The organism is Salinisphaera dokdonensis CL-ES53, from assembly GCF_040361215.1.
Lineage (GTDB): Bacteria > Pseudomonadota > Gammaproteobacteria > Nevskiales > Salinisphaeraceae > Salinisphaera > Salinisphaera dokdonensis.
In genome coordinates this window covers 114349-345034 of record NZ_APND01000001.1, presented here as the reverse complement: position 1 = coordinate 345034, position 230686 = coordinate 114349, and the positions used below count along the sequence as shown (strand labels likewise).

Annotated in this window: 199 protein-coding genes, 3 tRNA genes, 2 other RNA genes and 1 pseudogene (2 of these 205 running past the window's edge); 147 read left to right on the top strand and 58 right to left on the bottom strand. The window is 61.2% G+C overall.

The window, feature by feature from the left end:
* Positions 1-403, top strand: the end of a protein-coding gene (radA, locus tag SADO_RS01570) for a DNA repair protein RadA (protein ID WP_353108641.1). It extends 965 nt beyond the left edge of the window; only the last 403 of its 1368 coding nucleotides appear in the window; its start codon lies beyond the left edge, outside the window; the stop codon is at positions 401-403.
* 12 nt (positions 404-415) lie between these two features.
* Here radA and SADO_RS01565 read toward each other — a convergent pair whose 3' ends face one another.
* Both SADO_RS01565 and SADO_RS01560 read right to left on the bottom strand, forming a co-directional pair.
* On the bottom strand, positions 416-1774 hold the full coding sequence (locus SADO_RS01565) for an HlyC/CorC family transporter (RefSeq protein WP_353108639.1): 1359 nt from the start codon (positions 1772-1774) through the stop codon (positions 416-418).
* Between the two features lie 80 nt (positions 1775-1854).
* Positions 1855-2658: a cytochrome C assembly family protein gene (locus tag SADO_RS01560; RefSeq protein WP_353108638.1), complete on the bottom strand. Its 804-nt coding sequence runs from the start codon at positions 2656-2658 to the stop codon at positions 1855-1857.
* A 148-nt stretch (positions 2659-2806) separates the two neighbouring features.
* On the opposite strand from SADO_RS01560, the gene ffh reads away from it, so the two are divergent.
* The 5 genes and pseudogenes from ffh to rplS all read left to right on the top strand — a co-directional run bounded on the left by ffh (position 2807) and on the right by rplS (position 6561).
* A complete protein-coding gene (gene ffh / locus SADO_RS01555) occupies positions 2807-4216 on the top strand; it encodes a signal recognition particle protein (RefSeq protein ID WP_353108636.1) in 1410 nt (469 codons plus the stop codon).
* 159 nt (positions 4217-4375) lie between these two features.
* Positions 4376-4612: pseudogene (gene rpsP, locus SADO_RS01550) on the top strand (30S ribosomal protein S16); the annotation flags it as partial.
* A 185-nt stretch (positions 4613-4797) separates the two neighbouring features.
* Complete coding sequence (gene rimM / locus SADO_RS01545; protein ID WP_353108635.1) at positions 4798-5316, top strand: ribosome maturation factor RimM; 519 nt, start codon at positions 4798-4800, stop codon at positions 5314-5316.
* 17 nt (positions 5317-5333) lie between these two features.
* Positions 5334-6104 carry a tRNA (guanosine(37)-N1)-methyltransferase TrmD gene (gene trmD / locus SADO_RS01540; RefSeq protein WP_353108634.1) on the top strand — a complete coding sequence of 257 codons (771 nt, stop codon included), beginning with the start codon at positions 5334-5336 and terminating at the stop codon, positions 6102-6104.
* Between the two features lie 109 nt (positions 6105-6213).
* The gene (gene rplS / locus SADO_RS01535) at positions 6214-6561 is read left to right on the top strand and encodes a 50S ribosomal protein L19 (protein WP_353108633.1); all 348 of its coding nucleotides are present in this window, start codon (positions 6214-6216) and stop codon (positions 6559-6561) included.
* Positions 6562-6668: 107 nt separating this feature from the next.
* On the opposite strand, the gene SADO_RS01530 is transcribed toward rplS, so the two are convergent.
* Both SADO_RS01530 and trxB read right to left on the bottom strand, forming a co-directional pair.
* On the bottom strand, positions 6669-7184 hold the full coding sequence (locus tag SADO_RS01530) for a C40 family peptidase (RefSeq protein ID WP_353108632.1): 516 nt from the start codon (positions 7182-7184) through the stop codon (positions 6669-6671).
* 72 nt (positions 7185-7256) lie between these two features.
* Positions 7257-8282: a thioredoxin-disulfide reductase gene (gene trxB / locus SADO_RS01525; protein ID WP_353108630.1), complete on the bottom strand. Its 1026-nt coding sequence runs from the start codon at positions 8280-8282 to the stop codon at positions 7257-7259.
* A gap of 111 nt (positions 8283-8393) precedes the next feature.
* On the opposite strand from trxB, the gene sppA reads away from it, so the two are divergent.
* The gene (gene sppA / locus SADO_RS01520; protein WP_353108628.1) at positions 8394-10346 is read left to right on the top strand and encodes a signal peptide peptidase SppA; all 1953 of its coding nucleotides are present in this window, start codon (positions 8394-8396) and stop codon (positions 10344-10346) included.
* A 3-nt stretch (positions 10347-10349) separates the two neighbouring features.
* A complete protein-coding gene (locus SADO_RS01515) occupies positions 10350-11318 on the top strand; it encodes a glutathione S-transferase family protein (RefSeq protein ID WP_353108626.1) in 969 nt (322 codons plus the stop codon).
* Between the two features lie 20 nt (positions 11319-11338).
* On the opposite strand, the gene SADO_RS01510 is transcribed toward SADO_RS01515, so the two are convergent.
* Positions 11339-12136, bottom strand: a complete 798-nt coding sequence (locus tag SADO_RS01510) for a glycerophosphodiester phosphodiesterase (RefSeq protein WP_353108625.1) — start codon at positions 12134-12136, stop codon at positions 11339-11341.
* Between the two features lie 85 nt (positions 12137-12221).
* On the opposite strand from SADO_RS01510, the gene metC reads away from it, so the two are divergent.
* On the top strand, positions 12222-13385 hold the full coding sequence (gene metC / locus SADO_RS01505; RefSeq protein WP_353108624.1) for a cystathionine beta-lyase: 1164 nt from the start codon (positions 12222-12224) through the stop codon (positions 13383-13385).
* A gap of 53 nt (positions 13386-13438) precedes the next feature.
* On the opposite strand, the gene nadC is transcribed toward metC, so the two are convergent.
* From nadC to egtC, 3 genes are all read right to left on the bottom strand, one after another.
* A complete protein-coding gene (gene nadC, locus SADO_RS01500) occupies positions 13439-14308 on the bottom strand; it encodes a carboxylating nicotinate-nucleotide diphosphorylase (RefSeq protein ID WP_353108622.1) in 870 nt (289 codons plus the stop codon).
* Positions 14309-14373: 65 nt separating this feature from the next.
* Complete coding sequence (locus SADO_RS01495) at positions 14374-15507, bottom strand: SUMF1/EgtB/PvdO family nonheme iron enzyme (RefSeq protein WP_353108620.1); 1134 nt, start codon at positions 15505-15507, stop codon at positions 14374-14376.
* Positions 15504-16268, bottom strand: a complete 765-nt coding sequence (gene egtC, locus SADO_RS01490; protein WP_353108619.1) for an ergothioneine biosynthesis protein EgtC — start codon at positions 16266-16268, stop codon at positions 15504-15506. Before egtC ends, SADO_RS01495 begins: the two co-directional genes overlap by 4 nt.
* 89 nt (positions 16269-16357) lie before the next feature.
* On the opposite strand from egtC, the gene egtD reads away from it, so the two are divergent.
* Positions 16358-17353: an L-histidine N(alpha)-methyltransferase gene (gene egtD, locus SADO_RS01485; protein ID WP_353108618.1), complete on the top strand. Its 996-nt coding sequence runs from the start codon at positions 16358-16360 to the stop codon at positions 17351-17353.
* A 50-nt stretch (positions 17354-17403) separates the two neighbouring features.
* On the opposite strand, the gene argF is transcribed toward egtD, so the two are convergent.
* The 3 genes from argF to SADO_RS01470 form a co-directional block, all read right to left on the bottom strand.
* Positions 17404-18300: an ornithine carbamoyltransferase gene (gene argF, locus SADO_RS01480; protein WP_353108617.1), complete on the bottom strand. Its 897-nt coding sequence runs from the start codon at positions 18298-18300 to the stop codon at positions 17404-17406.
* A gap of 2 nt (positions 18301-18302) precedes the next feature.
* Entirely contained in the window at positions 18303-19493 is a 1191-nt protein-coding gene (locus tag SADO_RS01475) for an acetylornithine transaminase (protein WP_353108615.1), read from the bottom strand.
* Between the two features lie 124 nt (positions 19494-19617).
* Positions 19618-20226 (bottom strand): superoxide dismutase, encoded by a 609-nt coding sequence (locus tag SADO_RS01470; RefSeq protein ID WP_353108613.1) that lies wholly within the window; start codon positions 20224-20226, stop codon positions 19618-19620.
* 161 nt (positions 20227-20387) lie between these two features.
* Between SADO_RS01470 and SADO_RS01465 the strand changes: the two genes are divergently transcribed.
* From SADO_RS01465 to SADO_RS01445, 5 genes are all read left to right on the top strand, one after another.
* Positions 20388-21962, top strand: a complete 1575-nt coding sequence (locus SADO_RS01465) for a hydantoinase B/oxoprolinase family protein (protein ID WP_353108611.1) — start codon at positions 20388-20390, stop codon at positions 21960-21962.
* A 66-nt stretch (positions 21963-22028) separates the two neighbouring features.
* Positions 22029-22358, top strand: a complete 330-nt coding sequence (gene grxD / locus SADO_RS01460; RefSeq protein ID WP_353108609.1) for a Grx4 family monothiol glutaredoxin — start codon at positions 22029-22031, stop codon at positions 22356-22358.
* 72 nt (positions 22359-22430) lie between these two features.
* On the top strand, positions 22431-24200 hold the full coding sequence (icd, locus tag SADO_RS01455) for an isocitrate dehydrogenase (NADP(+)) (protein ID WP_353108607.1): 1770 nt from the start codon (positions 22431-22433) through the stop codon (positions 24198-24200).
* A gap of 70 nt (positions 24201-24270) precedes the next feature.
* Positions 24271-25041: a competence/damage-inducible protein A gene (locus SADO_RS01450; RefSeq protein ID WP_353108605.1), complete on the top strand. Its 771-nt coding sequence runs from the start codon at positions 24271-24273 to the stop codon at positions 25039-25041.
* Between the two features lie 96 nt (positions 25042-25137).
* Positions 25138-26826: a putative bifunctional diguanylate cyclase/phosphodiesterase gene (locus SADO_RS01445; RefSeq protein ID WP_353108603.1), complete on the top strand. Its 1689-nt coding sequence runs from the start codon at positions 25138-25140 to the stop codon at positions 26824-26826.
* A 291-nt stretch (positions 26827-27117) separates the two neighbouring features.
* Here SADO_RS01445 and SADO_RS01440 read toward each other — a convergent pair whose 3' ends face one another.
* Genes SADO_RS01440 through ppsA form a run of 4 tightly spaced genes read right to left on the bottom strand, consistent with a single transcriptional unit; the run spans position 27118 to position 32344 of the window.
* Positions 27118-28161 carry an MBL fold metallo-hydrolase gene (locus SADO_RS01440; RefSeq protein WP_353108601.1) on the bottom strand — a complete coding sequence of 348 codons (1044 nt, stop codon included), beginning with the start codon at positions 28159-28161 and terminating at the stop codon, positions 27118-27120.
* Between the two features lie 25 nt (positions 28162-28186).
* The gene (locus tag SADO_RS01435; RefSeq protein WP_353108600.1) at positions 28187-29062 is read right to left on the bottom strand and encodes a DMT family transporter; all 876 of its coding nucleotides are present in this window, start codon (positions 29060-29062) and stop codon (positions 28187-28189) included.
* Entirely contained in the window at positions 29059-29892 is an 834-nt protein-coding gene (locus SADO_RS01430; RefSeq protein WP_353108598.1) for a sulfurtransferase, read from the bottom strand. The genes SADO_RS01435 and SADO_RS01430 overlap by 4 nt, the downstream gene beginning before the upstream one ends.
* 31 nt (positions 29893-29923) lie before the next feature.
* Positions 29924-32344 (bottom strand): phosphoenolpyruvate synthase, encoded by a 2421-nt coding sequence (gene ppsA, locus SADO_RS01425; protein WP_353108597.1) that lies wholly within the window; start codon positions 32342-32344, stop codon positions 29924-29926.
* Between the two features lie 75 nt (positions 32345-32419).
* Here ppsA and ppsR point away from each other — a divergent pair, with 75 nt between their 5' ends.
* Complete coding sequence (gene ppsR, locus SADO_RS01420) at positions 32420-33256, top strand: posphoenolpyruvate synthetase regulatory kinase/phosphorylase PpsR (protein ID WP_353108595.1); 837 nt, start codon at positions 32420-32422, stop codon at positions 33254-33256.
* 70 nt (positions 33257-33326) lie between these two features.
* Complete coding sequence (locus tag SADO_RS01415; RefSeq protein WP_353108593.1) at positions 33327-33800, top strand: DUF1249 domain-containing protein; 474 nt, start codon at positions 33327-33329, stop codon at positions 33798-33800.
* Positions 33801-33858: 58 nt separating this feature from the next.
* On the opposite strand, the gene SADO_RS01410 is transcribed toward SADO_RS01415, so the two are convergent.
* The gene (locus SADO_RS01410; protein WP_353108591.1) at positions 33859-35640 is read right to left on the bottom strand and encodes a potassium/proton antiporter; all 1782 of its coding nucleotides are present in this window, start codon (positions 35638-35640) and stop codon (positions 33859-33861) included.
* A 413-nt stretch (positions 35641-36053) separates the two neighbouring features.
* On the opposite strand from SADO_RS01410, the gene SADO_RS01405 reads away from it, so the two are divergent.
* Entirely contained in the window at positions 36054-36881 is an 828-nt protein-coding gene (locus tag SADO_RS01405; RefSeq protein ID WP_353108589.1) for a sulfite exporter TauE/SafE family protein, read from the top strand.
* Positions 36882-36934: 53 nt separating this feature from the next.
* Here the strand turns inward: SADO_RS01405 and ssrA are convergent.
* Together ssrA and smpB are read right to left on the bottom strand one after the other, a co-directional pair.
* Positions 36935-37294: a transfer-messenger RNA gene (gene ssrA / locus SADO_RS01400) on the bottom strand.
* Positions 37295-37388: 94 nt separating this feature from the next.
* Positions 37389-37862, bottom strand: coding sequence for an SsrA-binding protein SmpB (smpB, locus tag SADO_RS01395; protein WP_353108587.1), 474 nt, complete (start codon positions 37860-37862; stop codon positions 37389-37391).
* A 207-nt stretch (positions 37863-38069) separates the two neighbouring features.
* Here smpB and SADO_RS01390 point away from each other — a divergent pair, with 207 nt between their 5' ends.
* Entirely contained in the window at positions 38070-39458 is a 1389-nt protein-coding gene (locus tag SADO_RS01390; RefSeq protein WP_353108586.1) for a sodium-dependent transporter, read from the top strand.
* The gene (locus SADO_RS01385) at positions 39455-39763 is read left to right on the top strand and encodes an RnfH family protein (protein ID WP_353108584.1); all 309 of its coding nucleotides are present in this window, start codon (positions 39455-39457) and stop codon (positions 39761-39763) included. Before SADO_RS01390 ends, SADO_RS01385 begins: the two co-directional genes overlap by 4 nt.
* Here the strand turns inward: SADO_RS01385 and SADO_RS01380 are convergent.
* The 3 genes from SADO_RS01380 to SADO_RS01370 form a co-directional block, all read right to left on the bottom strand.
* Positions 39749-40219, bottom strand: coding sequence for an outer membrane protein assembly factor BamE (locus SADO_RS01380; RefSeq protein WP_353108583.1), 471 nt, complete (start codon positions 40217-40219; stop codon positions 39749-39751). The two genes, SADO_RS01385 and SADO_RS01380, sit on opposite strands and share 15 nt — an antisense overlap.
* A gap of 103 nt (positions 40220-40322) precedes the next feature.
* A complete protein-coding gene (gene recN, locus SADO_RS01375) occupies positions 40323-41996 on the bottom strand; it encodes a DNA repair protein RecN (protein WP_353108582.1) in 1674 nt (557 codons plus the stop codon).
* 18 nt (positions 41997-42014) lie between these two features.
* A complete protein-coding gene (locus SADO_RS01370; RefSeq protein WP_353108580.1) occupies positions 42015-42911 on the bottom strand; it encodes an NAD(+) kinase in 897 nt (298 codons plus the stop codon).
* 183 nt (positions 42912-43094) lie between these two features.
* Here SADO_RS01370 and grpE point away from each other — a divergent pair, with 183 nt between their 5' ends.
* From grpE to SADO_RS01325, 9 genes are all read left to right on the top strand, one after another.
* A complete protein-coding gene (grpE, locus tag SADO_RS01365) occupies positions 43095-43721 on the top strand; it encodes a nucleotide exchange factor GrpE (protein ID WP_353108579.1) in 627 nt (208 codons plus the stop codon).
* Between the two features lie 133 nt (positions 43722-43854).
* The gene (gene dnaK, locus SADO_RS01360; RefSeq protein ID WP_353108578.1) at positions 43855-45807 is read left to right on the top strand and encodes a molecular chaperone DnaK; all 1953 of its coding nucleotides are present in this window, start codon (positions 43855-43857) and stop codon (positions 45805-45807) included.
* A gap of 78 nt (positions 45808-45885) precedes the next feature.
* On the top strand, positions 45886-47019 hold the full coding sequence (gene dnaJ, locus SADO_RS01355; RefSeq protein WP_353108576.1) for a molecular chaperone DnaJ: 1134 nt from the start codon (positions 45886-45888) through the stop codon (positions 47017-47019).
* Between the two features lie 19 nt (positions 47020-47038).
* A complete protein-coding gene (gene dapB, locus SADO_RS01350; RefSeq protein ID WP_353108575.1) occupies positions 47039-47848 on the top strand; it encodes a 4-hydroxy-tetrahydrodipicolinate reductase in 810 nt (269 codons plus the stop codon).
* A 105-nt stretch (positions 47849-47953) separates the two neighbouring features.
* Positions 47954-49087: a glutamine-hydrolyzing carbamoyl-phosphate synthase small subunit gene (gene carA, locus SADO_RS01345; protein ID WP_353108573.1), complete on the top strand. Its 1134-nt coding sequence runs from the start codon at positions 47954-47956 to the stop codon at positions 49085-49087.
* 112 nt (positions 49088-49199) lie between these two features.
* Positions 49200-52427 (top strand): carbamoyl-phosphate synthase large subunit, encoded by a 3228-nt coding sequence (carB, locus tag SADO_RS01340; RefSeq protein ID WP_353108571.1) that lies wholly within the window; start codon positions 49200-49202, stop codon positions 52425-52427.
* Between the two features lie 109 nt (positions 52428-52536).
* Positions 52537-53076 carry a diaminobutyrate acetyltransferase gene (gene ectA, locus SADO_RS01335; protein ID WP_353110051.1) on the top strand — a complete coding sequence of 180 codons (540 nt, stop codon included), beginning with the start codon at positions 52537-52539 and terminating at the stop codon, positions 53074-53076.
* A gap of 66 nt (positions 53077-53142) precedes the next feature.
* Entirely contained in the window at positions 53143-54420 is a 1278-nt protein-coding gene (ectB, locus tag SADO_RS01330) for a diaminobutyrate--2-oxoglutarate transaminase (protein WP_353108569.1), read from the top strand.
* Between the two features lie 71 nt (positions 54421-54491).
* Complete coding sequence (locus SADO_RS01325) at positions 54492-54881, top strand: ectoine synthase (RefSeq protein ID WP_353108567.1); 390 nt, start codon at positions 54492-54494, stop codon at positions 54879-54881.
* A gap of 214 nt (positions 54882-55095) precedes the next feature.
* On the opposite strand, the gene SADO_RS01320 is transcribed toward SADO_RS01325, so the two are convergent.
* Positions 55096-55407, bottom strand: a complete 312-nt coding sequence (locus SADO_RS01320) for a hypothetical protein (RefSeq protein ID WP_353108566.1) — start codon at positions 55405-55407, stop codon at positions 55096-55098.
* Between the two features lie 93 nt (positions 55408-55500).
* Here SADO_RS01320 and SADO_RS01315 point away from each other — a divergent pair, with 93 nt between their 5' ends.
* Positions 55501-56226 carry an epoxyqueuosine reductase QueH gene (locus tag SADO_RS01315; protein ID WP_353108565.1) on the top strand — a complete coding sequence of 242 codons (726 nt, stop codon included), beginning with the start codon at positions 55501-55503 and terminating at the stop codon, positions 56224-56226.
* A 128-nt stretch (positions 56227-56354) separates the two neighbouring features.
* Positions 56355-57551: a cation diffusion facilitator family transporter gene (locus tag SADO_RS01310; RefSeq protein ID WP_353108563.1), complete on the top strand. Its 1197-nt coding sequence runs from the start codon at positions 56355-56357 to the stop codon at positions 57549-57551.
* A 20-nt stretch (positions 57552-57571) separates the two neighbouring features.
* Here SADO_RS01310 and SADO_RS01305 read toward each other — a convergent pair whose 3' ends face one another.
* A complete protein-coding gene (locus SADO_RS01305) occupies positions 57572-58936 on the bottom strand; it encodes a glutamate--cysteine ligase (protein ID WP_353108561.1) in 1365 nt (454 codons plus the stop codon).
* 195 nt (positions 58937-59131) lie between these two features.
* Between SADO_RS01305 and ubiA the strand changes: the two genes are divergently transcribed.
* The 4 genes from ubiA to greA all read left to right on the top strand — a co-directional run bounded on the left by ubiA (position 59132) and on the right by greA (position 63101).
* Positions 59132-60007 (top strand): 4-hydroxybenzoate octaprenyltransferase, encoded by an 876-nt coding sequence (ubiA, locus tag SADO_RS01300; protein ID WP_353108559.1) that lies wholly within the window; start codon positions 59132-59134, stop codon positions 60005-60007.
* A 34-nt stretch (positions 60008-60041) separates the two neighbouring features.
* On the top strand, positions 60042-61082 hold the full coding sequence (locus tag SADO_RS01295; RefSeq protein ID WP_353108557.1) for a hypothetical protein: 1041 nt from the start codon (positions 60042-60044) through the stop codon (positions 61080-61082).
* A gap of 32 nt (positions 61083-61114) precedes the next feature.
* On the top strand, positions 61115-62473 hold the full coding sequence (locus SADO_RS01290; protein ID WP_353108555.1) for an adenosylmethionine--8-amino-7-oxononanoate transaminase: 1359 nt from the start codon (positions 61115-61117) through the stop codon (positions 62471-62473).
* Between the two features lie 145 nt (positions 62474-62618).
* Complete coding sequence (gene greA, locus SADO_RS01285; protein ID WP_353108553.1) at positions 62619-63101, top strand: transcription elongation factor GreA; 483 nt, start codon at positions 62619-62621, stop codon at positions 63099-63101.
* Between the two features lie 23 nt (positions 63102-63124).
* Here the strand turns inward: greA and SADO_RS01280 are convergent, their stop codons facing one another.
* Positions 63125-63409 carry a YhbY family RNA-binding protein gene (locus SADO_RS01280; RefSeq protein WP_353108551.1) on the bottom strand — a complete coding sequence of 95 codons (285 nt, stop codon included), beginning with the start codon at positions 63407-63409 and terminating at the stop codon, positions 63125-63127.
* 48 nt (positions 63410-63457) lie between these two features.
* Here SADO_RS01280 and SADO_RS01275 point away from each other — a divergent pair, with 48 nt between their 5' ends.
* The 24 genes from SADO_RS01275 (at position 63458) to pnp (ending at position 86813) form a co-directional block, all read left to right on the top strand.
* Positions 63458-64075 (top strand): RlmE family RNA methyltransferase, encoded by a 618-nt coding sequence (locus tag SADO_RS01275; protein WP_353108549.1) that lies wholly within the window; start codon positions 63458-63460, stop codon positions 64073-64075.
* A 107-nt stretch (positions 64076-64182) separates the two neighbouring features.
* Positions 64183-66150: an ATP-dependent zinc metalloprotease FtsH gene (ftsH, locus tag SADO_RS01270; protein WP_353108547.1), complete on the top strand. Its 1968-nt coding sequence runs from the start codon at positions 64183-64185 to the stop codon at positions 66148-66150.
* 83 nt (positions 66151-66233) lie between these two features.
* Complete coding sequence (gene folP, locus SADO_RS01265) at positions 66234-67118, top strand: dihydropteroate synthase (RefSeq protein ID WP_353108545.1); 885 nt, start codon at positions 66234-66236, stop codon at positions 67116-67118.
* 2 nt (positions 67119-67120) lie between these two features.
* Positions 67121-68506 carry a phosphoglucosamine mutase gene (gene glmM, locus SADO_RS01260; protein WP_353108543.1) on the top strand — a complete coding sequence of 462 codons (1386 nt, stop codon included), beginning with the start codon at positions 67121-67123 and terminating at the stop codon, positions 68504-68506.
* A 32-nt stretch (positions 68507-68538) separates the two neighbouring features.
* Entirely contained in the window at positions 68539-69294 is a 756-nt protein-coding gene (gene tpiA, locus SADO_RS01255; RefSeq protein WP_353108542.1) for a triose-phosphate isomerase, read from the top strand.
* A 25-nt stretch (positions 69295-69319) separates the two neighbouring features.
* Positions 69320-69784, top strand: a complete 465-nt coding sequence (gene secG / locus SADO_RS01250) for a preprotein translocase subunit SecG (RefSeq protein WP_353108540.1) — start codon at positions 69320-69322, stop codon at positions 69782-69784.
* 21 nt (positions 69785-69805) lie between these two features.
* Positions 69806-69890, top strand: a tRNA-Leu gene (locus SADO_RS01245).
* A 40-nt stretch (positions 69891-69930) separates the two neighbouring features.
* Entirely contained in the window at positions 69931-71289 is a 1359-nt protein-coding gene (locus SADO_RS01240) for a Na(+)-translocating NADH-quinone reductase subunit A (RefSeq protein WP_353108538.1), read from the top strand.
* A gap of 1 nt (position 71290) precedes the next feature.
* Positions 71291-72553, top strand: a complete 1263-nt coding sequence (locus tag SADO_RS01235) for an NADH:ubiquinone reductase (Na(+)-transporting) subunit B (RefSeq protein WP_353108537.1) — start codon at positions 71291-71293, stop codon at positions 72551-72553.
* Between the two features lie 3 nt (positions 72554-72556).
* Positions 72557-73366: a Na(+)-translocating NADH-quinone reductase subunit C gene (locus SADO_RS01230; RefSeq protein ID WP_353108535.1), complete on the top strand. Its 810-nt coding sequence runs from the start codon at positions 72557-72559 to the stop codon at positions 73364-73366.
* A gap of 5 nt (positions 73367-73371) precedes the next feature.
* Entirely contained in the window at positions 73372-74037 is a 666-nt protein-coding gene (locus SADO_RS01225) for an NADH:ubiquinone reductase (Na(+)-transporting) subunit D (protein ID WP_353108533.1), read from the top strand.
* 22 nt (positions 74038-74059) lie between these two features.
* Positions 74060-74668, top strand: coding sequence for an NADH:ubiquinone reductase (Na(+)-transporting) subunit E (gene nqrE, locus SADO_RS01220; RefSeq protein WP_353108532.1), 609 nt, complete (start codon positions 74060-74062; stop codon positions 74666-74668).
* A 29-nt stretch (positions 74669-74697) separates the two neighbouring features.
* On the top strand, positions 74698-75927 hold the full coding sequence (gene nqrF, locus SADO_RS01215; RefSeq protein WP_353108530.1) for an NADH:ubiquinone reductase (Na(+)-transporting) subunit F: 1230 nt from the start codon (positions 74698-74700) through the stop codon (positions 75925-75927).
* A gap of 129 nt (positions 75928-76056) precedes the next feature.
* Positions 76057-77112 (top strand): FAD:protein FMN transferase, encoded by a 1056-nt coding sequence (locus SADO_RS01210; RefSeq protein WP_353108528.1) that lies wholly within the window; start codon positions 76057-76059, stop codon positions 77110-77112.
* Positions 77109-77297 (top strand): DUF539 domain-containing protein, encoded by a 189-nt coding sequence (locus SADO_RS01205; protein ID WP_353108526.1) that lies wholly within the window; start codon positions 77109-77111, stop codon positions 77295-77297. Before SADO_RS01210 ends, SADO_RS01205 begins: the two co-directional genes overlap by 4 nt.
* A 32-nt stretch (positions 77298-77329) precedes the next feature.
* The gene (locus SADO_RS01200; protein ID WP_353108525.1) at positions 77330-77695 is read left to right on the top strand and encodes a CBS domain-containing protein; all 366 of its coding nucleotides are present in this window, start codon (positions 77330-77332) and stop codon (positions 77693-77695) included.
* A gap of 112 nt (positions 77696-77807) precedes the next feature.
* Positions 77808-77884, top strand: a tRNA-Met gene (locus SADO_RS01195).
* A 52-nt stretch (positions 77885-77936) separates the two neighbouring features.
* Entirely contained in the window at positions 77937-78389 is a 453-nt protein-coding gene (rimP, locus tag SADO_RS01190) for a ribosome maturation factor RimP (RefSeq protein ID WP_353108524.1), read from the top strand.
* A 60-nt stretch (positions 78390-78449) separates the two neighbouring features.
* The gene (gene nusA, locus SADO_RS01185; RefSeq protein ID WP_353108523.1) at positions 78450-79979 is read left to right on the top strand and encodes a transcription termination factor NusA; all 1530 of its coding nucleotides are present in this window, start codon (positions 78450-78452) and stop codon (positions 79977-79979) included.
* Between the two features lie 70 nt (positions 79980-80049).
* Complete coding sequence (gene infB / locus SADO_RS01180; RefSeq protein ID WP_353108521.1) at positions 80050-82695, top strand: translation initiation factor IF-2; 2646 nt, start codon at positions 80050-80052, stop codon at positions 82693-82695.
* Between the two features lie 20 nt (positions 82696-82715).
* Positions 82716-83153: a 30S ribosome-binding factor RbfA gene (gene rbfA, locus SADO_RS01175; RefSeq protein WP_353108520.1), complete on the top strand. Its 438-nt coding sequence runs from the start codon at positions 82716-82718 to the stop codon at positions 83151-83153.
* Positions 83140-84063 (top strand): tRNA pseudouridine(55) synthase TruB, encoded by a 924-nt coding sequence (gene truB / locus SADO_RS01170; protein WP_353108519.1) that lies wholly within the window; start codon positions 83140-83142, stop codon positions 84061-84063. Before rbfA ends, truB begins: the two co-directional genes overlap by 14 nt.
* Before the next feature lie 262 nt (positions 84064-84325).
* Complete coding sequence (gene rpsO, locus SADO_RS01165; protein WP_353108517.1) at positions 84326-84595, top strand: 30S ribosomal protein S15; 270 nt, start codon at positions 84326-84328, stop codon at positions 84593-84595.
* A gap of 88 nt (positions 84596-84683) precedes the next feature.
* The gene (gene pnp / locus SADO_RS01160; protein ID WP_353108515.1) at positions 84684-86813 is read left to right on the top strand and encodes a polyribonucleotide nucleotidyltransferase; all 2130 of its coding nucleotides are present in this window, start codon (positions 84684-84686) and stop codon (positions 86811-86813) included.
* Positions 86814-87388: 575 nt separating this feature from the next.
* Here the strand turns inward: pnp and phaR are convergent.
* Together phaR and dksA are read right to left on the bottom strand one after the other, a co-directional pair.
* A complete protein-coding gene (gene phaR / locus SADO_RS01155) occupies positions 87389-87922 on the bottom strand; it encodes a polyhydroxyalkanoate synthesis repressor PhaR (RefSeq protein WP_353108513.1) in 534 nt (177 codons plus the stop codon).
* Positions 87923-88086: 164 nt separating this feature from the next.
* Positions 88087-88530: an RNA polymerase-binding protein DksA gene (dksA, locus tag SADO_RS01150; RefSeq protein ID WP_353110049.1), complete on the bottom strand. Its 444-nt coding sequence runs from the start codon at positions 88528-88530 to the stop codon at positions 88087-88089.
* A gap of 141 nt (positions 88531-88671) precedes the next feature.
* Between dksA and SADO_RS01145 the strand changes: the two genes are divergently transcribed.
* Complete coding sequence (locus tag SADO_RS01145) at positions 88672-89472, top strand: HAD-IA family hydrolase (protein WP_353108511.1); 801 nt, start codon at positions 88672-88674, stop codon at positions 89470-89472.
* Here SADO_RS01145 and cysZ read toward each other — a convergent pair.
* Entirely contained in the window at positions 89469-90227 is a 759-nt protein-coding gene (cysZ, locus tag SADO_RS01140; protein ID WP_353108510.1) for a sulfate transporter CysZ, read from the bottom strand. The genes SADO_RS01145 and cysZ overlap by 4 nt on opposite strands.
* A 114-nt stretch (positions 90228-90341) precedes the next feature.
* Here cysZ and SADO_RS01135 point away from each other — a divergent pair, with 114 nt between their 5' ends.
* Entirely contained in the window at positions 90342-91022 is a 681-nt protein-coding gene (locus SADO_RS01135) for a glycine zipper 2TM domain-containing protein (protein ID WP_353108508.1), read from the top strand.
* A 56-nt stretch (positions 91023-91078) separates the two neighbouring features.
* Here SADO_RS01135 and queF read toward each other — a convergent pair whose 3' ends face one another.
* Positions 91079-91468, bottom strand: coding sequence for a preQ(1) synthase (queF, locus tag SADO_RS01130; RefSeq protein ID WP_353108507.1), 390 nt, complete (start codon positions 91466-91468; stop codon positions 91079-91081).
* Between the two features lie 292 nt (positions 91469-91760).
* Between queF and smc the strand changes: the two genes are divergently transcribed.
* From smc to SADO_RS01105, 5 genes are all read left to right on the top strand, one after another.
* Positions 91761-95270, top strand: coding sequence for a chromosome segregation protein SMC (gene smc / locus SADO_RS01125; RefSeq protein ID WP_353108505.1), 3510 nt, complete (start codon positions 91761-91763; stop codon positions 95268-95270).
* 45 nt (positions 95271-95315) lie between these two features.
* A complete protein-coding gene (zipA, locus tag SADO_RS01120; protein ID WP_353108503.1) occupies positions 95316-96203 on the top strand; it encodes a cell division protein ZipA in 888 nt (295 codons plus the stop codon).
* Entirely contained in the window at positions 96203-98305 is a 2103-nt protein-coding gene (ligA, locus tag SADO_RS01115; RefSeq protein WP_353108502.1) for an NAD-dependent DNA ligase LigA, read from the top strand. Before zipA ends, ligA begins: the two co-directional genes overlap by 1 nt.
* Positions 98306-98384: 79 nt before the next feature.
* Positions 98385-98678 carry a hypothetical protein gene (locus tag SADO_RS01110; protein WP_353108501.1) on the top strand — a complete coding sequence of 98 codons (294 nt, stop codon included), beginning with the start codon at positions 98385-98387 and terminating at the stop codon, positions 98676-98678.
* Between the two features lie 145 nt (positions 98679-98823).
* Positions 98824-99225, top strand: coding sequence for a hypothetical protein (locus tag SADO_RS01105; RefSeq protein ID WP_353108500.1), 402 nt, complete (start codon positions 98824-98826; stop codon positions 99223-99225).
* 22 nt (positions 99226-99247) lie between these two features.
* Here SADO_RS01105 and SADO_RS01100 read toward each other — a convergent pair whose 3' ends face one another.
* From SADO_RS01100 to SADO_RS01090, 3 genes are all read right to left on the bottom strand, one after another.
* A complete protein-coding gene (locus tag SADO_RS01100) occupies positions 99248-101350 on the bottom strand; it encodes a TonB-dependent receptor family protein (protein ID WP_353108499.1) in 2103 nt (700 codons plus the stop codon).
* A 101-nt stretch (positions 101351-101451) separates the two neighbouring features.
* The gene (locus SADO_RS01095; RefSeq protein WP_353108498.1) at positions 101452-101718 is read right to left on the bottom strand and encodes a BolA family protein; all 267 of its coding nucleotides are present in this window, start codon (positions 101716-101718) and stop codon (positions 101452-101454) included.
* Positions 101715-102017, bottom strand: a complete 303-nt coding sequence (locus tag SADO_RS01090) for a YciI family protein (protein WP_353108497.1) — start codon at positions 102015-102017, stop codon at positions 101715-101717. The genes SADO_RS01095 and SADO_RS01090 overlap by 4 nt, the downstream gene beginning before the upstream one ends.
* 154 nt (positions 102018-102171) lie before the next feature.
* On the opposite strand from SADO_RS01090, the gene SADO_RS01085 reads away from it, so the two are divergent.
* The 7 genes from SADO_RS01085 (at position 102172) to SADO_RS01055 (ending at position 108101) form a co-directional block, all read left to right on the top strand.
* Positions 102172-102810 (top strand): L-threonylcarbamoyladenylate synthase, encoded by a 639-nt coding sequence (locus tag SADO_RS01085; protein WP_353108496.1) that lies wholly within the window; start codon positions 102172-102174, stop codon positions 102808-102810.
* Between the two features lie 103 nt (positions 102811-102913).
* Positions 102914-103915, top strand: coding sequence for a tryptophan--tRNA ligase (trpS, locus tag SADO_RS01080; protein ID WP_353110047.1), 1002 nt, complete (start codon positions 102914-102916; stop codon positions 103913-103915).
* A gap of 58 nt (positions 103916-103973) precedes the next feature.
* Positions 103974-104816, top strand: a complete 843-nt coding sequence (locus SADO_RS01075; RefSeq protein ID WP_353108494.1) for a segregation and condensation protein A — start codon at positions 103974-103976, stop codon at positions 104814-104816.
* 10 nt (positions 104817-104826) lie between these two features.
* On the top strand, positions 104827-105672 hold the full coding sequence (gene scpB, locus SADO_RS01070) for an SMC-Scp complex subunit ScpB (RefSeq protein ID WP_353108493.1): 846 nt from the start codon (positions 104827-104829) through the stop codon (positions 105670-105672).
* A 142-nt stretch (positions 105673-105814) separates the two neighbouring features.
* Positions 105815-106591 carry a ferredoxin--NADP reductase gene (locus tag SADO_RS01065; protein ID WP_353108491.1) on the top strand — a complete coding sequence of 259 codons (777 nt, stop codon included), beginning with the start codon at positions 105815-105817 and terminating at the stop codon, positions 106589-106591.
* 48 nt (positions 106592-106639) lie between these two features.
* Positions 106640-107383, top strand: a complete 744-nt coding sequence (rluB, locus tag SADO_RS01060; protein WP_353108489.1) for a 23S rRNA pseudouridine(2605) synthase RluB — start codon at positions 106640-106642, stop codon at positions 107381-107383.
* Between the two features lie 10 nt (positions 107384-107393).
* A complete protein-coding gene (locus SADO_RS01055) occupies positions 107394-108101 on the top strand; it encodes an endonuclease III domain-containing protein (protein ID WP_353108487.1) in 708 nt (235 codons plus the stop codon).
* Positions 108102-108121: 20 nt separating this feature from the next.
* On the opposite strand, the gene SADO_RS01050 is transcribed toward SADO_RS01055, so the two are convergent.
* Genes SADO_RS01050 through SADO_RS01035 form a run of 4 tightly spaced genes read right to left on the bottom strand, consistent with a single transcriptional unit; the run spans position 108122 to position 111613 of the window.
* Entirely contained in the window at positions 108122-108874 is a 753-nt protein-coding gene (locus tag SADO_RS01050) for an SDR family NAD(P)-dependent oxidoreductase (protein ID WP_353108486.1), read from the bottom strand.
* Positions 108871-109578 (bottom strand): HAD family hydrolase, encoded by a 708-nt coding sequence (locus SADO_RS01045; protein WP_353108485.1) that lies wholly within the window; start codon positions 109576-109578, stop codon positions 108871-108873. The genes SADO_RS01050 and SADO_RS01045 overlap by 4 nt, the downstream gene beginning before the upstream one ends.
* Entirely contained in the window at positions 109575-110285 is a 711-nt protein-coding gene (ubiG, locus tag SADO_RS01040; RefSeq protein WP_353108484.1) for a bifunctional 2-polyprenyl-6-hydroxyphenol methylase/3-demethylubiquinol 3-O-methyltransferase UbiG, read from the bottom strand. Before ubiG ends, SADO_RS01045 begins: the two co-directional genes overlap by 4 nt.
* Positions 110282-111613 (bottom strand): TRZ/ATZ family hydrolase, encoded by a 1332-nt coding sequence (locus tag SADO_RS01035; protein ID WP_353108482.1) that lies wholly within the window; start codon positions 111611-111613, stop codon positions 110282-110284. Before SADO_RS01035 ends, ubiG begins: the two co-directional genes overlap by 4 nt.
* 226 nt (positions 111614-111839) lie before the next feature.
* Here SADO_RS01035 and gyrA point away from each other — a divergent pair, with 226 nt between their 5' ends.
* The 12 genes from gyrA to lapB all read left to right on the top strand — a co-directional run bounded on the left by gyrA (position 111840) and on the right by lapB (position 125920).
* Positions 111840-114506: a DNA gyrase subunit A gene (gyrA, locus tag SADO_RS01030; RefSeq protein ID WP_353108480.1), complete on the top strand. Its 2667-nt coding sequence runs from the start codon at positions 111840-111842 to the stop codon at positions 114504-114506.
* A 41-nt stretch (positions 114507-114547) separates the two neighbouring features.
* A complete protein-coding gene (gene serC / locus SADO_RS01025; protein WP_353108479.1) occupies positions 114548-115633 on the top strand; it encodes a 3-phosphoserine/phosphohydroxythreonine transaminase in 1086 nt (361 codons plus the stop codon).
* A 129-nt stretch (positions 115634-115762) separates the two neighbouring features.
* Positions 115763-116956 carry a phosphoglycerate dehydrogenase gene (locus SADO_RS01020; RefSeq protein ID WP_353108478.1) on the top strand — a complete coding sequence of 398 codons (1194 nt, stop codon included), beginning with the start codon at positions 115763-115765 and terminating at the stop codon, positions 116954-116956.
* Between the two features lie 9 nt (positions 116957-116965).
* Complete coding sequence (gene pheA / locus SADO_RS01015) at positions 116966-118072, top strand: prephenate dehydratase (RefSeq protein ID WP_353108476.1); 1107 nt, start codon at positions 116966-116968, stop codon at positions 118070-118072.
* A gap of 35 nt (positions 118073-118107) precedes the next feature.
* Entirely contained in the window at positions 118108-119244 is a 1137-nt protein-coding gene (gene hisC, locus SADO_RS01010; protein WP_353108474.1) for a histidinol-phosphate transaminase, read from the top strand.
* Positions 119241-120131, top strand: a complete 891-nt coding sequence (locus SADO_RS01005; protein ID WP_353108473.1) for a prephenate dehydrogenase — start codon at positions 119241-119243, stop codon at positions 120129-120131. The genes hisC and SADO_RS01005 overlap by 4 nt, the downstream gene beginning before the upstream one ends.
* A gap of 1 nt (position 120132) precedes the next feature.
* The gene (aroA, locus tag SADO_RS01000; RefSeq protein ID WP_353108471.1) at positions 120133-121455 is read left to right on the top strand and encodes a 3-phosphoshikimate 1-carboxyvinyltransferase; all 1323 of its coding nucleotides are present in this window, start codon (positions 120133-120135) and stop codon (positions 121453-121455) included.
* Positions 121452-122141 (top strand): (d)CMP kinase, encoded by a 690-nt coding sequence (gene cmk, locus SADO_RS00995; protein ID WP_353108469.1) that lies wholly within the window; start codon positions 121452-121454, stop codon positions 122139-122141. The genes aroA and cmk overlap by 4 nt, the downstream gene beginning before the upstream one ends.
* Before the next feature lie 132 nt (positions 122142-122273).
* Positions 122274-123959: a 30S ribosomal protein S1 gene (gene rpsA / locus SADO_RS00990; RefSeq protein ID WP_353108467.1), complete on the top strand. Its 1686-nt coding sequence runs from the start codon at positions 122274-122276 to the stop codon at positions 123957-123959.
* A gap of 126 nt (positions 123960-124085) precedes the next feature.
* On the top strand, positions 124086-124373 hold the full coding sequence (locus tag SADO_RS00985; RefSeq protein ID WP_353108465.1) for an integration host factor subunit beta: 288 nt from the start codon (positions 124086-124088) through the stop codon (positions 124371-124373).
* 58 nt (positions 124374-124431) lie between these two features.
* Entirely contained in the window at positions 124432-124722 is a 291-nt protein-coding gene (locus SADO_RS00980) for a LapA family protein (protein WP_353108463.1), read from the top strand.
* On the top strand, positions 124715-125920 hold the full coding sequence (gene lapB, locus SADO_RS00975; RefSeq protein ID WP_353108461.1) for a lipopolysaccharide assembly protein LapB: 1206 nt from the start codon (positions 124715-124717) through the stop codon (positions 125918-125920). The genes SADO_RS00980 and lapB overlap by 8 nt, the downstream gene beginning before the upstream one ends.
* A 77-nt stretch (positions 125921-125997) precedes the next feature.
* On the opposite strand, the gene SADO_RS00970 is transcribed toward lapB, so the two are convergent.
* Positions 125998-127371 carry a beta-barrel assembly-enhancing protease gene (locus SADO_RS00970; RefSeq protein WP_353108459.1) on the bottom strand — a complete coding sequence of 458 codons (1374 nt, stop codon included), beginning with the start codon at positions 127369-127371 and terminating at the stop codon, positions 125998-126000.
* 364 nt (positions 127372-127735) lie between these two features.
* Between SADO_RS00970 and SADO_RS00965 the strand changes: the two genes are divergently transcribed.
* Complete coding sequence (locus SADO_RS00965; protein WP_353108458.1) at positions 127736-128824, top strand: AI-2E family transporter; 1089 nt, start codon at positions 127736-127738, stop codon at positions 128822-128824.
* A 68-nt stretch (positions 128825-128892) separates the two neighbouring features.
* Here SADO_RS00965 and glcF read toward each other — a convergent pair whose 3' ends face one another.
* The 6 genes from glcF to SADO_RS00935 form a co-directional block, all read right to left on the bottom strand.
* Entirely contained in the window at positions 128893-130125 is a 1233-nt protein-coding gene (gene glcF, locus SADO_RS00960) for a glycolate oxidase subunit GlcF (protein ID WP_353108456.1), read from the bottom strand.
* A gap of 53 nt (positions 130126-130178) precedes the next feature.
* A complete protein-coding gene (gene glcE, locus SADO_RS00955) occupies positions 130179-131243 on the bottom strand; it encodes a glycolate oxidase subunit GlcE (RefSeq protein ID WP_353108454.1) in 1065 nt (354 codons plus the stop codon).
* Complete coding sequence (locus SADO_RS00950; protein ID WP_353108452.1) at positions 131240-132745, bottom strand: FAD-linked oxidase C-terminal domain-containing protein; 1506 nt, start codon at positions 132743-132745, stop codon at positions 131240-131242. Before SADO_RS00950 ends, glcE begins: the two co-directional genes overlap by 4 nt.
* Before the next feature lie 69 nt (positions 132746-132814).
* A complete protein-coding gene (locus SADO_RS00945; RefSeq protein WP_353108450.1) occupies positions 132815-134248 on the bottom strand; it encodes a PhoH family protein in 1434 nt (477 codons plus the stop codon).
* A gap of 43 nt (positions 134249-134291) precedes the next feature.
* A complete protein-coding gene (locus SADO_RS00940) occupies positions 134292-134759 on the bottom strand; it encodes a peroxiredoxin (protein WP_353108449.1) in 468 nt (155 codons plus the stop codon).
* 42 nt (positions 134760-134801) lie between these two features.
* Positions 134802-135341: a glycine cleavage system transcriptional repressor gene (locus tag SADO_RS00935; RefSeq protein ID WP_353108447.1), complete on the bottom strand. Its 540-nt coding sequence runs from the start codon at positions 135339-135341 to the stop codon at positions 134802-134804.
* A gap of 151 nt (positions 135342-135492) precedes the next feature.
* On the opposite strand from SADO_RS00935, the gene dapA reads away from it, so the two are divergent.
* The 7 genes from dapA (at position 135493) to SADO_RS00900 (ending at position 141721) form a co-directional block, all read left to right on the top strand.
* Positions 135493-136362: a 4-hydroxy-tetrahydrodipicolinate synthase gene (dapA, locus tag SADO_RS00930; RefSeq protein WP_353110045.1), complete on the top strand. Its 870-nt coding sequence runs from the start codon at positions 135493-135495 to the stop codon at positions 136360-136362.
* A gap of 112 nt (positions 136363-136474) precedes the next feature.
* The gene (locus tag SADO_RS00925) at positions 136475-136774 is read left to right on the top strand and encodes a hypothetical protein (protein WP_353108445.1); all 300 of its coding nucleotides are present in this window, start codon (positions 136475-136477) and stop codon (positions 136772-136774) included.
* A 112-nt stretch (positions 136775-136886) separates the two neighbouring features.
* Entirely contained in the window at positions 136887-137156 is a 270-nt protein-coding gene (locus tag SADO_RS00920) for a hypothetical protein (RefSeq protein WP_353108443.1), read from the top strand.
* Between the two features lie 181 nt (positions 137157-137337).
* Complete coding sequence (locus SADO_RS00915; RefSeq protein ID WP_353108441.1) at positions 137338-137874, top strand: YjbF family lipoprotein; 537 nt, start codon at positions 137338-137340, stop codon at positions 137872-137874.
* Between the two features lie 194 nt (positions 137875-138068).
* Positions 138069-138728, top strand: a complete 660-nt coding sequence (locus SADO_RS00910; protein ID WP_353108440.1) for a hypothetical protein — start codon at positions 138069-138071, stop codon at positions 138726-138728.
* Positions 138721-140883: a YjbH domain-containing protein gene (locus tag SADO_RS00905; protein ID WP_353108438.1), complete on the top strand. Its 2163-nt coding sequence runs from the start codon at positions 138721-138723 to the stop codon at positions 140881-140883. The genes SADO_RS00910 and SADO_RS00905 overlap by 8 nt, the downstream gene beginning before the upstream one ends.
* A 747-nt stretch (positions 140884-141630) precedes the next feature.
* Positions 141631-141721: transfer RNA gene (locus tag SADO_RS00900), tRNA-Ser, on the top strand.
* A gap of 56 nt (positions 141722-141777) precedes the next feature.
* On the opposite strand, the gene SADO_RS00895 is transcribed toward SADO_RS00900, so the two are convergent.
* On the bottom strand, positions 141778-142041 hold the full coding sequence (locus SADO_RS00895) for a hypothetical protein (RefSeq protein WP_353108436.1): 264 nt from the start codon (positions 142039-142041) through the stop codon (positions 141778-141780).
* A 361-nt stretch (positions 142042-142402) separates the two neighbouring features.
* Between SADO_RS00895 and ffs the strand changes: the two genes are divergently transcribed.
* From ffs to recR, 4 genes are all read left to right on the top strand, one after another.
* An RNA gene (gene ffs / locus SADO_RS00890) (signal recognition particle sRNA small type) lies at positions 142403-142499 on the top strand.
* Positions 142500-142642: 143 nt separating this feature from the next.
* Positions 142643-144631, top strand: a complete 1989-nt coding sequence (gene dnaX, locus SADO_RS00885) for a DNA polymerase III subunit gamma/tau (protein ID WP_353108434.1) — start codon at positions 142643-142645, stop codon at positions 144629-144631.
* Positions 144628-144951 carry a YbaB/EbfC family nucleoid-associated protein gene (locus SADO_RS00880; protein WP_353108432.1) on the top strand — a complete coding sequence of 108 codons (324 nt, stop codon included), beginning with the start codon at positions 144628-144630 and terminating at the stop codon, positions 144949-144951. The genes dnaX and SADO_RS00880 overlap by 4 nt, the downstream gene beginning before the upstream one ends.
* A gap of 62 nt (positions 144952-145013) precedes the next feature.
* Positions 145014-145610, top strand: coding sequence for a recombination mediator RecR (recR, locus tag SADO_RS00875; RefSeq protein WP_353108431.1), 597 nt, complete (start codon positions 145014-145016; stop codon positions 145608-145610).
* 13 nt (positions 145611-145623) lie between these two features.
* Here the strand turns inward: recR and SADO_RS00870 are convergent, their stop codons facing one another.
* Positions 145624-145956 (bottom strand): 4a-hydroxytetrahydrobiopterin dehydratase, encoded by a 333-nt coding sequence (locus SADO_RS00870; protein ID WP_353108429.1) that lies wholly within the window; start codon positions 145954-145956, stop codon positions 145624-145626.
* A 132-nt stretch (positions 145957-146088) separates the two neighbouring features.
* Here SADO_RS00870 and orn point away from each other — a divergent pair, with 132 nt between their 5' ends.
* Entirely contained in the window at positions 146089-146634 is a 546-nt protein-coding gene (gene orn, locus SADO_RS00865; protein WP_353108427.1) for an oligoribonuclease, read from the top strand.
* A 333-nt stretch (positions 146635-146967) separates the two neighbouring features.
* Here the strand turns inward: orn and SADO_RS00860 are convergent, their stop codons facing one another.
* Positions 146968-148416 carry a cryptochrome/photolyase family protein gene (locus tag SADO_RS00860; protein ID WP_353108426.1) on the bottom strand — a complete coding sequence of 483 codons (1449 nt, stop codon included), beginning with the start codon at positions 148414-148416 and terminating at the stop codon, positions 146968-146970.
* Positions 148413-149981, bottom strand: coding sequence for a cryptochrome/photolyase family protein (locus SADO_RS00855; protein ID WP_353108425.1), 1569 nt, complete (start codon positions 149979-149981; stop codon positions 148413-148415). Before SADO_RS00855 ends, SADO_RS00860 begins: the two co-directional genes overlap by 4 nt.
* A 116-nt stretch (positions 149982-150097) precedes the next feature.
* On the opposite strand from SADO_RS00855, the gene SADO_RS00850 reads away from it, so the two are divergent.
* From SADO_RS00850 to SADO_RS00715, 28 genes are all read left to right on the top strand, one after another.
* A complete protein-coding gene (locus SADO_RS00850; protein ID WP_353108423.1) occupies positions 150098-150904 on the top strand; it encodes an SIR2 family NAD-dependent protein deacylase in 807 nt (268 codons plus the stop codon).
* A 44-nt stretch (positions 150905-150948) separates the two neighbouring features.
* Complete coding sequence (cysC, locus tag SADO_RS00845; protein WP_353108422.1) at positions 150949-151593, top strand: adenylyl-sulfate kinase; 645 nt, start codon at positions 150949-150951, stop codon at positions 151591-151593.
* 183 nt (positions 151594-151776) lie between these two features.
* Positions 151777-152268 carry a protease complex subunit PrcB family protein gene (locus tag SADO_RS00840; protein ID WP_353108420.1) on the top strand — a complete coding sequence of 164 codons (492 nt, stop codon included), beginning with the start codon at positions 151777-151779 and terminating at the stop codon, positions 152266-152268.
* A gap of 49 nt (positions 152269-152317) precedes the next feature.
* Positions 152318-152785, top strand: coding sequence for a low molecular weight protein-tyrosine-phosphatase (locus SADO_RS00835; protein ID WP_353108418.1), 468 nt, complete (start codon positions 152318-152320; stop codon positions 152783-152785).
* A gap of 186 nt (positions 152786-152971) precedes the next feature.
* Positions 152972-154225 carry a polysaccharide biosynthesis/export family protein gene (locus SADO_RS00830; RefSeq protein WP_353108416.1) on the top strand — a complete coding sequence of 418 codons (1254 nt, stop codon included), beginning with the start codon at positions 152972-152974 and terminating at the stop codon, positions 154223-154225.
* A gap of 11 nt (positions 154226-154236) precedes the next feature.
* Entirely contained in the window at positions 154237-156444 is a 2208-nt protein-coding gene (locus SADO_RS00825; RefSeq protein WP_353108414.1) for a polysaccharide biosynthesis tyrosine autokinase, read from the top strand.
* Between the two features lie 137 nt (positions 156445-156581).
* Positions 156582-158414, top strand: coding sequence for an ABC transporter ATP-binding protein (locus tag SADO_RS00820; protein ID WP_353108412.1), 1833 nt, complete (start codon positions 156582-156584; stop codon positions 158412-158414).
* A 65-nt stretch (positions 158415-158479) separates the two neighbouring features.
* Positions 158480-159565 (top strand): dTDP-glucose 4,6-dehydratase, encoded by a 1086-nt coding sequence (gene rfbB, locus SADO_RS00815; protein ID WP_353108411.1) that lies wholly within the window; start codon positions 158480-158482, stop codon positions 159563-159565.
* Between the two features lie 619 nt (positions 159566-160184).
* The gene (rfbA, locus tag SADO_RS00810; RefSeq protein ID WP_353108409.1) at positions 160185-161063 is read left to right on the top strand and encodes a glucose-1-phosphate thymidylyltransferase RfbA; all 879 of its coding nucleotides are present in this window, start codon (positions 160185-160187) and stop codon (positions 161061-161063) included.
* 1064 nt (positions 161064-162127) lie between these two features.
* On the top strand, positions 162128-162691 hold the full coding sequence (locus SADO_RS00805; protein ID WP_353108408.1) for an acyltransferase: 564 nt from the start codon (positions 162128-162130) through the stop codon (positions 162689-162691).
* Complete coding sequence (rffA, locus tag SADO_RS00800; RefSeq protein ID WP_353108406.1) at positions 162688-163827, top strand: dTDP-4-amino-4,6-dideoxygalactose transaminase; 1140 nt, start codon at positions 162688-162690, stop codon at positions 163825-163827. The genes SADO_RS00805 and rffA overlap by 4 nt, the downstream gene beginning before the upstream one ends.
* A 145-nt stretch (positions 163828-163972) precedes the next feature.
* The gene (locus SADO_RS00795) at positions 163973-165100 is read left to right on the top strand and encodes a hypothetical protein (RefSeq protein WP_353108405.1); all 1128 of its coding nucleotides are present in this window, start codon (positions 163973-163975) and stop codon (positions 165098-165100) included.
* A gap of 577 nt (positions 165101-165677) precedes the next feature.
* A complete protein-coding gene (pseB, locus tag SADO_RS00790) occupies positions 165678-166679 on the top strand; it encodes a UDP-N-acetylglucosamine 4,6-dehydratase (inverting) (RefSeq protein ID WP_353110043.1) in 1002 nt (333 codons plus the stop codon).
* 4 nt (positions 166680-166683) lie between these two features.
* The gene (gene pseC, locus SADO_RS00785; protein WP_353108404.1) at positions 166684-167844 is read left to right on the top strand and encodes a UDP-4-amino-4,6-dideoxy-N-acetyl-beta-L-altrosamine transaminase; all 1161 of its coding nucleotides are present in this window, start codon (positions 166684-166686) and stop codon (positions 167842-167844) included.
* Positions 167841-168704 carry an aldo/keto reductase gene (locus SADO_RS00780; protein ID WP_353108403.1) on the top strand — a complete coding sequence of 288 codons (864 nt, stop codon included), beginning with the start codon at positions 167841-167843 and terminating at the stop codon, positions 168702-168704. The genes pseC and SADO_RS00780 overlap by 4 nt, the downstream gene beginning before the upstream one ends.
* Complete coding sequence (locus SADO_RS00775; protein ID WP_353108401.1) at positions 168701-169603, top strand: Gfo/Idh/MocA family oxidoreductase; 903 nt, start codon at positions 168701-168703, stop codon at positions 169601-169603. The genes SADO_RS00780 and SADO_RS00775 overlap by 4 nt, the downstream gene beginning before the upstream one ends.
* A complete protein-coding gene (locus SADO_RS00770) occupies positions 169600-170358 on the top strand; it encodes an SDR family oxidoreductase (RefSeq protein ID WP_353108400.1) in 759 nt (252 codons plus the stop codon). Before SADO_RS00775 ends, SADO_RS00770 begins: the two co-directional genes overlap by 4 nt.
* A complete protein-coding gene (locus SADO_RS00765; protein ID WP_353108399.1) occupies positions 170343-171056 on the top strand; it encodes an acylneuraminate cytidylyltransferase family protein in 714 nt (237 codons plus the stop codon). Before SADO_RS00770 ends, SADO_RS00765 begins: the two co-directional genes overlap by 16 nt.
* 111 nt (positions 171057-171167) lie before the next feature.
* Positions 171168-172283 carry a UDP-2,4-diacetamido-2,4,6-trideoxy-beta-L-altropyranose hydrolase gene (gene pseG / locus SADO_RS00760; protein ID WP_353108397.1) on the top strand — a complete coding sequence of 372 codons (1116 nt, stop codon included), beginning with the start codon at positions 171168-171170 and terminating at the stop codon, positions 172281-172283.
* Positions 172284-172299: 16 nt separating this feature from the next.
* A complete protein-coding gene (pseH, locus tag SADO_RS00755) occupies positions 172300-172794 on the top strand; it encodes a UDP-4-amino-4,6-dideoxy-N-acetyl-beta-L-altrosamine N-acetyltransferase (protein ID WP_434547882.1) in 495 nt (164 codons plus the stop codon).
* The gene (gene pseI / locus SADO_RS00750) at positions 172794-173849 is read left to right on the top strand and encodes a pseudaminic acid synthase (protein ID WP_353108394.1); all 1056 of its coding nucleotides are present in this window, start codon (positions 172794-172796) and stop codon (positions 173847-173849) included. Before pseH ends, pseI begins: the two co-directional genes overlap by 1 nt.
* Positions 173850-174123: 274 nt before the next feature.
* Positions 174124-175494, top strand: coding sequence for a hypothetical protein (locus SADO_RS00745; protein WP_353108393.1), 1371 nt, complete (start codon positions 174124-174126; stop codon positions 175492-175494).
* Between the two features lie 797 nt (positions 175495-176291).
* Entirely contained in the window at positions 176292-177326 is a 1035-nt protein-coding gene (locus SADO_RS00740) for a nitroreductase family protein (protein WP_353108392.1), read from the top strand.
* 47 nt (positions 177327-177373) lie between these two features.
* Entirely contained in the window at positions 177374-178522 is a 1149-nt protein-coding gene (locus SADO_RS00735; RefSeq protein ID WP_353108391.1) for a polysaccharide pyruvyl transferase family protein, read from the top strand.
* A gap of 134 nt (positions 178523-178656) precedes the next feature.
* Positions 178657-179511, top strand: a complete 855-nt coding sequence (locus tag SADO_RS00730) for a glycosyltransferase family 2 protein (protein WP_434547875.1) — start codon at positions 178657-178659, stop codon at positions 179509-179511.
* An 82-nt stretch (positions 179512-179593) separates the two neighbouring features.
* Positions 179594-180757 (top strand): glycosyltransferase family 4 protein, encoded by a 1164-nt coding sequence (locus SADO_RS00725; RefSeq protein ID WP_353108388.1) that lies wholly within the window; start codon positions 179594-179596, stop codon positions 180755-180757.
* A gap of 89 nt (positions 180758-180846) precedes the next feature.
* Positions 180847-182079, top strand: a complete 1233-nt coding sequence (locus SADO_RS00720; protein WP_353108387.1) for a hypothetical protein — start codon at positions 180847-180849, stop codon at positions 182077-182079.
* Positions 182080-182172: 93 nt separating this feature from the next.
* Positions 182173-182994 (top strand): glycosyltransferase family 2 protein, encoded by an 822-nt coding sequence (locus SADO_RS00715; protein WP_353108386.1) that lies wholly within the window; start codon positions 182173-182175, stop codon positions 182992-182994.
* 207 nt (positions 182995-183201) lie between these two features.
* Here the strand turns inward: SADO_RS00715 and SADO_RS00710 are convergent, their stop codons facing one another.
* The gene (locus SADO_RS00710) at positions 183202-183792 is read right to left on the bottom strand and encodes an FkbM family methyltransferase (RefSeq protein WP_353108385.1); all 591 of its coding nucleotides are present in this window, start codon (positions 183790-183792) and stop codon (positions 183202-183204) included.
* Between the two features lie 531 nt (positions 183793-184323).
* Complete coding sequence (locus SADO_RS00705; RefSeq protein WP_353108383.1) at positions 184324-185511, bottom strand: glycosyltransferase family 4 protein; 1188 nt, start codon at positions 185509-185511, stop codon at positions 184324-184326.
* A 1328-nt stretch (positions 185512-186839) separates the two neighbouring features.
* Between SADO_RS00705 and SADO_RS00700 the strand changes: the two genes are divergently transcribed.
* The 11 genes from SADO_RS00700 (at position 186840) to pelG (ending at position 204675) form a co-directional block, all read left to right on the top strand.
* Entirely contained in the window at positions 186840-188126 is a 1287-nt protein-coding gene (locus tag SADO_RS00700) for a nucleotide sugar dehydrogenase (protein WP_353108382.1), read from the top strand.
* Positions 188127-188267: 141 nt separating this feature from the next.
* On the top strand, positions 188268-189275 hold the full coding sequence (locus tag SADO_RS00695) for an NAD-dependent epimerase (protein ID WP_353108381.1): 1008 nt from the start codon (positions 188268-188270) through the stop codon (positions 189273-189275).
* Positions 189276-190025: 750 nt separating this feature from the next.
* Entirely contained in the window at positions 190026-191090 is a 1065-nt protein-coding gene (locus SADO_RS00690) for an MraY family glycosyltransferase (protein WP_353108380.1), read from the top strand.
* Between the two features lie 165 nt (positions 191091-191255).
* Complete coding sequence (locus tag SADO_RS00685) at positions 191256-192215, top strand: NAD-dependent epimerase/dehydratase family protein (RefSeq protein WP_353108378.1); 960 nt, start codon at positions 191256-191258, stop codon at positions 192213-192215.
* Positions 192212-195091, top strand: coding sequence for a bifunctional glycoside hydrolase/polysaccharide deacetylase family protein (locus SADO_RS00680; RefSeq protein ID WP_353108377.1), 2880 nt, complete (start codon positions 192212-192214; stop codon positions 195089-195091). The genes SADO_RS00685 and SADO_RS00680 overlap by 4 nt, the downstream gene beginning before the upstream one ends.
* Positions 195084-198734 carry a tetratricopeptide repeat protein gene (locus tag SADO_RS00675; protein ID WP_353108375.1) on the top strand — a complete coding sequence of 1217 codons (3651 nt, stop codon included), beginning with the start codon at positions 195084-195086 and terminating at the stop codon, positions 198732-198734. The genes SADO_RS00680 and SADO_RS00675 overlap by 8 nt, the downstream gene beginning before the upstream one ends.
* 68 nt (positions 198735-198802) lie before the next feature.
* On the top strand, positions 198803-199327 hold the full coding sequence (locus SADO_RS00670; protein ID WP_353108374.1) for a hypothetical protein: 525 nt from the start codon (positions 198803-198805) through the stop codon (positions 199325-199327).
* A 41-nt stretch (positions 199328-199368) separates the two neighbouring features.
* Complete coding sequence (locus SADO_RS00665; protein ID WP_353108372.1) at positions 199369-200733, top strand: PelD GGDEF domain-containing protein; 1365 nt, start codon at positions 199369-199371, stop codon at positions 200731-200733.
* Positions 200720-201712: a HEAT repeat domain-containing protein gene (locus SADO_RS00660; RefSeq protein WP_353108370.1), complete on the top strand. Its 993-nt coding sequence runs from the start codon at positions 200720-200722 to the stop codon at positions 201710-201712. Before SADO_RS00665 ends, SADO_RS00660 begins: the two co-directional genes overlap by 14 nt.
* Positions 201709-203289, top strand: a complete 1581-nt coding sequence (pelF, locus tag SADO_RS00655; RefSeq protein ID WP_353108369.1) for a GT4 family glycosyltransferase PelF — start codon at positions 201709-201711, stop codon at positions 203287-203289. Before SADO_RS00660 ends, pelF begins: the two co-directional genes overlap by 4 nt.
* 3 nt (positions 203290-203292) lie before the next feature.
* Entirely contained in the window at positions 203293-204675 is a 1383-nt protein-coding gene (gene pelG, locus SADO_RS00650; RefSeq protein ID WP_353108367.1) for an exopolysaccharide Pel transporter PelG, read from the top strand.
* A 480-nt stretch (positions 204676-205155) separates the two neighbouring features.
* Here pelG and SADO_RS00645 read toward each other — a convergent pair whose 3' ends face one another.
* From SADO_RS00645 to SADO_RS00620, 6 genes are all read right to left on the bottom strand, one after another.
* Complete coding sequence (locus SADO_RS00645; protein ID WP_353108365.1) at positions 205156-205521, bottom strand: pilin; 366 nt, start codon at positions 205519-205521, stop codon at positions 205156-205158.
* Positions 205522-206676: 1155 nt separating this feature from the next.
* Positions 206677-207147: a pilin gene (locus SADO_RS00640; protein WP_353108363.1), complete on the bottom strand. Its 471-nt coding sequence runs from the start codon at positions 207145-207147 to the stop codon at positions 206677-206679.
* Positions 207148-207311: 164 nt separating this feature from the next.
* A complete protein-coding gene (gene infA, locus SADO_RS00635) occupies positions 207312-207530 on the bottom strand; it encodes a translation initiation factor IF-1 (RefSeq protein WP_353108362.1) in 219 nt (72 codons plus the stop codon).
* A 92-nt stretch (positions 207531-207622) separates the two neighbouring features.
* Positions 207623-208363, bottom strand: coding sequence for a leucyl/phenylalanyl-tRNA--protein transferase (gene aat / locus SADO_RS00630; RefSeq protein WP_434547874.1), 741 nt, complete (start codon positions 208361-208363; stop codon positions 207623-207625).
* Positions 208360-209502 carry a GNAT family N-acetyltransferase gene (locus tag SADO_RS00625; protein WP_353108360.1) on the bottom strand — a complete coding sequence of 381 codons (1143 nt, stop codon included), beginning with the start codon at positions 209500-209502 and terminating at the stop codon, positions 208360-208362. Before SADO_RS00625 ends, aat begins: the two co-directional genes overlap by 4 nt.
* Before the next feature lie 120 nt (positions 209503-209622).
* On the bottom strand, positions 209623-209958 hold the full coding sequence (locus SADO_RS00620; RefSeq protein ID WP_353108358.1) for a hypothetical protein: 336 nt from the start codon (positions 209956-209958) through the stop codon (positions 209623-209625).
* Between the two features lie 190 nt (positions 209959-210148).
* Here SADO_RS00620 and SADO_RS00615 point away from each other — a divergent pair, with 190 nt between their 5' ends.
* From SADO_RS00615 to SADO_RS00600, 4 genes are all read left to right on the top strand, one after another.
* Positions 210149-212617, top strand: coding sequence for a DNA translocase FtsK (locus SADO_RS00615; RefSeq protein WP_353108357.1), 2469 nt, complete (start codon positions 210149-210151; stop codon positions 212615-212617).
* 129 nt (positions 212618-212746) lie between these two features.
* Complete coding sequence (lolA, locus tag SADO_RS00610) at positions 212747-213394, top strand: outer membrane lipoprotein periplasmic chaperone LolA (RefSeq protein ID WP_353108356.1); 648 nt, start codon at positions 212747-212749, stop codon at positions 213392-213394.
* Entirely contained in the window at positions 213391-213795 is a 405-nt protein-coding gene (locus tag SADO_RS00605) for a VanZ family protein (RefSeq protein WP_353108355.1), read from the top strand. Before lolA ends, SADO_RS00605 begins: the two co-directional genes overlap by 4 nt.
* Positions 213764-215161: a replication-associated recombination protein A gene (locus SADO_RS00600; protein WP_353108354.1), complete on the top strand. Its 1398-nt coding sequence runs from the start codon at positions 213764-213766 to the stop codon at positions 215159-215161. Before SADO_RS00605 ends, SADO_RS00600 begins: the two co-directional genes overlap by 32 nt.
* Before the next feature lie 20 nt (positions 215162-215181).
* Here the strand turns inward: SADO_RS00600 and SADO_RS00595 are convergent, their stop codons facing one another.
* Positions 215182-215859, bottom strand: a complete 678-nt coding sequence (locus tag SADO_RS00595; RefSeq protein WP_353108353.1) for a haloacid dehalogenase type II — start codon at positions 215857-215859, stop codon at positions 215182-215184.
* A 393-nt stretch (positions 215860-216252) separates the two neighbouring features.
* Here SADO_RS00595 and SADO_RS00590 point away from each other — a divergent pair, with 393 nt between their 5' ends.
* Positions 216253-216945 carry a response regulator gene (locus SADO_RS00590; protein ID WP_353108352.1) on the top strand — a complete coding sequence of 231 codons (693 nt, stop codon included), beginning with the start codon at positions 216253-216255 and terminating at the stop codon, positions 216943-216945.
* Here the strand turns inward: SADO_RS00590 and SADO_RS00585 are convergent.
* Positions 216942-220478 carry a PAS domain-containing hybrid sensor histidine kinase/response regulator gene (locus tag SADO_RS00585; RefSeq protein WP_353108351.1) on the bottom strand — a complete coding sequence of 1179 codons (3537 nt, stop codon included), beginning with the start codon at positions 220476-220478 and terminating at the stop codon, positions 216942-216944. The two genes, SADO_RS00590 and SADO_RS00585, sit on opposite strands and share 4 nt — an antisense overlap.
* A gap of 159 nt (positions 220479-220637) precedes the next feature.
* Between SADO_RS00585 and serS the strand changes: the two genes are divergently transcribed.
* On the top strand, positions 220638-221912 hold the full coding sequence (gene serS / locus SADO_RS00580; protein ID WP_353110040.1) for a serine--tRNA ligase: 1275 nt from the start codon (positions 220638-220640) through the stop codon (positions 221910-221912).
* Positions 221913-221933: 21 nt separating this feature from the next.
* Here the strand turns inward: serS and cysB are convergent, their stop codons facing one another.
* A complete protein-coding gene (gene cysB, locus SADO_RS00575) occupies positions 221934-222914 on the bottom strand; it encodes an HTH-type transcriptional regulator CysB (RefSeq protein ID WP_353108350.1) in 981 nt (326 codons plus the stop codon).
* Between the two features lie 124 nt (positions 222915-223038).
* Between cysB and SADO_RS00570 the strand changes: the two genes are divergently transcribed.
* Both SADO_RS00570 and cysG read left to right on the top strand, forming a co-directional pair.
* Entirely contained in the window at positions 223039-223851 is an 813-nt protein-coding gene (locus tag SADO_RS00570; protein WP_353108349.1) for a sulfite exporter TauE/SafE family protein, read from the top strand.
* Between the two features lie 23 nt (positions 223852-223874).
* Positions 223875-225296 (top strand): siroheme synthase CysG, encoded by a 1422-nt coding sequence (gene cysG, locus SADO_RS00565; protein WP_353108348.1) that lies wholly within the window; start codon positions 223875-223877, stop codon positions 225294-225296.
* Between the two features lie 67 nt (positions 225297-225363).
* Here the strand turns inward: cysG and SADO_RS00560 are convergent, their stop codons facing one another.
* Entirely contained in the window at positions 225364-226035 is a 672-nt protein-coding gene (locus tag SADO_RS00560; protein ID WP_353108346.1) for a Bax inhibitor-1/YccA family protein, read from the bottom strand.
* A 70-nt stretch (positions 226036-226105) separates the two neighbouring features.
* Between SADO_RS00560 and SADO_RS00555 the strand changes: the two genes are divergently transcribed.
* Together SADO_RS00555 and SADO_RS00550 are read left to right on the top strand one after the other, a co-directional pair.
* The gene (locus SADO_RS00555) at positions 226106-227041 is read left to right on the top strand and encodes a DNA/RNA non-specific endonuclease (RefSeq protein WP_353108345.1); all 936 of its coding nucleotides are present in this window, start codon (positions 226106-226108) and stop codon (positions 227039-227041) included.
* 17 nt (positions 227042-227058) lie between these two features.
* Positions 227059-230686, top strand: the 5' portion of a protein-coding gene (locus tag SADO_RS00550; protein WP_353108344.1) for a response regulator. It continues 29 nt past the right edge of the window; only the first 3628 of its 3657 coding nucleotides appear in the window; the start codon lies at positions 227059-227061; its stop codon lies off the right edge, out of view.

Sequence of the window (230686 nt, the reverse complement as noted above, 5' to 3'; positions counted from 1 at the left end):
GCGCCGCGTCGCGCTCGGGCCGGACGGCCAGCGCCTGGCCATGCTGCTGGCGGTTCTGCACCGGCACGGCGGCATACCGCTGGGCGATCAGGATGTGTTCGTGAACGTGGTCGGTGGCATGCGCGTGTCCGAGACCGCGGCGGACCTGGCCGTGATTCTCGCCGCGCTGTCGAGTTTTCGCGACCGGCCGCTGGGCGAGCGGCTGGTGGTTTTCGGCGAGATCGGCCTGGCCGGCGAGATTCGGCCCGTGCCCGGTGGCGAGGATCGCTTGGCGGAAGCCGCCAAGCACGGCTTTACCCGCGCAATCGTGCCGCGGGCGAACGCGCCGCGCAGCAAGCGTGTTGGCGAGATGGAGATTGTCGGCGTAGCGCGCCTGGGCGAGGCGATCGACGCCGTCGCCTGACGCGGCGCGGGTTCAGCGGTCGGCGGACGTGCGTTTGTCGTCCGCGTTCGAGCCCTTGGTGTCCGACTTGCCGTTCGGCTGATCCGTGTTTTCGTTCGCAGCCCGCCGCGCCCGGCGCTTGGGTGGACGCACGCGTACCGTCTGGACCAGATTGGCGCGCGTCTGGGCGATCTCGAGCACGTATTTGCCGACTTTCAGCTTTGTGCCCGGCTGGGGAATGGTTTCCAGATGCTCGGTGATCAGCCCGTTCATGGTCTTGGGACCGTCCACCGGCAGCTTCCAGCCCATAGCGCGGTTGATCGAACGCAGCGTGACCGTGCCGTCGACCAGATAGCTGTCGTCCGAATCCATATAGACGTTTTTCACCCGGGTGGCGGGGTCGGTGGTGAACTCGCCGACGATCTCTTCGAGTATGTCCTCGAGCGTGACCAGGCCCTGGATATCCCCGTACTCGTCGACCACGAAGCCGATCCGGCGCTGCTGGTTCTGGAAGTTCAGCAGCTGCTGGTTGAGCGGCGTGCCCTCGGGTACGAAATAGGGTTCGCGGGCGAGATCGAGGAGCGCGTCCTTGTCGAGGTTGTCCTCGGACACCAGCGCAAGCACGCGGCGCATGTGCACGATGCCTTCCAGCTCGTCGATGGAGCCGTCGAAGATCGGCAGGCGCGTGTGCTGGTTGTGTACCAGCTGCTCGAGAATCTCGGGCCAGGATTTGCTGATATCGATGCCCACGATCTCGTTGCGCGGGATCATGATGTCCTCGACCGTGGCTTTCTCCATGTCGAGGATCGACAGCAGCATCTGCTGATGTCGACGCGGAATCATCGCGCCCGCCTCGGCGACGACCGTGCGCAGTTCCTCGGAGGACAGCGAATGCGCCGCAACATCGTCGGCGGAGACGCCGAACAGGCGCAGGATGCCGTTGCCGGCCCAGTTGATCACCATGACCACCGGCCAGGCGACGCGCAGCAGCGGCGTATAGACGTACGACGCGGGAAAGGCCACGCGTTCGGGGTGCAATGCGGCCAGCGTCTTCGGCGTGACTTCCGAAAAAATCAGGACCAAAACCGTGAGCGACATGGTGGCCACCAGCACGCCGACATCGCCGAATAGGCGGATGCCGATCACGGTGGCGACCGCGGACGCCGCGATATTGACCAGATTGTTGCCCAGCAGGATCAGGCCGATGAGCCGATCCGGGCGGTCGAGCAGTTTTGCCGCGCGTGAAGCGCCGCCGTGGCCGGTCTTGGCCAGGTGCTTCATGCGATAGCGGTTGAGTGTCATCAGCCCGGTCTCGGAACCCGAGAAGAAGGCCGATAACATGAGCATCAGTATCAGTGTGCCGAACAGTACCGGCAGCGAGATGGCGTCCAAGAAGTCAGCTCGTAATCAAATGGAGGTGCGCGTTTGTTCGATCTCAGAGCCGGGCGCGTAAGGCGCGTCCGGCAGGCGCACTACCAATGTTCGCCTAGAATCAGCTCGAGCACCAACTTGCTGCCGAAATAGGCCAGCACCAGCAGAGCGTAGCCGGCCAACGCGCCGCGCACGGCGACTCGTCCGCGCCAGCCGTAACGCCAGCGGCCATAAAGCAGTACGGCGAAAAACAGCCAGGCGAACAGCGACAGCACCGTCTTGTGTACGAGGTGCTGGGCGAACAGGTCGTCGATGAACAGCGCGCCCGTGGCGATTGCGAGACTGAGCAGGAAAAAGCCGCTGCCTATGAGGCGGAACAGCAGCGTTTCCATGGTCTGGAGCGCCGGCAGGCGGGTGAACAGGCCGGACGGCGGGCGGCGGCGCAGCTGACGATGCTGAAGCGCGAGCACGATGGCCTGGACGGCGCCGAGCGTGAGCAGGCCGTAGGCCAGAACGGACAACAGGATATGCAGCTGCAGCGGCCAGGCCAGCGATTCGGTCGCGCTGTGCGCGTCCGGCACGATAAGCGCTGTCAGACCGCAGAGGCCGGCCAGCGGATAGATCACCAGTCCCAGCGCGCCGACCGATTCGCGCAGCGAGAACAGCCACAGCAGCAGCGCAGCTTGCCAGGCAAATAGCGACAGGGCGGTGCCGAGCCCGATCACGAGCATGCCGGACTGAAGGCTCAGATGCGCAAGCGAGCCGATCTGCGCAACCAGGCCAACCGCGGCGAGTGCGGTAACATGCCAGTAGGCCTCGCCACTGGATAGATGGCGCCACACGGCGGCGGCCGCGCCGGTATAGGCCAGCGCGGCGATCAGTACTTCAATGATGACCAGCACCATCTAGAAACAAAGGGACTCGAACGCCATAGAGGGCCATTGTGCCGTATTTGCGTGGGCCGTAATAAAGACAGTCCCACGGGTTTGCATGCAGGGCGCGTCTGCCCCGTTATACTGGGCGGCCTTAAAGCCCCATCGATCGAGCGCGTGCATGTTCGACAGTCTGAGTGATCGGCTCAATCGCAGTTTCCAGACCATCCGCGGCCGCGGACGTCTGACCGAAGACAACATCAAGGCGACGCTGCGCGAAGTGCGCATGGCGTTGCTCGAGGCCGACGTGGCGCTGCCCGTGGTCAAGCAGTTCGTGGACGACATTCGTGCGCGGGCGGTCGGCAACGAGGTGATGACCAGCCTCACGCCCGGCCAGGCGCTGATCAAGATCGTCAAGGACGAGCTCACCGCGTTACTCGGCGAGGCCAACGAAAGCCTCGATCTGCGCGCCAAGCCGCCCGCCGTCGTGCTCATGGCGGGCCTGCAGGGCGCCGGCAAGACCACCTCCACGGGTAAGCTCGCGCGCTATCTCAAGCAGCGCGAGAAGAAATCCGTGCTGGTGGTGTCCACCGACGTCTATCGCCCGGCGGCTATTGATCAGCTCAAGCGTGTCGCTGCGGACGTCGAGGTCGATTTCCACCCGAGTCAATCCAGCGACAAGCCGCTGGCGATCGCCAAATCGGCGATGGATGCTGCCCGTAAGGGTTTTTATGACGTACTGATCGTCGATACCGCGGGTCGCCTGGGTATCGACGAGAAGATGATGGCCGAGATCAGCGGCCTCAACGAAGCGCTGAGCCCGGCTGAGACGCTGTTCGTGGTCGATGCCATGACCGGCCAGGACGCGGCCAATACGGCCAAGGCCTTCGGCGATGCACTGCCGTTGACCGGCGTAGTGCTCACCAAGGTCGACGGCGACGCTCGCGGCGGCGCGGCGCTGTCCGTGCGCCAGATCACCGGCAAGCCGATCAAGTTTCTGGGTGTGGGCGAAAAGCTCGAAGCGCTCGAGCCGTTCCATCCGGATCGCGTGGCCTCGCGCATCCTTGGCATGGGCGACGTGCTGTCGCTGGTCGAGGAAGCCGAACAGAAGGTCGATCGCGACAAGGCCGAGAAGCTCGCCAAGAAGCTCAAGAAGGGCAAGGGTTTCGATCTCAACGACATGGCCGATCAGCTGCGCCAGATGCAGGAAATGGGCGGCCTGGGCGCGTTGATGGAAAAGATGCCCGGCGGCGGGCAGATGCCCAAGGGCATGGCGGCGGCCGCTGACGACACCCAGGTCAAGCGCATGCTCGCGATTGTCGATTCGATGACCGCGCAGGAGCGCTCGTTCCCGGACGTGATCAAGGCATCGCGCAAACGGCGTATTGCCGGCGGTTCGGGTACCCAGGTCCAGGACATCAACCGTCTGCTCAAGCAGCATATGCAGATGCGCAAGATGATGAAGAAGCTCAAGGGTGGCGGCATGAAGAAGATGATGCGCGCCATGCAGGGCATGGGCGGCGGTGCCGGTGGCGGCATGCCGCCCGGCATGGGCGGTGGCGGTGGCTTGCCGCCGGGCATGGGGCGCTGAGTCCGCGCGCCTGCCGCCGCGTCTCAAGACACGATGCGCAAAGGCGCTTTCCTTTTTCATGGATTGGCGTACAATGCGCGATCTTTGTACGAGCGTGAACGTTAATTAGCGTTGAACAGCACGCCCGTTCATTCATACCAACGGCATAAATAAACGGCTATGGTCAAAATCCGACTGCAGCGCGGCGGCGCTAAGAAGCGTCCCTTCTATCACATCGTAGTGACCGACATGCGCAATGCGCGCGACGGCCGCTATATCGAACGCCTGGGTTTCTTCAACCCGGTCGCGATCGGTGGCGAAGTGCCGCTGCGTCTCGATGTTGAGCGTATCGAGTACTGGAAGGGCCATGGTGCGCAGCTCTCCGAGCGCGTGACCAATCTGGTCAAGAGCTTCAACCGCCACGGCGAAGGTCAGGCTCCGGCCCGTGCCGCGCCGCCGGTGAGCAAGGCCAAGGAAGCGCCGAACCAGACGGTTCCGGCCGGCGACACGGGCGACCAGTCCGCTGAAGCCGCCCCGGCCGCCGAGGCGCAGACCGACGAAAACCAGGCCGGCGCCGCGGAATAACCCCGCGTAGCCTGCGCATGCCAGATCGACCTGTCGTTCTCGGCCATGTGAGCGGGCTGTTCGGTGTCAAGGGATGGATCAAGGTCTATTCCTACACCCGCCCGGCTGCCAATCTGATCGAATACGAGGATTGGCTGATAGGCCGCCAGGATGCCTGGCGGCCTTTTCGCGTTATTGATGCGCGAGAGCAGGGCAAGACACTCATTGCACAGATTGCGCCCGGCGATGAATCGCCGCTGGCCGATCGCGACGCCGCGGCTGCGCTTATCGATTTCGAGATCGCGGTCGAGCGCGACCAGCTGCCCGAGCCGGAACCCGGCGAGTACTACTGGTTCGATCTGGTTGGTCTTGATGTCGTCAATCGCGACGGCACGGAGCTCGGCCGGGTGAAGGCGATGATGGAGACCGGTGCCAATGACGTGCTGGTGCTTCAGGGCGATCGTGAGCGGCTGGTTCCGTTCGTGGTCGGCGAGATCATCGATGAGGTCGATCTCAAGGCGGGCCGCATCGTCGCTGACTGGGATCCCGAGTTCTAGCCACGGCCCGATCTGCCATGCGTATCGATGTCGTCACCCTGTTCCCGGAATGGGTCGCCCAGCTGGAAGATTTCGGTGTGGTTGGGCGTGGGCTGCGCGAGTCACGGCTCGAGCTCGCCTGCTGGAATCCCCGCGAGGACGCGGATAATGCAAGCGGGCGCGTAGACGACCGCCCCTACGGCGGCGGCCCCGGCATGGTAATGCAGGCGCCACCATTGGAAGCAACGCTTGATCGCGTGCGTATGGCACGCGCGGATTCGGCGCCGGTGATCATGCCGTCGCCGCAGGGCGAGCGTTTCGACCAGCGCTGGGCCGAGCGGCTCGCCGACGGGCCCGGGTTCGTGCTCGTCTGTGGTCGGTACGAAGGCATCGATCAACGCTTTGTCGACGCCCATGTCGACGTTGAGCTCTCGATGGGCGATGTGGTGCTGTCCGGCGGAGAGTTGCCGGCCATGATGATCATCGATGCAGTAGCGCGGCTGCTGTCGGGCGTCCTCGGAGACAGCCGCTCCGCCCAGCAGGATTCGTTTACGGACGGTCTGCTGGATCATCCGCACTACACCCGTCCGCCGTCGCTGGCCGGCGCGGCCGTGCCGGATGTGCTGCTCAGTGGCGACCATGCCCGAATCGAACGCTGGCGCGAGAAGCAGGCGCTGGGCGTGACCTGGCAGCGGCGCCCGGATCTGTTGGATCGGCTGACGCTTTCAGCGCACCAGCAGGCGCTGTTGGACGAATATATTGCCGATCTCGCGGCCGATAAGGGTTCGAAAACCCCGCCGTCGGCGTAGAAATTGCTAAAAACCCGTCCACGGGTGGCGAAAAATGCGATCAGTTCCGGTATACTGCCGCGTCTTTCAACGCCCCCGTGGCCTCCAAGAACGCTATTAGAGACTGACCATGAGCAACATCATCGACGAACTGGAAGCCGAGCAGCAGAACGGCAAGAACATTCCGGATTTCTCGGCCGGCGATATGGTGGTCGTGCAGGTTCGCGTGAAGGAAGGCGAGCGTGAGCGTCTGCAGGCATTCGAAGGCGTCGTGATCGCCAAGCGCAACCGCGGCCTCAACTCCGCCTTCACGGTGCGCAAGATCTCGCACGGCGAAGGCGTGGAGCGCGTTTTCCAGACCTTCTCCCCGAACGTGGCCGAGATCAAGGTGCTGCGTCGTGGCGATGTGCGTCGCGCCAAGCTCTACTTCCTGCGCGAGCGCAGCGGCAAGTCGGCTCGAATCAAGGAAAAGCTCTAAGCGCTTTCCCCAGCCCGCGGCAGCCGCCGCGCGCAAACGAAAACGGCGCCCTGGAGGCGCCGTTTTTGTGTCTGACATTTATATCTGGGGTTCATAGCCCCGCGATCTTATTTCGGCAATTGGCGTACCGCACCGACCATGCGTTGTTGCCAGAAGTCGTCGTCGGTATCGAACAGGGCCACGCCGCTCTTGGCGCCGAAGCCCGGACTGGCCATCAGCATCTCGCCGTCCCGCATGTAGAGGCCGACCACAAGCGTGTCCTCGCCGCGGCCATCCTCGACACGGAAGAACAGCAGGTCGGCCGGCTGGGCGGCCGTGAGCTCGATCGGCTTGCCGGAGTCGAGTTGGGCCTGGGTTGCGCGCGGTAGTGACGTGCCAGCGCTGCGGTAAGCGTAGTGGGTCAGACCACTGTCGTCGAAGGCCTTCGGGCCGCTTGCGCCGGCGCGATAGGGCGAGCCGAGCGTTTCCAGGGCCTTGGCGGCGATGGCGCTGCGGCTGTCAGTGGTGGGCGCGATGAGCGCCTCGCGATCCGGGGCGCTGCTACAGGCGGCCAGAAAGAGGGTGGCCGCAATCGAAAGGCAGAGTGCGCGGGCAGTGCGCGCGATAGGGCGTCGAATTGTCATCGCCCAATCATGCCTCAAGCACGGCGTGCGCTACCAGCGCCCACCGTGCCCGAAGCATCGGCAATGTCAGACTCAGACTTCGCGATGCGCGACCTGGCTTTCGACATGCGCTTCGCGAGCAGTGTCGTCTTCGGTGAGCGCGTCGAGATACTTCTCGGCGTCGAGCGCAGCCATGCAGCCGGTGCCGGCCGAGGTGATCGCCTGGCGATAGACATGGTCCATCACGTCGCCGGCGGCGAACACGCCGGGCTTACTGGTCGCTGTGGCGTTGCCCTGACTGCCGCTTTGCACCTTGATATAGCCGCCGGCCATGTCGAGCTGGCCTTCGAATATATCGGTGTTCGGCTTGTGGCCGATGGCGATGAAGATGCCGTCGACGTCCAGCTCCTGGGTCTCGCCGCTGGTCTTGTGCTTGATACGACCGCCGGTCACGCCCATCTCGTCGCCGAGGACTTCGTCGAGTTCGTGATCCCAAATGATCGAGACGTTGCCGTTGGCGGCCTTATCGAACAGCTTGTCGGCCAGGATCTTCTCGCCGCGGAACTTGTCGCGCCGATGCACGACGGTGACATGGGCGGCAAGGTTCGACAGATACAACGCCTCCTCGAGCGCAGTGTTGCCACCGCCGACTACCGCGACGTTCTTGTTCTTGTAGAAGAAGCCGTCGCAGGTGGCGCAGGCCGATATGCCCTTGCCCATGAATGCGGTTTCGGATTCCAGGCCGATATAGCGAGCGGTCGCACCCGTGGCAATGATCAGTGCGTCGCAGGTGTAGACGCCTCGATCGCCTTCGAGGCGATAGGGCGGCTTCGACAGATCCGTCGTATGAATATGGTCGAACAGGACTTCGGTGTCGAAGCGCTTGGCGTGTTCTTCCATGCGCTGCATGAGGCCGGGGCCCTGCAGGCCTTCGACATCACCAGGCCAATTATCCACGTCGGTGGTGGTCATGAGCTGGCCGCCCTGTTCCATGCCGGTGATCAGCACCGGCTCCAGATTGGCACGTGCGGCGTATACCGCAGCGGTGTAGCCGGCCGGCCCCGATCCGAGAATGATCAGGCGGTGATGAACTACGTTGTCCTGGGCGTCTTTGCTCATGGTCGATCCTGGCGCAAAATAGGCGGTATAGATGGCTTTTGATGCGGCGTCCGACCGCCGAATTCAAGTCGCGACGGTTCACGCGAGCGGCTACACTGCCACGCGTCGCGCGTGTTTGCATCCATCGTCAGTCCCTGTCCGACCACGCCGGTTCGTGCCGCCGTGGTGGACGCCCATGGAGTTGTTGTGGCCAAGAAACCTTCCCTGATTCGTCGTCTCTTTCGCGGTATCTGGCGCACGATCGTCACGTTGTATGCCGTACTGCTTATCGTGATGCTGCTGGTGGTGCCGGTGGGGTTGTACTTCGCCTTTTTCAGCGGCCCGAGCATGGTGGTGGAGAAGGACACGGCCTTGGTCTGGGCGCCCACTGGGGATCTGGTGGAGCAACACAGCCGCGGCGTTGGCAATCTGGTCGGTTCGTTGGTCACCGAGCCGCAGCGCCAATCGGTCGTACGCGATCTGATCGAGGCGCTCGACCGGGCGGCCGACGACGATCGCATCAAACTGGCCTTTCTCAAGCTCGACGAACTCGGCGGGGCCCAGCCCGGCCAGGTGCAGGACCTGGTCGCGGCCATCGATCGCTTCAAGCAGTCGGGCAAGCCCGTCGTTGCTTGGTCGCCGTCTTACGGCCAGTCGCAATACGCGCTGGCCAGCCATGCAGACACGGTCTACATGGATCCTTTCGGCTATGTCTTCATCCCTGGTTACGGCGTGTTTCGCAACTATTACAAGGACGCGATCGACAAGCTCGGTGTGGAAATCAACGTGTTCCGCGTGGGCGAGTACAAATCCTATGTCGAGCCCTTCACGCGCAACGACATGTCGCCCCAGGCCCGGGCTGCGAACCAGACCTGGATGAACTCGCTCTGGCAGATCTATCGCGAGCAGGTCAGTGCGCCGCGTGATTATCAGGCCCAGCACATCAGCGACTATATCGACGGCTTCCCGCAGGCCCTGTCCCGCGCCGGCGGTGATGCGGCGCGCGTCGCCGCGGATGCCGGACTGGTCGACGAAGTGGCCTCGCTGGCCGATGTGCGCGACGCCATGCGCGAGCAGGTCGGCAGCGATGAATCGCACGGTAGCTTCCGCCAGATTCATCATGTCGAATATCTGAATGCGACCGATGCCGAGCAGCCCGCCCCGCGCACCGAAAGCCGTATCGCGACCGTCGTCGTCGAGGGGGCGATCGTTGACGGCGAAAGCGTGCCCGGCCAGGCCGGCGGCGACACCATTGCGCGCATGATCGCCAATGCCCGCCGTGATGATCATGTGGCCGCCGTACTGTTACGCGTCAACTCGCCCGGCGGCTCCGTCACGGCATCGGAACGGATCCGCGAGCAGGTTGCGGCAACCCGCGAAGCCGGCAAGCCGGTGGTCGTGTCGATGGCCGGCGTGGCGGCCTCCGGCGGTTACTGGATCGCCATGAATGCCGACGAGATCTGGGCCGAGCCGTCGACGATCACGGGTTCGATCGGCATCTTCGGCATCGTGCCCACTTTCTCCAAGCCGTTGGAGGATCTGGGCATCCACACGGACGGTGTCGGCACCACGGCGCTGTCGGGCGCGATGCGTCTGGACAAGCCGTTGTCCGAGCCGGTGAAAATGATGCTTCAGGCCGGCGTCGAGCACGGCTACGACCAGTTCGTTGGTCGCGTCGCCGAAGCACGCGACATGCAGGAAGATGCCGTACGCCGCATTGCCGAAGGTCGCGTCTGGAGCGGCGCGGATGCCGAACGGATCGGTCTGGTCGACAAGCTGGGCGGCTACGTGGAGGCCGAGAAGGCGACCGCGAAGCTTGCCGGGCTGGGTGAAGGGGATTACGCGATCGAACTCATGCAGCCGCCGGCAGACTGGCGCACTGCGATCCGCGAATTCCTGTCTTCGCATGTCGAATCTGCGCTGGTGCCAGACTGGTTTGCACAGGTTGGCGACGCCTCGGCGCTCGACTGGCTACGCAACGGTATGAACGACCCGCGGCATCTCTATGCCCATTGTTTCTGTGCGCTGGACACCGGCGCGCCCGCCGGGCGCAGCGTGGTCGCGCCGCAACAATCCGTGGAGTGAATCATGGGACTTCTCGTTGAAGGTCAATGGAAAGACCAGTGGTACGACACCGAGTCCACCGGCGGTAAATTCGTACGCGAATCCGCTGGTTTTCGTGACTGGGTGACGCCCAACCCGGAGGCCCGCTTTGCAGCTGAAGCCGGCCGCTATCATTTGTACGTCTCCCTGGCCTGTCCCTGGGCGCATCGCACGCTCATCCTGCGCAAGCTCAAGGGCCTGGAAGAAGTGGTCGACGTGTCGATCGTCGACCCGTATATGGGCGAGTGGGGATGGAGCTTCTCCGACGCGCCGGGCGCGATACCGGATCGCCTTTACGGCTTCGACCATCTGTTTGAGCTTTACCAGAAGGCGGCCAGCGGTTATACGGGCCGCGTCACCACGCCGACGCTTTGGGACCGCAAGCACGAGACCATCGTGTCGAACGAGTCGGCGGATATCGTGCGCATGTTCAATAGCGCCTTCGACGGGCTGGCCGCACATCCCGAACGGGATTATTACCCCGAGCCGCTGCGCCACGATATCGATGCGATCAACGAGCGGGTCTATCACGACGTGAACAACGGCGTGTACAAGGCCGGCTTCGCCACCACCCAGGAGGCCTACGAAGAAGCCTTCGAGACGCTTTTCGCCACGCTGGACTGGCTCGACAGTCGGCTGGCCGAGCAGCGCTATCTCGCCGGCAATCGCGTGACCGAGGCCGATTGGCGACTGTTCGTGACGCTGGTGCGTTTCGATCCGGTGTATGTGGGCCACTTCAAATGCAATCTGCGCCGAATCGCCGACTACCCGCATCTGTCAGGTTATCTGCGCGAGCTGTATCAGATGCCGGGCATTGCGGACACGACCAACTTCGACCATATCAAGCAGCACTATTACCGCAGTCACGGCACGATCAATCCGACGGGCATCGTGCCGGTGGGGCCGGCACTGGACCTGTATGCGCCGCATGGGCGCGAGGCCGTCGGTCTTTAAGCGCTTCGGGTGAGCTGTCGTTAGCGTGCGGCCTGTTGCCGCGCCTTGTCGAGCGCGCGCTGCAGGCGCAATGGTTCGTTGGTGAAGATCCATTCGATCCCGCGCGCGATCTCGCGCATCAGCACGCCAGGCCGGCTGACGAAACCTGCGCCCACAAACGGACGTGCAGCCTGAAGTGCGCGGATTTGTCGCCGGCGCATCAAAAGATGTGGTCCGGCGAGTCCGGCGCAGTCGTGGGTCAGCGCCCAGTCGTGAAGCCGGCCGAGATTGAGCTTTGCGACGGGCAGATGGCAGGCAGCGGGCAACGCTGCTGCGGCCTCGAACAGCGTCATGTCCAACGACAGCACGTGGAACTCCCGGACCGGCTCCAGCACGCCGAGGCTATCCGTCATGCGTTGTTCGGCGCGTGCGCTGCCGCGCGTCTTGAGTTCGGCCATAAAATGACAGCGCCCGGCATAGCGTGCGATGAAATCGCCCAGATGGGGCAGGTGTGGCGCGCGTCGACGCAGCGTCTGCCAGGGCGTTTCGGCGACCACGTCGGGTAGACCGAAAACGCGTTCGAGGTCTGCATCGTGCACGACGACCGGCTCATCGTCTCGCGTGTAGCGGATATCGAACTCCAGCGCCGTCACTCCTGCGGCGACTACCGGGTCGAAAGCAGCAAAGGTGTTTTCCTGCACGTTCACGTCGTCGCGTTCACCGCGGTGGGCGACGATCCTCGCCGCGGCCAGACGATCCGGCGTCGGTTTTGCGTGCGGCCAGCAGGCAAGCGCCAGCTCGGCGGTGTGGGACAATAGATGTTCTACGCGAGAATTCACGGACTTATCGGCTGGGTGCGGGCCCGCGCAGTATAGACGCTGCAACCGCATTACAGGTCGTCGGAAAGGAGCGCATCGTCTCGGCATGAAAAGAGCAACCCGTCTCGTCCACGCAGGCCGCGATCCCGCGGCCCAGCAGGGCATGGTCAATCCGCCCGTCTATCATGCGTCCACGGTGATCTTCGAATCGCTCGATGCGCTCGAGAAGGCGTCGAAGAACCCGTTCGAGGGCATGTACTACGGGCGCAACGGCACGCCGGTACAGTTTGCGTTCGAGTCGGCGGTTGCCGAGATGGAAGGTGCATTCGGCGCCGTGACTACGTGCTCAGGGCTAGCCGCGATCACGGCCGCCCTCATGAGCGTGGCCGAGCAGGGCGCGCATTTTCTGGTGACCGACAACGTCTACGGGCCGACGCGCAAACTCTGCGACGGACTGCTGCGCCGGCTCGGTGTCACCACCGAGTATTTCGACCCCACGTTGTCGGCCGACGCGCTGGAAGAACGCATCACGCCGGCCACGCGCGTGCTGTTTCTCGAGGCACCGGGCTCGCTGACGTTTGAGATCAGCGATGTGCCGGCACTGGCCGAGATGGCGCATCGGCACGACGTGACGGTGATGGCCGACAACACCTGGGCGACGCCGCTGTATTTCAACGCGCTCGAGCATGGTGTGGACGTGTCCATCCATGCGGCGACCAAGTACCTGGTTGGCCATGCGGACGCGATGCTGGGTGTGATCAATTGCAACGAGGCCCACTACATGGCGGTGCGCAAAAGCGCTGCCGGCATGGGTTATTGCGCCGGTCCCGACGATATCTATCTCGGCCTGCGCGGTCTGCGCACGCTCGGCCAGCGCCTGCCGACGCATGAAACCACAGCGCTTGCGCTCGCCGACTGGCTGGCCGCACAGCCCGAGATCGCTCGGGTTCTTCATCCCGCGCGTGCCGATCATCCGCAGCACGATCTGTTCGTGCGCGACTTCGCCGGGTCGAGCGGATTGTTCGCCGTTGTGCTCAAGCCGGTGGGTCGTGGCGGTCTGGCCGCGATGCTCGATAAGCTCGAGCTCTTCGGCATGGGGTTTTCGTGGGGCGGCTATGAAAGCCTGATTCTCGCAGTCGACCCGAGCCGCAGTCGTACAGCCACGGACTGGGGCGAGGACGGCCCGACGTTGCGCATCCATGCCGGGCTGGAGGATCCCCAGGACCTCATCGACGATCTCGCGGCCGGCCTGAAACGTCTGCACCGATGAAATGACCAGGGCGGCGTGCGGCACACTTTCGGCCGCACGCCGCGCAGTACGCTCTAGCGGGTTTTCATCCGCATCGAGAAATCGGTCGCCTTGATGTGCTTGGTGAGGCCGCCGATGGAGATGCGATCCACGCCGGTGTCCGCGATCTCACGGACATTGCGCAGATTGATATCGCCCGAGGCCTCGATGACGATATCGCGCCGGAAGCGGCGACGGTGTGCGTCGGCCATGTTTACGGCGCGGGCGAGGACATGGCTGGGCAAATTATCGAGCAGCACGCCGTCGATGCCCGCTTCCAGCGCCTGTTCCAGTTCCTCGAGCGTTTCAATCTCGACCTGCACGAACAGGCCCTCGGCGGTTTCACGCGCGCGTTGGACCGCCGTGCCGATGGAGCCCGCGGCAAGGATGTGGTTTTCCTTGATCAGGATGGCATCAAACAGGCCGAATCGATGGTTGATGCCGCCGCCGCAGCGCACCGCGTAACGCTGCGCGCTGCGCAGGCCGGGTAAGGTCTTGCGGGTGTCGATGATCTGGGTATTGGTGCCCTTGACGCGTTCGACGAAATCAAAGGTCGAACTCGCCACGCCGCTTAGCAGTTGCAGGAAATTGAGCGCGGTGCGCTCGCCGGTGAGCAGTGCTCGAACCGGGCCTTCAACGTGGCAGATAGGCGTATTCGAACGGATGCGCTGGCCGTCGCTGTAGGCCCACTCGACCGAGACGCTGGAGTCCAGAGCGGCAAAGACCTGCTCGAACCAGGGCGAGCCGGCGAGAATGGCGTTTTCTCGAACGATGACACTGGCACTGGCGCGCAGGCCCTCGTCGACCAACGCTGCATTGCGGTCACCGTCGCCTACATCCTCGGCCAATGCCCGTTCCACGGTGGGGCCGATATCTGCGGGCAGCGTCAAATCTGCTGTCGGCATACGCTCTTCCTGCCTAAGTGAACCGGCAGGCAGTATAGGTCATAACTTCCCACGGTCGATGCGGCTCAGGTGCGCGCCAGACGCAGGCCGGCAAACACATGGCGGTGCGTCGGCGGGTAGAAGTTGCGAAACCCGGGCCGGCGTACGTCGATCTCGGTATGGATACTCGCGCCGCGGGCAACGAAATGGGCGCCGTCGAACCAGGTGCGGGAGTAGCCGTCGTAGGGAAACGCCTTGAAGCCCGGGTAGGGGTAGAAGGCCTCGTCGCACCACTCCCAGACCTGTTCGCAGTCGAGGAGCACCCCCTGGCGGCGCGCGGCTTCCCATTCGATCTCGCGCGGCAGGCGTGCGTCGGCATAGCGGGCGTAGGCCCGTGCTTCGTACCAGCCGATGCCGTGCACTGGCGCGTTGGCGACGTCGTTATCGAGATCGGCCGGAATATCCCAGCCGTCGCCTGCGCGACGCCAATGCTGCGGATGCTCGACCGATTCAGCGACGCGCCAGGCCCAGCCGTCTTGATCCCAGAATTCACGCTTCCGGTACCCACCTGCCTGAATGAACCCGAGCCACTGGGCGTTGGTGACACAGTGGGGCGCGATGCCGAACGCATCCAGATGCGTCGAGAAGGACGGCTGCTCGTTGTCGTAGGCGGCGATGTCGTCCGTACCGATGGCTACCATGCCCGCATCGACGGTCGCCATCGGCGTATCCGGTGAGGCCGCGACGATACCGCTGGGCGTGGTCGATTCTGTGCGTGCCAGCAGAAGCTGGGCGCGAGCGAGACGCATGGTTTCGAGGTGTTGGGCATAGTGCTGACGAAGGAACGCCGCGAGATAGCCGTCTTCAAGTAGCGGATGATCGATTTCTGCGGCGCGGCGCCAGTACATGTCGTTCGCCGCGCTGATCTCGGCAGCCCACGCCCGCAACGACGCTGCATCCGGCAGAAGGCCGCTGCGTTCATCCTTGGCACAGACTTCGGGCACGTAGAGTTCGCGCCAGTCGTCGGTCACGCTACGGTCGCCGAAGACGCGTTCGGCCAGCCAGTAGGTCTCCATGAAGAACACGTGGCCGACATGCCAGAGCATGGGGCTGAGTTCCGGATGGCTTTGTGCACGCTGCTCAGCGGCAGACAATCCGTCGAGCATGGCCAGGCTCGTCCGGCGTAACTGCGACAACCGGCTGGGGGCGTTCTGCGTCATAACTTTTCTCTGACCGGCGCGGCGCCGGCTTTCACCACGAGTAATTCGCCAGACTCTACGCGCTGCCAACCGTTCTGGTTGTCGAACGCTTCCGAGCCAATGGCGACGCCGCCGTGCCAGTTCGCGTGGTAGTAGAGCGAGGGCGCGTCGCCGTGCAGTGCGTCGCGTGTGGCGACCACTTGATGGCCGTCGCTGACGATCACGTTGAGCAGGGCGCGCACGTCGGTCGTTTCGGCCAGCCATTCGCGTACGAGTGCGAGCGCGGCGCGCACCCGCTCGGCAAGCGTGCCGCGTTGCTGGCGGATGAGCGCGAACAGGTATTCGGAATCGGTATTGCCGTTAATGGAGATCTCGATCTCGGGATCGAGAGCGGCCCGCACGCGTGCGCGGAGGGTGTGCGCGAATCGGTCGATGAAGCCGTTGTGCGTGAACAGCAGGTCATCGTCGTGGAACGGCTGGGTGTTGGCGTAGTCCGTCCCCAGCCCGGCGGTCGCGCTGCGAACGTTTGCCAGCCACACGCCAGAGCGCAGGCTGCGGGCGAGGGCTTCGAGATTGACGTCGGCCCAGATCGGCAGGATCTGGCGATAGACAGCGGGACGGCGCTGGTCGTCGAGCCAGGCTGCGCCCCAGCCATCTGCATTGACCGTGGCGCTGACCATCTCCTGCGCGGCCCAGGATTGGTGGGCGAGGCCATGCGGTGGATCACACACCAACTCGCCGAGGGTAAGCGAAGGACCGATGAAACCGGCGATTCGGCACATCCGTAAATGTCCGGGATATGAGGATTACTAGGCGATGATAACCTTCGCTGGCAACACGCCCAATCGGCCCGATGCGCGGGTCTGCTGACATGCGAAATCTCGAGAATGCGGCGCGCCTGACCAGCGCCGCCGTCGCGCCGGCGACGCCGGTGTCGACCCTGGCCGAGGATGTCCACGCCGGTCTGTTGTCGCGGCCACGCTCCTTGCCGCCGAAGTATTTCTACGACGATCGCGGCTCCGAATTGTTCGAGGCGATCTGTCGTACGCGCGAGTATTACCCGTCGCGTACCGAGGCAGCGCTGCTGGCCGCACACGGGCGCGAGATCATCGAATACGCGCGCTGCGATCACATGCTTGAACTCGGCAGCGGGAGTTCACGCAAGACGCGCCACCTGCTGGACGCCTGCGACGCGCTCGGCCATGCGTGCAGTTATTGGCCCTTCGACGTGTCCGCACAGATGATGCTGGATGCCGGCGCTGCGCTGGTGCACGACTACGAGTGGCTGTCCGTGCATGCGCTGATCGGCGACTACACCGGTGGTCTGGATAACCTGCCGCTGCCATCGAGCGGGCGTCGTCTGATCGTGTTTCTCGGCGGCACGCTGGGCAATTTCGAGCCAGGCCCGGCGCAGCAGATGCTCGAGCAGATCGCCTCTCTGATGCGCGACGACGACCAACTGCTGCTCGGCGTGGACCGAGTCAAGGACAGCGCCACGCTTGAGGCCGCCTATGACGACGCCGAAGGAATCACGGCCGAGTTCAATCGCAACGTGCTGCGCGTGCTCAACCGCGAGCTGGGCGCGGACTTTCCCGTCGACAGCTATCGCCATCGTGCGGTGTTCGATCGCGAGCACAATCGGATCGAAATGCGTCTGGGTGCTCAGAAAGCGCATCGAGTGACATTACCGACGCTGGATACGGCCATTGATATGGACGCCGGCGAGGAGATCGTCACCGAGTTCAGCCACAAGTTCACGCCGGGATCGCTCGCGGCGATGCTGCAGGCTGCGGGCCTCGAGGTGAATCGCCACTTCGAGGCTGACGGCGGCGCCTATTCTCTGGTGCTGGCGGGCCGCCAGAGCTGAGAAAAGCTCTGACTGACGGCCCGATCGCGACTATATAGGGTGACGTGCCGCTAGTCGGTCAGCAGGTCCAGAAGCAGCGCCTTCTGGGCGTGCAGGCGGTTTTCAGCCTCGTCCCAGACCACGCTGTTGGGGCCGTCGATCACTTCCGCGCTGACTTCCTCGCCGCGATGGGCGGGTAGGCAGTGCATGAACAGGGCATCGTCCTTGGCCCAGCTCATCAATGCCTTGTTGACCTGGAAGTTGGCGAAATCCGCGAGGCGCACTTCGCGATCGTCCTCGTCGCCCATGCTGGCCCAGACGTCGGTGACCACGAGATCGGCGCCGTCGGCGGCCTGAGGCGCGTCGTCGCAAATCACGGCGCGCTCGCTGCAGGTCTTCAGGATCTGCGGGTTCGGGCCGTAGCCCTCGGGTGTGGCGATACGCAGATCGAAGCCGAGCAGGCGTGCGGCCAGCAGATAGGAATGGCACATATTGTTGCCGTCGCCGATCCAGGCCACGGTCTTGCCGGCGATATCGCCGCGGTGTTCCTGGAACGTCTGCAAGTCGGCCAGCAGCTGGCAGGGATGCAGACGATCGGTCAGGCCGTTGATCACCGGCACGCTGGAATAGGCCGCGAAGCGCTCCAGCGTTTCGTGCGAGTGGTTGCGAATCATCACCGCGTCGACCATGCGCGAGATAACGCGCGCGGTGTCCTCGACCGGTTCGCCGCGCCCGATCTGGGTGTCCTGCGGAGACAGGAACAACGCGTGCCCGCCGAGCTGCGTCATGCCGGCTTCAAACGACACGCGCGTACGTGTCGAGGCTTTCTCGAACAGCATGGCCAGCGTGCGCCCGGCGAGCGGCGGGTGCTTGGGCGGCTTGCGCTTGAGCGCGATCGAATTGTCGATAACGCGCCGGATACCGTCGGCATCCAGATCGTCGAGGCTGAGGAAATGTCGCAGGGTCATGGTCAGTTAGCTTGCGTTGTTTGAGTTGTCGTCATGTTCTCGATGAGGTGACACACGCCGTCGACCAGCCGTTCCACTTCGGCCGGTCCGATGATCAGCGGCGGCAGCAGTCGGATGACCGACCCTGCCGTGACGTTGAGCAGAATGCCTTGGTCGCGCGCGGCGTTGACCAGCTCGGCGCAGGGCTCGGTGAGTTCGATGCCGATCATCAATCCCGCGCCGCGAATTTCCACGACATGATCGAGTTCGCCGACGCGCGCGTCGATCTGCTCGCAGATGGAATCGCCCATCGCCTGAGCGTGTGAGAGCAGGCCGTCCTTTTCGATGGTTCCAAGCACGGCAAGGGCGGCGCGGCAGGCCAGCGGATTGCCGCCAAAGGTCGATCCATGGCTGCCGGGGCCGAACAGTTCGCGCGCCGCACCCGCGACCACGGCCGCGCCAATGGGCACGCCGCCGCCCAGGCCCTTGGCCAGACACATGACGTCGGGCGTGATGCCTGCAGCCTGATGGGCGAACCAGTGGCCGGTGCGGCCGACGCCGGTTTGCACCTCGTCCAACATCATCAGCCAGTTGCGCTCGTCGCAGAGCTCGCGCAGCGCCGGCAGGAAAGCGGTCGGCGGCACGCGGACGCCACCTTCGCCCTGAATGGGCTCGACGTGCACGGCAGCGATATTGCGATCCGTAAGTTCGGCGATCGCATCGATATCCCCATAGGGCACGCGGATGAAGCCTTCAGGCATCGGCTCGAAGCCTTTCTGGGCGCTCGCGTTGCCGGTGGCGGCCAGGGCGGCGAGGGTGCGACCGTGAAAGGCGCTGTCCATCACCACGACAACCGGCGTGTCGATACCGCGATTGTGGCCGTGCAGGCGCGCGAGCTTGATCGCGGCCTCGTTGGCCTCGCTGCCGCTGTTGCCGAAGAACACGGCGTCCATGCCCGAGAGTTCGCACAGTCGGTCGGCGAGATGGGTCTGCACGTCGATCTCGTAGAGATTCGATGTGTGCAACAGCTTGCTGGCCTGGTCGGTGATCGCTTCGATCAGCGCCGGGTGGGAATGCCCGAGTGCGTTGACCGCGATGCCGGACAGCGCGTCTAGATAGCGCTCGCCGTGGCTGTCGTAAAGCCAGGCACCGTCGCCGCGTTCGAATGCCACGGGCTGGCGCTTGTAGGTTGGAATCAGATGCATGTTGGCCATGAGGCGTCCTGAACGGGAATTGATCCACGACCACAGATGGTTGCCGTGAAAACAGACATCCCAAACGAAAAACGGCCCCGCCGCAATGCGACGGGGCCGTATTCTAGCGCAAACGGGCGCGGTCTTAGCCGACCTGCTCGTCGTAGCGCTTGGCGATGCCGTCCCAGTTGACGACGTTCCACCAGGCATCCACGTATTCCGGTTTGCGGTTCTGGTACTTCAGGTAGAAGGCGTGCTCCCACACGTCCAGACCCATGACCGGCTTACCGGATTCGGACACCACGTCCATGATCGGGTTGTCCTGATTCTGGGTGGATACGATCTTGAGCTGGTTGCCCTGCGGCACCAACCAGACGAAGCCCGAACCGAACAGGCCGGTGGCCGCGGTCGTGAACTGCTCCTTGAAGTCATCGAAGGAGCCGAAGCTCGAATCGATCGCGGTGCCGAGGCCGCCCGTGGGCTTGCCGCCGCCGCTCGGGGACATGCTGTCCCAGAACAGGATGTGGTTGAAGTAGCCGCCACCCTGGTTGCGAACGCCCGGGCCGTGCTGGCCGGCTTTCGAAAGAATCGTCTCGAGATCCTGATCTTCGAGTTCCGTGCCTTCGATGGCCTTCTTGAATTTGGTCAGATAGGCGTTGTGATGCTTTTCGTAGTGGATCTCCATCGTACGACCGTCGATATACGGTTCGAGCGCGTCGTAGTCATACGGAAGATCGGGCAGTTCAAATGCCATGTCATATCCCTTGTATTGAGATGAGTGAACCTACGCCGACTACTTATATAAGGATTACCCAGCGATTTTCAAAGCGGGAGCATTGAACTACGGGTATTTACGGACGCTCGATCGGTGTCGTGACGCTGATCTTTCACGGGTGGATTGCTAGACTCGCCGGCATGAACAATCGTGCTTCGAAAGCCCCGGCAGACGCCATCGAGCTGGCTATCTTCGCCAGCCGGATCACCGCGGTCTGCGAGGAGATGGGGGCGAGCCTGGCGCAGGCCGCGTTCTCGCCGAATATTCGCGACCGGCTGGATTATTCCTGCGCGGTATTCGATGCGCGCGGGCGCCTGTGTGCCCAGGCCGCGCATATCCCGGTACATCTGGGCAGCATGGCCTATGCCATGGCCGATATTGTCGCGGCGCGCGAATGGGAACCGGGGCAGATGATCGCGCTCAACGATCCCTACCTCGGCGGCACCCATCTGCCGGACGTGACCTTGATCGCGCCGCTGTTCGTGGGCGACGAGTTGGTCGCGTTTGTTGCCAACCGGGCGCACCACGCCGATATCGGCTCTGATTCACCGGGCTCGATGCCGTTGTCGAAGCATCTCGACGAGGAGGGGCTGGTCATCGCCCCGGTGGCACTGGTCGATAACGACACGATCGACGAATCCGTACTCGGCGACTGGTTGCAGCATCTGCGCAACCCGCCGATTGCGCGCGGCGATTTCAGCGCCCAGATCGCGGCCAATCGTATTGGCCTGCGGCGGCTCTCGGCGTTGATTGGCGAGGGCGAGGCCGCCGATGTGGGCGCTTTCGAAACACGTCTGGCCGAGTACAACGACTACGCCCGCAAGCTCGCCGCCAGCGCACTGCGCGAACTGCCGGACGGCACCTATCGCTTCACGGACGTGATGGACGACGACGGCCAGGGCAACAGCGATCTGGCGATCGCCTGTCGTATCGAGATCGAGAAAGGCCATGTGCGCGTGGATTTTGCCGGCAGCGCCGACGAGACTGCCGGTAACGTGAACTGTCCACTGTCGGTTACCGCGGCCGGCGCGCTCTATGTCTTTCGCTGTTTGATGCCGGCGCAGGTCCCCGCATGTGCGGGCGCGTTCGAAGACATCGAGATCAGCGCGCCCGATGGGTCGTTGCTCAACGCGCGGCATCCGCGTGCGGTGGCGGCAGGCAATGTCGAAACCAGCCAGCGCGTGGTCGATGCGGTGCTCGGTGCGCTGACCGAGGCCGTGGGTGAGCGTATCCCGGCCGCCAGCCACGGCAGCATGAACAACGTCGCGCTTGGCTCGCATCGCGCCGAGTCGCCCTGGGATTATTACGAAACCATGGGCGGCGGACTGGGCGCGGGGCCAAACCGCGATGGCGCGAGCGGCGTGCAGGCGCATATGACCAATACGCTGAACACGCCGGTGGAAGTGCTGGAGCGCCATTTTCCGCTGCGCATGCACCGCTATGCGCTGCGCCGGAACAGCGGCGGCGCCGGCGCACAGCGTGGCGGCGATGGCCTCGTGCGCGAGATCGAGTTTCTCGCCGAGGCGAGCTATACCGTGCTCGCCGAACGTCGCCGTCATGCGCCGTGGGCGCGTGCGGGCGGCGAACCTGGCCAGGCTGGCGAAAATCGGCTCGACGATGAAGTGCTGCCGCCCAAATGCACGGGCATTGCGCGAACCGGGCAGCGGTTGTCGATCGCTTCGGCCGGCGGTGGCGGTTACGGCAGGCGCGGATAACGAGTGCTCGACAGGCGCGTTATAATCGGCGCCAGCAAGAAGGTTTCACGAATAAAGGACATCGCGATGAGCGCCAAAGCAATGGAAGTCATCAAGAACGAAGTCGAGAACAACCCGATCGTGCTCTACATGAAGGGCACCCCGGACTTTCCGCAGTGCGGTTTCTCGGCCCGTAGCGCGGAAGCACTGAAGGCCTGCGGCGTGCCGTTCAAGGCCGTCAACGTGTTCGACGACGAAGAGATCTATCGCCAGGGCGTGAAGGTCTATTCCAACTGGCCGACGATCCCGCAGCTCTACGTCAACGGCGAACTGCTCGGCGGTTCCGACATCGTCATCGACATGTTCCAGTCGGGCGAGCTCAAGAGCCTGCTCGAGAACGCCGCCAACAACGGCTGAACCGAATCTTTACGCCGCCGGCCTTCCCGGCGGCGCTTTCGTTTGCGAGAAGTTATCAAGGAGTAGTGGCCCATGGCCTACAAGCACGTGCGCATGCCGGAAAGCGGTACCAAAATCACGGTCGAGAACGATCAGATGCATGTGCCGGACAACCCTATCCTCGGCTATATCGAGGGTGACGGTATCGGTCCGGATATCACCAAGGCCTGCATGCGCATCTGGGATGCGGCGGTGGAAAAAGCCTACGGCGGCGATCGCAAGATCCACTGGGCCGAGCTGTTCATGGGCGAGAAGGCGTCCAAGATCTATGACGGCGACTACTTTCCGGCCGAGTCGCTGGAAGCGATCAAGGAACTGTGGGTTGCGATCAAGGGCCCGTTGACCACGCCGGTTGGCGAGGGCTTTCGTTCGCTCAACGTGTCGCTGCGCCAAGAGCTGGATCTGTACGCCTGCGTTCGTCCCGTGCGTCATTACACCGGCGTGCCGTCGCCGCTGAAGGACCCGGGCAAGGTCGACGTGGTGATCTTTCGCGAAAACACCGAGGACGTCTACTGCGGCCTCGAGTATCAGTCCGGCACCGACGAAAACAAGAAGCTGGCCAAGTTTCTGAAAGAGGAAATGGGCGCCAACTTCTTCGATGATGCGGGCCTGGGCATCAAGCCGATCTCCGAGTTCGGCTCCAAGCGTCTCGTGCGCAAGGCGATCCAGTACGCGGTCGACAACGGCCGGGAATCGGTGACCCTGGTGCACAAGGGCAACATCATGAAGTTCACCGAGGGCGCGTTCCGTGCCTGGGGCTATGAAGTCGCCCGCGAGGAATTCGGCCACTGCACGATCACCGAGGACCAGCTGTACTCCGAGTACAATGGTCGTCAGCCGGAAGGCAAGATCGTGATCAAGGATCGTATCGCCGACATCATCTTCCAGCTCATGCTGCTGCGCCCGGATGATTTCGACGTGCTGGCCACGATGAACCTCAACGGCGATTACATCTCCGACGCCGCGGCGGCCGAGGTCGGCGGCATGGGCATCGCGCCCGGCGCGAACATGTCGGACAACATCGCCGTGTTCGAGGCCACCCACGGTACGGCGCCCAAGTACGCCGACAAGAACAAGGTCAATCCGGGTTCGCTGCTGTTCTCGGGCGTGAACATGCTCGAATACATCGGCTGGCAGGAAGCTGCCGATCTGATCAGCCTGGCGTATCCGGAAGTGCTTGCGGACGGCATCGTGACCTACGATTTCGCCCGCAACATGGAAGGCGCCACGGAAGTGGGCACCAGCCAGTTCGCCGACGCGCTGATCGAGCAGATCAACGGCGGTATCGATCTCGAGACCAAGCGCCAGCAGCGCAGCGACAAGCTCGCCCGCGAGCGCAAGCAGCGCGAGATCCGGCGTCTGCTCCAGCCCATGGAAGAGATGATGGCCAGCGGCCGCACGCCGACCTCCGTGTCGGATGTGATGACCCGCTCGCTGATCACCGTGACCGACGAGACCAGCGTGCACGACGCGATGCACGAGATGCGCAAGAACGAAGTGTCTTCGCTGGTGGTCGAGCAGAATGATTCGGGCGAGTGGGGCATCATGACCCGCCGCGATATCGTCACCAAGATCGTGCGCGACAACAAGTCGCCCACGGACATCACGGTTGGCCAGATCGCATCGCGCCCGGTCGTGACCGTGTCGCCGGACACGCAGCTGCGTGAGGCGGCCAACGTGATCGCCGAGAAGAACATCAGCCGTCTGCTGGTGGCCGGCAAGGACGGTGAGCTTCTGGGCATCACCACCGAGACCGATATCTTCGGCGCCATCGAGCAGTCGGGCTGGCTGCCCGAGGCCTGATGACGGTCGAGGTCAGCGAGATTCAGGCGGGCCACGTTTCGACGTGGCCCGCTTGTTTGTGGCTCGCATAATGGCTCCCTCGGGTGGTCGGCCGGAACGTGTCGGCATTCTGCTGATCGGTGACGAACTGCTCTCCGGCAAGCGCGTCGACAAGCACATGCCGAGCGTGATCGAGATTCTCGATGCCCGTGGCATGGAGTTGTCGTGGGCGCGCATGGTCGGCGACGATGCCGGTCTGCTCGAGGACACGCTGCGCCAGACTCTGGCTGGCAATGATGTCGTCTTCAGCTTCGGCGGCATCGGCGCCACGCCGGATGATCGCACTCGCCAGTGCGCGGCCTCTGCCGCGAATGTACCGCTGGAGTTCAATGCCGAAGGTACGCGCCTGCTGGAAGAGCGTTTCGGTGACAACGCCTACCCCAAGCGTATCCATATGGTCGAATGGCCGGTCGGCGCGCAGGTCATTCCCAACCCCGTGAACCAGGTACCGGGATTTTCTTTCGGCCATCATCACTTTGTACCCGGCTTCCCCAAGATGGCCTGGCCGATGGTGGAATGGGTGCTCGATACCCTTTACGCCGATCTGCACCGCGAAGAGCGCAACGTCGAACTGCTGATCGAAGCGCTCGATACGCCCGAAAGCGCGCTTATCGATCTCATGCAGCAGGTCATGGATGCACACCCGCAGGTGCGTATTGCCTGCCTGCCCAACGCCAGTGGCCAGCGTTCTATCGAATTTGGGGTACGGGGAGAGGCTATTGCGGCCGATAACGCGTACGAGGCGCTCGAAACAGCGCTCACCGAAGCGGGTGTTCCGCTCGGTCGGCGGTCGCGGCGGTAATCAAAGCCAACTCAAACGTCGATAAAGAACTGAATAAGGCTGTCTTTTTCGTTTCTCGGTGCTAGAGTCGAGGCCATCGCCTGGGGGGAGGCCGATTTGCAGCAGTCCAACGCAGAGTATTTCTCGCATCTGGTGCGCGCGCTGCGCTGCCGGGTTTCCCGTTATGCCTATTACGGTCTGGCGATTGCGCTTGCAGCTGTCGTTCTGGCAACCGTTGCGGCCGTGGTGCTCGCCGGCGATCCGCTGACTCTCTCCAGCATGTACGCCGCCCAGCGTGACAACGTGACGTTGCTGGCGATGGATGTGATGCCGTTCGTGTTCGCCTTCTGGGGCCAGTACGTGCACGTCATCCTCTCGCACGAGGCGGGCGCCATGGTGCTCGACGAGACGGAAAGCCTGCGTACAGACAAGGCTGCACTACAGGCCGAAGCCCGGCGTCTCGAAAATCATGATTCGCTGACCGGGCTGTGCAACCGCACGCATTTCATAGAGCAGTTGGAATCGAGTCTGGCCTCAGCGCATCTCAACCGGACGCGCGTCGGCATCATCGTGCTGGATCTCGATGGCTTCTCCGAGGTGAACGATCAGTTCGGTGCTGCCAATGGTGATCGCGTTCTCAAGAGCGTGGCACGGCGGCTGACCAATGCGGTCGAGGATTCCGCGATTCTGTTGGCACGCCTTGGTGGCGACAGTTTTGGCGTGCTGGTCGAGACCCTGCAGTCAAGCGAAATGCTGGAAAAACTGGGTCGGCGGATTCAGGAATCACTGGAGCCCCCGTGCGCGCTCGATCAGTTATCGCTCAACCTCGGGGCCAGCATTGGTGCGGCGGTCTACCCCGATAACGCGCGTGACGCCTATGCGCTGCTCAACGCCGCCGACGGCGCCATGCAGCACGCCAAGACCCGAGGGGGCGGCTTCGAACTGGTCAAGGCACGGCTGCCGCTCAAGGACGCCGAGATGCACAGTCTCAGCGCCGAACTGCGGGCCGCTATCGACAGCGAACAGCTGGTGCTGCATCTCCAGCCGCTGGTCGATATCCAGGCCGATCGCGTGCACGGCGTCGAGGCATTGGTGCGTTGGCAGCATCCGCGTCGTGGCATGATCATGCCCGGCGACTTCATTCCGCGCGCCGAACGCAGCGGGCTGATGCGCGACCTGTCCAACTGGGTCCTGCGCCGCGCGTTGCAGTACACATCGGAACTGCGTGCCGAGGGCTGGCCGCTGCGCATGTCGGTGAACCTGTCCGCACGTTCGCTGCTCGACCCCGATTTCCCCGATGTGCTCGCCGGCCTGCTGGCGGCCTACGAAGTGCCGAGCAAGTACCTGACCCTCGAGATCACCGAAGACACGCTGATGGCCGATCAACGCCGCACGCTGGATATCATCACCCGGGTGGCCAACATGGGTGTTCAGATCTCGATCGACGATTTCGGTACCGGCTATTCACAGCTTGCCTATCTAAAGCGTCTGCCGGCATCGGAAATCAAGATCGACCGCTCGTTCGTGACCGATATGCTGGTCTCGAAGACCGATCTGTCGATTGTTCAGGCTACGATTGGTCTCGGGCACGCGCTCGGGCTGCGTGCGGTCGCCGAGGGCATCGAGAACGAGAATCAGGCGGATCGTCTGCGGTTGCTCGGCTGCGACCTCATGCAGGGCTACTATATCGGCCGGCCAATGCCGGTCGACAAGCTCCGCGAGTGGCTCGAACAGTGGCATCTGCACCACGAGCCGCAGCCCACGACCATCCGGGTGGAGCCTTCGGAGTCGCCGCGCCTGAACTAGGGCCTGTTGCCGTTTTATACGAGCGCCGCGTTGGGGTCCGCAAATCGTGTCCTGCAAGGCGCGAGTCGCCGGTCGTGGCTAGCCACGATCAAGACTTGTAACGCCGCAGGGCGCCCATAGTTGTTTCTTCAAGGGCGGCCCAACCCTTCGGGACAAGCGCCCAAAAATGAATATACGTCGGCAATCCAGTGTTCTAGCACACTTGCGCGGAAGGACTGCGCGGCGCGTGCCACGCCTTGCCTTGCCGCAAAACAGCGCTTGGCGCGGACTCGTATGAAACGGCAACAGGCCCTAACGCTCGATCCGCGCTTCGAATTCGAAACGCTGGCCGAACTCGGGCGCGATGAAGTCTTCGGCAACGAGTCCGGCGTCCTCAACGGCTGTTGCAAGCGCGCGAGCAGGGGCCTGCTGGCCCTCGTCGCTGAGCTTGAAGGTACCAAAGTGGATGCCGATGCTCTGTTCTGCGCCCAGCGCCTGGTGTGCCGCGACCGCGTCGGCAGGGTTCATATGCTGTTGTTCCATGAACCAGCGTGGCTCGTAGGCCCCGATCGGGAGCAACGCAAGACGGGGTGCGCCCAGGCGCGCGGCAATGGCATCGAAATGCGGCGCCATACCGGTATCGCCCGCGAAATAGACCGCGCCGACCGGCGTGTTGATCCAGTAGCTGACCCAGAGCGTGCGGTTTCGGTCGAACACACCGCGGCGCGACCAGTGGCGTGCGGGCGCGGCGACCACGCTCAGTGCGGCCGGGAGGTCGACCGTGTCCCACCAGTCGGCCGTGACGACGCGGGTCGCGCCGGTATCGCGCAGCCATGACTCCAGGCCCAGTCCGGCGATGAACAGAGGGTCGAAGCGTTCCGCGAGGCGTGCGACGGTCGGCCGGTCCAGATGGTCGTAGTGGGCGTGGCTGATCAGCACCACGTCGATGGGCGGTAGATCCTCAAAGGCGACACCCGGCGGATGATAGCGGCGTGGCCCGAGCCATGAGAACGGGCTCGCACGCTCGGAAAAGATCGGGTCTGTGAGAATGTTTACGCCATCGCTCTGGATAAGCACGGTCGCATGATTGATCCAGGTCACGGTCAGCCCCTCCGTGACGCGCGCGGGCGGCGGCGCGGGCGGCGTGAAACCCTCCACGCGTTCCCAGGGATGATTGTCACGCGTGCGTATCCAGCGCAGCAGGTCGCCGAATTCGTGTTCGATCGGTTCGGCGTTATAAAAGCGTTCGCCGTCGAAGTGATCGCTCACCGGGCCCTTATAGCCATAGCTGCTACAGCCGGCGGTGGCGAGTGCCGCCGTAAGACCCACAAATACACGGTGTAGCGATGTTTTCATGCAGGTCGGACTCCTGAAAGATTCATCATGCCTGGCTTACGCGCGGTACGCGCTGGCGTAGCACGACGACGATCAATGCCGCTGCGATAACGCAGAGGCCGCCTACCGCGCTCAACAGGTCGGGGCGCTCCTGCCACACGACCCAGCCGATCAAGGCCGCGAAGATTACGGTGGTATAGATCAAGGCGCCGATATGGGCGGCAGGCGCCAACGCATAGGCGCGAGTGAGCAATAACTGGCCGCCCGCCGCAATCCCGCCGAGCCCGGCCAGGCCGAGCCACTGTGTAACGCTTGGTGTTTGCCAGTGGAGTGCCGCAGGTATGGCTGATACGAGTGTGCCGAGCACACTGAACCACAGCACGATGCGTACGGCGGGCTCGGTATCGGACATGCGACGGATCGCAGCCATGGACGTGGCCGCCAGTAGGCCTGCCGCCAGCCCCGCAATGCCGGCCGGGCCGGCCCAGCCCATACCGGGTTTCAGGATCAGCAGTACGCCGACGAAACCGATCAGCACCGCAGGATAGATACGCGCAGGCGGCCGTTCGCCGAGCCATGCCCAGGCAATGAAGGGTAGAAACAGCGGTTGGCTGTAGTTGAGCAGCACAGCGCTCGCCAACTGCATCTGCGATAGCGCGTAGAAGAAACAGTACATCGCCGCCAGACCGGTTGCGGCACGCAACAGGTGCATGCCGGGCCGGCGCGTCATGAATGATGCGCGGCGCCCGGGCATAAACGCGATCCATGGCAACAGCACAATCAATGCGAAGGCGTTGCGGAAGAACACGATGACCGGGTTGGGCAAGTCCGAACCGACGAGCTTCACCAGCGCGCTCACGATCGCGAAACAGGCTGCGCCGGCGACAGCGAGTGCTGCGCCGCGGCGCAGCTGATGCGTCATTGGCCGTTCGCGTCGTCGGTGTTGGCGGAAACCGGTGTGTCGTCGGCATTACCCCAGTCCGACCACGCGCCCGGGTAACCACGCACCTTGTCGAAGCCGAGATACTTGAGCACGAGATAGCTGTAGGACGAGCGCACGTGGCTCTGGCAGTAGTTCACGATCTCGCGATCGCTCTGGACATCATGACTGGCCACCAGTTCCAGCAGTTCGCTGCGTGGGCGCAGGCGACCGTTCGCGCCCTTGAGCAGATTCCAGTCGAGACTGACGGCGCCGGGAATATGCCCGCCGCGTGCACTGCGCACATCCTGGCCGGCATATTCGGCCGCGCTGCGCACATCGAGAAAGCCGGTGTCCGGATCGTCGAGATGCGTCTTGATCCATTCGCGATCGGCGATCCGCTCGGGCTGGCGCTCCACCGTGAAACGGCTGGCGCCGGCTTGCGGCGCGCCGTTTTCCAGCGGCAGTCCCGCCTGGTGCCAGGCGGCAAGGCCGCCATCCAGCAAGGAGATTGCGCTGTGGCCCATGGCGTCCAGCGTATACAGCAGACGCGCGGCCTGGCCGTCGCCGGCGCGGTCGTAGGCCACGATATGCGCGTCGTTGCGTAGCCCGGTATCGGAAAAGACATCGCGCAGGGCGTCGTCATCCGGCAGTAGGCCGGCGACGGGCGCGTCACTGGCGGTGAAGTCCGCCATGGTGATCTGCAGCGCGCCGGGAATATGCGCATTCGCATAGTCCGACGCACTGTCGACGGCGACGACCTGGATGTCCGGGGCGCCGAGACGCGCCTGAAGCGTCTCGGCGTCTACGAACAGTGGCAGCGACTCAGACATGCAGCCTCTCCGTCGGGGTCGAATAATCGGGCTAGACGCTTTCGCCGGCCAAGTAGAGCCAGGTGCTGACCACCGTGTCCGGGTTCAGCGACATGCTCTCGATTTCCTGATCCAGCAGCCATTTGGCCAGATCCGGGTAGTCGGACGGGCCCTGGCCGCAGATGCCGACATACTTGTTCTGCCGTTTGCAGGCCGCGATCGCTTTCTCGAGCATGACCTTGACCGCCGGATCGCGCTCGTCGAACAGATGCGAGATCAGCCCGGAGTCGCGATCGAGACCGAGCGAAAGCTGGGTCATGTCGTTGGAGCCGATCGAGAAGCCGTCGAAATATTCGAGGAACTCATCGGCGAGAATCGCGTTCGAGGGCAACTCGCACATCATGATGATCTTGAGATCGTCCTTGCCGCGCTCGAGGCCGTGCTGGGCAAGCAGCTCGCTCACACCCTTGGCCTCGCCGAGGGTGCGCACGAACGGGATCATGATCTGGACGTTCTTCAGGCCCATGTCGTTGCGCACGCGCTTGACGGCGGCCAGCTCGAGCTCGAAGCAGGGCGTGAAATCCTCGGCCAGATAACGCGAAGCACCGCGCCAGCCGATCATCGGGTTCTCTTCGTCCGGCTCGTAGCGCTCGCCGCCGATGAGGTTGGCGTATTCGTTGGACTTGAAGTCCGACAGGCGCACGATCACCGGTTTGGGCGAGAACGCGGCCGCGATCGTGGCAATGCCTTCGACCAGACGATCGATATAGAACTCGACCGGGCTGCTGTAGCCGGCGATATGCGCGTCGATGGTGCGCTTGAGATCCGCCGGCTGGTCGTCGTATTCGAGCAGCGCGCGCGGGTGCACGCCGATCTGGCGATTGATCACGAACTCCAGCCGCGCCAGGCCCACGCCGGCATTCGGCGTCATGGCGAAGTCGAAGGCACGATCGGGGTTGCCGACGTTCATCATGATCTTGGTGTCGATCTTCGGCATCTCGTCGAGCGAGACTTCGTCGACACGGAAGTCGATCTCGCCGTCATAGACATAGCCGGTGTCGCCTTCGGCACAGGACACGGTCACGGCCTTGCCGTCGGTGAGTTTTTCGGTGGCGTCGCCGGTGCCGACGACGGCCGCGATCCCAAGCTCACGCGCGATGATCGCCGCGTGGCAGGTACGCCCGCCGCGGTTGGTCACGATCGCCGAGGCACGCTTCATGACCGGTTCCCAGTCGGGGTCGGTCATGTCGGTGACCAGGATGTCCCCGGTCTGAACCTTGTTCATTTCCTTGATGGATTTGACGTTGCGGACCTTGCCCGAGCCAACGCGCTGGCCGATCGAGCGGCCTTCGACCAGCACCTCGCGGCCGGCCGAATCCAGCATGTAACGCTCAAGCGTGCCGCCACTGTTGGATTTAACCGTTTCCGGACGTGCCTGCAGGATGTACAGCTCGCCGGTTTCGCCGTCCTTGCCCCACTCGATATCCATCGGACGCCCGTAGTGGCGTTCGATGATCAGCGCCTGGGCGGCGAGTGCTTCGGCGTCGGTATCGGTGATCGAGAACTTGGCCTGCTCTTCGCTATCCACGTCGACGAATTCAGTCGTCTTGCCGTGGCTGCGATCGGCGGTGTAGACCATCTTGACGGCCTTGCCACCGTTTACGCGGCGCAGGATCGCCGGGCGCTTGGCGTCCACATTCGGCTTGTAGACATAGAACTCGTCGGGATTGACCGCGCCCTGAACCACGGCCTCGCCGAGGCCCCAGGAGCTGGTGATGAACACCACCTGGTCGAAACCGGATTCGGTATCGATCGTGAACATCACGCCCGACGCGCCGGTATCCGAGCGCACCATGCGCTGAATGCCCGCGGAAAGCGCGACCTGGCTGTGTTCAAAGCCCTGATGCACGCGGTAGGAGATGGCGCGGTCGTTGAACAGCGATGCGAACACGTCCTTGATCGCGAGCATGACGTTGTCGAGCCCGCGCACGTTCAGGAAGGTTTCCTGCTGGCCGGCAAACGAGGCGTCGGGCAGATCCTCGGCGGTGGCCGACGAGCGCACGGCCACGGAGATATCCGCGTTCTCGCCGGCGAGCTTCTCGAAGGATTCGCGGATCGCGTCCTCGAGCTCGGGCGGGAAGGGATGATCGATCACCCAGTTGCGGATCTTTTCGCCGGTTTCGACCAGGGCGTCCACGTCGTCGACGTCGAGCGCGTCCAGCGCGGCGTTGATGCGATCGGCAAGGCCGTCGTGAGCCAGAAACTGGCGGTAGGCGTCGGCCGTGGTGGCGAAGCCGTCGGGCACGTTGACGCCGGCATCGGCCAAGTGGCTGATCATCTCGCCGAGCGAGGCGTTCTTGCCGCCTACGGTCTCGACGTCATTCATTCCCAACTGGCTAAACCAGACAACGTGCGCGTTTTGCACAGATTTCGTCCTCACAGGGCAAACGTTCGAACGCGCAATTTTACACATTCGCGCCGCCTGTCGGGGCGCCGCCGGTTACCGATCGGCTAGGCGACACGGCATGCCTCGTGCACGATAGCCGCCATGACAACGTCCGAAACCCCGAAACGCTCGATCTTCTTCCTGTCCGACCGTACCGGCATCACCGCGGAAACCCTTGGCTCCACGCTGCTCACGCAGTTCGACGAGGGCTCCTTCCGGCAATCCACGCTGCCGTTCGTGAATACGCCCGAGAAAGCGCGATCGGCACTGGAGTACATCGAGCACACAGGCGCAGCGAGCGGCCTCAAGCCGATCATCTTCTCGACGACGGTCAGTGATGAAGTGCGCGAGATCCTGCGCGAGGGCAGCGTGGTCTTCCTCGATCTGTTCGACATGTTCGTGCCCGCGCTCGAAGGCGCGCTGGAGACCAAGTCCACGCACCGGGAAGGGCGGGCGCACGGTATCGCCGACGAAGACATCTACGAATCGCGAATCGATGCCATGAACTATGCGCTCACCCACGACGACGGCGTGGGCGAGAACGGCTACAAGAACGCGCAGGTCATCCTCATCGCGCCGTCGCGCTGCGGCAAGACGCCGGTCTGCATCTATCTGGCGATGCAGCACGGTGTTTATGCCGCCAATTATCCGCTCACGGAAGAAGACCTGGAGCGTCGCACGCTGCCCCCGGCGCTCAAGGAACACAAGGCAAAGCTTTACGGCCTGTGGATCGACGCCGAGCGCCTGCACCAGATTCGCAGCGAGCGGCGCAAGGGCAGCCAGTACGCGGCCTTGCCGCAGGTCAGCTATGAGCTGCGACAGGCAGAAAGCCTGTACAAGCGCCACGGCCTGTCTTACTCGGAGACGACCAACAAGTCGATCGAAGAGATTGCCACGATGATCATGCAGGACAAGGATATCCGCCGGCGCTCGTTCTGATCCTCATGCCTGCTCGCCGACCGTCGGAAACCGGCTTGAAAAGCTCGGACCCTGCCGTATAGTCGGTCAGATGCCGAAACTCAAACGCAACCACTGGCTACAGGCTGCGCAGCCGCGCAGCTTCACCGGTCTGATGGGGCTTTACGAGAGCAATTACCGTCGCTTCGAACGCCTCGTGCCGGAACTCGATTTCCCGTTCGAGGCGGCCGAGTCGCGAGGTGCGGATGCGACGCTGTATCTGCGCGTGGTCGAACGGTGTCGCTATACCACCACGGTTCATCTCACCTACTGGTTCGGCGAGGGCGACGAATTACGCGCTGATCCGGATCTGTTGCTGCGCGTCTATCGCGATGCCCAGCTCGCTGAAGCGATCTCCTGCGACGCGCGTTCGCGCTATGTGGCGCTCGCCGGCGTGCCGGAAATCGACGACGACGTGCTCAAGGCCCAGTGGCCGCGCAATCTGTTGCTGAACAAGTGGCTCAACTATTGTCTGGGCCAGGGCCATGGTTTCGGCGGTGCCCATAGGCCACGTACCCCGGCCTGATATACCCGCCTCTATACCTGCCGCCGAACGCGGGCCGGTAAGGCACGCGGTCGCCTGATCAGGCCCCGCGCTTGCGAGCGCGCCGGGACTTGCGCTTGGGCGCCTCGGTCTCGTCTTCCTCGTTCTCGTTCTCCCGCAGGCGCAGACCCACGGTGTCGATGACGCCGGCAGCTAGTGTGCGCACGGTCAGACGCACGCCTTCGAGATCCACCACATCGCCCTCGACCGGGCGGCGCTTGAGCCGGCGTCGCATGTAATCGGCGATGGCCAGGTCCCAATCCGAATCGGCAATCGACAGGCCGTACGCTTCGGCCAGTTCTGAGATGCCCGCATCGCCGCGCAGCGTGAAGCTGCCGAAGAAGGTGCGCGCTTCGGGGGCATGCTTGGTCTCACCACGGAACAGTTTGCCGAGCTCGTCGCTATGGCGTTCGGGGGTGATCAGATAGAGCAGGTCGTTGACCGCGTACACGAACTGCGGCTTGGGGAAGATCAGGCGGCGCCCGCGGGTCACAGCGATGCAGCGCAGCCCGTCGAAGCGACTGAGCGCCTCACCTTGCGTGGCCGCCAGGCTGGACGCCAGCTGGATACGAAAGCCCAGCAGTACATGAGGGTCCGGCCGCGTTCCGCGAAATCCGAAACTGGCCGCGGGGCCGGGCTCGCGCGGCACTTCCAGCTTGAGCCATCGGGCGGTCCAGGCCAGGGAGCTGCCTTGCACAACCAACGACACCAACACCACGGCAAAGGTGATATCGAACAGGAACTGGGCGCCTTCCATATCCGCCATAAGCGGAAACAGCGACAGTACGATCGGCACCGCGCCGCGTAGACCGACCCAGGCGATGAAGCCTTGCTCGCGAGTCGGGAAATGAAACGGCAACAGGCTGAGCCAGACCGCCACCGGACGTGCGACGAACATCAGAAACAGCGCGATCAATGCGGCGGCACCGAAATGATCCCAAAGCTGGTGCGGGTTCACCAGCAGCCCCAGGACCAGGAACATGCCGGCCTGCGCCAGCCAGGCCAGGCCGTCCATCACGCGGAATACATGCTCGGACGCATGATTTCGCCGATTACCGACAATCAGGCCGACCAGATAGATGCCGAGAAAACCACTGCCGCCGAGCTGGTTGATCGCAGTGAAGGCCATCAAGCCGCCCGAAGCGATCAGCAGCGCGTACAGGCCTTCCACCAGTTGCATGCGCGCGGCGAGGAACGACAAGCCGTAACCGAGTACCACGCCGCCTACGATACCGATCCCGAACTGGGCCGTGATCTGGCTGGCGACGCTCGATGCGGTGAACCCTTCGCTGCTTTCGATCGTGGCGAGCAGAAACGTCACAAGAAAGATCGCCATCGGATCGTTGGTGCCGGATTCGATTTCCAGCGTGGCACTTACGCGCTGGTTGAGCGTGACGCCGGAGCTACGCAGCTGGGAGAACACGGCCGCCGCGTCGGTGCTGGCGACGATCGAGCCCAGTAGCAGCCCGTAACGCCAGTCCACGTCGAGCCAGAACGCGATGAACGCGCCCGCGAGCGAGGCCGAAACCAATACGCCCACGCTGGCCAGCGATAACGCCGGCCATAGCGCCACCCGGAACGTCTGGATATGCGTTCGCAGCCCACCGTCGAGGAGGATGATCGCGAGTGCGAGATTGGCGATGAAGAATGCCAACGGCACGTTGTCGAAGTCGATCTGGCCCGGGCCGTCCTGTCCGGCCAGCATCCCGACGACCAGAAAGATCAGCAGCAGCGGCGGCCCGAACCGGGACAACGAACTGGCCAGTACGCTCAGAAAAAGCAGCAGGCCGACAAAGAAGAGAATGACGTTGGTATCGGTCATCGGATCCGGTGCAGTCGATCATCAAGGCATCACGCGGCCAACGCGCCGGCCGCGCGCAGTCGCATCGCTGAACATCCAGACAGAAGGCGCGCGAATGCGGGGCGTACCGGGCAAGGTGCCGGTTTAACAATGCTCACTATGCCACGGGGACTTCCGGTTTCTCCCGAGCCCTATGCGTCTAATCCCGAGCTGGCCGGCTGTTGATGGCTCGATTTACACGACCTATCGGACCAATGGCGGTAGGGCTTCGATAGCGCTCGACGGTTCGGTAGGTGACATCGGCGGCATGAGTTAATAACATTATAGAATATGCATAGATCTATAAGAATTATCCTGATCGATTGCTCGCGATCCCGTCAGTTCGATCGCGCCAAGCGGGATTTCGTGGACTCGAGTTTCAGTGCGCGCGCTCGATGAGCGTTTTATTCGGCGTGATCGTCGGTTTGGCGCTGGGCCTCACGGGCGGGGGCGGATCGATCTTTGCCGTTCCGCTGTTGATCTATGGGTTGGGCGTCGCCCCGCATAGTGCGGTCGCCATATCGCTTGGCGCGGTCGCCATCACGGCCGCCTTTGGTGCCGCAGAAGGGCTGGCGCGCTCCATCGTGGAGCGTCGCGCCGCATTGATTATTGCGGTCGCCGGGATGCTGTCGGCCCCGCTGGGCGTGATGCTCGGCGCGCGGCTGAGCGAATCTGTCGTGATGGCCGCATTCGCGGTGCTGATGCTCGGCGTCGCATCGCGTATGGCCTGGCGCGCCCGGGCTGCGCCGCAGGAATCGAGCGTCGTGCGCGCCCGTGTCGCGCCCGAAGCAGCAAGCGATGCCAGCACGGTCTGTCGATACAGTCGTGACGGCCGGCTGCGGCTCAACGCGCCCTGCAGCGCCGCGCTCGGTGTCGCGGGCCTGGTAGTCGGTGTTCTTTCGGGGCTGTTCGGCGTGGGCGGCGGGTTTCTGATCGTGCCGGCCTTGATGCTGATCACCGAGATGGGCATCCACCGTGCCGTAGCCACTTCGCTGGCCGTGATCACGTTCATCGGCCTGTCCGGCCTGGGTTCGGCGGTTGTCGCCGGACGCGAGATCGACTGGACGCTGACCGGCCTGTTCGTGCTTGGCGGGGTGTTGGGCATGGCCGCGGGCCGGCTGCTCGCGCGCTACCTGGCCGGTGCGACGTTGCAGAGCGTGTTTGCGCTGGCCATGGCCGCGATCGCCGTCGGCATGCTCGTGCAGACACTCGTGCTTGCCTGAGCGCCGCCCACTAAAAAGCCCCGTATCGCGAATTGCGATACGGGGCCGGTGCTTGGTGGAGACGGCGGGAATCGAACCCGCGTCCGCCGATTCTCGACCCTCGGGTCTACATGCTTATGCCGTCTTTGATTGTCGGCTCACGTTACCCGACGACAAGGGACAACGATCGCTTATCTTCGTTTGCTCTTAACGGGTCAGCCCGAAGCGGGGCTTTGCCGCGAGTCTATGAGAGTCGATACCCGTATCCGGAAGCATAGACACTTACCGGGCGGGCACTAGCGGGGTTTAAGCCGCTAGAGCGTAGTTGTCGTCGTTCGCAACTAGCTTAGGTTGCAAATTGATTAACGAGGTTGATTTGCGACCTCGGCATGCACCTTGGGTTTTGACATCGGCGTCGAAGCCATGTCGTCCCCTAATAACAACCAAATTGTAACAGCAAAAAAGAAGTGTGGTTCGTCGCGTCGGATTCAAGTTGGGTACGGCGTCGAATGGGGACCGGATCGTGCCTCAGGTGCGCAGGATCTGGGCCTTGCGACGATTCCAGTCGGCTTCTTTCTTGCTCTGGCGCTTGTCGTAGTTGGCCTTGCCCTTGGCCAGCGCAATCTCGAGCTTGGCCTTGCCGCGCTTCCAGTACATCGCCAGTGGCACGATGGTGAAACCCTTCTGCTCGGTTGCGCCGATCAGCGTGGCGAGCTCGCGCTCGTGCAGCAGCAGCTTGCGCGTACGGGTCGGGTCGACAACCACATGGGTCGAGGCCGACTGCAGCGGCTGGATATGACCGCCGAGCAGAAAGGCCTCGCCGTCCTTGATCAGGACATAGGCTTCGGTGATCCGACCCTTGCCCGCGCGCAGCGACTTGACCTCCCAGCCTTCGAGGACAAGACCGGCCTCCAGCCGCTCCTCGAGGAAGAAGTCGTGACGCGCGCGCTTGTTGAGCGCGATCGTCGAACTGGGTTGTTTGCTGTTTTTTTGCTTAGCCATGGGCTTAGTATAGCGGCCCGGGGCAAGCAAATAACCGGGGGGCGATTTGCAGGCTATTCATTCAGCCCCTGCCGTACGGAATGGCAGGGCGACGCGAGGTGCGCGCGTGCGCGACCCAGCCGAAAGCGGTGATTCGACAACACGAGCGAACGCGCGAAAGCCGATCTGTCCGGCGGCGTCCGCGCGCTCTATCGGCTGCGGCCGCTGATGGTGGCCTACGCGCAACGACCGGAATGGTCGTCTTCGCCGCGCTTCGCGATCGCGATGATCGCGGCGGTGGTCAGCCTGAGCAATCTCTGGCGGCTACCTTTTCTGCTTTCCGAACACGGCTCGGGCGCTTTTCTGCTGGTCTATGTCGGCGCGCTTCTGAGCATGGGTTTGCCGTTGTTTTCCGGGCAGTTGCTGATGGCGCGGGGCACGCGCGCGGATGTGCCCGGAGTGATTGCGTCCTGGACGCGCAATGCGCCGCACTCGCGCGTCTGGATCTGGAGTGGTTATGTCGCCGTGTTCGGCGCGGCGCTGTTGCTCGCGGCCTACAGCGTGGTGGCTTGCTGGAGTCTTGCCTACAGCCTGCGCGGCGTGGCCGGCACGCTCGACGGCAGTTCGGTGGAGGCGGCGAGCGCTCAGTTCGTCGCCTTTGCGCGTGACTCGGAGCGCGGCTTCGGTTGGCTGCTGTTGTTCTTTGGTCTGATCACGGCCACGTCTGCCCGTGGGCTGCGCCGCGGCGTGGAGCCGGTGATGCGCACGCTGGCGTTCTTCATGCTCATGGCGCTGACGGCGTTGATGGTCTCGGCGTTGCTGGATCCACGCGCGGGCGCGGCTTTTCAGAATGTCTTTGCCCCTAATTTCGAGGCATTGAGCTGGCGCGGCGTGTTTGAAGCGCTCTATCAGGCGTTCTTCACTCTCAGCCTCGGGTCCGGGGTGGTGGTGGCCTTCGGTAGCTACCTGCCTGTCGGCGCGCCGGTGGTACGGCTGTCGCTGCTGGTACTGATCATCGACCTGATGGTATCGCTGGCCTGCGCGTTCATGCTCAGCGTGTTCGTGAGTGGTAGCCCGGCTGTGCTGGACGTGGGCGTACAGAGCCTGTTCGAGGCCATGCCCGTCGCGCTCGCGGACAGCTGGCAGGCGCCGATCATGTTCGTGCTCATCGCGCTTGTCAGCCTGTCCACGGCGATCGGCCTGTTCGAGCCCGTGGTGCAGCTGGTGCAGCAGCGCAGCGGCTACACGCGCCTGCGCTCGACGCTGTATGCGGGTGTCGGGCTCGCGCTTCTGGGGCTGGCGGCCTTGTTGTCGTTCGGCATTCTTCAACCGCTAACGCTGTTGGGCTACAACCTGTTTGGCTGGCTGATGCTCGCGACCGCACAGCTCATCGGGCCGTTGACCGGTCTGTTGCTGTGCGTGCTCATGGGACGTGTACTGGCGCGCAAGCGCCTGGTCGATGCCTGGCAGCATTCCGGCGAGTACGGTCGAGCGACCGGCTTTGCGGTATGGCATGGCCTGCTGCGCTATCCCACGCGCATCGTGCTGGTGTTCGTGCTGGCCTATGCGATGGGCGGGCTACGGCTTATCGAGATGGTCTGGCAGCCGACGACATGAGCGAGATGACGATCGAAGTCATCTTTGCGCTGCCGCAGCGCTGTTGGCGCGAACAGGTTCGGCTGTTTGAGGGCGCGACCGCGCAGCAGGCGCTGGACGCTTCCGGGCTGGAGGCGGTCTATCGCGAGGCCGGTGGGGAAGGCGCACCGCCGCTGGGCCTGTTCGGGCGCAAGGTGCGCGCCGATCAAGTGCTCAAGCCGGGCGATCGGGTGGAGATCTATCGGCCGCTGACTGCGGATCCGCGCCAGCGGCGCCGCGCCCAGGTCGATGCGCGGCGCAGGAAGGATCGTTCAGGTGCCGGGTAGCGAGGTACCCAGCGGCTGATCTTCCGAGCGGCGACCGTTGTCTTCGTTGTCGATGCCGGGTTCGTCGTTATCGGGGCCCGGCGATACGCTCGACGGCAAGGGCTGGTCGTCGTCCATGCCGGGCTCGCCGTCCATGATCTGAGCGGTGTATTCGTCGTCGCCGTCGATCTCGGCCAACTCGTCGTTGACGAAGTAGAGGTTGAGCTCGCTCTTGCGCACATGGGCACGCGGATCGCGGTAATAGAAGACGTAGTCCCAGCGGTCCTTCTCGAAGCTGCTGTCGATCAGCGACGTGCCCATCACGTATTCGACCTGACGCTTGGTCATGCCGATTTCGAGCTGGTTGACGTTCTTGGCCGTCACCACGTTGCCCTGTACCACCGGTACACGGAAGAAGACCGGCAGGCTGCATGCGGTGAGCATGAGCAGCGAGGCGAGCACGGCGACTGTTCTCATAGACTTCTAACCCCTATTGGCGAACCGCATCATACGGCAGCGCTTTTTGCCTGCCAAACGGCCCGTTGGCGCGACCGCGAGGCAGGCGTGTGATGGCGGATGCTCAGCCGTGAGCGCGGGCAATCATGTCCGCGGCATGGGCCCGGGTCTGGGCGGTGAGTTCGACGCCGCCGAGCATGCGTGCGAGTTCTTCCACGCGCGCCTGTTCATCGAGCAGCGCGATCCGGGTGGACGTCTGCCCCTCGGCGACGTGCTTGGCGACATGCAGGTGATGCGCGGCCTGGGCGGCAACCTGTGGCAGATGCGTCACGCACAGCGATTGCCCGGTCGCGCCGAGTTCGCGCAGCTGGCGACCGACGATCTCGGCCACGCCGCCGCCGATGCCGGTATCGACCTCGTCAAAGACCAATGTAGGCACCCGGGTGCGGGCGGCCGCCACCACCTCGATCGCGAGACTGATACGCGACAGTTCGCCGCCGGAGGCCACGCGCTCCAACGGGCGCGCGCTCTGACCGGGGTTGGCGGCAATGAGGAACTCGATCTCGTCGGTGCCGGCGGCGTTGATCCGCTCGTGCGCTTCGGGCGTGACCTGCACGCTGAAGTCGCCCTCCGGCATGCCCAACGACTGGATGATGCGGGTGATCGCCGCGCCGAGCTGTTTGGCGGCTTTCGCCCGCTTCGCACTCAGGGCCTTCGCGGCCTTGCGATAATCGTCGGTCTGCCGAGTCTCGTCTGCACGCAGGGCATCAAGGCGGGCGCCGGCGCCCTCCAGCGATTGCAGTTCTTCGCCGAGACGATCGGCGAGGGCGGGTAAATCACTCGGATTGCAGTGATGCTTGCGTGCCAGGTCCTGGATGCTGGCGAGGCGTTGTTCGACTTCGCGAAACCGTTGCGGGTCGATATCCAGCGTATCCACATGGTGACGCAGCGAATCGACCGCTTCCTGGGCCTGAATCCGCGCACCGGTCACCAGTTCGAGGATCGGCTTGAAGCCATCGTCGATTGCGGCCAGGTCGTTCAAAAGTCGTTCGGCGCCGCCGAGTTGATCGGTGGCCGCACCGTCTTCGGCTTCGAACAGCAGCGCCAGTGCGTGCTGGCCGTCGCCGATCAGGCGCTCGGCACTGGCCAGGCGCCGATGTTCGGCTTCGAGTTCGTCGAGTTCGTCAGCGCCGAGATCCAGCGCTTCCAGTTCGTTGACCTGATAACGCAGCAGGTCGATCCGCATGTCGCCGGCATCGTCGATCTGTTCGATGCGCGCGATCTCGTCGCGCGTGGCGCGCAGGGCCTCGGCCGCATCAGCGACGGCAGCGAGCGTGTCCGGATGTTCGCCGTACTCGTCGAGCAGGGCGCGCTGGGCGCTGCGCCGTAGCAGCGACTGGTGGGCATGCTGGCCGTGGATATCGACTAGCCGCTCGCCGAGTTCGCGCAGTTCGCGGGCGGGCATCGGCGTGCCATTGATCCAGCAACGGCTGCGGCCCTCGCTGGCGACCACGCGCCGGATGACGCATTCGTTCTCGTCGTCGAGCTCGTGGTCGACAAGCCATTGATGGGCGGCAGGCGCGTCGTCGAGCACGAAGCGTGCACTGACCTCGGCGCGTTCCGCGCCTTCGCGTACGGCCTGGGCATCGGCGCGATCGCCGAGAATGAGGTTCAGCGCATCGACCAGAATCGACTTGCCGGCGCCGGTTTCGCCGGACAGCACTGTCATGCCGGACTCGAATTCGACCTCGAGTCGGTCGATGATCGCGAAGTTTCGGACCGTGATCTCAGCGAGCATGGGGCGTGTTTCGGTTGCTCATGAAGACTGCGGCATCTTCTGGCCGCGTCCCCACTGAAGCTTGTTGCGCAGGATATTGAAGTAGTCGTAGCCCGGCGGATGGATCAGATGTAGATCATGCGGGCCGCGCTGGATGAGTACGCGGTCGCCCGCGCCGAGCGGCTGGCTGACCTGGCCGTCGCTCGTGAACAACGCCGCGCCGTCGAGCGTATCGGCTACGCGGATCTCGATCTCGTGGTTGGCGTCTACGATCAGCGGTCGATCCGAGAGCGTATGCGGGCAGATCGGTACCAGGGCGAGCGCATTCAGGCCGGGATGCAGTACGGGCCCGCCGCCGGACAGCGCATAGGCCGTGGAACCGGTCGGCGTGGCCACCACCATGCCGTCTGCGCGATGATGGCTGATGAAGTCGCCGTTCATGTAGGTATCGAAATCCAGCACGCGGGCAAAAGCCTGGTTTCGGATCACACATTCGTTGATCGCCGAGAATGCGTCGCCCTGGCGCGTGCCGTCGGCCTTTTCGATACGCGCGGACAGCATCAGCCGTGATTCGGCAATGAAGCGCCCGGCAAAGATGTCGTCGAGCGTGGCGATCATTTCCGCAGGCAGTACGTCGACCATGAAACCCAGTCGGCCGAGATTGACGCCCAGCAGTGGCGTCTCGGCCTGTGCGACTGAGCGGCCTGCATCGAGCAGGGTGCCGTCGCCGCCGACGACGACCACCAGATCGCAGCGTTCGCCGAGTTCGGAGCGCTGGCAGGTCTCCACGCCGTTGGCTGCTTCGGCATGGCCTTCGTCGATGAGCACGCGCTTGTCGCGGCGCTGCAGGTCGGCGATCAGATTCTTCAGCGTCTGGCGCACGCCGTCGTCGTGCTGCTTGGCCAGAATGCCGATGGTTGTGAACTGTTGCGCCATGCGCGTGGGAACAATAGCCGGGAGGTCGATGCGTAAGCATTCACGCCTTGCCCGACAATTTCAACGAAAACCGCTGGATCAGGGAGCTTGAAATGATCACAGCCAGCCCAATCGTGAGAGCAGTCACGCCGATGCAGGGCATTTACTGATCGGCACCGTCATACAAGCGGGGATTTTGAGTACATGAGTCAGCAGGACAAACCCAACACGCCGCACGATGAACAGGATCCGGCTGCCGAGAACGCAGCGCAGCCCGACGTCGAAGCCGTGCAGACCGGCAACGAAGAGTTCGTGGACGCCGGCGAGAGCAGCGCCGACAGCATCTCGGAAACCGATGAGCTCCAGGCGGCACTCGATCAGGCACAGGCCGAGGCCGAGCAGTATCGCGACCAGGCCGTTCGCGCGCACGCTGAAATGGAAAACGTCCGCAAGCGGGCGACGCGCGACGTGGAATCGGCGCGCAAGTTCGCGATCGAGAAGTTCGCGACCGAACTGCTGGGCGTGCGTGACAGCCTCGAGCTGGGTCTGAAAGCCGCCGAAGAGCAGAGCGGCGATTACGACAAGCTCAAGGAAGGCATGGACATGACGGTTCGCATGCTCGTCTCGAGCATGGAAAAGGTCGGCATTGAAGCGCTCGATCCGAAGGGTGAGACCTTCAATCCCGAATTCCACGAGGCCGTCTCCACCCAGCAGACCGACGATGTGGCGCCAAACACCGTCGCCGACGTCATGCAGAAAGGCTACACGCTCAACGGGCGTGTACTGCGCGCCGCGATGGTGATCGTGGCCAAGCCGACCGGCGAAGGGTAGTTCGCAGTCGTCTTTTAAAGGGGCGTGCGCTTGAAAAGGTTCGCGCCACGCCCCAAATCTTCCGTCAAGTCAAGTTTTGTGTAGTTGTTGAATGGCGCTGGCTTACTACAGCGCGAATCAGAGGGAAATGAACATGGGTAAGATTATCGGTATCGACCTCGGCACCACGAACTCGTGCGTGGCCGTGCTCGAAGGTGATCAGCCGAAGGTGATCGAGAACGCCGAAGGCGAGCGCACGACCCCCAGTGTTGTCGCCTTCACGGACGACGATCAGACGCTCGTCGGTCGCCCCGCCAAGCGCCAGGCGGTCACCAATCCGAATGACACGCTGTATGCGATCAAGCGCCTGATCGGCCGCACTTTCGATGATCCGACCACCAAGAAGGACATCGACACGGTCCCGTACAAGATCGTCAAGGCCGACAACGGCGATGCGTGGGTCGAAGCGCGCGGCCAGAAGATGGCGCCGCCGGAAGTCTCGGCCAAGGTGCTGCAGAAGATGAAGGCCACCGCCGAGGATTATCTTGGCGAGAAGGTCACGGAAGCCGTGATCACCGTGCCGGCCTACTTCAACGACGCGCAGCGCCAGGCCACGAAGGACGCCGGCCGGATTGCCGGTCTCGACGTCAAGCGCATCATCAACGAGCCGACCGCGGCAGCGCTTGCCTATGGCATGGACAAGAAGGGCGGCGACAAGAAGATCGCTGTCTATGACCTGGGCGGCGGCACCTTCGATATCTCCATCATCGAAGTCGCTGAAGTCGACGGCGAACACCAGTTCGAGGTGCATGCCACCAACGGTGACACGTTCCTCGGTGGTGAAGACTTCGACAACGCGATCATCGAGCACATCGCGGCCGAGTTCGAAAAGGAGCAGGGCGTGAACCTGCGCCAGGACAAGCTCGCCCTGCAGCGTCTCAAGGAAGCTGCCGAGAAGGCCAAGATCGAGTTGTCCTCCACGCAGCAGACCGAGATCAACCTGCCGTACGTCACAGCCGATCAGTCGGGTCCGAAGCATCTCAACATGAAGATGACCCGCGCCAAGCTGGAAAGCCTGGTCGAAGATCTGGTTGCTCGCACGATCGATCCCTGCCGCACCGCGCTCAAGGACGCGGGCATGAAGGCTGGAGACATCGACGACGTGATTCTCGTCGGCGGCCAGACCCGCATGCCGGCCGTGCAGGAAGCGGTCAAGAGCTTCTTCGGCAAGGAAGCCCGCAAGGACGTCAACCCGGACGAAGCCGTCGCCGTGGGCGCCGCAATTCAGGGTTCGGTCCTGTCGGGCGACACCACCGACGTGCTGCTGCTGGACGTCACCCCGCTGAGCCTCGGTATCGAGACCCTGGGCGGCAAGATGACCAAGCTCATCGAGAAGAACACCACGATCCCGACTCGCAAGTCGGAAGTCTTCTCGACCGCCGAGGACAACCAGCCGGCCGTGACCGTGCATGTTCTTCAGGGCGAGCGTGAACAGTCCAGCGCCAACAAGTCGCTGGGCCGCTTCGACCTGTCGGACATTCCGCCGGCACCGCGCGGTACGCCGCAGATCGAGGTCACCTTCGACATCGACGCGAACGGCATCCTGAACGTGTCGGCCAAGGACAAGGCCACCGGCAAGGAACAGTCGATCGTGATCAAGGCTTCTTCCGGTCTGTCGGACGAAGAGATCGATCAGATGGTGCAGGACGCCGAGGCGCACGCCGAGGAAGACGCCAAGTTCAACGAACTGATCACGGCGCGCAACCAGGCGGACGGCCTCATCCACGGCATCGAGAAGGCCATGCGCGATCTCGGCGACAAGGTCACCGACGAAGAGAAGCAGCCGATCGACGAGGCCATCAAGGAGCTGCGTGAAGCTCTGGAAGGCGACGACAAGGACGCCATCGACGAGAAGACGCAGAAGCTCTCCGAAGCCTCCACGCCGGTCATGGAGAAGGCCTACAGCGACGGCCAGGGCGCCGAGGGCGAACAGCCCCAAGGCGGCGCCGACCAGGCCCAGGGCCAGGACGGCTCCAACGACGACGTCGTCGATGCCGACTTCGAGGAAGTCAACGAAGACGACAAGAAGTCCGGCACCAACTCCTGATCCGCTGATCAGGTAGTCCTTCAGCCGGGGCAGCGCCAGTCGTTGCCCCGGCTTTTCTGGTTTTGAGAGTTTCGATTCATGGCGAACCGTGATTACTACGAAGTCCTGGGCGTATCGAAAGGTGCGTCGAAGGACGAAATCAAGAAAGCCTATCGCCGCCTGGCGATGAAGAATCATCCGGATCGCAATCCGGATGACGAAGACGCCGAGGCGCGCTTCAAGGAAGCCTCCGAGGCCTACGAAGTGCTTTCGGACGATCGCAAGCGTCAGGCGTACGATCAGTTCGGCCATGCCGGGCTCGGCGGCGCAGCCGGTGGCGGCGCAGGCGCCGGTGCCGGAGGATTCGGCGATATCTTTGGCGATATCTTCTCCGACATCTTCGGCGGCGGCATGGGCGGCGGTGGCCGTTCGCGTGCCTCGCGCGGCGCCGATCTGCGCTACGACCTCGATCTGGATCTGGAAACCGCGATCGACGGCGATACCGTCGAGATTCGGATTCCCACGCTGGAAGAGTGCGGTAGCTGTGACGGTAACGGTGCCGAAGCGGACTCGCCGGTCGATACCTGCGGCACTTGCCAGGGCGTCGGTCAGGTTCGTATCCAGCAGGGTTTCCTGTCGATCCAGCAGACCTGTCCGGATTGCCACGGCTCCGGCAAGAAGGTCCGCAACCCCTGCAAGAAGTGCGGCGGCGAAGGCCGCGTGCAGTCGTCCAAGACCCTGTCGGTGAAAGTGCCGCCGGGCGTGGACAACGGCGACCGCATTCGTCTTTCCGGCGAGGGCGAAGCCGGCGAAATGGGCGGTCCCTCGGGCGATCTCTATGTTCAGATCAATGTTCGCCCGCACGAATTCTTCGTGCGTGATGGCAACAATCTGCGCGCCAACGTGCCGGTGGACATGATCACCGCGGCGCTTGGCGGCGAGATCGACGTGCCCACGCTCAAGGGCAAGGTCAGCCTGCGCATTCCCGCCGAGACCCAGTCCGGCAAGACCTTCCGCCTGCGCGGCAAGGGCGTACAGTCGGTACGTACTTCGTCGCCGGGTGATCTGCTTTGCAAGGTTTCGGTGGAAACGCCGGTCAACCTCAATGCCAAGCAGAAAGGTCTGCTCGAAGAATTGCGCGAAAGCCTGGACAGCAGCGGTCGCAGCCACAGCCCGGCGACGACCTCCTGGCTGGACAAGGCCAAGCGTTTCTTCGGCGAGCATCTGGGCTAACAACTAAAGCGAGCACGTCATGACACGAGTCGCGATCAACGGCGCCGCCGGGCGCATGGGCCGGGAATTGGTCATTGCCTGTCAGCGCAATTCGTCGTTGACGCTGGCTGCCGCCTTCGAGGCCCCGGGCAGCGATGCCATCGGTCAGGACGCCGGGCGTCTGGCCACCGGCGAAGACGCCGATGTGGCTATCGCCTCGGCCGATGATCGAGACGCATCGACCTTCGACGTGCTCGTGGATTTCACTCGACCCGAGCCGTGCCTGTCGGCGATCGATGATTGCGTGGCCGGCGGCGCCGCGATCGTGATCGGAACGACCGGTTTCGATGCCGACCAATTGGCACGTATCGACAAAGCCGCGGACAAGATCGCGCTGGTGATGGCGCCAAACTTTAGTGCCGGCGTGAACTTGACGCTAAAGCTGCTTGAAATGGCAGCAAAAGCACTGGGTGATACGGTCGATATCGAAGTGATCGAAGCGCATCACCGCCACAAGGTGGATGCGCCCTCAGGCACGGCGTTGCGTATTGGCGAAGTGCTCGCCGATGCCACGGGCCGCGACCTCGACGACTGCGCGGTCTATGCCCGTGAGGGCCACACGGGCGAGCGCGAGCGCCAGGCGATTGGCTTCCAGACCATTCGCGGTGGCGACATCGTCGGTGAGCATACGGTGCTTTTTGCGGGCGACGGCGAGCGTCTGGAGATTTCGCACAAGGCGTCCTCGCGTCAGACCTTCGCCGGTGGTGCCATGCGCGCGGCCGGCTGGGCGGCTCAACAAAAGCCCGGCCGCTATGACATGAACGACGTGCTGGGGTTCGACCGCGACTAGGGACTGGCCGCGGCCGATGCAAGCGGCTATAATTTGCCGCCGCCTGTGGCCGAGTTCATTTAATGGATGACGGCCCAACCCGATTAACGGACTCCGGAGTGATTGTTGCGCCCCAAAGCCCTGCTTGCGCTCGAAGACGGTAGCCTGTTTCAAGGTCGTGCGATCGGTGCCGTTGGCACGACGGTAGGGGAGGTCGTTTTCAATACGGCCATGACCGGTTATCAGGAAATCCTGACTGATCCCTCCTATCGTCAGCAGATGGTCACGCTGACCTATCCGCATGTCGGCAATACCGGCGCCAACCCCGAAGATATCGAATCCGATCGCGTACAGGCCGCCGGCCTGATCATCCGCGAAGTGCCGCGTGCGCAGAGTAATTGGCGCGCCAGCGGCAGTCTGATCGAATATCTCGAAGATAACGGCATCGTTGGTATCGGTGATATCGATACGCGCCGGCTCACGCGCATACTGCGCGAGAAGGGCGCCCAGAACGGTTGCATCGTCGCCGGTGACGACATCGACGCCGATTCGGCGATCGAACAGGCGCGCGCCTTCCCGGGCCTGAAAGGTGCGGATCTCGCCGCCGATGCCGGCACCAGGGAATTCTATACCTGGGACGAGCCGACCTGGGTCGGGCCGAACGACAGCCACGAAGCGGCGCCGGCGCAGTATCACGTCGCCGTCTACGACTATGGCGTGAAGTACAACATTCTGCGTCGATTGGTGGATGCGGGCGCCAGCGTGACGGTAGTGCCGCCACGCACGCCGGTCGAGGAGGTGCTCGGCCTGGGCGTGGACGGCGTGCTACTGGCCAACGGCCCCGGCGATCCCGAGCCCTGCGACTACGCGATCGCGACTTGCCGTGAACTCATCGACCGCGCGTTCCCGACGCTAGGTATTTGCCTGGGTCATCAGATTCTGGGCCTGGCTGCCGGCGGCAAGAGCCTGAAGATGAAGTTCGGCCATCACGGCGCCAACCATCCGGTCCAGGATATCGACAGCGGCGAGGTGTTGATCACCAGTCAGAACCACGGTTTTGCCATCGACGAGGCCAGCCTGCCGGAAACCGCACGGGTGACCCATCGCTCGTTGTTCGACGGCTCGCTGCAGGGCATCGAGATCGTGGGCAAGCCGGTGTTTTCCTTCCAGGGGCATCCGGAAGCCAGCCCAGGTCCGCACGATGTGGCGCCGATCTTCGATCGTTTCATGAATGCCATGGCGTCCCGCCGCGCCGGCTAGACAATGCGTGGTCGCCCCGAGGCGGCCGCCGATACATGACTTAAAGACCATGCGCTGCCGGCGGTGAAGCACAGGTGCCGGCCGAGCGCGCCAGTAACCGAGCACGCACGCTATGCCCAAACGCCAAGATCTTCAGTCCATCCTTGTCATCGGTGCCGGCCCGATCGTGATCGGACAGGCCTGCGAGTTCGACTACTCGGGCATGCAGGCCTGCAAGGCGTTGAAGGACGAAGGCTTTCGCGTCGTTCTGGTCAACTCCAATCCTGCCACGATCATGACCGACCCGGAAACGGCGGATGCGGTCTATATCGAGCCCATCACCTGGCAGACGGTCGAGCGCATCATCGAGGCCGAAAAGCCCGATGCATTGCTGCCGACCATGGGTGGCCAGACCGCGCTCAACTGCGCGCTCGATCTGTACAACAAGGGCGTGCTGGAAAAGCACGGCATCGAGATGATCGGCGCGACGCAGGAGGCCATCGACATGGCCGAGGATCGCAGCGCGTTCCGGCGTGCCATGACCGACATCGGCCTTGCGACGCCGGAATCCGCGGTCGTGCACACGATGGAAGAGGGCGCCGAGGTGCAGGCGCGCATCGGTTTCCCGATCATCATGCGCCCGTCGTTCACGATGGGCGGCACCGGCGGCGGCATCGCCTACAACCGCGAAGAGTTCGACGATCTGCTTTCGCGCGGCATCGAACTGTCGCCCACCAACGAAGTGCTCATCGAGCAGAGCGTGCTCGGCTGGAAGGAGTACGAGATGGAAGTGGTCCGCGATCATGCGGACAACTGCATCATCATCTGTGCGATCGAGAACGTCGATGCGATGGGTGTGCACACGGGCGACTCGATCACGGTCGCGCCGGCGCAGACGCTGACCGATCGCGAGTACCAGGTGATGCGTGATGCCTCGCTGGCCTGCCTGCGCAAAATCGGCGTGGATACGGGCGGCTCGAACGTGCAGTTCGCGATCAACCCGGCCGACGGCAAGATGATCATCATCGAGATGAACCCGCGCGTGTCGCGTTCTTCCGCGCTGGCCTCCAAGGCGACAGGTTTTCCGATCGCCAAGGTCGCGGCCAAGCTGGCCGTCGGCTACACGCTCGACGAACTGCAGAACGAGATCACCGGCGGTGCGACCCCGGCCTCGTTCGAGCCGTCGATTGATTATGTCGTCACCAAGATGCCGCGTTTCACTTTCGAGAAGTTTCCGACCGCCGACAGTCGCCTGACCACCCAGATGAAGTCGGTGGGCGAGGCCATGGCGATCGGACGTAACTTCCAGGAATCGCTGCAGAAGGCGATGCGCAGCCTCGAGATCGGCTCCGACGGTTTCGAGCCCAAGATCGAGGATCTGAAGGCTGACGGCGCGCTCGACACGCTGCGCAGCGAATTGTCGACGCCGCGTGCCGAGCGGCTTTGGTATGTCGCCGACGCGTTCCGGGCCGGCTTCAGCCTCGAAGAAGTGCATCAGCTGTGTCATATCGATCCGTGGTTCCTCGACCAGATCGAAGAGCTGATCGCCATGGAGGGCATGCTCAGCCAGTCCACCCTCGGCGATATCGACGCGGATACGCTGCGCGCCTACAAGCGCAAGGGCTTTTCCGACCTGCGCCTGGCCGATCTGCTGAGCTGTGACGAATTCGCGGTGCGCCGCGCGCGTCTCAAGCATGGCATCGTGCCGGTCTACAAGCGCGTCGATTCCTGTGCGGCGGAGTTCCCGACCGCAACGGCCTATCAGTACTCCTCCTACGACGAAGAGTGCGAGGCCGAGCCCAGCGATCGCGACAAGATCATGGTGCTGGGCGGCGGTCCGAACCGCATCGGCCAGGGCATCGAGTTCGATTATTGCTGTGTGCATGCCGCGCTCGCCATGCGCGACGACGGCTACGAAACCATCATGGTCAACTGCAATCCAGAGACCGTGTCCACCGACTACGACACCTCTGATCGCCTCTACTTCGAGCCGCTGACCTTCGAAGACGTGATGTCGATCATCGACGTCGAGCAGCCCAAGGGTGTGATCGTGCAGTACGGCGGCCAGACGCCGCTCAAGCTCGCGCGTCGCCTGGAAGCCGCGGGTGCGCCGATCATCGGCACCACCCCGGACTCCATCGATCTGGCCGAGGATCGCGATCGCTTCCTCAATCTGGTCAACAAGCTGGATCTGAAGCAGCCGGCCAACCGCAGTGCCCGCTCCGAGGCCGAGGCGATGCGCCTGGCCGAAGAAGTCGGCTTCCCGATGGTGGTGCGCCCGTCCTATGTGCTCGGCGGCCGGGCGATGGAGATCGTCTACGAACCCGAGGATCTGCAGCGTTACATGACCGCAGCGGTCAAGGTCTCGCCGGATTCGCCGGTGCTGTTGGATCGCTTCCTAGAGGACGCGATCGAACTGGATGTGGACGCGATCTGCGACGGCAGCGCGGTGTTCATCGGCGGCATCATGGAACATATCGAGCAGGCCGGTGTGCACTCGGGCGACTCGGCCTGTTCGCTGCCGCCCTACAGCCTCGGCCAGGACGTGCTCGATGAGGTGCGTCGCCAGACAGCCGCACTCGCGCGCGGCCTGTCCGTGGTCGGCCTGATGAACGTGCAGTTCGCGATCCGCGGCACCGACGTCTATCTGCTCGAGGTCAATCCGCGCGCTTCGCGCACCGTGCCGTTCGTCTCCAAGGCCACCGGCGTGCCGCTGGCCAAGATCGCGGCACGCTGCATGGTGGGCCAGTCGCTGGAAGCTCAGCAGGTTGGCGCAGAACGCAAGATCGATCATTTTGCGGTCAAGGAAGCGGTTTTCCCGTTCAACAAGTTCCCGACCGTGGATCCGTTGCTCGGCCCGGAGATGAAATCCACAGGCGAAGTCATGGGCGTGGGTCGCACTTTTGGCGAGGCATTCGCCAAGTCGCAGCTCGCCAGTGGCGTAGGCCTGCCGGAAGGCGGTACGGCGCTGATCACGGTGCGTGACGGCGACAAGCCGCACGCCGTGAAGCTCGCGAGCGAGCTCGTGAACGCAGGCTTCCGAATCGTCGCCACCCGGGGCACGGCCAACGCGATCAATGAAGCGGGTATCGACTGCGCAGTCGCCAACAAGGTGAAGGAAGGCCGGCCGCATATCGTCGACATGATCAAGAACGGCGAAATCCAGCTCGTGGTCAACACGACCGAGGGCAAGCGCGCGATCGAGGAATCGCGTTCGATTCGTATCACCGCGCTGCGCTACAAAGTCGCCTACTTCACGACGATCGCCGGCGGCCAGGCAAGCTGCACGGCGCTCACCGACGAGCGGGCATCGCAGGTCTATTCGCTGCAGTCGCTCCAGGCAGCCATCGCCGCAGCTTGATTACGAGGCGTGGTGCATCGGCCTGATGCACCACGTCACGGGGCTTGCGGTAAGAAAAAGTTCGCGCGAGCCGTTATAATGCGATCAAACCAAAACCGATACTGACGCTATTTCCGACATAGATACGGCCTCCCAAGAGGTCAAATTCCGCTCGCCCCTCAAGGAAGACGGGGCCGACATTGTTCGCCTGGTACGCGCTACCGGCGTACTCGACGTCAACTCCGTGTACGCCTACCTGCTGGTTGGCGAGCACTACTCGCAGACGAGCGTGATCGCCGAAGTCGGCGACCAGCTGGCCGGATTCATTTCCGCCTACTGCCCGCCCGAGAAGCCGGACACGGTCTTTGTCTGGCAGGTCGGTGTCGCCGAGGCTGGTCGCGGCAAGGGCCTCGCTACCCGCATGCTCTACGAGATTCTGCGCCGCCCCGCCTGCAAAGACGTGCATTACCTCGACACTACCGTCGGCCCGAGCAACGATGCCTCGATGGCCTTGTTCCGCGGCCTTGCCAAGAAGCTCGATACCCAGTGTGAGGAAGACGAGCTGTTCGCCAGCGAGCTTTTCGGTGACGATGACGGCGAGCCGCACGAGCCGGAAATTCTGTTCCGGATCGGACCGATCGACCGCGCGGCAATCCCCGAACAGGATTGATCCGCGCCCCCGAATTCATCTAGTCAATACGCGTTTAAAACCCGAGCTCACTGCTCAGGAGAAGCTATGGAAACCATCAATCGTCTTGAATCCGAAGTGCGCGGCTATGTGCGCGGCTTTCCCACGGTCTTCACGACCGCGAAAGGCAACCGCATGACCGACGACAAGGGCGAGGTCTATCTCGATTTCTTCGGCGGCGCCGGCGCGCTTAACTACGGTCACAATGACGAAGTGATGAAGGCTGCGCTGCTCGAATACATCCAGGGCGACAACATCTGTCACGGTCTGGATATGGCGACCGCCGAGAAGATCAACTTCCTCGAGACCTTCGAGGAAGTGATCATGAAGCCGCGTGGCATGGACTATAAGATCCAGTTCCCCGGCCCGACCGGCACCAACGCCGTGGAAGCCGCGCTCAAGATCGCGCGCAAGGTGAAGGGCCGCAGCGGCGTGCTCTGCTTTACCGACGGCTATCACGGCATGACGCTGGGTGCGCTCGCCGTGACCGGCAACTCGGCCAAGCGTGGCGGTGCCGGCGTCAATCTGGCGGATACGCACTCCATGCCGTTCTGCGACTATTTCCGTGACGGTCGCGATACCGCCGCAGACCTCGAATACATGGTCAAGGACGGCTCCAGCGGCCTCGAAAAACCCGCTGCGGTCATTCTTGAAACCGTGCAGGGCGAGGGCGGCATCAATATCGCGAGCGATGAATGGCTGCGCGAGATCGAGCGCATTTGTCGTGAGAACGACATGCTGCTGATCGTCGACGACATCCAGGCAGGCGTTGGCCGCACCGGCCCGTTCTTCTCGTTCGAGCCGTCGGGCATCAAGCCGGACATCATCACCGTGTCCAAGTCGCTGTCGGGCTTCGGTCTGCCCTTGGCGATCACCATGATTCGCCCGGATCTGGATATCTGGGAGCCGGGCGAGCACAACGGCACGTTCCGCGGAAACAATCACGCCTTCGTGACCGCCGTCGCTGCCATGAATCACTACTGGCGCGACGATGCCTTCGAAAAGGCGATCCTGCGCAAGGGCGAGCACATGCGTTCGCGCCTCAACGAGATCGTCGACAGCCATTCGGGTTTCAATGCCGAAGTGCGTGGCCGTGGCATGTTCATCGGCGTGGATTGCGAGAACGCCGATATTGCCGACGAGGTCGCGGCCGAATGTTTCGAGCGCAAGCTGCTGCTCGAGACGGCCGGTCCGCGCGACAGCGTGATCAAGTTCATGCAGGCGGTGAACACCACCGACGCCGACATCGACGAAGGCCTGGATATTTTCGCCACCGCGCTGCAGGCGGTGCTCGAGAAGCACGGCCTGAGCCAGGGCGCGGCGTAACTACCGGTTAGCCGTTGTCATATGCATTGCAAGGGCGTACAACTCGTCCGACCAACAGTTAAGGAGATTGCATGAAAATCGTCCGTACCGAAGATCTGCGTGGCACCGATCGCGAAGTCATCAGCAAGGATGGCTGGACCAGCGTGCGGTGGCTCCTCAAGAGCGACAACATGGGCTTCTCGTTCCATGAGACCACGTTCCCGCCGGGTCTCGAATTCGACATGTGGTACAAGCACCACCTCGAAGCCGTGTTCTGCTATCAGGGCGAAGGCACGCTCGTGAACCGGGACACTGGTGAAGAGCACAAGATCGAGCCGGGCACCGTCTATGCGCTCGACAACCACGATCGTCACACGTTGAAGGCCAAGACCGAGCTCAAGCTCGTCTGCGCGTTCAACCCGCCGGTGACCGGTCGCGAGACGCATGATGCCGACGGCGCCTACGTGCCGCCGAAAGACTGATCACTTTCGAGTGATTCGAGTTGAAAAGCCCCGGTCGGTCGACCGGGGCTTTTTTATGGGCGCTTCTGTCAGAGCGCCATGGCAGTGCTATGGGTTTGGGGGGTCGGCCGGCCCGCGGCCGCCCTCGTCTCGTGCGCCGAGCTTCGGTACCGGTTATCGCGTTTCGTTCGTCAGCGCCGATCGGTGAGGGCAAAGGCTTTGTGCCTGCGATGGTTCAGGTCGAAAGACCGCCCACGAACGCACCCAGCAACAGCGGCAGGCTCTGCACCACGATCACGAGAAACAGGCTCGCACTGGCGATGATGCCGATCAGCGGCAGACCGACGAGCGCGCTGCCGGCGCCGATCAGCACGAAACAGAGCACGGCCGCCGGTAGAACCGCCGCAAGCAGGCCGCGCGAGGCGGTGCCCGCTGTACGGCCGCCGACGAAACCGGCGATCAACGGACCAAGCAGTGGGAGCCAGAACAGGAGCAGGGAAAGTACGGCCATCCAGATCATGGCCATCACGAGACTGCCTTTTTCCATGGAACGTATCCTTGAAAGCGCCGGCCCGCATGGACGAGGCCGGGTCAAAACCGGACAATACGCGTCATTATCGCATCGCAGTATCGAACGGCCATGAACCGCTACAGTCTCGATCAATACGAGCGCCCCGAGCTCGAACCGCCGGACAGCGACGCCAAGCTGCTCATGCATTCCTGCTGCGCACCCTGCGCGGGCGAGGTACTGGCCGCGGTCAAGGCCTCCGGTATCGATGTGACGGTGTATTTCTACAACCCGAACATCCATCCGGTACAGGAATACGAGATGCGCAAGGCGGAGGATATCCGCTACTGCGAACAGCTTGGCATTCCGCATATCGACGGCGATTACGATACCGACAACTGGTTCGACCGCATCCGCGGGCTGGAGAACGAGCCTGAGCGGGGACGCCGCTGTACGGTCTGTTTCGACATGCGCTTCGAACGCACTGCGCTCTATGCCGCAGAGAACGGCTATGGCCTGGTGTCGAGCACGCTCGGCATTTCGCGTTGGAAGAATATGGCGCAGATCAACGAGGCTGGGGTGCGCGCGGCCTCCCGCTATCCGGACGTCGCCTACTGGACGCTCAACTGGCGTAAGCAGGGCGGCGCGGCGCGCATGATCGAGATTGCCAAGCGCGAGTCGTTCTACCAGCAGGAATACTGCGGCTGTGTGTACAGCCTGCGTGACACCAACCGGCATCGAACCGCTTCGGGGCGCCCGCGCATTCAGAAGGGCATCAAGTTCTATGGTCGCGAAGCGATCAAGAGCAACGTGCCGGGGCGCGGCGAATACCCCGAGTTCAAGCGCAACGAGCGCTAGCCCAGCGGTCGCGGCCCGGGCCGCGCTGCACTCCGTGATCCATTGCTACGACAGATCGCTTCGTTGCGAGTGCGCGCGCCGGCGCGCGACACGCGGCGCCGCCGCTCGCCGACGCTTATAATAGTTTCATGACCCAACCTCATATCCATTCGGCAGCGGCCCACCGCCAGAGCAAAGCCGATTTCCATGACAAGCAGCGCGCGACGATGGTGGGGGCATTCGTCAATCTGCCGTTGGCGCTGGCCAAGATCGTGGTGGGTTTTCTCGGCCATTCCCAGTCGCTGATCGCGGACGGTGTGCATTCGGCGGCCGACCTGCTCAGTGACGCCATCGTGCTCGGCGCGGTGCGCGTGAGCATGCAACAGGCGGATCGCGAGCACCCTTACGGTCATGCGCGCATGGAAACCGCCGCTACGACGCTGGTGTCGCTGTTCCTGCTGCTGACCGCGGCGGCGCTGGCCTACGACGGTTTCAGCCACCTGGCGGCGACCGACAATATGGTGCCCCCGACCGGCTGGGCCCTGGCGGTGGCCGTGCTGTCGCTGCTGATCAAGGAAGCGCTGTTCTGGTACACGCTGCGGGTCGCACGCAAATCCAAGTCAAAGCTGATCGAGGCCAACGCCTGGCATCACCGTAGCGATGCCTTGTCTTCGGTGGCCGCACTGGTCGCGATTGGCGGCGCGATGGCGGGCTATCCGGCGCTCGACGCATTAGGCGCCATCCTGATCGGCCTAATGCTGGCGTTCATTGGCGTGCGCTACGGCTGGCAGAGTTTTCGTGAGCTTGTGGATACGGGCCTCAAGGCCGACCGGATCCAGGTGGTGCGCGACCAGATCTCGACCGTACCCGGCGTGCGCCACATGCGGCGTCTGCGCACCCGCACCATGGGCGGCCACGACGCCTTCGCGGATGTGGGTGTGTTCGTCGATCCGTATGTGAGTCTTACCGAGGCGCACCGCATCAGCGAGGCGATCACCGCGCGTCTGGTCCGCCATGTCGACGAGATTGCGGATATCTGCGTGCATATCGAACCCGACGGCCATGCCGATTCGGATGCGGCCCATGCGTTGCCGCTACGCGAGCAGGTCCTGCCCGAGCTGGAAGGGGCTTGGGCGCATCTGCCGGTCGCCAAGGATATCCAGCGGGTTACGCTGCATTATGTCGATGACGTCATCGAGGTGGAGATCCACTTGCCGCTCGACCGCGTCGACGATCATGAAACGAATCAGGCGGCCTTTACCCGGGTGGCGGGCGATATCCACGCGGTCGCCGGTATTCGGTTGCTCTATGGCGCGCGGCGCGAAGGAGACACCGCCGGCCGCTGACTTGCCTCAGCTGATTGGCCTCAGTAGGCGAACTCGCTGAATACCGGATCCACCGAGCCCTGCCAGCGACCGTGGTAGAGCGCGAGCAGACTCTCGGCCGGCGTGACGCCGGTCTCGGCGATCTCGGCGAGCTGGTCGAGATACATGCGCTCGTCGCGATCCTGGGCGTCCAGGCGGGCACGCCGCTTGAGCCCGCCCTGGGCGATGGCGACCACTTCCCGGGCGATGTCCTGCAGTGTGCCGCCGCGAAACGGCGTGGCCAGGCCATGCACCGGGGCCTCGCGCCGTAGCGTGTTGCGTTCTTCGGCCGTGAAATCACGACACAGTTGCCAGGCCTGGTCCAGCGCTTCGCTGTCGTAGCACAGGCCGGCCCAGAGCGCCGGCAGGGCGCACAGGCGGCGCCACGGTCCGCCGTCGGCGCCGCGCATCTCCATGAAGCGCTTGAGCCGAACTTCCGGAAACAGGGTGGTCAGATGATCGTCCCAGTCCGAAATCGTGGGCAGCTCGCCGGGCCGCGCGGGTAGCTTGCCGGCCAGGAAGTCGCGGAACGACTGGCCCGAAGCGTCGATGTACTGGCCGTCGCGATAGACGAAATACATCGGTACATCGAGCGCGTAGTCGATATAGCGTTCGAAGCCCATGTCGTCGTCGAACACCCAGTCCAGCATGCCGCTGCGATCGGCATCGGTATCGGTCCAGATCTGGCTGCGATAGCTGACAAACCCGTTCGGCTTGCCCTCGGTGAACGGCGAGTTGGCGAACAGCGCCGTGGCGACCGGCTGCAGCGCGAGGCCGACACGGAATTTCTTGATCATGTCGGCTTCGGAGCCGTAGTCGATGTTCACCTGCACGGTGGACGTGCGCAGCATCATGTCGAGGCCGAGCGTGCCGACCTTGGGCATGTAGGCTTTCATGATGTCGTAACGCGGCTTGGGCATCCACGGTGATTCGTCGCGGCGCCATTTCGGCTGGAAACCCAGGCCGATCAGGCCGACATCCAGCTCGGCAGCCACTTCCTTGACCTGCTTGAGATGGACATGAATCTCGTCGCAGGTTTCATGCACCGTATCCAGCGGTGCGCCGGCCAGTTCGAGCTGGCCGCCCGGTTCGAGCGTGACATGACAGCGGCCGAGTTCGAGGGCGACGACCTTGCCGTTCTCGGACATCGGCTGCCAGCCGAAGCGGGTGAGCTTGTCGAGAAAGGCACGGATGCCCCGATCGCCGTCGTACGGCAACGGGCGCAGCGTGTCGTGTTCGAACACGAATTTCTCGTGTTCGGTGCCCAGGCGCCAGCGACTCGGCGGCTTGCAGGCGTTCTCGAAATACTCGATGAGCTGACGACGATCCGTGATCGTCGCGCCGCCGGATTGCGAAGGCGCGGACATGGACTCTCCAATCACCGATGAACCGGCCGGCGGAACAGGCCCGATTCATGCTGCAGTCTGAATTTGGCGCATGGTAACGTTAAAACGAGTATGTCGGGGTAGCTGGTCAATGCAATCAATGATTCACAGCGTATGGGCCGTGTCCGTGCGCGCGGTTGTCGCCGCGTGCGGCACCGGGGAAAAGAGGGCGCTTCGATGAATGCGACCACGTTCGCGCCGCAACGCTTCGATGCGTTTCTACGCCTGACTCGCCTGAACAAGCCGATCGGCATATTTTTGGTGGTCTGGCCCATGCTCTGGGCGCTGTGGCTCGCCGCGGACGGCTTTCCGGATCTCTGGGTGCTCTGCGTGTTCGTGCTCGGTGCGGTGCTGATGCGCTCGGCCGGCTGTGTAATCAACGATTTTGCCGATCGCAAGATCGACGGTCATGTAAAACGCACCAAGGCGCGGCCGCTGGCCACCGGCGAAGTGAGCCCGCGCGAAGCGCTCATCCTGTTTGCCGTGCTTTGCCTGCTGTCCTTCGGCCTGGTGCTTACGCTCAACGGGTTGACCATTGCGATGGCTTTCGTTGGCGCGGTGCTGGCCGTGCTTTACCCGTTCACCAAGCGCGTGACGCACTGGCCGCAGATGTTTCTCGGCGCCGCTTTTGGCTGGGCGGTGCCCATGGCGTTCGCGGCGCAGGCGAACGGCGTGCCGGGCGGGGGCTGGACGCTGTTTATCGCGACCCTGATCTGGGCGCTGGTCTATGACACCTTCTACGCGATGGTCGATCGGGACGACGATCTCAAGATCGGCGTGAAGTCCACGGCGATCCTGTGGGGGCGTTACGACCGCGCCGTGATTGGCCTGTGCCAGTTCGTGTTCTTTGCATTGCTGATGGTCGTCGGGCTGCAGTTCGGCCTCGGCGTGCTGTATTACCTCGGCCTGCTCGGCGGTGCGGCGATGGCGCTCTATCACCAATGGCTCGCGCGCAATCGGGATCGCGATGCCTGCTTTCGAGTGTTCATGCAGCACAACGTGCTGGGCGGCGTGATCTTTGCCGGCATTGTGGCCGACCTGGCTCTTCGCTAGCCTGCGCCGACTGACCAATCCGCGAACACTCTGCATGGCCGCGATACGAATACTCGACAAGGGCGTCTTCGACTGTTTCGAGGCCGGACTGCTCGACGATGAGGGTAAGCCGGTCAACGCCGAAGTTTCGGCGGTCGCCTGGGATGGCCATCGGCTGGTGATGGCCAGCGACAAGAACATACCGGGCGCCCATCGCTCGCCGGTGTTCGCCATGGACTGCGTCGATGGTCGTCCGCAGCACGACACGCTGGCCTATTACACCGCGGATCTGATTCGCAACGCCGAGAAGTACGAGGATTTCGCGCTGACTTCTAGCGGCACACACCTCATTGCGACGACTGGCTTCGATCGCCTGGATACGTCGTCTGCCGGTCTGCACCACTACAACCGACTGCTGGTCTGGCCAATCGACGAGCCCGACATGCCGCGGCTGGTGAGCGAAAGCGAGGAAGCCGGCGTACGCAGCTCGGTCGACCTGCGTGCCGGTTTCGGCGCCGCGCTTGATGCGCCTTATTACAAGATCGAGGGGCTCGCCGCCATTCCGGGTCGCGAGGGTGGGGACGACCGCCTGCTGTTCGGAATCCGCGAAGTCGGTGCCGACCACGAGAACTTCGACTATGTCGCGCGCGTGGTCGGCGTGCCGTACCGCATGGAAGACGATGACCTGGTATTCACCGGCGACTTCGAGGTCGTCTACGATTTCGATCCGTCGCAGTGGGCAGATATCCGTTTCGAAGTGGGGCTGTCCAGCCTGGAGTATGACCCCGACAACGACGGGCTCTATCTGCTGACCAGCTTCGAGGTCGAGGACGACAACGGCGCCGAGCAGGTCGGCGCCTATCTCTGGTGGCTGAGCCTTGACGATTTCGCCGCCTGCCGTGATCCCGCGCCGGTCCGGGCCGAAGCCGGCCATGTGTTCGAGTTTGCCAACAAGGCCGAGGGCGTTGCCGTGCTCGGCGATAACCGGCTGTTCGTGGTCTACGATCCGGATCGCGAGCTGGTGCTCGAAGACGAGCACCCTCGCGATGCGCGCGAGCCGCACGAGGCCCCCTATACACTGCTGGCGGTCGTCTGACCGCGGCCCATCCGTCCGACAAGCGAGCAAGTATGAGCAACGCCGACATCGTCGCGCGCGACCTGCGGGTCGTCTGGCATCCCTGCACCCAGATGAAGGACACCGAAGCCATGCCGCCGATCCCGATCCGACGGGGCGAGGGCGTCTGGCTGGAGGATTTCGACGGCAACCGCTATATCGATGCGGTGAGCTCGTGGTGGGTCAACATATTTGGCCATGCCAATCCGACCATCAACGATCGCATCAAGAACCAGCTCGACACGCTCGAACACGTCATGCTGGCGGGCTTCTCGCACGAACCGGCCGTGGAGCTGGCCGAGCGGCTGGTCGATCTCACGCCGGATGGTTTGAGCCGCGCCTTCTATGCCGACAACGGCTCCGCGGCAGTGGAAGTCGCGCTCAAGATGAGCTTTCACTACTGGCGCAACATCGGCCACGGTGAAAAGACCCGTTTCATCAACCTGTCCAACAGCTATCACGGCGAGACCCTCGGCGCGCTGGCGGTCGGCGATGTCGATCTCTACAAGAAGACCTATGAGCCGCTGCTGCTCAAGCCCCTGACCGCGCGTTCGCCGGATTGCTACGAACGCGAACCGGGTGTGAGCTGGGAAGAGCACAGTCGTGCCGTATTCGCCGACATGGAAGCGCTGCTCGCAGAGCACGCCCACGAGACCTGTGCCGTGATCGTCGAGCCCTTGCTGCAGTGCGCCGGGCACATGCGGATGTATCACCCGGTCTATCTGGAACTGCTGCGTGAAGCGTGCAGCCGCTACAACGTGCACCTGATCGCCGACGAAATCGCGGTCGGATTCGGACGCACGGGTACGCTGTTCGCCTGCGAGCAGGCCGGCGAGAACGGCATTACACCCGATTTCATGTGTCTTTCGAAGGGCCTGACGGCAGGCTATCTGCCGTTGTCGATCACGATGACGACCGATGACGTGTACGACGCGTTCTACGACGACTACGCGAATCTGACCGCGTTCCTGCATTCGCATTCGTACACGGGCAACCCGTTGGCCTGTGCGGCCGCGCTGGCGACGCTCGATGAGTTCGAGCGGCTCGACCAGGTCAACGTGAACCGGCGTCTGGCACGGCACATGGCCGACGCCGTTGCGCCGCTAGCCGATCACCCGAACGTCGCCGAAGTGCGCCAGACGGGGATGACGCTGGCCATCGAAATGGTCAAGGACAAGGCCACGAAAACCCCGTTCGACTGGCGCGAGCGTCGCGGCGTCGAGGTCTATCGCCATGCGCTTACCCAAGGGGCGCTGCTGCGCCCGCTGGGCGATGTGATCTACTTCATGCCGCCCTACGTGATCACGCCCGAGCAGATCGCACACCTTGGTCGGGTAGCTGCAGAGGGCATCGAGCGTGCTGTCTCGACTTGAATCGCGTGCGCTGCTAGCCTGAATTGCATCCGGGCCATGGTGGCCCCGACACATACCGATTCTTGCCCCAAGAGCAATCGAGAAACGGTCGCCTGATCCGGCGGCCGTTTTGTTTTAGGGCAACGTATTTTCGAGGTAGAGCGAGATGGATAAGACTCCGCTGACGCAGAATGGCGCCGATGCGCTGCGTGACGAGCTTAAGCGGCTGAAAAAGACCGAACGCCCGCGGATCGTCGCGGCGATCGAAGAAGCGCGCGCGCATGGCGATCTCAAGGAGAACGCCGAGTATCACGCCGCCAAGGAAGAGCAGGGCTTCAATGAAGGCCGTATCAACGATATCGAAGGCAAGCTCGCTACCGCGCAGATCATCGACGTGGCGCGTGCGGGCGCCCAGGCCAATGGCCGGGTGATCTTTGGCGCCACACTCGATCTCGTCGACGAGGACAGCGGTGACGAATTGACCTACCAGATCGTTGGCGAGGACGAAGCCGACATCAAGGCCGGTCTGTTGTCGTTCGCCTCGCCCATTGCCCGCGCTCTGATCGGCAAGACCGAGGGCGATGTCGTGGATATCGACGTGCCCGGCGGTCGGCGCACGCTCGAGATCGTGGAGGTGCGTTACGTCTAGGTCCGGCAGAGCGCCGGGCGGCGTCAGCTTTTTTCCGGGTTTGGCCGGTAGATGGTTGCCGTGCGTCCGATCTGCTGGACGCAGGCTGCTTCAAGACGTTCGCAGACTGTGTCGACTTCGGCCCGGCGTTCGCTCTTGTCTTCGCTCGCCAGCTTGATCTTGACCAGTTCGTGATCGAGCAGGGCACGATCCATCTCGGCGAGCACTGGCTCGCTCAGTCCCGCGGCACCGGTCTGCACGATGGGCTTGAGATGATGGGCCTGCTTCTTGAGCTCGCGGCGAGCCGCAGCATCGAGGTTTAAGGGCATGGGTGCCTGTCCGGGACGGGTTGAAAACAGCGCAACAGTATACGACTCATGAGCAAGCGCAGCGATACAAGGCGTTGGCTGGACAAGCACCGCAACGACCCCTACGTCCGAGCGGCCCAGCAGGACAACTACCGCTCGCGTGCGGTCTACAAGCTCGCCGAGGTCGACGAGCGCGATCGCCTGCTCAAGGGCAAGCGCTGTATCGTCGATCTGGGGGCGGCGCCCGGCGGATGGAGCCAGTACTGTCGGCGCCAGCGTCCCGAGGCGCGGGTCGTGGCGCTGGACCGGCTTGAAATGAAGCCGATCGAAGGCGTCGATTTCCTCAACGTGGACTTCGATCAGCAGGAAGGCATCGAGACGCTGCTCGATACGCTCGGCAGCGATCGTGTCGATCTTGTACTTTCCGACATGGCCCCCAATTTGACAGGGATCATGGTGGCCGATCAGGCCGGTGTGATGCAGTTGGCGGAACTCGCGCTGGATCTGTGCAACACCGTGCTGGATTCTGACGGCGACCTGTTGATCAAGGTCTTTCAGGGCGAGGGTTTCGACGAGATGCTTGTCGACATGCGCAAGCGTTTTCGGCGGGTTGCCGTGCGCAAGCCCAAGGCTTCGCGAGACGCCAGCCGGGAGATGTATCTGCTCGGCCAGGGATGGCGTACATAAGACTGGAATAATTCAACGGCCGAACCGGCCGATTGGCTATACTGTCTCCAGATGACAGAACAGACGATAATCACACGACCGGACACACGCGGTCGAGGATGTAGATCTTGAACGAACTAGCTAAGAATCTGCTGCTGTGGGTCGTGATCGCGCTCGTATTGATGAGCGTGTTCTCGAGCTTCGCGCCGTCCACCTCGAATGCGAACGAAATGCCGTATTCGCAGTTCCTGACTCAGGTTCAGGATGGCAGCGTTTCGCAGGTCAATATCGAGGACCAGCGGATTCGCGGACAGCTCAAGTCGGGGCAGAACTTCACTACGTTCAGCCCCGAGTCCGACAACAAGGCCATGATCGGCACGTTGATGGATAACAACGTCGAGATCACGGGCGAGCCGCCGGATCAGGGGTCGTTCCTCAAGCAGATTCTGATCTCCTGGTTCCCGTTCCTGCTGCTGATCGGCGTGTGGATCTACTTCATGCGTCAGATGCAGGGTGGCGGTGGCGGCCGCGGCGCGATGTCGTTCGGCAAGTCCAAGGCCAAGATGATGCAGGCCGATCAGATCAAGCTGACGTTTGCGGACGTGGCCGGCGTCGAGGAAGCCAAGAGCGAAGTCCAGGAGCTCGTCGAGTTCTTGTCCGAGCCGGGCAAGTTCCAGCGTGTGGGCGGCAAGATCCCGCGCGGCGTGCTCATGGTCGGCTCGCCCGGTACCGGCAAGACGCTGCTCGCCAAGGCCATTGCGGGCGAAGCGGGCGTGCCGTTCTTCTCGATCTCGGGTTCCGATTTCGTCGAGATGTTCGTGGGTGTCGGTGCATCGCGTGTGCGCGACATGTTCGAGCAGGCCAAGAAGCAGTCCCCCTGCATCATCTTCATCGACGAGATCGACGCAGTCGGCCGCCAGCGTGGCGCGGGCCTGGGCGGCGGTCATGACGAGCGCGAGCAGACCCTCAACCAGTTGCTGGTCGAGATGGATGGCTTCGAGGGCAGCGAAGGCGTGATCGTCATTGCCGCCACCAACCGTCCGGACGTGCTCGACCCGGCGCTGCTGCGCCCGGGCCGTTTCGACCGCCAAGTGGTCGTGCCGCTGCCGGATGTGCGCGGTCGCGAGCAGATTCTGAAAGTGCACATGAAGAATGTGCCGGTGCACGACAACGTCAAGCCGTCGATCATCGCGCGCGGCTGCCCCGGTTTCTCTGGTGCGGATCTGGCCAACCTCGTCAACGAGGCGGCATTGTTCGCGGCGCGGGCGAACAAGAAACTCGTGGTTCAGGAAGACTTCGAGCGCGCCAAGGACAAGATCATGATGGGCGCCGAGCGCAAGTCGATGGTCATGACCGAGGACGAGAAGCGCCTGACGGCTTATCACGAGGCTGGCCACGCGATTATCGGCCTGTCGGTGCCGCAGCACGATCCGGTTCACAAGGTGACCATCGTGCCGCGCGGCCGTGCGCTGGGCGTGACCATGTTCCTGCCGGAAGAGGATCGCTACAGCCATTCCAAGCAGAGCCTGATCAGCAAGATCTGCACGCTCTACGGTGGCCGTCTGGCCGAAGAGATCATCTTCGGCAAGGAAGCCGTTACGACTGGCGCTTCCAACGACATCGAGCGCGTCACCGAGATCGCCCGCAACATGGTCACCAAGTGGGGTCTGTCGGATCGTCTCGGTCCGATCGCCTACGATACGGAAGACAGCCAGCCCTTCCTGGGGGCGTCGACTACCCAGTCGAGCGGCATCTCCGATGAGACCGCGCATGCGATCGACAAGGAAGTGCGCTCGATCATCGATGGCTGCTACGAGCGCGCGAAGCAGATTCTCGAGGACAACATGGACAAGCTCCATAACATGTCCGATGCGCTCATGAAGTACGAGACGATCGACCGCAAGCAGATCGACGAGATCATGCAGGGTCGTGAGCCCGGTCCGCCGCAAAGCTGGGACGACGATTCGGACACGCCGAGTTCCGGTGGTGGCAACGCCCCGGCCACCGGCGCGTCCGACAACTCGGCCGGCGGCGACGGCGACACGGACAAGGACAAGGGCGTGCCGAGCCCGGCGCACCACCACCGCCAGTCCTGAGTCGTCGACTTGATCAGGCCGTCAGCGTGAGCTGGCGGCCTTTTTTATGTCCGATCAATTCTCTATAGCCTTTTTTTCAAGCCATGTCTGAGCGCCCCAGTCATTCCTCTGCGTCGCTGTCGAGCGCGCGTACAAGCCTTGATCTGAGTCAGCCCGTGGTCATGGGCATTCTCAACGTGACGCCGGATTCGTTCTCCGATGGCGGCCAGTTCGTCGAGACCGAAAAGGCTGTTGCGCATGCATTGGACATGGTCGAGGAGGGGGCGCGAATAATCGATATCGGCGGGGAGTCGACACGCCCCGGCGCGTCGCCGGTGGCCGAGCGCGACGAGATCGACCGCGTCGTGCCCGTGATCGAAGCGCTTCGCGAGCGCAGCGATATCTTCATCTCGATCGACACGATCAAGCCCGAAGTCATGCGCCGCGCCTGTATGGCCGGTGCAGACCTGATCAACGATGTGATGGCGTTGCGTGCCGAGGGCGCCGTCGAAGTAGCTGCCCAAACAGGTGCCGCGGTATGTCTGATGCACATGCAGGGCGAGCCCCGCACCATGCAGCAGGCGCCGGCCTACGATGATGTCGTCGCGCAAGTGCAGTCGTTTTTGGCGGATCGCGTCGCGGTCTGTGAGGCAGCCGGAATCCCGCCAGAGCGCATCTGTATCGATCCGGGTTTCGGTTTCGGCAAGACGCTGGAGCACAACCTGACGCTGATGCGCGAACTCGAGACCTTCACGCAAGAGCGCCTGCCCGTGCTGGTGGGCGTATCCCGCAAGACCATGTTTGCGCGTCTGTTCGAAGACGACAGCATGGGCGCGCGCATCAATGGCAGCCTGGCGGCGGCGTTCTGGGCGGCGCAATGCGGCGCGCGTATCATCCGCAGCCATGATGTGCGCGAAACGCTGCAAGTGCTTACGCTGGCGCGCGCTCTGGCCGATACACCGTTGGTAGATTCAACAGTCAAAGGGTAGTTGTGGCACAGCGATATTTCGGAACGGATGGTATTCGAGGTGAAGTCGGCGAATGGCCGCTGACCCCCGATTTCGCACTCAAGCTGGGCTGGGCGACTGGCCGGGTGCTGGTGCGCCGGCTGGGCGAACGCGGTGTGCCCGAAAGTGCCGGCGAGCGCGCACAGGTGCTGATCGGCAAGGACACGCGGCTTTCCGGCTACATGTTCGAGTCGGCTCTCGAGGCCGGATTCGCCTCGGCCGGCGTCGATGTGCTGCTTGTCGGCCCGATGCCGACGCCGGCTATCGCCTATCTGGCACGCACCTTTCGTGCAGCAGCCGGTGTGGTGATCAGCGCGTCGCATAATCCCTATGCCGATAATGGCGTGAAGTTTTTCTCGCACTTTGGCCAGAAGCTGCCCGATGCGGTGGAGCAGGACATCGAAGCCGAGCTCGATGAGCCGCTGACCTGCGTGGCATCGGATCGCCTGGGCCGAGCGCGGCGTGTCGAGAGCGCGCCGGGGCGGTATATCGAGTTCTGCAAATCCACGGCGCGCTTCGAAAACGGCGGACTGTCGGGGCTAAAGATCGTGATCGATTGCGCCAACGGCGCGACTTACCACGTGGCGCCTGACGTGTTCCGCGAGTTGGGCGCGCAGGTCGAGGTGATCGGCGACAAGCCGGATGGGCTGAACATCAACCGCGACTGCGGCTCGACGCATCCGAAGGGGTTGTCCGAGGCCGTACGCCGCTTCGGTGCAGACGCGGGTATTGCGCTCGATGGCGACGGTGACCGCTGCATCATGGTCGATCATGAAGGCAGTATCGTCGACGGCGATCAGCTCCTCTACGTGATTGCCGATGCGCGTCGGCGCGCCGGCGAGTTGCAAGGGCCCGTGGTGGGCACGTTGATGAGCAATCTGGGTCTCGCGCTCGCGCTCAAGCGCGATGGCGTGGCTTTCGAGCGCGCCAAGGTGGGCGATCGACATGTGTTCGAGCGTCTCCAGGCGCTGGGCGCCAATATCGGCGGCGAATCCTCGGGTCATATTCTTTGTCTGGACCGGACCACCACCGGTGACGGCATCGTTTCGGCGCTGCAGGTTCTCGCCGCGATGGTGGCGGCCGGCGAAAGCCTTCAGGCCCTGGTTCAGCCCGTCGATAAATGCCCGCAGACGTTGGTCAACGTGCGCGTCGAGCGCGGCAGCGCCGGCGTGCTCATGGACGATGAGCGCGTCACCAGCGCCGTACGTGACGTCGAAAGCTCGCTTGGCGAAGAAGGTCGCGTATTATTGCGCCCCTCCGGCACCGAGCCACTGCTGCGCGTGATGGTTGAAGGCACCGATGCGGTCGTAGTCGAAGACTGCGCCAACCGCTTGGCCGAAACCGTACGCGAAGCTGCAGGCGCCGCCTGAAATTGGATTACGCAAAGAGCAAGGGACAGACGATGAGCCGAAAGATGCTGATTGCGGGCAATTGGAAGATGAACGGCGACAGCGCGCAGGTCGACGCTTTCGCGCGCGACGTAAAGAGCGCTGCGGGCGAATTGGCTGCGCAGTTACTGGTCTGCGTGCCGTTTGTCTATATCGACCGCATGGGCCGCGAGCTGGCCGATAGCTCGGTCGCGCTCGGCGCTCAGAACATTGCCGCCGAAGTGGATGCCGGCGCATTCACCGGCGAAGTCAACGGCGCGATGCTGGCCGATACGGGCTGCAGCCAGGTGATTGTGGGCCACTCCGAGCGGCGCGCGCTTTATGGCGAGACGGACGCCGTGGTCGCAGCAAAGACGACCGCGGCCGTCGCTGCCGGACTGAAGCCGATCGTCTGCGTCGGCGAAACCCTCGAGCAGCGTGATGCTGACCAGGCCGAGGCCGTGCTCGGTGCGCAGATTGCAGCGCTGTTCGATCAGTGTGATGCGGCAACACTTGCGCAGGTCACTATTGCTTACGAGCCGATCTGGGCGATTGGCACGGGCCGCTCGGCCACGCCGGAGCAGGCGCAGGCAATTCATGCATTTCTACGCGGGCAAATCGCCGATAGGGATGTTACACTTTCGCAATCGGTGCAGCTGCTTTACGGCGGCAGCGTAAAGCCGGACAATGCCGCGGCACTTTTCGCCGGGGCGGACGTCGACGGCGCGCTGGTTGGCGGCGCTTCGCTCAAGGCCGATTCATTCTTGGACATCGCGCGCGCGGCCGGTTAGGCTCGCGGCGTTCACAGGCTCTGGCATGGTTTATACAATACTGGTCATCGTCCAGATCGTCGTTGCATTGGCCCTCGTTGGGCTTATCCTAGTGCAGCACGGTAAGGGCGCCGACGCAGGCGCTGCTTTTGGTAGCGGCGCATCGGGTACGGTTTTCGGGGCCAAGGGTTCCGCAAACTTCATGACCCGTGCCACCGCGGCTTTGGCCACGGTGTTTTTTGCCATCAGCCTGACGCTGGCATATCTGATCAATGGTGCAAGCACGCCCACGGGTAGCGTCACCGATCAGGTGCAGGAACAGGCGCCGGGCTCGTCATTGTTGTCGGATAGCAACAACAACGGCGTGCCGGGCGACGAGACCGTAACCGGCGAAAGCGGTTCGGCCTCGAGCGAGGGCGCAGCGTCCGATACGTCGGGTGCGCAACAGTCAGAAGGCAGCGCCGGCGACACCGCCGACGAGGCCGATACCAGTGCGCAAGTGCCTGAATAGGCAGCGCCTGGCCACGATCATGCCGACGTGGTGGAATTGGTAGACACGCTGTCTTGAGGGGGCAGTAGCGAGAGCTGTGCCGGTTCGAGTCCGGCCGTCGGCACCAAACAATTTGTCAGCGACGTGAGAGGCACGCCAGCGGCGACATGCGAGTCACGATCAAGAAAGGTCTGGATCTGCCCATCGACGGCGCTCCCAGGCAAACTATTCATGATGCGCCGCCCGTCGGTCGTGTTGCGGTTATCGGTATCGATCACCATGGCATGAAGCCGACGATGCGGGTCGCCGAAGGCGACCACGTTCGGCTTGGCGATGTGCTCTTCGAAGACAAGAAGACGCCGGGCGTGCTTTACACGGCGCCGGGTGCAGGCGAGGTGGTCGCGATCAATCGCGGCGCCAAGCGCGTGCTTCAGTCCATCGTCATCCAGCTCAAGTCTGAGCCGGGCGAAGACGATGAAATCACCTTCGATAGCTACGCGCCGGAAAAACTCGGCGATCTAGATTCCAGGAAGGTTGAGGAGACGCTGGTCGCCTCCGGTCTCTGGACGGCGCTGCGTACGAGACCCTTCAGCAAGGTGCCGGCGCCGGGCAGTCGCCCGCGGTCGATTTTCGTGACCGCGATGGATAGCAACCCGCTGGCCGCAGACCCCGCCGTCATCATCAATAACCGTCGCTCGGACTTCGTCAACGGTCTGCGCGTGCTTGGCCATCTAAGCCAGGGGGCGGTCTATATCTGCAAGGCGCCCGGCGCGGACGTGCCGCAGCCCGGCGGTGGTCGCTTCGTAACGGCCGAATTCGAAGGCAAACACCCGGCCGGACTGGTCGGTACCCACGTGCATTTTCTCGAGCCTGTCAGTGCGGCGGATCGCGTTTGGCATCTTGGTTACCAAGATGTGATGGCGATCGGCGCGCTGTTCACGACCGGGCGTATCAACGTCGAGCGTATCGTCGCGCTCTGCGGACCGGCAGCATCGAATCCGCGTCTGGTGCGCACGCGTATGGGTGCCAGTACAGACGAGTTGCTGGATGACGAAGTCAAGGGCGATGAAGTGCGTGCGATTTCGGGGTCCGTGCTTTCGGGTCGTCGCGCGTCGGAGTGGGGCTCTTATCTGAGCCGTTACGACACGCAGCTGACGCTGTTGCCGGAAAGCCGCGAGCGCCCGTTCATGGGTTGGGTGATGCCCGGTCGGAATCGTTTTTCGAAGATCAACGTCTTTCTGTCGAGTCTGCTCAAGCCGGCGAGCTACAAGTTCAATACGTCCCAGAACGGTAGTGCTCGCGCCATGGTGCCGATCGGCAACTATGAGGAAGTGATGCCGCTCGACATTCTGCCGACCCAGTTGCTGCGTGCACTGCTGGTGCGCGACACCGATAGCGCGCAGGCGCTCGGTGCGGTAGAGCTCGATGAAGAGGATGTGGCGTTGTTGTCCTTTGTAGACGTTGGCAAGTACGACTTCGGTCCGCATCTGCGCGCGAACCTCGAAATCATCGAACGCGAGGGCTGACATGGCCGGCTTGAGAGAAACGCTGGATCGGATGCATCCGCTGTTCGCCAAGGGCGGACGGCTGGAGCGCTTCTATGCGCTCTACGAAATGGTGGATACGTTCCTGTATTCCCCGGGGGATACGACCCGTACCGCGCCGCATGTGCGCGACGGCATCGATCTCAAGCGGGTCATGATCTATGTCTGGCTCGCGACGTTCCCCTGCATATTCATGGCCTGCTGGAATACCGGTTTCCAGGCCAACCTTGCGATGTCGGAAATGGGCATCGACACGGTCGACAACTGGCGCCAGCTGCCGCTGCAGCTGCTCGGCGTCGGTCATAGCCCGGACAGCTTCTGGGATAACTTCGTATTCGGCTTCTGGTACTTCGCGCCGGTCTATTTCGTGACGTTCCTGGTTGGCGGGTTGTGGGAAGTGCTGTTTGCGGCCGTGCGCAACCACGAGATCAACGAAGGCTTCTTCGCGACCTCCATTCTCTACACCCTCACGTTGCCGCCGGCGATCCCGCTCTGGCAGGCCGCGCTGGGCATCACCTTCGGTATCGTTGTCGGCAAGGAAGTGTTCGGCGGTACGGGCAAAAACTTCCTCAACCCGGCGCTGACCGGGCGCGCGTTCCTGTTCTTTGCGTTCCCGGCCTATATGTCGGGTGACAGCGTTTGGGCAGCCGTCGATGGCTGGTCCGCAGCAACACCGCTGGGCCTGGGTGCGAGTGAAGGCATGGCGGCGATCACCAGTCAGCTGACATGGTGGGATGCCTTTTCTGGCGGCATTCAGGGCTCACTCGGTTCTACCTCCACGCTGGCGATCCTGCTGGGCGCTGCTTTTCTGCTCTATACCCGGGTTGCCTCCTGGCGAATCATGGCCGGTTGCGTCGGCGGTCTCATCGCCACGACGCTGCTGTTCAATCTGATTGGCAGTGAAAACAACCCGATGTTCGACATGCCCTGGTATTGGCATCTCGTGATTGGCGGTTTCGCCTTTGGTGCGGTCTTCATGGCGACCGATCCGGTCAGCGCCGCGATGACGAACAAGGGGCGCCTGATCTATGGCGCGCTGATTGGTGTGATGACCGGGCTCGTTCGTGTGGTGAACCCGGCGTTTCCGGAAGGCATCATGCTGGCGATTCTGTTTGCCAATATCTTCGCGCCGCTGATCGACTACTTTGTGGTGCAGGCGAACGTGCGTCGGCGCCAGAAGCGCCTGGCTGCGGTCAACGGCTCGCGTAGCGATGCAGGCGATGTCGAGACGGTGCCCGCGGAGTAGATCATGGTAGGAATCGTAGGTTTTTCTCGCGACGGCGTCGGCTACATCGTAGTCGTGGCGCTGGCCGTATGTCTGGTGTGCTCGGTGCTGGTCGCCTCGGCTGCGACTTTTCTCAAGCCCATGCAGACCGTGAACGCCAAGGCGGACCGTCGCAGTAATATTCTCGAAGTGTCCGGGTTGCCCAGCGGCCCCGATGTGGACGTGAACAAGCTCTTCAACGACCGCATCGAAAGCCGCGTGGTCGATCTGTCGACCGGCGAGTACGCGACAGATCTCGAAGCCGAGGGTTTCGACCAGCGGGACGCAGCCTCGGATCCGGAGAAAAGCATCAAGATCCCGGCCCGTGAAGATGTCGCCGACATCAAGCGTCGCGCTAAATACGCCGAGGTTTATCTCGTCAACGACGAACAGGGCGAACTGCAGACGATCGTGCTGCCCGTCCACGGCTACGGGTTGTGGTCGACAATGTATGGTTTTCTGGCGCTCAAGCCAGACGCGAATACGGTCGAAGGCCTCAAGTACTACGAGCAGGGCGAAACCCCGGGGCTCGGCGCCGAAGTCGAGAACCCGCGCTGGCGCGCCAAGTGGGAAGGCAAGAAAGTCTACGGCGAAGACGGCGAAGTGCAGCTCAGTGTCATCAAGGGTAGTGTGGGTTCGAACACGCCCAATGCCGAGTACAAGGTGGATGGATTGTCCGGCGCTACGCTCACCAGTCGTGGCGTTTCCAACACGATCCACTACTGGCTTGGCGCCAACGGCTTCGAGCCTTTCCTGAAAAAACTTCGTAACGGCGATCTCGCCGCTGAGGGTTAGTCGACATGGCACAAAGCCAGGCAATGAAGGTGTTGACCGAACCGCTGGTCAACAACAACCCGATTGCATTGCAGATCCTGGGTATCTGCAGCGCGCTCGCGGTGACCAACCAGGTCGCTACCGCGTTGCTCATGTGCATTGCTTTGACCGCAGTGACCGCCTGTTCGAACTTCTCGATCAGCCTGATCCGCAATCATATTCCTTCGAGTATTCGCATCATCGTGCAGATGACGATCATCGCCTCGTTGGTGATCGTGGTGGATCAGCTCATGAAGGCGTTCGCTTACGATCTGGCGAAGTCGATGTCGGTGTTTGTCGGCCTGATCATCACCAACTGCATCGTCATGGGCCGCGCTGAAGCGTTTGCCATGAAAGAGCCGCCGGGGCTGGCATTTCTCGACGGTATCGGCAACGGCCTGGGTTACAGCCTGATTCTGATCCTCGTCGGCGTGGTTCGTGAATTGTTTGGCGCGGGTTCCCTGCTGGGCTATCAGATCCTGCCGCTGGCAAGCGCGGGTGGTTGGTATGTGCCGGTGGGCATGATGCTCTTGCCGCCGAGTGCCTTCTTCATCATCGGCTTTCTCATCTGGGGCCTGCGTAGCTGGAAGCAGGAACAGGTGGAAGAAGCCGAGTACCAGATTCACCAGGTGCATCGCACCGAAGTGGTCTAACGGATAGCCGGGGACGTTTGAAGTGGAAGACTATCTCAGCATCCTGATCAAATCGATCTTCATCGAGAATCTGGCGCTCGCCTTCTTTCTCGGTATGTGCACCTTTCTGGCGCTGTCGAAAAAGATTTCGACAGCGATCGGTCTCGGCGTCGCCGTGATTGTGGTGCAGGGCCTGACCGTGCCGGTCAATAACTTGATCTACCAGTTCTTGCTCAAGGAAGGCGCACTTGGCTGGGCCGGGATGCCGAACGTCGATCTGAGCTTTCTCGGTCTGATCAGCTATATCGGCGTGATCGCGGCGATGGTGCAGATTCTGGAAATGTTCCTGGATCGCTTCATGCCTGCACTCTATGCTGCACTCGGCGTGTTCTTGCCGCTGATCACCGTGAACTGCGCGATCATGGGCGGTTCGCTTTTCATGGTCGAGCGCGACTACGGTTTTGGCGAGAGTCTGACCTACGGCTTCGGTAGTGGCATCGGCTGGGCGCTGGCAATCGCAGCGCTGGCCGGCGTGCGCGAGAAGCTCAAGTATTCGGATGTGCCGGATGGCCTGCAGGGGCTCGGTATCACCTTCATCACGGTCGGGTTGATGTCGCTGGGCTTCATGGCCTTTTCCGGCATCCAGCTCTAGATACGCCGCTTCGGAGAACGTGAGAACCCATGGGTGAAGTAGCGCAAATCAGTCTCGGCGTCGGCGTATTCACAGGCGTTGTATTGTTTCTGGTGGCGGTCATTCTGATCGCTAAATCGCGCCTGGTCGCGACCGGGAATGTGAACATCGAGATCAATGGCGAGAAGACCATCAAGGCGCCGGTCGGCACGAAGTTGCTGGGCGCGTTGGCCGACTCCAAGCTTTATGTTTCGTCCGCCTGTGGCGGCGGCGGCACCTGTGCACAGTGCAAGGTGAAAGTGCTCGACGGTGGCGGCTCGATCCTGCCGACCGAAGAAACGCATATCAACAAGCGCGAAGCCCGAGAGGGCGATCGTCTGTCCTGTCAGGTCACCGTCAAACAGGACATGAAGATCCGTGTCCCCGAAGAGGTCTTCGGCGTCAAGCAGTGGACGTGCAAGGTTCGCTCCAACGACAACGTTGCCACTTTCATTAAGGAGCTCGTGCTCGAGCTTCCCGAGGGTGAGCACGTGAACTTTCGTGCCGGCGGTTACATCCAGATCAGCTGTCCGCCGCACGAGGTCGCGTACAAGGACTACCTCATCGACGAGCGGTTCCACGAGGACTGGGATACGCATAATCTGTGGCGCTATGTCTCCCGCGTTGACGAGACGGTGACGCGTGCCTATTCGATGGCGAACTATCCGGAAGAGGCGGGCATCATCATGCTCAACGTCCGGATCGCGACCCCGCCGCCGCGCAATCCGGATGTGAAGCCCGGCGAGATGAGCTCTTATATCTTCAGCCTCAAAGAGGGCGACGAGGTGCTCATCTCCGGTCCCTTCGGCGAGTTCTTCGCCAAGGAAACCGATGCCGAAATGGTGTTTGTTGGCGGCGGCGCCGGCATGGCACCGATGCGCTCGCATATCTTTGATCAGCTGGGCCGCATCAATACCAACCGCAAGATGACGTTCTGGTATGGCGCCCGCTCGAAGCGCGAGATGTTCTACGTGAACGATTTCGACACGCTCGCGGCCGAGCACGAGAACTTCGAGTGGACGGTCGCACTGTCCGACGCCAAGGAAGAAGACGCATGGGAGGGTGAGACGGGCTTCATCCATAACGTGCTCTACGATCGCTATCTCAAGGATCATCCGGCGCCGGAGGACTGTGAGTACTATCTCTGCGGGCCGCCGATCATGAACGCTTCGGTGATCAACATGCTTGAGGATCTCGGCGTTGAGCCCGAGAACATCATGCTGGACGATTTCGGCGGCTGAATATCGGCGCGAGTCGACTACCGAACCCCGCGTCCGCTACGGCAACGCGGGGTTTTTTCGTTATGCGTGTGTCATGCCTGTAGACGTCGCCCATGACAGAATGCCCTTGGACCATTTGAGATCTGCCGGATGACTGAGACCCGACCGTACAAACGCTGGCGTATCCGTTCTGGCGGTATCTTGCTGCTGGTTCTGGTCTTGCTGTTGGTTGCCTGTGAGGATGCGCGCGCGCCAATACGTGTAAGCGGTCCAGCCCAGGGCACGAGTTATAGCGTGACCGTCATGGAGCCGCCGGCGAAAATGTCGCAGACCGAACTCGAGGAGCGCCTCGAACAGGTCGTCGACCGCATTGATGTCCAGATGTCGACCTGGCGGGACGATTCCGAAGTGTCTCGGTTTAACGCAGCCCCGGCTGGCAAATGGGTGCCGGTTTCCGGGGATCTCGCGCGGCTCACGCGCGAGGCGCTGGCGATCGGGCGCGAGACCAACGGTGCGTTCGATGTAACGCTTGGACCAATTCTGTCCGTATGGGGCTTCGGTGCCGGCGCAGAACGCCCCAGCAGGTTGCCGACAACCGACGAGCTTGCGGCCGCACGCGAGCAGACAGGGATCGGCCTGATCGAGGTGCGCGACGAGCCACCGGCGCTGCGCAAGAAGAGCGAAGCGGTCACATTGGATTTGGCTGGCCTCGCGCAAGGCTATAGCGTCGACCGGATCGCGCAAGAGTTGGAACAGCTTGGCGCACACCGTTTCCTCGTCGAACTGGGCGGCGAACTCTATGCGCGAGGAAACAAGCAAGGGCGGACCCCGTGGCGTATTGGCGTGGAGAAGCCCGAGGCTGGAACGCGCGAGATCGAGCGGGTTGTCGGTCTGGCCGATGCGGGTATGACGACCTCCGGCGATTATCGCGACTTCTTCGAGATCGAAGGGCGGCGTTTTTCCCATACGATCGATCCGCGTACCGGGCGGCCGGTCGCGCATGACCTACGCTCGGTCACGGTTATCGCGGATGACGCCATGACCGCGGACGCCATGGCGACTGCGCTTCTGGTGATGGGTTCGCAAGCCGGGCGCGCGTACGCGGATGCCCACGATATCGCCGCGTTATTCGTGAGCGGCGAAGCGCAAGCGTATACTGAAGAACATTCGAAAGCCTTCGAGCCTTATCTTGAGGAGGCAAAATGACACAGCTACTTATTCTTACCCTGGTCGCATTCGGCGTCATGGCGCTTGTGGTCGCCGGCATGGCAGTTGGCGTCATGGTCACGGGGCGCGAAATCAAGGGCAGTTGCGGCGGCGTTGGCGGCGGTGACTGCGCCTGTAGTCGCGGCGAGTCCTGCCCGACGCCTGAAAGGGCAGATTCGCACTGATGTCCCGGCCCTCGCTCGTCATCAAGGAACACATGCGTGAGGTGTTGATCACCTTTCGCCCAGAGACTGACGTGCTGCTTGCCGTTCACCAGCTGCTCGAAAAAGGCGTCTCGGGCGCGCCGGTGACGGATCGGCTGGGCAATATCGTCGGCTTCCTGTCGGAAAAGGACGTGATGGGTATAGCCCTTGATGCCGGCTACTATGCAGACAGCGCAGGCACGATCGAGCGATTGATGTCGAAAAAGGTAGTGACAGTCGACGCCGAAGACAGTATAGTGACCGCAGCTCGGATATTCCGGGACTCGTCGATGAAAACGCTGCCGGTGATGCTCAATGGACGCCTCGCCGGAATGCTGACTCGTCGTGACGTGCTCCGGGCATTCGAGCGCCAGAGGTAGTTCGCGGAATCCGAAAATTCGGTAAGCGAACTCCGGTTTCTCAGAAACTGTAATGGCGATTCACAGTCCTTGCATTGTGGGTCATAAGTCATTATAGTTTCGCGCCATCGGGTGCGGGGTGGAGCAGTCTGGCAGCTCGTCGGGCTCATAACCCGAAGGTCGCAGGTTCGAATCCTGCCCCCGCTACCACATCTTGGTTGGATTCTAAGCCCCCGATGCGGGGCTTTTTTTATGGCGCTTTATGTCGCAAAGACTCCTTAATCTGCTCGAACCCGTCGTGACCGATCTCGGTTACGAACTCTGGCATCTGGAGTCCGTAGGTGCCGGCCGCAGCAGCGTGCTGCGCCTTTATATCGATTCCCCCGAAGGCATTGCGCTCGAGGACTGCGAAAAGGTCAGCCGCGAAGTCAGCGCCTTGCTTGATGTTGAAGACACCAGCAGCAGTCAATACCAGCTCGAAGTGTCTTCCCCCGGCATGGATCGACCCCTGGTCACGGCCGACCATTTCCAGCGTTTCATTGGCGAGCGTGCGCGCATCAACATGTTCGCGCCGGTTGCTGGCCAGCGTAAGTTTCGCGGCACCATTCTCGCCGTTAACGGCGACATGGTTGATTTGGGCTGTGACGACCAGACATACAGTCTCGCGACGGGTGACATGGCCAAAGCGAGGCTGGAGCCGGTATTTGAAGAGTAGAAGCGTGGTCGAGGCGGTTTTGTCAGTCCAACGCAACACGAACGATTTCGGGTGGCAGCGATGAATAAAAATGTCCTTTTGGTCGCCGAAGCGGTATCCAACGAAAAAGGCGTTGATCGAGAGATCATCTTCGAAGCGATCGAGGCCGCGCTGGCGTCCGCGACGCGCAAGAAGCACGGCGGCGAGATCGCTGTTCGTGTCGCCGTAGACCGCAAGACCGGACACTACGAAACCTTCCGGCGTTGGCAGGTCATTGAGCCGGGCACGGAAGACGAGAACGGTGAGCCGGTCTTCATAGAAGAGCCGGATCGCGAGATCTCGCTCGAGACCGCCCGCGAGACCAATCCGGACCTCAGTGCCGGCGATTTCGTCGAAGAGCCGATGGAGTCGGTCGAGTTCGGTCGCATCGCCGCGCAGGCGGCCAAGCAGGTCATCGTGCAGAAGGTGCGTGAAGCCGAGCGCGCCCAGATTGTCGATCAATACAAGGATCGCGTAGGCGAGTTGATTACTGGCCTGGTCAAGCGCATGGAGCGCGGCGCCGTGATTCTCGACCTTGGCGGCAACGCCGAAGCCATCATCCCGCGCGATCAGATGATCCCGCGCGAGCCCATGCGTCCCGGCGATCGCATTCGTGGCTTTCTTTATGACGTGCGTCCCGAGCAGCGCGGTCCGCAGCTGTTCGTCTCGCGCACCAAGCCGGAATTCCTGATCGAGCTGTTCAAGCTCGAAGTGCCGGAAGTGGGGCAGGGTTTGATCGAACTGCGCGGCGCGGCTCGCGACCCGGGGCTGCGCGCCAAGATTTCGGTGCAGGCTAAGGATCGTCGCATCGATCCGGTCGGTGCCTGCGTCGGCATGCGAGGCTCGCGCGTACAAAGCGTATCGAACGAGCTCGCCGGTGAGCGCATCGACATCATCATGTGGAACGAGAATCCCGCGCAGTTCGTCATCAACGCGATGGCGCCGGCGGAAGTCGAATCCATCGTGCTGGACGAGGATTCCTCCAGCATGGATCTGGCTGTCGCCGAAGATGTGCTGGCCAAGGCCATCGGTCGTGGCGGTCAGAATATCCGCCTGGCGTCCGATCTCACGGGCTGGAAGCTCAACGTCATGACCGTCGAGGACGCGGACGCCAAGAGCGAAGCCGAGGGCGATGCCCTGCAGGCGATGTTCCGCGAACAGCTCGATGTGGACGACGAAGTGGCGGTCATCCTGGTTCAGGAAGGCTTTACCACGACGGAAGAGATCGCCTACGTGCCGCTCGATGAGCTGGCCGAGATCGAGGAGTTCGACGAAGACATCGTCGAAGAGCTGCGCAACCGTGCGCGCGACTACCTCCTGACCAAGGCGATTTCGAGTGCAGAAGGTGGCGATGCCGCCACGCCCGAGGACGATCTCTTCGAAGTCGACGGCGTTGACGAAGAAATGGCCGCGACCCTCGCGGAAAACGGTATCCTCTCGCGCGACGATCTGGCCGAACTCGGCGCAGATGAACTCGTCGAGATCATCGAGATGGACGAAGACGCGGCCGGCAAGCTGATCATGGCTGCCCGGGCGCACTGGTTTGCTGACGAGCAGGCCGGCGCCGAATAGAATTGTCCTGAATAAACGGACGCCCGGCGCGGGCAACGCACCAGCGCGGGCCCCATGGAGTAAGCAGAATATGGCGCAAACGACAGTCAAACAGCTGGCATCGGAAGTCGGTATTCCGGTGGAGCGACTGATCACGCGCTTGGCCGAAGCCGGTGTCTCCGCTTCGACGGAGAGCGACGGCATCAGCGACGAAGACAAGCTCAAGTTGCTACGGCACCTGCGTGACAGCGGTGGCGGGTCCAAGTCCGGCGGCAAGCTCGGCACGCGCAAGAGTGGTGGTGTGTCGCTGCGGCGTCGGTCGACGTCGGAGCTCAAGGTCAATACCGGCCGAGGCGCGACTTCGGGCCGCACCGTGAGCGTCGAGGTGCGCAAGCGGCGCACTTACGCGAATCGTGGCGAGCAGGCCGATCAAGCCGATCCGGCTGCCCAGGAGGAGCAGGCGCGGGAGCAGGAAGCGCTCGATCAGGCGAAGAAGGCCGAACACGATCGGGAAGCCGAAGCTGCGGCCGAGAAGGCGCGGATCGAGGAAGCCGAGCGTGCCGAGGCCGACGCCAAGGCGCAGCGCGAGCAGGAAGAGGCGCAGCGTCAGGCGGCTGAAGAGCGCGCCCGTCGCGAAGCCCAAGTCAACGCCGAGCGCGAGGCCAAGGAAAAAGCCGATCGTGAAGCACTCGACAAGGAACGCGCGAAGCGCACGGTAAGCGTGGACGACGCCCGCTCGCGTGCGCAGGAGAACCTGCGCCGTGCGGCCGAAAGCCATGGCCGTACCGAAGAGGACGTCAAGCGCGAGAAGGATCGCGGCAAGCGCAAGGAGCTGCATGTTGCCGAAGGCAAGCAGGGCCGGCGCAAGAGCAAGAAGAAGCGTGTAACCCGAGGCAACAAGGTCAACGTCGCCACGGAGCACGGGTTCGAGCGTCCGACCGCGCCGGTTGTTCGCGATGTCGAGATCCCCGAACTCATCACCGTGGCCGATCTGGCCCAACGTATGGCCGTCAAGGGCGGCGATCTGCTCAAGCGGATGATGAAGCTGGGTGTGATGGCGACCATCAACCAGACCGTCGATCAGGACACGGCGCATCTGCTGGTTGAAGAGATGGGCCACAATCCGAAGCCGGTGAAGGCCGAAAGCGCGGAAGAGACGCTCATCGACGAGGTTCGTGCCGAGGAAGAGGAAGTCGAGGGCGTTTCACGCGCTCCGGTGGTGACCATCATGGGTCACGTCGACCACGGCAAGACGTCGCTACTCGACTATATCCGTCGCACGAAGGTGCAGGCGGGCGAAGCTGGTGGCATCACGCAGCACATCGGCGCCTATCACGTGAAGCACGACAAGGGCGCGATCACCTTCATCGATACCCCGGGCCATGCTGCGTTCACGCGCATGCGAGCCCGTGGCGCCGAGATCACCGACATCGCGATTCTGATCGTGGCCGCGGATGACGGCGTCATGCCGCAGACCAAGGAATCGATCCAGCACGCGCGGGCCGCCGGCGTGCCGATGGTCGTGGCCGTGACCAAGATGGACGTGGCCAGTGCGGATATCGAGAAGGTCAAAGCCGGCCTCTCGGCCGAGAACATCATCCCGGAAGACTGGGGCGGTGACACGATGGTCGTGCCCGTGTCCTCTCATACGGGTGACGGCGTGGACGATCTGCTCGACGCGATTCTCCTGCAGGCCGAAGTGGCCGAGTTCAGCGCGCCGGTCGATGTGCCTGCCCGCGGCACGGTGATCGAATCGAGCCTCGAGAAAGGGCGCGGCCCGGTCGCGACCATCCTGGTCAAGGCCGGCACGCTCAAGCGTGGCGATGCCATTCTCGCAGGGCCGCATTTCGGCCGCGTACGTGCCATGTTCAACGAGCTGGGCGAGCAGGTGAAGTCTGCCGGCCCATCGATCCCGGTCGAGGTGCTTGGGCTTTCCGGTACGCCGGAAGCGGGTGACGACGCCTTTGTCGTTGCCAACGAGAAGCGTGCCCGCGAGATTGCCGATCAGCGTGACGAGCGTCAGCGCGAGAACAAGCTCGCGCAGCAGCAGGCAGCGCGCCTGGAAGAAGTCTTCTCGGCCATTGGCGAGAAGGGCGAGCACGAAGCCAAGGATCTCAACCTGCTGATCAAGGGCGACGTGCAGGGCAGCGTGGAAGCGCTGGTCGAGTCGCTCGCGAAGATCCCCTCCGAGGAGGTCAAGATTCGCATGATCTCCAGCGGTGTCGGCGGCATCAGCGAGTCCGATGTCGAATTGGCGCTGGCCTCGAAGGCGATCATCATCGGCTTCAACGTTCGTGCTGATGCCAAGGCCCGCAAGGTGATCCAGGAATCGGGCGTGGACGTGCGCTATTACAGCGTCATCTACGAAGCGATCCAGGACGTCACCGACGCGGTCAGCGGTCTGCTCGGCACCGAGGTGCGCGAAGAGATCATCGGCCTGGCCGAGGTTCGCGACGTGTTCCGTTCCTCCAAGCTGGGTGCGATCGCGGGTTGTCTGGTTGCAGACGGCGCGGTCGTGCGCGGCCAGCCCATCCGTGTGTTGCGCGACAACGTCGTGGTCTACGAGGGCGAGCTCGAATCGCTGCGCCGTCATAAGGACGACGTCAATCGCGTGCCGGCGGGTACCGAGTGCGGTATCGGTGTCAAGAACTACAACGACATCAAGCCGGGTGACCAGATCGAGGTCTACGAGCGCACGGAAGTGCAGCGCGCAGTCCAGACTGCCGAGCCGGCTTAAGCCGGCCCGGAGCCTGTCCAGTGCCTCGCGAATTCTCCCGCAAGCATCGGGTCGCCGAAGAGCTCAAGCGTGAACTTGGCATTCTGCTCACCACCGAGGTGAAGGATCCGCGTGTTCGTCTGGTTGCGATCACGGATGTCGAGGTCTCTCAGGATCTCAAGTACGCCAAGGTCTACGCCGGTACGTTCGACGTGACCGCGGCTACCGAAGATTCGAGCAAGGCACTCGAAGGGTTGAACGCTGCGCGCGGTTTCCTCAAGCGTGCGATCGGTAAACGCCTGCGATTGCGGGTGGTGCCGGAGCTGCGTTTCATCGAGGACACCACCGAGCGTGACGCACAACGCATGAGCGGATTGATTGACTCGGCGGTTGCCGAAGATAGGCGCCATGGTGACCCACTGGACTCGGGAACTGGTTCCGATGCCGGTGAGGCCGACGAAGGCCATGGGACGCCGTAAACACGGGCAGGATATCGATGGCGTCGTACTGCTCGACAAGCCCGTCGGCTGTTCTTCCAATGCCGCGCTCCAGCGTGTACGCCGTGCCTATGACGCGCGCAAGGCGGGCCACACCGGTAGTCTCGATCCGCTAGCGAGCGGCTTGCTGCCGGTCTGTCTTGGCGAGGCAACAAAAGTCTCTTCCTACCTGCTTGCCGCAGACAAACGCTATCGAGTAAAGGCGCTCTACGGTACGCGGACCGCGACCGGCGATCGTGAGGGCGAGGTGGTCGCAAGCAGCGATGTCGCCATGCCGGGCAAGGATCGTCTTGAAGAAATCCTGCTTGGTTTCGTCGGGCGCCAACAGCAAATCCCGCCGATGTACTCGGCGCTAAAGAAAGACGGCAAACGTCTTTACGAGCACGCTCGCGCCGGAGAAACAGTCGAGCGAGAGCCGCGCGATATTGTCGTTCACGATCTCAAGCTCATTGACTGCGATGCCGAGTCCTTCACGCTCGAGACTCGGGTGTCGAGCGGCACGTATATTCGAACGCTGGTCGAGGATATTGCTCAGTCGTGGGGCGGTGTCGCCCATGTCGGTACTCTGCATCGCACCGCGATCGGTCGCCTGGGCAGTGAGCTGGGCATGACGCCGCTGGCCGAAATCGAATCGGCCGCCGAGTCCGGAGAGCCGCTCGATCAATGGTTGTTGCCGGTGTCCACGGTCATTGCGGATTGGCCGCGTGTCGTCCTCGACGAGCCAAGCGCCGCCGCGATGAATCACGGTCGCCCGGTGGCCTGTAGCGAGCAAACGCCCGACGCCGAAACGCTCAGGATGGAAGACGGCGAGGGTCGTCTGCTCGGCCTCGGGCGGATCAACGACGACGGCCAGCTGGCGCCGCGCCGCCTGTTCGCGCGTCCGCAGCGCTAGGCTGCGACCACTCAGGTTGGCGTCGATGCGGCACCGCGGCCGTGATGGTCGAAACTTGTTGTACAGCGGGGCGACAAGCCGCTAGAATATGCGCCTCGCGGCACACGCGGCTGCCGCCCGGTGACTGGAGCGCACGGGCTTTTTCCAAACCGTTTCGTGGGGATGAGAGCAACTACCTCTTCCCAGCTTGTGGTTTGGAAAAAGCCGGCCTGTTCCAGGTAGGCGGGGGCTGCGGTGTTTGTATTGATATTCAGGAGTAAACATGGCCCTGTCGACCGAAGAAAAAGCCGAAGTCATCAACAAGTACAGTCGTGGCACCGGTGACACCGGTTCCCCGGAAGTGCAGGTTGCACTGCTGACCACCCGTATCAGCCAGCTTGGTGATCACTTCAATGCCCACAAGGCGGATCATCATTCACGCCGTGGCCTTCTCAAGATGGTCAACCAGCGCCGCAAGCTGCTGGACTATGTGAAGCGTCGCGATGCTTCGCGTTACAAGGCCTTGATCAGCGAGCTGGGTCTGCGCCGCTAAGCGCGAGCATCAGATCCACGCCCACGAAAGCGCCCCTCGGTAACCCGAGCCGGGCGCTTTTTTGTTTGAAAGACACAGGATAATTCTAGTGAGCAACGTTTCCGTAACCAGCAAGCAGACATTCCAGTTCGGCGAACACGCCGTAACACTCGAGACCGGCGAGATCGCGCGCCAGACCGATGGCGCCGTCAAGGTGAGCATGGGCGATACGGTCGTTCTGGTCACCGCGGTGGGCAAGAAGGAGGCCGCGCCGAACGCCGCCTTCTTCCCGCTGACCGTGAACTACCAGGAACGCACCTATGCCGGCGGCAAGATTCCCGGCGGTTTCTTCAAGCGTGAAGGTCGTCCGGGCGAGAAGGAAACCCTGACCTGCCGTCTGATCGATCGTCCGATTCGTCCGCTGTTCCCGAAGGGTTTTTATAACGAAGTCCAGATCGTGGCCACGGTGATGTCGGTCGATCCCGAGATCGATGCCGATATTCCCGCCATGATCGGTGCCTCTGCAGCGCTGGCTATTTCCGGCATGCCGTTCGCCGGCCCGATCGGCGGTGCGCGCGTTGGCTATGCCAACGGCGAGTACGTGCTCAGCCCGAGCGCCAGCCAGATCAAGGAAGGCGAACTGAACCTGGTCGTCGCCGGTACCAGCGACGCCGTGTTGATGGTCGAGTCCGAAGCCAAGCAGCTGTCGGAAGAGATCATGCTCGGCGCCGTGCTGTTCGGTCACGAGCAGCTGCAGGCCGCGATTCAGGCAATCGAGAAGATGGTCAGCGAAGTCGGCAAGCCGGCTTGGGACTGGCAGCCGGCCCCGACCGATGAATCGCTCGCCGAAGCCGTGGCGCGCGTGGCCAGCGACGATGTGACCGCCGCCTACCAGATCGCCGACAAGCAGGAGCGCGGTGCGCGCCTGGGCGAGATCAAGGAAGCCGTGGTCGCCGAACTCGCAGCCGCTGAAGGCGAAGAAGGCTGGAGCCGTGACGACGTGAAGGGTGCGCTTGGCGCGCTCGAGAAGAAGACCGTGCGTTCGCGCATTCTCGACGGCGAGCCGCGTATCGACGGTCGCGACACCCGCACCGTACGTCAGCTCGATATCAAGACCGGCGTGCTGCCGCGTACCCACGGCTCCGCACTGTTCACCCGTGGCGAGACCCAGGCACTCGTGGTTTCCACGCTGGGCACCGGCCGCGATGCACAGCGTATCGACGCGGTCGAGGGGCAGTATGAAGACCCGTTCATGCTGCACTACAACTTCCCGCCTTACAGCGTGGGCGAGACCGGTTTCATGGGCAGCCCCAAACGCCGCGAGATCGGCCACGGCAAGCTGGCCAAGCGCGCCATCATGGGCGTGCTGCCGGATCTCGAGAAGGAATTCCCGTACGTGATGCGCGTGGTCTCGGAAGTCACCGAGTCCAACGGTTCATCGTCGATGGCTTCGGTGTGTGGCACCAGCCTGGCACTGATGGATGCGGGCGTGCCGATCAAGGCGCCGGTGGCCGGCGTGGCCATGGGCCTGATCAAGGACGGCGACAAGTTCGCCGTGCTGACCGATATCCTCGGTGACGAGGATCATCTCGGCGATATGGACTTCAAGGTGGCCGGCTCCAATGACGGCATCACCGCGCTGCAGATGGACATCAAGATCGGCGGCATTACCCGCGAGATCATGGAAGTCGCGCTCGAGCAGGCCAAGGAAGGCCGCCTGCATATCCTGAGCGTAATGGGCGATGCAATCGACAAGCCGCGTGAGGAAGTCTCCGAATGGGCGCCGCGCATCTTCACGATCAAGATCGACTCGGACAAGATCCGTGACGTGATCGGCAAGGGCGGTGCAACCATCCGCTCGATCACCGAAGAGACCGGTGCCAGCATCGATATCGAAGACGATGGCACCATCCACGTCGCCGCAGTCGACAAGAGCGCGGCGGACATGGCGATCAAGCGTATCGAAGACATTACCCGCGATATCGAGGCCGGTCAGGTCTATGAGGGCAAGATCGTGCGTATCGTCGACTTCGGCGCCTTCGTCAATCTGGTGCCGGGCCGCGATGGTCTCGTGCATATCTCGCAGATTGCCGACCACCGTGTCGAAAAGGTCAGCGACGAGCTGTCCGAAGGCCAGGTGGTGAAGGTCAAGGTGCTCGAGGTTGATCGCCAGGGCCGTGTACGCCTGTCGATGAAGGAACTGGCCGAGAAGGCATCGGAAGAAGAAGCCGAAGGCTGATTCTGATAACGCTGGCGCTGATAAGGCGCGCGGTACGAAAAAGGCGTCCTGAGGGGCGCCTTTTTTTATGTCCGCTATTTGCGGCGTTCGGGATGCCCGGTTGGTTGTCCGGGCATGGACCAGGTCAGGCGTAGGCCAGGTTCGGCTTGATGCATTGGCCTAGTGCGGGGGCTCAGTCGCCACTGAAAGCGCGTGCGAGCTACAGAGGCGGGCTGAGGCGGCGGGGAACCGCTGGATCAGTCCTCTCGTGGTTGCTGAGCCGCCTGTGAGAGCATGGGCTAGGCCGAGAAAGTCGTGCCAGACCGTCTAACCGTTCATCCCAAAAGGTATACACGGCGCGGCTGCCCGTCGTGCTCTCCTCGGCTCTATATGCGCACGACGCCCAAGCGGCTATATATCTCGCGCATAAAAAAAGCCCCCTAGGGTAAGGGGGCAAGTGCGAGAAAGGCCGTCAGGCCTTTCGGAGGAGATTCGGTTGATCAGCATGTGTGCTGATGTTGCGTTGCAGTATAACCGGTCTACGACTTTAGTCAACCATCGGCCGTGAAATTAATGGAATCGCGTTTCTATCAAGACTATTGTTTTTCGCGATCGTTCCCGGCGGCCTCGGAGTTGTCGGTGTCCGCCTCCTGAGCGAGGGCGTTCTCTTCCTTTTCCTTGCGCTTCAGGTTGGCGAGGAATTCGCGCCTTACCGAGCGCCAGATCGGCACTTGATACTGCGACAGTTCGCGCAGTGCGGTCAGCGGATTGTTGGCCCCCAATAGCCGGCGCATCCGATCCTTGAACTGCTGCTGCTGATCACTGAAGAATTCCAGCGACAATTCAAGATAGGAACTGACCGTGCTCTGCATCGAATCGCCGTAGAAGCGAATGATGTTGCGCAGCACTTCGGTCCGAAAAATCGGGTCGCCGCCTTCTTCCTGTTCGCTGATGACCTGGAGCAGGATGGTGCGGGTGATGTCGTCGCCGCTGCGCTTGTCGATGACGGTGAAGTGTTCGCCGCGAATCACAAGCTGGCGAATGTTCTCCAGAGTGATGTAGCGGCTGACTTCGGTATCGTAAAGTCGCCGGTTCGGATACTTCTTGATGATCCGCGTCTCGTCACTCATCCACTTCGCCCCGTCTTATTGGAAAGTTGCCGTAGCGTGCAGGCTTGCTGCATTGCGGCAATATGATTGTGCCAGATCGGTTGGTGCAAACGTAGCGTTTCAGGCGTCGGACACGAAAACGCCCGCGCGAGGGCGGGCGTCATCTCGATCGCTTGCGCGGCAACTCAACGGCCGAGCTGACGCTCGCGGATCTCGTCGAGGCTCTTGCAGTCGACGCACAGTGTGGCTGTCGGCCGCGCCTCGAGCCGACGAATGCCGATTTCCGTACCGCAGGTGTCGCAGAAGCCGTATTCATCACGGTCGACCCGGGAGATGCCTTGGTCGATCTTGCGAATTAGCTTGCGCTCGCGGTCACGAGTGCGCAGTTCGAGGCTGAACTCGGATTCCTGGCTCGCGCGATCTGTCGGATCCGGGAAGTTCGCGGCCTCATCCTTCATGTGATGCATGGTGCGATCGACTTCTTCCATGAGTTCCCGTTTCCAGTTCATCAGGATACGGCGGAAGTGATCGCGCTGCGCCTCATTCATATACTCTTCACCCTCTTTCGGGGTGTAGGGCGTAAACTGCTGAGGCGCCTCGAGTTTTGATTCTTTATGAGTTGCAGCCATGCTGGCCTCGGGTCGGAAAACAGCGCGTACCATTAGCACGGGTTGAGGCGGGCGCGCAATAAAAATTCGTTTAGCTGCGCTTTTGGCATGGTTCTGGCAAACTCTTATGGCCTTAATCCACACCCCGCGGCCCCTGCAATCATGACGCTTGGCGCGCTCCTATTCGATGTCGACGGTACGCTCGCCGACACGGAACCCGAAGGCCATTTGCCCGCCTACAATCGCGCATTCCGCGAACATGGCCTCGACTGGACCTGGACCAAGAAGCTGTATCGGAAGCTGCTGCTGATTTCCGGGGGGCGCGAACGTATCGATCACTATCTGGATCGCTACGACCCGGAGGTCGGCACTCACGACGAGAGGATTCGCGATGACCGCGCTGGCTGGATCGCGGAGATTCATCGCAGCAAGTCGCGTTATTTTCGCGATCGTCTGGAGGAAGGGCAGGTGCCGCTGCGTGCAGGCGTGGCGCGGCTGATTCGGGAGGCCGGCGAGGCGGGCATGCGCATCGCTATCGTCACCAACGCGACCCGAGCAACGCTGGAGCCTTTTCTGGCCTTTGCGCTTGGCGATGCGCTGTTGCCCTATATCGAGCTGACCGTGTGCAGCGACGAGGTCTCGAACAAGAAGCCCGCGCCGGACCTCTATCGCGCCGCCTGCGAACGCCTCGGCTGCGCGCCACACGAATGCCTGGCGATCGAGGATTCCAACGCCGGTGCGACCGCCGCCCATGCCGCCGGCGTGCCGGCGGTGGTCACCATCAACGAAGACACTCGCGATCAGACTTTCGAAACCGCGAGCGCCGTGCTCGATTCGCTCGGTGAACCCGGAGAGCCCTCCGGCGTGCTCAAGTCACCCGGGTTCGACTTCGACTATGTCGATCTCGACGTTCTCAAGCGCATAAGCGCCCGCACGATGGAGCAGCCGCCCAGGGCCGGCTAGCGTTCGCTGATCGCCTGGCGCGGATGGCATTCCAGATAGAGCAGGGTGGCACCGACCACCGCCGCCGGCATGACGACCAGGTTGGCGAGCGGGATCGCTGTCATCACCGTCACCAGGCTGCCGAAACCGAGGTGGCGCCAGCGACGCGCACGCAGGCGCAGGATCTTGTCGTCAAAGCGCAATCCGCGGTTGGCCATCGGCTGGTCTAGGTACTCGAAAGACAGCATGAACGCCCCGAATATGAACCACAGCGGCGCTATCGCGAGATTGGCCGGGGGTACGAACAACAACGCAATGCTCACCACCGCCAGCATCAGCGCACGCGTCAGGTAATAGCGCAGCCGTCGCAGCTCGCCGAACAACCCGTCTGCCATTTCGCGAGCGAGGCCCATGCCCGATTCGGGCGCCGTACCGGTCACGAGTTTTTCCACCTGTGCGGACAACAGGCCGTTGAACGGACTGGCAATCAGGTTCGCCAGCAGCGTGAATATGTAGCAGAAGGCGAGCGTCGACAGCACGACGCCGATCCACCACAGCACAGTCTCGAGCCAACTCAGCCAGTCGGGCAGGCCCGAGAGCCAGGCATTCAGCCAGCTATCGAGTTGCCAGCCGAACAGGCTTACGATCAGAGCGATGAGTACGATGTTGATCGCAATCGGGATCACGACATAACGGCGTAGCGCCGGTTCGCGCAGCATTGCGAAACCGCGTAGCAGGTAGGTCGGTCCGGCGCTGAATTCGGAGATCGGATTCATCTGGCGTTCGGTTGTAAAGACATAAAGTCACGGCCCATATGGCGAGGCGAGCGGCAGCTGATGCCGGCCCGCCAGAACCATCGAGAGTGTAGAAGAAACAGAGGGAGTCTCGTCATGCACACCCATCGATCAAAATTTCTAGGCGCCATGCTGGTCAGTTTGCTGCTGGCGCTGTCCGCCTGTTCCCAGAACGATGCGCAGGACGCGCAGGCCGACTTGGAAAAGGCGAACGCGGAGCTTGAAGCGGCACAGGCCAAGGTCGAGGCGGCCGAGCAGGCCAAGGCGGAAGCACAAGCCGAAAAGGAAAAGGCCGCCGCGCAGGAAAAGATCGCCGATGCCCAGGCCGAGAAGAAGGAAGCGGCCGCCCGCCAGGCCGAAGCGCGCACTGAATCACAAACGGCCACCAAGCAGGCGCGTACCGAAGCCCGCGAGCAAGCCCGGAGCGAAGACAAGCCGGTCTGCAATGACTGCGGCACGGTCAGCTCCATCACCCCGGTCACTACCAATGGTGATCCGAGCCTGATCGGCAGCGTCGCGGGCGGCGTCGCAGGTGCGGTGGTCGGCAGCCAGATCGGGAGCGGCTCGGGCAAGACCGTGGCCCAGATCGCCGGCACCCTCGGCGGCGTGTTCGCCGGTCGCGAGATCGAGAAGCGCGTGCGCCGCAAGACCTATTATCAGGTGGACGTCGCCATGGACACGGGCGGCTCACGCAGCGTGAACGTAGACACCACCAGCGGTATCTCGCCCGGTACCCGCGTGCAGGTTCAGGGCAACAATCTTGTCCTGATGCGCTAGCAGCACACGGTGACCGGCCGGTATTGGTGCCGACCGGTCACGTCTGCGCGTTGGTCCTATGGCAGGTGCACCGGAGTGCCTGGATGCCAGTTGTCGGCGCGGTGGTCGACGATCACGCTCGTATCGATGCCGCCACGCATCCAAAACTCAGCGCGCAGGCGCATGAAACGGGGCTGCGTCGCAGCAACCAGATCCTCGAGAATCTGATTCGTCACGGCTTCATGAAATGCGCCCTCGTCGCGGAACGACCAGATATAGAGCTTGAGTGATTTCAGCTCGACACAGGTCGCTTCCGGCACGTACTCCAGATGCAGCGTGGCGAAATCCGGCTGACCAGTCTTCGGGCACAGGCAAGTGAATTCCGGGATACGCATACGGATCGTGTAGTCACGCTCCGGTGTCGGGTTCGGAAAGGTTTCGAGATCGCGGCTGGGCTGGGTCGCCATCAGGCCTCCGTGGCAGAGCTTGGTGCTAAGGAAATGCGTGCAGGGCGTGGTCTTGCCGCCCCGGGTTTGGCCGAATAGTGCCAGACGCGGCCATCGCTGCCGAGCGCGCCGCGCCTTTAACGGCCGAAGGCTGATTATGCTCAGGTACACTAGCCGGCTTTGCGCACGTTGAAAGACTCGATCATCGGGGCCAGCACCAGGAGGCCGTTTTGCGCGGGCCAGTTCGACAATCATTGATGCAGCCTGTGCCCGCGTCGGCACCGGGCATTCACGCGGACATCCTGCAGTTCCCATGCGGCTGACGTCGATCCGTCTGGCCGGGTTCAAGTCCTTCGTCGATCCCACGACGCTGGCGCTGAATTCGAACCTCACCGGCGTGGTCGGGCCGAACGGCTGCGGCAAGTCTAACGTGATTGACGCCGTACGCTGGGTGACCGGCGAGTCGAGCGCGCGCCAGCTGCGCGGCGAGGCCCTGGAAGACGTCATCTTCAACGGCTCCAAGGCCCGCAAGCCGGTCGGTCGCGCGTCGGTCGAGCTCAAGTTCGACAACAGCGAAGGCAAGCTCGCCGGCCAATACGGCGCTTTCAACGAGATCTCCATCAAGCGCGAACTCTCGCGCGACGGCGGCTCGAAATACTTCATCAACGGCACGAAATCGCGCCGGCGCGATGTCATCGACCTGTTTCTCGGTACCGGCCTCGGTGGACGCAGCAACTATGCGGTCATCGAGCAGGGCGCGGTCAATCGCCTGATCGAGGCCAAGCCGGAAGACATGCGCCAGGTCCTCGAAGAAGCGGCCGGCATCTCCAAGTACAAGGAACGCCGACGCGAGACCGAGAACCGGATCCGCCACACGCGCGAGAACCTCGATCGGCTTAACGATCTCATCGGAGAGGTCACCCAGCGGTTGGGCGTGCTCAAGCGCCAGTCCGCCAACGCCGAGAAGTTCAAGCAGTTCAAGGCCGAAGAGCGGCGCCTACGCGCCGATCTGCTCGCGCTGCGCTGGGCCGCGCACGACGAGAAGGTCCAGGCTGCCGAGCGGCAATTGCGTGAATGTGAAGACAAGCTGCGCGATGCCGTGTCCGCGCAGCGCGACGCGCAGGGCAGTCGCGACGCCCAGTCGAGTGCGCAGCAAGCGGCCATGAACCAGGTCCAGACTCAGCAGGCTGCCTTTTACGATGCCCAGTCCAAGGCTTCGCGAATCGCGCAGGCGCTTGCCCATGCCCGCGAAATGCGCCAGCTGCGCGACCGCGAGCACGACGAGCTGATCGAGCGTCGCGACGCGCTCGCCCGTCGAATCGACGAAGACCAGCAGGTCGCCGAAGCGGTGCGAACCGAGCAGGCCACCGCGACCACCGAACGTGAACAGGCCGAGGGCGCGCTCACGGCCGCCCGCGAGCATCTGGACGCTTGCGAACAGGCCGCGCGCGATGCCGAAAACGCCTGGGACGCGCACAACAGCGCCGAACAGAACCCGGTCCAGCAGCTCGACGCCGAGCGGCGTCGCGCCCGTTACGCCGAAGAGCGTTTGACCCAGTTGGGCGAACGCCGCGACAAGCGCCAGCAAGAACGCGACAGCCTCGCTGCAGAACAACAGGACGATCTCGAGGCCGGCGAGCGCGATATCGAAGCCCGCGCCGAACGCCTGAGCGCCGACGAGGTCCGCGCAAGCGAACAGGCGCAGGCAGACGATGCCCTGCGCGAATCCATCGCCGATGCAGAAAGCGAACTTGAACGCCTACGGACCCAGCTGGGCGAGACGCGCGCGAGGCTGGCTTCGGAACGACAGTTACAGCAATCCGTGCTGCGCGAAGACGACGCCACGGTTGCCGACTGGTTGAAGAGCCAGGGGCAGAACGCGGCCCAGGGCGTAGCGCGCCGCGTGAAAGTGCGCGCCGGCTGGGAGACCGCGGCCGAGGCCGTGCTCGGGGCCTGGCTACGAGGCTTTCTGGTCGAACAGCTGCCGTCACTGGACGGCGATTGGCCCGGCGAGTCGATCACGCTGGTCGAGCCCGAGCCGGCGAGTACAGCGGCCAACGAACCCGGGCCGGGCGACGCGCCCAGCCTCGCTGAAGGCATCGAGGCGCCGGCGGTTATTCGAGCGCTGGCCGAGCGCGTGTTCGTGATCGACACGCTCGCCGATGCGCTGGCGCGCCGCTCCGAGCTGTCTGCCACCCAGCGCTTCGTCACGCTCGATGGTTGCTGCGTGGGTCCGCATAGTCTGGTGACGCCGGCCGGCGAAACCGCCGAACGCGGCGTGCTCGAGCGCGAGCAGCGTATCGAGGCGCTCGACGAACAGCAGCAGCGCGAGGCCACGGACTTCGAAGCCCGCGAAGCATCGCTGGTCGAACTGCGTGAACGCCGCGACGAAAGCGCACAGGCCCGCCAGGCGTTGGAGCGCGGCATCGCGGAAGCGCGCCGCGAACTCGAAGCGGCACGCGCCGAACAGCAGGGGCGCCGTATGCGTGCCGAGCAGCTGCACCGCCGTGCCGAGGAACTCGACACGGAGCTTGCCGAGCTTGGCGAACAGTTCAACGAGGCGACGCGCGAGAACGAGCGTCTCAGCGCGCAAGTGAGCAATCTCGAGACCGAAGCCGAAGCCTTCAGCGCGGCGCGGCGCGATGCTCAGCAACGCCTGGCTGAAACGCGTGAGGCACGCGATGCTGCCCGCCAGGCCCACGTGAAGGCAGAGCGCGCACTGCGTGAAATCGAATCCCGTCTCGAGCAGAGCCGCACTCGCAGCGAAAGCATCGCCCAACGCCTGACCGATACGACTACGGCGCATGAGGAAGTCAGCGCGCGCCTGGCCGGTTTCGAGGCGGACAGCGGCGACGCGGCGGAACAGGACAAGGCGCCGGACGAAAGTGAACACGAGCAGGCCCTCGAGGCCCAGCACCGGGCGGAGCGCGAGCTGCGCGCCGCGCGCGATGCGCTCAAGAACAGCGAAACAGCGCTTGGCGAGGCCTCGGAAGCGCTGATGCGTGCGGAACAGCAAGTCGACACTGCCCGAGAATCGCTGCAACAAGCCAAGATCGACGTCGAGACCGCGGGCGTCCGCCGCGCCGGTATCGCCGAGCAGATCGAGGAACTCGGCGAAACGCCGCAGGCGCTGGTCGCGCAGATTGCCGAGGGCGCCACGATCGACGCCTGCACGACCGAGATCGAGACGCTGGAGCGCAAGATACAGCGCCTCGGTGCGATCAACCTGGCAGCGATCGAGGAATACGAGGCCGAGGCCGAACGCGAGAAGTATCTGGCCGAACAGCATGCGGACCTTGCCGAGGCATTGGAAACACTCGAAACCGCGATTGCCAAGATTGACCGCGAGACCCGGGCGCGTTTCAAGGCGACCTACGAGCAGGTCAACACCCGTTTCGCCAGCATGTTCCCGGAGCTGTTCGGCGGCGGCGAAGCTGCGTTGGAACTGACCGAGGACGATTGGCTCGCGACCGGCATCCGTGTGATGGCGCGTCCGCCGGGCAAGCGCAACGCCTCGATCCAGATGTTGTCCGGCGGGGAAAAAGCGTTGACCGCAGTTGCGTTATTATTCGCCCTGTTCGAACTTAATCCGGCGCCTTTTTGTATGCTGGACGAGATCGACGCGCCGCTGGACGACGCAAACGTATCGCGTTTCTGTGAATTGGTGCGGCGCATGTCCGCCCAGGTTCAGTTCATCGTGATTACGCATAACAAGCTGACGATGTCGCTCGCCGAGCAGTTGCACGGCGTGACCATGGCCGAGCCGGGTGTATCCCGTCTGGTCAGTGTGGACATCGATCAGGCACTCGACATGGCCGGCTGACGCCGGCGCCACGCAACGCAATCAACACAACCGCCTATGTCTATCGTGCAATGGCTTCTCCTTATCCTGGTGATCGCGGTGGTCGCCGGTGCCTACTGGTATATGCGCCATCAGGCGGCCAACGACCCCTGGCAGGGCATGGACGACGAGCCGAGCGGCGATAACGAAGATCTCGACCGCGGCGAATCGCTTGGTGGCGACTCTTATATCGTCGGCGTACGCACGCTCTCCAGTGAGACGCCGGCCAGCCGGCGCGCGGCACGTGACCCGAATGCGCCGCTGGACGACAGCGACCAGGCGCCGATCGGCAAGGAAAGCGCCGAAGCGTCCTGGTCGGCCTACAAGAAGCGCGCGTCCGAGCCCGAGCCGGCGCCGCAGGTCGAGCCGGAAGCCGCAGCGCCCAGCGCCCCGCCCACGAACGACGCGCCGGAACCGACGCGCCGCGACGGCGTCGAGCGCGTCGAGAACATGCGTCCGCACACCGCGTCGCCCGGCGCCGAGCGGGAGGTCTTCATGCTGCACGTCTCGGCCGTGGGCGATCGCATGTTCGACGGCCCCGACGTGCACGCCGCGCTGCAGTCGCAGGACCTCAAGTTTGGTCTCAACGACGTGTTCCACCGCGTGACCGAGACCCATGGCGTGCCCGAGTCCGTGTTTGCCGTGGCTAACATGCTCAAGCCGGGCACGCTTGATCCGGTGGATCAGGATCATCTGCACACGCCCGGACTCGTGCTGTTCATGGTCGTGCCCGGCCCGGTGGAAGGCGGCCCGGCAATGCGCGACATGATGGAAACTGCCAACGCCTTGGCCAAGGCGCTCGGCGGTGAAGTGCTCGACGACAAGCGCGCGCTGCTCAAGGCGCAGACAGCGCAGTTCATGCTCGACCAGATTGCGGATCTCGATCGGCGGGCGAAGATCGCGAAGCGGCGGTAGTGTCAGGGCAGCAGGCGACACGCGAACGCGCGCAACAGCTCGCCGACGAGCTTCGCGAGCATAGCCAGGCGTATTACCGCGACGATGCGCCGACCATTTCGGACGCCGAGTACGACCGGCTGTTTCGTGAGCTCCAGGCGATCGAGTCCGAGCACCCGGAATGGGTGACGCCGGATTCGCCGACCCAACGCGTCGGTGCGCCGCCCTCGGACAAGTTCGAATCCGTTGATCACGCCACGCCCATGCTGTCGCTGGGCAACTGTTTCGACGACGACGAACTGGCCGAGTTCGACCGACGCGCCCGCGACGCGGTCGACGGCGGGGCGCTAGCTTATTGTGCGGAGCCGAAATTCGACGGCACCGCGCTCAACCTGCGCTACGAGAATGGCGTCATGCTGCGCGCAACCACGCGCGGTGACGGCATCACCGGCGAGGACATCACGCCCAACGCGCGCACTATCCGCAATCTGCCGCTGCGCCTGACGGGAAAGGACGTGCCGGAGTTCATCGAGATCCGAGGCGAGGTCGTGCTCGCGCGATCGCGTTTCGAAGCACTCAACGCGCGGCTCGAGGAGAAGGGCCACAAGGCCTTCGTGAATCCCCGCAACGCCGCCGCCGGCAGCCTGCGTCAACTCGACTCCCGGATCACGGCCGATCGCCCGCTGGCATTCATGGCCTACGGCATTGGCCGTGTCGACGGCCAGACACTGCCGGGCAGCCTGTTCGAACAGCTCCAGCAGCTATCCGCCTGGGGCTTCACGATCAGCGAATACGTCGAACGGGTCGACGGCCTCGAAGGTTGCAAAGGCTATTACCAAGCCATGGCCGAGCGGCGCGCGGGCCTCGATATCGAGATCGACGGCTGTGTGTTCAAGGTCGACGATGCCGCCACACGCGACGAGCTGGGCTTTGTCGCCCGTGCGCCGCGCTGGGCGATCGCGCGCAAGTTTCCGGCCGAAGAAACCACGACGACGCTCAACAGCGTCGAGTTCCAGGTCGGGCGTACCGGCGCACTCACGCCGGTCGCCAAGCTGGAACCCGTGTTCGTCGGTGGCGTGACGGTATCGAACGCCACCCTCCACAACATGGATGAGATCGCGCGCAAGGATATCCGTATCGGCGATCAGGTGATCGTGCGTCGCGCAGGCGACGTGATCCCCGAGGTCAAGGCGCTGGCCAAGCGCGGCGAGCAGACCACCGCGATCGAACTGCCTGCGGGTTGCCCCGTCTGTGGTTCGCACGTCGAACGCGTGGAAGGCGAGGCGGTCGCTCGTTGTACCGGTGGCCTGGTCTGCGCGGCCCAGCGCCGAGAAGCGCTCAAGCATTTCGCCTCGCGCCGGGCGCTGGATATCGAAGGCCTGGGTGACCGCCAGATCGAAGCGTTCGTTGATGAAGGCCTGCTTGAGTCGCCGGCCGACATTTTTGCGCTGCATCAGCATCGCGAAGCCCTGGTCGAGCGCGAAGGGTATGGCGAGAAATCGGTCGAAAACCTTCTGGCGTCGATCGAGTCGAGCAAGCAGACGACGCTGGAGCGCTTCGTGTTCGCGCTGGGCATCCGCGAGGTGGGCGAGACGATGGCCCGCGATCTGGCCCGTCATTTCGGCACGTTGGAGGCATTGCAGGAGGAGGCCGCGGCGTACCTGGCTCGCATAAAGCGGGCGGAAGACGAACATCCCGACAACCGCGCGGCCCGCGAGCGTTTGCTCACGTCCGAAGGGCTGCAGGCTGTGCCGGGCGTAGGTAGCCGGGTCGCCCACTGCATCGCCGATTTCTTCTCCGAGCAGCGCAACCGCGACGTGATCGATGCGCTTGTCGCGGTCGGTGTGCAGTGGGAAAGCGTGCGTACCGAATCGGGCGCGCAGCCGTTGTCGGGCAAGACCTTCGTACTTACCGGCAGCATGGACAGCATGACGCGTGGCGAAGCCGGCGAACGGCTCGAAGCGCTGGGTGGCCGAGTGACCTCCAGCGTGTCGAAAAAGACCGACTACGTTGTGGCGGGCGCTAGCCCCGGAAGTAAGCGGGACAAGGCCGAAAAGCTCGGCGTGACCCTGCTCGACGAAGATGGTTTTTTGGCCCTGCTCGAAGATGTCGAAGCCGGCTGATCGATTACTGGCGCGATCATTGCTGGTCATCCAGGACGCCATTTGGCATCACCGTTTAGCGTATTCGTAAAGGAATCCCATGCGTCGTTCATTCTTGAAAGTCTTCGGCCTCGCCTTGGCCGTGAGCGTACTCGCCGGCTGCACCACGTTGTTCGTCAGCGGTGACGACAGCCAGTGCGCGCGCGATCTGGCGGAAGTCGAAAACGCCGCGGCGGCGGCCCGGCGCGCGCTAGCCGAAGGCGTGAGCGCCGAAAATCGCCAGCCGATGCTCGATCTGCTGGTGGATGCCGCCGACCATGCGCGGGCAAGCTGTGGTTACGAGCGCCCCGATACACCGTCTTCGGATCGCGCTCGCAAGCCCAAGGCGGGCTAGTCTCAGTCAGTCGCGCGGCGTAGCCGTCAGAGCGCAGCGCGTGGGTTTCACCCCTGCAGGCGATCCGCCGGCTCAGGCGCTTGTGTGTCATCACGCCACCGCTTACGCTTGTTCGCCGTTTCTGAATTCACACAGGTAGAGTCTCGTGGCGCGTAGCTGGCTTGAAGTCACCACCGATGAAGTGCAGTCCAAACTGGGCGCGAACGCGCGCCTGGCGGAACGCCGCGAGAGCATTGCCGAGCGCGCCCGGGGCGTGGTGAACGACGTGGTGGCACCGGCATTCCGTGCCGCAGCCGAGCAGGGCGACTGGCAGTACGTCGAGGATCACGAAACCGAGTGGTCGGTCGTGCGTTGCGGCGTTCATACGCCGGGCGATTTCGACGGTGACCCGACGCTCGGTTTTCGCCTAGCCGAGTTTGATGCCTACCAGCCGTTGGTCGTGTTGCGCGCCAAGGCCCACGGTGCCGCCGCCCAGCCGACCTCGCGCATCGTACGCGTCGAAGATATCGACGCCGATACCATCAAGCGCTTTCTCGACGAGGGCTAGCGCCTCGCCTGTCGCCTGCCGGCTAGAGTTCGTAGGCCAATCCCGTATAGAACGTCCGACCCGGCGCCGGTTCGTAGTAGCGGCCGCCAAAGGCATTGATCCGGATATTGTCGAAGTATGCTTCGTCGAAGATATTGTCGATGCCCAGGTAGACGGTCAGCTCGTCGCCGCCGGCGGGGATGGTCTTGCCGACGCGGCCGTTGAAGATCCAGGCGTTGTCGATCTTCGCGGTGTTGGCGTTATCGGCGAAGAATGAGCTGGCATAGCGCATGTCAGCCACGGCATAGCCGAAGTCGGGCCGTCGCCAGGCCAGTTCGCCGAACAGGCGTTCCTCGGGCAGGCCGGGTATGGCGTTGCCGGCGTAGTCGTTACCGTTGTTGTCGACGAACTCGCGATATTCGTAATTGGCCAGGGTGTAAGCCGCGGTAGCCGAAAGATCGGGCGTGAGCGCGTATTCGAGCTTGGCCTCGATACCCTTGCGGCGTGACTTGCCGGAGTTCTCGAAGAAGTCGCGCCGGCCGTCGTCGTTGAACACCACCAGTTCGTCTTCCACGTCGATCCAGAACGCGCTGATCTGGTAGCGCGCGGCGTTGCCCACTTCGCCCTTGGCACCGATTTCGTATTGCACGGCCTTCTGTGGGTCGAGGTCGCCGTTGAAGCCACCGTTACCGGCCGGATCGGCGAATTCGGTGAAGGTGGGGGATTCGAATGCATTGGCCACGTTGGCGTAAACGCGCTGGCGCTCGGCCCAGGCATAGCTCAGCCCGGCGTTGGCCGAGACCTCGTGATAGGTGCGTCCGCCGGAATCGTCCGGGTCGGTGGCGTTGATGAACGCATCGTCGATATCGAAATCTAGATAGTCATAGCGAACGCCGGTGGTCAGCTCCAGGTCGCGGGTCAGCGAGAAAACGTTCTGGGCGAACACGCCGACGCTGGTGGCTTGCTGGTCTTCCTCGAGGCCGAGTGCGCCCTTGTCGCCGGCGACGTTGTCGAACCGCTCGCGTGCGTCCTGCTGCACTTGAACATCCACGCCGGCGACGAGCTGATTCTCGTGGCCGAAGAGGTTGTCGAACCGCGTGGTCTGGAGGCCGCCGCCGAAGAAGTCGCGGTCGTAGGCGACCACGCCGTCGTTGACCTCTGGATCGTCGCTTCTGAACGGCAAGTACTGGATGAAGTCGCGGTTGGTATAAAAAAGATTGGCTTCATAGGACTGCTGGTCCGAAAACTGATCCTCGTAGACCAGCCCGACGGTCTGTTGCGACGCGTACTGGCGCGAGTCGAATGCCAGGTTGGCGTCGCGCGCGGAGCGGCGGTCGGCGCGCGCCTGCTCGAGCGTGATGCCGCCCGGGTCCTGCGTGTCCGGCGCATCGAGAATACGGGTAACGAGGCGCAGGGTGCCGGTCGCGCCCACGCGGCGTTCGAGCTTGCCGGTGAGCTGCTGTTTCTTCACCTCGCCGTTTTCGCGATAGCCGTCCAGGTCGAGCTGAGAGGCGGTGAGGGCGTAGCCCCAGTCGCCGTGTTCGCGAGCCGTGGCCGCCTCGATGCGTCGGTAGCCGTAGCTGCCGATCGTGAGCTCGCCGCGGTCGACCGGCCCGCTGGCCGGTGTTGTCGTGGTGATATCCACCACGCCGCCGGTCGCATTGCCGTAGAGCGCGGAAAACGGCCCGCGAATGACTTCCAGGCGTTCTACCGCGCCCAGATCGATACTGTCGGTCTGGGCCTGGCCGTCGGGCAGGGTTTCGGGAATGCCGTCAACGCGTACCCGCACGCCGCGTACGCCAAAGGCCGAGCGCGCACCGAAGCCGCGAATCGAGATACGCAGGTTCTGGGCGAAGTTGCTGCCGTTGTTGGCGTATACGCCCGGGGTGCGGTTGAGCGCGGAATCCAGCTGCGCCTTGGCGCGGCCCTGCTGGATGTCCTGCGCCTCGGTGACGTCGACCGCGGCCGGCGTGGTCAGCACCTCGGTGTTCAGGCGTACGCTCTCGACCTCGATCGGCGCCAGTGACTGCAGGGCGTCTGGCTCGTTGTCAGATGCCGGCGTGCCTGTCTGGGCATACACCGGCACGCCTATGGCCATCGCCACCGCAAACGCCACCGGCAAACGCCGGTCAGGGCGAATAGTCATGATTGTCTCCCCCGAACGCCGCGGCGTTCCCTCGCGTTTTTCTTCTGTCGTTCTGTTCTACCGCATTCGGGCGGTTTTTTCTTCGGGCACGCGCGTCAGCGCTATTCCTCGGGCGCCATGGCCCGTATCGAGACGGCATGGATATCGGTCTGCATCAACGAGCCGAGCGCTTCATAGACCAGTCGATGACGCTCGATCGGCGAGGTGCCGGTGAAGCGCGGCGAGCGGATGGTCACGTGGAAATGCCCGAGCCCGCTTTTCGCGCCGGCATGGCCGGCATGCAGGTGGCTGTCGTCGCGGATGGCGACGTCGCCGGTATCCAGGCCCTGTTCGAGAGCCGCGCGGATTCGCGGTATGCGATCACTCATCCAAAAACCTTCTTGTAGGGATAGACCGTGGTTTCCATATACACGCCTTCGGCGTTGTACGGATCGACCTTGGCCCACTGGCGCGCTTCTTCAAGGCTGTCGAAGGCGGCGATGATGATGCTGCCCTGGAACCCATCCATGACCTTGCCGTAGGCGTCCACGCGCGGCATCGGGCCGGCGGTGAGCAGGCGCCCGGCCTGGTCGAGCTCTTCGAGGCGCGCGCGGTGTTCGTCCACGGCTTTCTTGCGGCCATCGCTGCTTTCGGCAACATCGAAGGATACGATCGCGAAGTAGTCCATATTCAATTCCTTGGCGGTTGAATCGTTTGCGGGCCGCGTGGCGGCGCGCGGGTGATGCTCAGTGTGCCGCATCGCGATGTTGTCGGGCCACGCCCTTGAAAAAGATTGCAAGAAACATGGGCGGCAACATGGACGTACGCGATATAATCCGTCCATGGCCGAGATTGTTCACGTACACGCCGAAACCCCGCAGCCGCGCCGCATCGCGCAGGTGGCCGACGCGCTGCGCGCCGGGCGGGTGATCGCCTATCCGACGGACTCGTCCTACGGTCTGGCCTGTGCGATGGGGGACAAGAACGCGATCGACCGCATCCGCCAGATGCGCGGTTTCGGGCGCGATCATTTCTTCACCCTGGTCTGTCGCGATCTGTCCGAGATTTCGACCTATGCCAAGGTCGACAACACCAGCTTTAGGCTCCTCAAGGCGGCCACGCCCGGCGCCTATACTTTCGTGCTGTCGGCGTCGAAGGTCGTGCCCAACTGGCTCGCCCATCCCAAGCGCAAGACCATCGGTATCCGTGTGCCCGCGCATCCGGTGGCGCGCGCGATTGCAGAGGCCATGGACGAGCCGATCATGTCGGTCACCGCGCAGCATCCCGACGACGACGTGGCGCTGTCCGAAGCCTTCGACGTACGCGATGCCTTCGACAAGCAGGTGGATATGATCGTCGACGGCGGTGCGACCGGCGTGGAACCGACCACCATCGTCGATCTCACGCCTGCCGTGCCGCAGATTCTGCGCCTGGGCAAGGGCAGTGCAGAGGCGCTTGGCCTGGAGCCGGTCGAGGTCTGATCCGCCGATTGAGCGCGTCACGCCCAATGCGCCGCCGCGCTTACGTATACTGTCGCGTTTGAGTCATCGCTGACGAAACAAGGCTGCACGCGTGAGTTCCGAGATCGCCAAACCCATTGTCCTGTCCGGCATCCAGCCCTCCGGCGAGCTGACGCTCGGCAACTATATCGGCGCCCTGAAGCACTGGGTGGCCATGCAGGACACGCACGACTGCCTGTTCGCGCTGGTGGACATGCACGCGATCACGGTTCGTCAGGATCCGGCCGCGCTGCGCGAACGCTGTCGCGAATTTCTGGGCCTGTATCTCGCGGCGGGCATCGACCCGGAACGCGCGACCATGTTCGTGCAGTCGCACGTGCCGGCGCATGCCCAGCTCGCCTGGCTGCTCAACTGCCATACGTCGATGGGCGAGCTGAACCGCATGACGCAGTTCAAGGACAAGTCCGCCAAGAACGTCGACAACATCAACGCCGGGCTGTTCGATTATCCGGTGCTGATGGCGGCCGATATCCTGCTGTACCAGGCGGATGCGGTGCCGGTCGGCAACGACCAGAAGCAGCATCTGGAACTGGCCCGCAATCTGGCCGAGCGCTTCAACGCGCGCGCCGGCGAGAAGCTGTTCACCGTGCCCGAGCCGTTCATCCCGGAAGTCGGCGCCCGCATCATGAGTCTGGGCGATCCGACCGCGAAGATGTCCAAGTCGGACGACGTCGAGGCGAACGTCATCAAACTGCTCGACGAGCCCAAGAAGGTGGTCAAGAAGATCAAGCGCTCGGTGACTGATTCGGACGGCGAGATTCGTTTCGACGAGGCCGAAAAACCGGGCGTGTCGAACCTGCTGTCGATCTATTCGGCGGTCACCGACGAGTCGATCGCCGATCTGGAACAACGCTATGCCGGCCAGGGCTACGGCGCGCTCAAGGGCGATCTGGCCGATGCCGTGGTCGCCTTTCTCGAGCCGCTGCAGCAGCGTTATGCGGAATACCGCGAAGACACCGCCGGCCTCGATGCGCTGCTCGCGCGCGGTGCCGCTGCGGCTCGCCAGCGCGCTGAGCCGACGCTGGACAAGGCCTTTGCGCTGACTGGTTTCCTGCCCTCGGCATGATCAGCACGCGGCCGCAACGCGCAGCTGTGGCCGCTATGCGGCGCCGCCCCGGATGAGCATGGCTGAATCGGTGCCCGAGCAGGACGCACCGGACGCCGACGCCGAGGCGCGGGCTGCGATCCGGGTCGGCGGTGAGCCGGTGGAGGCGTTGCCGGAAGATCTCTATATCCCGCCGGACGCGCTGCGCGTGTTTCTCGAGACCTTCGAGGGCCCGCTCGATCTGCTGCTGTACCTGATCCGCAAGCAGAATCTCGACATCCTCGATATTCCCGTGCACACCATCGCCCATCAGTACATGACCTATATCGAGGTCATGCAGGAAATGGCGATCGAGCTGGCCGGCGAATACCTGCTGATGGCCGCCATGCTCGCCGAGATCAAGTCGCGAATGCTGCTTCCCAAGCCGACGGAAGAAGAAGACGAGGGCGACGATCCACGCGCGGAACTGGTGCGGCGGCTGCAGGAATACGAACAATTCAAGGAAGCCGCCGAGCGGCTCGACGAGACGCCGCGCATGGGCCGCGACGTGACCGCGGTTCAGCATGGCCCCGAGCGGCTGGATATCGATCGTCCCGAGCCGGAAACGGATCTGGGCGCGTTGCTGCATGCACTGCACGACGTGCTCACCCGCGCCGAGCTGTTCACCGAACACCGCATCGAGCGCGAGACGCTATCCGTGCGCGAGCATATGAGCCGCATTCTGGAACGCCTGGGCAGTGGCGATGCCTGTGCTTTCGTCACGCTGGTCGAGAGCAGCGAAGGACGCCTCGGCGTGGTGGTGTCTTTTCTGGCGATTCTGGAGCTGGCCCGCGAATGCCTGATCGCGATCGAGCAGAGCGCGCCATACGAACCGGTCGCCCTGCGCCTGGCGGGCCCGCCGCCGCAATCCGTCTACGAATGAGAGGGCGTCCGTGAGCACGAACGAATCCGATGCCACAGGCCCGGAGCAGATCCCGGCCCATCACGAGGCCGACGGTGAAGCCGTGGTCTCCGAGCCGATACTGCGCTGTATCGAGGCGCTGCTGATGGCCAGCGACGGGCCGTTGTCCGTAGACCAGATCGTGCGCCTGCTGGAAACCACGCACGCGGTCGAGCGCGCGGATGTCCGAGTCGCGCTGGTCGCACTCGTCGAAAACTATGCGGCTAACGCCGTGAACGTGGTCGAAGTCGCCGGCGGCTGGCGCTTCCAAGTCGGCGCGGACTATGCGGGCCTCGTGTCGCGCCTGTGGGAAGAACGCCCGCCCAAGCTCTCGCGCGCCATGCTCGAGACCCTGGCCCTGATCTGCTACCGCCAGCCGATCGCACGCTCGGATATCGAAGCGGTGCGCGGGGTGTCGGTGTCGTCGAACATCGTCAAGACGTTGCAGGAGTTTGACTGGATCAAGGTGGTCGGCTATCGCGACATGCCCGGACGGCCCGCGTTGTTCGGCACCACGACCAAGTTTCTCGACGATTTCGGCGTGAAGCGCCTCGCCGATCTGCCGAGCCTACCGGAGATCAAGGATCTCGATGCGCTCGATGCCGCGATTGCGCGGCTACAGGGCGATGACGCGGCGCCGGGCGAGACCGAGGATGAAGGCGAGACCTCGGGAACATCGCAGGCAGCGCCGGAAGACGTGGACGATGACGCCGACGCCGACGCCGACGCCGACGCCGACGCCGACGCCGACGAGGGCGAGGGCGAGGGCGAGGGCGAGGGCGCAGCCGGCGCCGAAAACGAAGACCGTACCGCGCCGCCGCCGGGCTCGATGCACTGAAAGATGTGCTGAATCCGGCGCAATCGAGCGGCCAGGGTTGGATTCCGGTCGATCGATACCCATCATCACGCCATCAGAAGATGTAACAACCGGCCTGCGCGCTCACCGCGCGCCATGGCCGGCTGCGACTTACGGGAACCCCATGGCCGCATTGAACTCAGAGCGTGTGCTCAGCGTACGCCACTGGAACGATTCGCTTTTCAGCTTCACGACCACCCGCGATCCGGCGCTGCGCTTCGAGAACGGGCAGTTCGTGATGATTGGCCTGCAGCAGGAAAAAAAGCCTCTGCTGCGTGCGTACAGCATCGTCTCGGCCAACTACGAAGAGCATCTCGAGTTCTTCAGCATCAAGGTGCCGGACGGCCCGCTTACCTCGCAGCTCCAGCATCTGAAAGAAGGCGACGAGGTGCTGGTCAGCCGCAAGCCCACGGGCACGCTGCTGATCACCGACCTGCACCCGGGCCGCAATCTGTACCTCATGTCGACCGGTACCGGTCTCGCACCGTTCCTGTCGATCGTGCGCGATCCGGAGACCTACGAGCGCTTCGATCGCGTGATCGTGCTGCACGGCGTGCGTTATATCGATGATCTTGCCTACCACGAGCTGTTGTCCGAAACGCTGCCGAACGACGAATTGCTCGGCGAGATGATCAGCGCGCAGATGCTGTATTACCCGGTGGTCAGCCGCGAGCCCCACGAAAACAGCGGCCGCGTCACCACGTTGCTCGACGAGGGCAAGGTGATGTCCGATCTGGGACTGGAGCCGCTCGACCCGAAACAGGATCGTGCGATGATCTGTGGCAGCCCGGCCATGCTCGAGGATTCTGCCGCGTTGCTCGACGCGCGCGGTTTCGAAATCTCGCCACATATTGGCGCGCCGGGCGATTACGTCATCGAACGCGCCTTCGTCTCCAAATAGCGCATACACGCCTCGACTTCAGCCAGCCAAGCCAGTCCCAGGATCATCATGACCGAACGTCTCCAGAAACTGCTCGCGCGTGCCGGCTACGGTTCACGTCGCCAGCTCGAGCAGGTGATCGAGGCCGGGCGCATCCGCGTGAACAACCAGATCGCCACCCTCGGCGACAAGGCCGATCCGCGCGACGAGATCCGCATGGACGGCAAGCGTCTCAACCTCGAGGAACGCCTGCATACGCGCTGTCGCGTGCTGGCCTACAAGAAGCACGTCGACCAGGTCGTGACCCGCAAGGATCCCGAAGGGCGTCCGACGATCTTCAAGAGCCTGCCGAAGATGAAGGCCGGCCGCTGGCTGGCGATCGGTCGGCTCGACGTGAATACGTCCGGCCTGCTGCTGGTAACCACTGACGGCGAGCTCAAGCGTCGGCTCGAGCATCCCAGCTACGAAGTCGTGCGCAGCTATGCCGTACGCGTGCGTGGCAACGTCGACGACGCCATGATCGAACGGTTGCTTGAAGGCGTGCAGCTTGACGACGGGATCGCGCGTTTCGATTCCATTCGCGTCGGGGAGGAGAGCAAGCGGGCCAACCGCTGGTTCGAGGTCACCGTACGCCAGGGCCGCAACCGCGTGGTCCGCCGCCTGTGGGATTCGCAGGGCGTGACCGTATCGCGTCTGATGCGTACCGGTTTCGGCACCGTGGGCCTGCCCAGTGGCGTCAAGGCCGGCGGCTGGCGCGAGCTGGATCGCAAGGAAGTCCGAGAGCTCGCCGCGATGGTCGATCTTCAGCGCTAGGCGTCACCGGGTGGGTACAGGCGAACCGACGCCAGGCGCGCTGCGCGAATTCCATGACCGGCTCGTCGAGGCCTATGGGCCACAGCGCTGGTGGCCGACACAGGACGACCATAATCCCCGCTTCGAGATTCTGGTCGGTGCGGTGCTCACCCAGCACACCGCGTGGACGAACGTCGAGATCGCGATCGCGGCGCTGCGCGAGGCTGGGCCGCTGACCGCGGAAGCTTTATTGGCCCACGACGATCTGCCGGCGCTGATCCGGCGGGCCGGCCCGCATAATGTAAAGGCCAGGCGGCTGCGCGCGCTCTGCGAATGGTTCGTGGCGCGCGGCGGCTTCGAAGCGATCTCGCAGTTGGATACGGCCACGTTGCGGCGCGAGCTGCTCGCGTTGCACGGCATTGGCCACGAGACGGCGGACGTTATTCTGCTCTATGCCTTCAGCCGTCCGGCGTTCGTCGCCGATGCCTATGCGTTTCGCATCATGGAGCGCTACGACTGGTCGTCCGGAGCACGCAACTACGAGCGGTTGCGCAACCGTATCGAGGCGGTCGGCCCGGTCGACGACGCGCCGTTTTACGATGAACTGCACGCCTTGATCGTCGCTCACGCCAAGGCACGCTGCCACAAGAGCCGGCCGGATTGCGGCGCCTGTGCACTCGCAATGCGTTGCCCGCAGCGTGGGGTCGAGACGACTCGCTCGAGCCGGAGCCGCAGCTAAGCCGAGCGTTGGCGAGCGGATTAGGCCGGGCGACTCGTGCCGTCGGGATCGATGATCTGACCGGTCTTGCCGCGCGAAGCCTCCGAGAGCAGCTCGACATAGCGGGCGCCGAGTTCGTCTACCGGCCGCGCCGCGGTGTCGTCGGCCGGGAATGCGCTGGAGCGCAGGCTGGTGTCGCGCGGGCCCGGGTCGATGGCGTTGAAGCGCAAGCGCTGGCTTTGCGCATGTTCCACCGCGAACAGCCGCACGAGCGCGGTCAATCCGGCCTTGCTGACGCCGTAGGCGCCCCAGAACGCTTTCGGCTGAGCGGCGGCCTCGTCGAGCGTAAACACCACTGACGAATCTTCCGCGGCTTGGAGCAGCGGCAGGCAGATCTGCGTCAGCGCAAAGGCTGATGTGAGATTGATATGCATGATGCGCTGCCAGCCGTCGATCGGATGGGTGGCCAGCGGCATGAGGCCATCGAAACGCGCGGCGAGATGCACGATGCCGTGCAGGCCGCCGCAGTCCGCTTGGATGCCGTCGACCAGGCGCTGGTAATCGTCTTCGCCGGCCTTGGTCACGTCGAGCGGAAAGAGCGCCGGTTCCGGGCTGCCATCGGCGACGATGGCGTCGAATACCGGGGTGAGGGTGCGCTCGCGGCGGCCGACCAGCACGCACTCGGCGCCGGCTGCCGCGATTGCGCGGGCCACGGACGCGCCGATGCCGCCGCCGGCGCCGGTTATCAGGATCACGCGGCCGGCGAGCGGACGGGAGGAATCGGTTTCGGTCATTGCTGTGCGGTGTTCATTGTCGAGGAGCGGGTCTGCTTGAGCCGCTCGATGGCGGGCAGCAGGTCGGCAACGGTATCGACGACGACATCGGCATTCCAGCCGTGGATGTCGTCGCCCGGCGGAATATAGCCGTAGGCCACGCCGATCGTGGCCATGCCGGCGGCGCGCCCGGCCGCGACATCGCGATCCGAGTCGCCGACATAGATACAGCGCGCGGGATCGACGCCAATGCGCTCGCAGGCGAGATACATCGGTGCCGGGTCGGGCTTGGCCACGCCGGCGCTGTCGCCGCCGATCACACAGGCCGGCGCGGGATCGAAGGCCATATGCGTCATCAGCGGCAGGGCCAGGGCCTCCATCTTGTTGGTGATCACGCCCCAGGCACAGCCGGCCTCGGTGAGTTCGCGCACCAGTTCGCGCATGCCGTCATACGCGCGGGTGTCGCGGGTCATGCGCCCGCGATAGGTTTCGATGAAGGCGTCGTAAGCGGCGCGATAGCTGTCGTCTTCGGGGCGCAGGTCGAGGCCCTTGCCGAGCATGCCGCGGCCGCCGAACGAGCACATCGGCGCGAGCTCGGATAACGGCATCGGTTCGAGGCCGCGTTCGCGACGCATGTCGTTTAGCGCGCCGGCGAGATCGGGCGCGGTATCGAGCAGGGTGCCGTCGAGATCGAACAGCACCGCCTGGTAGGGCGCGGTGTTCATGGACGCCCCGCCGCGGGCTTGGTCGCGTGCAGGAAGTAGTTCACATCCGGGCGCTGTTCGAGGGCTGCGCGGCGCGTGAGCGGGTTGTAGCGCATGCCCGCGATCTCGGCGATATCCAGCCCGGCATGGCGACACCAGGTGCCGAGTTCCGACGGCCGGATCAGCTTGGCGTACTCGTGCGTGCCGCGCGGCAGCAGGCCGAGCACGTATTCCGCGCCGCCGATCGCCAGCAGCCACGACTTGGCACTGCGGTTGATGGTGGAGAAGAACAGATCACCGCCGGGCGCTGTGAGCATGGCGCAGTCGTCGACCACATAGGCCGGCGTATCGACGTGCTCGAGCATTTCGTAGCAGATGACGATATCGAAAGCGCCGGCCATCTCGCGGGCCAGATCGCGGCTCGACACGCAGCGATAGTCGATCGAAAGGTCGCTTGCCTGCGCATGGGCCTTGGCCGCCTCGATCAACTCGGGCGACAGATCCAGTCCGGTGACCTGTGCGCCGCGGCGCGCGAGCGCTTCCGAGAGGATACCGGCGCCGCAGCCGACGTCGAGCACGCGCTTGCCGGCCAGCGTCGCACGCCGGTCGATGAAATCGGTGCGCAGCGGGTTGATGTCGTGCAGCGGACGCATCTCGCCGGACTCGTCCCACCACTGTTCGGCGAGACGGCCGAACTTGGCCAGTTCCGCGTTCTGATCGCTTGTCATTGGGAATCCTTGTCTTTAGCGGCCAGTTTCGTCTGCCATTCACTGGCGCGTGCGCGGATGGCGGCTTCGTCGAGCGTGGTCAGGCGGCGATCGGCGAGCAGGCGCTGGCCGGCAACCCACGTGTCGGTGACCTGTTCGCGCGAGGCGTTGTAGACCACCGCGGCGACCGGATCGAACATTGGCTGCGTCTCGATCGCGTCGAGATCGATGGCGCACAGGTCGGCGGCCTTGCCGGGTGTGATAGAGCCGGTGGCTTCGGCGATGCCCAGCGCCTCGGCGCCGTTGAGTGTGGCCATGCGCAGCACGGTATCGGCGCTGACTGCGGCGGCATCGTCGGCGGCGACCTTGCCGATGAAGGCGGCGGTACGCATCTCGCCGATCATGTCGAGATCGTTGTTCGAAGCCGCGCCGTCGGTGCCGAGCGCGACATTGATACCGGCATCGATGAGTTTCTGTGCCGGGCACAGGCCGCTGGCCAGCTTGAGATTGGATTCCGGCGAATGCAGCACGTGGACGCCGTGGGTGGCGCAGGTTTCGATTTCCTCGTCGCTGAGCTGGGTCATGTGCACGGCGAGAAAGTTCGGCGTGAGCAGGCCCATGTCCTTGAGACGCGCGAGCGGACGCTGGCCGTTCTTCTGCTCGGCGTCGTTCACCTCGAATGTCGTCTCGTGCACGTGCATGTGTACGCGCAGGTCCATTTCGTCGGCGTAGGTGCGGATCTTGGCCAGCGGCTCGTCGGACACCGTATAGGGCGCATGCGGCGCGAACACGGTGGTGATGCGCTCATGCCCGCGCCAAGCGTCGCGCAAGGCGAGGCCTTTTTCCAGGTACTCGTCGGCGTTTGCGGCCCAAACGGTGGGGAAATCGATGACGATCATGCCCACGCTGGCGCGCATGCCCGCTGCCTCGACGCGTTCGGCGACGACGTCGGGGAAGAAATACATATCGTTGAAGCAGGTGGTGCCACAACGCAGCATTTCGGCCATGGCCAAATCGGTGCCGTCGGCGACGAACTCGGGCGACATGAATTCGCCCTCGATTGGCCAGATATGCTCTGTCAGCCACGGCATGAGCGGCATGTCGTTGGCGATGCCGCGCATAAGATTCATCGCGGCGTGGGTATGGGTGTTGATCAGACCGGGCAGCAGCACGTGGCTGCCGAGTTCAATGACTTCATCGGCCTCGAACGTACTGCGGGCCTCGTCGGCAGGGAGTACGGCCTCGATAAGCCCGTGATGGATGGCCACGGCGTGGTTTTCGAGCAGCCGCTCGAGGCCCTCGACGGGGACCACCCAGCGGGCATGAATCAGCGTATCGATCTTGCGCATGGGGATCGTCTGGATGGTTGGAAGCGGGGGAGCGCGAACGCCCGCCACTCTAGCGCAATCAGGCGTTTTTGGCACACCGGCCTGTGCTAACATGACCGGCTTTACGCGACGGCGCTGAACTGCGTTGGACGGACGCCCCCACGGGGCGGAACGGCCTGCCGCCAGCCCGTGGATCCGCGATGAAAGCGACCTGCCTCGATGCAGGCCGCACCACCAGAAAAAGTCTATGGCCGACGTCGCAAAAGAGATTCTTTCAATCAACCTCGAAGACGAGATGCGCCAGTCGTATCTCGATTACGCCATGAGCGTGATCGTCGGGCGTGCATTGCCCGATGTGCGAGACGGGTTGAAGCCGGTGCATCGGCGCGTGCTGCATGCCATGCGCGAGCTCGGCAACGACTGGAACAAGTCTTACAAGAAGTCGGCCCGCGTGGTCGGCGACGTGATCGGTAAATACCACCCGCATGGTGACAGCGCGGTGTACGACACGATCGTACGCATGGCGCAGGACTTCTCCATGCGCTACGTGCTGGTCGACGGCCAGGGGAACTTCGGCTCGATCGACGGCGACGCGCCGGCGGCCATGCGTTACACCGAAGTGCGCATGTCGCGGCTGGCGCATGAAATCCTGGCGGATATCGAGAAGGACACCGTCGATTTCATTCCGAACTACGACGAGTCGGAATCCGAGCCGGCGGTGCTGCCCACGCGACTGCCGAATCTGCTCGTCAATGGCGGCACTGGCATCGCGGTCGGCATGGCCACGAACATCCCGCCGCATAACCTGGTCGAAGTCATCAACGCCGTGCTGGCGGTGATGGACGATCCGCAGATCAGCATCGCCGGGTTGATGGAGCACGTCCCAGGTCCGGATTTCCCGACCGCCGCGATGATCAACGGCGCCGACGGCATCCGCGAGGCCTACGAAACCGGTCGTGGCCGTATCTACATGCGCGCCCGCGCCCATTTCGAGGAAGTCGACGAGCGCGGCAAGCAGTCGATCGTGGTCACCGAGCTTCCGTATCAGGTCAACAAGGCCCGGCTGCTCGAGAAGATCGCCGAGCTGGTCAAGGAAAAGCGCATCGAGGGCATCACCGAGCTGCGCGACGAGTCCGACAAGGACGGTATGCGCATGGTGGTCGAGCTGCGTCGCGGCGAGACCCCCGAAGTGGTGCTCAATAATCTGTATCGCCATTCGCAGATGCAGACCGTGTTCGGCATCAACATGGTCGCGCTCGACGACGGCCAGCCGCGCACGCTCAACCTCAAGCAGATGCTGGAGGCGTTCATACGTCACCGGCGCGAGGTCGTCACCCGTCGCACCCAGTATGAGCTGGCCAAGGCGCGCGCCCGGGCCCACGTGCTGGAAGGCCTGACGATCGCGCTGGCCAACATCGACGAAGTGATTGCGCTGATCAAGGCGTCCAGCGGCCCGGCCGAAGCGCGCGAAGCGCTGATTGGTCGCGAATGGCCGCCGGGGCAGGTCGTGGACATGCTCGATCGCGCCGGTGCCTCGGCATCGCGCCCGGCTGACCTGGACAAGGCCTACGGCTTGCAGGAAAGCGGCGGCTATCGGCTGACCGAGACCCAGGCCCAGGCCATTCTCGATCTGCGTCTGCATCGCCTCACCGGTCTCGAACAGAGCAAGATCGTCGAGGAGTTCGAGCAGCTGCTCGACCGTATCGCCGATTACATCGAGATCCTGTCGAATATGGATCGGCTGTTCGAGGTCATCCGCGAGGAGCTGGAAGCGGTGCGCCGCGACTATGGCGACGAGCGCAAGACCGAGATTCTCTACGACCATCTCGATCTCACCACGGCGGACCTGATCTCGCCGGAAGACGTGGTGGTCACGCTCACGCATGAAGGCTATGTGAAGTCGCAGCCGCTGGATGCCTATCGCGCCCAGCGCCGCGGTGGCCGCGGCAAGTCCGCGACCGCCACCAAGGACGCCGATTTCATCGACAAGCTTTGGGTGACGCATACGCACGACACGCTGCTGTGCTTCTCGTCGGCCGGCAAGGCCTACTGGCTGAAGGTCTACGAACTGCCCAGCGCCGGTCGCGGCGCGCGTGGCAAGCCGATCGTCAACCTGCTGCCGCTCGAGAATGACGAGCGCATCTCGCAGGTTCTGCCGATCAAGGACTTCAATACCGGCGAGAACGTGTTCTTCGCCACCCGCAACGGCACGGTCAAGAAGACCGCGCTCGAGCAGTTCTCGCGTCCGCGCAGTAACGGCATCATCGCCATCGATCTGCGCGAAGACGATGCGCTGGTCGGCGTTGACCGGACCTCGGGCGACGACGAAGTCATGCTGTTCTCGTCTGGCGGCAAGGTGATTCGCTTTGGCGAGCGGGACGTGCGCGAAATGGGTCGTACCGCGGCCGGTGTGCGCGGCATTCGCCTGCCTGAAGGCGAGGCCGATGCGGCCGTTATCGGGCTGATCGTGATCCGCGAAGGCGAGATTCTCACCGTCACCGCGCAGGGCTATGGCAAGCGCACGCCGGTGGACGACTACCCGCTGCGCGGTCGTGGCGGTCAGGGTGTGCTCGCGCTCAAGCAGTCGGACAAGACCGGCGCCGTGGTCGGCGCCACGCAGGTGCTCGAAGACGACGAAATCATGCTGATATCCAATATGGGTACGCTGATTCGCACCGCCGTCGCCGAGGTGTCCGTGCTCGGGCGTAACACCCAGGGTGTGCGTATCATCCGCATCGCCGACGACCAGCATCTGGTCGGCGTTGATCGAATTGTCACCGAAGACGACGAGGATGATGACAGCGACGCCGATGTCGATGGCCAAGCCGCCGACGAGGGTGCCGATGAGACGGGCGACCCGGGCGCGGACGACGCGCCGGGCGACGGCAACGATTCGGAAGACGCCGCGGACTAGCGTTTGCGCGATTCCTCGATTTTCTAACGGGAGATTTGTTTATGGCACGCGTCTACAACTTCAGCGCAGGTCCGGCCACGCTGCCGGTCGAAGTGCTCGAAAAGGCTCAGGCCGATCTGCTGGATTGGCAGGGCAGCGGCATGTCGGTGATGGAAATGAGCCATCGCGGCGATGCATTCGTGTCGATCGCCGACAAGGCGCGCGCTGATCTCAAGAAGCTGCTGAACGTGCCGGACGACTACTCGATCCTGTTCCTGCAGGGCGGGGCGGCCGGCCAGTTTGCGGGCGTGCCGCTCAACCTGATGGGCAGCTCGCAGAAGGCCGACTACGTCATCAATGGCAGCTGGGGCAAGAAGGCGGTCAAGGAAGGCGCGAAGTTCGGCGACGCGCAGGTCGCGGCCGATTCCGCCGTCGACGGCGCCTTCACCGACGTGCCGCCGCGCGCCGACTGGCAGCTGCGCGATGACGCGGCGTTCGTGCATTACACCCCGAACGAGACCATCGAAGGCATCGAGTACCCGGACGTACCCGATACCGGCAATGTGCCGCTGGTCGGCGACTGGTCCTCGGCCTTCCTCTCCAAGCCGATCGACGTGTCGAAGTACGGCGTGATTTATGCCGGCGCGCAGAAGAACGCGGGCCCGGCGGGCGTGACCATGGTGATCGTGCGCAACGACCTGATGGGCAACCCCCAGGCCGGTGTGCCGATGGTCATGGATTACAAAAAGCAGGCCGATGCGGATTCCATGCTCAACACGCCGCCGTGTTTCGCCTGGTACATGGCCGGACTGACCTTCGAGTGGATTCTCGACAACGGCGGCCTCGAGGGCATGGCCGAGCGCAACAAGCGCAAGGCCGACAAGCTCTACGCCGCCATCGATGGCTCGGATTTCTACAGCAACCCGGTGGCGCCGCAGGCGCGCTCGCAGATGAACGTGCCGTTCCTGCTTGCCAGCGACGAACTCAACAAGCCGTTTTTGGCCGAGGCCGAGGAAGCCGGTCTGTCGACGCTCAAGGGCCATCGCTCGGTCGGCGGCATGCGTGCCTCGATCTACAACGCGATGCCGGAAGCCGGCGTCGATGCGCTGATCGATTTCATGCGTGACTTCGAGAAACGCAACGGCTGATACAAGTCATTCATTCGCAGATGTTCAGGTCATCCGGACGATGAGGAACAAAGCCCAAGCGGTTGTTTGTTAAACGGAAGATCTGAAAAATCTGCGGATCGCTTTTCAAGAATCTGCGGACAAGTTTCTATGACGTTCAAGGTACAAACGCTCAACAGTATTTCGGCCAAGGGTCTCGACCGGCTGCCGCGCGATCTCTACGAGGTCGCCTCGGAGCTCTCGACGCCGGACGCGATCATCCTGCGTTCGCACAGCATGCACGACATGGATATCCCGGATTCCGTGCGTGCCATCGGCCGTGCCGGCGCGGGCGTGAACAACATTCCCGTTGCCGAAATGAGCAAGCGCGGCGTTCCGGTGTTCAACGCGCCGGGCGCGAACGCAAACGCGGTCAAGGAACTGGTCCTGGCCGGCCTGCTACTGTCCTCGCGCAATCTGATGAGCGCCTGGCGCTATGTCGAGGACCTAACCTCGACCGGCGACGACCTCAAGAAGGAAGTCGAAGCCGGCAAGAAGCGTTTCAAGGGCGTGGAACTGCCAGGCCGTACGCTCGGCGTCGCCGGTCTCGGTGCCATTGGCGTCAACGTGGCCAATGCTGCCCAGGGTCTGGGCATGAGCGTTCAAGGGTTCGATCCAGGCATCACCGTCAACAACGCGTGGCGGCTGAATGCCGGCGTGTCGGAAGCCCTGTCGATCGATGAGCTGCTGTCGCGCTCCGATTTCGTGTCCCTGCATGTGCCGCTGGTCGATGGCACCCGCGGACTCATCGACGCCACGCGCCTCAAGCTGATGCGCAAGGGTTCGGTGCTGCTCAACTTCTCGCGCGCCGAGATCGTGGACGAAGACGCGGTGCTGGAAGCGCTGGAAAACGGCAAGCTCAACTATTACGTCTGCGATTTCCCGTCCGAGAAGCTGCGCGGCCACGATCACGTCATTACGCTGCCGCACCTCGGCGCGTCGACCGACGAGGCAGAGGACAACAGTGCCGTGATGATTGCCGATCAGCTGCGTGACTATCTGGAAGTCGGCAACATCCGCAATTCGGTGAACTTCCCCGAAGCGATCATGCCGCCGACTGCCCATGCGCATCGCATCGTGATGGTCAATCACAACGTGCCCAACATGGTCGGTCAGATCTCCTCGACGTTGGCGCGCAACGGCCACAACATCGCCGATCTGCTCAACAAGTCGAAGGGCGAGGTCGCCTATACGCTGGTCGATGTCGACGCTCAGGTCGCCGACGAGGCGCTGGAGGAACTCCGGGGTATCGAGGGCGTGCTGTGCGTGCGCTACCTCGGTGCGGTGGGCAGCGAAGCGGCATAGCGCGGCACGATGACTGAGCAGTCCGACGATCAGGCGCTGGGTCAGGCGCGCGAGCGTATCGACGCACTGGACGAGCAGATCCAGGCGTTGATCGCCGAGCGCGCCGGCGTGGCGCTCGACGTGGCGCGGATCAAGTTGGCGCAGCAGCGCACCGACTTCTATCGCCCCGAGCGCGAAGCCGATGTGCTGCGCCGGGTGGCCGAACGCAACGAAGGGCCGCTGGACAACGACACCATCATGCGCCTGATGCGTGAGGTGATGTCGGCCTGTCTGGCGCTGGAGTCGCCGCTCAAGGTTGCCTATCTCGGCCCCGAGGGCACCTATACCCAGGCCGCGGTCTACAAGCACTTCGGCCATTCGGTGAAGGCGTTGCCGCTGCCCGCGATCGACGAGATCTTTCGCGAGGTCGAGGCGGGCAACGCCGATTTCGGCGTGGTGCCGGTCGAGAACTCCACCGAAGGCGTGGTCAGCCATACGCTGGATCAACTGGTCGGCAGCACGCTGTCGATCTGTGGCGAAGTCGCGCTGGCAGTGCATCATCACCTGCTGTCGCGCGAAAACGATCTTGGCTCAGTCAAGCGCGTTGTCGCCCACGCCCAATCTCTGGCTCAGTGTCGAAAATGGCTCGATCGTCGGCTGCCCGGCGTAGTGCGTGAAGCGGTCTCCAGTAACGGGGAGGCCGCACGGCGGGTCGCGGGTGAAAGCCACGCCGCGGCCATTGCGGGTCGGGCGGCGTCCGAGTTCTACGAGCTTCCGATGCTGGCCTCGAACATCGAGGACGAGCCGAACAACACCACGCGCTTTCTCGTGCTTGGGAAGCAGCAGGTGCCGGCCACTGGCAACGACATGACTTCGATCCTGGTGGCGATCCGCAACCAGCCGGGGATGCTGCATCGCCTGCTCACGCCCGGCGCCGAAGCCGGCGTGGATCTCACCCGTATCGAGTCGCGCCCGTCGCGTCGGCAGGCTTGGGACTATAATTTCTTCATCGATCTGGAAGGCCATATCGACGAAGAGCGGGTACGTCGCGTGCTCGATGCGATCGAATCCCAGGCCGCGATGTTGAAGGTGCTGGGTGCCTATCCGCGTGCCATTGGCCCCGAGTCGAATTCATAAGTCACGTTCAGACACTCCCGGAACGTATTGAAATCATGAGTATCACGCTCTCCGATCAGGCGCATGCCGGTATCCACGGCCTGCATACCTACGTGCCAGGCAAGCCGATCGAGGATCTCAAGCGTGAGCTTGGTCTGACCTCGATCGTGAAGCTGGCTTCAAACGAGAATCCGTTCGGCACGGCGCCCGCGGTCAAGCGTGCGTTGGCGGCCTTTGCCAGCGAGGGCGGTAACGATCTGCATCGTTATCCGGACGGTAATGGCTTCGCGCTCAAGCACAAGCTCGCCGAGCGTCACGATATCGAGATGTCGCGCATTACGCTGGGCAACGGTTCCAACGATGTGCTCGAGTTGACCGCGCGTGTGTTCCTCGGTCCGGGCAAGAACGCGGTGTTCTCGCAGTACGCGTTCGCGGTCTATCCGATCGTGGCGCGCGCTGTGAACGCCGAAACGCGTGTCGTACCGGCGCTGGGCGCCGAGGCCGACATGCCTTATGGGCACGATCTTGACGGCTTTCTCGAGCATATCGACGAGAATACCGGCGTTGTGTTCATCGCGAGCCCCAACAACCCGACGGGCACCTGGCTGGCGCCGGGCGCGATCGAGGCGTTCATGGATGCGGTGCCGGCCGGTGTGGTCGTGGTGCTCGATGAGGCCTATCTCGAATATCAGGCCGACAGCGAGCGCCCGAACAGTCGTGCGTGGCTGGAACGCTATCCCAATCTGATCGTTACGCGAACTTTCTCGAAGATTTACGGCATGGCAGGGCTGCGCGTGGGCTACGCGCTGTCGTCTGCAGAAGTGGCCGATCTGATCAACCGCGTGCGCCAGCCGTTCAACGTGAACATCGTTGCCATGCATTGCGCGGAGGCCGCGCTGGCCGATGACGATTTCGTGGTGTATTCCACCGAGACGAATGCCGTACAGCGCGCTTCGCTCAGCCAGGAACTCGAGGCGCGCGGCTTGGCCTGTCTGCCGTCACAAGCCAACTTCATCACCTTCGACTGCGGCCGTGCTTCCACGCCTCTGTTCGACGCGATGCTGCGCGAGGGCGTGATCGTTCGTCCGCTGGCGAGCTATGAAATGCCCGAGCACCTGCGCGTAACCGTCGGAAGCGAAGAAGAAAACCGGATATTTCTGACAGCGCTCGACGCCGTGCTGGCAGGCGCATGAGTGCTGCTAGGGACAAGCTGGCCGCCGAACGTATCAGCGTCATCGGCCTGGGTTTAATAGGTGGCTCTATCGTGCGTGGTCTGCGGGCGGCCGGCTATACGGGCCCGATACAGGCCGGTGTGGCGGATGCTGCCGAGGCCAAGCGTGCGGTGGAGCTCGGTCTCGTTGATCGGGCGGAAACTGACACGGCAAAAGCCGTCGCCGGCGCGACGCTTGTGGTCGTGGCCGTTCCGATCGGAGCGATGGGCGCCGTGTTCGCGGAACTCGCTGGCGCCATCGCGCCCGGTGCGGTGGTTACCGATACGGGCAGCACCAAGCTCAGCGTGATCGAGAATGCGCGCGCGGGGATGGGTCCCGGGATCGGTCACTATGTGCCGGGACACCCGATTGCGGGAACCGAGCGCAGCGGCCTCGACGCCGGGTTCGCACAACTCTTCGATGGTCGGCGGGTGATCCTGACGCCCACGCCGGAGACGGATGCGGACGCGCTATCGCGGGTGGAAGCCCTCTGGTCCGTATTGGGCGCACGCGTGAGTGAGATGGATGCTGCCCACCACGACGAGGTTCTCGCAGCGACCAGCCATCTGCCGCATGTGCTGGCCTTCACGCTGGTCGACACGCTCGCGCGGATGGCCGAGCGAACCGAGATATTCGAGTACGCCGCCGGCGGTTTCACCGATTTCACCCGGATCGCCTCCAGCAACCCCGAACTGTGGAGCGATATCGTGACCGCAAACCACGATGCCATCCTGCCGGTGCTCGAGCGTTATATCGGCGATCTGGAAGCCGTTCGCACGGCGATCGCCTCCGGCGAGCGGGCGACGCTCGCGGCGACATTCGGCCGCGCCAAGGATGCGCGTGACGGCCTTGCCGCGGAGCGTGGCTGAGATGCGGCGTTTTCATATCGAACCAGGCGGCACGTTGAACGGCACTCTCGAGGTGCCGGGCGACAAATCCGTGTCCCATCGCGCGATCATGTTCTCCGCGATAGCGCGTGGCCGATCCCGGATTACCGGTTTTCTGGAAAGCGCCGATTGCTTGGCGACGCTTGGAGCATTCGAAGTCATGGGCGTGTCGTTCACGCGTGATGGCGGCGCTTTGCTGGTGGACGGCGTAGGGCGCGATGGGTTGAGCGCGCCCGATGCGACGCTCGACCTCGGTAACTCCGGCACCTCCATGCGGCTGCTGTCCGGGCTCATGGCGGGTCAGGCTTTCGATTCAGTGCTCGGCGGTGACGCCAGCTTGTCGCGACGTCCGATGGCCCGTGTGATCGACCCGTTGACTGAAATGGGCGCTCGTATTGCCGGTAGCGACGGGCAGCGGGCGCCGCTGCATATCACCGGCGGCCAGCGTCTGCGCGGGATCGACTACACGCCGCCGGTCGCCAGTGCACAGATCAAGTCCTGCGTGCTGCTCGCGGGGCTCTATGCCGAAGGTGCGACGACGGTCCACGAGCCGGGTATAAGCCGCGACCATACGGAGCGCATGCTCGGCGCATTTGGCGTGGAGCTGACCCGTGAAGGGCGTGCGCTGTCGATCACGGGTGGCCAGTCGCTCGAGGCATTCGATGTGGCCGTGCCCGCGGATCTGTCGTCTGCGGCCTTTTTCCTGGTCGGTGCGTCGATTGGTGAGAACGGCGAGCTGACGTTGACCGGCGTTGGCGTGAATCCCACGCGCCGCGGCGTCGTCGACATCCTCAAGCGCATGGGCGCCGATATCACGTTGGTCGATGAGCGTGAACAGGCCGGCGAGCCCGTTGCGGACATCACCGTACGCAGCGCCGCGCTGCGCGGTATCGATATCGGCGCAACCGATGTCGAACTCGCCATCGATGAGCTGCCGGCGATCTTCATCGCAGCGGCCTGTGCGCACGGCACCACCCGGCTGACAGGTGCTGCTGAATTGCGGGTCAAGGAATCCGATCGTATCGCCGTGATGGCTGACGGCCTCGCCGAGCTCGGGATCGAAGTGACCGTGCAGGACGATGGGCTCACTATCGTCGGCCGCCCGGAGCAGCACAGTTTTGGCGGTGGACATATTCATAGCCACGAAGATCATCGAATCGCCATGTCTTTTGCCATGGCCGGCCTGCGCGCCAGCGCGCCGATCGTGATCGACGATTGCGACTTCGTGGATACCTCTTTCCCCGGATTCGTCGAGCGTGCGCGCAACGCCGGGCTGGCGATCGAGTCGCAGGAGCACGACGCTTGAGCGCGGCGCCGGTCATGACCCTCGACGGCCCTGGCGGGGCAGGCAAGGGAACGCTCGCGTCCGCGCTTGCTCGTGAACTGGGTTGGTCGCTGCTGGACAGTGGGGCGCTCTACCGGCTGGTCGGGCTGCTGTCGCTTCGGCGTGATCTGGATGCTGAGGTCACCGATGATCTGGACGCGGCGGTGAATGCGTCGCGTGCGCTGGATCTGGTCTTCGAGCCTGACCGGGGCGATGGCCAGCGGGTGCGTCTCGACGGCGAGGACGTCACCGATGCCATCCGTGAAGACGCGGTCTCGGCAGCCGCCTCGAAGTGGGCCGTTCAGCCGCGCATCCGCGAAGCACTGCTTGCGCGCCAGCGTGATTTTGCCCAGCCGCCCGGCCTGATCGCGGACGGGCGCGACATGGGTACGGTGATCTTTCCGGACGCCGACCTGAAGCTCTACATCACGGCCAGCGCAGAGGAGCGCGCGAACCGCAGATTCGCGCAGTTGTCGGCCCTCGATGTTGATGCTAATCTTGGCCGGATATATCGAGAGATATTGGAGCGTGACGCGCGCGATGCATCGCGTGAAGTCGCGCCCCTTAAGCCGGCGGTCGATGCCCACGTCATCGATACCACCGGTGAAACAGTGGCGGCGTCGCTCGAGAGGGTGCGTTGCCTTGTAAGCGAAAAAGGCTGGATTTAAGCTGGACTGTCAGATGTCCGGGCCAGCCCGCATCGCATGAATGGGACCGGTTGTGGCGCAAGGCCGCTGCCGGATTGTTTTATCAACCACGGATGGCGCCGAATTCGTCGCGCCGCAGGATTTTTTCCCCCCATGTCTGAAAGTTTCGCCGAACTATTCGAACAAAGTCTGCAGGGTCGTACCATGCAGCCCGGCTCCCTCATCAACGCCGAGGTGCTGGAAGTCAAGTCCGACGTGATCATCGTCGACGCCGGGCTCAAGTCGGAAGGCGTGATCCCGATCGACGAGTTCTACGACGATAACGGCGAAATCTCCGTTGTGGAAGGGGACAAGGTCGAAGTCGCGCTGGAAGCCGTGGAAGACGGTTTCGGCGCCACGCGCCTGTCCAAGGAAAAAGCCCAGCGCATCCGTACCTGGGACTTCCTCACCGAAGCCTACGAGAACAGCGAGTCCGTGGTTGGCCACATCAGTGGCAAGGTCAAGGGCGGTTACACCGTGGACGTGGGCAACATCCGCGCGTTCCTGCCGGGTTCGCTCGTGGACGTGCGCCCGGTGCGCGACACCACCTATCTCGAAGGCAAGCCCCTCGAATTCCGCGTCATCAAGCTCGATCGTCTGCGTAACAACGTGGTCGTGTCGCGTCGTGACGTGCTCAAGGAAGAGTACAGCGAAGAGCGCAAGCAGCTGCTCGACACCCTGCAGGAAGGCATTGTTCTCAAGGGTATCGTCAAGAACCTGGTCGACTACGGCGCGTTCGTGGATCTGGGCGGCATCGACGGCCTGCTCCACATCACGGACATGTCCTGGAAGCGCATCAAGGATCCCACCGACGTGGTCAACGTCGGTGAGGAAATCGAGGTCAAGGTGCTCAAGTTCGATCGTGAGCGCACCCGTGTCTCCCTCGGCCTGAAACAGCTGGGCGATGATCCGTGGGTGGATATCGCACGTCGCTACCCGGAAAACACGCGTCTGTTCGGCAACGTCACCAACATCACCGACTACGGTGCCTTCGTCGAAATCGAAGAAGGCGTGGAAGGTCTGGTGCACGTATCCGAGATGGATTGGACGAACAAGAACGTCAATCCGGGCCAGATCGTGGACGTCAGCGACGAAGTCGAAGTCATGGTGCTGGAGATCGACGAAGAGCGTCGTCGTATCTCGCTGGGCATGAAGCAGTGCAAGTCCAACCCGTGGGAAGACTTCGCCGCCAATCACCAGCGCGGCGACCAGGTTGCCGGCCAGATCAAGTCGATCACCGATTTCGGTATCTTCGTTGGCCTGCCGGGCAACATCGACGGCCTCGTGCATCTGTCCGATCTGTCCTGGAACGATCAGGGCGACGACGTCGTTCGCGAATACTCCAAGGGCGACGAAGTCGACGCCGTGGTGCTGTCCATCGATGCCGACCGCGAGCGCATCTCGCTGGGCATCAAGCAGCTGGCGCAGGATCCGATCGGTAGCTTCGTTGCGGATCATCCGAAGGGCAGTGTCGTTTCCGGCACGATCCAGAGCGTGGACGCCCGCGGCGCCAATGTGGATCTCGGCGACGATGTGGTCGGTTACATCCGTGCCTCGGATATCTCGCGTGACCGCGTCGAGGACGCGCGCACCGCGCTGTCCGAAGGCGCTGCTGTCGAAGCCCGTTTCGTGGGCGTCGATCGCCGCAATCGCACCATCAGCCTGTCGATTCGTGCCAAGGATGAGAAGGACGAGCAGCAGGCCATGCGCGAGTACGCGGACACCGACGCGTCCACCGGTACGACGAGCCTCGGCGAGCTGCTGAAAGAGCAGATCGACGCAAGCGACCGCAACAACTAAAAATATATTGTGGTGTAATTGACGCGGGGTGCTTGCGTGCGCCCCGCGTTTTAACTACCTTTCTAGTTAAGGGGTGTGCCAGACGGCACTTATACGGGGGCGGCGTTTCCAGGGAGAGGACGCTGGATGACTAAATCGGAGCTGATCGAACGGCTGGTCCAGCGTCAGGCGCATATGTCGCATCGTGACGTGGAACTGGCTGTCAAACTACTACTCGACGACGTAATCGCGGAACTGGCCAGTGGTGGCCGGGTAGAAATCCGCGGGTTCGGCAGTTTTTCGGTGCATCACAGGCCCGCGCGGCGCGGCCGCAATCCGAAGACTGGTGAAGCCGTCGATATCCCGCGCAAGTACGTGCCGCATTTCAAACCCGGCAAGGAATTGCGCGAACGCGTCAATACGAGCCATTCATAGCCGATCGGCAGGCCGCATCATTTGCGGGAAGCCGGCCGGACCGGACAACGGGAAATAAATGCTACGCCTGATTCGTAACCTGATCGTGGTCGTGGGGCTCGTGCTCGGCGTGGCTTTCGGCTTCTTCAATTACGATCTGGTGTCGATTGACCTGCTGTGGACGACGACAGAAGCGCCGTTGGTGATTCTGCTCGTCATTGCGTTCGTGCTCGGACTGGTCATCGCGGCACTGGTTTGTACCGCCCGCATCGCCAAGTTGCGCGGGCAGCTGTCGAGTTCGCGTCGACGGTTGAAGGACGCCCAGGCCGAGATATCCAATCTGCGGAGCATGCCTATCCACGATGCTTGACGGCATCTGGTGGATCGTACTGGCACTTCTGCCGCTGGCAGCCGCGTCTGGCTGGTATGTGCGCGGCCGTGCTCAGGGTGATGACGAGCCGAATCCGCCGGTCAATGCGGATTATCTGCGTGGCATAAGCCAACTCGTCAACGACGACGCCGACAAGGCGATCGCTACGTTTGTGCGCGTGCTCGAAGTCGACAACGATACGGCAGAGACCCATCTTGCGCTTGGCAACCTGTTTCGCCGTCAAGGCGAAGTCGACCGTGCGCTGCGGATGCACCAGAACCTCGTCGCGCGACCCAACCTCAAAGCGGCGCACCGCAATCAAGCCCGCTACGAACTGGCGCAGGATTATCTGCGCGCCGGCGTGCTCGATCGTGCGGAAGGGCTTTTTCGAGAACTCGCAGACCAGAATCTGTTCCTGGAGCGTGCGTTGTCCGGCCTCGTGGCCATCTACGAGCAGGAGCGCGACTGGGAGCAGGCGATCGAGACGACAAGACGTCTCGAGACCGTACGCGGCACGTCTCTGCGGCCGGTCATTGCCCAGTACTTCTGTGAGCTCGCGGAACAGGCCCGGGGCAACGGCCAGGCAGATATGGCGCAGCGCTACGTAAAGTCCGCCCGTCAGTCGTTTCGCGACTGTGCGCGCGCGAGCCTGATCGGCGGGATGATGTCCGAACACGCCAAGGACCACCGCGGGGCGGTGAAGATCTACCGCCAGGTGATGCGGCAGGATGTCGACTTCATCAGCGAGATCATCGAGCCGATGCGTCGCTGTTTCGATGCGTTGGATGATGCACCGGGCTACGCGCAATTCCTGCGCGAGGTGATGCCGCTATACGACGGCGCGCATCCTCATGTCGCTTATGCGCGCTTTCTTCATCGCCAGAAAAAGACTGATGAGGCGATCGCGCATATTTCGCAGTACCTGCAGGGCGAGCCGAACTGGATTGGCTTCTATCACCTGCTCGATCTGACCTGGTCACAGACCCGCAGCACGCTCACCGGCCCGCTGGATAGCCTGCGCCAATCTCTGGGGCAGATCATAGAACGCCAGCCGACCTATCACTGTGGTCAATGTGGGTTCTCGGGGCGTTACCTGCACTGGCAATGTCCGAGCTGCCGTCAGTGGAACACGATTATCCCGGTCCGCGATGTGCGCCCCGGTGAGTCTGCGCCGACACGGTCAGCGCGTAGCGCTTGACCGGAGTTGCGGAAAGCGTCCTCGCCCAGGCGAACAGGACCTCTCTTTAAGAATCGGCAGAATAGCCAATGGCGCGCCTAGTAGCGCGCGTCAGAGGTGACCTGCTCGCGACATTCGCGCTCCGACCACGCCGTATGGCAGGCACGAACCATCTGATCGAGCAGGGCGCGTAGGCGGGCCTTGTCGAAGGCGTTGAGTTCTGCTGTCTGCAGGGCGGTACGCAACTGGTTGATCGCGGGCGCAAAGGCGCCGCGCAGCTCGTAGTACTTCGCTTGGCGGTAATAGGCTTCGCCCAGATTGTCCTGTTGGCCGGCTACCTGGGCCAGCATCTGCTGTGCCTCTGACGATTGCGCGAGCAGGTCGCGATCCTGCATCAGGAAAGCGCGTGCCGTCTCGGGCTCATCGCTGCTGACCAGCAGGTTGGCGTAGTCCAGTTTTACCGACGGGCTACGGGGAAAACGTGTCCGTGCTGTTTCGAGCAGTTCGCGTGCCTCTGGGGTATTCCCAGCCTGGGAGTGAGCGTCCGCCAGGGCGAGCAGGAACGCTTTGCCCTGCGGATTGGCTTCAGCGAGCGGCGCGAGCAGGTCGATCGCATCCTCGTTACGTCCGACGCGAGACAGGGCGAGCGCGTACCCGTAATCCAGAGCCGGCGGGTTCGACGCGCCATCCGTGTTGGCGCGGCGTTGTTCGTAGTAGCGCAACAGGGCGCCGAGTTGGCGGTTCATGAAGACCCGGGCGCGTTCGCGCATGAGGAGGTAGTCGTTGCTTTCGCGCACCGTGGGCGAAGGGTAGTCACGAGCACGTGATTCGGCTTCGGCCATCCGAGTATTGCTAACCGGATGCGAGAGCAGGATTTCGGGCAGCTGGTTGCCGTACAGGCGCGAGCGACGCTGCATCTTCTCGAAGAAGCTGGCCATGCCGTCTGGGTTGAAGTCGGCCTCGGCCAAGGTGCGGATGCCGATGCGATCGGCCTCGAATTCATGGGCGCGCGTGTAGTTGGTCTGTTGCTGGCCGAGATTCGCTACACCCGCGGTCACGGCAGCCGAAATCGCGTCCGGATCGCCGCCACCGGCGATGGCGGCAACGAGAATCGCTGCAGCAGTCGCCCAGCCCATTCCGGAGGTCGCCTCGATCTGGCGGGCGATGTGGCGTTGGGTGACGTGTGCCATTTCGTGGCCGACGACACCGGCGAGCTCGCTTTCACTTTCTGTTTCGGTAATCAGCCCGGCATTGATGCCGATGTAGCCGCCCGGGAGCGCGAACGCGTTGATCTGGCTGCTGTCGATCAGATAGAAGCGGAACGCGCTCGCTTCGCTGCGCGTGTGCTGCGCCAGACGTGCGCCAATCTGCGTAAGATATTCACGCAATTGTAGATCTTCGATAACCAAGCTGCGTTCGAGCAGTTGTGCGACCACCTGGCGGCCGATCTTGTCTTCCTCTGCGGGAGACATGTACGTGTCCGCCGGCTGCCCGATACTGGGCAACTGATAATCACGCGCACTCGCGACCGTCGCGACCACGGTCAAGCAGGCGAGTAGGCCGATCAGAAATCGGCGCGATGAGGAGGCTCGGTCAGTCACAACGCGTGTCGAGGGGAACCGGGGATCAACGAGTGTTCAGACCGCAGGTTAGCGTGTTTCGTTCATTGGATTAAACTGCTGGGCAACAAGGGAAGTATTCGGCTCACGCACCGATGCACCCATCGCCAGCACAGCGCACAGGAGTCAACGTGCCGTTATTTTTGACCGTGCAGGAATGCAGCCTGGTGCACCTGCTCGAGGCAGACGCCCGGAATCTCATAGTGAGGCGTCCCCGATGAACGTCGTGCGTGAATGGTTCACGCGCCATTTCTCCGACCCGCAAGTCGTGGCGCTTGCGCTCATCCTGATCAGCGGGATCGCCCTGGTCATGGTATTCGGTGCGCTGCTGACCCCCGTGCTTGCGGCGGCGGTGGTTGCCTATCTTCTTGAGGGGCCGGTGCAGTGGCTCGAGCGTGTACGCATGCCGCGCTGGGCCGGAGCGGCGCTCGTTTCCACGGCGCTGCTGATCGGCGTGATCTGGGTGAGTTTCGCGCTATTGCCGTTGCTTACGCGCCAGGCAGGTCAGATTCTGCAGGAAGTTCCCAGTCTGATCAGTAGCGCGCAGGAGTGGATCGCGGCGCTGCCGCAACGCTATCCCGCATTGATCACCCAGGACCAGATCGACGCGATGGTCAACAGCATGACGTTCGATGTCGGCTCCATGCGCCAGACATTGCTCAGCCGCTCGCTGGTGGTGGGGATGAGTCTGCTGTACCTGTCTGTGTATCTCGTACTCGTGCCGCTGATGGTGTTCTTCATGCTGCGCGACAAGGACCAGATCATGGCCTGGTTTGCCCGCTTCGGGCCGCGCAACGGACGGCTGGTCCAGAACGTCTGGTCTGAAGTGAATGCGCAGCTCGGCAACTACGTGCGTGGCAAGGCGGTCGAGATCGTGATCGTGTGGATCGTCGCCTATCTCGTGTTTTCCCTGCTCGGGCTCAAGTACGCGATGCTGCTCTCGGCCCTGGTCGGCTTCTCGGTACTCGTGCCGTATATCGGCGCGTTCGGCATGACCGTGCCGGTGATGCTCGTGGCCTATGCCCAGTGGGGTTTCGAGGCCCAGACGCTGTACGTGCTGATCGTCTACGGCGTACTGCAGATGCTGGATGGCAACGTGCTGGTGCCCGTGCTGTTCTCCGAAGCGGTAGACCTGCACCCGGTCGCGATCATCACCGCAGTACTGTTTTTCGGCGGGGTGTGGGGCTTCTGGGGAATTTTCTTCGCGATTCCGCTGGCTACTGTTGTCCACGCCGTGATCAAGGCGTGGCCGCGCAAGTATACCGGTGAGACGGCGACAACGTCGCAGCCGAGAGAAACCGCCTGAGTCTTGCGCCGGGCGCTATCGGCCCGGCGCTTTACATCGCGGTCGTCCGAAAACGCCGCAGGCGAGAATCAGGCCGCCGCTGACGGTTCGAGCAGTTCGATCCAGTGGCGTACCGGCACGCCTGAGGCTGATTCGAGATGCAGCTGACAGCCCACGTTCGCGGTGACGATCACATCCGGCTCGCCGGCATTCAGCGAGGCGAGCTTGTTCTCGCGCAGTTCGTTGGCCATGGTCGGCTGCAGGATCGAATAGGTCCCGGCCGAGCCGCAGCACAGATGCGGGTCGCGCACGTGGGTGAGCTTGTAGCCTGCCTGGGCAAGAATCTCGGCGACGTTGTCGTGTAGCTGCGGCGCGTTCTGCAGTGTGCAGGGCGGGTGATAGGCCACCTGGCGCCCATGGCCTAGATCGCCGAGCTGGCTGAGGTCTTCCTGTGCCAGCACATCGCTTAGATCGCGCGCGAGCTCGGAGACGCGGGCCGCCTTTTCGGCGTACTCGGCGTCATTGCGCAGCATATGGCCGTATTCGACCACCGACGCGCCGCAGCCGCTGGCGGTGAGCACGATCGCCTCGGCGCCGTCTTCGATATACGGCCACCAGGCATCGATATTACGCCGCGCGAAGTCGTTGGCTTCCTCGCGATGGCTCAGGTGCTGTGACAGGGCGCCACAGCAGCCGCTGGCCTTGGGCGCGACCAGACGCACGCCCAGCTGCGAAAAGATGCGTGCCGCGTGGGCGTTGGTGTTCGGCGCGGCGACCGGCTGCACACAGCCGTCGAGCACGAGCATGGTGCGCGTAGCGGTTTCGGTCTTCGGCCATTCCAGCGCCTTGCGGCGCGGTGGCATCTTCTGCTTCAACGGCGCCAGTGGGCCGACCAGGAGCGGCTTGAAGAAATGCCCGAGATGGAAGAAGAACGCAAAGCGATTACGGTAGGCGACGATATGGCGCAGCAAAAAGCGGATCGCGCGCTCATGGAAAGGGCGCTGGACCTGCTGTTCAACGAGGTCGCGCCCGATATCAGCCAGCTTGGCGTATTCGACCCCCGACGGGCAGGTCGTTTCGCAGGCGCGGCAGGTCAGGCAGCGATCCAGATGCATCTGCGTTTTCTGGGTCGGCGTCTCACCCTCGAGTACCTGCTTGATCAGGTAAATACGCCCGCGCGGACTGTCGCGCTCGTCACCGAGCAGCTGGTAGGTCGGGCAGGTGGCAGTGCAGAAGCCGCAGTGCGTGCAGGCGCGCAGGATGCGGTCGGCCTCTTCGCCATCCGGCGTGTCGCGAAGTTGCGGAATGATTGAGGTTTGCATGGGCTTCGGTTCGCTTGGAATTCGGGCCTGAAGTTCGGGGCTAGAGCCCGGACCTATAGTTCTGGATAGATACGGGCGGGATTGAGAATACCCGCCGGATCCATGGAGCGTTTCAGTCGCTGTTGTAGCGCGAGCATGGATTCGCCGATCGGATGAAAGCGCGGCCTCGTATCGCCGCGATAGACGCTGGCGTGGCCGCCTTCGTCCTTCACGACGCGGCGCAGGCCCACGGGCTCCATATCCGAATGCAGCCAGCGCTGCGCGCCGCCCCAGTCGATGACGCTATCGCCATCGAGTTCGAGCATGGGCGCGGCCGGCGGCAGCGACAGCCGCCACAGCGGCTTGTCCTTGTTCTCGAAGAAGGGGCGTTGCTGTTCGCGCACTTTACGCCAGAAAGATTTGTCGTCGTCGAGCGTTTCGCCGCCCAGCTTTTCGCAGGCGGATTCGACTGACGACGTCGCACCAGCTAGGCGCAGATAGGTCTTGCCCTCTTCCCAATAGGCGCCGGTAATGGGCCAGGGCTTGCGTTGCCAGTCGCTGATCTGGGTCAGCGCTTCGGACGCGCCCTGTTCGAACACGCGGGTGATCTGAGTGCGCGGGAGCGGCAGCACCTTGAGGCTGACTTCCAGCAGCACGCCGAGCGTGCCGTAGGCGCCGGCCATCAGTCGGGACAGATCGTAGCCGGCGACGTTCTTCATCACTTCGCCGCCAAAGCGCAGCGCCTGCCCCTGGCCGTTGATGATGCGCGTGCCGAGCACGAAATCGCGCGCCGCCCCGGTGAAGGGCCGCGCCGGGCCGGACAGGCCGGTCGCGATCGTGCCGCCGATGGTGGCGTTGTCGCCGTAGTGGGGCGGCTCGAAGGCCAGCATCTGACCTTCGGCTTCAAGCACGGACTCGACCGCGGCCAGCGGCGTGCCGGCACGTACGGTCATTACCAGCTCGCCGGGCTCGTAGTTCACCACGCCGGTATGGCCGGTGACGTCCAGCGCTTCACCCTCGACGTGCTCGCCCAGAAAGGCCTTGCTGCCACTGCCGGTGAGGTTGAGGGGGGTCTTGCTTTCAAACGCCGCGCGAACGCGTTCGCTCAGTTGTTCGGTCTGATCGGCAGCCGTCGTCACAGTCGCTCCAGTTCGGGGAAGGGCAGTTCGCCGTTGTGGACATGCATGGCGCCGAATTCCGCACAGCGGTGTAGCGTCGGCACGGCCTTGCCGGGGTTGAGCAGGCCCTTGCCGTCGAACGCGTTCTTGACGGCATGGAATTGGGTCAGCTCGTCTGGCGGGAACTGCACGCACATCTGATCGATCTTCTCGACGCCGACACCATGTTCGCCGGTAATCGTGCCGCCGTGTTCGAGACACAGCTCGCAGATCGCGCCGCCGAATTCCTCAGTGCGCTCGAGTTCACCCTCGATATTCGCATCGTAGAGGATCAGCGGATGCAGGTTGCCGTCGCCGGCATGAAAAACGTTGGCCACGCGCTGGCCGTATTTCTTGGATAGTTCGCCGATACCGATAAGCACATCGGCCAGCGCCTTGCGCGGAATGGTGCCGTCCATGCAGTAATAGTCGGGCGAGATCCGGCCCATGGCCGGAAAGGCTGCCTTGCGGCCGGCCCAGAAGATCGCGCGTTCTGCATCGTTGCGGGAGACGCGTACTTCGGTCGCGCCTTCACGTTCGACAACGGCGGTCACGTCGGCGATGTGCTCGTCGACTTCGGCATGGGTGCCGTCGACCTCACAGAGCAGGATCGCCGCGGCGTCGGTCGGGTAGTCCGCGTGGACGAATTCCTCGGTGGCGATGATCGCCGGGCTGTCCAGCATCTCGAGGCCGGCCGGGATAATGCCCGCCTGAATGATCGCGGCAACGGCGTCGCCCGCCTTGCGCACGTCATCGAACGCGGCAAGCACGACTTGGGCGCGTTCGGGTTTCGGTAGCAGCTTGACGACCACTTCAACGATCACGCCGAGCAGACCTTCGGAGCCGGTCATGAGGGCAAGCAAGTCGTAGCCGGGCGTATCCAGCGCTTCGCTGCCGATCGTCATGCGTTCGCCTTCGACGGTGACGATCTCCAGCTGCACGATGTTGTGCGTCGTCAGGCCGTATTTCAGGCAATGCACGCCGCCCGAGTTTTCGGCCACGTTGCCGCCGATCGAGCAGGCAATTTGCGAGGACGGATCGGGCGCGTAGTAGAGGCCGAGATGCGAAACCGCTTCCGAGATCGCGAGATTACGCACGCCCGGCTGTACCGTAGCGCGGCGATTCTCGGTATCGATATCCAGAATCTGCTTGAACTTGGCGAGCGATAGCAGCACGCCGTTGTCCATCGGCAGGGCACCGCCTGATAGGCCGGTGCCGGCGCCGCGCGCGACCACGGCCACATCGTTGGCATGGCAGACCTGCATGGCGGTCTGAACCTGCTCGATGGTCTCGGGCAGGATCACGATCATCGGCAGCTGTCGATAAGCCGAGAGCCCGTCACACTCGAACGGGCGCAAGTCTTCCTCGACGTGCAGGACGGTGTGCTCGGGCAGTTCGGCCGTGAGCTTTTCGATCAGCTGAGCCTTGTCGGGGCGGGACGCGAGTACCTTTTCGGCAGCGTCCGCCAGGGCGGCGTCGGCCATGACAATCTCCGGGGTATGGCAACGGTCGTCAGCCGCGAAGGCGAGACCGTTGGTAGAGCCAGTTACTGGTTAAAGTTTATCAGACGCATAGGCGGCCAGACGCGAGCGTTCGCCTCTAGCAAGCGTAACGTGACCGGCATGACGCCAGTTCCGGAAACGGTCCACGACGTTGGTCAGGCCGGAGGTCGTCTCGGTCAGATAAGGCGTATCGATCTGCGCGAGATTCCCCAGGCAGACAAACTTGGTACCCGGGCCGGCGCGGGTGATCAACGTCTTCATCTGCTTGGGCGTGAGGTTCTGGGCCTCATCCAGGATGACGTAGCGCTCCAGGAACGTACGACCGCGCATGAAGTTGACCGAGCGGATCTTGATGCGCTTGGAGAGCAGCTCGTTGGTGGCCGCGCGCTCCCAGTCCGAGCCGCCGCCGCTGCCGGTGAGTACTTCGAGATTGTCCATGAGCGCACCCATCCATGGCGTCATCTTCTCTTCCTCGGTGCCGGGCAGAAAGCCGATATCGTCGCCGACGGGCACGGTCACGCGGGTCATGATGATCTCGCGGTAGCGCGATTCGTCCAGCGTCTGCGCTAGTGCGGCGGCGAGCGTTAGTAGCGTTTTGCCGGTGCCCGCCGCGCCCAACAGCGTCACGAAGTCGATATCCGGATCCATGAGCAGGTTGAGCGCGAAGTTCTGTTCGCGATTGCGTGCATGCACGCCCCACACTGCTTGCTTGCCTTCGCGGTAATCCTGGGCGAGTTCGAGCACGCTGCTCATGTTCTCGCCTTCGCCCTCGATCTCACGGGTGATCAGTTCGACGTCGTTGTCGTGGCGGAAATGCAGCAGCTCATTGAGATGCCAATCCGCGACCTGCGGGCCGCCAATCCGGTAGAAGACGTTGCCGGCCTCCTGCCAGGATTCCATGGTCTGGCCGTGGGTCTCCCAGAAATCGTCGGGCAGCTCGCCGTGACCGGTGTAGAGCAGGTCGAGATCTTCCAGCACCTTATCGTTGGTGTAGTCCTCGGCCTCGATGCCGATCACCGACGCCTTGATACGCAGGTTGATGTCCTTGGACACCAATACGATCTCGGAGTCGATAAACACATTGCGCAGCGACAGCGCGCTGATCAGGATCGAGTTGTCGGCCTTGTTGCCGGGCAACATCGACGGCAGGGCGCCTTCGGCCGGTCGTGTCTCGAAATAGAGTCGACCGCTGATCCGAGGCTTGTCGTTTTTCGCTTGGCCGTTGCCGTGCCCATTAAACTCGATGCCCTGATCGAGCGCGAGGCCCGCGTCGATCTCCTCATGCGACTTGTGGGCCATCAGTTCGTCGAGGAATCGACTGACCTGGCGGACGTTGCGCGCGACTTCGGAGACGCCTTTCTTGCCGGCGTCGAGCTCTTCGAGCACCACCATCGGAATGAAGATGTCGTGTTCCTGAAAGCGGAACAGCGCGGTCGGGTCGTGCATGAGCACGTTGGTGTCGAGAACGAAAACGCGTTGGGACATAGGAATGCGATCCCGAGAAAGGCGTGGGTAAAATGAGAGGGGTCTAGCCGAGTGCGCGTACCGCTGTAAGCACTTCGTCGGCGTGGTCGGCCACTTTCACGCCGCGCCAAACCTGGCGAATCACGCCGCCCCCGTCGATCACGAAGGTGCTGCGCTCGATGCCGATGTGCTTGCGCCCGTACATGTTCTTTTCCTTGAGCACGCCGAACGCATTGCAAACTTTCTCGTCGGCATCGCTGATCAGGTCAAAGGGGAAGTCGTATTTGGCGCGGAAGTTTTCGTGCTTGCGTAGCGAATCGCGCGAGACGCCGACGATATCGGCGCCGGCATTCTGAAACTCGGCGTAGAGGTCGCGAAACGCTTCGCCCTCCTGGGTGCAGCCCGGCGTGTTGTCGCGCGGGTAGAAATAGAGCACCAGCGTGCGGTCGGCGAAATCGGACAGCGCAAGTTTCTTGTCGCCGGTCGCAGGGGCCGAGAAGTCGGGGGCGCGGTCCTGGGTTTGCAAGGTCATCGGTCGGGATTGCTCCTGTACGAAACGGGCCGGCGCCCGATCTCAGGTCTTGATCGGGTCGAGCAGGCCGTCGGCATGCAGATCGTCGCATACGTCCATGAACGCGTCGCGAAGGGTCTGCGGATGATGATTGGTCGGCACGTGCACGGCCATATGCATCGTACACATGGCCGCGCCGGTCAAGCCTGAATCATAAGCCTGGCAGCTGACCTCGATCACGCTGGTGCCCTGGTCGGTGAAGAAGTCCAGCAACTCGGCAAGCAGGCGCGGCTGCTGGGGGGCGACGACCTCGGCCGCGTAGGGGCGAAAATCGCTCTGCGGTTCGGCCGGGCGGGAATGCTGAAACTGGACGGACAGCCCGAGATGCTCGGCCAGGCCGGGCAGGGCGCTCTCCATCTTGCCCATCGCGCTCCAGTTGCCACACAACAGCATGGACGCCGAGAAATGATCACCCAGCGGCGTGATCCGGCATTCACTGATTTCGCAGCCGCGGCGACCGATCGCGCCGACCAGGTCGCGGGCCAGCTTGTCGCGGTTCGCCCCCAGTGCCACGATCGAAAGATACTTCTTGATTTCCGGCATGAGCGTGACGTCGTCCTGAACTGAATTACGGCGATGAGGAAAAGCCGGTTATGGTAGCACTACAAGCGCGGCGTTCACGCAGTTACACTGGCGCGCCGTAACGTGTGAGGAGAGAACGTTGGCTCAAGGCAGCACGCAACTCGGCGGCAGCATGGTGGCAATTGTCACGCCCATGCATGCCGACGGCAGTGTCGACTGGGAAAGTCTCGAGAAACTGATCGACTGGCATATCGCCGAAGGTACCGACGGGATTGTGTCTGTCGGCACGACCGGCGAATCCGCAACGCTCGGTTTTTCCGAGCACGACGAAGTCATCGAGCGCACCGTCGAACTGGTCGACAAGCGCGTGCCGGTGATCGCCGGTACCGGCGGCAACGCGACGGATGAAGCCATCCGGCTCACGCGTCACGCCAAGCGTGTCGGCGCCGATGCCTGCCTGCTCGTCTGCCCGTACTACAACAAGCCGACCCAGGAAGGCCTCTACCGGCATTTTCACGCGATCGCGATGGCGGTCGACATTCCGCAGGTGCTCTACAACGTGCCGAGCCGGACAGGCGTGGATATGTTGCCCGAGACAGTGGCGCGCCTGGCGCATATCGACAACATCGTCGCGCTCAAGGAAGCCAAGGGCTCGATCGAGCGTATTCATGCGCTGGTCGAAGAGGTCGGTGATGGTATCGATATCTTCTCGGGCGACGACGGCACGGCGATGGAAACCATGCTCGTGGGGGGCAAGGGCGATATCTCGGTCACCGCCAACGTGGCGCCGCGCCTCATGCGCGAAATGTGCGCTGCGGCTATCGCGGGAGATCGTGAAAAAGCCGAAATGCTCGATGCCAAGCTGCTGCCGCTGCACACGGCGCTGTTCCTCGAGCCCAACCCGATCGCGGTCAAATGGGCGCTTTATCAGATGGGGTATATCGGTCCGGGTATCCGGCTGCCGATGACGCCGCTGGCCGACCATTTTCATGAGCCGGTTCGGGAAGCGTTGCGTAGTCTGGATCTGCTGGACGATGTCTGATCGAGAGACGGGGCTTGTCAAAAGAGCGTAACTTGTGGTTAGCGCAGCTAAGCGTTATCGTTACGGTAATTAACTCGACCTCGAAAGCTCATTGTAATAAGAGCCGATATTCATGAAGCAGCTTCTTATCGCCGCAGCTATTGCAGCATTTTTGGTATCACCCGCAGCTATCGCCCAGTCCGCGACCAGCACCGGAGATTCTTCAGCCGAAGGCGGGCAGGTAGAGGGCGGTGCTGCTGCGGGCTCGAACTCTGCAGCAGTCAGCAGTAATGCCGTTCTTGCAGGTGTGGGTGCTGCGGCCGTCATCGGCGGGGCTTTTGCGCTCGCCAATAGCGGTGACAGTGATGGTGAAGACGAGAACGTGGCGACTGGCACCACTGGATCGACCGGGACCACTGGAACGAAGAACTAGTCGCTAGACGTCAGTACTGCGCGGCGACGATTTTGTCGCTTGCGCACAGTTCAGATACACGATATTTTGAGTAAGAAGCCGCAGGCTTCAGCTTTACACGGGAGTCATAACGATGAAGAACATTCTTGCAGCTCTAGCCATCGGCATGTTCGTGGCGTCGCCGGCCGCACTGGCCCAGAACGCTAATTCGAACTCTGTCGCTTCTGGTGGCGCGGCTGGCGCGGGTAGCGCAGCAGTCACCACGAATACGATTATTGCCGGCGTTACTACCGCTGCTCTTCTGGGTGGCGTGATCGCGCTTGCCAACAGCGGTGACGGCGACGACGAGAACGTACAGCTGGGTGCAACAGGTACCACGGGTACCACCGGCACCACGCCGTAGTTTCGGTTACAGCACTACCATGAAGTGTACGAAAACGTACGCTTGGAGAGGCCGCCTTCGGGCGGTCTTTCTTTGTGTGTGGATAGTATCCGTAGCGTTTGGTGTTGTCGCCTGCGCGGGAGATCGAGGCAGTCCGTTCGTATCCACGTTCGCGTCGATTCTTCCGGGCCAGTCGGGCGACGTGTCAAAACAGGCGGCTGCTATTCCCTATGCGTCGGTCGATCTATCGGTAAACGGCGCGGGAGGGCTGCTCATTCTCGCCGAGCAGTCGGGCGGGCTGACTTTCTGGCAGTCCAGTAGCCGCGAGACCGTCGTCTTTCGCGATGGTTATCTGAACTCCACCCGCGGGCTGCAGGCGAATCTGTTATCCAGTCGTCAAACCGACGCGGCCGGTAATCTCATTCAGCCTTGGGCTGAAACGCAACACGACTCAGTGCGCTACCAGGTCGAGCGTAGCTGGGAGGATTCCCGCGGCCGCCGCCATGCTGGCCGCGCGCAGGCGTTATTCGAGTGCGGCGCTGAGCCTGAGTCTGTAGAGCTACCTTTGGCAACGTTCGATCTCACGCGGTGTGTAGAATCGCTGCAGTGGGAAAGTGGCAAGAAAACTCGCTCAGTCGTCTGGCGTCATCCGGACACACATCGTGTATGGGCGGGGGATGCCGTAGCATGGCCTGGCGGTCTTCATGTGACCTGGCAAGTTGCACGGCCCTGGTGGTAACCGCCTCAAGGCGTTGGGGTTTGCGACGCTGCTGATAGGGGAATCGGGTGTTTCTAAGTTGCTGTGGTGTTCTCGGCCGTAGCGTCGTGAAGAGTGCCGCCCTTGTTGCGTGCGTGGCTGTCGGGAGCGCGTGGTCTCCGGCATTCGCGCAGTCGTCTGATGCCGCGTCGCGTGGAGTCTCTTATTCGAGCGTGGTGCAGGCCTGGCTCGCCTTCCCCTCAGTGGATACGGTCGAGTGGCCGTACGCCTACCTGCGTGCAGACAGCACGCGGTCTAGCGCGCGAGCGAAGCGCGCCGATCTTTTTAAGGAACTCGATCAGCTCACCTGGCGACTGGAGGACGGTCGTCATGACGCGTTGATTCGTGTGATCGAAGACTGGCGTGCAGAGCTGAGCGAAAAGAAGTTGTTTAGGGAGCCAGGTGACTGGAGCCCGGCGTGGCTGATGGCACATCCGCAGAAAGCGCCGTCTGTGGTCCGCGTTGCCGCGATCGGCGCCTGTGAGCCGCCGGATTGGGTGCAGGTGTGGGATGCAAGCGGGGTCGAAAGAGCGCCATGGCGCGGCGGTCTTACGCTCTCGGAAATAAGTCGCGGCGGCGGTCCCCTCGATCTCCATGGCGCAGAGCAGGTGGCACTCGTCACGCCAGAGGGCAAGATCGAGCACTATGGCCAAGCCGCCTATAACTACGCCGATGCCGAGTTGTCGCCCGGTACGCAAGTCGTGGTGGCGTTGCCTCTCGGTGGAGAAGCATTTCCGTGGATCCGTGACACGATAGCGACAGTTCTCGCCCATGCTGCCCCGGGCGATAATTGCAGCGAGATGGCTCTAGCTGAAGAAGTGTCCGTAGATGACTGACGATAGAATTAAAAAGAGTTATGGACGCGGACGATTTCTCGTTGTTACGGGAACCGTTTTTCTGCTCCCACTTGTCGCGGCGCCAGTTGTAGCGCGGGATGTGATTAGTGATCCGCTCCCGGTGTTTCAAAGTGATTTCGGTGGTGTCGGCCTGCTGCAGACACCGACCGCTCGCATGGCGCCGGTTGGCGAAATGTCCTTTACCTACGATCAGGTCGATCCATATACGCACTACGGTTTCAGTTTCCAGCCATTTGAGTGGTTCGAGGCAGGATTTCGTTACACGCAGATCGAGAATCGACTATTCGGTCGATCGATAGCCGGCGACCGTGATTATCTGGATAAGGGCGTAGACCTGAAGCTCTCGCTTCTGAACGAGGGGCGCTACTTGCCAGAATTCGCCGTCGGCTTTCGTGATTTCGGCGGAACCGGTCTCTTCGGCAGTGAGTATGTTGTCGCCAACAAGCGCTGGTATGACTTTGATTTCAGTCTTGGTTTGGGCTGGGGCTATCTCGGCTCGCGTGGTGATATCGAGAATCCGCTCCGTTTTGCTGGTGATCGGTTCGAACAACGGATAAACGAACGCTCTGCAGGTGGCGGCGATTTCAATATCAAGCAGCTGTTTTCGGGAAAGGCCAGCCTCTTTGGGGGTATTCAGTATCGCACCCCCTACGAACCGCTGACGCTTCAGCTTGAATATGACGGTAACGATTACAAAACCGAGCCGCTGAATAATCCTCAGGAACAGGACTCCCCTATAAACGTGGGCGCCCGCCTGCGTGTTAACAACAACCTCACGCTCTCCGCAGCCTGGGAGCGGGGCAATACCGCGATGCTGGGCGCGACCCTGAGCGTCAATCTCGCTGGGTTGTCGCAGCCCAAGAGCGATCCGCCGCCGGTTGCTCCGAAGGCAGGTCGCGACCACCAGAGTGAAGACTGGTCGCGCGTGGCGACGGACCTTGCGCAGAACGCGGGTATCTCCGCGAGCCGCATTTCGAAAGACGGCGATTCGCTGATTGTCGAAGGCAGCCCGACCCGCTATCGCTCGATGCCGGAGGCCGAATTACGCGCCAATCGGATTTTGCATAACGTTGCCGGCACGGATATCCAGCAGTTCCACTATCGCTGGAAGCAGCGGGGCTTGTATTTGCGCGAGGATATTCTCCCGCGTGATCCCTTGCCCGATGAGCCGCTCCTTGTAGAGCCGGCGAGTACGTTCAGCGGCGACGATTACCGTCACGGCGTCGCATCCGTTGCATCGTCGAGCCGGCGCGCTGCGAAAACCACCGACGAGACGGTCTATGAAGCACCGGCCGATCGGTTCTCTTGGAGTCTGAATCCCGGGTTGAATCAGAACTACGGCGGCCCGGACGGCTATCTCTATCAGGTGCTCGCCCGTCTGGATACGCAGTTCAAGACCGATGAACATGGTTGGTTCTCCAATACGCTGGCGTACACGCTTTTGGATAACTTCGACAAGTTCGACTACATCGCGGATTCCGACCTGCCGCGCGTACGTACGTTCGTCGGCCGGTATCTCGAAGAAACCGATCTCGGGATCTACAATCTTCAATACACGCGAACGGCGCGGCTTTCGGACAACTGGTTCGGCATGGCCTATGCTGGTTACCTGGAGCAGATGTATGCCGGCGCGGGTGGCGAGATACTCTACCGGCCGTTCAACAGCAATGTCGCTTTCGGGGTGGACGCCAACTGGGTGAAGCAGCGTGATTTCGATACCCAGTTCGGTCTGCGTGATTACGAGACCTGGACCGGCAATGCGACGGCCTATATCGATACTGGCATCAAGGACGTGCTTGCCGTCGTCAGTGTGGGTCGCTATCTGGCCAAGGATATCGGCACGACGCTGGATTTCTCCCGTACATTCGAATCCGGCGTGCGTCTCGGCGCTTATGCCACCTTTACCGACGCCGGCGACGATTACGGCGAGGGCGGTTTCGATAAAGGGATCTATCTGAGTATGCCGCTGGACCTGTTCTTCAACAAGTCCACGCGCCGCACCGCCTCAGTGGCCTGGCGTCCGCTCACCCGTGACGGTGGCGCCAAGCTTGCGCGTCGCTATGGCCTTTACGGCCTGACGAATCAACGCTCACTCGGCGATTACTGGGAGAATTACGAGCGCGCGGGCCCGTAGGGCAGCTGTGCTTTTGGCGTGCCACGCGTTGCCTGCGGCTACCATGACCGCAGTAGCGGCCGGTGGTACGATGCGTTCGCTTGGGCACGACGGTTACGCGTGCCTCTTCGCGACGGTCAACCTATCTAGTGGAGCAGCAGTGACTAAACCGGCCTTCTTTATATTGGCGCTTTCTACGCTCGGACTTGCAGCCTGCAGCTCGACCCCGTCGTGCCTCGAATCTCAGCCTTACATGCAAGCCAAGTCGTTCCCGCCGCTCCAGAGTCCCGCGGGGCTGGAGGTGCCAGAGGCGGATCCCAGCATGCGGATCCCGGAGGTCGCGTCCGGCCCTGTCGGTACGTTCGACGAAGCGCCGGCCGATCGTGATGCCGAAGACCCGGCGGCGCGATGCCTTGTCACGCCGCCGGCGATGGCGAGCCGCTGAAGCGGAATCGATCCTCGGCAGTGGCCGGGCAAAGGCTGGCTTACCGATCGCAGCCATCTTTGATGGCTGGCCTTTATGTTCCCAAAAGCGGACTGCGTGATATCGCCGCGCGATGTCTTGGTCTTCAGTCACGACATCCCGGCACCTCAATAATCGCCGGGATGTCGCGTCGACTTGGATATGCGGCGCGGCTGGATTCGCCAGGCCGGGCAGTCGTGCGTTGGCACGATCGGCCGGATCGGTCAGGCGGTTTTTGTCAGTTTGTTGGCTGACAAGGGCTTCGTAACCAACACAAATACGTTACAATCCGCGCTTCCGAAAACGGAGAGGTGTCCGAGCGGTCGAAGGAGCACGCCTGGAAAGCGTGTGTGCGGTAACCCCGTACCGAGGGTTCGAATCCCTCCCTCTCCGCCATTTTCGGCAACAGAGCGAATAGGCATAGCGTTCGACATCGAAGGCTTAAGCTTGGCTCAGTACGTGATTCCGTTCTCGCGGCTCTGCGTCGTTTCATCCCCGAATTCACCGCCCTCGGCATTCTCAGGTTCACGCTGTGTGGCATCTTCGGTCGGCTGTGCGTCTTTGACCGGCTGATCGGTTGTCTCGGATTCCTTGCCGCTTTCACCACTGACCTGTTGGCAGGTCACTTCGCCATCGGCAGATTTTTCGCATTGATTGTCGGCCAGTGCCACGCTGGGAAGCACGGTCAGGATCGCGAGAAGCAATAGATTTTTCATGGGCAGCGTTGCCTGAATTGAATTTCGGCCAATAGAACATTGTGGGCGCGCGTCTGCAATCCGTATAAATCTCGCGAGTACGAGTTCACTGGACGACATGCACCATCTCTGTGTCGACGCGCCAGACGGCTGTTGATATCTCGCCGTCAAGGCATTGTCGACATACTTAGCGCGCGAGTAGGCCGCAAATTTCCAATGCAATCGTCTTGGGGCGAAAACCAACGTACGGCCACGAAGCGAGCCGTAGCTTGGCGGTGGATGGGGCGCTGGCTGAGCCCGTGCTTTTTGTGTATCGTTTGCGCCCACGACGGGCCGATGGCATTGCTGTCGAAACCGTTCTACCGCTTTCTAGGGTGGCCCGCGTCGGTGCCCCCGCGACGACATGCCGTTAACCCCGTCAGGCCCGGAAGGGAGCAGCGGCAGCGGCGGACTCGGGCGCCGGGGTGTCGCTGGCGCGGGCCGCCACCTTTTTATCGCTTGAATCCCGCCGCCGGCACCGCGATAGTCAGTCGTATGAGCAACGGCGCGGCGACGCTGCGCACCTCGGGCGAATCATGACGAGCCAGCTTCCGGACCTTTGCCAACCGAACCGCGACAGCGCATGAGTTTTCAGGCGCTTGCACGCACGTGGCGTCCGCGCCGCTTCGACGAACTGGTAGGCCAGGCGCATGTAGTGCGCGCGCTCACGCATGCGCTTGAGCAGGACAAGCTCCACCATGCGCTGCTGTTCTCCGGTACGCGCGGGGTCGGTAAGACCACGCTGGCCCGGATCATTGCCAAATGCCTGAATTGCGAGAACGGCACAACCGCGCATCCGTGTCGCGGCGACGATGCCTGCTCCACCTGTCGCGAGATCGACGAGGGCCGTTTCGTTGATCTGATCGAGGTCGACGCGGCCTCGCGCACGGGCGTCGATGACACGCGCGAACTCATGGACAACGTGCAGTACGCGCCGACGCGCGGGCGCACCAAGGTGTACCTCATTGACGAGGTGCACATGCTCTCCAAGCACTCGTTCAATGCGTTGCTCAAGACGCTCGAGGAGCCGCCGCCGCGGGTTCAGTTCCTGCTTGCGACAACCGAACCGGAGAAGATTCCGGTAACCATTCTTTCGCGTTGTCTGCAGTTCCCGCTTAAACGTTTGCCGGTGGTCGAAATCGGCGCGCAGTTGCGCCATATCATGAACGCGGAAGCGCTCGAGGCCGACGACGAGGCCCTCACAGAAGTTGCGCGCGCCGCAGACGGCAGCATGCGGGACGGTCTGTCCCTGCTGGATCAGGCGATCGCGTTCAGCGGTGGGCGTCTGGAAGCCGAGCCGGTGCGCGATATGCTCGGCACGATCGGTCAGGGCCGGGTCGCCGAGCTCGTCGAGGCTATCGTCGATGCGCGTGCGGGCGATGCGTTGGACGCCTTGGCGGCGCTCTATGCCCAGGGCATCGATATGCGCTACCTGCTGGAAGCGCTCGCCACCGCCTGGCAACAGATTGCGACGATCCACGTGGTCGGCGAAGCTACGGATGAAGCGGGCGAAGCCTGGGAAGCTGTTGCGCAGCGGGCCGACACGGCCTCGGTCCATGTGTTTTACGACATCGCCGTGGCCGGCGCACGTGATCTGGCGTATGCGCCGGATCCTCTGGTCGGCGTAAAGATGAGCGTGCTGCGAATGCTTGCGTTTGCACCGGCTGCCGAGGCGTGGGCAGCCCAGGGCGAGAGTGGCGGCACACCGAGTGGCGCGACGAAAGAGCCGCCAGCGCCCAAGCCGCGCAGCGCAAGTTCGGGCGTGGCGCAGGTGCGTGCACAGTTGCAGAAGCCTCGCACCACGCCCCGCGCTGACGAAGAGCCGCGAAAGGCTGTCGCCGTCGAGCCGGATGCGAGCGCGCCCGCGAACGCCGATGGCGCCGCGGCTCCAGTAGTGACGCCGACGCCGGCGGAGCCTCAGGTTGCTCAGGATGCGCCGCCACAGCCGGACACACAGGCGCCAGAGCCTGAGACGCCTTCGGCACAGAGCGCCTCGCCTAACGCAGACGGTGACGACACGCTGCCGGCCCAAGTCGCAGCGAGGGAGGTGCCACCCGCGATGCCCGATGCGTCGGAAGCTACGCCGGAACACGAACCGGCACCGGTGATCGAAGAGGCTGCCCCGGAGCGCGAGAGCAGCGCCCCCGCAGTCGGAGTCGACGAATGGCACGCCCTGGTCTCGCGGCTCGGGCTGGGCGGGTTTGCGGCCCAACTGGCGAACAACGGGGTTTGTCAGCGCCTCGACGACGAGCGGGTGGTTCTAGCGCTCGCGCGGGCCAACGAATTCCTCGCGATCCCCAGCGCACGCGATACATTGCAGGATGCGATCGGTCGGCAATGGGCGCCGTCGTCCGGCCCCAAGCTCGTCATCGAATTTGTCGAGGAGACACGCGATACGCCGGCGCAGCGTATCGAAGAGGATGCCCAGGCCCGGCAACAGGCCGCCGTGGCGTCAATCGAGAATGATCCATTTGTGCAGCAGTTGCGTGACCGAATGGGCGCACAGCTGCGCGCAGAAACCATCAAGCCCCATCGCCCGTCGGAGGCGATACAAAAGCGAGACGAACTATGAAAGGTCAACTAGGCAAGATCATGCAGCAGGCCCAGGCCATGCAGGGCAAGATGCAGGAAGCCCAGGAAGAAATGGCCAAGATGGAGATCACCGGCGAATCCGGCGCGGGTCTCGTCAAGGTCGTGATGAACGGGAAGCACGAGGTGAAGAACGTCGTGATCGATTCGAGCGTGTTCGAGGAGGACCGCGAGTTCGCGGAAGATCTTATCGCGGCGGCGATCAACGACGCGGTCCAGCGCGTAAGCGCGACCACCAAGGAAAAGATGTCCGAGATGACCGGTGGCATGGATCTGCCGCCCGGCATGAATCTGCCGTTCTGAATCGTCCGGGACGGATCGCGCGACCACGTCCGATCCTGACAGCGACTAGAGTGATATAAGCGATGGCGTTTTCGCCGGCTCTGACACGTCTGATCGACGCGCTGCGCGTGCTGCCCGGTGTCGGGTCGAAAAGCGCACAGCGCATGGCGTTTCACCTGCTCCAGCGCGAGCGGGAAGGCGGCCGCTACCTCGCCCAGGCTGTCGAACAGGCGATGGCGAGCGTGCAGCATTGCAAGGCGTGTCGGATGTTCACCGACAGTGAACTGTGCGATATCTGTTCGAACGAACGGCGCGACGCGACGCTGGTATGCGTGGTCGAAAGCCCGGCCGACGTGATGGCCATCGAGCAGAACACCGATTTCACCGGCCGCTATTTCGTGTTGCTCGGCCGTCTATCACCGATCGACGGCGTCGGGCCGAGCGAGCTGGGTCTGGATATCCTGCGCTCGCGCCTGGCAGACGGCAGCGTCGAAGAAGTGATTCTGGCGACCGGCGCGACGGTCGAAGGCGAGGCCACCGCGCAGTACGTCGCCGATCTCGCCCGCCAGCACGATGCAGGCATCTCGCGCATCGCCCACGGTGTACCGATTGGCGGTGAACTGGAGTATGTCGATTCCGGGACTCTCAGCCAGGCGTTCTCCGGTCGGCGCCCGTTCTAGCGCGGGCCGATGGTTAGTCGAGCAGGGCGTCGATCTTCGCGGCGCTGATGAAGTCGTTCTCGGAAAGGCCCTCGATCGCGTGGGTGATCAGTTCGATCCGGCAGGTGTTGTAGCCAAACGTGATCTCCGGATGATGGCTTTCACGGTGCGCGATATACGCCACGGCGTTAACGAAAGCCTGGATCCGGTAGTAGTTCTTGAACTTGATACGGGCGACGAGCCGCCCCGTGTCGTCGATCTCCCAGCGGTCTGAAAGCGCGGCAAGGTGCGTCCGCGTAGCATCCTCATCCAGCACGGGTGTGTCGGCATTGCAGGGTGCACAGTGTTGGTCGGCGAGTGAGGTCATGGTCGTGCTCTCTCTAACGATCTTCCATCGCACGGTAACAGGCCGCCCTTGCCGCAGCCGATACCTTTCTCCGTTTTGCGCCCCGTGTAGGCGGCACGCACAATACTGCTTTTACCGCGGTGCCCCTAAGCTATGAGTTATGCAGACGACAACCTGATCTGGATCGACCTGGAGATGACCGGTCTGGATCCCGAAAGTGATCGCATCATCGAGATCGCCACCCTTGTGACCGACAAGGATCTCAATGTACTGGCGGAAGGCCCGGTCTTCGCCGTGCACCAGAGCGATGCGCTGATCGACGGCATGGACGAATGGAATACCCGTCAGCATAACCGTTCAGGGCTCGTGGATCGCGTCCGTGCAAGCGAGATAGACGAGGACATGGCGCAACGCGAGACCATTGCTTTTCTCGCGGAACACCTGCCTGCCGGCAAGTCGCCGATGTGCGGCAACAGCATCTGTCAGGACCGCCGTTTCCTGGCGCGCTACATGCCGGAGTTGGAAGCGTTCTTTCACTATCGACATATCGATGTGAGTACGCTCAAGGAATTGGCGCGGCGCTGGGCGCCGGCCGTAGCAAGCGGGTTCAATAAGAAATCCAGCCATCTCGCCATGGACGATATCCGTGATTCGCTGGAAGAGCTGGCGTATTACCGGAACACACTGCTCAAGGTGTAGCTACGAGCATGGCCAACGTAAGCGAACGGTAAGGCACTGAGTTCAGGATCTATTAACCTAGGGCTTGGTAGGGAAAAATTGACCTCGGTGCGCCATCGGTGTAAAACCGTAAGCAAGAAAACTTGCCGTGTGAGGAGCCGAAGAGTTCCAGACCAAAAGAACACAGGCGGCAGGCGCTTTCGGAGGCAGAACGTAAAAACGCCCTAAGTGGCAAAAAGGAATTGGCTTCCCGTCGATACCCGTCTTGTACGGGTAACCAAGAACGACAATGTGCGGGATAAGCAATTGGAGGCTCCTTCGGGAGCCTTTTTTTTGCCGATCCGGCGGGTTCTTCTAGTCGGACTTCTTGATCCGGTCGAAGGCTTCCAGCGCCTCGCGGCGCGACGCCTTGAGGTCCACGATCGGCTCGGGATAATCGGTGCCCAGCCTGATGCTCGCGGCTTTCAGCGCTTTGGCCGGCGCTTTCCAAGGCTCATGGATATGCCGGTTTTCGAGCTTGGCGAGTTCCGGCACCCAGCGCCGGACGTATTCGCCGTCGGCGTCGAAACGCTCACCCTGGCGTGCCGGGTTGAAGATGCGAAAGAACGGCGCGGCATCCGCACCGCAGCCCGTGGCCCACTGCCAGCCGAGAGTGTTGTTGGCGAGATCCGCATCGACCAGGGTGTCCCAGAACCAGCGCTCGCCGTGCTGCCAGGCAACGCGCAGGTTTTTGGTGAGAAACGAAGCAACCGTCATGCGTAGCCGGTTGTGCATGTAGCCGGTGGCCCAGAGCTCGCGCATGCCGGCGTCGACCATGGGGATTCCCGTCTGGCCCCGCTGCCAGCGCTTCAAGCCTTCATCGTCGCCGGACCAGGGAAAAGCCTCGAAGCGCTCGTCGAGGGGTTTTTCGGGCGTGTCCGGAAAATGGTAAAGCACGTGATGAGCGAACTCGCGCCAGCCGATCTCGCTGCGAAAACTGGCGGCATGATCCTGAAGCGCCTTGCCGCTGTGCTCGTCGAGCCATTCCTCGAGACGGTGCATGATCTGACGCGGGCCGATTTCGCCACAGTGCAGATGCGGCGACAGATAGGACGTGCCGTGCCGGGCAGGGCGGTCCCGGTCGTTGTCGTAGTTTTCGATGGCGTCGTCGAGGAACTGTTCGAGGCGGTCGTGGGCGCCGTCCTCGCCGGGCGTCCACGCTTCTCGGATTTCTTTATCCCAGTCGATGCGGGGCAGCAGATCGAGCGACGCAAGCGACCGCGATCCGATACGCGACCACACCTGCGGCATCGTGTTCGGCGCGGCCAGCGGGGCACTGATCGTGCGATCCCGGACGCTTTTCCAGAACGGCGTGAACACCTTGTAGGGTTTGCCCTGTTTCGTTTCGACCGTCCAAGGCTCGTATAACAGATGGGACTGGAAGCTCGCGGTTTCCATGCCGGAATCGTCGAGGTGCTTCTTGATCTTTTTGTCGCGCGCGATCGTGAGCGGATCGTAGAGGCGATTCCAGTAAACGGCCGATGCGCCGCTTTCCTCGATGAGTTCGTCGAGGGTTTCCTGGGTCGGCCCGGTACGCACGATCAGCCGCGACCCGAGGGAATCGAGCTGGGCGGCAAGCGCCTCGAGCGAGAAATGCAGCCAGACGCGCTGAGCGCCGCCGGGCGCCCAGTCACCGAGTTCATCAGGCGCGTGGATGAAAACCGGCACGATCGAGTCGAACCCGCCCCCCAGCGCGGCTGTTAGAGCCGGGTTGTCGGCAAGTCTCAGGTCACGGCGAAACCAGACGATCACGCGTTTTTTCATATGTGTTCCTGTTTTTCGATTCGGCGCCGCAGGTCACGCGCTGTGGCGCGAATATCGTTCATCAGTTCTGGGTCTTTTTGTTTCGTTTCCAGATTCTTAACCTGAAAAACCATGCGGTGATTGGCCGCGAAATGGTCGATATTGCGATCCAGAAAATCCCAGTAGAGCGTCGTTACCGGACACGCATTTTCGCCCGTCGCCTTGCGATAGTCGAACCGGCAATTCTTGCAGTAATTGCTCATCTTGTTGATGTAATTACCCGACGCGCAATACGGTTTCGTGCCCAGCAGGCCGCCGTCGCCGAACTGGCTCATGCCGAGTGCGTTGGGCAGGCTGACCCAGTCGATGGCGTCCAGATACATCGCCATGTGCCAGTCATGGAATGCGCGCGGATGTACGCCGGCGTTTAGCGCGAACAGCCCGAGCACCATCAGGCGTTGGATATGGTGGGCGTAGCCGTTTTCGAGCACGTTCGACATGGCGTCGCCTATGCAGGCCATGTCGGTGTCGCCGTCCCAGTAGGCCTTGGGCACGGGAAGCTGGGCGTCCAGCGCGTTGCGCTGGATATATCCCGGCATTTCGCGCCAGTAGACACCGCGCACGAATTCTCGCCAGCCGAGAATCTGGCGTATGAAGCCTTCGACACTATTGATCGGTGTGTCGCCGGCGTCGTATGCGGCCACCGCGGCGTTCACGCATTCGCGCGGGCTGATCAAGTGCAGATTGAGAGCCGCCGACAGGCGCGAATGGTAGCCGAACTGAAGGTCGGTCCAGAGCGCGTCCTGATAAGGGCCGAAGTTTGCGAGCCGCTGGTGAACAAAGTCACGCAGCGCTGTGCGTGCCTCGTCATGGGTGACGGGTAGGTCGAATCCTTCGGTGTCGCCGGGGTGGTCAAGATACCGTGCGTCGACCATGTGCGCGACATCCTTGGTAACGGCGTCGGGCCGGAACCGGCGCACGTGCGGCAGGTCGCCCGGGCCTTCGCGGCCAAAGCTCTTGCGATTGGCCTTGTCGAAGTTCCAGGTATCGCCCTTGGGTTGGTCAGCATCCATCAGCACGTCGTGCTCGCGTCGCATGGCGCGATAGAAGTCTTCGAGCACCAGCGTCTGGCGTTGGTGGGACCAGCTATCGAAAGCCGCCAGGTCACAGTAGAAATGGCGATCGGGTCGAGTCTGCAGCGCCAGGCCGTGATCGGCTGCACAGTTCGCGAGCATGGTTTGTACGCGGTGATCGCCGCATTCGGTCATGACCAGTCGCCGCGGCTTCAGCGCGCGAATCGACGCGGTCAGGATCGACTTGAAGTCGTTACCACTATCGTGGCGCCGGTCGGCCGACAGAGCGTGATACTGGACCCGCATACCATGGTCCTCGAGATCGTCCCGGTAGTGGCGCATGGCGGCAAAGAACAGCACAAGTCGTTTCTTGTGACACCAGACGTGGGTGGCTTCGGTCTCGTTCTCGGCCATCCAGACGATATCGCGCGTGTCGTCGAAGCCATCGAGTGCGGACAGGTCGGGGTCGAGCTGATCGCCGAGTACGATCACCAGGTTGCGAAGTTCAGCCAACGAAATTGCTCCTTGCGTCCGGTGCGGGTCCGCGCCGCGTTTCTTTGGCGATATTGCAGCGCTGCGGCAGAATAGCGCCGGTACACCCATCCATCGATAGCCGCCGGATGCCCGACGTGTCACGTCATGCGCAGCGCATGGCGCCCGAACAATCCGTACATGGCGACATACTGCGGGCGACCGAGCTTCTGCGTAGCGCTCGCCGCGTGTTGGTCATTACGGGCGCAGGCATGTCCGCGGATTCGGGCCTGCCGACTTATCGTGGGGTGGGCGGTCTTTACGACCGCGAACTCACCGACGACGGCATCAGCATCGAGGATGCGCTGTCCGGGGCGATGTTTGCACGTGACCCGGCGCTGACGTGGAAATACATATCGCAGATCGAGCGTGCCTGCCGCGGTGCGATGCCAAACGCGGGGCACGAGGCGCTCGCGGAATTGGCCTCGCACTACGAACGGTTCTGCGTTCTCACGCAGAACGTGGATGGTTTTCATGCCGCCGCGGGCAGCCGCGACGTCATCGAAATGCATGGCACTATCCATCGACTGCAATGCACGCAATGCGCCAACGCGTGGGTCGTCGAGGACTATGCGGGACTGGCGCAGATTCCACCGGCTTGCGGCGTTTGCGGAGGGCTCGTACGCCCGGCGGTCGTACTGTTTGGCGAGATGCTGCCCGACGACGCGGTGTGTCGGTACGAGTTCGCGTTGGCCGAGGGTTTCGATCTCGTGTTGGTGGTCGGCACGAGCGCCGTTTTTCCATATATTGCAGCGCCTGTCGAACAGGCAGCCAGCAGCGGTTGTGCGACCATCGAGATCAATCCTCAGCGCACGATGATCTCTGATTTGTGCGATGTGCATCTGCGCGCCAATGCGGCGCACGCGCTCACGGCGCTACTTGCCGACGTGCGACAGAAGAGTTAACGAGGGTTCGCTCGGCGCCATGGTTTGTTTTCACTGGTAAATCAATGAACGACAGCAAAAGCTCGAACATCGTGTGGCACGAAGGCACCGTTAGCCGCAAGCACCGCGAGATGCTCAATCACCACCGCGGTTTCACGGTCTGGTTTACGGGCCTGTCCGGATCCGGTAAGTCGACGCTTTCCGTCGCGCTGGAGGAGCGCCTCTACAGCATGGGGTGCCGCACCTATCGGTTGGACGGCGACAATGTGCGTACGGGCCTCAACCGCGATCTCGCCTTCAGCCCCGAGGACCGTATCGAGAACATCCGTCGCATCGGCGAAGTGGCTAAACTGTTTCGCGATGCCGGCATCATCAACCTTACTGCATTCATCTCGCCCTATCGACAGGATCGCGATATGGCGCGCAACCTTTCCGAGCGCGGCGACGACGACTTCATCGAAGTCTATGTCGATGCGCCGCTCGAAGTCTGCGAGCAGCGCGATCCTAAAGGTCTGTACAAGAAAGCACGGGCCGGCAGTATCCCCAACTTCACAGGTATCAGCGCGCCGTACGAGGCGCCTGCAGACCCGGAGATTCACGTGCGTACCGGCGATACAAGCATCGCCGACGGCGTGACGCAGATTGTCCGGTATCTCTGTACTAAGGGGTATATCGAAAACGAACTTGCTAGCGCGGTGGACGCCGATTGAGCGATCAGGCGCGTCACCACCGTGCATGGGTTTTTGCCCGCTCGATGAACGAGCTTGCAAGTTTGGCGCAATCGACAGACGCGCGGCCGTTAGCTAGGCGGCGCGCGTTAGTTCGTCACCCCTGCGCAACATGCTAGGCTCCGTCGCCACTGCAACCCGGTTAGTCATACGAGACACATCTGGATGAACCCTTTTATGTATCGATTGCTGTTTTCGAGCGTGCTGTTGGTAACGCTTGCTGCGTGCGCCATGGGCCCCGGACGCGGCGGCCCACAGGCCAAAGTCATCGGTGAAAGCCAGTATTGCGGCACCGCGTCTCAGGATTCCAACGTACTTTACTTTGCCGATGCTTCAGCGTTCGGCGATTGGATCGACTATCGCGGCATCAACGAGTTCGATGCCGATATGGCCAGTGGCAACGGCCTGGTCGTTATCGAAATGGGCCAGCGTCCGACCGGCGGCTACAACGTACAGTTGGACAAGAGCAGGACAGCGATCGAAAACGGCACGCTCACGATCGGCATGGAATGGAACGCGCCGCGTCTCGACGCCGCCGTCAGTCAGGCACTCATCGCCTCTTGCGTAGCGGTTCGTCCGCCGCAGGGCGACTACGATACGGTTCGCGTCATCGACCAACTCGGCAAAGCGCGAGGCGAAACACGCGTCTCGCGGTAAGCGTCAGGTTGAGCGGCCACCCGAAGTAACCGCAGCACCGTTTTAAACTATGCAAATCGATAGCGTCCTCTGTATCTGCACCGGCAACATCTGTAGAAGCCCGCTTGCCGAAGGCCTGTTCCGCAAGCGCGCACAAAGTCTGCGCGTCGCCTCAGCCGGAATCGGTGCGGTCGTCGCCGGCACGATGCCGGATGCGGCGGCGAATATCGCCACTAGAGAGCATTTCGATCTCGACTCGCACCGAGGCAAGCAGGTGACGCGGCCGATGCTGCAACAGCATGATCTCGTGATGGTGATGGAGGCCGGGCAAAAGCAATGGCTCGTGGCTAACTACCCGGAGAGCAGGGGGCGGGTGTTTCTGCTGACCCACTGGATAAGTGGGGACGACATCGCAGATCCGTACAGATTAAATAGCGAAGTTTTCGAGCAGGTGTACTCGGAAATCGAAGCCGGAGTTGATAGTTGGGTGGCGCGGCTTAAGCCTGCGATTGATGGCCGCAATCGAACCGCGGGATAGCCCACCCCGCCGGACGTCGTGGTGTGTTGTGTGTCAAGCTTCGCGCGTTAAGGCGCGGGATTGTCATTCCGTGTGCCAAGATGAATGAGCGTTTTCGGGACATAATTACCAAAACCGACATACAATGGGCGGCTAGCGGGTTTCGCCTGGGGTTGAGATGTCGAGCAATATGCTGGGGAATAACCTATGGCTGACAGAATGATTGGGGAAGCGCGCCCGTACCGCTCGATGATGGCGATGCGTGCCATGGCGGCTGGCGTCTTTTCGATTGCATTGTTAGCGAGCAGCGGTTGTGCTTTGCCCGGCTACACCTCCAAGTCTATTGACAACGGCGGCAGTTGGTATGATTTCGGCGGCGACAGCGCCGCCACGTATGACGAAGAACTGTCCAAGCAGGAAATTGACTACGAGCCGCGCGTACTCCAGATTACGCCTTGGCTCATTCGCCACCAGCAGGAACAGGCCGCTTCGCAAACGCTCGGAGAAGCCCAGCAGCGTGTCTCTTCGGCGCCCGCGGAAGTCATGAACTACACGATCGGCGCGGGCGACGTGCTCCAAGTTATCGTCTTCGGCCATCCGGAGCTCACGAATCCGGCGGGTGTCACCAGCAACGAAGGCATCCAGGGGCAGCTCGTCAGCGCCGACGGCAATATCTACTATCCCTACGTCGGCGAAGTAAACGTCGAAGGCATGACGCTCAAGGAACTGCGTCAGCGTATTTCCAAGGGCCTGTCGCAATATATCCGTGAGCCGCAGGTCGACGTACGCGTACGCGAATACCGCAGCCAGCGGATTTATATCTCCGGCGATATCGCCAAGCCCTGTACCGTACCGTTCACCGACGTCACCATTACCGTGCTGGAAGCGCTCGATCAGTGCGATTCGCTCGCTACGAAGGAGGGCGGCGGCGTAGGCGTGCAGAACGTCATCCTGATTCGCGATGGCGAATCCGTACCGCTGGATCTCAACCAAATTTATTCCAGCGGCCGCCCCGTGCCGCTGCGCCCGGGCGATCGTTTGCTTATCGACGACAGCGCCAATCGCATCTTTATGGTCGGCGAGTTCAGCGAACAGACAGCTCTGCCGTTCTCTACTGGCGGAATGTCTCTTAGCGACGCCATTGCCGATGCTGGTGGCGTAAGCCTTAACAGCGCAGATACCAGCTCGATATACGTCATTCGCGGTTTCGTGGATAGCCAGCCCTCACGGGACGGTGGCGTTAAAACGGTCATGCGCCCTAACATCTACAAACTGGACGCGAGCAAGGTCAGCGGCCTGCTGCTTGCCAACCAGTTCAAACTCCAGCCGCGCGACGTGGTATTCGCGGCGCCGGCGAGCCTCGTGAACTTCAACCGCGCGCTCGCCCTCATTCTTCCGTCGCTGAATGCCATCACGCAGAGTTACTACCTCTACGATCGTGTAAGCCGCGACAACAACTAGACGAGAAGATCTTGGTAGCAGCAGAGGACCGCCGCGGTGACAAAGCCGCCGACGACGAAAAAGAAATCGATTTGCGCGAATACATCGGTATCGTGCTTGACGGCTGGCCGTGGATATTGGCTTTCGCGGTGCTGGGCCTGCTAATCGCCACGTATCTCGCCTGGAAAACGCCGCCGGTCTATCAATCGACATCGCTCATGCGCGTTGAGCAAAGCCAGAACATGGCCCCTCAAGCGTTCATGGAACAGCAGATCGCCGGCAATTCAAATATTAAGGCGGTGAGCGCCGAAGCAGCCGTCATTCGTTCGCGCTCCGTCGTTGGCGACGCGGTAGATGATCTTCATTTGCGCGTGCGCGCCGCGCCGGTATATTTCCCGGTGATCGGCGAGCCGATCGCCCGCTTCGTGACAGCGAATTTCGAGAGCGGGATCAGCGTCCCGTTTCTAGGCGGCTATACTTGGGGCAACGAATCCGTCAACGTCACCCGTATCGAAATGCCGGGCGCGGTCGACTCGGCTTCGTTCCAGTTGGTGGCCAACTCAGACCAACAGTTCACCCTTTTGACCAGCGACGGCGTGCCCATATTGCAAGGCACCGTAGGCACAACTGCATCGGGCACTGCGCCCGGCTTCGGCCCAGTCAAGATCTTCGTCGAAGCGTTGCAAGCTAAGCCGGGCACGCATTTCAACGTGAGCTATGTGCCGCGTCCCGCGGCGATCGGTAGCCTGCAATCCAGGCTGTCTATCGTGGAACAGCCTCAGGGTTCCGGCTTGCTCAACCTCACCCTGCAGGGCAGTACGCCCGCCGAAGCCGAACGCCGGCTGGATTCCGTAATGTTGGCGTACATCCAGCAGAACGTCGAAAAGCAGTCTGAGCAAGCCCAGCGCCGGTTGGACTTCCTTAAGAATCAGCTCCCCGAGCTTAGAGAAGAGCGAGACCTCGCTGAGAACAAGCTGCGCGATTATCAGACCGAAAGCGGAACGCTGGATTTGAGCGCCGAAGCGAACTCCGTATTCCAGCGGCTTACCAATATCGACCAACAGATCGCACAGACGGAACTGCAACGCCAGGAGCTTTTGCAGGAATATACCCGGCAAGCGCCGCAAGTCCAAGCCGCGAACGAAAAACGTGCCAGTCTCGTGCGCCAGCGCGACGAACTGCAAGAACAACTCAAGACTCTACCTAAAGCGGAGTCCAAGCTGCTGCAGTTGCGCCGCGACGTGGAAGTGAACAACCAGCTCTACACTCAGTTGTTAAACACTTCGCAAGGTTTGGAAATTACCAAAGCGGGCATCACAGGCGTCTCTCATATCGTAGATAGCGCGTATGCGAGTAATGGCAAAATTTCCCCGCAGCGCGGCCTTTGGCTAATCATTGGTCTGCTTGCCGGCATAGTCGCAGCGATTTTTCTGGTGCTTGCGCGCGCACTCCTGCGTGTAACCGTAGACGATCCTGATCAAATCGAATCCAAATACGGACTGCCGGTCTACGCGACCGTGCCGTTCTCGAGCTGGGAAACCACGGTCAAGCGTCGCAAACGTGGATTTAATTTGTTGGCCGTTAATAGGCCGGATGATCCAACGGTCGAAAGCATCCGTAGTCTGCGCACCAGTCTGCAGTTCGCCATGATCGAAGGCGATACCAAGTTCATCGCGATTACCGGCCCCACGCCGGCTTGCGGTAAAAGCTTTATCGCAGCAAACACCGCCGCATTGATCGCCCAGGCCGGCGCCCGTGTGCTCGTTGTCGACGGTGACTTACGTCGCGGCCAGCTATTCCGAACGTTCGGCCTTGAACAGGGGCCTGGTTTTTCGGAAGTCCTGTCCGGCGATATTGCAGTCGAGAGCGCAATCCAAAAATCGGAAGTCGAGAGCCTGGACGTGCTAACCACCGGCAAGCGCCCGCCGAACCCGGCCGAGCTACTCATATCACGTTACTTCGACGAGATGAAAACCCAGCTCCAAAACAAGTACGACTATGTGCTCTTCGACTTGCCACCGGTGCTTAACGTTACGGATGCAAACATCGTCGCCAATCACGTCGCCGCCACATTCCTAGTCGTGCGCAGCGAACACAGCACGGGCCACGAAGTGGATCAGGCCATCCGCCGGATGCACCGCGACGACCTCAAACTAACCGGCGCGATCTTCAACGGTTTAAAAGTAAACCGACGCCGCTACGGCTACAGCAAATACGGCTATTACGCCTACCAGTATTAACGCCAACGGCCTGCACTTGTTTTACGTAGGTCGGCGTAGGCCGCAGCCCGTAAGCCGACATCGGGCACGCCCATCAACTAAGACTCACGCCCGCGACTAACCGTTCATCCCGATCAGTAAACCAAACCCGAGACCGCATGCTCCACTCCGCCCGCCAAATGCTAGCGCTGTTCTCGCCCGCCGAACGCGTACGCTTTATAGGTGTGTTTGCGGCCATGCTCGGTATGGGCGTTCTGCAGATGGCCGGCGTCGGCGTCATTTTGCCGTTCGTGTCATTGCTTTCGGATCCTAGCAGCATTCACAACAACGCCTTTCTTGAGGCGCTGTATAACGGCCTGGGTTTCGATTCCACGAATAGTTTCCTCATCTTACTCGGTAGCGTTTTGCTCGTAGTACTGGTCGTCAGCAACGTTATTACCGCCTTCACGCTCTGGCTAATGACGCATTTCGCTTGGAGCGTGCAACGACGCGTGTCGAGCCGTCTGTTAGCCGGCTATCTCGCCCAACCTTACGAAGCGTTCCTGAACCGTAATTCCGCGGAAACCGGCAAGAATATCCTCATAGAGTCCCAGCAATTCGCCAACGGCGTGCTGATGCCGGCGATGAAGTCGATGGCTTTCGGTATCACCGCCCTGATGATCGTTGGCTTTCTATTCTGGGTAAACCCTCTACTGGCGCTTGCGGTAACGCTCATCTTCGGCGGCGCTTATCTGTTGGTCTATCTCACTATTCGGCGCGTGCTTCTGAGCATCGGCCACGAGCGAATGCAAGCAAATACGGAGCGCTTCCAGGCCGTGGACGAGGCCTTCGGTAGCGTCAAGGAAGTCAAAGTCCTCGGCCGGGAAGGCCACTTTCTCGAACGTTACGAGCCGGCAGCCTCAACGTTTGCAACGGCGATGGCTAAAAGCCAACTCCTTGGCCAGATTCCGCGCTACGCCATCGAAGGCTTGGCTTTCGGCATTGTGATGGGCGCCATGCTGTTCGTGCTGGCCAGCGGCCAAGGCCTGCAGTCGGCGCTACCTGTAGCGAGCGCATTTGTAGTCGCTGGGTACCGTCTATTGCCGGCCCTTCAGAATTTATACCAAGGCTTTGCTCAGTGGCGCTTTAACCAGTCCGTAGTGGATACGCTCCATAACGATCTGGTAGCCCACGGCATTAGCGGGGGCGCCTGCGACTTCGCTTCAACGCATGCTGGGGCGCAGCCTGCGCCTCCAGACAAAAGCGCCGCCAAACTACCGTTCGAAGATACCTTGCAGCTCGACCAAGTCAGCTATTCCTATCCGGCCGCCGATGAGCCGTCGCTGCGCGGTATTTCCATCACAATCCCCAAGAATAGTTTCGTCGCGCTCACCGGCACGACCGGCGCCGGCAAGACCACGCTCGCGGATATCATCCTCGGCCTACTGGAGCCCAGCGCTGGCGAAATACGTGTCGATGGCACCGCGCTAACGCCAGAAAATCGCCGCCAGTGGCAGGCGAACATTGGCTACGTCCCGCAGGAAATTTATCTCACGGATAGTACGGTAGCCGGCAATATCGCCTACGGACTGCCGGATGAAGCTATCGACAACACCGCTGTAGAACGCGCAGCGCGCATCGCGAATATTCACGATTTCATCGCGGATAAGCTCCCGAGTGGTTACCAGACCCAGGTCGGGGAACGCGGCGTACGCCTCTCCGGCGGCCAACGTCAGCGCATCGGCATTGCCCGAGCGCTGTATCACGACCCGAGCGTTATCGTGCTGGACGAAGCTACCTCCGCGCTGGATAACGAAACCGAGCGGCGAATCGTCGATGAATTGGATGCTATGCGCGGCGGACGGACCCTCATCGTGATTGCCCACCGGCTCACTACGGTACAGAAATGCCATAACGTATTCATGCTCGACCAAGGTCGATTGGCCGCTGAGGGTCCTTACGAAGAGCTGGTGCTAGGGGGCAGTACGTTCGATAAAGCGGCTAAATCCTGAATGTTGCATTTGACACTTCACAAAGTGCCTGACTTTGCCGTAACGCAGCCGTTGATAGATATCTAATGAAACGACCTCTCAAATTGATCGTTACAGGTGGTGCCGGATTTATCGGGTCCGCCGTGGTGCGGCAACTCATCGCGGAAACACAAGCCGTGGTAATTAATGTCGATCGCCTATCCTATGCTGGCAACCTGGAGTCACTGGGGGGGGCGCGACACCACCCCCGGCATATTTTCGAAAAGGTGGATATTTGCGACCGTGCCGAGCTGGATCGAGTATTTCGAGAACAGCGACCGGATGCGCTTATGCATTTAGCGGCGGAATCGCATGTCGATCGTTCGATTGAAGGCCCCGACGCTTTCATTCGAGCTAATGTCGATGGGACCGCTACGCTCCTGGAGGCCGCGAGAAAATATTGGAACGAGATGGCCGGATATAGGGCCAAGGCTGCCTTCCGATTTCTCCACGTTTCAACAGATGAGGTCTACGGTGAACTGGGTCCGGAGGAAGCGGCCTTCACGGAGCAGCGTGCGTATGCGCCAAACTCGCCATATTCAGCCAGCAAGGCCGCGAGCGATCATCTTGTAAGGGCCTGGCACCATACTTATGGATTACCAGTGCTTATCACGAACTGTTCTAATAATTATGGCCCCTACCAGTTTCCAGAAAAGCTCATCCCGTTGATGATTCTCAACGCCCTGGAAGGCAAGCCCTTACCAGTTTATGGCAAGGGCGCCAACGTGCGCGATTGGTTACATGTCGAAGACCACGCCCGTGCCCTGCGCTGCGTACTGGAGGCGGGCACGCCTGGGCGTACCTACAACATAGGTGGCCGGGCCGAGCGCACCAATCTCGAAGTCGTTCGTGCCATCTGTGCCTGTCTCGATGAGCGTCGCGCGCGCACCATCGGCCGGCATGAAGCGCTCATTCAGTTCGTGAGCGATCGCCCGGGCCACGACCGGCGCTACGCCATCGACGATTCCCGCATTAGTCAGGAACTGCGCTGGCAGCCAAAGCAAAGCTTCGAAAGCGGTCTGCGTCAAACCGTGGATTGGTACCTGGAACATCCTGGCTGGGTAGAGCGCGTCCGCAGCGGTGCGTATCGAGAGTGGATCGAAGCCAATTACAGCAGGCGGGAAGTCACATGATTCAACTCCTGTTTTTCGGGTCCAACTGGGACAAAGGCTGCCTTTTGCAAGCGTCGGTGCTATCGGCTATCGGCGACAGGATACCTCCAACTACTGTGGGGGAGGGCCAGCTTGATCGTCCGGTTCATCGCGTCGCTTTGACAGGGAATGGAAACGAATCGCCATGTCGAACCAATACACCGGATTCTCCCCCGAGGCAAAATTGGCCAAGTGGGTTGCGGGCTCGAGCGCGCGCTGGCGTCGCGGGGCGTACTTATCGCCCAGGACTGCCAATTGCCGCGGCCTTACCCGCGCTTTGACTGATCTTAAAGGACTGCATGCTACGGTTCGCCAGTGTAAACCTCAGGTCATAGTCATCGCTGCGACTTATGCCGGAGTACACTGGCATAAAAAGGCGCACAAGTTGACAATTGATATTAACGCCGCCGCCTCTCTTGTGTTGGCGGAGGATACGGGGCGGTCGATGCCTGCTTGTGCACTACTCGGCTGACTTATGGGTTCGACGGGCAGAGGCAACGCTTCCTGACGCGACGTCGATACTCTTGGCAAGCTTAATTATTCTGCGCCAGTAAGCGGGCGATCGTCGAGAAGCGGCGCGACACATGGAGAACGGCTAAATATGGCACGCAAAGGAATAGTATTGGCCGGCGGCACCGGCACGCGCCTGTATCCCATTACGATGGGCGTCTCCAAGCAGCTACTGCCGATCTACGACAAGCCGATGATCTACTACCCCCTCTCCGTTTTGATGCTCGCCGGCATCCGCGAAGTGCTCATCATCAGCACTCCGGAAGACCTTCCTGGCTTCCAGCGCCTGCTGGACGACGGCAGCCAGTTCGGCATCGACCTCAGCTATGCTGAGCAGCCCAGCCCTGACGGCCTGGCGCAGGCCTTTGTCATAGGTGAGGAGTTCATCGGTAACGACAGCGTTTGCCTGATGCTGGGCGATAACATCTTCTACGGTCAGGGGTTCACCCCCAAGCTCAACGAAGCCTCGGCCCAAGCCAGCGGCGCCACGGTATTCGGTTACCAAGTCAAGGACCCGGAGCGCTTCGGCGTGGTGGCGTTCGACGAGAACCAGCGCGCCATCTCCATCGAGGAGAAACCGGTCAAGCCGAAGTCACACTTCGCCGTGACGGGTCTCTATTTCTACGACAACGACGTGGTCGAGATCGCTAAGCGGGTCGAGCGTTCCCGCCGCGGCGAGTTCGAGATCACCAGCGTCAATCAGGCCTACCTGGAACGTGGAGACTTAAATGTCGAGCTACTCGGCCGCGGCTTCGCCTGGCTGGATACCGGTACCCACGAGAGCCTCTTGGAAGCCGCACAGTTCGTGGAGACAATCGAGCGCCGCCAAGGCTACAAGATCGCTTGCCTAGAAGAGATCGCTTTCAACAATGGTTGGTTGAGTAAGCAAAAGGTAAAGACAAAAGCTTGGGAGCTACGGAAAAATAAGTATGGGGAGTATTTAGGTGCCTTGGCACGTGGCGAGCTCTGAAGGGTAACGCTGTGATTTTCCATGTCGCAAGGAAGGCTAATTTCATATCCGTTCGTCAAGCTGGGCCGCGAAGAGTTTAGGAGTGAAAAAGCGCAACTTTGGTTTACAGGGCCAGTTGAGTTACCCGGCAGAGACGGGGGTGTACGTGGGCGTGGGCAACAAACGGGCTAGTCTGAAGAGCTATACGCAACTTAAAGCAACTCCGTAGTGCCCGACAAGTCATGCTTCACGGGCTGTTTAATACCAAACTGGTGCTAGTGTTGGCTTTGTGCTCTTGGGTACTGAAGGAGTACTACTCGATTATCTGGTGGGGACTCTATCAGTACACTAAAGCGACAAAGGGGTAGTGCTTACGCATTAACGAACTACGACGTCGCTTTGACATCCGCCGTCTCGGCCGCTTGGTTACCTATATAAAAGGCGATGTCGAGCGGGCTAGGAAATGGTACGGCGCGAAAGGCATCTCCCATGAATGTCTGATGTACCTCAGCAACGTAGTAGATCCAGCAATGATCTCAGTTCCCGGATCTCAGTTCCCGAGAGTCGAGCGGAAAGAAATACCATAAACAACTGCTGGGTAACTCCGCAGCGCCCAGTAACAAGAACATAGAGGCGCTAGAGCACCTGCTTCCCTATAAAGATAGAAATATCAGAATCTACGCCCCTTGTCTTATGCGGGTCCGATCCAGACAAAGAAGGTGCTTAAACAGGCCAGGGTGTGGTTCGGCGAAAAGTTCGCGCCGGTACCGGTAACGGAGTTTATGCTATTCGAAGAGTATCTCGAGTTTCTCAAAAATATTAATATTGCTGTATTCAACTATTAGCGTCCCCAAGCAATGGGAACCACTATTACTCTTCTAGGTATGGGCAAGACAGCATTCATGCGTGACGAAGTTAGTCAGTGGCGATTATTGATCGGTCTGGGTATTGAGCTAAAAAATGCCACGGATATATCTCTGCAAACATTAGATAAGAGAAGAATGGCACGAGAACTCTAGACTCGTCCAATCATATTTCTCAAAAAACATTGATCCAACAACTTTCAAATATTTTCGAGGCGTAAGATGGCTTATTTGACGAACGGCGTCTTGCAAAAAATGGGCTTCAAGGCGCTAGGACGCAATATAAAAATAAGTGACAAGGCGAGCATCTACAACCCTGAATCTATCGAGTTGGGTGATCACACTCGAGTCGATGATTTTTGCGTTGTATCTGGAACGATTTCGATTGGAAAGTATTGCCATATCACGCCTATGTGTTTGATCGCGGGTGGTTCTGCTGGCATCACGCTTTCTGACTTCTGTACTTTGGCATACGGAGTAAAGGTGTTTGCGCAATCCGATGATTACAGTGGCGCCACAATGGTGAATTCGCTGGTGCCAAAGAAGTTCAAGAATGAGTATTTCGCCGAAGTGTCATTAGAGCGGCAAGTCGTTATTGGTGCAAACTCAACCGTCCTTCCCGGGGTAACGATTCGAGAAGGCTGCTCCGTTGGCGCCATGACGCTCGTGAATAAAAGCACGGACCCCTGGGGCATCTACGCCGGCAATCCAGCTCGTCGAATCAAGGATCGAAAACGGGACTTGCTTGAGTTGGAAGTGCAATTTCTCGAAGAGCAGAAAGAATGATCCCGTTTAACATACCGCCCCTAATAGGGGTTGAAGAGAAGTACATCCAACAAGCCTTGAAAAGCCAAAAGCTATCCGGCGATGGTCTGTTTGGAAAGCAATGCCAAAAATGGTTCGAGAGCAACCTGCCGGCTAGGAAAACACTGCTGACGCCCTCCTGCACCGCCGCTTTAGAGCTGGCAGCTTTACTTATAGGTATTCAGCCGGGGGATGAAGTGATTATGCCCAGCTATACGTTTGTGAGCACAGCGAATGCGTTTGTATTGCGGGGCGCGAAAGTCGTGTTCGTGGATATCCGGCCGGACACTATGAATATCGACGAGGCTTTGATTGAGGCGGCCATTACCGATCAAACACGTGCAATTATCCCGGTGCATTACGCCGGCGTAGGTTGCGACATGGAAGTTATTACGAGCATAGCGGAACGCTATAGCCTGTACGTCGTGGAAGACGCAGCGCAAGGTATGATGAGTAGCTACAAGGGGCGGGCGCTAGGTACTATTGGTCACTTGGGTACGTTTAGTTTTCATGAGACTAAGAACTACACTAGTGGTGGCGAAGGCGGCTTGCTAATTATAAATGACGAAAAACTCGTTGAACGTGCTGAGATTATTCGAGAGAAGGGGACTAACCGGAGTCAGTTTTTCCGCGGTATGGTGGATAAGTATCAGTGGGTCGATATTGGCAGTAGCTATTTGCCCAGCGAATTACAGTGTGCATACCTTTGGGGTCAGCTGAGTTGCGTAAGCCAGATCAACCGCGATCGGCTGGCTGCGTGGAAGTCTTATGATGAGCAGCTTCAGTCGTTAGCTCATTCTGGATTGGTTGAACTGCCTGCTATTCCGGACGACTGCGTCCATAATGCGCACATGTACTACCTGAAGACTAGAAATTTTTCAGTTCGGTCAGCTTTGCTCGACTACTTAAAAAGTCTTGGCATTTCGGCAGTGTTTCATTACGTGCCGTTGCATACATCTAAGGCTGGTAGTAACTTCGGGAGGTTCATAGGAAATGACCGCTATACCACGTTTGAAAGTGAGAGACTTTTGAGGTTGCCAATGTGGTTCGGGATTGAACAAGACACCCAAGACGAAGTCGTTCGCGCAATATATCATTTTTACGCCCGAGAAAATTAGGCGCTAATTTTTGCTCGATCACTTCGTCGACACGTAAAAGCATTGATTTGCAGATAGTTATTACGCCCTGCGAGAATACTAGTTTAGTCTAACGTATCTGCCGATTCCTGGCTTAATTAGCCTATCTTAAAGAAGTTTATAAACAATGGAGACAGTGGGTGTTAACTTAAGCGGTAAACATGTGTTCCTTATTAGCGATGCGGACAAGTTTTTTTTCCTTTTGGCAGACTCGCTAATTACCAAGCTCAGCGTGGATCCCAATGCAATTGTGGCAGTCGTTTATAAGAGCGGCAGAAGAGTAGGCGATATTCAGCGCATAAGCGGTGTGGGGTATTATTCCCATGAGCAACTAGCCCTTGAGGATTATTTGCTCGCTAAAAGCTTGACATTCATGTCGCTGCGCTCGTGGAACTCTTATATCGCGAAAGAAATAATTGATCTTGACCCGCGAATAATTCAGAAGCTTTTCGTTTTTATTACCGATGACGAGGTCGCTCGCTGGGTCATGAATGTGCAGAAGAACGGCGAGCTCTCTCCCGATCCCGATCAGTATATTTCAGAGCACTGTGTATATGTGCTTAAAAAGATTCAGTATTTCATATGCCCAGAAAATTATTTCAAAAAAGTTATTTCGAACGTATTAGAGCGAAGCGACCTAAAGTTTTACGATGCGTCGATCGTTTTCGATATTTTACCTAACGAGTCGTCAAGCCAACTTTTCGACGTTTTTAAAAACGAAAATAACGCCCGATCCGTTAAAAAGAGAATTCTTTTCGGTACAAAAAGTACCGGCTGGCGAAGCTTAATACTGCTGCTCCGTTTCCTTTTTAACCGCAGCTCTTCTTTCGATTTCGAGTTTTTTGTTTTCGTTAACAAATACAGAAAAATACTGGTAGAGTGCTACTTAATTTATAAGCGTGCTTTAGGACATTCCAATGTTAACGTTGTTTATCTTTCGCATCTTCCGCCCGAGGCCTATAACTCTCTGGTAGCAATATGTTCTCATGTGATACTTCAAGGTCGGGGCGGGGCGAGTACGGCGAGGCTTTATGTCAAGTGGGCTCGAGGTGAGTTGCTGGTAAAAAAGAATACGCCCAATTCTTATTTTTTTAAAGACGTATACGGCGTCGCTATCGAAGAGTATAGCGATCGGTCTGAGCTTGTAGATATATTAATACGCGAGCCTAACGAGCAACGTTATAGAGAAAATAGGAATATAATTGTCAGAGAAGAGGTCAGGTCGTTAAAGGTGTTATCAAAAGTGTATTGGTAGATAGGCGTATTAGGTGAAAATTTGTGCAGGTGCCTTGCAAATGCCTGCAATGTTGTACCCTGATTTACGATGGGCTCATGCGCTGACGCACTTTTATATTTTCCTGGATCCCCTCGGTGGGACGCGGATCTTTGCTGGCGGACTAATTGAGAAAGTGTTTTCTCGCTAAAAGTGCTCAGATGCGCATGGCAAGATTTCGCCTTCGTTCGAGTGTAAAAAGAGGCATATTTAACTAGATTGCTTGGGCTCGGCCTGCTTTGTCTCATGGATGCACCTCTCTCGGGGCTGCACGAGCCTCTTTTCTCGCGGCGTCCTGAAAGTTGAATGGCTTCCGTTCGATGCGGGCTTATCAAAGTGGGATGCTGGCCGCTTCGGTAATGAACGCAACGCCCCAGCGACAGTAGTCTAGGTCGTTAATTCTACATGGGATTAGTAGCAGAGAGCGGCGCGTATTGGAATTGGTGTTCGGATTCGCCAAATCACGCGCACCGGAAATGTCATAGAAACTCGCGACTGAAGGTTTGACGTATTTACTCCATTGATCCATTTGACCGCCAGCGGTAGGTTTGCAAAAAGTATGTTTGAAGATAAATCTGTCTTAATCACGGGTGGAACAGGGTCATTCGGTAAGAAATACGTCGAAACCATATTGGCACGATCCAACCCCCGCCGCGTGATAGTCTATTCTCGTGACGAACTCAAGCAGTTCGAAATGGCGCAGGAATTTAATGACCCCTGTATGCGTTATTTCATTGGGGATGTGCGCGATCAGGATCGGATGACGCAGGCCATGCGTGGCGTCGACTTTGTGATTCACGCGGCTGCACTCAAGCAGGTTCCGGCAGCCGAATACAATCCGACCGAGTGCATAAAGACGAACATTCATGGGGCCGAAAACGTTATAAAGGCCGCACTCGAGAACAATGTTGAAAAAGTTATAGCGCTATCAACAGATAAAGCTGCGAACCCGATCAATCTCTACGGAGCGACGAAGCTCGCCTCCGACAAGTTGTTCGTGGCTGCTAACAATATGGCGGGCGGGCATCCTACGCGCTTTGCAGTGGTTCGCTACGGTAACGTTGTCGGCTCCCGCGGCTCTGTCGTACCCTTCTTCCGCAAGAAGATTGCCGAAGACGTGGAGTTTTTACCCATTACCGACGAACGCATGACGCGTTTCTGGATTACGCTACAGGACGGTGTTAACTTCGTGCTCAAGAACTTTGAACGCATGCACGGCGGGGAGATTTTTGTCCCGAAAATTCCCTCTGTGCGCATCGCTGAGTTGGCCCGCGCGATGGCGCCGGATCTTCCCCATAAATTTGTCGGCATACGCCCAGGCGAGAAATTACACGAAGTCATGTGTCCCGCCGATGACTCCCATTTGACGCTGGAGTTCGACGACCATTTTGTTATACAGCCGACGATTACGTTCGCTGCTGCGAATAACGATTTCGATACCAACGGTCTTGGCGAAAAGGGCAAACCGGTAGCTCAAGGTTTCGAATACAACTCCGGCGCAAACGAAGAATTCCTCGATACTGCGGGCATTCTCGAATTCAACGAGCGGGCGGGAGCCTAAAGTTATGATTCCCTATGGCCGCCAGGACATCCAGCCGCAGGATATTGACGCGGTATTGGAAGTCTTGAATTCGGACTTCTTGACGCAGGGCCCGGTCGTGCCGAAGTTCGAGCATACGGTGGCGGAAAAAGTCGGCGCGTGCCACGCCTTGGCTGTGAATAGTGCCACGTCCGCACTGCATATTGCTTGCCTGGCGCTGGGTCTCGGTGAAGGCGACTGGCTTTGGACCAGTCCGATTACGTTTGTTGCCTCGGCCAACTGTGGGGTGTATTGCGGTGCGAAAGTCGATTTCGTGGATATCGACGCTCGAACCTATAACATCTGCCCCAAGGCTTTGGAAGCGAAGCTTGAACATGCTGAGAGGCAAGGGCGTCTGCCGAAGGTGGTTGTGGCAGTCCACCTATGCGGCCAGTCCTCCGATATGCAGGCAATCCACTGTCTTTCAGAACGTTACGGCTTCAGTGTGATAGAGGATGCCTCGCACGCTATCGGAGGTCAGTACAAAGGCGAATATATAGGCAACGGCCGTTATAGTGATATCACTGTGTTCAGTTTTCACCCCGTGAAAATAATTACCACCGCCGAAGGTGGTATGGCGGTTACTAATAATGATGGTCTAGCCCAGCGGATGAATTTGTTGCGGAGTCATGGTGTAACGCGTGAGCCGTACTTGATGAGCCGTGATCCGGACGGCCCATGGTATTACGAGCAAGTTGACTTGGGCTTTAATTACCGAATGACCGAGCTGCAGGCGGCGCTAGGTTTGTCGCAGATGGGCCGGCTGGATGATTATGTGGCGAGGCGCAATGCTTTGGCGGGACGCTACGATACGCTCTTGGCCGGTCTCCCCGTTACTACGCCTTGGCAACATCCGGATAGCTATTCCGGTAGGCATCTTTATGTGATCCGTCTCGATCTGGATCGTATTAACTTGAGCCATCGCGAAGTATTTGGCGCGCTTCGCGCTCAAGGAATCGGCGTCAACCTGCATTATATTCCGGTACATACCCAGCCGTATTATCAGAAGTTCGGCTTCCAGTACGGAGACTTGCAACACGCCGAAGCTTATTATAGTGAAGCAATTAGCCTGCCGATGTTCCCGACATTGGATGAAGAGCGCGTAGGGAAGGTTGTGTCAGCTCTCGCAAAGACTTGCGCTACGTGAAGTTGGCGCTGGGCACCGCCCAATTTGGGCTCGACTATGGGATTGCAAACCGTAATGGCCGAGTATCGGCCGCGGGCGTCCGAGAGATTCTTGGAGTGGCGCGCCAGGCCAACATCGACACGTTAGATACGGCAGCTGCTTACGGCACCAGTGAAGAAGCGCTCGGCAGCGCCGGGGTTGACGACTTCAGTGTGGTAACTAAATTGCCACCCATCCCAGAGGGCGTTACGCAAGTTTCACAGTGGGTGGAACGATCGATCGAAAGGTCACTGGCCAGTTTGGGTGTTACGGCGCTTTCTGCCGTCCTTTTCCACAGACCGATGCAGTTGCTTGATAAGCAGGGCGAAGCTGCTTACGACGCTCTGCTTGCAGTTAAGGCCCGGGGCGCGGTCGGTAGGGTGGGTATATCGATCTACGAACCTGCTGAACTAGATGCGCTCGATGGAAAACTCTCCTTCGATTTAGTACAAGCGCCTCTTAATATTTTGGATCGACGCTTGATTTCAAGTGGTTGGCTTGAAAGGCTCGGCGATCAGGGCATCGAAGTACATGCAAGGTCGGTTTTTTTACAAGGGCTTCTGTTGATGCAGCCGCGCGACCGTTCTGCCTATTTCCAGCCTTGGGAGCGCAAGCTTGAGCGCTACGATCGTTGGTTGGCGGAACATAAGCTAAGCGCTCTTGAAGCGTGTTTGGGCTTTGCGTGCCATCAGCCTAGTGTGGGCCGTGTGATAGTTGGGGTGGAATCGTCCAGTCAATTGAGGGCTTTGATCGCAGCGATTCCCCAGAGCGGTGTTGAGCCACCTGGTGAGCTGGAAACGCGCGATCAAGGTTTGATAAACCCAGCCACTTGGAAGCTATGAGTATCCGGCTTGGTGTGATCGGGTTGTCCGAAGGTAATGGCCATCCTTATTCTTGGAGCGCTATCTTTAACGGCTATGACAAATCGGCAATGGAAAGTTGCGGCTTTCCGGTCATACCCCGATATCTCGAGGAGCAGTTTTGGCCCCAGGCTCAAATAGGTGGCGCTCACGTTGCTGCGGTATGGACACAAGATTTCGCCCTATCTAAGCATATAGCTATGGCTACGGGTATCGAAACCGTATGCGAGAATCTTGAAGACCTCGCGCTATATGTAGATGCAGTACTTTTGGCGCGCGACGATGCTGAAAATCACCTCGCACACGCGCGACGGTTTCTTGAGCTTGGCTTGCCGGTCTACATCGATAAACCGCTGGCACTCTCGCTGAAGGATCTGCACCGTCTCTACGACCTTGAACAGAGTGCCGGCCAGCTGTTTACATGCTCAGCCCTGCGCTACAGCGACGAGTTCAAGCTCACTGAGGAAGATCGGGAAACACTCGGTGATGTGCGTCAGATCATTGCCTTTACTCCGAAGAGCTGGGCGAAGTACGCGGTTCATATTATTGAGCCTGTATTGAATATGCTGGCCCCAGACGATGCGCCTATTGGTTTTAACCCGGGTGGCGTCAGGCTTGGTAGTGGAGGTGCATCGAGCTTGTCTGTCGATTGGTCAAGTGGTGTGCATACGGCTTTCTACGCAGCTGGAAACGCCGCTAGTCCCTTGGTGATTCGCGTACACGGCAGCAGAGCGTGGAAGGACCTATTTTTTACCGACAGCTTTTCCGCCTTTCGTGCCGCGTTGCAAGACTTTGTAGAAGGTGTCGAGACCCGTACGGTTCGCTCGCCTAAAGCTAGAAACGAACGAGTCATTCAAATATTGGAACGAGGCCTAGCGTGACGCAACCAACAATACTCATTACGGGCGGCACGGGAAAATTTGGGCGCCGATTCGTGGACCATTTCTGTCGGAAGGGGTGGCGCGTACTTTTTACGTCAACTTCGCTGGAGCGAGCCAATACACTGATCCAGGAAATGGGGGAGCAGGCTTCAGTACACGGGTTTGAGTACGACCTTATGCAGCCGCGTAATAGCGAACGGCTCGTCGAAGAGTTGCGGGACCAAGCGCTGAACGTCAACCACCTCGTGAATAACGCGAGAAGTCTGTCTTTTCTTGCCATGAATGAGTTCGGTGTCGCTGCACGGAAAGATTTCATGGCGGAATATCTAATGGATGTAATAGCCCCTTATGAGCTGTCAACCGCACTCTGGCGAAGCCAGCCGACGGCGTTGCGTACGATCACGAACATTAGTTCTCAGTATGGTGTGGTTGCTGCAACGCCTGCGCTTTATGATGATCATGCGCGTCAGTCACCCATCCAGTATGGCGTTGCTAAAGCGGCTCTAAATCATTTAACCAAAGAACTCGCCGTTCGGCTGGCGGACGATGATGTTCGCGTCAACGCAATTGCCTATGGTGGCGTCGACGGCCGAACGGATGAAGCATTCAAAGCGAGGTACAGCAAGCTCGCGCCGGCAGGGAAGATGCTCGCCGAGGAAGAGCTGCCCGGGCCGCTCGAGTTCTTGGTGTCGGAGCAAAGTAGTGCGATGACAGGGCAGATAATACAGGCTGATGGTGGATGGACGATTTGGTAAACAAGCGTATAGCTATCATCCCAGCGCGTGGGGGGTCGAAGCGCATTCCCAGGAAGAATATTGTGGATTTTCTGGGCAAGCCTATGATCGCTTGGACCGTTCAGGCCGCGCTAGACTCAGGTTGCTTTGGTCGAGTCCTGGTTTCGACCGATGATCCCGACGTCGCCTCCGTCGCAAAAAGTTGGGGGGCGGAGGTCCCATTTCTGCGAACGAGCCACATGGATGACATCAGCCCCGTCAGTGAAGCGACACTGGCAGCTTTGACGCAGGCCGCAGACCATTGGCAAGGGGACTACGATGTCGTTTTCCAGTTGATGGCAAATTGCCCGCTGAGGAATGCAGCTGATATACGGCAGGCTTTGGAGGTCTTCGAGGCTGAGAAACGCAGTTTTCAAATTAGCTGCTTTAAATATGGGTGGATGAACCCGTGGTGGGCAGTACGGCTTGATGGGTCGGGGCGACCCAATCGGCTGTTTCCCGAGACGGCTAGTGAGCGATCGCAAGATTTACCCGCTCTGTACTGTCCGACCGGCGCTATCTGGGTTGCGAGCGTTCCAGAGTTTATGGATCAACGTACCTTTTACGGAGGCGGTCATCGTTTTGAGGCCATGCGATGGCAAAGTGCCGTGGACATAGATGATTATGAAGACCTCGCTTTCGCCGAAGCGGTCGCGCAGGGTATGAGCGTTCATGCTTAACACGCTCGCACTAATAGGAACACCGGGGTGCCAATCATTGGTTAGTGCAGAAACCTCGCGTGTTCAGAAATCGCCGATGGTACCCAAACGCGCGTACCCAAATAGCGCGGCATGAGAGTCTTTTTTCGCGTGGACGCGTCGCTCGCTATCGGCACGGGCCACGTAATGCGTTGTCTCACCCTCGCTCAAGCTTTGGTAGCCGAAGGAGCAAAGTGCGAGTTCATCTGCCGTGAACATTCAGGGCATATGATCGAAGCTATTCGCTCGCGCGGCTTTAGCGTACGTGCGCTTTCCATAGGAACTCGAAGGATAAACGAAAAAGAAGCAGAGCCTAAAACCGCGCATTCGGCGTGGCTCGATTCATCTTGGCAAGAAGATGCCGAGCAAACCCGAAGGGAAATTGAGTACACGGCGATAGATTGGCTTGTCGTAGATCACTATGCATTGGATAGGCGCTGGGAAGAGGCGGTAACCCCCGGCGGCTGTCGGTTGCTAGTAATTGATGACCTCGCCGATCGAGAGCACGCCTGCGATTTATTGCTGGACCAAAACCTCGGCCGGCTACCCATGGATTATGCGCCTCTAGTTCAACCGACCTGCCGTTGTCTGATTGGGCCTAAATACGCCCTGCTAAGGCCCGAGTTCGCTCAGATGCGAGAAGCTAGCCTGGCGAGACGAGCGGCGCCACGCGTGCAACACCTGTTGGTTACCTTGGGCGGCGTAGATAAAGATAACAGCACCTTGGCCGTGCTTGCTGCACTGCAGCAATGTGCGCTACCTGAGGATTGCACCATTAACGTTGTTATGGGGGTGAACGCACCGTGGCTTAATGAAGTAAAAGATCACGCCGCAAAGATGCCTTGGGCAACCGAAGTGGCAGTAAACGTGACAAATATGGCGCAACGAATGTGCGAAGCTGACCTCGCCATTGGTGCCGCGGGTAGCACTTCGTGGGAACGATGCTGTCTTGGCCTTCCCTCTGTGACGGTTGTGTTGGCAGAGAACCAGCGGCCAGTGGGTCGCGCACTGCAGGCTGTTGGCGCCAGTATTTTGATTGGTCTCACTGAGGATATTAAGCACCGTTTGCCTGATGCATACCGTGCCATCAGCGGGCCAGAAAAGCTAAAAGGCATTAGTGACGCGGCAGCGGCTACCACCGACGGCAATGGGGTGGAGCGCTTGTGTTTCGAAATGATGGGCGATGGTAACGAGCGTCGGGATGGCTAACGGAAATCTGCGTGATATGACCCCCGGCGATCTCGAGCGTGTATTGGAGTGGCGTAATCATCCCGATGTGCGCCGCTATATGTATACCCGGCACGAAATCGGTTTGCGTGAGCACCGGGCGTGGTTCGCACGAAGTACTCAAGACCCCAGCAAGAGACTGATGGTGTTCGATGTAGGCGATATGCCAACCGGTTTTGTCAGCCTCGCATCATGCTCACAAGGGCGGATTGCCGACTGGGGATTCTATCTGTCACCGGACGCCCCACGCGGGAGTGGTCGGGAGCTTGGCCAAGCGGCGTTAGACTGTGCCTTTCTCGAGATGGAGCTGCACAAAGTCTGCGGTCAGGCTCTGGCATTTAACGAAAAATCAATCCGCTTTCACAAGCGACTAGGTTTTGTTCAGGAAGGTCTTTTACGCGATCAACACTTCGATGGGTGTGGTTTCCATTCAGTGGTTTGCTTTGGCATGCTGCGCCAAGAATGGCAGCCCGAGCTAGGAGCGATTAACTGATGTCTACCCCCCATATCATCATTAACGAGCGTCGAATTGCGACCGATACTGAGCCCTATATTATTGCGGAGCTGTCAGCGAATCATAATGGCAAGCTAGAAACGGCGTTAAGAATTGTCGAAGAGGCCAAGAAGGCGGGGGCGGACGCAGTTAAATTGCAGACCTACCGTCCGGACACAATCACGTTGGATTGCGATAGCGAAGAATTTCGTATCAAAGGTGGGCTGTGGGACGGTCGAACACTCTATGAGTTGTATGAAGAAGCGCATATGCCATGGGAATGGCACCGACCGCTTTTTGAATACGCGTCGAAGCTCGGTATCACAATTTTTAGTTCTCCGTTCGATAGTACGGCAGTTGACTTGCTGGAGGACCTCGAATCGCCCGCGTACAAGATCGCCTCGTTCGAAGCGATCGACCTCCCCCTAATTGAATACGTAGCCCGCACGGGCAAACCGATGATCATCTCCACCGGGATGGCGAACGCCGAGGAAATTGAGGAAGCCATCAATGCTGCAAAAAGCGCAGGCTGTAAAGAGCTCGCTATTCTACAGTGCGTAAGCGGTTATCCTGCGCCTGCGGAGGAGTACAACCTGCGAACCATTCCTGACATGGCCGATCGCTTTGGCGTGGTCACCGGCCTTTCGGACCACACATTAGACAACACGACTGCGATTACAAGCGTGGCTTTGGGCGCTAGCCTTATCGAAAAGCACTTCACTCTCGATCGCAGCGGTGGCGGGCCGGACGATAGCTTCTCGTTGGAGCCGAAAGAACTCGAAGCGCTGTGCCGAGATTCGAAAACAGCCTGGCATGCCTTGGGGGGCGTCGACTACGGACGGAGGTCCAGCGAACAGGGGAACGCCCAGTTCCGCCGCTCTCTCTACTTCGTCAAGAATTTAGCGATCGGTGATATCGTTACCGCCGATAGCATCCGCAGTGTCAGGCCTGGATTTGGGCTACCCCCAAAACAGTTAAAAGATATCGTAGGTAAGCCCATGAAGAAAAGCGTCACAGTTAATACGCCAACAAGCAAATCCGCTATTGAATGGTGACACGCGGGTAAAAATTACGAACGTTTGGGTATCTAAGCTCACGCTTAGCTTGAGCACTCTTGTGCGCCGGGAATTTTTCGAAGTGCGTATGTTTTTCCGCATTTCGGTCAACTCGCAATGGCTATCCGTTCCCGATGTATAGTTTCGCTTTTCATCGAAAGCGACTGGAAAAAGCGGAAGCGCGACTTCTCTAGTGGCTTACTTTTGGTAGAGACTTTAGCAGTGGCTGGGAATTCAGAACGGGCGGCCGGAAACGGACCGAGAAACGCCGCAAGTGATTTTGACCCAGATCGGCAAAGTAGATAAACGCTATATTTCTATGCAGTTTAATGAATATCAGCCATTAGAAAGGTTAATGCGCGAGAAGTATTCGAGTTTGTACTCGCGATATCCGGCGGCGATGCTTGTTTTGGACATTGAACTGCGAAAAGTCCACACGAGCCGAGGTTACCTTGCGGTCGAGTCTTTGAGGCATCTTAGTAAACCTCGACCCACAAGACGAGTTTTGCGGAGCTACTTTTTGGCACTCAGGTATCTCCGCTTACCCCGCCGCTTTAGCATGCCAGTCTTGCTTTATGAACTCCCGAAATTTGATGGTCTAAGAGAGGCAGTTGCTGATATCGCCCAAGATGCAGCCTGGCGAACGAAGTCAATGGCGGTTATAAAGAAATATCGCTTTATAGTCGACTTGGCCGTAGGTAGTCGGTTGCCCCTGCGCGCCTTATGCTTACAGTCAGATCAGTTCTGCCGGGCAATTCTGCCATATGTAGAGGGTGATTTACCTACCGTTGTCGGAGTCGGGGAGCAAATGGAAAAGCTTAACTCGGCCGTTGAGCATGAAATTGGAATAATGCAGAAACTGCTTTTAGCCAATTCGGTCAAAACAATATTCAGCACTGACGACTATCGTGCTTCGGGTCAGGTTTTGTATGAGGCGGCGCGGAGGGCAGGTGTAAATCGAGTCGCGTTAGCCCATGGCTATATTCAACATCCCACTTTGGTGAGCTGCTTTCCAGGCCGCAGTGATACCTTTATAGCTTGGACCAAGCAACAGAAAGAAGACTTGGAGCGGGACTTGGGACCATTCAAATCCACCGACATACAGTACATCGGTTTTCCGAAAATTTTCCCGCAATCCCAAATGCCACCGGCGCCGATGACCATATTACTTTGTGCGTGCGCTATGTTCGGACAACGCCTGGATAAGGTTCGGCAGGATTTGTTTGGAACGCTTGCAGCGAACTTGGTGCGGAAATGTGACGCCCGTGTATTTGTACGGCTGCACCCAAAAGAACGCGCGCTCGATGATGCTGCTCAATGGTTGCGTAGACATCAGTTAACTCAATCCGGTTTCGCACGGTTAGAAGACGACTTGAGTCGTTGCCATCTAGTCATCGGCGGTAATAGTTCCGTCCTGGTGGAGGCATTCGAGTACGGCCGGGAAGCGATACAGGTCGAAGAGCTCGCGCGATTTGAATTTGAGAACGTTCATGTTCTGCGGCTTAACAGTATCAACTCTGAAGTGTTAGAGAGGATTTTGAGAAGTAGAATGAACAAAGAGATTAGCGCGGAAATGTTGGCAGCTAAAAGAGAAATAATTCGCTCTAACCTCCGAGAAATATTGATTAAGTCCCGCCCTAGCTAAAAAAAACGCTAACGATAAAATTCGTAGCGTAATCCGTAAAAATAGGCGTTACAAAAGGCGCATGGTTGCGTTGCAACTCGATCGACCTCCGGAGGAAAGCTGCGTTAGTTAGTTTTTTTGCGAGCGTTCGATTGAGCGGTTGGGGGCGGTGCTGTCAGGGGGCGCTAACTTCTAAGATAATCGGGCGAATTGTCGTGAGTCGAGTTGTGCGCTACGCGGAAATATTCGCCGGCTGCAAACGCGACTGATAATGCGGCCTCGGAGAAAAGTATTCGCGGCGCGGCCTACAGCGAAGACACGGTATCGACGTTCATTAATGCGCTCACAGCCTGAACCCAGCCTAGTTATCTTGGGTCGAAAGCGTGCTTGTTACTCGGTTCGCTGCCGCTAGGCTTGGCTCAGATAAGCGAGCGGACAGAGCATGCGAAATGTTCGAACACTATGAAAGTCGCCGTAAGGTAAGTGCAGAATACGTCTCTTACCGAAGCGAATACCAGTACAAGAAGGTAGACGGTCGTTGGAGCGGGGCGGCGATAGCCTTTTTTGTTCGGTCGCTGAGCGCTCGACGTGCGGTTCGATCGCTCGAAAACAAGGCGCAGGCGAGAGCTGTGAGCGGCCGGACTGGCTATCATCGTTCCAATTAGGCAATTGGGTAGCGCGGTGATGGATATCTCGTGTTGGGCGCCGCTGCGTTGCGCGACTTCTAGCGGCTCCTTTCGCCGAGTATGGGTTAAGGCTGACACCTTCTAACAAATAGGTTTTGATACATGACGCCGAGGAACATCAAACGCCGAGCCGTGAGCTCTATCAAGACAAACTGGGTGGCGCTGGCGAGCTCGTCCGAGCTGCTTGGAAAGCTACACTATTTTTTTCTCTCGAGTGCTTTCGATCGTGAAGTGCGCTCTGTATTAGCGGGTCACCAGCTTCATCAGATTAACCGCAACAATTTTGAGAAGAGCAATTATGCGTTGCGCCGTAACATACATCGGTTAGAGAAAGGGCTGATAATGCGGCCTCGCCGCGCGGTATTTGCAAGTGATTATATTCAAGAGACCGTGAATGTATTCGTTGACGCACTTGGTCATACCAACGAGGAAGAAAGTTCCTGGGCTGAAAGCGTTCTCACGGAATATTTCGACGTGCTTGAGCAGGACGCGGACGATCGGGTAGAAAGTGCTCGTAAAACTTTTCACGAGAACCAAGATCGACGCGCGACGCATGCAGAGTATATTCGTACGCGGAAGCCGTATCAGTATCGCTCTCACGAAGAGAGTTGGTTGATTTCGTCACATGAGTTTTTCTTCGATCTCGCTACCCAGCGTAGATCAGTTCGCTGGTTCGAAGACCAGCCAGTCCCGCGGTCTACTATCGACAAAGCGATTGAAATAGCAGCTAGTGCGCCAAGCGCTTGTAACCGTCAGCCCTATAAGTACCTAGTGTTCGACGACCCGAGCCTGGTGGGTGAAATCGCATCTCTACCGATGGGTGTAAAGGGTTACGAGCACAATATTCCCGCACTTGCGGTATTAATAGGTAAATTGCGCGCATATCCGTTCCCTCGAGACCGACACGTCATATATATCGATGCGAGTCTGTCCGCTATGACATTTGTGTACTCGTTAGAAAGTCTCGGTTTGGGTACCTGTATCATTAATTGGCCCGATATCCCAGAGCTGGAGAGTAAGATGGAGTCTAAGCTCTCACTCGGGCCAGACGAGCGGGTCGTGATGTTGATTGCGTTCGGCTTTCCCGACAAATCGGCCTACGTGCCGAGCTCCGTGAAACAGCCATTGGAAGTCTTGAGATCATACAACCCCGGCGCTCGGATCTGATCGATGTTTCACACCGCATCTCTTAATAGCTTCGAGAATATACCGTAATGTGGATCGAGATAAGGCGTGCTGGTTTTACTAATAAAGGCGCCGAATTGATGCTGCGCGCCACGTTAGAGCAAATGTCCTCTGAATTTCCCGACGCTCGGTTCGTAATGCAGCCTGGTCATGACTCCAGCAGTAGTCCGTACTTAGCAAGGGCCCGCTTGGGCTTTTACCAAAAAGCATCCTTGTGGCGTTACCGGGTTCAATGGGGTGACTTCGCGCGTTTTGCGCCCTCTAAACTGCGGGAGATGTTTGGCTTGGTTTTGGATCATCAGGTTGATGTAATCCTGGACGCCGGCGGCTTCGTATATTCCGACCAATGGGGGACTGGTCCTGTGCAGGAACTGCGTCGTTCGACTACGCGGTGGAGGCGAAGAGGGGCCAAGGTTATACTACTGCCCCAAGCGTTTGGGCCGTTCACGACACCCTCGATGCGGTCGGAATTTTCACGCGCATTCGAGAATACCGACTTGGTGTTTGCTCGCGACCAAGAGTCTTATCGCAACATCGTTGAGTTGGTAGGGGAGCAAAAGAAACTGCGTCTCGCCCCGGATTTCACCAATCTGCTCGAGGGGGAGCTTCCCGGCTGGTTTAATGCGCAGGCTCATCAATTTTGCATTGTGCCCAACGCTAGAATGATTGATAAACAACCAGGGGTGCGTTCTAGTGACTACCTGGCGTTTTTGGAGCGAGTGGTAGCGGCTTTCCTCAATCGCGGGGTCAAACCCTTCGTGCTGATTCATGAGGGCGAGGAGGATCACAAGCTCGGCGAAGCATTGTCAGCTCGTGTTGGCGGGCTTGAAGTGAGGGTTGAGCGTAACCCTCTATTACTTAAAGGTGTATTAGGTAATTGCCTGGGTACAGTAGGCAGTAGATATCACGGCCTTATAAGCTCGCTGTCGAGCGGAGTTCCGTCCCTGGGTATAGGCTGGAGCCACAAGTACGCTGAGCTCTTTTCTGAATACGAATTCCCCGAAGGCATGCTGAAGCTTGGCGACGAAAAGAGCATGATTGCGGAAAAGCTCGATATTCTCTTGGACACGCGCAGCCGGCAAGAAGCTAGCGACCGACTTATGCAAAAGTCTGAACAGATTAAAACCCAAGCGCGAGCTATGTGGGGCGAAGTCATCAAAGTGGCACGTGGCGCATGAGCGCATCGCGCTTTCGGGGGGATGACACCTGACGCCGTTTCCGCTTCAACTATAAACTTATCGTATAGACGCGCTGATAGATAGATCAGCGCCTTATAAATTTTTGGAGTCGTATGCCCGCTCACGTATCGGTTGTGATCCCTACCTACAACCGTGCCGAATTGCTCCCGAGAGCCATCGACTCGGTTCTGGGTCAATCCGTTCCAGCTCGCGACATTTGGGTCATCGATGATTGTTCAACAGACAATACCGAACAGCTGCTGAAGCAGAAATTCCCCTCGATCGGCTACAAGCGTATGACGTCCAAGTCGAACGCATCGGTTGCGCGTAATCTTGGCATTGACCAATCAGCTGGGGATTATATTGCTTTTCTCGATTCCGATGATGAATGGGAATACGATCACCTCGCGAATGCGATTACTGGTATTGAGTCGGAGCCGGCGTGCTGTGGGTGCGCCGCTTCGTTTGTAGTTCATAGTGGTCAAAAAACGATAGTACGTGCCTTCCAAAGGCAACTAAGCAGCGATCCACTTAACGACGTTCTCTCAGGGCGAATTGATATACGTACGTCGTCCCTCGTGATCCGGACGGAGGACGCCCGGCGAGCCATGTTCGACGAGCAGCTTGAAAAGCACCAGGATTGGGACTTTGCCGCACGGTTAGGTGCCCATAAGCCACTACTCGTGTTGCCCGCGGCGAGTGTTAAGATAAATTCAGCCCTAGGTGACCGCATGAGTGCGGCGCCCAATCATGCGGCCAGTGCATACTTTCTGGCGAAACACGCGTCGGAACTCGACCAGCGTTCGAAGGCTCGCTTTCAGCTTGATTTGGCGTATAGAACATTTCGCATCAGTGGTCGTAATAAGCGTTTTTGGCGTTACTGGATTGACGCAGCGTTAGGCGTTCACCACTTAAGCCCTCGTGGACTGGCTAAGCTTTCCGTGTGTGTGACGCCCTTGGGCCGGTTCGCATTAAAAAAGGTCGGGTAAAACGTGCAATTGTCGCGCAGGTCCACGGCAGTGATCGCATGGCGCGCACATACTGATCGATTTTCGCCAAGTAGGTCGGTTAATGTCGATGGATTCTAAAACGGCCATACCTAAGTGTGCGCCTTCAAACCCGTTTGCAGAGCGCGCGATATCCGTTTTGCATTTATGCAATGTTTATTTTCCGAGCGGTTCGGTTGAAAGCATTGTAGATATAATTACAGCGCGGACTAGCGGTTTGGGGTGTAAGCATTCTTTATTAAGCCTTGAAAAGCCGTCAATACACGCGCCTTTATGGAACCGGGTTCAACATGGCAGAGAATTAGCTGGGAGATTTCAACGCTGTATTGGTAGTCGATATAACCCTTTTAGTGTTCTGCTCGGCATACGCAAAGCGTGCGCCATCAACGAAGTCGATGTTATTCATTGCCACATGGGATGGGCGCTGGTCGTGGGTCGAATAGCGGCTTTGCTGCTTCGGCTGCCACTTGTAGTGACTTTCCATAATGAGCTTGGCCGCTATAACCCGGGCGTTAGATGGGCGCTCAAGCTATTGCCTCAAAAGCGTTGCGTGCTAACGGGCGTATCGAGTGCGGTGTGTCAGCAGTGGGAAAGTTGGCTACGCCGGCCCGTAGAGCTGATACCCAATCCGTTGAAGATAGATTCTTGCACCAAGTCGAATCTGAAGCGTGAACATAACGGCCCGGTCCGGCTGGTGGTTGTCTCGCGGCTAACGGCCATCAAACGAGTGGATTTTTCGCTCCGCTTGCTCAAGGCATTGATTGATGCCGGGACCGCTGCGGAATTAGTGATTGTCGGCGATGGGCCGGAGGGCTCGGCTTTGCAAAATTTGACGGAAGATCTTGGCATATCGAAGCATGTAAGCTTCCTCGGTTTCCAAAGCGATGTCTCTGGTTGCCTCGATTGGTCAGATTACTTCGTGCTCTCGTCGTTGTACGAGGGCTTTTGTATGGCGGCAATCGAAGCCATGGCCCGCGGTTCACTATTGGTGGCGCATCGGCTTCCGGCGATAAGTGACTACGCCCAAGACGGCGTCAATGCGGTCGTGACGGAAGAATGCTCGGTTAGCGAGTGGTGTTCGCGTATTAAGTCGTTAGAGCAGGATCGAAGCCAATTGTTTGGAATGAAGTATGCGGCCTGGCGGCTGGTAAGAGAAAAATTTGCCCCGGATCTAGTTGCTCAACACTACGCCCGCGCATACGATGGCCTTCTGGCAGCTTGCAAATGAAGTGCTATGCGCGTTGCACTGCGCACTGGTCCCCATCGTGTTTGGATGTGATCAACCAAGCGCTCTATAACTAACGAATTATTCGGTACATGCCTTATTCTCTTTCAGCTGTCTTAGGGCTTTCCGTTGTCGTTCTCGGCGCGATTCTGGTAATTCCGCTCGTTCGACGTAAAAGAATGCTCTATTTAGTGTGGTCGTCGATAATTTTTAAGGTATTGATCATGTTCACACATGAGTCAATCAACCTTTTCGGGCGGGCGGATATATCTGACTATTGGGACTATTTTGCAGGGAATCCGCATTGGCTGTCCATATTTGATGACGGCAGCATCAAACGCCTATCGGACTTTTACGCGAGCTTGTACGGCGGCCCCCTATACGCTCTGTTTTCCGCTAGTAGCTACGTGGCGATCAGGTCGATCAATATTATTCTGACGACATTCGGGTGTATATTCACTTTTAAGGTCTTCGAAATTATATTACGCCGGCCTGTCTCTTGGGGCGGTGCCGTCTTGCTTCTATTCTGGCCGGACCTCATCCGCTTCAGTATGGAATTGGGCAGGATGCCGGTCACCGTATTTTTGGTAGCAATTACGGTCTGGCTCGTGCTCGTGATTTATACGAGTGGCCGCGTTGCGCCTTTCAAGAGCCTTCTTCTGCTCGTATTGGCGATTGCACTTACGCTGCTGCGTCCTCCATACGGGTTTATCGTGTTCGGGCTGGTGACGAGCCTCATGCTATTAGCTGCTTGGCGTATTCGTGCAACCAAGCGCGGGGCGTTCGCGCTTTTAGTCTTGATTCCGGTGCTGGGAGCAACATTTTTAGGCGGTGCCTTCGCATACAATCAAGTGGCGAGAAAAGGCCAGATGATCGACGTGGAAGTCCTGCAGCAACGAAGTGAGCGTGATCTCGACGCCGGGTCCGAGTATCTGAAAGGGTTATCTATCCGTAACCCGGCGGATCTTGTTTGGTATACGCCATTGTTTGGATTCTACTTTCTATATTCTCCGTTGCCGTGGAGTGCACCGTCATTTAATCCATTCTATTTCGGTGCAATGGCGGAAAGCATGCTGCTGCTTTGGTTAAGCTGGTTGGCGTTCAAGCGTCGCGCCAGGCGGTATGCTCGGGGTTTGCCGCATCGGACCGCGCTGCTTGCACTTGTTGGTACTCTCGTTTTGTCAGGAATGCTGTTTGGCTCCGGCGTTAGTGTCGCTGGTCAGGCGGTGAGATACCGTCTGCCGTTGGTCGTGCTTGCCATTCCGTTCCTCGTTTATTTTTCGAATCGAAAAAATGTGCTCTCGCATCCACCGCCTCATGCATGACCAAAGAAAGCGTAGCGGGTTTGTTTTGGAGTTCGATCGGTTCGTCTCTTTGGAAAGTCGCGATGAAGCGAGTCTCTGTAATCTGCTGCACCTATGACTGATAATGCGTCGCACGCGATTGGCGTGATCGTCACGACCTACAACGCTGAAAAGTTTATAGAGCGATCGCTGAAGTCCGTACTCTCTCAGTTAGGCGGGGAAGACCGACTTGTGGTTGTAGATGATGGGTCGGCCGACGGCACGGTTGAAGAGTGCCGACGCGTGATGTCAGCCGTTAGAAACGCTACGCTGATCGAGATGCCTAGAGTGGGTCGAGCCGCCGCGTTAAATATAGCGATCGCTAACTGCGATACAGAGATCGTCGCTATCCAAGACGCCGATGACTACTCCTTGCCAGGGCGGTTGGGCCGTATACGGGAACTGTGCGCAACTACATCTGCCGACGTATTTGCTTTCGCTTACTATGCCCGGGATGAAGCCTCGAGTACCGAGTGGCTCAGGCGGCCAGAGTCTAGCCATCGGCGGCTTCTTGAGAAGATGGCTAGTGGGGTGCCAATTTGCCATACGGCAGCCGCGTATCGCCGTGATGTTTGGAGTGTAGTTGGAGGGTATCCGGTTAATACCCCGATGATAGTTGATCTCCCGTTTTGGATAAAAGCCGGGCAGTCAGGTTTCGCGTTCGTGGGAGACGATACGCCGGTTTCAGTTCATCATTATCACCGAGCCTCGAACTTTACGGCGGCATTTAACCGCATAGCTCGCGCCCGAGTACTCCTTACTCATAATTTGCGTGCTTTTCGCGCGTTCGGGCGGCCTTCTCGGGAGTTTGCGATGGCCTGGCTTCGATTCGGGTCAATTTTCGTGCCTAGATCCGTGCGTGATGCGGCGCGCGTTATGGCAACGAATCGGCGCTGAGACGTGCGCTGAACGTACGCAGACATTGGGGAGTCCGCACAAAAGGGCTAACTTCGCCCCTTGGATGTCGGTAGGCATTTCACTCGATGAGACGCCGGTGCCCTGAGGGATTGGTAATAGCCCGTGCTGGCGGAAAACCGAAAGCGGCCAGGTGATCAGCTTGACGGTGAGAAGGGTGGCGGCTCGCGTAAACCCGCCAAGCCTAAGTCAAACGTTGGCGTAGTAGGCGTAGTAATTGGTTCTGTCGATTTCTACGGTCTCGTAACTTGGCTCGATTCCTTGAAGTGCATTCTTTACTGCCATATGCGCGCGAGGCGTCAAGGCTTCGAAAACAATGGCCGGTCTAAAAGTGCTTATAAGGTGTTTTGCTCCTTGTATAACTTCAGTTTCGGCGCCTTCGACATCTATCTTCAACACCAGTCGCGATGAATCGCTTATGTGCGCGCCTCTGACCAACTCGTCGAGAGTATGACATCTGACCTTGATCGTTGAGTTATATACACCTCGTTGCCCGCCCTTATAATCTACGAGTGTATTTTTCCTACCGTACCGTTCTTGCGCGAATTCGCGTATCCCTGACTTGTGTCCCGCGCAGCCCGCGACGACTCGTATAGTGCGACCAAATCCATTGAATTCGGTATTCGCGTTTAAAAGCTTGAGATTTCGTTCGTCCGGTTCGATCGCAATGACGCTCGCGCCACGCGCAGCCGCGCGCAGCGCCCAATATCCAAAATTCGCCCCCACATCTATGAATACGCAATCCCCGTCGGACAAAAGCTCGTAAAGTTTCTGCTTCACCGATGACTCGAAGCTTGAAACGAGCGTGCGGCCATCGGCCAGGCTAGCGACGTAGAAGTAGAGTCCTTCGGAACGTATTTTTAGGGGGGGGGATGAGAATGCGTATGGGGAAGAGCGACCTCTAAGCGATGTAATGGCCAACTCCTTTGCGAACGCTAGATAATTATTCTGGAGTCGTACGGCAGCCGCGAGTCTTAATGAGTCACGAATACGGTGGCCCATGCTTTCTATATTTCTCATCGAATTACCCTCATTCTTTTCGCTTCAGAGCGCGTAGGTAACGCAGCAGACGCAATTGATCAGTTCCGAGCGGTGATCGTGCGATCCAACGTGTATGTGAGGTCAGTCCGCCGCCTCCTCGTCATTCTGTTCTTGCGATGATTTGACCAAGCACAAGACAGTCTTGGGTTCGGGTCGGCGATGCAGTGCGGGCGCCAACACGCAGCTCGTGGCACTATGGAAACAGGGCGCCGCCGTGGGTCTTCTAATTTTGTGTTCTATGTGCACATCGACAGCTCCACGTGCTACAGCCTAACGGATGGCCGTAGCTGGTGAGGCCTCGTACAGTTCTTTTGTTGCTTCGTTGACTTGGTGGTCGCTGAACTTTGTTATTGCGATCCGGCGTGAGGCGGTGCGCATTTTTTGGCGGTCTGCGTCGTCCGTTTCAATGATCCGTCGCAGCGAGTCTGCGAGTTGCTCACAAGAGCGAGGTTCAATATAGAAGCCGTTTACTCCTCTTTCAACGAGTCCTTCGCACGCGGGAATCGTAGTCGTTACGAGGATACACCCAGCTGCAGCAGCTTCAAGAAGTACTTTGGGTGTTCCCTCGCGGTAATAAGTGGGTAGAACCACCACATCGGTAGCTGCCAGTAACGCCGGCATGTCATCTTGATGACCAAGATACGTATGTGTTTCAGAGTCGTACAACGCTGAGACCTCCTCCGCACTTAGAGATGATGGGTTTCCTGGGTACGGTTGCCCGGCGATCTTGCTATCGAACGTGTAACCTTGTTCTCGAAGTTTAGCTGTTGCCTCTAGATAGTCGTGTATACCTTTTTCTGATATCAGTCGACCGCAAAAGAGTAGCCGAATTTTTCCGTCATCCGGAGCCACCCTGTTGTTCGGATGGAACTTCTCGCAATCGACCCCTGAACCTCGAATGACGCTCGTTCGTTCAACAGGAAGCAATTTCTGGTTTATGAATTCTTGCTGGTCGAATTCGTTCTGAAATATAAGGTGCGCTTGAGATATTTTTAAGCCGGCTCGCAGCATGGCTATGACGAGCTGCTTGAGAAGGCGAACGCTTAACCGATTGGACGTGAACAGGTAGCCCATGCCGGTTAATGCGCCGACGAAACGCGTGTTTCGACTGAATGGCGCTGCCAGACAGCCGTATAGTACGCATTTCAGGGTAAATAAATGCGCCACGTCCGGCTGCTCTCTGCGAAAGAGCCGGATGACTTTGTATAGCGCACGTGCTTCCCGAAGGGGATTAGCGCCGCGAGAGTCGAGGGGCAGCGTTTCAACTGGCCAGCCTTCGGCGGCCAAGGCTGTGGTGTAACCCGATACGCCGCACGCCAGGCGAACATTCCAACCTTCTTGGCTGGCCCGTTTTATAAGGTTCTTGCGAAAGTTGAATAGGTACCAGTCTGTATTGGCAATATACAATACGGTTTTGCCTTTTCTGGATACAGTCGTTGACTGCGAGGCCTTGTTCATGCGTTTGGTTCCTTAAGTAGGACTACCGACGTGTACGTGCGACTCCTGCCTCTCTGCCGCGGCGAACGGGCGTCCGTCTCGGATGGTGATCCAATTCCGAAGCAGGTGCGCTTGAGGCCGCTCGCGATCGTTTCGCGTGGCTGACGGCTTAGAGTATTTTTAATTTTCTTGGCATCGAGCGGGTAGTGGTAGCCGTGGTCTGTTGGCTGTTTACTAATTGTGATGGCCTATCTGTCTGCACCAAGAAGGGCCCCGACGCTAGCGCATAGGGGACGGTGTATAGGCTACACACCATTTCGACATCGGCTGCCTCGTTATTTCAGTTAACACCTGAAGCGCTACCACTCTTGCCACACTGGAATGGCTGCAGAAGTGCGTGGGGGCGATACTCCCCGCGAAGCGTGTCTCGGGCGCTGCGACCCGCCCCCGTTTATATTATTAACGGGCGCTCCTTCAGGGCGAAGAGCGCCGAAAGCGGCCTAGCTTCTTCGAGAATTATCGAGGACCGTAGTTATCGGACCAATAGCTCGTGATATGGCCGATAAGCCGTAGGTGCCCTGCTAGGCGCGCACTAAGGCATCGGCTGCTTTCCGCGTACGGCGACGTTGGCGCGTAGGATCTTTTTCAGAGAATGGTCCTCCAGCGCTAAAATGTTCTTGCGATTTATTGGTTGAATCATAGAAGAAAGGAACTGCTCTGCGAATTCTCGAGACTTGTTTCGTGGCTGCAGATGGCTACAGAACGTTGAAAACGTCAGTTCCAGTTGGGGTGAATAAGCGGGCTGTTCGGAGCTGGGATGCGGTTCTGCGCCGCCGCAAATGACACCGCTTGGCTCGTGAGTTAGCTCCAGTGGCGCCCCGCGAAGCACGTCGCAATTGAGAATGTGCGCCTGTTTTAACTTATCGAGTGGATCATGTTAGGTGCTTTGAGGGAAGTCCAGGCTCTCGGGATCTGTCAACAGGTCGATATGCAAAAACACATAGTTTGTTTGGGTGATTGAGGTAGCAGATGAGAACTGGACGGGCAGAATCGACGCGCCGGTAGTACGTAACGACTAGGTGGTCGCTAGATACTGCTCTCGCTTCGAGTCTTTAGCAGGAATAGTTCCGCTGAATTAAATCAGACTAACAAGTTCGGGGGTCTGCTCACGTTACAAGATGCTAAGAAGCCATCTAAGACATACTGAAGTCCATTGGGAAAGCCGTGTCACGCGATACGCGTACAGACGAGTGATGCTGCTAAGATTTACCAGTGTCGCTGGTAGGTCTATTCGTTGTTAGGTTCTGCGACTCGTTTTCGAGCCGGTTCATATTTTCGAGGGGTGGCGGATGGCTGCGGGTGATCAGTGTGAAGGCTCCGTTTCGATTGCCGTCATTGGTTTGGGGTACGTGGGCTTGCCGCTTGCCGTGGCCTTCGGTCGGCATTACGACACGCTGGGTTTCGATATCGATTCGCGTCGTATTGAGCAGCTTGCGGATGGCTACGACTTTACGCGCGAGGTGGGTGAGGACGATCTGCGCAGTTCTGCGGTGCGCTTTTCGGCCGAGGCTCAGGCGCTGGCCGACGCGAATATTTACGTAGTGACAGTGCCCACACCTGTAACGGATGCCAAGGTGCCGGACTTCGAGCCGTTGATGGAGGCGTCTCGTACCATCGGGCCGTTTCTAAAAGCGGGCGATATCGTGGTTTATGAGTCCACGGTTTACCCGGGGGCGACCGAGGAACGGTGCGTGCCGATTCTGGCTTCGCTATCCGGCCTGGTATTCAACCAAGGCTTTTTCGTGGGGTATAGCCCGGAGCGGGCCAATCCTGGAGATGCCGCGCACGGCTTGGCGAATATCACCAAGGTGGTATCGGGTTCGACCGATGACGTGGCGGACCGTTTGGTCGCCCTTTACGGCACGATCGTGCCTGCCGGTATTCATCGCGCTTCCAATATTGCGGTCGCGGAAGCGGCGAAGGTGATCGAGAACGTGCAGCGCGATATCAACGTGGCGCTTGTCAACGAACTGTCGAAGATTTTCACGCGTCTAGGGATCGATACCGAAGAGGTGTTGAAGGCGGCAGGCACCAAATGGAATTTCCTGCCATTCCGGCCAGGTCTTGTGGGTGGACATTGTATTGGCGTAGACCCTTATTATTTGACCTTCAAAGCCCAGGAGGCTGGGTACCATCCCGAAATGATCTTGGCTGGGCGACGCATCAACGACGGTATGGGGCGCTATATCACGCACGAAGTAATTCGACTGATGCTTCGGCGCAAGATCCAGGTGCACGGCGCGCGAGTTTTGATGATGGGTATTACTTTTAAGGAGAACTGCCCGGATATCCGCAACACACGTGTGGTGGATATCGTGCACGAGCTGATGGAGATGGATGTCGTGGTGGACATCTACGACCCGTGGGCGGATGCCGATAAAGTGGAGCATGAGTACGGCTTGCGTACCGTCGCCTCGCCCGAGACGGGCATGTACGACGCGGCCGTGGTCGCAGTGGCGCATCGGGAGTTCCAACAAATGGGTGCGGCTGAGATTCGTGCGCTTTGCAAGCCGGACCATATCGTTTACGACGTCAAGTACGCGTTCGCAGTCTCGGAGACTGACGGGCGGCTGTAGCCCTATGGCTTGCGGCCGTTGGGCTAAGTCGACCCACATCAGCGCTACCGTTTTTCGGGCCGGATTCTTGGGTGTCGCGCGTTATAATGCGCCGGCTGCGGCTCCGGCTCGCGGCGCCAAATCCATTCGGCAGAGATTCTTATGAAGGTACTCGTCACCGGTGCGGCCGGCTTTATCGGCGCGCATGTTGCGCATCGTTTGCTGGATCGCGGTGAGACTGTGGTTGGCGTCGACAATTTGGACCCGTATTACGACCCAGCGCTCAAGCAGGCGCGGTTGGATCGGTTGGTTGCGCGTGACGGATTCGAATCTGTGCATTTGAATATCGCGGATCGCGAAGCGATGCCTGCTTTGTTCGAGGCGCAACGCTTCGATGGTGTGGTGCATCTGGCCGCGCAGGCGGGCGTGCGGCATTCCTTGACGCATCCGCACGACTACATCGACAGCAACGTCACCGGCACGCTGAACGTGCTCGAAGGTTGTCGGCACACGAATGTGGGCCATCTGGTCTATGCGTCGACGAGTTCGGCCTATGGCCTCTCGACCGATATGCCTTTTTCGCCGCAGGGCACGGCCGATCATCCGGCGGCCATCTATGCGGCCTCGAAGCGTGCCACTGAATTAATGGCGCATTCTTATTCGCACCTCTACGGGCTGCCGACGACTGGCCTGCGCTTCTTTACGGTGTACGGACCGTGGGGGCGGCCGGACATGGCGCTCTTTCTGTTCACGAAGAAGATGCTCGCGGGCGAGTCTATTCCTGTGTTCAACCATGGCCAGCATAGGCGCGACTTCACATACGTCGATGACATTTCGGAAGGGGTGGTGCGGATTCTTTATGAGCCGGCGCAGCCTGACCCCGAGTGGTCGAGCGATGCGCCCACGCTTGGCACAAGCTGCGCGCCTTGGCGAATCTATAACATCGGTAATGGCCAACCGGTGCCCCTAATGGACTATATCGCTCGCCTTGAAGAATGCCTCGGTATCGAGGCCCAGAAGAAGCTATTGCCCATGCAGGCGGGTGATATAGAGGCCACAAGTGCAGATGTATCCGGTTTGTTCGACGCTGTCGGGTATCGGCCACAAGTGAGTGTCGAGGAAGGCGTCAAGAATTTTGTGGATTGGTACCGCGCCTTCTACAAAATATAAGTGACGCTCGCCGTAATTAAGCATGTTGTTTCGAGGCGCGGAGAGCGATCGCTGAGGGGCGATATTGCCATTGCGGCTTGTTTTCGGGTTAGGAGCGTGACCGTATTTCTGTTGCGCTTCCCTCAACCTCTAGGTGTCCTTGATTACTACTCTTGTCATAGTGACTAGGCCGCTCGGTTGATCTTCGCCTTCCATCCTCTTCGGCAAAATTCGCAGCTGCTGTCGCGATGCGGGCGGTGCAGCCCGATTGAGGTTGTCCCGTCTGTAGCCTTTGAGGTGCGCGATAGCGAATTTCTGGATTTGTTTGGCCGGTCGGCATCGTAGGGCTCGCAGCACCAAGGCTTACGTCGCCGTGCTCGCGGTTCTATTACAGAGGCCGAATTATTTAGGTCGTTCTAAGCACGGTCGCGCAGGCGGGGATTGTTTTCGTGAGCTGAATGCTGCTGCGCAGCGTTTGGTTCGCGTTGATAACGAACTGCGCGCTCGATCATAGGTGGCGCGAGGAGCGGAATTGCCCGTCGAAAAATACCGAAATTTTTTGTAAGAAATTTCGACGTAAACAGTGGCGCGGCTCACAACACGCGGTATCATGCGCCAAACATTGTGGCCCTTATGTTCATTCTGCATTCAAGTGGTGGTTGTTAACTTGCCGACCTCCATTCTGGCCCAGCGCAATAGCATCGTCATATTGCAAAGCGATAATTTGCGTCGGGCTTACTCGGTTTCAGGGTTCTTTATGATGGCGGTCCGATGTCAGGTGTCTTAATAGCCGTTGCCGCCTTCATTACTAGTGCGGTTGCCATTTTCTTTTTGAAGCCGCTTTGCCTGAAGCTAGGGCATGTGGATCATCCGGGCGGGCGTAAAAGTCACTCGCTCGCTACCCCCTTGTGTGGTGGCTTGGCCATTGCTGTAACTATCTTGGTTTTGGGTGCGGGGCTGGTGGGCACGCGGCAGTTCGCTGGTTTCGCGTTCGGGATTACCGTGCTGCTGGTGCTGGGCGCGCTGGACGACAGAAAGCATGTGCCGGCTCCCGTGCGCATGGCTCTCCAAGTGCTCGCGGTGGGCGCTGGCATGTGTTTCTTTGGCGAGGTCTATCTCCAGAACCTCGGCGCGCTCGTGAATGGCGTGGATTTTGAGCTGGGCGGCCACGCGATCTGGTTCACGATATTTGCTGCTGTCGGCGTGATCAACGCTGTGAACATGGTTGACGGCATGGATGGTCTCGCGGGCGGCTTCGCAGTGATGGTGATCGGCACCATAATGGTAGTAGCGGCGGGCTCGAGTGCAGTCAATATCGTTCTGCTTTGCCTGACGATCGGCAGCGTGCTCGGTTTTCTGCTTTTTAATCTGCGCATGCCATGGCAGCGCCACGCGCGTATTTTCCTTGGTGACGCGGGCAGTCTGGTGCTGGGTTTTGTGTTGACCTGGTTTGCGATCCAGGCCGCGCAAGGCCCCAGTGCTGTTATGGATCCGATTACGGCCGTATGGCTGTTCGGCCTGCCGTTGGTGGATACGGTATATCTAATGGGGTCGCGCCTGCTGCGGGGGAAAAACCCGTTGGCGGCAGACAGCTATCATTTCCATCACGTCCTCCAACGCACGGGGCTGACGCCGGGGTGGGCGCTTTATGCGTGGTTGGCGGTCGCAGGTGCCTTTATGGCAGCGGGTCTGCTCTCGGAAGCCCTCGGCATAGGCGAAGGCGCGAGATTTGTCGCATTCTTGGCCGTATTCGTTTGCTATAGCATTTTGATGAACGCGTGGTGGGCCAAGCTCGATTCACGCGATCGCTTCGTGGTGCCTACTTCAGATCGCTGAGGTTCGTCCGCGCTGCGGCAAGTACGTCCGGCTGCGCGCGAGTAAAGAAAATAACGATTTTTCAGTGTGGGCATTTGTTCCTAACTGCAGGCAATATCGTGTTATATTCGCTTACATAAGTAAGCGTCGATTACACGGCGCTAGGGGACTGCACAGGGAGCATTGATGGCGCACAGTGAGCGCGCCCGAGTCGTTGTCACGGGCGGCGCCGGGTTTATCGGTTCGCATACGGTGGATGCCTTGCTTGCATCCGGCGCGTCGGTTTGTGTTGTCGATAATCTTTCGTCCGGCAAGCTGTCGAATTTGCCGTCGCATGACGCCCTTGAATTCGTCGAGGCCGATATCTGCGACGCGCGCGCTCTCGAGGCCGCGCTGACCGGCACTACACACTGTCTGCATTTGGCGGCACAGGTGTCGGTGATTCGGTCGGTGGAAGACCCGGTGCACTCGGCGCGCCAGAATATTCTCGGTTTTGTAAACCTGCTGCAATGTGCGGTCAGCCAGGGCGTGAAGCGCGTGGTGTACGCGTCTTCCGCGGCCGTGTATGGCACACCGGAGTCGCTGCCGCTATCCGAGGATGCGGCGCTCGAGCCCCTGTCCCCCTACGGATTGGAAAAGCAGGTCGACGAGCAATATGCAGCACTCTTTGCCAGTCTGCACGGGCTGTCCTGCATGGGGATGCGTTTTTTCAATGTCTATGGTCCGCGGCAGGATCCGGCGTCCCCTTATGCCGGGGTCATCTCCAAGTTCGTGGACCGGTTCGCGCAGGGGCAGGCTCCGGTGATCTATGGCGACGGGGGACAGACGCGCGACTTTGTCTATGTCGAGGACGTGGCGCGTGCGAACGTGGCCGCGCTTTTCAGCGACCATGGCGGCGCCTGCAATGTCGCGACCGGGTCGACCATCGATTTGCTTGAATTGGTCGATACGCTGCGCGATGTGATGGGCGTCAAGCTCGCCCCTGAGCATGTCGCGGGCCGGGCAGACGATATCCGTCATTCCTGCGGCGACGCCTCGCGGTTGCGTGAGTGGCTCGACATCAAAGCGGAATGGTCGTTGGCGGACGGTCTCGCGCAACTCGTTCGGTCTGCCTCGCGCAATGCGAATACAGGAGCTTCCACGTGACCTTTGCCGGTTATCATTTCTCGCAGCAGAGCGAGGTCGCGGCCCGCGGCGGCTATCATTGTCCGTGGTCTCGCTGCTGCAACACGTTCGTCGGGAAGGCCCTCGCGATTCTGCTGGCGGTGTTCATGATGGCGACACAAGCGCCGGCCGATACGGGCGATCAGCCCAGCGTTGCCTTTTACTATGGCAATGACGTGCCGGTGCACATGCTCAACCAGTTCGACTGGGCGGTAGTGGAGTCCGAGCATCTAAGCGATAAGCAGTTCAAGGCGATCGAGCAGTACGGCACCATGGCATTCGCTTACGTGAGTCTTGGCGAAGCAGAGCAATGGCGGGGCGCCGACGCCGTTCCCCAGGCAGCACTCAAGGCCAGGAACGAAAACTGGAACAGCCAGGTCGCGGATCTCAGCCATTCCGAATGGGGCGATTACATCGTCAACGAGCGGGTGCGGCCGCTTTGGGAAGCCGGTTACCGCGCGGTGTTTTTGGATACGCTCGACAGCTACCGCTTGTTCGCCACCGATGAAGTTTCGGTGCAGCAGCAACAAAAGGCGCTGGTCACGTTGATCCGCCGAATCCGCAGCGAGTTTCCGGGAGTCAAGCTGCTTCTGAATCGCGGCTTCGAGATTCTCGATCAGGTGCAGGACGAGATTGTTGGCGTGGCCGCCGAGTCACTCTACAAGTCGTGGGATGCACGCACGCAGAGCTATCGAAACGTCAGGCCGGAGGACACCGAGTACCTGCTGGGTAAGTTGGGCGAGGTTCGCGATACCTACGGGGTGCCGGCGATTGCTATCGATTATGTGGAGCCGTCGAAACGCGACGAGGCGCGGGCAACCGCGCAACGCATTGCCGACGCGGGGCTGGTGCCGTGGGTGACCAACGGCGCGTTGAATCAGGTGGGCGTCGGCACGATCGAGCCGATGCCGCGCAAGGTTCTGATCCTTTACGACGATACCTCAACCGAGTACGGCGAATTCGGTTATGCGAGTGCCCATCTGTATGCCGCAACGCCGTTGGAATACCTGGGTTATGGGGCCGTATATCAGGACGTGAACCGTGCGTTGCCGAACGATACACTCGTCGGGCGCTATGCGGGCATCGTGACCTGGTTCAATGCGCGGGTCGGCAACGGCACGAACTATCGCAGTTGGTTGCTCGAACAGATGGATGACGGCATGAAAGTCGCGATGCTCGGCGACCCGGGTGTTCCAATTTCCGGCGATCTTGCCGAGCGGATGGGCGTGCAGGTCGTCGCATCGGACGTCGAGAGCAGCCCGAAGGTGGTCTCCAGCGACGCGCTGCTTGGCTTCGAAGGCATGCCGAGCCACAGCCGTCCGGAACAGTCCGGCTACAAGGCGATGAACGATGACGTCGTATCGCACCTTGTGGTCTCGAGCGGGGACAACATCGAGTTTGCGCCGGTCATCACCGCTGACTGGGGCGGCGTGGCGCTGTCGCCATGGCTTTTGCAGGACGGCATCGGCGACGAGAGCCGCTGGATTCTGGATCCGTTCGCTTTCCTGTCGCGTGCGCTGTCGCTGCCGACTATTCCAATACCTGACGCCACCACTGAAAACGGTTCCCGCTACTGGATGACGGAAGTCGATGGCGACGCGTTCATGAATCGCGCGGCGTTCCCCGGCAGCCCGTTTACGGGTGAGGTGATGCTCAAGCAGATCTTTCGTGAGTATCGCGTGCCGACCACGGTGTCGATCATCGAGGGCGAGCTCGCGCCCGACGGGTTGTATCCGGAATTGACCACCACGCTCGAGCCGATCGCGCGCGAAATTTTTAAGCTGCCTTGGGTCGAGATTGCGACGCATACCTTCAGTCACCCCTTCGCTTGGCTGAACCTGCGCGAGGGCGAGTTGACCGCAGAGGGCAAGACGGCCGCAGGCGAGGGCTACAATCTGCCGATCAAGGACTATCGCTTCTCGCTCGAGAAGGAAATCGAAGGCTCGACGCGCTATATCAACGAAAAACTCGCGCCGCCCGGCAAGAAGGTCAAGATGGTGCTCTGGAGCGGCGACGCGCTGCCCCCGAAAGAGGCGGTCGCACTCGCGGATCAGTACGGCCTCGACAACCTCAACGGCGGCAATACGCACGTCACCACGGACAACCCGTCGTTGACCAATGTGTCGCCGTCGCTGCGGCCGTTCGGCGATCATGTGCAGGTCCTGTCGCCGCAGACGAACGAGAATATCTACACAAATTTCATGACCCGGCCGCTCTGGGGCTTTCGTCGCGTGATCGAGACATACAAGCTCACCGATACGCCGCGCCGCCTGAAGCCGATCGATATCTATTTCCATTTCTACTCGGCAGGGCAGCCGGCATCGCTGAATGCGCTCAAGGACGTGTTCGACTACGTGAAGTCAGAGCAGACGCTGCCTATATATACAAGTACTTATAGTCGCATTGCGCGTAACTGGTACAACGCGGGCGTGGCACGTCGCCTTGACGGCGACTGGCAGATCACAGGGGCCACGAACATGCGTACGTTGCGTCTGCCCGCTTCACTCGGCTGGCCGGATATCGCGTCGTCGACTGGTGTGGTTGGCGTTCGCGATCTGAGCCAGGGGCGGTACGTCGCCCTGTCGGGTGATGCGCGGGTAAATCTGAAACTGGATGGCGCCGTGCCTTCCGTGCCCCACGTGCGCCGGTCGAACGGCCGTGTTACCCAATGGCAGGTCGATGAAGGGTCTACGGTGCTCGAAATGGCGTCGGAATACGTGCCGCTCGAAATAGAGCTGGCCGGAATCCGCGGTTGCCGCGTAAGTGCCGACGGCGCGGCACGCAGTGGTGGCGGTGATGCCGTGACGTTGCGCTACAAGGCCAGTACGTCGGGGCCGGTGAGGATCGACTGTGGCTGAGAAAAAGCAAGATCAAAAAGAGCAGGAACGCGCACGTTTCGTTCGACCGCTCACGCTCCTGATCATTACTGGCGTCCTGGTGTTTGCGCTCGTGCTCCTGTTCCCGGCGCGACGTTTTCTCACCCTCGGCCACAACGCGCATGAGCGCGGCGACCCGACCAGTGTCTCGATCACTTATCTGCAGGCGCTGCTCCGCGCCAATCCGGATGACCGGCAGCTGCGGCTGAATCTGGCGCGCCAGCTTGCCAGCGCCGGGAATATTCCGAAGGCGCTGCAGGTCCTGGCGCCGCTTTCGAGCAGCCGGGATGCCGATACGCGGTGGCTCTACACCCAGCTGTCTTGGCAATCGTTCAATGCGCTCGAAGCCGGCGATCCACGCCGCGCGGAACGCCGCGGTGAACTGATCGCGCAGATGGGCGAGATCGAGCAGGAAGAAGATCTGAGCAACGAGCAGCTCGAAACCTTGGCGAAACGTTGGCTGGAACTGGGCGAGCCCGCACATGCCTCGGTTGTCTACGAGCGTCTCGGCGCGCAGGACGAAGGGCGTGCCTACGCATGGTATGCCGAGGCCGGTCGCTGGTGGCTGGCGGCCGACGAGCCGCATCGTGCCGCTCAAGCCTGGCAGTCGGCGTTCAAGGTCGCGGGCGGCGACTCGCAGCGTCGTGACGCGGCGCTCGCGGCGCTCGATGCGGCCCAGCAGACCAGCGATGGCAGCAGCCTCGCGATGGCTGGTGATTTCATCGAAGCCTATCCGCAGGATCCGACGTTCTTGGATATCGGCATCGAAATGGCGCTGGCCAACAATAGACTCGCCCAGGCGCAGCAGTGGTCGCGCCGTTATGTCGAGCTACGACCCGACGACAACGCCGGCCTCGAGCGTGATGCGCAGATTGCGTTGGCGCGTAACCAACTCGATGCCGCATTGAAGGGCTTACTTGCGCTTGTCGAAGGCAATCCGGATAACGGCGAACTGCGTGCGCAGCTTGCCCAGGTCCAGGTCTGGGCCGGCCAGCCGCAGGCCGCGCTCGCGAACTACGAACGCCTCGCCAGGGGGGCGTCGTCGGACGCCTATGACAACCAGATCATCGATCTGGCCACCGATCTCAACGATACCGCGGCGGTGCTTGCCGCCTTGAATCGTATTCAGGCGCGTCATCCGCTCAATACCAGTCAGCGCAAGCTGCTGGTCGATATTCTCAATAGCGAAGGCGATCCGGAACGCGCGATTGCGCTGCTGTCGAACTGGGTGCGTAGCGGCTCGGCAGACCGTGATCTGTGGGTGCGTCTCGCGAGCCTTCAGGAATTGAGTGGTAAGCGGGCGGATTCGCTCGCCACTTGGAGCGATATCGTTGACCGCTTTGGCCGTGACTTGGACGAGTCTCAGGCTCGGGCGCGCCTGCTGGCGAGCGATTGGCGCTTGGATGAGTCGCTTGCGGTACTGCTGTCGCTTCCCAACAATCCAGGCACGCGTACCGAGCAGGAAGTCTTCTATTGGGAAACGGTGGGCGAGCTGGCCTGGAACCAGAACGACCCGGCGGCTGCGCGCGACGCCTACTATCAGCTCTATCTCGACCGCAAGCTCGATGAAAACGGCTATCTGCGGCTGGCGCAGACCGCGGTATCCACAGGCCGGATGGATATGGCGGTGGAAGTCGCGCGTACTGACTGGCAAGAAAATCAGCATGCGGACATGATCGTGCTGATGCTGAGCGCAGCGCAGCGTGAACAGCGCACCGAGATCACGCGCGAGCTTATCGCCATGGCCGAGACCCGGCCTGCACTGTTCGCCCAGTCGTCGGATTACTGGCAGCTCTACGGTGATTACCAGTTCCAGCAGCGCGATCTCGAAAAAGCACGGGTCGCCTATCTGCGTGCGCTGTCCATTTCTCCGGGTGATATTGCGGCCCGCTCGGCCTTGCTCTACACCCTCGCCGAGAGTGGTCACCACGACGAGCTGGCCCGTTACGTAAGCGTCTGGGCCAGCGATGCGAGAAACGATCCGCGTCAGTGGCCGGTCTTCGCGATGGCCTACAGCAGGCTGGGTCAGACGCGTGTCGCCTTGCCGTGGTTTGATCGTGCCGTTCAGAACGATCCCGACAACTACCTGCTGGTGCTGGACTATGCCGACGCGCTCGAGCGCGGTCGCCGATTTGATTCCGCACGTCGTATGCGTGGCTATGCCGTAACGCAGCTGCGCCCGCGTCTGATGCGTCAACTCCAGGCGCAGGGCAAGCTCACCCGCACTCAGCGCGAGCAGAACGCGCGCATCCTGTCCGTGCAAGCCAACATGCTCGGCGTCGAGGATGGCCGTGCCTGGCTAGCCGAAGCGCTGGGCGGCCGGCGCGGCGCGGCGTTGACGCCGACGGATATCGAGATGCTGTTTGGCTACTACCTGAGCCAGGAAGAGCCGGCGCAGTCGCGTTACTGGCTGATGCAGGCGCATCGACGTCGGGTCGCGACCGCAGATTGGCAAGAACTGGCGGTGGCCCTGCAGGCAAACGACCAAGTCGCCATGCAGCGTATTCTCGACGGATCCCGTCAGGGCGGCGATATCGGTATTGCAGATCGCATCTCGGCGTTGCGGCAGCTCGACTACCGTGAACGGGCGCTGGTTCTAGCTCTGGAGCACGAGCGTCCGGGCGAACCGTACGTGACAGGGGTCGATATCGTGCCGCGCTATGCGGCAGAGCTCTATCGCGAGATGCCGCAGAACTTCGGCACCGAGTTGATCGTACGCAGCATCAGCGATCTCGATGTCACCTCGGAAAGTGTGTTCTTGCGCTTGAGCGGCGAGAATCTTTCGACCCGGGTCGAACTCGGCGCGCGCCAGCTTTCCGAAACGAACGATCTGGTCGATCTCGATGGTCTTGAGGACGAGCGCTTCGCCAGCGTCGTGCTCAACTGGCGCGAGCGTCGCGGCATGACCACCGTGCGCGTCGGGGCCGTGTCCACCGACGCCGAAGACACCGCGCAGTTCGGTCTGCGTCAGGACTGGGAACTGACCGATAACGTTTCGGCGGCGGTATTCCTCGACTACAACGAACTCCCGGACGAGACGGGCCAGCTGCGTGCGCTTGGCCTGCGTGACGACCTGGGGATCACGCTGGACTGGGTTCTCAACCCGCGTGACAGCGCTTCGCTGACGGCCACGTATTCACAGTTCCATTCCCGCGAAGATCGTAACGACCTCGCCGACGGCTATAGCGTCGAGGCGTCGTTCGCGCATTCGCTCATGGTTGGGCCGACACACCAGGTTCAGGTTCGCGCCTTTGCGAACACGCAGCAGAACTCGTTGGAAGACGATTTGCCGACGGATGTCTCGGCCCGGCTGCCAGTCGGTGCCGATATTGAAGACGTCGTGCCGAATCGATTCACTTTCGTGGGCGCAGGGCTGTCATTCGCACGCGGCATTCCGGGCGAGGAATATCCCGTCGTAGCGTCGCCGCGTTACCGGTTTGATCTTGATGCCGGGTACGTAATGCCGGACAACGAGTTCGGTATAGGCGCCAATTTCGCGGTCGGTAGTCGCGTACTGGGCAGCGACGAACTCAGTCTGAATTTCGGCGTGGACCAGACGGGTAGCGCCACTCAGGACAACTCGTTCCGCGGTTCACTTAAATATCAATATTTCCTGGGGCGCTGATGCGATCCCGGGGACAACACCAAGCAATGCTCAACAACGTCACTCGCAGGCAGGGAGAAAACACCACCATGAAACGCTCAACTCTTATCGCAAGCTTCTTTACGCTTGCCGTCGTTCTTCTGTCCGGCTGCGCCGTGACCGACGTGCATCGCAGCCAGCAGCTCGACGCTTCCGCGCGCTGGGCGCTGCTGCCGATCGCTAACTACGCCGAAACGCCGCAGGCCGGCGAGCGTGCAGAAGCGATCCTGACGACCTTGCTGCACAAGCAGGGCGTAAGCCAGCTGACTGCCGCCCCGCGCAGCAACAACGGTGGCCTGCCGGAGTTCGATCAGGCAGCCGCGTTGGATCAGGCCATCAGCTGGGCGCGCAACCAGGGCTATCGCTACGGCGTGACCGGTGCGGTCGAGGAATGGCAGTACAAGACGGGTCTCGACGGTGAGCCTGCCGTGGGCATCAGCCTGCGTGTCATCGACGTCAATACCGGCGCTACGGTTTGGAGTGCGTCCGGCTCGAAGGCGGGCTGGGGCTACGCCACGGTCAGTGGTACCGCGCAGAAGCTGATGAGTGGTCTCGTCGGCGACATGCCGCTTTAAATCGACCCCGAATCTAGCCGGTAAAGTACGAAAGGTTGCCTATGATCACCCAGATCGAAGACGTTAATTACCAGGTGCCGCCGGTATGGGTGCGCATGCTGGAAACGGGCGTGATCACGCTTCTCGTTCCCGCTGCCGGCTTGCTGTTTCATCCGCAGGATCCGCTGTTTTACGACAGCCCGTTCTCCTGGCTGATCGTTGCGCCGCTCTTGGCTGGGTTGCGCTACGGCTTCCTGTTCGGCTTCGCGGCCGCGCTGCTTACCGTGGCGATCATGGTGATCGCGCCTACTTTCGGGTGGGCGGCCGCGGATCTGCCGGTTCAGTACGCGATCGGGGTATTGCTTACCGGCATGGTCGCGGGCGAGTTCACCGATATCTGGCGGCGAAGGCTGTCGCAGATGAAAATCATCAACGACTATCAGGGCACCCGACTGGAAGAGTTCGTGCGCAACTTCCATGTGTTGCGTGTTTCGCACGATCAACTGGCTGAGCGCTTGGCGGCCAACCCGCACAATCTGCGCGACGTCCTCCAGGCCTTGGCCGAGCGTTTCGACGTTGTCGAGCCCGGCGACGATATCCTCACCGAACGTGCTACGGATCTGTTGAGCTTCGTAGCGCATGAAGGACGGGTCGAGCAGTGTGCGCTCTACACGGTGGACGACAAGGAGCGTGTTGCGCATGAGCCTGCGTCCTTCATCGGTGGCTATCCGAGGGATGTCGACATCGCCGACCACCCGATGGTGAAGGCCTCTTTCGCGGAACGCAGCATGATCAGTTTGCGTAGCGAGATGGAAGAGGGACTGCAGAACCGTAGCCAATCGCTATTGGCCGTAATCCCCTTGATCGACGTGAACGATCGTATCTGGGCGCTGGTGGCGATTACGGAAATGCCGTTTGTCGAGTTCGAGCGCGGCAATCTTCATCTGCTGTCAGTGCTTGGCGGAAATCTCGGCGATATCATCACCGACGCATATGCTCGTACCCCTGCAGATGCGGAACTCGCCAAGTTCCAGTTCGAGAAACGGCTCAAGCAATGGACCCAGTACGCATCCCGCTACAAACTCAGCTCCCTGCTGATGGCGTATGAAATTCCCGGAAACGTGCGAGATATCAGTAACGAGGCCCTCACCGATCTAGTGTATGAGCAACTACGCGCACTCGATTTCGCATGGACCACGGACTTGGGCGACAACACCCAGATCATCTATGTCCTCATGCCGCTGACGCCCGAGCGGGGTGCCGGCGCCTATCGGGAACGTATGACGATGCTGCTCAACGAGCGTTTCGGCGTCGACGTTGCGGACAGCGGTCTCGTCTTCCACCAGCGCCACGTGAACGGCAAGCAGTCCGCGAGTAACCTGCTCGCAGGTATTCGTCGCCAGGCAGAACAGCATGCGACTGCTTAGCCTGATCTTCATCCCGCTAGGGCTGCTGATCGAACTGTTCGCGGTCTGGGTCTTTGTTGCTGGCTGGCACGAGCCGGTGGGCCTGATCACGATCCTGTTCGTGCATTTGATTGGCTGTGCGGTTCTAATCGTCGGTGTCTATCTCGCGCTGCCGCCGAACTACCGGCGACCCGTCGGTGGCGGCTTTGCGTTCCTCGCGACGGCCACCGTCTTTGCGCCGGCGCTAGGTGCCCTTGGGCTTGTACTGGGTATGCTGCCCGGCTTGTACTTCGCCTATCGCGAAAAACCCAAGGAATGGGACACTCTCGCGATTCCGGATTTGCCTTTTCAGCCCGTGACGGTGAACCCGAACGACGTGTTCATGCGTGATGGCCTGGCTTCAGTGCTCATGCATTTCGACGATCGTAATCGGCGGCAGCAAGCAATCCTGGCGTGCCGTCATTTGCCGCGCCGAGACGCGGTACCAATTCTGCGTTCGGGGTTGAGCGACTCGGCTGACGAAGTCCGTCTGCTTGCTTATGCGATGCTCAACTCAATCGAGCGCGACCTCGAGAGCCAGCTCAACACGGTGCGTGACGCCATTCTCGCCAACGGCGACGAGGACGGTGAATTGCACGAAGAGCGAGCCATGCTGTTCTGGGAGTTCTCCTATCTTCAGCTCGCCAAGGGCAGCGTTGAAGAGCTGATGCTCACCAAGGCCCGCGATGCCATTGATACCGCCATCGAAGCACAGGCGACGGCCCAACGCTGGCTGTTACGTGCGCGAATATGTCTCGAACTCGGTCACTATGACGACGCCGAAAGTGCGCTTCGGCATTCCGAACGCCTGGGCTTGTCCGCAGACGACGCAGCGCCGCGATGGGCGGAGCTCGCTTTCTGTCGTCGCGATTACCAGGATGTGGCGCCCGCGCTCAAGCGCATGAGCCCGCGTGCGGCGAACAATCCGGTCATGCGGCCGGTAATGGAGTACTGGTTATGAAGTGGCCAACGCTTAAACCCAATGACACGCCCGCGGACGTCACGTTATTGCTCGAAGGCACGTATCCGATGGTGCGGGGCGGCGTTGCCAGCTGGGTAGAGCAAATGATTCGGGGTATGCCCGACCGGCGTTTCGCGATTGTCTTCATGGGCGGTAGCGAATCCGCCTACGACGGCATCCTCTACGACAAGCCGGACAACGTTGTTCATCTTGAATGTCATTACCTGATGGATGCGGGCCAGAACGTCGACGAGCCCCGTCAGTTCGAAGGTAATCGCAAGGCGTTTGCCGCCAGCGATTCGTTGCATCAATACTTCAAGGAGCCCGGCGCGTCCGATCCGAACAAGCAGCTGTGCGAAGTCGCTCAACTGTTGGGCAAGAAAGGCAACCTTGCCCACGAGGATTTCCTCTACAGCCGTCAGGCCTGGGAGCAGATCGTCGAGTACTACCGCAAGTACTGCACGGATCCGTCATTCCTCGACTATTTCTGGTCAGTGCGGAACATGCACTCGCCGCTGTTTCTACTCGCGAAGATTGCCCGCAATCTGCCGCCGAGCCGCTGCCTGCATTCGATATCGACGGGCTATGCCGGATTTCTCGGCGCGCTCGCGCGGCATCTCCACGATATTCCGTTTATAGTCACCGAACACGGCATATATACCAAGGAACGTCAGATCGATCTGACCGAGGCGGAGTGGATCAAGACCTACGACGACGTGCTCACGCACGGTTTCCGCCACGACGTCAGTTATATCCGCCGCCTATGGATCCGGTTCTTTGACGGTATTGGGCGCCTGACCTATTCGGCGGCCAATCCGATCACGACGCTCTACGAGGGCAACCGCGAACGCCAGATCATCGACGGCGCGCCGGCCGAACACACGCGCGTCATCCCGAACGGCATTCGAGTGGATCGATTCGCCCCGTTACGCAACCAAACGTTCGACAATACGGCGCCGGTCATTGCGCTCATTGGGCGTGTCGCACCGATTAAAGAGATCAAGACATTTGTTCGCGCGATGCGAATCGTGGCGACTCGCCTGCCGGGCGCACAAGGCTGGATCGTTGGGCCGGAAGCGGAAGACCCCGAGTATGCGCAGGAATGCCGTGATCTGGCCGAGCAGCTGGACTTGAACGGTACTGTGCAATTCCGCGGCTTCCAGAAAACCGAGGACGTCCTTTCGCAGATCCGAGTAGCAACGCTTACGTCGATCAGCGAAGCCCAGCCCCTCGTCGCACTGGAAGCGATGGCGGCCGGTATCCCCGTGGTCTGTACTGACGTCGGGTCGTGCTACGAAATCGTACACGGCCATGCCAAAGAGCATCTCACGTCGCTGACTACGCCGCCGGACCCGGCAAATGCGGCCGGCCGGATTGTGCCGATTGCCGATCCGGGCGCCACGGCTGCCGCTATTCTGGAGCTGCTCATGGATCGTCCGGCGTGGGAATCGGCGCGAGCCGTGGGAATCGCACGCGTGGACGCTCAATATTCCGAGAGTCTCATGCTCGAACGTTATGAACACCTCTATACGGAAGTGACCGATGGGTCGCGACCGCTAGCCGCCGCAGGGGAATAGGGCATGGCCGGTATTGGTTTCGAGCTGCGCAAGCTGCTGCGCAAGGACAGCTATTTCGGGCTGCTGCGCGCGTACGGTTACGCCGGCATCATCAGCTCCGGCCCTTGGGTGCTGTCGATCCTGGTCATCATGGCGATCGGCCTCTTGGCGCTTGGGCTGTTACCGGATCGGTCCGATCAGATCTGGCAGTTCCTGGTGTCGGTGACGTATCTGGTCGCCGCATCACTGTGCCTGTCCGGCCTCGCGCAGCTGATATTTACCCGTTTCGTAGCGGATCGACTGTTCGAGAAGAAGCAGGGCATCATCCTGCCCAATCTGATTGGCCTGCTTACGGTGATGAACCTACTGGCCGCAGGCATCGGCCTAACGGTGTTGCTCACGCTATTTGGCGGCACGCCATTGCTTTATCAGGTCGAGATGTTCGTGGGCTTTGTCCTGCTCACGAATATCTGGTGCATCACGGTGTTCATCACCGGTATGAAAGCGTACCGCCAAGTGCTCTGGGCGTTCTTCATCGGCTATTCCGTCACTTTCGTGCTCGGCATGGCGCTGCGCCGATACGACCTCGAAGGCCTTCTCGGCGGCTTCGTCATCGGGCAGGGCATCCTCTGCTATATCCTGTTGTTCCTTGTCCTGCGCTATTACCCGGGCGACCGAATCGCGGCGTTCGACCTGCGCCGCGCGAACCTCACGTTCCGTTCGCTGATCTTTACGGGGTTGTTCTACAACCTGGGCATATGGGCGGACAAGTTCCTGTTCTGGTACAACCCAGCGACCTCGGAACACGTGATCGGGCCGCTACGCGCATCGCCGATCTACGACTTTCCGATCTTCCTGGCTTACCTCTCGATCGTGCCCGGCATGGCCGTGTTTCTAATCCGTATGGAGACCGACTTCTCCGAGCGGTACGACGCGTACTACAACGCCGTGCGTGATGGCGATACGCTCAGTCATATCGAGCTGCGCCTCGACCGCATGGTCGAGACCGTGCGACAGGGCGTCTACGACATATTCAAGATCCAGGGCATCACCGTCGTCGCGCTGCTGCTCGTCGCCCCGTCGCTGATCGATTGGCTCGGCTTCTCGCCGTACTATGTCCCGCTGTTCAACATCGACATCGTGGCCGTCGGCATCCAGGTCCTGTTCATGGCCATCCTCAACGTCCTGTTCTATCTGGACAAGCTAAAGATCGCTTTGTTGCTCTGCCTGCTGTTCTTTGTTTCGAACGTCCTGCTCACGCTACTGAGCATGTATCTGGGCGCGATTTTCTACGGCTACGGCTTCGCGCTCTCGCTGATGATCTCGTCACTGGTTGGCTTGGCCGTTCTGGATCGAGAGTTCCAGCAGCTGACTTATCAGACGTTCATGTTGCAGCGGCAAAGTTGAGGACAGATAGGTCGGAGTTTCGGCATGGTTGTGCTTGCCGGTCCACCTCCGGGTTGGGTCTAGCGTGTAGTCATGGGGACTGCACCGCGACTCGATTAGCAGCTCATAGCGCTGCGGCGGCGGCGACGCCCATCAAAGGTGAGCCGTTGCCCGATTGAGCGGCGTCTGCCTTGAGTTCGATTCGCGGAACGAGTCGCTTGTGCGTCTCTCCGATCATCGCGGAGACCGCGGGGCGCCCGGTTCGGGCTCGCAGGAACTGATGCAAATAAGCGGGAAATTACAGTCTTGACCCAGCGATTTTCACGCTATGCGCGCGCTCGGTTTGAACGCAGCGAAGTCGGGTCCCGTGACTAAGTTGTTTCGTTGCGTTATTCCGATTTAGGCACCGTAGCCGAATCAAATTTTTTGCGGGGTTGTGTCTCGACACTTGCGGGTGCCCTGGCCTTCGCGGCGGTGGTGGTGCATCGCCACGCTAGCGAGTTATTGCTCGTCGAAGGAGTTAACGGTCATCGTTTTCCCTTTCAAGGCGCTATCGTCCTTGAAGGTCGCCGTGATGATCGCGTCCGCCACCGCGACTTTCTTTACATAAGTGCCCGTAACTGCGTCCTCTGCGGGTATTGAGCCAAAGCCATTGTCAATCCCGTCGAGATCATTACGGTCTTCATGGGCCTCCGCCACTGCCGTTTTCACACCGCTGACAAGACTCAGTGCTTCGGAGAACTGCGCACGCGCCACATAGTTCGAGTAGGTCGGAACAGCGATTGCCGTGAGGATGCCGATAAAAGCCACGACGATCAGCAATTCGATAAGCGTAAAACCTGACACGCGCGACGCGGGCTTGGCCATGATTGTTCTTCTCAAGAATAGCCGACTACGAGCGCTTGGCACGGAACTGCAGCGAATAGGTTGCTGAGGACTAATAGATTATCGGTGGCTAGAAGATTCTACTGGGCAGTTTCCCCTATAAAAGTCGCCGCGAGCGTATCTGGACGTCTTTGATCGCCTGAAAATCGGGCGGTACAGTTATGCAATTATTCCTCGTGCAGTGTATCTAAACCTAGTCCGGCGATCAGTTGGACCGCAGCGAAGGCTTCGTTATGCTTTCGTTAGCAGACCATTCGTTACTCTGTTCGTCATTCAGGTCCGATAGCCGGTTGCCTGTCACCTCTAAGCTCACGCCAATTTACACAACCAATGGCGCATTCCTTCGCGCGCTGATATGCAACGCGGCTTTAATTTAATCGCTGAAGTCTTCTTACCAGCTATCACGCACTAATAGCGCCGCTCGGCGGGTATCAATCTTGAGCGTCTCGAAATAACGCACTGTAGTGGTCTTGTCGTTCCGCTGGTGCGCGTCCCAGATTCGTATAGAGCGGAGAGACGTTACACACCAATCGCCAGAACCCAATGCTATCGCATGATAGTCGGACCACCGAATAGAGTTTAATATAGTGGGAGCAGGTCAATATGTATTGCGTTACTCGACCACGCTTTCGTTTTAGCGGCCTCCCGGGCGTGCCGGTACGAGCTAGGTCGTGGGCTGACTTGCGCGTATCGGCGCTCGGCAGCCTGCATAATACTGTGGACTTTCGCCGTCGGGTCACGATGAGGTGAACATGGCTGGGTGAGGCGGGAACATGTGCGCATGAATATCACGATCGGCCTGACCAGTAGTGGTTCTTAGACACTGCAGATAGAATCGATATTCGTAGAACTTGACGACGGACTTTTAGCGGTCGCTGCCCCGCTAGATGGTGTTGTTGCGTCATCTCGGCGAGATTAAGGAGGCAAGCGTGGCTTGGGCGCGTCGGACAAGTGCTTCGTCTCCCAAGCCACCTCTAGCAGAGCAAATGTGTCGGATTCCTTTGCGCGCCCGATTTTCTCTGACTTCACGCGCAAAAAAGCGGCAACTTACAGTCGCCGCTTTTGAATTTATTCTTAATATATTGTTATGCGCAAGACATTTGTTGTGAAGCTCTTTAAGCCGAAGCTACCAGAAAACTAGTCAGCTGTAGTTCCGCGGCAATTTGCGGGGAAGAATTGGGCTACGGAAGCGTCATTGACTGTACATGCCCATTCGATTGGGCCGTTATACCCTGTCGTAATGGCGGCCCCAGCGTTAGTTTGAGGGGTAAAAGTCAGTGTCGCGTCGTTGAGATCTGTGTTGCCGGTTCCCTGCACTGCAACGGCAATGACGCCGGAAGTGACGGTTACGCTCTCTACGAATTCAGAAGTAATGTTGCCCGGCGTATTATCGAGCCCTGCAGCCTGATTGTCAGCGGGTAATGTTCCAGTAGTTTGGTAGGTTTCAGCGACTGCGGTTTTCGCGGCGCTAGCAGCTGTCACGGCTTCAGTCATACGTGCTCGCTGCGTATAATTCTGGTATTGCGGAATAGCAATTGCCGCCAGTATCCCGACGATCGCGACGACGATCATCAGTTCGATGAGAGTAAAGCCTTGTTGCTTCTGCATTGGGTTCCCCCGATTGAGCGTGAAAGAGGACGTCGAGTGGTGACGCACTGCAGTTATAGCACGTAGTGTGCCATCTTATAAGTTCTTATATAATAAGCGCTTGCAACCGAAGTGACGTGAAAGGTCACATCAGAACGCGTCAAAAGGTGACGCGAAGCGTCACCTTAGCGGCCGCGGTAGGTAATCCGGCCCTTGGTGAGGTCGTAGGGGGTGATCTGCACGGTGACGGTGTCGCCCCGGAGAATACGGATGTAATGCTTGCGCATCTTGCCGGAGATATGCGCGGTCACGATGTGGCCGTTCTCCAGCTTCACCCTAAAAGTGGTGTTCGGCAGCGTTTCTACAACGGTGCCGTCCATTTCAATGTGGTCTTCTTTTGCCATTGACTCCTGATCTCGATTCGGCGATTAACCGGTGGATTATCGGTGATAAGCCGCATGGGTTCAATCATGCGGGGTTTGCGACGCTGCGTTTGCTAGGCGCCGATATGGCTGGCGTCCTGTGGTACGTCGATATCAAACTGCCAGGGGCCGGTGATGCCCGGGCGCTGGGCGGCCTCGTATACCACCTTGAGAAACTTACTGCGTGGCAGGTCCATGGCGCCCATGCGATAGAGATGGTCGGAGCCGACCTGGCCATCGAGTAGCGGAAAACCCCAAGCGTGTAACTGGCGCGTCAACCAGACGAGCGCAATCTTGCTGGCGTCACGCTCGCGGCTGAACATGGATTCGCCGAAGAACATGCGCCCGAGCGCCATGCCGTATAGCCCGCCAATCAGTTCGCCGTCGCGCCATACCTCGATCGAGTGGGCGTCGCCCAAGGCATGGAGCTTGGCGTAGGCCGCGCGCATCTCCGGACCCAGCCATGTGCCGGGATTGCCCTTGCGCGTGCCGGCACAGGCGCCTATGACGCTGTTGAAGTCTTCATCCAGCGTGACGGCGTAATCGGCCTTGGCAATCGTGCGTTTCAGGCGTCGCGACACGTGCACGCTATCGGTGACGAATACGGTGCGTGGATTGGGACACCACCAGAGAATCGACTCGTCCGGGTTGTACCAGGGAAAGATGCCGTGGGCGTACGCACGGCGCAGGCGTTGCGGTGACAGGTCGCCGCCCATGGCGAGCAGCCCGTTGGGCTCGTCAAGCGCAAGCGACGGATCCGGGAACGCGCCGTTCGGCGTATTCGGGTCGAGCCAGTACACCCGCAGGCCGCTCACGAGGCGCGCAAAGTTTCGACGGCGAAATTGGATCGCTCGCGTTGCTCGGCCTGGAACGAGCGCATCATCTCGGCTTCACGCACACAGAAGTTGTCGACGGCGGACGACAGGCGTGGGTCGGCGATGAAGTGGTATGACCAGGTCGCGACCGGCTCGAAGCCGCGGCGGATCTTGTGTTCGCCTTGGGCGCCGGCGTCGAAGCAGGCGAGGCCGTGCTCGATGCAGTAGTCGATGCCCGCGTAGTAGCAGGTTTCGAAATGCAGGCTGTGGTAATCCGTCTCGCAACCCCAGTGGCGCCCGTAGAGCGTGTCGTCGCCAACCATCATGAAGGCCATGCCGACGGGCGTGGCGTGATGATAGGCGATAAAGAAAAGCACCTGATCGCCCATGCGCTCGCCGAGCTCGTCGAAAAAATTTCGGGTGAGGTAGGGCGCCTGCCCGCGGATGGCGTAGGTGCGCCCGTAGAAGGCGTAGAGCGTGTTCCACAATTCGGGATCGATCTCATCAGGCGTGCGAACGACGACCGTGACGCCGGCATCGTGCATCCGCTTGCGCTCGCGGCGGATTTCCTTGCGGCGTTTCGACGACAGGTGCGACAGGAAATCGTCGAAATCGCGATAGTCGCGGTTGTACCAACGGTACTGGCATCCGCGGCGCGGGGTGGCACCGGCCTGCGCCAGCGCTTCGCCGGTCTCGTCGTCCGGGAATAGGGTATGGAGCGATGAATAGCCGAGTCGCTCGGGCAGTGCGGTGAGGTGTGCCGCCATCTCGGCGCGCGCATCGGCGTCGCGGGCCAGGATGCGCGGCCCGGCGACCGGCGTGAACGGAATCGCATTCAGCAATTTCGGATAGTAGTCGAGGCCAAGCTGGTCGTAGGCATTCGCCCAGGCGAAGTCGAAAACGAACTCGCCGTAGGAATGCGCCTTTTCATAGAGTGGCGCCGCGGCGATCAATTGGCCGTCGTCGTCTTCGAGCAGGCAATGGGCCGGCTTCCATCCATTGTGCTCACAAACGCTCTCGCTGGCCTCGAGTGCGGCGATGAAGCCGTGCTGGATGAAGGGCTGGCGAGTACCGCAGAGCGCGTTCCACGTATCGACGGGGACGTCGAGAATGGTGTCGACTTGGGCGAGTCGGGCCATAGGGCTATCAGAGCGTAGGTGACGGGCGAATGCAATCGGCCGGAGACAGCGAGCGCATCATGAAGGACTCACGCGCCGCCGTGCGCGCCGGCAGACCGACTATACGCAGATAAGACCCAATCAGTTGAGGGCGTATCGCCGCCCGATGGCGTCGCGCAGGGCATATTGCACGCAGGCATCGTGCTCGAATGCGTCGAGTTTATCCTGCTCGTTCTCGGCGGTGCCGGCTTCCTGAATACGTCCGGCGTTGTCGAAACTCACGATCGCGCCCAGCGTCTTCACATGGATCTCGCCGTCATCGTTGGCTTGATCCTCGTAGGCGACCTGCACATAGCGCAAGCGCTGTTCAGCGTGTTGAGGCAAGTCGCGCTTGCCTTCGGCGACTTCCGAAGCCTCGGCTTCGCTGAACTCCTCGATCGCACCGTCTTGAGTCAGCAGAAAATGATGTACGGACATTGCACACCTGAATCGATATGGTTATAGCGTCTAAAATGGTGCATAAACTGCGCCAATTCAAGATCGTGCGCGCACCTCTTCAAGACGTTAGTCCATTTATCCGGGCTGTCTCGGGTACAATTCCGCCCATGAGGGCAGTATTTTCCGTCTCGTGGTGTCGCGCGTTCAGCACGCCAGTGAAGGGCTATTGATGGCAAAGGCAGTCGCCAAACAGGCCAAGGCTACGAAAGCCGGTCCAAAGCAGAGCACCAAAGCGCGTGCGCAGGCGAAAAACGCCGAGCCACCGAGCCGCTATCGTCAGCGCCTGGGGCGACTGATGCGCGAGGCCGTTCTGTTCGCGGCCGCGGCGATCACGCTGTTCCTGCTTGCCGCACTCGTTTCCTACAGTCCGCGTGACCCTGGCTGGTCCGGACTTGGCGACGGTACGGCGATTCGCAACCTGTTTGGCGCGCCCGGTGCCTGGTTCGCGGACGTGCTGCTGAGCCTGTTCGGCTATCTCGGCTTCATTTTCCCCTGGCTGGTGCTCTACGGCGGCTGGCTGGTATTCGCCAACAGCGAGCGCCCGGCAAACGACGCCTTCTCCAAGAGCGTACGCGCGGCGTCCTTGCTGCTGTGGCTTATTTCGGGATGCGGCCTGGCATGGCTTGCCCTTGGCGATCAGACACAGATCATGCCGCAGGGTAGCGGTGGCATCCTCGGGGCGGCTAGCGCCGGTGCTTTGGCCGGCGTGATCAACAAGATCGGCGCCGCCTGGCTGTTGATCACCGTATTCGTGATCACGCTATCGGTGGGGCTGGGCTTTTCCTGGCTGGTTGTTACCGAGCGTACCGGCAGTTTCGTGCTCTCGGTCGCGCACGGCGGGTTTACCGGGTTGATCGATCGTTTCAAGGCCTGGCAGGCCACGCGTGCCGAGCGTAAGGCGGCCGCGCCGCCGAAGCCCGCGCCGGTCAAGCGCGACAAGAAGCGTGTCGCGCCGACATTCGGTAATGGCGACGGGAAAGAAGAGGCGGCTTCACCGCAGGGCAATGCTGCCGCGGCGTCGACGACGACCGCGTCCGGAATTCGCGTCAAGAAACCGAAGAAGACGATCAAGGCCAGCCAGCTCGATCTGCCGATCGAGGAACAAGTGGAAGTGCCCACCTACGATCCGGAACGCGACAGCCCGATTCCGCCCACGGCGCTGCTTGATCCGGCGCGCGAGAGCAAGAATCAGCAGGACGAAGCCGTGCTGCAGCACATGTCGGAAATGCTCGAGCAGCATCTGGCCGATTTCAACGTGCAGGGCAAGGTCGTGGCCGTCGAGCCGGGCCCGGTGATCACCCGCTTCGAACTGGATCCTGCGCCGGGCGTGAAGGTCAGCCAGATCTCGAATCTGGCGAAGGATCTGGCGCGGGCGATGTCCACCACCAGCGTGCGCGTGGTGGAGGTGATCCCCGGAAAATCGGTGGTCGGCCTGGAGATTCCCAACGCGGATCGCGAGATCGTGATGCTGCGCGAGATTCTCGAGTCGCCGCGTTATACGGGCTTGAACTCGCCGCTTACGCTGGCGCTCGGCAAGGATATCGGCGGCAATCCGGTCACCGCCGATCTTGGCAAGATGCCGCATCTGCTGGTGGCGGGCACGACCGGTTCGGGCAAGTCGGTGGCGGTCAACTCGATGATCCTGTCGATCCTGCATAAGGCCACGGCCGAGCAGGTTCGCCTGATCATGATCGACCCGAAGATGCTGGAGCTTTCGGTCTACGAAGGTATTCCGCACCTTCTTGCGCCTGTAGTCACCGACATGAAGGACGCTGCCAACGCGCTGCGCTGGTGTGTGGGCGAGATGGAGCGCCGCTACAAGCTCATGGCGGCGCTCGGCGTCCGCAATGTGGCGGGCTATAACGTGAAGGTGCGCAAGGCGATCGACGCCGGCACGCCAATCGAGGACCCAATCCTCAAGAACGCTCAGTCGAACGATCAGGCCGAGGCCGGCGAAGAAGTACCCACGCTCGAGCCGATGCCCGCGATCGTGATTGTGGTGGACGAGCTCGCCGACATGATGATGGTCGTCGGCAAGAAGGTCGAAGAGCTGATCGCACGTATCGCCCAGAAGGCGCGAGCGGCCGGCCTGCATATGATTCTGGCTACCCAGCGCCCATCGGTCGACGTGATCACGGGCCTGATCAAGGCCAACATTCCGACGCGTATCGGTTTCCAGGTTGCGTCCAAGATCGACTCCCGCACGATTCTCGACCAGCAGGGTGCGGAAAGCCTGTTGGGCCACGGTGACATGCTTTACCTGCCGCCGGGCACTGGCTTCTCGACGCGTGTACATGGTGCGTTCGTCGACGATCACGAAGTGCACAAGGTCGTCGAATACCTCAAGCAGGTGGGCGAGCCGGACTATATCGAGGAGATTCTCGACGGCGGCGGCAACGATGCCGAGGGCGGTACGGACGACGGCGACGATATCGAAGCCGATCCGCTCTACGATCAGGCTGTGGCAATCGTACTCAAGACCCGCAAGGCCTCGATCTCCTACGTGCAGCGCCGCTTGCGCGTCGGCTATAACCGAGCGGCGCGGCTTATAGAGCAGATGGAGAACGCGGGCATCGTCGGGCCGCTGGAGGGCAGCGGCGGACGCGATGTGCTGGCGCCGGCACCGCCCGAGGATTGAACTTGGCACGCGCGATGGCCTCCAATGTGAATCAGCCGCCCGCGCCGTAGTTCAGGGGTGATTCATCGCCGGCGCTTAGCATCATCGTCAATTCGAACAGCCCGTTTCCGATAGAAAGGAGAGCGCTTCATGCCTCTGCGCCGTATTCTTGCCGCCTCGATTCTGCTTTGCGCCGCCGTGAGCGCGCAGGCCGACGGGATCGGTGATCTCGAAAGCTTCTATAACAACGTCGACAGCCTTTCGGCCGACTTCGAGCAGGTTCAGCAGGATGACCGGGGTAATACGCTTCAGGAAGCGGGCGGCACGTTCGACCTGTCGCGTCCCGACAGTTTTCGCTGGGAGTACACCGAGCCCTACAAGCAGGCGATCGTCAGTGACGGCGATGTCTTCAAGTTCTATGACGTCGACCTGGCGCAGGTGACGATTCGCAGCATCGACGCGACCCTGCGCGCGACGCCCGCGCTGCTGCTGACCGGCGGTGCCGCGCTAGAGGATGCGTTCAATATCGCCTCCGCGGGCCAGCGCGATGGCATGAGCTGGGTCAAGTTGACCCCGCGCGCCGATGACACCGATTTCCAGGAAGTACGCCTCGGCCTCAAGGAGCAGGTGCCCAGCGTCATGGAACTGGACGACAACCTCGGCCAGACGACACGGATCCGCTTCACCGACGTCGAGCTCAATCCGGATCTGCCCGACTCCCGCTTCACGCTCGATATTCCGGATGACGTTGAAGTCGTGGACGGACGCGGGATGAACGAAGGCGGTGGGAACCAGTGAGCCAGACCGGGAGCGGCTACAAGATGTTCCGTGTCTGGCTGACGTTCGGCTTTTTGGGCTGTGCCGTCCTGTTCTATGCCTGTCTGATGCCCAGCCCACCGACGCTGCAGGTGAGCAACTTTGACAAGATCGAGCATTTCGCCGCGTTCGCGATTCTCGGCGCCTGGTTTGCTGCCGTGCTCGCACCGCGCTATCTGCTGGTCTTTTTTGGGCTGGCTGTTTTCGGCGTGGCGATCGAATTGATCCAGGCGGCGACAACCTATCGCAGTGGCGACCCGTGGGACTTTCTCGCCGACGGGGTGGGGCTGGTCTTCGGTATCGGGTTGGCACGGATCGGCGCCATGGACTGGCTGCGTTATATTGATCGGCGTGTCTCAGCAGCAAGAAATCGCACTGGATAGCGGACAGCCGAATGCCGGGCGGCCGCTCGCGGACCGTATGCGCCCGGGCCGGCTGACGGACTACGTCGGTCAGACGCATATCCTCGGCCCGGACAAGCCGCTGGCTCGTGCGCTGGCGGCCGGGCGTATCCATTCCATGATCCTCTGGGGCCCGCCCGGCACTGGCAAAACCACGCTTGCGCGCCTGCTGGCCGCAGCGGTCGATATCCGCTTTGTGCAGATCTCGGCGGTGATGGCCGGCGTCAAGGACATCCGCGCAGCGGTCGCCGAGGCTCGGGAAGCGCGGGAGGCCAACGGGCAGGGCACGCTGCTGTTCGTTGACGAGGTCCACCGCTTCAACAAGGCGCAACAGGACGGCCTGTTGCCCTATGTGGAAGACGGCACGCTGGTGCTGGTCGGTGCAACGACAGAAAACCCGTCGTTCGAGGTCAACAACGCGCTGCTCTCTCGTACGCGTACCTACGTGCTGCGTGCGCTCGACCAGGCCGCGATCCGCGAACTCATCGACCGCGCGCTCGCCGACGAGCGCGACGGCCTGGGTGGCCAAGGCCTTTCGATGTCGGATGACCTGCGAGATCAACTCGCCGCTCGTGCCGACGGCGACGCGCGCCGTGCGCTCAACCTACTCGAGCTGGCGGCGGATATCGCGGCGGGACGCGATAGCGGCGCCGCCGAGATCAGTCAGTCCGATCTCGACGAGGTGCTGCGCGAAGGCCTGCGTCGCTTCGACAAGGGCGGCGACTATTTCTACGATCAGATGTCGGCCCTGCACAAGAGCGTGCGCGGCACCGACCCGGATGCCGCGCTTTACTGGCTTTCACGCATGCTCGAAGCCGGCTGCGACCCGCGCTACGTCGCGCGCCGGGTCACGCGTATGGCGAGCGAGGATATCGGTAATGCTGATCCGCGCGCGCTGCGGATTGCGCTCGACGCCTGGGAAACCTACGAGCGCCTCGGCACACCAGAAGGCGAGCTCGCCATAGCCCAGGCCACGGTTTATATGGCCTGTGCGCCCAAGTCGAATGCGGTCTATGCCGGCTTCAACGCCGCCTGGCGCGATGCGCGCGAGCGCGGCACGCTCGAGGTGCCGATGCATATCCGCAACGCCCCGACCAAGCTCATGAAGGATCTTGGCTATGCCGAGGGCTATCGCTACGCGCACAACGAAGACGACGGCTATGCCGCCGGCGACAGCTATCTGCCGGAAGAACTGGTGGGCACGCGTTACTACACGCCGGTGCAACGCGGCCTGGAGATCAAGATTGGCGACAAGCTCGCGCGGCTGCGTGAGCGCGATGCGCACGCCTCGGCCGACCGTCGCGCCACGCGCAGTCATCCCGACGCGAAGACCGGCGCAGACGACTGATCGGCCGCAGTGGATCGACCTCAGTCGTCGCTCGCGGCGATAAGCCGCTCGGCCACTTCGCTCAGGTCGGCACCGACGACATCGGGAATTTCGCCGGCGTGGTTCATCACCGCACCCCCGCGAGCCACGAACGCGGCCTGACAGCCTGCGCGCATGGCGCCCGTCACGTCCCAGTCGTGGGCCGCGATCAGGCGCATCGCAGCCGGTTCGCAGTCCAATGCGTTGGCCGCCACGGCATAGGCCGAGGGGTGCGGCTTGTAATGCTGCGCCTGGTCGACCGACAGCACGTGCTTGAACAGTGGCGTGAGGCCGGCATTCTCGAACTGCGCATCCACCGTCTTCTGGGCTGAGTTGGTCAGCGCAACCAGCGTGAACCCGTTGCTTTGCAGACGTTCTAGCGCTGCGGGCACCTCGGGATGTGGCGCCAATGTGGTAATGGCGTCGAAGATGGTCTGCTTGTCCGCGGCGTTGAGCGTTTCGCCTCGTTGACGCGCAAGCGTGTCCAGACAAGCGGCCGCGAGTTCGCTGAAATCGAGAAACTCACCGGTCAGTGTCGTGACGGTCGACCAATGCAGGAGGCTGGCGAACCATTGCTTGCGGGTGTCCGCATCGCCGAATACGTCCGCAAAGCAGGCATCGAGCGGAGCGAGATCGAGCAGCGTTTCGTTGACGTCGAATACGAGAAGCGGGGTGTGCATGGCGCTTTTGCTATCAGATGATTGCGACTCAGGCTAAGTCACCACACCAGCAAAGGCGAACGGTGGTGTGGTGTTAGCGGTTCCAGCCATCAAACCCCGAGCGCAGTTCGCGCGCCAGGGTGGTCTCCGCACACGCCAAAGCAGGCTATGCGAATGGCGGTCGGGTGCGCGTCGTGGCGCGTGCTGCGCGGGGGCGGCTCTGCTCGCGCCGGGCGCGAGAGCTTGTCCGGCATTGGCCCGTAGGCCGGGGGTCGCTGAATTGAAGAACGCCGTAATGTCCGCCCAACGCTCATGAAAGCACGGCGAAAAAATGAAAAACCCTATTCGCCATAGGTATTAGTACGGTATCTCGTTTATGATTGCCGCATTGATTGGCCTTAGGAATCTAGGGCTATGGGCGCAGACCACATTGAGGCGACGATGAAGGTCGTAATTGCAGATGATCATCCACTGTTCCGGTCGGCGCTAAGCCAGGCTGTGAATCAGTGCCTGGATTCTCCGCAGCTGGTGACTGTCGGTTCCTTCGACGAACTCAGCGATATCCTCAAGACTGAGGCTGCCGCCGATCTGCTTCTGCTGGATCTGAACATGCCGGGTGCCCGCGGGTACTCCGCGCTCGTCCATGCCCGCAGCGTAGCTCCGGCCCTGCCGGTGATCGTGGTTTCGGCCTATGAGGACGCGAGCGTGGCGCGTGCCGCGCTCGATCACGGTGCCTCGGGATTCATCCCCAAATCCTCCTCCCCGGAGACGATGGCCAAGGCGATCGATACCGTGCTTGCCGGGGATCGCTGGGCGCCGGAAGCGGTCGACCAGGTCGAGAACAGCGACAGCGCTTTTACCGACAAGCTTGCGCTGCTCACGCCGCAGCAACAGCGCGTACTCGTGATGCTTACCGACGGCCTGTTGAACAAGCAGATCGCGATCGATCTGAACATCTCAGAGGCCACGGTGAAGGCGCATATCACCGCGATCCTGCGCAAGCTCGGCGTCCATACCCGGACTCAGGCTGTTATTGCCGCGCGCAGTCTCGAGATCGACTGGGCCAGCTACGGCCGCAGCGCACCGGGCGCCCCCGAAAACGGTTAGGCACTAGCCGCGTCGGTCGCCAGCCGCGCCAGCGTTGCCCGGAGTTTCGCGGGCGCGAGCGGCTTGTAGAGCACCGTGACCCCCATGCCGCGTGCGCGCTCCACGATCGCCTGATCGCGGTTGGCGGTAATCAGCACGCAGGCCACCGACCGGATCGCGCGTATCGATTCGGCAAGCGTCAGGCCGTCTGGGGTATCGCTGCCCAGGTCGTAATCGAGTACGGCGATATCGATCGGGATATCGGCCACCACCGCGCCGGCGTCGACTGCTGGCGCGGTAATGCACTCTGCCTCCCAGCGTTCGAGTAGACCGGCCAGCGCATCGAGTGAAGCGTCATCGTCGTCGACACACAGGATCTGCAGGCCGGCGAGCGTCTGGATGTCTTCGCGTTGGGTGGCTGCAACCGGAGTGGACAGCGGCTGTACTGCCGGGGCGACGCGTTCGAGAGTCAGGCAGAACATGGTGCCGCGCCCGGGCTTCGAACGAACCTCGATCTCGTGGCCGAGCAGCCGTGCCATGCGGTCCGCCAACGACAGACCCAGGCCCAGCCCGCGATCGCTGGCGGCGTGATCGGGCGATCCGCGGGAGAACTCCTCGAAGATCGACCCGAGCTGCTCCTCCTCGATACCGGGGCCGGTATCCCAGACTTGAATGCGGATCGTGTCCGCGCCGCGACGCACGCCCAACAGAACGCGGCCGCCGTCGGTATAGCGCACCGCGTTGGACAGAAAATTCTGCAGAATACGGCGTAGAAGCGCCGGATCGCTGCGCACCCAGCAGCTGGACGCCACGCTGTGCAGAGCCAGGCCCGAGTCGCTTGCGAGGACGGCGAATTCTGCGGTCAACGGCTCGAGAACCTGGGCGAGTGGGAAGGGCGCGGGATCGATATCCCAGGCGCCGGCATCGATCTTGGAGATATCCAGTAAGGGTTCGAGTAGTGCCTGAGCGGCTTCCAGAGAGGTCTGGATGTGCGTGAGCGCTTCACCCTGGCGCGCGCCGTTGCCGTCGCGCGCGGTCGCGGCAAACAGGCGCGCGGCGTTGAGCGGCTGGAGCAGATCGTGGCTGGCGGCCGCAAGGAATCGCGTCTTGCTGAGATTTGCCCGCTCGGCTTCGCGACGCGCTTCGTGAGCGGCCTGTTGGGCCTGGGCGCGCTGATCGTTTTCGCGCCGCAGCCCTTCGTTGGCACGGCTGAGCGCCGCGGTGCGCTCGGCAACGCGCCCCTCGAGCTGTTCGTTGGCGCGCGTGAGCGCGGCCTCGGTGCGCTTGAAGGCGGTGATGTCGTTGAACGTGGTCACGAAACCGCCGCCCGGCATGGGGCTGCCGGTCATCTGCAACACCGTGTCGTTGTGGCGATGGCGCTCGAAGCGATGCGGCCGGCCGTCGCGCATGTGGGCCAGACGTTTGCGCACGTGTTCTTCGACCGGGCCAGGGCCACATTCGCCGCGCATCGCGTTGAAACGGATCAGGTCGGCTACCGGGCGGCCGGTACGTACCAGACCGGGCGGATATTCGAACAGCTCCAGGTAGCGCGAATTCCAGGCCACCAGGCGCAGATCCTGGTCGATCACCGAGATGCCCTGGTCGATATTCTCGAGCGCGGCCTGCAACACGCTGCGGTTGAACTGCACCGCATCCGCGGTGCGGTCGATCAGTCGCACCATGTCCTCGATAGCGAGATCGCGCTGGCGCAGGCCGGACGCGAGCATCAACCGCGCCGAGGCACTACCGACCACGCCCGCGAGGCGGCGTTCTGCAAACTGCAGCAGATGCGCGTCGACAAGCTGGTTGGAGAGCATGTCGCGGTCATGGTTGCCGCCATATTCCTCGAGCGCCGCGCGCGCGGCCTGTACGCCCAGGAATCGCTGTAACAGCACTTCCAGCTCGGCCACGCGGATCGCCGGCTGCTTGGGCTCGATGCGCCGCCGCTGTGGGCGTTGCACGCCAAGATCGACGAATGCGACGGCCTGCGAGCGTTCGATCAGACTGGTCGAACTGTTCAGCGATACCGCGATCATCACCGCGATATCGGTGGCCAGAATCCAGAACACGCCGTGGGTCAGCTGATCGCCGAAGTCATAGCCGAACAGGGCCTGCGGCGCGAGCCAGCTGATATGGAATGGCCCGGTCATGACCCACGCGGTCTCGAACCAGCCCACGGCCGCGAGATTGGGCAGCACCAGCGTATAACCCCATACCGCCAGTCCGGCCGCCAGTCCGGCCATTACGCCGCGCCGACCGATGCTTCTTATGTACAGGCCGCCGATCAGTGGCGGCAGGAACAGGGCCACACCGGCGAAAGACAATAGGCCGATCGAAGCGAGCGCTTCGGATGTGCCGAACAGCCGATAACAACACCAAGCGAGTACCAGAATCGCCACGATCAGCGCGCGCCGGATATGCAGCAGGGCGTTGCCCAGATCGCGCTTGCCGGCGAAGCCGAGTCGCGGCATACGCAGCGCCAGCGGAACCACGACCTCGTTACAGAGCATGGTGGCCAGCGTGACCGTGGCCATGATCACCATGCTGGTGCCGGCCGAGACGCCCCCGATATAGGCGAACAGCGCAACGACGTGGGCGTCGGCGTGCAACGGCAGCGCCAGTACGAATCGATCCGGATTGATCTCGCCGGGTTCGAACAGCACTAGTCCGGCGGCTGCCACCGGCACGACGAAAAGCGACATCAGCAGTAGATAGAGCGGGAACAGCCATCGCGCCGTGGACAGGTCACGGGTATCGGTGTTCTCGACCACGCCGACATGGAACTGGCGCGGCAGGCATAGCGTCGCTGCGACGGCCAGAATGCAGGTGGTGATAAAGCGCGGTTCGAGCAGCGGTGCATCGAACAGCGCGTTGAATTTCTCGACTCCCGACGCCTGGGTGAACAGGTCGTCGAGGCCGTTGAACATGCCGTAGACCACGAACAGGCCCACGCAGAGGAATGCGGCGAGCTTGACCACCGACTCGAAGGCGATCGCCAGAATCAGCCCCTGATGGGATTCACGCGGGTTCACGTGGCGGGTGCCGAAGAAGATCGTGAACACGGCCATGAGCACGGCCACATAGAGCCCCGTGTCAACCCAGGGCACGTCCGGCGTCGCTGCCACATTCGTCGCCCGGGCACCCTGCGACAGGGTATAGAACGACATTGTCAGCGCCTTGAGCTGCAGCGCGATATACGGCAGCACCACGAGCAGGGCGATGCCGGAAACCAGCGCAGCCAGGCCCTGGGACTTGCCGTAGCGCGCGGCGATGAAGTCCGCGATCGATGTCGTGTTCTGCTGCTTGGCGATCAGCAGCATCTTGCGCAGGATCGGCGAAAAAACGAGCAGGGCGACCATCGGGCCGACATAGATCGGCAGATAGGTCCAACCCTGGGTCGCGGCGCTGCCGACGTTGCCGAAGAAGGTCCACGAGGTGCAGTAGACCGCCAGCGACAGGGCATAGACGATCGGCCGCGGCCCGGGCCGTTTGTGCGCGCGCCCGCGCCGATCGCCCAGATAGGCGATCGCGAACAGGATCCCGATATAGACCATCGAGATCGTGACGAGTATCCAGGCGCTGACGATAGGTCGATCCCCCGACGGCGTTGCCAGCCGTCATCGCATGTTCAAAATCGCAAACTGCAGACGCCATGGCTGCAGCCGCCTGTCGCGGCCCATATAATGCCGCGCAAATTCGCAGACAACGACGTTATGCTCGATCCCCGGCTGCTACGCAATGACCCGCAGGCCGTCGCCGAGGCTCTGAAAAGCCGTGGCTTCGCTTTTGACGCCCAGGCCTACCGCGAGCTCGATGCGCGCCGCAAATCGCTGCAGACGCGCACGGAGGAGCTGCAGGCCGAGCGTAATCGCCGTTCCAAGTCGATCGGCAAGGCCAAGGCTGCAGGCGAGGATATCGAACCCCTGAAGGCCCAAGTAAGTGGCCTCGGGGATCAGCTCGACGACGCCAAGCGCGAACTCGAGACTGTTCAGACGGAACAGGATGCCATTCGTGCCGGCCTGCCCAATATTCCGGCGGACGATGTACCTCACGGCGACAGCGAGAACGACAACGTCGAAAGCCGCCGCTGGGGCGAGCCGCGGGCCTTCGATTTCGACGTGCATGATCACGTCGAGGTCGGCGAGAAGCTTGCGGGCCTGGATGCGGCCACGGCAGCCAAGATCACCGGCGCGCGTTTCACCGTGCTGCAGGGCGGCGTCGCCCGACTGCACCGGGCGCTGATCGCCTACATGCTCGAGACGCACGTCGCGAACGGCTATACCGAGCTGAACGTGCCCTACATCGTCAATTCCAACTCGTTGTTCGGTACGGGGCAACTGCCCAAGTTTGGCGACGACCTGTTCCGCCTGGCGGAGCCCGAGGATTATTACCTGATCCCGACCGCGGAAGTGCCGATGACCAATATCGTGGCCGACGAGATCGTCGATCATGACCGGTTGCCGCTGAAGTTTGTCACTCATTCACCCTGTTTTCGCGCCGAGGCCGGCGCCGCCGGGCGCGATGTGCGCGGCATGATCCGCCAGCATCAGTTCGAGAAGGTGGAGATGGTCAATGCGGTGCTGCCGGACGAATCCGACGCTGCCCTGGAAGCGCTTACGGCGAGCGCGGAATCGATACTGCAGGGGCTGGAACTGCCGTATCGCGTTGTAACGCTGTGCACCGGCGATATCGGTTTTGCCGCCGCCAAGACCTACGACCTCGAGGTGTGGCTGCCAAGTCAGGAGACGTATCGCGAGATCTCGTCCTGCAGTAACTGCGGCGATTTCCAGGCCCGGCGCATGGGTGCGCGCTACCGCGACCCGGAGACCGGCAAGCCGCGCCTGCTGCACACGCTCAACGGCTCGGGGCTGGCGATCGGGCGTACGCTCGTTGCCGTGCTGGAGAATCACCAGAACGCGGACGGCAGCGTGGACATCCCCATGGCGTTGCAGCCGTTCATGGGCGGGGTGACCCGGCTTGAGCCGTAAGCGCAGGTTCCCGCGCGCGGACTAGAGCTTCGGCAGTTCCGCGAGCAGGCGCTCGACGAGCGCTTCGTAGCGGGCACCCGGATAGTGGGCGACGGCCTCGTCGATGCGCTCGCTGGTCAGATGGGGCGCGAAGAGCTGGATGAAGCGCCGCATATAGCCGCGCAGGAACAGGTTGTGGCGAAAGCCGATATGCGTGGTGCTGGCCGCGAACAGGTGGCTGGCATCCAGACGCACCAGATCCTGATCGGTGTTCGGGTCATAGGCCATGTTCGCGACCACGCCCACGCCGAGACCGAGCCGGACGTAGGTCTTGATCACGTCGGCATCGACCGCGGTGAGCACGACATTGGGCGTCAGCCCGCGGGCCTCGAAGGCCGCATCCAGGTGCGAGCGGCCGGTGAAACCGAAGGTGTAGGTCACGATCGGCTGCTCGGCCAGTTGCTCGAGTGAGATCTGTTCGGTGCTGGCGAGCGGATGATCGCGTGGCACCAGCACACAGCGGTTCCAGTGGTAGCAGGGCAGCATGACGAGTTCGTCGTAGTGTTCCAGTGCTTCGGTGGCGATCGCGAAATCGGCGTCGCCGGCGGCGGCCCAGCCCGCGATCTGCGGCGGCGCGCCCTGATTGATATGCAGCGATACCTTCGGGTACTCGGTTCGGAATGCACCGATCACTTGCGGCAGCGCGTAACGGGCCTGGGTATGGGTGGTGGCGACGCACAGCGAGCCACGATCGGCATCCGCGAACTCGCTGGCGGTGCGCGTGATGTTCTCCACCTCGGACAAGATCCGGCGCGTGGTTTCCAGAATGCGTGCGCCGGCCGGCGTGATGCGATCCAGATGCTTGCCGTTTCGCTCGAACACCAGTACTCCGAGTTCGTCTTCGAGCAGGCGGATCTGTTTGCTCACGCCCGGTTGTGACGTATGCAGCGCCTCGGCAGCGGCCGTGATATTCAGCCGACGCTTGGCGACTTCGTTGATATAGACGAGTTGGCGGAGTTTCATGTCGACCCTTTATCGGCGGATTTCATATGCCGGAATCTTATTAAACTATAAATATATATTTCTATCGGATTTTAGAAGCCACTGCTAGCCTGCGCTCTTTGTCGCTCTTGGAGTCGCTCAGGCGATGTTAGCGTTCAGCATTGCCGGTCTTGTTGTCGGTTTGGCGGTGGGTGTCACCGGGGTCGGCGGCGGATCGCTGATGACCCCGCTGCTGATTCTCATCTTCGGCTTCGCGCCGTCTGCCGCGGTGGGTACCGATCTGCTCTATGCCGCCGGCACCAAGGGTTTCGGTACTTGGCTCCATGGCCGTCAGCAGACCGTCGACTGGCGGGTGGTTGGCCTGATGTCAGCGGGCAGCCTCCCGGCGGCCGTAATCACTATCTTCTGGTTGCATTATGTCGGCCTGAGCCCCTGGGTCGAGAGCCTGATGACGATCACGCTCTGTGTGGCGATCATTGCCACCGCAGTGCTCACGCTCGTGCGCAAGCGGATCATGGCGCGCATGGACGTCAGTGACGCCGATGAATCGGGCCTGCCGCCGGGCCTGCTCAAACTGCGCGAGCCGATCACCGTGATCGGGGGCATCGTGCTCGGCGTGCTGGTCACCTTGTCGTCGGTCGGCGCCGGCGTGCTGGGTACCACCATGCTTCTGTTGCTGTACCCGCGCCGCGCTGCAATCCGGATTGTAGGCACCGATATCGCTCACGCCGTCCCCTTGACGCTGATCGCCGGTATCGGCCATTTGAGCTTGGGTACGACAGATCTGCCGGTGCTGGGATTCCTGCTTCTGGGCTCGCTGCCGGGCATCTATCTCGGCACACGGCTGGGGTCGCGTTTGCCTGACGGGCTGTTGCGGCCGATCATATCGGTTCTATTGCTCGTCATCGGCGCCAGCATGCTCTTTGATAGCGTGGCGTCGTTGATGCACACCGTCTAGCGTCCGACCTTCCAAGAGCGATCTTGCCGAATACCGCACCCAGCCTTCCGATATTTTTGCGTTTGAGCGATCGCCCGGTGCTGGTCGCCGGGGCGGGGCGAATCGCGGTCCGGCGTATCGGCCGATTGCTCGAATCGGGCGCGCGGATCACGGTCGTTGCCCCGCACGCGCACGAACAGGTCCGAGCCTGGGCTGAAGCCGGTGAACTGGTCTGGAAGAAGCGCGAGGCGGTCGAGAACGACGTCGACGGCTACACGCTCGTCTTTGCGGCAACCGACGATACGGCAGTAAACGCCATGCTTGCCGAGGCCGCGAATAAGCGGCAGGTGCTTGTACAGCGCGCCGACGATGCCGCGGCCTCGGACTTCCTCGTGCCGGCGGTGGTGCAGCGTGATGCACTGCAGATTGCGATCTCCAGCGACGGCCAGGCGCCGACCCTGGCGCGCATTCTGCGTACGCGACTGGATGCCTGGATTCCACGCGCCTACGGTGATCTCGCGCGGCTGGCCGGTGACTTCCGCGACATCGTCAAGGCAAGACTGCCGCGTGCCGAGCGCGCCGGATTCTGGCTCCGTGTTCTCGATGGACCGATCGCTGAGAAGGTATTCACCGGCCGCATGGCGGACGCGCGTCGTGATCTCGCAGAAACGCTGGAGGATGGCGCGCAGACGCCGACCCCGGCACGCGGCGAGGTATACCTGGTCGGCGGCGGCCCGGGCGATCCGGATCTTCTCACCTCGAGAGCCTTGCGGCTCATTCAGCGTGCGGATGTCGTGCTCCACGACAGCTTGATCGCACCAGCCATCCTCGATCTCGCGAATCCCGATGCGGAGTTCATTCATGTAGGCAAGCGCGCCGCACGCCATACCTTGCCGCAGGAAGATATCAACGAGCTGATGGTGCGGCTCGCCGGCGAGGGCAAACGCGTGCTTCGACTCAAGGGTGGGGACCCCTTTGTGTTCGGTCGCGGCGGGGAAGAGATTGCCCAGCTCGCCGAGGCCGGTGTGCCGTTCCAGGTGGTACCGGGTATCACGGCCGCTAGCGGTTGCGCGGCCTACGCGGGCATACCGCTCACCCATCGCGACTATGCGCAGTCGGTGACTTTCGTGACCGGCCATCTCAAGGCGGGTGAGCTGGAGCTGTCCTGGTCGCAACTCGCCAAGCGAGGCCAGACCGTTGTTTTCTTCATGGCGGTCAAGAGCCTGCCAATTATCTGCGAGAAACTACGTCAACATGGGTTGGCGGACGACTGGCCGGCGGCGCTGGTGATCGAAGGCACCACGGTACGCCAGCGGCTGGTCGTCGGGTCGCTGGTCGACCTGCCGGAACGCGTGGCCGCCGAAGTCGTCGAAGGGCCGGCGCTGCTGATAGTCGGTGAGGTGGTGCGCCTCAACGAGACGCTCGGCTGGTTCCGACCGTCCATGGAATCCGAGTCGCAGGTATAAAAAAACCCGGCGCCGCATCGCGGGGCCGGGTTTTGTTCATCGCCTTGTGGGCGCGATAGCTAGATCGCTATTCCTCGCCCATGAAGACGCCGAGCAGCTGCAGCAGGCTCAGGAACAGGTTGTAGATGGTCACGAACAGCGTCACCGTCGCGGTGATGTAGTTCGTCTCGCCACCGTGAACGATCTCGCCGGTCTGGTAGACGATCAGGCCGGACATCAGCAGCACGAACAGCGCCGAGACGGCCATCGACAGCGCCGGGATCGAGAAGACCACTGCAATGATGCTCATCACGAAGGCGACCAGGATGCCCATGAAGAGCATGCCGCCCCACTGGTTGAAGCGCTTGCCGGAAGCCAGCGCGTAACCGGACATGCCCATGAAGATCGCGCCTGTGCCACCAAGCGCGAGCATCACGATCTCGCCGCCGTTGGAGAACGTGGCGAGATACATGTTCAGGATCGGGCCGATGGTGTAGCCCATGAAGCCGGTCAGCCCGAATACGCTGACGAGGCCCATCGCGCTGTTCTTCGTCTTCTCGACCGCAAACAGCAGGCCGAAGTAGCCCACCAGCGTGATGATGATGCCCGGATGCGGGGCATTGAGAACCATCGCCGTACCCGCCACGGCTGCTGAGAACAGCAGCGTGAGCGACAACAGCATGTAGGTATTGCGCAATACGCTGTTGGTAGCCAGCGCGGTTTGTGCGCGGGAGGATTGGACAGTACGTTCCGCGTTCATTGAAAGTCTCGGATTAATGACTGGTTCGAGGCTAGCACGGTTTGTCCGCAGTGAAATCTTTGTTTGAACAATGCAGATAATCCCCGTGCCGATCCCGTTTATACGGTTAGTGCAAAGACCGTTCCTGCGCGCTGAAGTTCCGGTGCTTTGCGCGCTTTTTCTCTTGGTCGCCAGCGGCTGCACGTTAGCCAGGCCGGCGGCCCCAGGTGCATGGCCTGCGGCCCTGGGCGCGCCGGTTAGCAGCGCTCGAGATATACGCCTCGTGGTCAACGACGGTTTCGCGATTGGTTACGACTCTGTGCGTGAGCAGGCCGCATGGGTGGCGTATCGCCTACGGCCGATCGGGCCGTATCGATCCATGCCGCGACCGTCTTTCATCTCCGACCCGCGCCTGCCGAGGCGCGACCCCACGCCCGTCTATACCGGGCCCGATTACGACCGGGGCCACCTGGCGCCTAATTACGCCATGAGTCAGGTGTACGGAACGCGGGCGCAGCGCCAGAGCTTCTACTACACTAACGTCGCGCCGCAGCGGCCGCGTCTCAACCAATTGGTTTGGCAGCGGTTCGAAGAGATCGAAATCGACGACATTGCCCGTGACGAATCGCCACTCTGGGTAATGCTCGGACCGATTGCTGCCGATAGCAGTAGTGTGCCGCAGGCGTTCTTTCGTATATGGCTGGCGCGTACGGCCAGCGGCGAATGGGAGGCCGCGGCGTTTGTCGTGCCCCAGTCGGTGCGCGGGGACGAGCCGCTGAGCCGTTTTGTCGTATCGATAGACCGTATCGAAGCGCTGACGGGACTGGATTTCCTTCCGCGACTTGATATGACGCGGCAGGCGGCGCTGGAAAGCGAGCCCGCGCCTGCCCGTCGCTTCAGACTGGCGACGTTGGCCTGTGAGCCGGCACGCTATGCGCCGCGTTGGCAGGGTCGTGACGGTATCCGACTCGACTTCGAGCGGTGTGAAGAGCAACAGAAGACAAGGCGCGGCGATGCCGACGAATGACAGAATAAGAGAACGGGATGCCTGACGAGAGAGAGGGGGGCAGTGAGTCGTCCGGATTTCGGCGGCGGCTGTCGATTCGGCAGGGCCTGATCAGTGCGGTCGCATTCATCCTGCTGCTGTTCGGGGTTTCCTGTGCCGTCAGTTTCATGGCCTTCGAGAACGTGCAGTCGGCGCGTGTGCTGTCCGGCGGTGTGACCACAACGCTGATTCATACCGCCGAACTGGAAGAAGCGGTAACGCGCAGCCAGAGCGCACTGCGCGCCTATGTGCTGTCGGGCGACGCCCGCTTTATCGAGACGATTGAGCGCAAGGATACCCAGTTCGATAGCGCGCTCGACCGGCTATATCAATACAGCGACCGTTCTGCGTTGCAGCGGCGACGTCTCGACGAGATCGCGCGGCTTCAGCGCGACTGGACGAGGCGCGTGATCACGCCGGCGGTGGAGCAGGTGCAGGCGGGGCAATTGACGTCGGCCCAGCGTGAGCTCATTCGCGATGGCGGTACGTCGATGACCGACCCGCTGCGGCGCACGCTCGATCAATTCCGGTTTCAGGTCCAGAACGAGCTCGACCATAGCGTCGCCCTGATCGACTATCGCCAGGATCGCGCCCGTTGGTTACTGCTCGGCGTGCTGCTGTTCGGTCTCCTGATCGGGTTGTTCACGGTGCGCGCGGTCGTGCGTCGCGTGACCCGGCCGCTGGCGCTGTTGGCCAACATGACGACGCGGCTTGCCGACGGTGAGCGCGACGTGCATATCCACTTTCGCGAGCGTCAGGACGAGATCGGCGAGGTCGCCAACGCGCTCGAGAAGTTCCGCCAGATCATCCTGGAGCAGGATCGCCAGTCCTGGATCCGCGACCATCGCGCGCGGCTGACCGTGGCACTGCAGAAGTGCAAGTCCGAAGAGGAGCTCGGCACTCGCCTGCTCGAGGAGATCGCGCCGCTGTTCGGGGCCGGCTACGGGGCGTTGTTCACGCCGTTGAACCGGCATGATGAAGACAGCGCCTTTGCCTTGAGCGCGAGCTATGGCTACAGCTGCGACGTGGCCCATACGTTCGAGCCGGGTGAAGGCCTGGTCGGCCAGGTGGTCACCAGCGGCGAACCGATACTGCTCGACAACGTGCCCGACCCCTATCTGACCGTGCGATCGGGTCTGGGCGAGAGCCGGCCCACGGTGTTGTTGATCGCGCCCGCGATGGTCGGCGACAGCATCCTCGGTGTGCTTGAGCTTGGCCTGCTGCAGCGGCCCACGTCGGCCCAGCAGGAGCTGCTGGATACATTGCTGCCGAACGTCGGTCTCGGTCTGCTGACCCTGGCGCGTACGCGCCGCGCTGTGGAGTTGCTGGAGCAGAGCCGTGCCCAGACCCTGGCCCTGAAGGAATCCGAGCAGCGGCAGCGCGATCGCCAGGAAGAGCTCAAGAGCGCGAACAGCGAGCTGCGCATGCAGAGTGAGGAGCTCAACGCGCAGTCCGAAGAGCTGCGCGCGTCGGAGGAGGAACTCAAGGTGCAGTCCGACGAGCTGCAGGCGACCAACGAGGAGCTGCGCCAGCGCCAGGAGCTGATGCGCAAACAGCAGCATGAACTCGCCCGCCTGCACACCGAGACCAAGCGGCGAGCCGAAGCGCTGGCGCGCACCAGCCAGTACAAATCAGATTTTCTGGCCAACATGTCGCATGAGTTGCGCACGCCGCTCAACAGCCTGCTGATTCTCTCGCGCAGCCTGGCCGACAACAGCGCCAACCATCTCGACGCGGAGGAAGCCGAAGCGGCCGCGATCATCCACGAGTCCGGCACCAATCTGCTGTCCCTGATCAACGACATTCTCGATCTGTCCAAGATCGAGGCCGGCAAGATGACGGTTACGCCGGAGAGCACCGGGGTCGATGGCGTGGTGCGTCGTATCGAGCGTGATTTCGCCCACGTCGCCCAGCGCAAGGGCATCGCATTCGAGGTGCACGTCGGCGCGGGCGTGCCGGATACGCTGGTCACCGATTCGGGCAAGCTCGACCAGGTGATTCGCAATCTGGTCAGCAATGCGATCAAGTTCACGGAAAACGGCACCGTCCGGGTCGAGATCGTCGCGCCCGCCGCGGATACCGTATTCAAGACCAAGGGCCTGACAAGCGACGACGCGCTGGCGATACACGTCATCGACGAAGGTATCGGGATCCCGAAAAACCGACTCGAACAGATATTTCATGCGTTCGAACAGGTGGATGCCGGTACCAGCCGGACCTATGGCGGCACCGGGCTCGGCCTGTCGATCTCGGTTGAGTTGGCGCGCCTGCTTGGCGGCGAGATCAACGTGGAGAGCGAACTGGGCGCCGGCAGTCGGTTTTCGGTCTATGTGCGGCGCGTGCTCGACGCCAATATCAAGATTTCGCCCACCATCTCCGAGACCGCGCAGACCCGCCGCATCGATGACAGCACGTCGCCGGCGCCCGCGGAGCTGGAACCGAGAAGTCCTGCTGAAACCCCCGCAGACGAGACGCGCACGCACGTGCTGATTATCGACGACGATGCGAATTTCGCGCGCATCGTGGCGCAGGCGGCCGAGGCGCGCGGCTATGAATGCAGCACGGCGGCCGACGGCGAACGCGGTCTGGACATGGTTCGCCAGCAGTTGCCCGATGCCATCGTGCTCGATCTGGGTTTGCCCGGCATGGATGGCTGGGCCGTACTGGACCGGCTCAAGGCCAATGAACGCACCCGGGAGATTCCTGTGCATATCGTGTCCGCGGCGGACAATACCGGCCAATACCAGCAGTCCGGCGCGGTGGGCTATCTGCGCAAGCCCGTATCCAAGGCTGATATCGAGACCCTGTTTGCACGCGCCGAAGTGCTCAGCGGGCGCGAAGCCCGGCGGGTTCTCGTGGTCGACGACGACCGCGACGCGCATACCGCGATCACGCATCTGCTCAAGCAGGAGAATGTGGCGATCCAGGCGGTGGTCAGCGGGGCAGAGGCGCTCGACCGGCTGGAACGTGAAGACTTCGATTGCGTGGTGCTCGACCTGAGCCTGCCGGATATCAGCGGCTTCGAACTGCTCGAGCAGATTGCCCAGCGCGACGATGCGCCGCCGGTGGTGGTCTATTCGGCACGCGAGCTCTCGGAAGAACAGACGCGCCGCCTGCGCGCGCATACCGACAGCATTGTCATCAAGGGCGCGCGTGCCCAGGAGCGCCTGCTGGACGAGGTCTCGCTGTTCTTCCATCGCCTGACGGAGCGCCGAGATACGGCGGCCCCGTCAAGAGCCGGAACGCCAAGCGGGGATGCCGCCCCGGCGGCCGTCGCACCATCGGACCTCGCCGGGCAGACGGTATTGCTTGTCGACGACGATATGCGCAACACCTTCGCGCTATCGCGCGCGCTGCGCGAAAAGGGGCTGAAGGTGCTCATGGCCAGCGACGGGTTCAAGGCGCTCGATCAACTCGCCGCCAATTCGCAGATCGCGATCGTGCTCATGGATATCATGATGCCGGGCATGGACGGCTACGAAACGATCCGTCGTATTCGTGCCCAACCCAATCATGAAAGCCTGCCGATCATCGCGCTAACCGCGAAGGCGATGGCCGGCGATCGCGAGAAATGCCTGGAAGCAGGCGCCAGCGAGTATCTGCCGAAACCGCTGGATGCCCGGGCGT

Bases quoted from the DNA above. Each gene is read 5' to 3' on its own strand.
- SADO_RS01560 (WP_353108638.1), bottom strand. From the start codon at position 2,658: ATGGTGCTGGTCATCATTGAAGTACTGATCGCCGCGCTGGCCTATACC.
- ffh (WP_353108636.1), top strand. From the start codon at position 2,807: ATGTTCGACAGTCTGAGTGATCGGCTCAATCGCAGTTTCCAGACCATC.
- rimM (WP_353108635.1), top strand. From the start codon at position 4,798: ATGCCAGATCGACCTGTCGTTCTCGGCCATGTGAGCGGGCTGTTCGGT.
- trmD (WP_353108634.1), top strand. From the start codon at position 5,334: ATGCGTATCGATGTCGTCACCCTGTTCCCGGAATGGGTCGCCCAGCTG.
- rplS (WP_353108633.1), top strand. From the start codon at position 6,214: ATGAGCAACATCATCGACGAACTGGAAGCCGAGCAGCAGAACGGCAAG.
- SADO_RS01530 (WP_353108632.1), bottom strand. From the start codon at position 7,184: ATGACAATTCGACGCCCTATCGCGCGCACTGCCCGCGCACTCTGCCTT.
- trxB (WP_353108630.1), bottom strand. From the start codon at position 8,282: ATGAGCAAAGACGCCCAGGACAACGTAGTTCATCACCGCCTGATCATT.
- SADO_RS01515 (WP_353108626.1), top strand. From the start codon at position 10,350: ATGGGACTTCTCGTTGAAGGTCAATGGAAAGACCAGTGGTACGACACC.
- metC (WP_353108624.1), top strand. From the start codon at position 12,222: ATGAAAAGAGCAACCCGTCTCGTCCACGCAGGCCGCGATCCCGCGGCC.
- nadC (WP_353108622.1), bottom strand. From the start codon at position 14,308: ATGCCGACAGCAGATTTGACGCTGCCCGCAGATATCGGCCCCACCGTG.
- SADO_RS01495 (WP_353108620.1), bottom strand. From the start codon at position 15,507: ATGACGCAGAACGCCCCCAGCCGGTTGTCGCAGTTACGCCGGACGAGC.
- egtC (WP_353108619.1), bottom strand. From the start codon at position 16,268: ATGTGCCGAATCGCCGGTTTCATCGGTCCTTCGCTTACCCTCGGCGAG.
- egtD (WP_353108618.1), top strand. From the start codon at position 16,358: ATGCGAAATCTCGAGAATGCGGCGCGCCTGACCAGCGCCGCCGTCGCG.
- argF (WP_353108617.1), bottom strand. From the start codon at position 18,300: ATGACCCTGCGACATTTCCTCAGCCTCGACGATCTGGATGCCGACGGT.
- SADO_RS01475 (WP_353108615.1), bottom strand. From the start codon at position 19,493: ATGGCCAACATGCATCTGATTCCAACCTACAAGCGCCAGCCCGTGGCA.
- SADO_RS01470 (WP_353108613.1), bottom strand. From the start codon at position 20,226: ATGGCATTTGAACTGCCCGATCTTCCGTATGACTACGACGCGCTCGAA.
- SADO_RS01465 (WP_353108611.1), top strand. From the start codon at position 20,388: ATGAACAATCGTGCTTCGAAAGCCCCGGCAGACGCCATCGAGCTGGCT.
- grxD (WP_353108609.1), top strand. From the start codon at position 22,029: ATGAGCGCCAAAGCAATGGAAGTCATCAAGAACGAAGTCGAGAACAAC.
- icd (WP_353108607.1), top strand. From the start codon at position 22,431: ATGGCCTACAAGCACGTGCGCATGCCGGAAAGCGGTACCAAAATCACG.
- SADO_RS01450 (WP_353108605.1), top strand. From the start codon at position 24,271: ATGGCTCCCTCGGGTGGTCGGCCGGAACGTGTCGGCATTCTGCTGATC.
- SADO_RS01440 (WP_353108601.1), bottom strand. From the start codon at position 28,161: ATGAAAACATCGCTACACCGTGTATTTGTGGGTCTTACGGCGGCACTC.
- SADO_RS01435 (WP_353108600.1), bottom strand. From the start codon at position 29,062: ATGACGCATCAGCTGCGCCGCGGCGCAGCACTCGCTGTCGCCGGCGCA.
- SADO_RS01430 (WP_353108598.1), bottom strand. From the start codon at position 29,892: ATGTCTGAGTCGCTGCCACTGTTCGTAGACGCCGAGACGCTTCAGGCG.
- ppsA (WP_353108597.1), bottom strand. From the start codon at position 32,344: ATGTGTAAAATTGCGCGTTCGAACGTTTGCCCTGTGAGGACGAAATCT.
- ppsR (WP_353108595.1), top strand. From the start codon at position 32,420: ATGACAACGTCCGAAACCCCGAAACGCTCGATCTTCTTCCTGTCCGAC.
- SADO_RS01415 (WP_353108593.1), top strand. From the start codon at position 33,327: ATGCCGAAACTCAAACGCAACCACTGGCTACAGGCTGCGCAGCCGCGC.
- SADO_RS01410 (WP_353108591.1), bottom strand. From the start codon at position 35,640: ATGACCGATACCAACGTCATTCTCTTCTTTGTCGGCCTGCTGCTTTTT.
- SADO_RS01405 (WP_353108589.1), top strand. From the start codon at position 36,054: ATGAGCGTTTTATTCGGCGTGATCGTCGGTTTGGCGCTGGGCCTCACG.
- smpB (WP_353108587.1), bottom strand. From the start codon at position 37,862: ATGGCTAAGCAAAAAAACAGCAAACAACCCAGTTCGACGATCGCGCTC.
- SADO_RS01390 (WP_353108586.1), top strand. From the start codon at position 38,070: ATGGTGGCCTACGCGCAACGACCGGAATGGTCGTCTTCGCCGCGCTTC.
- SADO_RS01385 (WP_353108584.1), top strand. From the start codon at position 39,455: ATGAGCGAGATGACGATCGAAGTCATCTTTGCGCTGCCGCAGCGCTGT.
- SADO_RS01380 (WP_353108583.1), bottom strand. From the start codon at position 40,219: ATGAGAACAGTCGCCGTGCTCGCCTCGCTGCTCATGCTCACCGCATGC.
- recN (WP_353108582.1), bottom strand. From the start codon at position 41,996: ATGCTCGCTGAGATCACGGTCCGAAACTTCGCGATCATCGACCGACTC.
- SADO_RS01370 (WP_353108580.1), bottom strand. From the start codon at position 42,911: ATGGCGCAACAGTTCACAACCATCGGCATTCTGGCCAAGCAGCACGAC.
- grpE (WP_353108579.1), top strand. From the start codon at position 43,095: ATGAGTCAGCAGGACAAACCCAACACGCCGCACGATGAACAGGATCCG.
- dnaK (WP_353108578.1), top strand. From the start codon at position 43,855: ATGGGTAAGATTATCGGTATCGACCTCGGCACCACGAACTCGTGCGTG.
- dnaJ (WP_353108576.1), top strand. From the start codon at position 45,886: ATGGCGAACCGTGATTACTACGAAGTCCTGGGCGTATCGAAAGGTGCG.
- dapB (WP_353108575.1), top strand. From the start codon at position 47,039: ATGACACGAGTCGCGATCAACGGCGCCGCCGGGCGCATGGGCCGGGAA.
- carB (WP_353108571.1), top strand. From the start codon at position 49,200: ATGCCCAAACGCCAAGATCTTCAGTCCATCCTTGTCATCGGTGCCGGC.
- ectB (WP_353108569.1), top strand. From the start codon at position 53,143: ATGGAAACCATCAATCGTCTTGAATCCGAAGTGCGCGGCTATGTGCGC.
- SADO_RS01325 (WP_353108567.1), top strand. From the start codon at position 54,492: ATGAAAATCGTCCGTACCGAAGATCTGCGTGGCACCGATCGCGAAGTC.
- SADO_RS01320 (WP_353108566.1), bottom strand. From the start codon at position 55,407: ATGGAAAAAGGCAGTCTCGTGATGGCCATGATCTGGATGGCCGTACTT.
- SADO_RS01315 (WP_353108565.1), top strand. From the start codon at position 55,501: ATGAACCGCTACAGTCTCGATCAATACGAGCGCCCCGAGCTCGAACCG.
- SADO_RS01310 (WP_353108563.1), top strand. From the start codon at position 56,355: ATGACCCAACCTCATATCCATTCGGCAGCGGCCCACCGCCAGAGCAAA.
- SADO_RS01305 (WP_353108561.1), bottom strand. From the start codon at position 58,936: ATGTCCGCGCCTTCGCAATCCGGCGGCGCGACGATCACGGATCGTCGT.
- ubiA (WP_353108559.1), top strand. From the start codon at position 59,132: ATGAATGCGACCACGTTCGCGCCGCAACGCTTCGATGCGTTTCTACGC.
- SADO_RS01295 (WP_353108557.1), top strand. From the start codon at position 60,042: ATGGCCGCGATACGAATACTCGACAAGGGCGTCTTCGACTGTTTCGAG.
- SADO_RS01290 (WP_353108555.1), top strand. From the start codon at position 61,115: ATGAGCAACGCCGACATCGTCGCGCGCGACCTGCGGGTCGTCTGGCAT.
- greA (WP_353108553.1), top strand. From the start codon at position 62,619: ATGGATAAGACTCCGCTGACGCAGAATGGCGCCGATGCGCTGCGTGAC.
- SADO_RS01280 (WP_353108551.1), bottom strand. From the start codon at position 63,409: ATGCCCTTAAACCTCGATGCTGCGGCTCGCCGCGAGCTCAAGAAGCAG.
- SADO_RS01275 (WP_353108549.1), top strand. From the start codon at position 63,458: ATGAGCAAGCGCAGCGATACAAGGCGTTGGCTGGACAAGCACCGCAAC.
- folP (WP_353108545.1), top strand. From the start codon at position 66,234: ATGTCTGAGCGCCCCAGTCATTCCTCTGCGTCGCTGTCGAGCGCGCGT.
- tpiA (WP_353108542.1), top strand. From the start codon at position 68,539: ATGAGCCGAAAGATGCTGATTGCGGGCAATTGGAAGATGAACGGCGAC.
- secG (WP_353108540.1), top strand. From the start codon at position 69,320: ATGGTTTATACAATACTGGTCATCGTCCAGATCGTCGTTGCATTGGCC.
- SADO_RS01240 (WP_353108538.1), top strand. From the start codon at position 69,931: ATGCGAGTCACGATCAAGAAAGGTCTGGATCTGCCCATCGACGGCGCT.
- SADO_RS01235 (WP_353108537.1), top strand. From the start codon at position 71,291: ATGGCCGGCTTGAGAGAAACGCTGGATCGGATGCATCCGCTGTTCGCC.
- SADO_RS01230 (WP_353108535.1), top strand. From the start codon at position 72,557: ATGGTAGGAATCGTAGGTTTTTCTCGCGACGGCGTCGGCTACATCGTA.
- SADO_RS01225 (WP_353108533.1), top strand. From the start codon at position 73,372: ATGGCACAAAGCCAGGCAATGAAGGTGTTGACCGAACCGCTGGTCAAC.
- nqrF (WP_353108530.1), top strand. From the start codon at position 74,698: ATGGGTGAAGTAGCGCAAATCAGTCTCGGCGTCGGCGTATTCACAGGC.
- SADO_RS01210 (WP_353108528.1), top strand. From the start codon at position 76,057: ATGACTGAGACCCGACCGTACAAACGCTGGCGTATCCGTTCTGGCGGT.
- SADO_RS01205 (WP_353108526.1), top strand. From the start codon at position 77,109: ATGACACAGCTACTTATTCTTACCCTGGTCGCATTCGGCGTCATGGCG.
- SADO_RS01200 (WP_353108525.1), top strand. From the start codon at position 77,330: ATGCGTGAGGTGTTGATCACCTTTCGCCCAGAGACTGACGTGCTGCTT.
- rimP (WP_353108524.1), top strand. From the start codon at position 77,937: ATGTCGCAAAGACTCCTTAATCTGCTCGAACCCGTCGTGACCGATCTC.
- nusA (WP_353108523.1), top strand. From the start codon at position 78,450: ATGAATAAAAATGTCCTTTTGGTCGCCGAAGCGGTATCCAACGAAAAA.
- infB (WP_353108521.1), top strand. From the start codon at position 80,050: ATGGCGCAAACGACAGTCAAACAGCTGGCATCGGAAGTCGGTATTCCG.
- truB (WP_353108519.1), top strand. From the start codon at position 83,140: ATGGGACGCCGTAAACACGGGCAGGATATCGATGGCGTCGTACTGCTC.
- rpsO (WP_353108517.1), top strand. From the start codon at position 84,326: ATGGCCCTGTCGACCGAAGAAAAAGCCGAAGTCATCAACAAGTACAGT.
- phaR (WP_353108513.1), bottom strand. From the start codon at position 87,922: ATGAGTGACGAGACGCGGATCATCAAGAAGTATCCGAACCGGCGACTT.
- dksA (WP_353110049.1), bottom strand. From the start codon at position 88,530: ATGGCTGCAACTCATAAAGAATCAAAACTCGAGGCGCCTCAGCAGTTT.
- SADO_RS01145 (WP_353108511.1), top strand. From the start codon at position 88,672: ATGACGCTTGGCGCGCTCCTATTCGATGTCGACGGTACGCTCGCCGAC.
- cysZ (WP_353108510.1), bottom strand. From the start codon at position 90,227: ATGAATCCGATCTCCGAATTCAGCGCCGGACCGACCTACCTGCTACGC.
- SADO_RS01135 (WP_353108508.1), top strand. From the start codon at position 90,342: ATGCACACCCATCGATCAAAATTTCTAGGCGCCATGCTGGTCAGTTTG.
- queF (WP_353108507.1), bottom strand. From the start codon at position 91,468: ATGGCGACCCAGCCCAGCCGCGATCTCGAAACCTTTCCGAACCCGACA.
- smc (WP_353108505.1), top strand. From the start codon at position 91,761: ATGCGGCTGACGTCGATCCGTCTGGCCGGGTTCAAGTCCTTCGTCGAT.
- SADO_RS01110 (WP_353108501.1), top strand. From the start codon at position 98,385: ATGCGTCGTTCATTCTTGAAAGTCTTCGGCCTCGCCTTGGCCGTGAGC.
- SADO_RS01100 (WP_353108499.1), bottom strand. From the start codon at position 101,350: ATGACTATTCGCCCTGACCGGCGTTTGCCGGTGGCGTTTGCGGTGGCG.
- SADO_RS01095 (WP_353108498.1), bottom strand. From the start codon at position 101,718: ATGAGTGATCGCATACCGCGAATCCGCGCGGCTCTCGAACAGGGCCTG.
- SADO_RS01090 (WP_353108497.1), bottom strand. From the start codon at position 102,017: ATGGACTACTTCGCGATCGTATCCTTCGATGTTGCCGAAAGCAGCGAT.
- SADO_RS01085 (WP_353108496.1), top strand. From the start codon at position 102,172: ATGGCCGAGATTGTTCACGTACACGCCGAAACCCCGCAGCCGCGCCGC.
- SADO_RS01075 (WP_353108494.1), top strand. From the start codon at position 103,974: ATGGCTGAATCGGTGCCCGAGCAGGACGCACCGGACGCCGACGCCGAG.
- SADO_RS01065 (WP_353108491.1), top strand. From the start codon at position 105,815: ATGGCCGCATTGAACTCAGAGCGTGTGCTCAGCGTACGCCACTGGAAC.
- rluB (WP_353108489.1), top strand. From the start codon at position 106,640: ATGACCGAACGTCTCCAGAAACTGCTCGCGCGTGCCGGCTACGGTTCA.
- SADO_RS01050 (WP_353108486.1), bottom strand. From the start codon at position 108,874: ATGACCGAAACCGATTCCTCCCGTCCGCTCGCCGGCCGCGTGATCCTG.
- SADO_RS01045 (WP_353108485.1), bottom strand. From the start codon at position 109,578: ATGAACACCGCGCCCTACCAGGCGGTGCTGTTCGATCTCGACGGCACC.
- ubiG (WP_353108484.1), bottom strand. From the start codon at position 110,285: ATGACAAGCGATCAGAACGCGGAACTGGCCAAGTTCGGCCGTCTCGCC.
- SADO_RS01035 (WP_353108482.1), bottom strand. From the start codon at position 111,613: ATGCGCAAGATCGATACGCTGATTCATGCCCGCTGGGTGGTCCCCGTC.
- gyrA (WP_353108480.1), top strand. From the start codon at position 111,840: ATGGCCGACGTCGCAAAAGAGATTCTTTCAATCAACCTCGAAGACGAG.
- serC (WP_353108479.1), top strand. From the start codon at position 114,548: ATGGCACGCGTCTACAACTTCAGCGCAGGTCCGGCCACGCTGCCGGTC.
- SADO_RS01020 (WP_353108478.1), top strand. From the start codon at position 115,763: ATGACGTTCAAGGTACAAACGCTCAACAGTATTTCGGCCAAGGGTCTC.
- pheA (WP_353108476.1), top strand. From the start codon at position 116,966: ATGACTGAGCAGTCCGACGATCAGGCGCTGGGTCAGGCGCGCGAGCGT.
- hisC (WP_353108474.1), top strand. From the start codon at position 118,108: ATGAGTATCACGCTCTCCGATCAGGCGCATGCCGGTATCCACGGCCTG.
- SADO_RS01005 (WP_353108473.1), top strand. From the start codon at position 119,241: ATGAGTGCTGCTAGGGACAAGCTGGCCGCCGAACGTATCAGCGTCATC.
- aroA (WP_353108471.1), top strand. From the start codon at position 120,133: ATGCGGCGTTTTCATATCGAACCAGGCGGCACGTTGAACGGCACTCTC.
- rpsA (WP_353108467.1), top strand. From the start codon at position 122,274: ATGTCTGAAAGTTTCGCCGAACTATTCGAACAAAGTCTGCAGGGTCGT.
- SADO_RS00985 (WP_353108465.1), top strand. From the start codon at position 124,086: ATGACTAAATCGGAGCTGATCGAACGGCTGGTCCAGCGTCAGGCGCAT.
- SADO_RS00980 (WP_353108463.1), top strand. From the start codon at position 124,432: ATGCTACGCCTGATTCGTAACCTGATCGTGGTCGTGGGGCTCGTGCTC.
- lapB (WP_353108461.1), top strand. From the start codon at position 124,715: ATGCTTGACGGCATCTGGTGGATCGTACTGGCACTTCTGCCGCTGGCA.
- SADO_RS00970 (WP_353108459.1), bottom strand. From the start codon at position 127,371: ATGTCTCCCGCAGAGGAAGACAAGATCGGCCGCCAGGTGGTCGCACAA.
- SADO_RS00965 (WP_353108458.1), top strand. From the start codon at position 127,736: ATGAACGTCGTGCGTGAATGGTTCACGCGCCATTTCTCCGACCCGCAA.
- glcF (WP_353108456.1), bottom strand. From the start codon at position 130,125: ATGCAAACCTCAATCATTCCGCAACTTCGCGACACGCCGGATGGCGAA.
- SADO_RS00950 (WP_353108452.1), bottom strand. From the start codon at position 132,745: ATGGCCGACGCCGCCCTGGCGGACGCTGCCGAAAAGGTACTCGCGTCC.
- SADO_RS00945 (WP_353108450.1), bottom strand. From the start codon at position 134,248: ATGTCCCAACGCGTTTTCGTTCTCGACACCAACGTGCTCATGCACGAC.
- SADO_RS00940 (WP_353108449.1), bottom strand. From the start codon at position 134,759: ATGACCTTGCAAACCCAGGACCGCGCCCCCGACTTCTCGGCCCCTGCG.
- SADO_RS00935 (WP_353108447.1), bottom strand. From the start codon at position 135,341: ATGCCGGAAATCAAGAAGTATCTTTCGATCGTGGCACTGGGGGCGAAC.
- dapA (WP_353110045.1), top strand. From the start codon at position 135,493: ATGGTGGCAATTGTCACGCCCATGCATGCCGACGGCAGTGTCGACTGG.
- SADO_RS00925 (WP_353108445.1), top strand. From the start codon at position 136,475: ATGAAGCAGCTTCTTATCGCCGCAGCTATTGCAGCATTTTTGGTATCA.
- SADO_RS00920 (WP_353108443.1), top strand. From the start codon at position 136,887: ATGAAGAACATTCTTGCAGCTCTAGCCATCGGCATGTTCGTGGCGTCG.
- SADO_RS00905 (WP_353108438.1), top strand. From the start codon at position 138,721: ATGACTGACGATAGAATTAAAAAGAGTTATGGACGCGGACGATTTCTC.
- SADO_RS00895 (WP_353108436.1), bottom strand. From the start codon at position 142,041: ATGAAAAATCTATTGCTTCTCGCGATCCTGACCGTGCTTCCCAGCGTG.
- dnaX (WP_353108434.1), top strand. From the start codon at position 142,643: ATGAGTTTTCAGGCGCTTGCACGCACGTGGCGTCCGCGCCGCTTCGAC.
- SADO_RS00880 (WP_353108432.1), top strand. From the start codon at position 144,628: ATGAAAGGTCAACTAGGCAAGATCATGCAGCAGGCCCAGGCCATGCAG.
- recR (WP_353108431.1), top strand. From the start codon at position 145,014: ATGGCGTTTTCGCCGGCTCTGACACGTCTGATCGACGCGCTGCGCGTG.
- SADO_RS00870 (WP_353108429.1), bottom strand. From the start codon at position 145,956: ATGACCTCACTCGCCGACCAACACTGTGCACCCTGCAATGCCGACACA.
- orn (WP_353108427.1), top strand. From the start codon at position 146,089: ATGAGTTATGCAGACGACAACCTGATCTGGATCGACCTGGAGATGACC.
- SADO_RS00860 (WP_353108426.1), bottom strand. From the start codon at position 148,416: ATGAAAAAACGCGTGATCGTCTGGTTTCGCCGTGACCTGAGACTTGCC.
- cysC (WP_353108422.1), top strand. From the start codon at position 150,949: ATGAACGACAGCAAAAGCTCGAACATCGTGTGGCACGAAGGCACCGTT.
- SADO_RS00840 (WP_353108420.1), top strand. From the start codon at position 151,777: ATGAACCCTTTTATGTATCGATTGCTGTTTTCGAGCGTGCTGTTGGTA.
- SADO_RS00835 (WP_353108418.1), top strand. From the start codon at position 152,318: ATGCAAATCGATAGCGTCCTCTGTATCTGCACCGGCAACATCTGTAGA.
- SADO_RS00830 (WP_353108416.1), top strand. From the start codon at position 152,972: ATGGCTGACAGAATGATTGGGGAAGCGCGCCCGTACCGCTCGATGATG.
- SADO_RS00820 (WP_353108412.1), top strand. From the start codon at position 156,582: ATGCTCCACTCCGCCCGCCAAATGCTAGCGCTGTTCTCGCCCGCCGAA.
- rfbB (WP_353108411.1), top strand. From the start codon at position 158,480: ATGAAACGACCTCTCAAATTGATCGTTACAGGTGGTGCCGGATTTATC.
- rfbA (WP_353108409.1), top strand. From the start codon at position 160,185: ATGGCACGCAAAGGAATAGTATTGGCCGGCGGCACCGGCACGCGCCTG.
- SADO_RS00805 (WP_353108408.1), top strand. From the start codon at position 162,128: ATGGCTTATTTGACGAACGGCGTCTTGCAAAAAATGGGCTTCAAGGCG.
- rffA (WP_353108406.1), top strand. From the start codon at position 162,688: ATGATCCCGTTTAACATACCGCCCCTAATAGGGGTTGAAGAGAAGTAC.
- SADO_RS00795 (WP_353108405.1), top strand. From the start codon at position 163,973: ATGGAGACAGTGGGTGTTAACTTAAGCGGTAAACATGTGTTCCTTATT.
- pseB (WP_353110043.1), top strand. From the start codon at position 165,678: ATGTTTGAAGATAAATCTGTCTTAATCACGGGTGGAACAGGGTCATTC.
- pseC (WP_353108404.1), top strand. From the start codon at position 166,684: ATGATTCCCTATGGCCGCCAGGACATCCAGCCGCAGGATATTGACGCG.
- SADO_RS00775 (WP_353108401.1), top strand. From the start codon at position 168,701: ATGAGTATCCGGCTTGGTGTGATCGGGTTGTCCGAAGGTAATGGCCAT.
- SADO_RS00765 (WP_353108399.1), top strand. From the start codon at position 170,343: ATGGACGATTTGGTAAACAAGCGTATAGCTATCATCCCAGCGCGTGGG.
- pseG (WP_353108397.1), top strand. From the start codon at position 171,168: ATGAGAGTCTTTTTTCGCGTGGACGCGTCGCTCGCTATCGGCACGGGC.
- pseH (WP_434547882.1), top strand. From the start codon at position 172,300: ATGACCCCCGGCGATCTCGAGCGTGTATTGGAGTGGCGTAATCATCCC.
- pseI (WP_353108394.1), top strand. From the start codon at position 172,794: ATGTCTACCCCCCATATCATCATTAACGAGCGTCGAATTGCGACCGAT.
- SADO_RS00735 (WP_353108391.1), top strand. From the start codon at position 177,374: ATGTGGATCGAGATAAGGCGTGCTGGTTTTACTAATAAAGGCGCCGAA.
- SADO_RS00725 (WP_353108388.1), top strand. From the start codon at position 179,594: ATGTCGATGGATTCTAAAACGGCCATACCTAAGTGTGCGCCTTCAAAC.
- SADO_RS00720 (WP_353108387.1), top strand. From the start codon at position 180,847: ATGCCTTATTCTCTTTCAGCTGTCTTAGGGCTTTCCGTTGTCGTTCTC.
- SADO_RS00715 (WP_353108386.1), top strand. From the start codon at position 182,173: ATGACTGATAATGCGTCGCACGCGATTGGCGTGATCGTCACGACCTAC.
- SADO_RS00705 (WP_353108383.1), bottom strand. From the start codon at position 185,511: ATGAACAAGGCCTCGCAGTCAACGACTGTATCCAGAAAAGGCAAAACC.
- SADO_RS00700 (WP_353108382.1), top strand. From the start codon at position 186,840: ATGGCTGCGGGTGATCAGTGTGAAGGCTCCGTTTCGATTGCCGTCATT.
- SADO_RS00695 (WP_353108381.1), top strand. From the start codon at position 188,268: ATGAAGGTACTCGTCACCGGTGCGGCCGGCTTTATCGGCGCGCATGTT.
- SADO_RS00690 (WP_353108380.1), top strand. From the start codon at position 190,026: ATGTCAGGTGTCTTAATAGCCGTTGCCGCCTTCATTACTAGTGCGGTT.
- SADO_RS00685 (WP_353108378.1), top strand. From the start codon at position 191,256: ATGGCGCACAGTGAGCGCGCCCGAGTCGTTGTCACGGGCGGCGCCGGG.
- SADO_RS00670 (WP_353108374.1), top strand. From the start codon at position 198,803: ATGAAACGCTCAACTCTTATCGCAAGCTTCTTTACGCTTGCCGTCGTT.
- SADO_RS00665 (WP_353108372.1), top strand. From the start codon at position 199,369: ATGATCACCCAGATCGAAGACGTTAATTACCAGGTGCCGCCGGTATGG.
- SADO_RS00660 (WP_353108370.1), top strand. From the start codon at position 200,720: ATGCGACTGCTTAGCCTGATCTTCATCCCGCTAGGGCTGCTGATCGAA.
- pelF (WP_353108369.1), top strand. From the start codon at position 201,709: ATGAAGTGGCCAACGCTTAAACCCAATGACACGCCCGCGGACGTCACG.
- pelG (WP_353108367.1), top strand. From the start codon at position 203,293: ATGGCCGGTATTGGTTTCGAGCTGCGCAAGCTGCTGCGCAAGGACAGC.
- SADO_RS00645 (WP_353108365.1), bottom strand. From the start codon at position 205,521: ATGGCCAAGCCCGCGTCGCGCGTGTCAGGTTTTACGCTTATCGAATTG.
- SADO_RS00640 (WP_353108363.1), bottom strand. From the start codon at position 207,147: ATGCAGAAGCAACAAGGCTTTACTCTCATCGAACTGATGATCGTCGTC.
- infA (WP_353108362.1), bottom strand. From the start codon at position 207,530: ATGGCAAAAGAAGACCACATTGAAATGGACGGCACCGTTGTAGAAACG.
- SADO_RS00625 (WP_353108360.1), bottom strand. From the start codon at position 209,502: ATGGCCCGACTCGCCCAAGTCGACACCATTCTCGACGTCCCCGTCGAT.
- SADO_RS00620 (WP_353108358.1), bottom strand. From the start codon at position 209,958: ATGTCCGTACATCATTTTCTGCTGACTCAAGACGGTGCGATCGAGGAG.
- SADO_RS00615 (WP_353108357.1), top strand. From the start codon at position 210,149: ATGGCAAAGGCAGTCGCCAAACAGGCCAAGGCTACGAAAGCCGGTCCA.
- lolA (WP_353108356.1), top strand. From the start codon at position 212,747: ATGCCTCTGCGCCGTATTCTTGCCGCCTCGATTCTGCTTTGCGCCGCC.
- SADO_RS00595 (WP_353108353.1), bottom strand. From the start codon at position 215,859: ATGCACACCCCGCTTCTCGTATTCGACGTCAACGAAACGCTGCTCGAT.
- SADO_RS00590 (WP_353108352.1), top strand. From the start codon at position 216,253: ATGGGCGCAGACCACATTGAGGCGACGATGAAGGTCGTAATTGCAGAT.
- SADO_RS00585 (WP_353108351.1), bottom strand. From the start codon at position 220,478: ATGGTCTATATCGGGATCCTGTTCGCGATCGCCTATCTGGGCGATCGG.
- serS (WP_353110040.1), top strand. From the start codon at position 220,638: ATGCTCGATCCCCGGCTGCTACGCAATGACCCGCAGGCCGTCGCCGAG.
- cysB (WP_353108350.1), bottom strand. From the start codon at position 222,914: ATGAAACTCCGCCAACTCGTCTATATCAACGAAGTCGCCAAGCGTCGG.
- SADO_RS00570 (WP_353108349.1), top strand. From the start codon at position 223,039: ATGTTAGCGTTCAGCATTGCCGGTCTTGTTGTCGGTTTGGCGGTGGGT.
- SADO_RS00560 (WP_353108346.1), bottom strand. From the start codon at position 226,035: ATGAACGCGGAACGTACTGTCCAATCCTCCCGCGCACAAACCGCGCTG.
- SADO_RS00555 (WP_353108345.1), top strand. From the start codon at position 226,106: ATGCAGATAATCCCCGTGCCGATCCCGTTTATACGGTTAGTGCAAAGA.